Here is a 230686-nt window from a genome sequence, read left to right as displayed (position 1 = left end):
GCGTGTTAACACTTTATGTCAGTAATGATAAAGGTGAACAAGTTCCATTTAGCGCTTTTGCCACCACACAGTGGAGCAAAGGCCCTGTGCAGTTGTCACGTTATAACGGCTATCCAGCCTTTAAGATCGGCGGTGATGCAGCACCTGGCGTCAGCTCTGGTGATGCTATGGCGGCAATGGAGCAAATAATCAGTACGTTGCCTGAAGGAATAGGTTATGAGTGGACGGCACTGTCTTATCAGGAAAAATTTGCCAGCGGCCAAGCACCTAAATTATTAGCACTCTCTATTTTAGTTGTGTTTTTATTATTGGTTGCCTTGTACGAAAGTTGGTCTATCCCGTTATCGGTTATGTTGATTGTCCCAATCGGTGCATTAGGTGCAGTGCTTGCCGTACTTGTCGCCAATATGGCTAATGATGTGTACTTTAAGGTTGGTTTAATCACGATTATCGGGCTTTCAGCTAAAAACGCCATCTTAATCGTGGAGTTTGCCAAAGATCTATTGGCGCAAGGTTACTCGTTACGCGAAGCCGCTATTGAAGCTGCAAAATTACGTTTCAGACCAATAGTCATGACTTCTGCGGCATTTATCTTAGGCGTAGTACCACTGGCGTTAGCATCTGGTGCGGGGGCAGCAAGTCAGCAGGCGCTTGGCACAGGGGTTATTGGCGGTATGCTTAGTGCTACAGTTCTGGGTGTTATTTTTGCTCCAATTTTCTTTGTTGCCGTGCTTGGTCTATTTAACGCAAAAAAAGCTGAGCAAACTACTCAAACTCATAATAAGGAGACGCAATAATGATGTTTTATAAAGTACCATCATTTATAGCGTTATCTATTGCACTTGCCGGGTGCTCGCTGGCCCCCGAGTATCATAAACCGGCAGCGCCGATAGCAAATGCATGGCAAAGTGGTGATACCGTTGTTGTTGAGCAAACAGAAAGTCAAAGCTGGGAAGCCTTCGTTACCGACGCAGCATTACGGCAATTAGTGCAAACGGCATTGACGAATAACCGCTCATTTCGACAAACGTTATTGGATATAGAAAGCGCCAGAGCACAATATCGCATTGTGCAATCTGACCGCGTTCCCCAGTTGCAGGCCGCTGGTAGCGGTAATCGTCAGCAAATACCGGCCAGCTTATCTCCTACTGGTGTTGCCGGCGTTAGCAGTAATTACCAAGTGGGGTTAACTTTACCGGAGTATGAACTAGATTTATTTGCCCGAGTAAAAAACCTTTCAGATGCTGCGCTGGAGCAATATTTGGCAACAGAGGCGGGGAGTAGAGCTACTCAAGTTGCGCTAATCGCCGAAGTGATTCAAGCATTTTTAACCTATGAAAGCACGCAACAGCAAGCGATACTGGCGAATAGTACAGTTGAAACACGCGTAAAATCATTAGAGTTAGTGACGCAACGACGTACTTTAGGTGATGCATCGGCATTAGATTACCAAGAAGCTTATAGTGTCTTGCAACAAGCTAATATTGCTTTGGAGCAAGCTAATAGAGCACATCAACAGGCGCAAAATGCCTTAGTGTTATTACTGGGCACTCCTGATGCTGCTACGTTGTTGCAAAGCACAGTATTGGCGCAACCGAGTGAAAAACGCATAGTGCAATATATAGAGGCGGGTACGCCATCACTATTAATTGCTAATAGGCCCGATATTTTAGCCAGTGAACACCGCTTAAAAGCTCGACATGCTGATATTGGTGCCGCACGCGCTGCGTTTTTCCCAAGAATTTCCTTAACAGGAAATTTTGGCACGGCAAGTAATGAGATGTCCGGTTTATTTGAAAGTGGCTCAAAAGCCTGGGCTTTTATGCCACAAATCTCATTACCCATTTTTACTGGCGGCCGTAATCGGGCTAACTTAACGCTAGCAGAGGTAAGAAAAGATATTGCGATAGCAGAATACGAGTACCAAATCCAAAGTGCTTTTCGCGAAGTCGCTGATGCATTAGCCGCAAGTAGCTCGTTGCAACGGGAAGAACACGCTCAAGCTGAATTAGCTAGTTCTGCCAATAAAACGCTGCAGTTAGCCGAAGCGCGTTATCGTGCCGGTGTTGATAGTCATCTGCGTTATCTGGATGCCCAACGACAGCATTTTAGTGCACAGCAAAATCTGATTACCGTGAGTACGCAGCAGCAACTCGCACTCGTCGATTTATTCCGCGCACTTGGTGGTAACTGGTATGCCAAAACGCCTTAATCGGTAAGGTGACTCTTAACGGTCAAGTAATTTAAAACAGCTCGCTATAACAGTGAGCTGTTTTTTATGGCTATAAAATAGACTACCGATAATGCTTACATAATGTGACGCTGGGTGTGTCTAGAGTACTGTTAAAATCTAATTTGGTGTAACAACGTCGAGCATTCGATATCGATACCTTCAGCGCCATCCGCTTAAGAAATAATTCAGGTGCTGATGGTATAGAGCCTCTTGGTTTTGGTAGACAGCAGTGCAGCTCTATTTTCTACGCATTATTTCACTTTTGTAGCCTTATAAGTATTTACACCTTTAATCAAAGAAAACCCTGTCAGTTGGTTTTCAGTATCGGTTTCAAATCGGACCGTAGCATCCGGAGCTGTCAGGAAGAAGCTGGAGTTTGCTTCCCGGTGCAGCTCAAGGCGTTTGCCGCTGATTAAATTGCTTTGGAAATATAGGCGATCTGCTTCTGCAAGAATAAACGCAGGTTTATCTAATAGCAGGTATTCACCAGCTAATGTTTGGTTGAGCTTAGCATCTGGCGCTATGACTGCTTTTTCTGTGACCTTAAAGTCGGGCCAGTTGTATTCGGCGGCAATACTGGTAAATATTTCTTCAATTAATGCCATGCCATTATCGCTGTTGGTCAGCACTACTGCACCCTGACCGGTTTTTGTATAGCCGAATAATAAAGTGCGAAATCCTTTGTTGCCACCACTGTGACTAAAACTGGTTCTGTCTAGCTGCTGTTCAACAAAAAAGCCAAGGCCAGTTTCACCTAAGCCGCGCGTTAACATGGTTTTAGTCATTTGGCTGGAAAGTATGCTGTCTGAAGTACCAGCTTCCGACTTCTGCACTTCAATAATTATTTTTGCTAAATCTGCGGCTGTGCTCCACATGCCTGCAGCTGCCAGTTCAGGGTTTTGGTGCCACAAGCCTGGAATGGCTGCACCGCTGCTATCATGCCCAGCGGCAGCATTTTTGCGCTCTTGCTGTGGCAACTGTGCGGCGAAGCGGCTGTGCTGCATATCTAAAGGGGTAAATACGATATCTTGTAATAGCTGTGGAAAATCCTTTTGGCTTGCTTCCATCATCATCAATTGGATGATGGTGTAACCACCGCCGGAATAGCTCCATTGAGTGCCTGGTATTGCTTCGACACGAACTGGTGCAGTATTCGCTGGTGCTTCACCGTTCAATACTGCAAGTAAGCTTGGTACTGCTTGTTGATCATTTTGTGTAAGTGCATAACCATGAAAACCATGCACATTGACGCCAGCACTATGGTTCAGCAACTGCCGCAGGCTCACTTTATGCTCTTTGGTGAAGTCATTCTCAGGCAGTTTCCAGCTTTTCAGTTGGCTATTTATATCGCCATTCAGCTGAAGTTTTCCTTGCTCAACCAGATGTAATGCAGCCATGGCGCTGACGGCTTTGCTGATAGAGGCGGTTTGAAACAAGGTGGTTAATGTGGTGTTTGCATTGCTGCCTGCAACATTTACCCCATAAGCTTGGGCCCACTCAAGTCGACCATTGTTTACAACCGCAATGCTTACAGCAGGAACCTGGTGATAGTGCATCCGATGTGCCAACTGCATTTTCTGAGCTGATGCGCCTTTGACAATAACTGACGTTGACAGCCCTTGTTCTACGCGGCTGATTTTCTCATCCAGTGCGGCCGGGTCTGAACGGGCTGCACCTACACAGGCACTACCTACGGCAACTAATATCAGGGTTTTACGCAGTAACTGAGGTACGGGCATCAGAGAGTCTTCCGTGAGTTAGTGGCCAGAATGTGGTTCTAACAAATTAATTTATCTAAGATTATTGAAAATCGGCTGCAGTTGCAATGATGGAGATGTAAGCAGATGTCTTTAAAACTCTGCCAGATGCTTGTCGATCTTTGCCTTTTCCATCCGACTAAGCACTGTGAATCAATCACTGCTATCTTTACTGCTGCATCAGCTGGCTGTGCAGGGTATTGCCAATTTTAGGAGCAACGCGATGAAATTTAACCCGGTAGTGCATTTTGAAATTTACGTAGAAAACATGGAACGCGCCAAAGCATTTTATCAGGCGCTGTTTGATATCAAGCTGGAACCTATGCCATCGCCCACGCCGGAGCTTGAGATGGAAATGTGGTTCTTCCCGATGGATAAAGAAAACGGCATGAATTACTACGGTGCTGGTGGCAGCCTGGTGAAAATGGCCGGTTTTACCCCTGGCGGCGGTGGTACTCTGGTGTATTTTGGCTGCGAAGATTGTGCCGTGCAGGCTGAGCGTGCCAAAGCCAATGGCGGCAGTATACAGCAGCCGAAAATGTCTATTGGCGTACATGGTTTTTGCGCTGTGGTGCGCGACTGTGAAGGCAATTTAATTGGCCTGCACTCGATGACATAAGTTAGTAGCGGCAGAGCAGAATTAAACTGGTTGCTGTGCGCGCGCTGGTTAGCAGATTTCACGCAGCTTTTACTCGCCCGTTAGTATTTTAAAATGCCTGTTTTTTTTCAACAAAACAGGCATTTTATGCATATAAAGTATGAGGTGCTATATTTTTGCGTTGGTCTGGCGGCCTCCGCATCTTCGATGCGGAATTTTCCTGCTGGCTATTGCGTGTCGGGATATAGTGCAATGGCTCTGCGAAGCTTGACCAGATGGATGTCACCTCGTGTCGAAGGGCTCCAATATTCAGTATGTGTAAAGCCATCTTTTATTTTCGTCCAATCTAATTCGATTTCTTCAATTGGTGATTTTGTCAGATCTTCAGGAGGCGCCATTTTTCCGTTGTTGTTATCAAAACTCTTATAACTAAAGTTGCGACTGACCAAGCCGGAAATTAAATCGCCCTTAACGAAATTTTTGTGAGGGGTGTATATATTTGTCCATTTAACGGCTGCGAATACAGCCCCATGATGTAAATAGCAATCAGAACCAGCGCCGTAATACCAGCTCCCACTCTCAGTTAGAGGCGGAGAAGTAGGGTATTCTCTGTCTAGTTTTCTTTTAACAAACTGTGTTTCGTTGTCAAATAACAAAATATCAGCGTAGGTAAGCGGGCTACCTAAAGTTACAAAATCAGATATCAGCCAGTTATTAGCCAGATCATTTTGGGTAAGCTCATTAAATAGATGGCGTTGCAGATCCCAATATCCCTTCTGATCAAAGGTGGCTAAGCCACAATCTGAAGTCATTAATTGTAATTTGTCTGCCAGTTCTTTAGCTTTTTCGGAAAGCGGAGTTGATTTAGAACTACTGCCTTGAGTTACTTCAAATTTGTTATGCCTAGCCCAAAGGTGATTAAGAATGTCATAGGCAATAATGGAGCCTAGGCTATGGCCAACTAACACAATGCGGTTGTATTCCCCTGTTTGATGAATGCGTTCCAATAGCTCAATACCGCCTTCTCGAATTGCCTGCCTTATTGCGATATTTGCCGGCTCAGCGCGAACGTAACGGGCCACATCGCCAAAGTAATCGGTAAAAAATTTTCTGAGTTTATTGCAATAGAATAGGACGGCTCCCTCTATTGCGCTGATTAAAACGCCGAGGATTAAGGCTGCAATAGCGTTGCTTTTATAGTACTCAGTTAAGCAGTGAACGGCGAACAACCAGCCAACTATACTCGAGCTCCCGAGAAGGAAAACTCCCCACAGCATATACCACAGGGGCTTAAGTGATTTTGGATGATTTTTGTATCTGTCGGGAGAGCATTTTAGCAATGCCAGAAACCAGCCAACAAAATGCTCCCATTTAGTGCCTACGGTATGATGTGCCCAATAATATTCGTAGAAGTCTGTTCTGCAGACGCGATCGTCTGAGCCTTTAATCTTGGGCCTGTCTGTTGTAATACGGCGTTGTTCGAAAGATTCGCATACTGCGCTGGGCTTATTCCAAAAATGAGGATCTTCCAGTTGCTTGTCCTGTTTCCATACATGAGCTACAAATTGCCGGATGGTTTCCATTGGGCGTTGCTCGCCCATACCATGGATCACCACTACGGCTTGTTTTAGCTTTGGTTTAGAAGATGTATCAGATTTGTGTTGTTCATTTGAAGTATCCGTATGATTTGTCATTGCCAGTTCCATATAGCACAACATTCACCTTGCAACGGATTAATGCAAGTAACTCGAATTTTTTGGTTGATAGTTAATCAATAATATTGTGGATTAGTACTCTGTCAAGTTGGCTTAAAGCCGGCCCGATAAGGTTGGCCAGCATTTGAGCTATTAGTTGGGTTGCCTTACAGCGTCTAATATCCCACCATTTTTCTGCTAAGCGTTCGATACGCGCATAACTATGAGTTTTGTTCATAGATTGATGAAATAATATCATTTTTATTCATGTAGCCCTGGGTGTATAAATTACACATGGCTTTAAGTCTAGACGTCTAGATGTTTTTATCGGCGGTTAGCAAAGGGGATAGCAGAGCATGAATAACGATTTTACTTTTACCATTAAGCGTATCCGGTTTGATGAACATTATCAGCCGGCAGACAGCACGCGCATTACCACCAACTTCGCCAATCTGGCACGGGGTGAGTGCCGCCAGCAGAATTTGCGTAATGCTTTAACGATGATTAACAACCGTTTTAATGCACTGGCGCAATGGGATAACCCCAAAGGCGATCGTTACTCTGTCGAGCTGGACATCGTATCCGTTGATGTGGATATTGACGGCAATGGCTCAAGCTTCCCGTCGATTGAAGTATTAAAAACCAATATTGTTGATCATAAAACCAACGAGCGTATTGAAGGCATTGTTGGCAATAACTTTTCCTCTTATGTGCGGGATTACGATTTTAGCGTATTGCTGCTGGAGCACAATAAGCATCAGGCCCGGTTCAGCATACCGGATAATTTTGGCGAGCTGCATGGCAAGCTGTTCAAATATTTTGTTAACTCAAATGCTTACAAGCAGCATTTTAACAAGCCACCGGTTATCTGCCTTAGTGTGTCGGATAACAAGGTTTATCAGCGTACGGAAAACCAGCACCCGGTACTGGGAGTGGAATACCTGGCAAACGAGTCGTCATTAACCGAGCAGTACTTTAAAAAAATGGGCTTGCAGGTGCGCTATTTTATGCCGCCAAACAGTGTGGCGCCTTTGGCTTTTCATTTTGTTGGTGACTTACTTAACGATTACACCAACCTTGAGCTGATTAGCACCATCAGCACCATGGAAACCTTCCAAAAAATCTACCGGCCGGAAATTTATAACGCCAATGCCGTAGCTGGCAGGTGTTATCAGCCAAATTTGCGCAATCAGGATCATTCCATCACGCAAATTGTGTACGACCGCGAAGAGCGCAGCAAGTTAGCTATAGCGCAGGGCAGGTTTGCTGAAGAGCACTTTATTAAACCGCACCGCGCGGTGCTGGAACAATGGTCGGCTAACTACGCTTAATAATCGGGAACATGACTTAAGATGAAAACACTATTACCTACCTCAACGGCCGGCAGTTTACCTAAACCATCCTGGCTGGCAGAGCCTGAAACACTTTGGTCACCGTGGAAATTGCAGGGAGAAGAACTGATTAGCGGCAAGCAGGATGCACTGCGGCTGTCATTGCAACAACAACAACTGGCCGGCATTGATATTGTTAGTGATGGCGAGCAAAGCCGGCAGCACTTTGTCACCACCTTTATAGAGCACTTAAGCGGCGTGGATTTTAATAAGCGTAAAACGGTGAGAATTCGTAACCGCTATGATGCCAGTGTACCAACGGTAGTGGGCCCGGTGTCGCGGCCAAAGCCGGTGTTTGTTGCAGATGCTAAGTTTTTACGGGCGCAAACCACGCAGCCGATAAAATGGGCTTTGCCGGGCCCGATGACAATGATCGACACCCTGCACGATGACCACTACAAAAGCCGCGAACAACTGGCGTGGGAGTTTGCCAAAATACTAAACCAGGAAGCAAAAGAGTTAGAGGCTGCCGGTGTTGATATTATTCAGTTTGACGAACCAGCCTTTAACGTGTTTTTTGATGAAGTTAATGAGTGGGGCATTAAATGTTTAGAGCGCGCCATCGAAGGGCTTAAATGCGAAACGGCAGTACATATTTGCTATGGCTATGGCATTAAAGCCAATACCGACTGGAAAAAAACCTTAGGCTCTGAGTGGCGGCAATACGAAGCAGTATTCCCCAAGCTGCAACAATCCAATATTGATATTATTTCACTGGAGTGTCACAACTCGCATGTGCCTATTGAGTTGCTGGAGCTTATCCGCGGTAAAAAAGTGATGGTCGGCGCCATTGATGTGGCAACTGACACCATAGAGACACCGGAGCAAGTAGCGGCAACGCTTAGAAAAGCGCTGCAATATGTCGATGCCGACAAGCTTTACCCTTGCACTAACTGTGGTATGGCGCCGTTATCCCGTGACGTTGCCACTGGCAAGCTCAATGCCTTAGCGGCAGGGGCAGAGATTGTGCGCAATGAACTGCTGGCCAGGTAAGATGCAACAAACTTGAGAAAAGTTGGCCAACATGCACGGGCCGGTTACACGCAAGGCGGCAAATTTCACGCAGCTTTCACACGGCAATCGGTAAATTTAATGCCTGTTTTGTTGTAACAAGAAAGGCATGTTATGCACACCAAGTATTGCGCGCTGTATCTTTGCCTGGGCCTTGCGGCGCAGCCTGTGGCGGCTGAGCCGCAGCGGGTAGAGCAAGTTTTAGCGGATACTGCACAAATTGACGGGCAATGCTGTATCGAACAGCTTATCAGCCGGGCTATTACTGACTTTGAACAACGCGCCCGTGCCGACTGGTCTTATCGTGTTTCGCGCTATGAAAACGAAGAAGGAGAAATTAGCAGCAGTATTGAATTGTTCGACCCGACAAGGGCGCTGAGCCAGCAATGGACGTTGCTTAGCGTTAATGGTCAACCACCAAATAATAAGCAACTGCGCAAGTTTGCTGAAAAAAAACTGGCTGAAACTAAGCAAAAACAGACAGAAAATAGCGGACAGCAGAGCTTCTCCGTGAAGTTGCGCGACCTTATTCAAATTGACACATTGCAACTGCTATCAAGCGAGCCGCAGCGTTTTCAGGCCGGCTTTGCTGTGTATCTCAGCCAGTTGGGTGCAGAGGCGTCGCAGCATCTGAAAGGAAGCCTTATCTTTGACAAACAGCAGCACTATATTGAAAGTATTGAAATTACTAATACCGCCAGCTTTTCGCCGTTATTCAGCGCCGATATTAAGGAGTTTAAGCTAACGCTTAGCTTTATTAAAATTGATACGGCGATACTGCCAGCACGGCAGGAGCTGACTATGAAAGGCCGCTTCGCGTTTTTTACCACTATTGATGAAGTATCGACCGCTACTTATTCTGATTACCGTTATGTAGGCCCGTAATATCTGCAGCTCTGGCCTGAACATTACTATGGTATATCACTGGGCGGGAAGCTGATCGATACAGTGGTGCCCGTATTGCTGTTTACCGCCATCTGCCAGCCCTGGTGTTCGCACAGCCGTTTTACAATGGATAAGCCAAAACCAAAGCCGGTGCTTTGCGTGCCTTTAACCCCGGCGTCAGTGATGTGGCCGCAGATCGCCGGTTCTATGCCCGGGCCGGTATCGCGGATCTGCAGCTGGTTATTAATAAAGGCGAGGCTTACTGTGCCGGATTCAGTATATTTAAACGCATTGCTTAAAATGTTATCCAGCAACACTTTAAGCATATCCGGGTTGGCGTTGATACTCACATCGCAGTTATCGTTGATATCAATTTCTATCTGCTTACCGCTTAGCAGTATGCGGTTATCCAAAATGGCTTTTTCCAGCAGCGGCATCAGCCGGGTTGCGCTGTGTTTGCCGGGGGCATGTTGTTCTCTGGCCAGCATTAACAGCGTGTGGGCGGCTTTTTCTATCTGATCGGCGGCGTCGTAAATGCGCTGCAACACGGCGTTGTCAGCGGTGCTGCTGACGGCCTGGCTATGACACAGTTCAACGGCGTTTTTTATTACTGCCAGCGGCGTGCGCAGCTCGTGGCTGACATCGCGGGTAAAGCATTTTTCACGCTCTAAAGCCTGAGCAATCCGGCAAAACGTATGTTCCAGCGTGCGCGCCAAAATACCCACTTCATTATTAGGAAACTGACGGGAGAATTTATCCGGCAGCTGCTGTGGCGCCGCGCCATCAACCAGCTGTGCCAGTTGCTTTAGCGGCCGGGTGGTGTTTCTGCTAACCAACCAGGCTATCAGGCAAGCAATGCTGCTGATTAACAGGCCGCTGATGGCTAAAAATTGCAGCACGCCACCGCGAATGGGCCGTACCAGTAACTCAGTGCTTACCTCTGCCAGCAGCGACACACCTGGGTGCGCAGGAAAACGATACAAGTGATAATGCCGATCCTGCTGGCCGTAAAACTCTTTACGCTCCGGCTCGGCCAAGGCAGAGGCTCGCATATCATCCGGGTAGGTGGTGCTGGAAAAATGCAACTGCATAGTATGGTTTCTTGGCGCTGGCCAGTGACCGCTTTCCTGGTACTGGCTACTTAAGTAGGCGGCTTCGCGCAGCATATCTTTTTCGATAAAGCTGTCTTCCAGTGTGTACATCAGTACAAAGGAAATGAAGCTGTAAAGCGCTGAGATCAGCAGCGTAAAAATACAGAACTGCCATACGATACGCCGGCTTAAACTATGGAATTTTTGTCCGGGCTTATTTAGATCAGTTACATCAGGCATCACTTTTCTGCTACCTCCAGGGTAAAGCCGACAGCAAACACGGTTTTTATCATCGGGTAGGTAAAAGGCTTATCCAGCACCGCCCGCAATTGATAAATATGTGACCGTAGTGCGTCAGACTCTGTTGGTTCATCGCCCCACAGCTTGCAACTTAACTCAGAGCGGCTAACCACTTGTGGATAGGCGTCTGCCAGTACCGTCAGAATTTTATAGCCCATAGTGGTGAGCTCCAGCAGTTTGCCATCGCGGCTTGCTGTTTTGCGTGTTTTGTCCAGCAGCAAAGGACCAAGCTGTACCGAGGTCTTGCCTTGTAAGCGGTGCCGACGGCAAAGAGCCAGGCAGCGCACTTCCAGCTCTTGTAACGAAAAGGGCTTGGTCAGGTAGTCGTCAGTGCCGACATGAAAGCCAGCGACTTTATCATCGATACTGTCTCTGGCAGTGAGCATTAACAGCGGAATATGCCGCTGCGCTTTTTCCCGCAGCTGACGGCACACTTCAAGGCCATCCATGGCTGGCAGATTTAAATCGAGAATAATCAGGTCGTAATAGTGTTGCAGCGCTAACGCCAACCCTTGTGTGCCCTTGACAGCAAAATCAAACACATGGCCTTTTTGCTCCATATACTCGGCAATATTTTGGGCAATATTCAGCTGATCTTCAATCAGCAGTACATGCAGGGCTGAAGACGGCGTTAGCGCAGTTTCCATTAGGCTTCCAATTGTATTACTACATTACAGCGACATGCTGTTTAGCATGACTTTAGCAGGTTCAAACTCAGGTTTGTTGGCTAATATCTGCTTAAGTGTTGCCGTAGCCGCAGCCTTATCGCCAAGCTTTTGCTGCGCCTTAGCAATTTGCAGATCCAACGCCGGATTATTGATCGCGCTTTGGCTCAGCAGCATTAGCGTCAGCGCATGCTGCCATGCCGTTTCGGTGTTAGCGGCAGTGAAATAGTAGTAGCCATACATGCCTGCCAGTTCAATATGAAGCTGCTCCGGGTTCGATGCTAACGCTTGTGCCGCGTCCGGCTTGCCATCCAGCAAGGCTGCCACTAACGCCAGGGTGTGATCGTCTTTATGCGGTGGCATAACAAGTGGCGTAATGCCAAGCGATTTAACCAGTGCTGTGGCCACGGCAACGGTAGAGGTAGGGTTTTGGCCGGTGATAAGCCGGTTATCCACTACCACATGATTGAGCATAATAGGGCTGGCTTGAAAGATACCACCACGCTCCGTCAGTTTATCCTGCAATAAAAATTCAAATTTTGGCAGCCACTTTTTACCAAACAATTGCTCTTCCTCATTGGTAAAGCTGTTAACCGCTTTATTGGCAACCAGATAGCTGCCATCGGCTAACTTAACGTTTACCAGCGCAGCTGGGCCATGGCAAACCGCAGCGACCGAACCGTGCTGCTGATAAATAGCGGCAATCAGTTGTTGTAACGCGGCGTCTTTTGGTAAGTCAAACATGGCGCCTTTGCCGCCAACGATAAAAATGCCGTTATAGTTAGCGGCATCCAATTGCGCTGTGGCCAGGGTGTTAGCCAGTTTTGCCATTATGGCGGGGTCATCCAGCACTTGCTGATTGTACGGCTTGGCTGGATCGTACTCATCGGCCTCCACCGGGCCACCTTGCGGGCTGGCAATGTCAACGTCAATACCATGTGCTTTAAATACCAGATAGGCTTTGGCAAATTCATCAAATTCATAACCGGGCGCTTGTTGCCCCTGTTGTTGGCCGTGGCCGCTTAACACCAACAAAATACGCTTGTCGTCCGGCTGTGCCGCTACGCCGGCGGCCATCAGTAGTAACGCCAACAGTGGGATGAATGGCAATAAGTAACGTTTAAGTAATTGCATAATACTGTCTCCGTTTAAGCATTAAATTTTAGTTGTTTTAGGTTTCAGTGAGCAGCATGTCAGCCCGGTTGTGAAAGCCATGTGAAAGCAATTTAAAAACTGCCTTTTAATCGGCAGCTGATGGCTTATTCCGCCATAAGTTGTCGTACTGAACCGGCCAGACTATGTTTAGCGGCGACAACACCCAGTGCGGTGACCAGCAGTAAAATGATGGCTAAGGTTGTCAGTAACCAGATAAAATCAGGGTGATACGGTAGTGAAAACTGCGATTGATAAATGAGTAACCCCGCCAACCAGGTACCCATGATGGCACCGGTTGCCGCAATAGCGGCGGTAGCCAGCCACTCAATGGCGGTAAGCTTTAAGCAGGTAGCGCGGGAAAAACCAAAACTGAGAATGATGCTGTTCTTTTGTTTTTCTCTGGCTTCCTGCGCATGCACAGAGGACACAATAACGATAGCTGCCAGCATAATGATCAAGGCGGAAAAGCCACTGATCACCTGAGTAACCATCGCCAGTGTAGTATCAAAGCGTTGGGTCATCTCCTGCAGTGATACCATGCGCAGCGACGGGTGTACTTGCCACAGTTCACCCAGCAGAGCAAACTGAGCGTTTGCTAACTCCAGGCTGGCCATAGCGTAGTGCGGTGCTGCGATATGCTTAAGCGCTGTGGCTGGCATTTGCAGCCAAAAGGTAATAGAGCCGGCCCCGGGCTTATAGGCGTGGCTGGCAACAATAACCAGATCGATGCTGTGTCCTGCAATAAACAAGCTTAAGCGATCACCCAACTTCAAACCCAGATCGGTCATTACTTCTTGTTCCACCGCAACCTGCTGCCAGTTGCTATCACCGTGCTGCCACCACTGGCCGGCGATAATACGGTTATTGTCGGGCACGTCATCGTTCCAGTGCAGCCGCACCGGCTGGTTGAATGTGGCCAGGCTATCGCTGGGTTTTTGGCTGAAGTCAGCCAAATGCCGGCCATTTACCCTGGTCAGTTTGGCGTAGATAAATGGCTTATGCTGGCGTATAGCCACGTTGTGCTGTGTCGCCCAGCTCGCAATATCGGCCATCTGGGCGCTGCTGGCCTGTGACACCAGCAGGTTGCCATCGTGCTGGCGCTGATACGCTTGCATACTGCCACCAAGGTCTTTAAGCAGCATCAGGCTAAACAGCAATAAAAAGGCAGACAAACCTATGCCTAAAATCTGCGTGGTTTTACTCAGTAAGCGTTGTCTCATCATATACAGCGCGAACGGCAGTAAACCGGAGATATTGCTGGTTAACTTTTCGCCTATCGACAACAGCAACCAACTGCTGGCTAACATAAACACAATAGTTATCGCCATTGCCGTTAATAGCATGGCCGTTAATAAACCGTTATCTGAGTAGGCCACCGCAACAGCCAACAGTACCAGCACGGCACAGGCTAAAGACAGGCCATGGCTGAGCTTGCGCTGCGTATTATGAATCAGTTGAGCCACACTAGCGCGGTATAACCCGGCCCACACCGACAGTTGAAACACGCAAAACATAGCGGCGGTGGCCAGCACAGTTTGTGCTGCCAGGCGGAAGTTCCACTGCCAGCTAAGCCCGGCGAAGGTGGGGGTTAGCCACTGGATAAGCGCCCAATGGCACAGGGCAGATATCAGCAGCACTGCGGGCAGCAAAAACAACAACCCCAATAGCCACTTGATAACAGAGACTTGCACAGTGGTGCTTTTTGACGTGCCCAGGCTCAGGCAAACCGCGCTGAAAAACTGTTCTTTGCGCATTTGCAGCTGGGTCAGTTGTTGGATGGCAATCGCCGCCATAAAAAACAGAATAACAGATGCCAGACCAATAAAGTTTTCTGTACGTTGCCAAAACAACGCCAACGGGTGCGCACCTTGTTTGTGCTGCAGTTGCGCGGCGGGTAAATGGGCTTGTTGCCAGGCAATAATCTGCTTTATTTGCGCCTGGTTGGCTGCAATCAGGTAACGGTGCTGCACACTGTCGGCGGCAAAGTTGAAGCGTTCAAAATCCAGGCTATGCATTAAGGCACGCATATTGACGTTGTGCCCTTCCATTAAGCGGTCTGGCTCGTGCTGCAAAACCCGCGTCACGGTTAGCTTTTGGTTGGCAATGGCTAAGGGATCACCGATGCGCAGTGATAAGCTTGTTAACAGCCGCGAATCCAGCCAGATCTCGCCTGCTGCCGGGCCGGCAGAAGACAAGGTTTCGCTGCCGGTCAGGCTGGTCGATGAGCGCAGTTCACCGTGCAACGGGTAGTCTGCGGCCACGGCTTTTAGCGTTGCCTGCTGCCAGGTACCGTTGTGGGTCAGGGTGGTCGTCAGGCTTCTGGTCAGCACTATTTGCTGTGACATAGCCGCCAGTTCTGTGTGTTGGCTTTCAGTTAAGGCTTGCAACTGGCTGAGCACCAAATCGGCGCCGAGCAAGTTATTTAAGTTCTGGCTCAGATAAGCCTGAATGCCAGCGCTGGTTTGGCTTAATGCGACAATAAACACCATCAAAATGGTTTGCACCCATCTTAGCAAGTGCTGATGGCGGTGCTGTCGTTGCTGGCGATAAAAATGCCAGGCCAGAGTAAGGTTTTGGCTAAACACACTGCACCTCCGGCCGGCCTTTTTCAACCAGAGCTGCGTTACCATGACTAAAGCTAAACACATGCTGAGCACGGGCCGCCAGTTGCTCGCTATGGGTTACCATTACCAGTCCGGCGCCTTTTTGCTGACAGCAGGAAAACAGCAACTCAGCTATTTCTGCAGCACTTTGTGTATCCAGATTGCCGGTGGGTTCATCAGCAAAGATAAAGCGCGGTTCAAACACCAGGGCTCTGGCAATTGCTGCCCGTTGTTGCTCGCCGCCGCTTAGCTGTTTGGGTTTATGATGCAGCCGGTGGCCAAGCCCGACTTTTTCCAGCCATGCTGTAGCCTGTTGTTCCGCCTGTTTTTGGCCGCGCAGTTTAAGCGGCAGCGCCACATTATGCAGCGCCGTTAATTCCGGCAATAAGTGAAACTGCTGAAAAATAAAACCAATTTCTGCACGCAAATGATTAAGCGGCAGTATGCGCCCGTCTTGCATATAACTGGTTTGGCCTTCTGTAGGTTGTTCCAGGCCGGACATCAGCATCAACAGACTGGACTTGCCTGAGCCGGAAGGGCCGGTAATGGCATAAGACTGCCCCTGTACAATAGACAGGTTTAGCTGACTGAACAGCTGAACCTGCTTTTTATGGAGAGTGAAGGATTGACTGACATTGTTTAATTCAATACGACTTATCGCGGATGCCGGCATAACGGTTACTCTTGCTGGATAAACTTATCGCAGCATGGCCGTAGTGCTGTGAAACAGATGTGAAAATAGCACTTTAAGAAGCCTTCTCAGGTTTCAGCTAAAGCGGCTGTTAAGCAGGCGGTTTTGGTCTGCCTGGGATGCTCAGATTACAAAAACAGTTTTGGTTCTTTATCGGTTGCTGCCGTTAGCTGGTACTGCTGAACTGCGCTTACGGCCTGCTTTTCCCGCTCGCTGTTTTCACGGTTACGGTTGGCTTGTTCAATTAAGCCTTCCAGCGCTTTGCCGAGTTTATCCAGTTTGGCATCCAGTGCCGCTATTTTGCCGTCGCGCTCCGGGCTTTGCGGTTGCTGCTGCAGCGCTTCTTTTTCGGCCTGGGCTTCTTCTATTTTCTGCTGTATTTCATCGAACTTTTGTTTATCCAGCCCGATACGGTTGGCCAGCATCTGGTCCATTAGTTGACTTAAAAATGCCTCCTGCTGTTTGCTGGTTTCATCCTGCTGCGGTGTTTGCTGTGCGGCCGGTGTTGCCGCAGGCGTAGCTATACCGGCAATTTCTTGCCGCTGGGTGCTGCTATCGGCGGCTTCTGCTTCGGGTTTTAGCAACTGATACTGTAGTTGGTAGTTATTAATACTGAGGCCTGACACGGTCATTTGCTGTACTCCGCTTAAGATAGAAGTTTGCCTGTACCGAAATAAAGCAGAAACTGTGCCAGTTGCTAAGGTTATAAGCTCGCCAGTAGCAGGTTAAGTGGTTTTAGCCGTTATTTGACGGAGGATACTGCTATACCAGCGCAACTGGCATAGCGTTGGTTAACTGTAATCTGTTAACATTTGCTCAAAGCATAAGCAGTAGAGGTTGAGATGTTGCAGTGGTTACATCAGTGGTTTGAGCATCCGGCCGATCCTTTGCTGCTTGCCGGTAGTTATGATCCCAGCCTGGTGCTGCTATCTTTTTTAATCGCAGTATTTTCCTCTGCTATTGCCATGCATATTACCGCTCAGGCTATCAGCGTTAAGAAAAAAAGCGTACGCCTGCTGATGCTGGGTAGCGGCAGTATTGCATTGGGCGGCGGTGTCTGGTCAATGCACTTTATCGGTATGCTGGCGTTTGCCTTGTGTACCGGTGTCAGTTATCAGCCAGGTTTAACCTTTTTATCTATGTTACCCAGTATTGCGGCCTCCTGGGTGGCGCTTGATCTGATCAGTAAACAACAGCTACGCAGACTGCAACTGTTGGGCGGCGGCGTATTGGTGGGTGCCGGTATTGGTACCATGCATTATATGGGCATGGCCGCTATGCAAATGTCGGTGGCCTTGCGTTACGACTTGCCGATGTTTTTGCTGTCTATTCTGGTGGCGGTAGTGCTGGCCATTATTGCGCTGTGGGTTCGTTTTGGCCTGCGCCGCTTTAATCTGGCGCCGCACTGGCTTACGTTGCTAAGCAGTGTGGTAATGGGGGCGGCAATAAGCGGTATGCATTATACCGGTATGGCGGCAGCCCGTTTTGTACCGCCGCCGGGTTTTACCGCAATGAGCAACAACGACGATATTTCCTGGCTGATGGCGTTGACGGTTGCTTTTATTACGCTGATGATCACTGGCCTGGTGGTAGCAGTAAACTTGCTGCTTAAATACCGCGAGCTAAACCAACAGGTTAAGGCCAAAGAAATTCTGGCCAGAGATAATGAAGAAAAGTATCGCTCGTTAATCAGCAATATTCCCGGAGCCGCTTACCGGTGTTTATATAATGATAACTGGGACATGCTGTTTATCAGCAATGCTGTTGAATTATTGTCCGGTTATCCGGCCAGCGATTTTATGCTGCCCTCGCCACAGCGCAGCTGGTCTGATTTAGTGCACCCGGCAGATAAAGCTACCACTATGCAACTGGATTTATATCAGGGCAGTTTTACACTGGAATACCGTATCCGCCATCAGGATGGCAGCTGGCGCTGGATTTTAGAGCATGGCGAAGCGATAAAATCAGACCGCGGCGACATTATCTGGTTAGACGGCTTTTTAATGGATATCAGCGCGCGTAAACAGATGGAACAAGAGCTGGTACAGGCCAAAGATATTGCTGAGCAGGCTGCTGAAGCCCGCGCCGCCTTTTTAGCCAATATGAGCCATGAGATCCGCACCCCCATGAATGCCATTATTGGTTTTAGCGATTTAATGCTGTCGGCTGATTTGCCGCCACAGCAACATAAACACCTGCAAACCATTCACAGCGCTGCACGCTCTTTATTGCATTTGCTAAACGATATTCTTGACAGTGCCAAGCTGGAAAAAGGCAAGCTGGAACTGGAATACGCCGACTTTTCGTTACCGGCATTATTGGATACCGTGGTGTCTACCCTGTGGCTGCAGGCCCGCAAAAAACAGCTGCAGCTTACGCTGGAGCTTGACCCTGCAGCAGGCGAGTTTTACTACGGTGCGCCAGACCGGCTGCGCCAGGTGCTGACAAACCTGCTGGGTAATGCGATTAAATTTACTGAGCAGGGCAGTGTCAGGGTAAAAGTGCAGCTAACTGCACCGTCAGAGCTGACATTCAGCATTACTGATACCGGCATTGGTATTTCAGCGCAGCGTTTGCCCTACATTTTTGATGCTTTTACCCAGGCTGATGCTTCAATGAGCCGCCGCTTTGGTGGCACCGGGCTTGGCACCACTATCAGTAAACAGTTAGTTGAACTGATGGGCGGCCGGATCAGTGTGCAAAGCACCGAAGGTGAAGGTAGCTGTTTTAGCTTTACTGTGCCGCTAAAGCCCGGTGTGGCACAGGTGCAACACAATACTGAGCAGGCACTGGCGTTACCGGCGTTATCTGTGCTGGTAACCGACGACATAGCGCAAAATCTGGAACTGCTGCAACTGATGCTGGAGCGCGCCGGGCATACTGTGGTGGCGGTGGCAGATGGTGAGCAAGCGGTAGCGGCGGTGCAGCAGCAACATTTTGATGTAGTGCTGATGGATATTCAGATGCCGGTAATGGATGGCCTGGAGGCATGCCGGTTGATCCGCCAGTGGGAAGACGCACAGCAGCGTAAGCCATTGCCTGTTATCGCCTTAACCGCCAGTGTGCTGGACGAAGATAAAGTTGCCGCCAAAGAAGCCGGTATGCAGGGTTTTGCCAGCAAACCGGTTGATTTTACTGCGCTAAGCAATGAAATAGCGCGGGTGCTGCAGCTTAATACCGGCACCCCGGCTGTTAGCGCCGCAGCAAAACCTGCGCCACTGCAACTGCTAAATATGGCAAAAGCTATGCAATTGTGGGGCTCGGTAACACATTATCAGCCGCAGCTTGAGCAATTTTTGCAACAGCAACAGCCTATGCTGCTAAAAGCTGCCGGGTATTTGCAGGCGCAGCACTTTGCTGAGTTACAAAAAGTGGCGCACGCCATTAAAGGTGTAAGTGGCAACCTGGCACTGGAGCAGCTGAGTAAACTCTGTGCTGAGTTAGAGCAGGCGGCCCGGCAGCAGCAACATGAACGGGCAGACAAAACCTTGCAACAAATTATGCACAGCTGGCCGCAATATCAGGCGGCCTGCCAGCAATTGCAACAGCAAGCCGCTAAGGGCGCAGCTAAGCCGCTACAGCAGTTTGACGATAATGCCCTTGCCGCGCTGCTCGCTACCCTGCAACAGGCACTGCAGCGCCATGAGCTGGAAGATGGGGTACTAAAACAGCTGGAAAGATACAGCGGAGCGCACGAGGCACAGATCTTATCGTTGCTGGATGCCGTAAATGATTTTGACTTTACCCATGCTTTAGCTGTGCTTGAGCAGTTGCAACAGCATATCAACACAGGACAACATTAATGGCCGATAAGCAAACCTTGCTGCTGGTAGATGACGAGCCAACCAACCTGCGGGTGCTGCGCACTATACTGCAGGACGACTACCGGCTGCTGTTTGCCAAAAATGGTGAAGAGGCGCTGCAACTGGTGCAACAACAGCAACCGGACCTGATTCTGCTGGATGTAATGATGCCAGGCATGACCGGTTACGATGTATGCGCCCGCTTAAAAGCCAATGTAGAAACCCAGCGGCTGCCGGTTATTTTTGTTACTGCATTAAAAGATGAGGTAGACGAAACTAAAGGCTTTGCGGTGGGGGCGGTAGATTACATTACCAAACCGGTATCACCTGCTGTGGTAAGGGCCAGGGTAAAAACTCATTTGTCGTTGGTACGTGCTGACGAGCTGAAGCAAACCCGGCTGCAGGTTATTCAGCGGCTGGGCCGGGCAGCAGAATATAAAGACAACGAAACCGGGTTACACGTAATGCGTATGAGCCACTACGCCCAGGTACTGGCACTGGCTTATGGTTTATCTGCGCAGCAAGCAGAAGATTTGCTGCATGCTGCGCCAATGCATGATATTGGCAAAATAGGCATTGCCGACAGCATTTTGCTAAAGCCCGGCAAGCTTACCGCAGAAGAGTATCAGCAAATGCAGCAGCACCCGCTGATTGGCGCAGAAATTATCGGTGAATGTGACTCTGAGCTGCTGCGTATGGCCAAAGTGGTAGCGCTGTATCATCACGAAAAATGGGATGGCAGCGGTTATCCGCATGGCCTGGCGGCAGAGGCTATTCCGCTTGAAGCCCGTATTGTGGCCGTGTCGGATGTATTTGATGCCCTGACCAGCGCGCGGCCGTATAAACAAGCCTGGAGTATTGAAGATACTCTGCAGTATATGCGGGCGCAAAAGGGCCGGCATTTTGAACCCCGGCTGGTCGATCTGCTGGAGCAACACCTGCCTGATCTTCTCGCTATCCGCCAACGCTGGGCCGAGTAAAATCACCCGCTGGTGGCCCGACATCGTTTATTGTCGTAAATCATTAATTTTATTGTAAGAAAACCATCATATAGCTGCTGTAGTGTAGCGGCGTTCCTGATGGCAGGATGCAGTGCCACGGTTTTTACCTGAGTTGCTGTGGCTCAGGAGCACTTATCAGCCAATCCGATAATAACCGTGCGCGTCAGGCCAGGTTGCTGCTATAGCAGGCCTGGCCTGCGGTAGCTATTAGCAGTGGGTACACAGATGCAGTATTCTTTTAAACACAACGACATCAGCAAATTACAACAAAAACCATTAAGCCGTGCAGTACAGCAGATTTTAATCAGCACTGCGTTGCTGGCAGCTGCGCCAGTGCTGGCGCAAACTACCGACAACATCGCAGAGCAAGCTGTTGAGGTCATTTCAGTTACCGGCAGTTACAGCCGCAGCCTGGAAAAAGCCGTCGATCTGAAAAAAACCAATATCGGTTTTTCTGATTCTATCGTTGCTACCGACGTAGCCGATTTCCCCGAGCAAAACCTGGCCGAAGCACTGCAGCGGATGCCGGGTGTGACCATTGAGCGCAATAAGGGCCTGGGCAGTAAAATTAACGTGCGCAGCCTGCCAAGTGAATTTACCCATGTGTCTATTAATAACCTGGCGACAGCATCAGGCAGTGGTGGCCGTGATGTGGAATTTGATATTTTTGCCTCAGAAATTATTCAAAGTGTTACCGTGCAAAAATCGCCCACGGCAGCAGATGAAGAAGGCGGTATTGCCGGGTCGGTAATGATCTCTACTGCGCGGCCATTTGATTACAGCGAGCGCAAGCTGATTGTATCGGCCGAAGGTGCGCATAACTCTATTTCAGAAGAAATTGATCCTAAGTTCTCTTTTTTAGCCAGCGATACCTTTGGTGACTGGGGCGCTTTGGTTTCGTTTTCTAAAGCTACCCGCACCAACAGAACCGACGCCAACTCAGGTATTAACTTCCGGCCAATGGGCCGTTTTCTGGAAGCAACCGGAGTACGCTCTGATCAGGCTGCTGCCGTGCTGGAACGTGATGCCGGTATCGTGGTGAGCGATCGCAGAGATAAAAACGAAACCAGCCGGATTATTTTTCAGGACAAAGTAGGCGACCGGCTATACCTGAATGATCAGGATAAATGGGGTGCTACCGCATCGTTGCAGTACAAACCAGGCAATGATTTCAGCCTGACCTTTGATGCGATGAAAGGCGGCTACGATGTAACAGAAGATGAATACGATGCGGCAGCTTACTCTGCTTCCAGCCGCAGTACGCTGGAAACCATTCACGATTACGACGACACCACGCTGGCACAATACGGCATAGTGGTACTGACCGATGTGTCGTACACCGCTACGCAACACGAGTTTTTAAGCAAACAGCGTATTAATGAAACCGATTACTCGCAGTACAGCCTGACGCTGGACTGGCAAACCAACGGCTGGGATATCAACGGCCTGATAGGGTACTCAGGGGCGAAAAAACAGCAGGATTACGCCAACCTGAAACACGTGGCCTATGCGCCGTCACGTACACGCTGGACAGCAACCGGCGGCGAAACCATAGTTAGTGCTAACCCGGCCAGTATTGATATGTATAACTCGCCGCAAAGCTACCTGTTTGAAGCATACGAAACCGAGCTGGAAAGTGTGACCGACGATAAATACGCCGCCCAGCTCGATTTTAAAAAGTCGCTTGAGCTGTCGTTTATGCCGGCACTTAGCAGCGTCCAGTTTGGTGTGCGTTACACGGATAAATCAAAAGAGCGTCAGTTTGGCAGTGCTAAAATTCAGGGTCCGGCGGCCGGTGATGCATCCTGGGTTAATAGCCGTACTCTGGCCGACAGCGAACTGCAATGGGTAACAGATATAGTGCCTGGCGGTGCTTACAAAGCTAAAGATCTGAACTGGATGCAGGTGGCTAACGATTACGCCCGCAGTACCTTTCGCTATGCCGGTTTTAGCACACCGTTTAACGAGGGCGATTACTACCGCGTAGATGAAGAAGTGCTAAGCCTGTATGCCATGGCAAACCTGGACTTTGATCTGGCCGGTCTGCCGGTAACACTGAATGCCGGTGTACGGGCGGTAGATACCTCTGTATTGTCTTTTGGTTACCACCAAGTGCAAAACGAAGATGGCTCTAATGGCTACACCGATACGCCAATTTCGAAAAAAGGCAGTTATAACGACTTACTACCCAGCCTGAATATGACAGTGGAGCTGGCAGATGGCGTATTACTGCGTGCTGCAGCCTCAGAAACCCTGATGCGCCCGGCGCTGGGCGATATAGCGTATAAACGCTCGGTTAGCTGGAGTGAATTCCGCTTTAAAGACGGCAACCCGGATCTTAAACCCACTACGGCCAAACAATGGGAAGCCGGTGTGGAATGGTATCTGGAAAGTGGTGGTATTCTGGCGGCGTCTTACTTCTGGAAAGAAATTGACGGTGTGGTGCGTGAAGCCCTGACCGGTGTGGTAGAAAACGTTGAAAAACGCAACGCCAACGGCACCTTAGATGGTTATTATGATTTTGATGTTTTCCAGCCGGTAAATGCTGAAGGCTCGTACAAAGTAACCGGGTTGGAGCTGATTGCCCAGCTGCCGCTGAATATGCTGCATTCTGCACTGGAAGGCTTTGGTATTAACAGCAACTATACCATGCTGGATAACTCGTTAACCGGCGCTTCGGATTTGGATATTCCCACCCCGCCGGAAGGCCTGGCCGACAAAACCTACAACTTTACGTTGTATTATGAGAATGACCGCTTCGATACCCGCATTTCTTATAACTACAAAGACAAATACGTAGAGTATATCCACCTGAATATGTACCCGGTATACCGCGATGCGTATGGCCAGGTAGACATTGCTATTGGCTATAACCTTACCGACAACATCAAGCTGAGCTTAAAAGGGATTAATATTACCGACAAAGAAGCTACCGGCTATACGTTAAGCCCGTTGTTCCCGGTGATGAATGAGTTTTCCGGCCGCCGCATCAGTTTAGGCATCCGCGCGGATTTCTAAGGGTAATCAGCACCGCCAGCACGGTAATTTTGTTTGTTACCGTGTTGGCGGTACACTGTTTTAATCTATGTAGCAGTGGGCAAAAGTATGCAGTTTAAGCGTTTTCCCGGTTTTGTTTTGGTGGCAGCAGGTATAATGTCCGGCATCAGTGCCTGCTCTGAGCAACCCGCCTCCACACCAGCTTTAACATCAGTATCAACAGCAATACCAACTGAGACAGGCACCGGGCAACAGTTACAAATTGCCTTTATGCCGGATATTCATTTTCACGATATTTACGCTAATTTCAGCGATGGCGCCTTTGCCGGTTTACCCAACAGCCAAAGTGGCAAACATGCCACTATCCGCAGTATGGCGGCGCAGCTTAAATCTACCCGGTTATTTAACGAAAACTACTTTGCTTTACTGGCCGCACTGGACGACGCCGCAGCGCGTGACATTAAGCTGATAGCGCTGCCCGGCGATTTTAGCGATGACGGCCAGCCGCTGCATATCCGTGGCCTGGCCGCTATTTTGCAGCATTACAGCGACACTTACGGCATGCAGTTTTTTGCCGCTCCCGGTAACCATGATCCGGTACGGCCCTTTAGCCGCCCGGCCGGTAAAAGCGATTATTTAGGCATTAATGGCTACGAGCAGCCCATCTACAGCCCCGGCAGTGACGCGTGTTCCGCTAAATTACCGGCGATACAAAGCCACACCAAACTCAGTACCATTTGCAGCGAAGAGGTAAAAGAGCTGGGCTATCAAGAGATTATGGCGCAGTTGGCGCCGTTTGGTTTTTACCCGCAGCCGGGTTATTTGTATTGGGAAACGCCATATAGCAATTACAACGAAGGTAATTATCGCTTCAGCCAGGCCAGTGAGCAGGCTACTTATACGCAGCGCCAATATGAAATATGCCTGCAAGGTACCGGTGGGCATTATAAGCAGCCAGATTACAGCCAGTGCAGTATGGTGCCCGACAGCAGTTACCTGGTAGAGCCGGTAGAGGGGCTATGGTTACTGGCAATAGATGCCAATGTCTATGTGCCGCAGGCCGGTGACAATGGCAATGGTTATACCGGGGCCGGTAATGCCGGTTATAACCGCATGTTTAGCCATAAAACCCAGGTAACAGACTGGATAACCCGGGTAGTACAGCGCGCTGAGCAAGCCGGTAAAACGTTAATTGCTTTTAGCCATTACCCGATGACTGAGTTTTATAATGGCCAGTCTGCTGCTATTGCCGAACAGTTTGGCGCCGATAGTTTTCAGTTGGCCCGCAGCCCGGCGGACAGTGTCAGTAATATGCTGGCCGCTACCGGTTTAAAGCTGCATATCGGCGGTCATATGCATATTAACGACACCGGCATTAGCAAAAGCCCGGATGGCAAAGTGCTGGTAAATGTGCAGGCACCATCGCTGGCGGCTTATGTACCGGCCTATAAGCTGGTAACACTAAAACCGCAGCAAAATGTTGAAGTGCAAACCGTGGTACTGAACGATATCCCGCGTTATAACGAGCTGTTTGAACATTATCAGCAGGAGCATAACACCCTGACGCAGCAGGGCAGGCCACTGTGGAATAAGGCCATTTTGACGGCAAAAAGCTACCGCGAATTTACCAACTGGCATCTTAGCGAATTAACCCGGCAACGCTTTTTACCGCAAGACTGGCCCGCCCCGCTGCGCGACAACCTGCTGGCATTAAATGGCCGGCAAATGCTGGTGTTATCTCAACTGCAAAGCCCATTGCAGTTAACGCAGCTGCTGGCAGAGTTAGCAACATTGCAGCAAAGCCCAAACTGGCAGCAAGCAGCCACGACGGCTGAAGCTTTGGTAACACAGGCTGGCCTGGCAGCAGAGGATTTTGGCAGCTGGAATGGCTTTGATTTAGCCGTAGATTTTTACCGGCTGCGTAATGCCGGTAGCCTGGCTTTGCAGGATATCAGCCCACAGCGGCTGGCGCAGTATCAATTGCTTACACGCCTGCTGGCGGCTAAAGCTGAAACAGAACAAGGTAACGACAGCTTTGCCCGGCAGTTTGGTGGTTTATTTCAACTGCTGCAGGCCTTTCGCCACGGTGACAGCGATATGCACTTTAGGCTGGATTTAAGCAACGGCAGTATTCATGATCTAAGCCAGTAACCGATTAAAAGCGAGAGCGCTGTCTGAACATGCCGGAACAATATCTGATTGTTCCGGTTTTTTGTTTTTATACTGATCATAAGTAACGCTGGCGCCGTATTGGTGGCTCATTGCATGCTAATATCAAGTTGCCTCTGTTTTGACCAACATTGGATGGTTTATATTAGAATGTGCTGCTGAACTTTGGGGGCCACATGTTTAATACTAAGTTAAAAGCGCAATTGTTGTCTGCACAAGCTGAGTCATCACATTATGCTGCGGTCATTGCGGCAATGCGTAACAGTGTGGCGTTAATCTGTTTTACCCGCGACGGTGTTATCGAAGATGCCAATGATCTGTTTCTTAAAACGGTAGGCTATACGCTGGAACAGATAAAAGGGCAGCATCATGCGATGTTTTGTGAAAGCGCTTATGCTAATGGTAGCGAATATAAAGCCTTCTGGCAGTCGCTTGGACGGGGCGAAGCAAAGCACGGTACTTTTTTGCGTAAAACCAACGGTGGTAAGCAAATATGGCTTGAGGCTACCTATTTTCCGGTGCAGGACAGCAGTGGCAAAGTATGCTCTGTAATGAAAATAGCTTACGACATTACCCGCCAAAAGCAGGAGGCGGAAGCGCAAAAAGCCATTTACAGCGCTATAGACAAAGCAATGGCGGTAATTGAATTTACCCCTGATGGCACTATTGTTAATGCGAACCAGAATTTTCTGCAGTCGATGGGATACCGGCTGGAGCAAATTAAGCATAAACACCACCGTATGCTTTGTGACGACAGCTTTTATCGCGAAAACCCCGATTTCTGGCAACAGCTGGCATTGGGCAAACTGAGTTCCGGTAAGTTTAAACGGGTTGATGCGCATGGTAATGAAGTGTGGTTGGAGGCAACCTACAACCCGGTTCTGGATGCGCAGGGCAAAGTACACAAGGTGATTAAGTTTGCTACCTTGATTACCAACCGGGTTATGCAAGCCATGCGCACCCGCGAAGCTGCCCGTGTAGCCCATGAAACCGCGACAGAAACCTTTAACGTGGCAGAGCAGGGCAAGCTGCATATTATGTCGTCCACCGCGCTGGCGACAGAAATTTCTGCCACTGTGCTGCAAACCGATACTGTGATCCAAAGTTTAAATGAGCAGGCCAAAGAAATTGCCAATATGGTGAGTATTATCCGCAGTGTGGCAGAGCAAACTAACCTTTTGGCATTAAACGCCGCTATTGAAGCCGCCAGGGCAGGCGAAGCAGGCCGCGGTTTCGCCGTGGTAGCCGATGAGGTAAGGCAACTGGCATCCAGAACCAGCCAGGCCACCAGCGATATCTCCAGTGTTGTCAGCAGAAACCTTGAAGTAACACAAAATGTGCTGCAGGCCATTAATTCTATTGACGGTTTAAGTAAGCAAAACGGCGATAAAATTAACCAATTATCGGCAATAATTGACGATATCGAACGTGGCGCCCAGCGCGTAGTAGAATCGGTATCGGCTATTCAGTAAGCAGTTAAACCGGCAACGTTTTACCCGCTGCTGCCGATTGCTCAGCCAGTTCAAGCAGCCACATTACGTCACAAGCTTGCTGTGGCGGTACCGGGTTTGGCCCCTTGCCGTTTATGGCAGCAACAATGGCTGCGTAATAATGCTGATAACAACCCGTTGCGGTGCTGTAGGGGGTAAGGTGCTCTGCCTGATACAGCAAACCGGGTTGGGGTTCTATGCCCCAGCCCGCATCAGCAGGTGTTAAGCCTTGTTTTAGCTGATCTTCCTGTATATCCAGGCCAAACTTTTGCCAGCTGCCATGCTGAGCCTGCAAGGTAAAGCGCGCCGATGGTGCGGCGGCCAGCATAGAGGCGCCAAGGGTCACACTAAAATGGCCGTAATCCAGCAGTACCGAGAACCAGTCTGTGGCTGTGGCCTCTGGCCGTAGCGTTTTTAAGCTGGCAGTAATGCTGTGTGGCAGGCCAAATAACACCAGGCTTTGGTCCAGCAGATGTGGGCCTAAATCAAACCATAAACCGGCGCCAGGCCCGGCCTGTTCACGCCAGCGCTGGCGTACCTGCGGCCGGAAGCGGTCAAAGCGTGATTCTAAATGCGCTACCTGGCCCAGTTGGCCGCTGTTTAGCAGATGCTGCAAGCTGAGAAAATCGGCATCATAGCGGCGGTTATGAAATACCGACAGCAGCCGTTTTTGCTCTGCCGCCAGTGCCGTTAATGCTTTGGCTGCTTTAAAGCTAAGCGCAAAGGGTTTATCTACCACGACATGCTTACCGGCGCGCAGCGCCAGTTCGGCCAGTGGGGCGTGGCTGTCGTTCGGGCTGGCAATAACCACCAGATCAATTTCTGCCAGTTGCACGGCGGCAGGGTAATTGGCTAATACTGTAATATCATTCCCCAGCTCTTGCTTAACCAATGCAGCCTGCGATGACGCGACATGCGTTAGTTTAAGGCCCGGCGTTGCCTGTAGCAGCGGGGCATGAAAGGTTTTACCGGCATAACCATAACCTACCAGCAGGGTGCGCAGTTCTGAAGCCATTGGCATTTGCTCTCACACTTAAATACTAAGCTGGTTACTTTGCGAAAATAGCCGCCGCAGCGCAACTTAAAATTGGCGCAACTTAAATCAAAAGTGCAGCTGAAAATCAGGGCAACAGGAATGACTGGTCTGGCTTTACCAGAATATATGTTTTATGTATACTTCGTATGTTAAGCCTTAGTCGAGGAGTATCACCTTGGGTATTGTTAAAATTGCCGATGAACTGCATGAAGAAATTCGTAAAGCCAGCGGAGCTATGTCGCGTTCTATTAATGCACAGGCCGAATTTTGGTTGAAAATGGGCATGCTGGCTGAACTGCACCCAACGCACAATTATCAGCAATTAGTGCAGATGCTGCTGCAGCAGGCAGAGTTTAAACTGGCCGGAGGCAGCGATGAGCGCCGTTCAGCTTAAAACTGCCGCCGAACTGGCGCTGCAACGTGAGGCTGGCCACTTACTGACTCAGGTATTTGCCATGCTGGACAACAGTATCGTAGCGGGTATGTCTACTTTGCAGATCAATGATTTGGCTGAGCGCTATATAGTTGATGAACTACAAGCGCGCCCGGCCAGCAAAGGCCAGTATGGTTTTGCTTATGTGCTTAATACCTCGGTTAACGATGTGGTGTGCCATGGCGTGCCATCAGCTACGCAGGTGCTGAAAGACGGTGATATTGTTAATGTGGATATTACGCTGGAAAAACATGGCTTTATTGCCGACTCCAGCAAAATGTACGGCATTGGCGAGCTGAGTTTTCCGGCGCGCCAGTTAATAGATGATTGTTACAGCGCGCTATGGCTTGGTATTAAGGCAGTAAAACCCGGCGCCCGTTTAGGCGATATCGGCTTTGCTATTGAGCAGTTTGCCCGCAGTAAAGGCTACAGCGTAGTGCGCGAATATTGCGGCCATGGCATTGGCCGTGAAATGCACGAAGCACCGCAGGTGCTGCATTATGGCGCCGCCGGAACCGGTATGCTGTTAAAGCCCGGTATGGTATTTACCATAGAGCCCATGCTGAACCAGGGCAGTGCTAAAGTAAAAACTAAAAAAGATGGCTGGACAGTGGTAACCCGCGATAAAAAATTATCGGCGCAGTGGGAGCATACTATTGCCGTAACCGACAGTGGGGTAGAGGTATTAACGCTGCGGCCGGAAGAACAAGCACAGTTGTGTTAATAAACATAAACAAAACAGCAAATTTGAGCATTTCATCAAACGGGTACTAATGCTAGCCTGTAAGCACTTTTCCTGATCTGGCGGACTTTTTATGCGTTTTTCAGCTTTTGCCCTGTGTTTACTTATTGCCCCGGCGCTGGCAGCTAACACGCCCTGGCCGGTACAGCCGGTATTAACACTTCAGCCGCAGATGCAACAGGTTGTGGCTGCAGATGCAATGCTGGAACAACTGGCCGAAGGTTTTCGCTGGGCAGAAGGGCCGGTAGCTGAGCCGGAAACCGGCGATATTCTGTTTTCTGATGTACCCGAAAATACCGTTTACCGCTGGAATAAAACACAGGGCTTAACGGTGTATTTGCAGCCATCCGGCTACACTGGCCTGTACCCTGACAACAACTTACAGGAAGGCGCCAACGGTCTAATTTTTAATGCTGATAACAAGTTAGTGCTGGCGCAGCATGGTGACCGGCGCCTGGCAGTATTGCAGGACGCCTCCGGTAAATTACCGCGATATCAAACCCTGGTGAGCCATTATCAGGGCAAATTGCTAAACAGCCCGAATGATCTGGTGCAGCATAGCAGCGGAGCTTATTACTTTACTGATCCGCCATATGGCTTAAAAGGCGGTGATGATTCAGCGCAAAAGCAGCAAAGCGTAAATGGCGTATACCGGCTGGCAGCAGATGGCAAGATCACGCTGTTAGCTGATAATTTAACGCGGCCCAATGGCCTGGCGTTTTCACCGGATGAGCAATGGCTGTATGTTGCCAATTCTGATCCGGCAGCGGCGCAGTGGTGGCGTTATGCCGTTAACGCCGATGGCAGTTTGGCTAAAGGCGAGCTGTTTTTTGATGCTACAGCCGCAACCAAAACCGCCAGCGGCCTGCCCGATGGTTTAAAAGTGCTGCCATCAGGCGTATTGCTGGCCACCGGGCCGGGTGGTGTTTGGGTGTTGTCGCCACAGGGCGAGCACCTTGGCACAATACAAACCGGCGTAGCCGCGGCCAATGTGGCGTTAAGTCATGACAACAGCTGGCTGTATATTACCGCCAGCAGTTATTTACTGCGGATTAAACTGGCAAACTGATCAGTTACTGTCTTGTACCACCAGCAGGCTGTATCTGGCATTCAGGCCAAATTGCCAGATTTTGGTTTCACCTGCCTGCAAAGGCAGCAGTGCCGAGCGGATTTTATTGCGCTTTAAGCGGATAAGTTTGTAGTTCTTAATGCTGAACAATAACTTACGGCTGTATTCTTCAAACCAGGAGCCGTTAAAGTGATGAATGGCGTAGCCGGGTTTGCCCGCCTCAGGTGTACAAAAATAGTGGCTGGGGTAAATAAAGGCATTGTCTGTCAGTTTGGTGATCTGGCGGGCAGTGTAGGGTTTAGTTAAGCCAAACTTTGCGGCAAAGATATCGCTGATCAGCCCGGTATTAGGGGTTAAATCGAACTGGCCATCGGCTTTAATAAATTGTTTGCTGGAGTAAGGTTGCAGTAGTTGCCGGATCACCGGATTGTTGGCGGTGGCTCCCATTAACGCCGTTACCGGTGCCAGACGCTTTTTAAACTGTTCGAAGCCGGTAACAAAATCATGCTGGCGGAATGCTTCAAGATCTGCGGTAATTTCCAGATCAGTATCAAAATAAAAGCCGCCGTACTGCTGTAAAGCGTAAAGCCGCAGATAATCAGAAACAAAAGCCCATTTGCCTGCTGCAAAAGCCTGTTGCATATAGGTATTGTCCAGCGCATGCACGCTGTCGTTATTCCACTCTACAATCTGATAGTTCGGCAGGTGCGTTTGCCAACTGGCGATACATTTGAGTACCAGTTCGGGCTTGGGCGCATTTCCTACCCAGACATAATGAATTATTTTAGGGATCATCAGTTACACCGCTGCACATTGTATTTACTGGCGGTAATATAAAGCGGCGATGGGTAGCAGATTGTGTGACTTTGTAATCAAGCTGTTATCTTAGTTACAAACTAAGGCTGTGCTCAGTTTGACAAATCTGCCTGCCGCAATAGCACCAGAGGATGGTGCTATTTTGTTGGTTTGAGCTTAAGTTATGCTGAATAGCAATTGGGCGGTTATAGAGGGCCGGCTTTTTGCTGCGGTGCAATAAAAGGCCTTACTTTTTGCCATACTTCTGCAGGGGGTAAAAAGGTTTTACTGCCCACCACACAAAACAGGCCGGGGCAGTTGTTGCTGAAACTGCGCGCAACATCCCACTGCTCAAAAGGGTGAGATTCATGCACCAGTAAGCGCTGTGGCAGTTCAGCAGTACCGGCGGTTACATGGTATTTATCCAGCATTCCCAACTTATGGGCGCACAGGTAGTACAATGAATACTCTGTCCACTTCAGCATTAAAAACCGGTGTAACAGCCAGTTTTTCGGGTGTTTAGGTAAATGTAACTGGCAGAGCCAGTCTACCCAGCTTTGCTTTGCTGTTTTTGGCGAAAGTTGTTGCATCAGGCCTTTAACAATATCAGTGGCTAAAATAGCCGGTGTTACCGTCATGCCCAGTTGTGGATCGCCGACATTGGCATTCATTTTTAAAATACGGGCAGAGGCTTTCCACCATTTGGGGTGCTGGGCGCGCTGTTCGTATTGCAACAAAGCTTTGCCATCGACAATTAGTTTTTCTGCACTGATAGGTTTAAGGCAGATAGCATCGGCATCAAAAGTTAAATAAAATTTTGCCTGCATTTTTGTGGCTATCGCCAGTTTAACGATTTGTTGTTTACGCCAACCGCGCATTTTGGGGTACTTTGCCAGTTCCGGTACCAGAGTGTCTTCCGATATCACCTGAATACCCAGCGACTGCCAGCGGGCAAAAGCCGAACTGACTTGCTCTACTTCAGCTGCGGGCACCACTACATAAAACTCGCTGAACAGCCCCGGCTCGGCAAAACGCTGCAGTGAGCTAAATAAAATATGCGCCCGGTTTAAATCGTCTACACCGTAGCTGCCGGTTACTTTAAGCGGCAGCACCGCACCTATAGTCATAGCAGTTTTCATCAATCACCAATATAGCCGTAGTTAAGCATATAGCCTGTCAATTCATTACGTAGCGTTAACATAGAGTATTTCAACAAGCAGAAGGCTTGTTTTTATGCTTTCAGTTCAGTTGAAACAGCACTTTTTATGTTAGCTGGTAAAGACAGAATATTAACCTAATGCAACATATGTTTGCAGCCCTTTCTGGCGCTTTACCTGCTTATTTCAGTAATAAATGTTCAAACAGACTGAAAAAAGTCAGTAATATTATTAGTAACAAAACAACGAGGCTGGTGTTAAGGATGAGCTTCAGCGTTTTATATAGTCGGCGGTGAGTACTGCGCAAATGCAGCGTTTTTTGCCGCAGTGGCGCAATCATGGCAAATAAAGCGCTAAAGATACCGCGTTTATCCTCTGCAGAGTTAGGCACCACGGTGCCGCGGATGATAAACCGATACAGCAGATTAAATATACGCCCGACGAGGCGCATTGGCCGCTCGACATCACACATCAGGATCAATCTGGCCGCATCTGTGTCGTTGTGCGCATAATGTGGGTAAGTTTCGTCAAAGATAAAATCCCGGCCATCAAGCCAGATACAATGTTCTCCATCGACATTGATATAACATTTGGCTGAATTAGGGGTGCTCAGGCCCAGATGATACCGCAGTGAGCTTGCCATGGGGTCGGAGTGCAGGCTAAGTTCAGAACCGGCTGGCAGGATGGAAAACATGGCGCCCCGCACTTGCGGTACTTGGCTAAGCAATGCCACAGTGTTCGGGCACAAACGCTGTGCTGAACGGTGGTGAGTGCCGTACCAGGTCAGGTAAAACTTACTCCAGCCACGTTTGTAAAACGTGCGAAAACCAACATCGTAATAACCGGCCGAGCCGGGTGTTTTAATGTCATCAAAAGCTCCGGTTGCCTGCAGCGCCTGGGCTTCATCGCGGATCAGTTGCCAGTTATCTCTAAGCACGGCAATGTTTTGCAGGTAGTCGGCGTTTAACACCGGTTTGCGGGCCCAGGCCCGGGTAGCCATATACAACAGGCAATTAAGTGGCGCAAACACCGGCCAGCTTTTGCGCAGATACTGCTTAAATGAAGCATAGCGCGCCTGCCCCCGCCAACGATAAACATAAGCTACACATGCAATGGAATACAGCACAATGCTGCTGACGATAAAAACACTGACACTCATAATATTGGCTCCTGATCTGGCCATAAAACCGGCTGCGTTTTTTGCGCAGCCGTAAACTTCAGTTAAACGGGAGGGTGTTAGTGGTTCAGCGGTGAAAAACGGCGCAAACGCGGTTTTAGCCATTGCACGACGTCATCTACACAGCTGTACACCACCGGTATTACCAGCAAGCTGAGAAAAGTTGAGGTGATAAGGCCACCAATCACGACAATCGCCATTGGTGCGCGAAAGCTCGGATCGCCACCCATACCTAAGGCGATCGGCATCATGCCGGCGCCCATGGCTATGGTTGTCATCACTATTGGCCGGGCCCGTTTGCGGCAGGCGTCGATAACGGCGTCCCAGCGGTTTAGCAGATGCTCGCGTCTGGCAATAATGATGTAGTCAATCAGCAAAATAGAGTTTTTGGTGGCGATGCCCATTAACATAATTAAGCCAATCATTGCCGGCAGCGACAGCGCGGCATTGGTTAAAAACAGCGCCAGGAAGGCACCCGGCACCGATAACACCAGTGCAGCAAGAATAGTGACCGGCTGAACAACATCTTTTAGCAGCAGTACCAGTACCATATAAATACAGAACACACCGGTTAACATAGCCACCGCGAAACCGCTGGCGAGTTCGCCCATCATTTCTGCATCGCCCAATGTAGTTTGGGATACGCCCGGTGGCAGAGCTTGCAGGCTTGGCAGCGCCAATACGGCCTGCTCAACCACACCCAGTGGCAGGTTGTTTAGTTCTACCTCGAAGTTAATATTACGCATCCGGTCAAAGCGGGCGATTTCAGCCGGGCCGCTGCCTATTTCCAGGCTGGCGACGTTCTCAAGTGCTACCGGGCCGCGGGCGCCGGGTACCGGTAAGCGTTTAAATGTGTCGAAATCTTCGCGGGCGATATCATTCAGGCGTACCACCACCGGCACCTGACGTTCACTCAGGTTAAGCTTAGGTAAATCCTGCTCATAGTCGCCGGCTGTGGCAACCCGCAGTGTATCGGCAATGGCCGATGAAGTTACACCAAGGTCGGCTGCGCGGGCAAAATCGGGAGTAACAATCAGCTCCGGCCGGACCAGGCTGGCGCTGGAAGTCACAGCGCCAATGCCCGGAACAGTCCTTAGCTCGCGTTCTACCTGCAGCGCATGTTGTTGCAGTATGCGGCTGTCTTCGCCAGCCAGTACCAGCATATAATTTTCGCTTCCGCCCATACCCACTTTAATTCTGGCGCCGGGCAGGGTGTTTAACATTTCGCGTAATTGCTGTTCAATTTGTTGCTTGTGAAAACCGGCACGCTCACTGCGGTGGGTCAGGCTAAGTGTCAGCACTGCAGAGCGCACGCTGGCTGCTGTGCTTCCGGCGTTATCTGATGCACCGGAACTGCCACTGCCAATAGCGGTGTAAATTTGTTTTACATAGTCATTTTGCTGCAGTATCTGACGCGCCTGTTCTGCCAGGGCAATGGTATCCTGCAGTTTAGTGCCGGGCTGCAGAGTAAGCGTAACCTGGGTTTGCTGATTGTCATCTGCTGGCATAAAAGCACCGGGCAGTGCCATCGCCAGCATAATGCCACCAGCAAAAAATACCGCCGCTGCGCTCAGGGTTAACCCTTTGTGCTGCAAGCACCAGGTTACCAGATTAAGGTAGTACCGAACCCAGCCCGGCTCCGGTTTAATCTGCTGCTTATTATGCATCTGAGGCGAGCGCAGCAGGTAGGCTGCCATCATCGGCGTAAGCAGCCGGGCAACCAGCAGGGAAAATAACACTGCTATAGCAGCTGTCCAGCCAAACTGCACAAAGAACTTGCCGATTACGCCGCTCATAAAGGCGGTGGGTAAAAATACTGCTACCAGGGTAAAGGTGGTGGCAACCACTGCCAGGCCAATTTCATCGGCAGCTTCTATAGCGGCTTGAAACGGCGTTTTACCCATTAGCAAATGGCGCTCGATGTTTTCTATTTCAACGATAGCATCGTCAACCAGCACGCCGATTACCAGCGAGAGTGATAATAAGGTGACGGTATTGAGTGAAAAGCCCATCATATGGATCAGCCAAAAGGTGGGAATGATGGACAACGGCAGTGCCAGTGCAGAAATAAAGGTTGCCCGCCAGTCGCGTAAAAACAGAAATACCACCAGTACCGCCAGCAAGGCGCCTTCATACAGTAGCTGCATGGAACCGGCATAGTTCTCGGCTACCGGGTCAATCAGGTTAAATACTTCTGTTACGCTGATATCTGGCCGCTGTGTTTGTAGCTGTTGCAGCGCGGCACGTACCCCTGCTGCAACTTCAAGTTCGCCGTAACCGATGGCGCGGGTTATTTCAAAACCCACTACCGGCTCGCCGTTCAAAAAAGCAGCTGAGCGTTGCTCTGCTAAGGTGTCAGACACGGAGGCTATCTGGCCCAGGCGCAACCGGCGGCCATCAGTTAACGTAATTTCCATTGCAGCGAATTCTTCAGCCGATTGCACGGTAGCAATGGTTCTTACCGATTGTTCCATGCCGCCAAAATGGGCGCGGCCACCGGCGGCTTCCTGCTGCACCAGCTGTAACTGGCGGGAAATATCGGCAGCCGTAGTATTAAATGCCAGCAGTTTGGCAAAATCCAAATCAACGCGTATTTCCCGGTTAACGCCACCCACTCTGGCGATAGCACCCACACCTCTGACTGCCAGCAGGGTTTTGCTGATATCGTTATCAACAAACCAGGATAAGGCTTCGTTATCCATTTGTGCTGAGCTAAGGCTGTAAGTCAGAATAGGTGAGCCGGATAATTCTTCCTTCTTTATTACCGGATCGCGCAAATCTGACGGCAGATCGGCCCGGATGCGCGATACCGCATCACGCACATCATCAACGGCCTCTTGTATAGAACGTTCCAGGCGGAACTCCACCGAAATACTGGCTTCACCATCGGTCAGGTTACTGTAAATATGTTTAACGCCCTGCACGGTAGCGAGCGAGCTTTCAATTTTACGCACCACATCGGTTTCAAGCTGGGACGGTGAAGCCCCTGGCAGCTCCACTGTTACCGTAACTGTGGGTAAATCCAGATCAGGTAAATCCTGTACTTTCATAGCGCGAAAACTGAAAATCCCGGCAAAGGTCAGCAGAATAAACAGCAAAATAGCCGGCGTAGGGTTACGTATGGCCCAGGTAGAGATATTCAAATTCATTTTATACTCCGGCTACATCGCTTCGTCTGATGCAGCGTTTACAGCCGCTGTGGTTGCGCTGGGTTTTGCGGGTTGCCGTGTAGCGGGCTGGAGGGAGACAACCTGCACCAGGTCACCATCGCCAAGAAAGGCACCGCCCGTAGCAACAACCTGATCAGCCGGGGTTATGCCGCTGGTAATTTCCACCAAATCAGCGGTGCGCCGCCCGGTGCTGACTTTGGTTTGCCTGACTCTGCCATCCGGGCCCACTCGCAGCACATAGCTAAAACCATCCCGCAGTTGCACGGCACTTTGCGGCAGTGTTAGCACCTTCGTCGCCCCCAGTTCAAACTGGCCGCGGGCAAAGCTGCCGGCCCGGGTGGCGTTATCGACAGGTAAGTCAACATAGACCAAAGCGTTACGGGTTTGGGTATCTACTACCGGCGCCACCATGCGCACTGTGCCTGTAATGGTTTTACCGCCGACCGGCGTAACCTGTACTATTTGCCCCGGCTGCAGCTTTGCCAGATCTTGCGCTGACACCTCAGCCCGCCACTCCAGCCGGTTGCCGCGGATCAGCCGAAACAGCTCCTGGCCTACCGGCAACACTGCACCGACAGTGGCCGTTCTGGCTGAAATAATGCCGTTGTCCGGTGCCAGCACCTGAGTTTGTTGCAGGCGTAGCTGTTGGGTGTCCAAATTTGCTTGTGCCGATTTAAGCCGGGCCCGTGCGGTTTTTTCTGTAGTGCGGTATTGCTGAATTTGCTGTGCTGACAGCGCCCCGCTGGCTTGCAAATCAGCAGTACGTTTGACGTCGCTGGCCGCTTCGGCCAGCACCGCTTCGGCTTCTGCCACCGCAGCCTGGCTTTGCGCCAGTTCTGCCTTAACCGTATCAGCGGCGAAGGTCGCCAGTACCTGGCCGCGCTGCACGATATCACCTACGTTCACGTTCACCTGTTCCAGCCTTAACCCCTCAGTTTCATTACCGATAATGGCTTCCTGCCAGGCGCTGATATTGCCATTGGCAGATATTGTCTGCGGCAGCACCATAACTTGCGGTGTAGTTAGGTTAACTGTCAGTGTGGGTTTAGCGGTTGCAATGCTGGGGTTGTTTGCTGGTGTATCGGCGCTATCAGCAGCGATGACAATGGCTGCAGTAATTGCCACCACAAACACCGTGGCTATTAAAACAACCTGATGTGATCTTTTCATTTTCTGCTTCCTTATTCTACCGGGCATCGCAGCTACTATCCGGCAAGTTGCCTTTCAGCAAACTTACTGGCGCAAAAACAACAAAAAAATGTTTTGGTAAGTTTTAGGTAAGTCAGGCGGTGGATGATGGGGGCTGTTTTTACATACAACGCCACCTATACATACCTGAAAGGAAGTTATCTATGCGCTTAGTGATCTCAACTGTGCCTTATTTGAAAACGGCAATGACCCGCACTGTTGCGGCTTCGTTTATGCTGCTTGGAGCCGGTTTACCTTTGGCTGTTACGGCACAGCAAGTAGATGATGACTCATCTGAGTCATCTTGGGGGCTGGGGTTGGCAGTCGTCACCAGCCAGAAGGCTTATACTGATATTGACCGTGATAATAAGGTATTACCGATACTGAGCTACGAAAACCGTTATATCCGGCTGGCCGGGCCGGAGTTGGCAGTTAAGTTGCCCGGTTATCAGTTTAGTGAGTCGAATAAAATTAGTTTCAGTATTATCGGCAAATACGATTTTACCGACTACGAACAAAGCGATGCGCCAATTCTTAATGGTATGGAAGATCGTGATGGTGGTTTCTGGGCAGGCTTTAAAGCAGAATGGCAAAACAGCCTGGCTGATATCAGTGCCGAATATGTTACTGAGGTGTCTGGCGACAGCGAAGGCAATGCATTTAATTTTGCTGTAGAGAGAACCTGGCATTTTAAACAACAGTTTATGTTCACCCCGCGGCTGGTAGTGAGCTTGCTGGATAAAAACTATGTTGATTACTACTACGGCGTACGAGCCAATGAAGTAACGGCTGACCGGGCTTATTATCAGGGTGAGTCGGCAGTAAATTTTGAGGTTGGTGCCCGTGGAGGCTATATGTTTAAGCAAAAGCATTTTGTGTTTCTGGATGTTAGCGTTACCAGCCTGGCGTCAGAAATAAAAGACAGCCCTCTGGTAGACAGCTCAACAGAAAACTGGGTGATGCTCGGTTATATTTACCGTTTCTGATGAACCGTATCCTGTTACTTGAAGATCACGAGCGTTTAGCCCGGCTGATATGCGAAGGGCTGGCACAGGCTGGTATTGTCGCCGATGTATTTAGCCGTATTGATCATGCCTGGCTTGCTTTACGGCAGGTGCCTTATCAGGCGCTGGTGATAGACCGTGGCGTACCGGATGGTGATGGCCTGTCATTATTGCGGCGTTTACGTGAGGCTGGCAATACTATTCCCTGCCTGGTGCTAACTGCCCGCACCGCTTTGAATGATCGGGTAGAAGGGCTGGATGCCGGAGCTGATGATTATCTGGCTAAACCCTTTGCCATGGAAGAAATGCTGGCGCGGGTGCGGGCATTGCTGCGCCGGCCGGCTGAAGTGCGTTCATTGGCGCCGCAATGCGGCGATTTAACCTTGCGCCCGGCCGACAGCCTGATGTGTTGTGGTGATAAAAACGAAATACTGGCGCAGGCCGAAATGCAAATTATGCTGTTGCTGGTGCGCAGATGTAATGAATCGGTGCGCCACAGTGCGCTTGAAGCCGCTGGCTGGGGCTTTAGTGAGGCAGTTACGCCCAACGCACTGGATGTGGCGTTACATCGGCTACGGCGCAAATTGCAGGCCATTGGTTCGCAGCAGCGGATAGTAAATATAAGAGGTATAGGCTATGCGCTTCGTAACGATGCGTCACTTCAATAGTTTACGCCTGCAGGTACTGCTATCGTATCTCGGCGGGATGATTCTGAGCGTAACATTGCTGTTGTTGGCTGCGGTTTGGGTGTTGCAAGACAATACGCTTGCCAGAATGGACCTGGCCGACGCCGCGGCAGGGATTGCAGATGATATCCGGTACGATGAAAAAGGTACGCCGATTGGCTTTGCTGCGAAAGTAGAGGATGTAACATGGTTGTTTGACAGTATTTCGCGTGAAACGGCGTACCGGATACTGGACGAAGCCGGTAATGTGGTGTTGCAATCAGGTACTGGCGAGTCTGTCTGGCCGCAGAGCAAAGAACTGCTCAGCTTGGCGCGCGGCCGGTTCGATTTTGAGCATAATGGCCTTACTATGCATGGGGCAACTGAGCCAATTGTACACAATGGTAAAATCTGGTATTTGCAGCTTACCGCCAGTACAAGGTTTATGGAGCTGATGCATCGGCATATTGCAATGCCGCTGGTGGGCGCCGGCGTTACGTTATTTAGCGTGGTATCGCTGTTTGCTTTCGGTTTGTTTGCTTACATCACTCTGCGCTATACCCTCCGGCCGCTAAAAGAGATATCTCAGTCTGCGTCCACTATCTCTCCTTATTCTCTGGATGTTCGTCTGCCGGTTAAAGGCGTGCCTACCGAGCTCACCCCCCTGGTAAACAGCTTTAATCAGGCACTTGAGCGGTTGGAGCATGGTTATCGTGTACAGCAGGAGTTTCTGGCCACCGCCGCGCATGAACTAAAAACCCCGCTGGCATTAATCCGCGCCCAGCTTGAACTGATGACAGAGACAGAACAGCGTAACTGGTTGTTGCATGATGTCAGCTATATGTCGCGGCAGGTGCAGCAATTGTTATTGCTGGCAGAAGCCAGTGAACGGCAGAACTACAAGTTTATCCGGGTTAATATGCCGCAACAGGTAACAGAGACGGTAGCCTATTTGCAACGTATGGCAGATGCCGCACAGGTGACGCTTAATCTGGAACTGCATGCTTCCGATGTTATTTTGGAGGCTGATAAGGGGGCGCTGTTTACGTTGCTAAAAAACCTGCTGGAAAATGCCATACAACATGCACCTGCAGGCAGCGCTGTGTCGGTAGATGTGTTTTCAGACAATATTACCGTGCGCGACCACGGCCCGGGCATTGAAGATGCGCAATTACCTAAGTTGTTTGACCGCTTCTGGCGCGGCGCGCACAAGCGCGATACCGGCGCCGGGCTTGGCCTGACCATTTGCCGCGAAATTGCTCTGGCGCATGGCTGGGTGTTATCAGCCCACAAAATACAGCCGGGCTTAATGTTCCGGTTGCAGTTGCAGGCAAGCCTCGGTGTGAATATTGGAAACGGTAATGCCCTAACGTAGCGTAACAAACTCTTCAGCACTGGTGGGGTGCAGTGCCACAGTAGCGTCAAAATCGGCCTTGGTGGCACCCATTTTTATTGCTACAGCAAAGCCTTGCAACACTTCGTCCATACCTTCGCCAATGCCATGCAGGCCAACCACTTTTTCGTCTTTACCTGTGCATACCAGTTTAAAGCGGCTAAGGGCGCGATGCTCGGTGATGGCGTTATACATGGCAGCAAAGCCAGAGCGGTAAACTTTTACATTGGCTGCGCCATACTTTTCAATAGCTTCGGCTTCGGTAAGCCCGATAATACCAATTGGCGGGTGGCTAAATACTACGGTTGGGATTAGTGAGTAATCCATATGCGCATCGGGCATATTTTTATTAAATAAGCGCTCAGCTAATAAACGGCCGGCTTTAACGGCTACCGGGGTTAGCTGTGCTTCGCCGGTAACATCACCTACGGCATAAATGCCTTTTACGTTGGTATTCTGATATTTATCGGTACTGATAAAACCATCTTTATCGGTTTTTACCCCGGCTGCTGCCAGATTGAGCTTGTCACTGGCGGGTTCGCGGCCAATGGCCCAGATTACGCAATCTACGCCGGTAAACTCAACGCCATTATCGCAATGCACGGTTAAGTTGCCGTTGCTGATTTTCTCTATTTTTATCACGTTGGTTTGCTTATGCAGTTTGAGTTTGTCCTGCGCCATACGCTCAAGCAGCATATCGGTAATGTCAGAGTCGAAACTGCGCAGTGGTTTATCGCCGCGTATTAGCAAGTGTGTATCTGTGCCAAGTGCATGCAATACACCGGCAACTTCTACTGCGATATAACCGGCACCTATTACCAGTGCTTTTTTCGGCTGCTCTGTTAAGGCAAAAAAGCCGTCTGAATCTATGCCGTGCTCTGCGCCCGGAATATCAGGCAATACCGGGCGGCCGCCAGTGGCGATAGTAATATGATCGGCAGTAATAAGCTCGCCGTTAACTTCAACGGTACGCTTGTCAATAAAACGGGCAAAACCTTCAATATAGGTTACGCCATTATTATCAAAGCCTTTGTGATAACTGCCATGAATGCGCTGGATATAAGCTTCGCGGTTTTTTACCAGCGTGGCCCAGTTAAAGCTATTTTGGGTGATGTCAAAACCATAGGCCGGGCTGTATTTGAGCGCTTCGGCAACATGGGCGCCGTACCACATTACTTTTTTCGGCACGCAACCAACATTTACACAGGTGCCGCCGACAGCTTTTGCTTCAATTACAGCAGCAGTTGCGCCACGAATAGCCGCACGGTTGGCGCTGGCAATACCGCCGCTGCCGCCTCCAATAGATATATAGTTAAAATGACGAGACATCAGGCAATTCCGCAAAGTAGACATTACTGCGGTTATAGGGGTTAGTGTGGTGTTTTACAAGCCCTGCTGCCAATCTGTGCTGTACTGGCGACAGGGCGTAGCCGTACTTACAGCTTTTTTAAATCAATACTGTTGGCCAGCGCTAACATGGTGCTTTGGTTGGTGTTATTGCCGCGCACGGTAACCATGGCACCGCCCTGGGTAACAAACTGAATTTCCAGGTTACTGCCATCTGCTCGTTGCACCGCCTGCAGGCCCTGAATTTTAGTTAGTTTGCCGCCTGACATGGCAATCATCGATGGGTTGCTCAGCATCATGGCAAAAGCCTGTAACATTGGCGAATCCATCATCAGTTCAATATCAATGCTGTCACTGTCATTGTAGTAGTTGCGTGAGGCGCTGATACCGCCGCCAAACATTGCTGCTGCGGCTACTTCAGCATTGGCATCCTGCGCCTGCCAGCCACTGGGAGCCGGTGGGAAAGCCAGTTTTACCTGCTCGCCTTTTTCCTGGCGGATTAAGGTGCTGGCATAATCCAGCTGAGATATCGCCTGCGACAACTCTCCGGCTTTGTAGTGTTTGGTAGCAGCAGCTATGGCTTCGTCTATTTCATTGGCGCTTGCAGTCAGGTTCAGGCAGCTAAATAACAGGCAGCTGATTGCAGTTTTTTGCAGTATTTTCATTTGGGTTTCATTCCTTTGATTAACAAATTTTGCACAGTATAGCCAACAGCGATAGTTACTGCCAATAAGGTTGTTTTAGCATTGACAATAGTGGTGTTTGCCCCAACATTAAGGCTAATCTTTGTTACTTTAGTTTAAGGTTTGCCATGTCTGCTACCCAGAATATCTTGTTGTCGTTCCCGGATTTACCGCCGTTTTCCCAGATTACGCCAGAGCAGGTTAAACCTGCGGTTGAGCAGGCTATTGCACAGGCACGGGCTGCAGTTGAAGCTGCAGTGGCACTGCCAGACGTTAGCTGGCACACATTGATAGAACAGCTGGATCAGGACAGCGAGCGCTTAGGGAAATTGTGGTCGCCGGTGTCGCACATGAACTCAGTAGTGAATACCCCCGAACTGCGGGAAGCCTATGAAAGCTGCCTGCCGTTGTTGTCTGAATACAGCACCTGGCTGGGCCAGCATGAGGGCCTGTACCAGAAGTACCAGCAACTGGCACAAAGCCAGCAGTATGCTGAGCTAACGGCGGCGCAGCAAAAAGTGATTCAAAATGCGCTGCGGGATTTTAAGCTGTCGGGCATTGGCTTATCAGCAGAGAAGAAACAACGCTACGGCGAAATTCAAAGCCGTTTATCCGATTTAAGTTCGCAGTTTTCTAACAACACACTGGATGCAACCCAGGCTTGGTTTAAACATATTACCGACGCAGCCGCTTTGGTTGGTTTACCGGATGATGCCAAACTGGCTGCCGCTGAAGAAGCACAAAGCCGAGAGCTGGAAGGCTGGGTGTTTACGCTGGAATTTCCCAGCTACATTGCCGTAATGACCTATGCTGACAAACGTGAGTTGCGTGAAGAGCTATACAGCGCTTACTGCACCCGTGCGTCGGATCAGGGCCCGACAGCCGGCCAGTTTGATAACAGCGGCATTATTGAAGAAACCCTGGCACTCAAGCATGAGCTGGCGCAATTGCTGGACTTTAACAACGCTGCAGAAGAATCACTGGCAACAAAAATGGCGCAAAGCCCGGCGCAGGTGCTGGATTTCCTGCAGGATTTAGCCCGCCGCGCCAAACCACAAGCCGAGCAGGATTTAGCAGAGTTAAGAGCCTTTGCCCAAAGCGGATACGCTGTAACAGAGCTGGCGGCCTGGGATATTACTTACTATGCCGAAAAGCTGAAACAGGCCAAATACGCTATTTCTGATGAACAGCTGCGGCCGTATTTCCCTGAACACAAAGTGGTAGCCGGTTTATTTACCGTACTGAACAAGCTGTTTGGTGTAGAAGTAAAGCAGCGCACCGGTGTGGATGTATGGCACAGCGATGTTAAATTTTACGACATTATTGATGCCACAGGCACCTTGCGCGGCAGCTTTTATCTGGATTTATACGCCCGGGCGAAAAAGCGCGGCGGTGCCTGGATGGACGATTGCCAGGGCCGGCGTATTTTGCCTGATGGCAGCGTGCAAACGCCGGTGGCTTATTTAACCTGTAACTTTAATAAGCCGGTGGGTGGCAAGCCAGCACTGTTTACGCATGATGAAGTGGTTACGTTATTCCACGAATTTGGCCACGGCATTCACCATATGCTTACCAAGGTAGATGCTGCAGCGGTAGCTGGTATTAACGGTGTGGCCTGGGATGCAGTAGAGCTGCCAAGCCAGTTTCTGGAAAACTGGTGCTGGCAAAGTGAAGCCCTGGCCATTATTTCCGGCCATTATGAAAGCGGAGAGCCATTACCGCAGGACTTACTGGATAAAATGCTGGCAGCGAAAAACTTTCAGTCGGCAATGTTTCTGGTGCGTCAGCTTGAATTTGCCTTGTTCGATTTTCGTTTACACGCTGAGTATGATCCGGCGCAGGGCGGCCGTGTGCAGCAACTACTGGATGAAGTACGCAATGAAGTATCGGTTATTATACCGCCGCGTTTTAACCGGTTTCAGCATGGTTTCAGCCATATTTTTGCCGGTGGTTATGGCGCCGGTTATTACAGTTATTTGTGGGCTGAAGTGTTATCAGCCGACGCCTTTGGCCGTTTTGAGGAAGAAGGCATTTTTAATGCTGACACCGGCCGCGATTTTTTACGCTGGATTTTAGAGCGCGGCGGCAGTGCCGAGCCTATGGAGTTATTTAAAGGTTTCCGTGGCCGTGAGCCATCTAATGAAGCTTTGTTGCGCCATATGGGCATTGCTGGTTAATACCGGCATGGTTAATTTAAACTTAACAATTTATTGCGAATTTACATCAGCTCTGCCAAGCTGAAGCCGAACGCGGAGGAATAAATATGCGCACTAAGGTATTGATAGTAATCATGGCGGCTTTAACGCTGGCGGCGTGCCAGCAGGGCCAGGCAGGTAGTGATACCACTGCAGAGCGGTTGCCCCCTAAACCATTGATAGAACCGATAGACCCAAGCAAAGATCCGGTAAGTGCGGTAAAAGCGAGGAAGCAACAAATGGCAGATGAAGTAAACCTCAGCGCCATGCGGGCTGAAATTATGGCGCGGGTTGGCGATGCAAAAGCAGATAATGTTGAACAGTGCCGGGTAGTAGGCTTCGGCAGCAAACCTTGTGGCGGTCCGGCCAGCTACATAGCTGTGTCTACCAAAGGCGGCAATGAAACGGAGATTATGGCTCTGATAGCCAGATACAACTCTGCTGCCAAAGCAGAGAACGAGCGCATTGGCCTGATGTCTGACTGCGCTGTCGTGCCCAAACCAGCTGTAGTGCTGCAAAATGGCGTGTGTACGCTAAAAGAAGGCGGCGAAACTGCAGCCTATTAACCTGCAGTAACGTTTACAATATAAGCATAAAGGCAACCATTCCCGTGTTGCCTTATTTTTTCACTGAAGATGAGTACAATTTTGACTACCGCTGAACCCTTTGATCGTATTTATCAACGTGCCTGTGAGCGCAAAGGCGGCGCGGCAGCGCTTGCAGCTTTGCTGGGCCACAGTGCCGGCAACGATGATATTGCTGCCATACCAGACAACTTGCTGCTGGGCGAGCTAACCAAAAAAGTGTTTCAGTCTGGTTTTGTCTGGCGTGTTGTGCGGCAAAAATGGCCGGGCTTTTGTGAAGTGTTTTTCGATTTTAATATCGAAAAAATGCTGTTGATGAGCGATGAGATGCTTGAAGCCAAAGCCCGTGATGAACGTATTATCCGCAATGCCGGTAAAGTGTTTACCATCCGCCACAATGCCATGATGATTGATGATATTGCCCGCAAACATGGCAGCTTCGGCCGTTTTATTGCCGACTGGCCAACATCCGATATTATCGGTTTATGGGCTTACCTTAAGCAGCATGGCGCCCGCCTTGGCGGCAATACCGGGCCTTATGCGTTGCGGGCTATTGGTAAAGATACCTTTATTTTAAGCACTGATGTTGAAGCTTACCTGCGGGCAACCAACATATTTGATGGCGGTATAAACAGCAAACGCAGTTTAAATCAGATCCAGCAGCAGTTTAATCTTTGGCATAAGCAATCAGGCCGTAGCCTGGCGCACATCAGCCAGATTATTGCGTTAAGTGTTGGCGAGAATATTGTTGGAATGCAGCAATAATGATGTAACTATTGGTTACATTTTAACTGTTTCTGTTGCGGTTAATTTGTGTGTTGTTGAGTTAAAGCCGTGTTAGCGTAGTAATTTTTACACGGAGAATTAATATGCTAACAATAACAGGGCTTAACAAAACTTATAGCAATGGCGTGAAAGCGCTAAACAATATTAATTTAACCGTAGCAAAAGGCATGTTTGGATTACTTGGCCCTAATGGTGCCGGTAAATCATCGCTAATGCGCACTATTGCTACATTACAGCAGCCTGATGCTGGCAGCATAGTGTTTAATGGTATAGATGTACTAAATGACCCGCAGGCGCTGCGCAAAACACTGGGCTATTTACCACAAGACTTTAATGTGTATCCGCGGGTTAGTGCGGCAGATTTACTTGATCATCTGGCAGTGCTAAAGGGCTTTGCCAATAAAAAGCAGCGTAAAGAGCTAGTAGATGGCCTGTTGGCACATACCAATCTTTATCAGCACAAAGACAAGGCCGTCAGTGGTTTTTCTGGTGGTATGCGTCAGCGCTTTGGTATTGCTCAGGCGTTGCTGGGCGATCCTGATCTGCTTATTGTAGACGAACCCACCGCCGGGCTTGATCCGGAAGAACGTAACCGCTTCCACAATTTGCTGGTCAGCCTGGGCGAGCAAAAGGTGATTATTTTATCTACCCATATTGTTGATGATGTCGCCGAACTTTGTCCGGCCATGGCAGTATTGGCGGGTGGCCAGATTGTGCAGCAGGGTAATCCGGCTGATTTGATTGCGGCTTTGCAGGGTAAGATCTGGCATAAAACAGTATCGGCGGCAGAAGCGGCAGAGCTGGAACAACAATTACCGGTTATTGCCAAGCGCTTACTGGCTGGCCGCACCGTGTTGCATGTGTATGCGGAGCAAGCCCCTGAAGGCTTCAGCCGGGCAGTGCCTGGCCTGGAAGATGTGTATTTTTCTACTTTGTCTGCCCACAGACAGAATGCAGCATAAGGGGGCCTTATGTTGATATCTATGCTGCGGTTTGAGCTGCGCTATTTTTTGCGTCAGCCATCATTTTATGTTGTTAGTTTATTACTGTTTCTGGCCAGCTTTCTCTCGGTCACCTCAAACAATGTGGTTATCGGCAGCGGAGGGGAGGTTTTTAAAAACAGCCCTTATGCCATTGCGCAAACGTTGTTGATACTGAGCCTGTTTGCCATGTTTTTGGTGGTAAATTTCGTAGGTAGCAGTGCAGTTCGCAATGCTCAGTTCCAAATGGAAGAGCTAATATATACCAAGCCAATACAGGCGTTTAACTATCAGTTTGGCCGTTTTTTTGGCAGCTATCTGATAGTGTTATTGGTGTACTTCACCGTGCCGCTGGGGATGTTGATTGGTAGTTTTATGCCTTGGGTGGATGCCAGCCGGTTTGGCCCCAACAATCTGTTTGCCTATTTGTATAATTTTATCGTGCTATCTGCTCCCGGGCTTTTTGTTATTTCCGCGTTGTTTTATGCAGCAGCTGTGCGTTTTCGCTCGCTCATGCCTTTGTACCTGATTGCGTTGGTGTTGTTAGTACTGTATTTGGTGTCTGGCACTTTTGCCAGCTTGCCAGAGTATCGTGCTGTTGCCGCGTTAATGGACCCTTTTGGTCTTCGCACCTTTGCTGACGTAACCCGCTATTGGACCATTCAGGAAAAGAATAGCCAACTGGTTGAACTGACGGGCGTGCTTTTGCAAAACCGTCTGCTATGGCTGGCGATTGCTGCAGTGTTGCTGGCGATGGCAGGCTTATTCCGCTTGCCCGGGCTTGCTTCGCGCGATAGTAAAAAGTCAAAGATTGTACCGGCCAAAATGCAGCCAGTAGCAATTGGCCGTTTACAACAAAAGGCATCGCAATTCGGTGGCTTAAGTGCACTATGGTGCCGGATAAAATTTGAAATGCGGCAGGTGTTGTGGACCGCGCCGTTTTTTATTCTGATAGTGATTTCGTTAACACAACTTATCGGTCCGATGTTTGCAGACTTGGGTTGGTACGGTACTTCAGATTGGCCCCTTACCCAAGCAATGGTGATGTACATCGTTGAAGCGATGAGCTTGCTGATTATTATTGTAACGGTGTATTACAGTGCCGAAGTGGTGTGGCGTGAGCGTAACTCTGGCATGGGCGATATTATTGACACCATGCCGGTAGCAAATGTGACATTCTGGATTGCAAAATTGCTGGCCGTGGCTGCGGTATTACTGTTGCTGATGTTGCTAGGTATGGTTTGTACTATCGGCTATCAGCTATTAAAAGGTATTGCCGATGTTGAGCTAAGCCAGTATCTGATCCGTTTGGGCTATCAGTATTGGTTACCTACGCTGTTAAGTGTGGTACTAGCGTTTTTTTTCCAGGTAATCAGCCCGAATAAATTTATCGGTATGGGGCTATTTGTTGGCTATTACTTGTTGTCGCTGGTGATGGCCAATTGGGGGCTGGGGCACAGCCTGATTAATTACGCTAACTCGCCTAATGTTGGCTTCTCTGACTTAAACCAGTATGGACCTAATTTGCTTACGCACAGCTGGTATATGCTGTATTGGGGCGCGATAAGCCTTATGTTGTTTACCCTCGGCTATGGTTTATATCATCGTGGCCCAATGCAAAGCCTGAGGCAGCGTTGGCGCAAACTGGGTTATCAGCTTGGCCGGGCGGGTAAAACCCTGATAGCCGCGTCAGCAGTGCTGGCTGTTGCCAGTGGCGGTTTTTTATATCAGCAAACTACCATTCTTAATAGTTATCAAACTGAAGATCAGCGGCGTGATTTACAGGCGATATATGAAAAACAGTTTAAACAATACGCTGAACTGGCTTTTCCGGTGACTACCAAGGTGGATGCGATCGTGGATTTGTATCCTGAACAACAAAAAATTGCCGCTAAGGTGGTACTGACTTGGCAGAATAAATCTGAACAGCCAATAGAGAAGGTATTAGTTAACTGGCCGGAGAATACCCAGGTGATGGATATTCGTATTTCTGGTACCAGCCTGAGTGAGCGCGATAGCGATATGCGCACCAGTTGGCTAACCTTTACGCCTGTGCTGCAACCAGGCCAAACGGTGTCGGGCGAGATTGAGCTGGTCAGGCAGTCTATAGGGCTGCGCGAAACTAATTTTGACAGCGCTGTGGTAGCAAACGGTACTTTTATTAACAACAAAGAGCTGTTACCTACTTTTGGTTATCAGCAAGACTATGAGTTAAAAGATCAGCATGAACGGCTAAAGCGCGATTTGCCACCACGGGAGCGGGCCAATAAACTGGAAGACCGCCGGTTCTACCAGCAAAACTTTTTCGGCGCCGACGGCGACTTTATTCAGTTTGCTGCCACTGTATCGACATCGGGCGATCAAATAGCTATTACGCCTGGTTACCTGCAGAGGCAGTGGCAGCAAGATGGTCGCAACTATTTCAGGTACGAGATGGACCAGCCAATGGTGAATTTTTACTCGATTTCGTCAGGCCGCTATGCCGTGAAAAAGCAACAGCATAATGGCGTAGCGATAGAAGTCTACTATCACCTGTCGCACGGTTGGAATGTTGACCGTATGATCGAATCAGTACGCGACTCACTGGATTACTTTACTGCAGCTTTTGGCCCTTATCAGCATAAGCAAATGCGCATCATTGAGTTTCCGGGCTATCGCAGTTTTGCGCAAAGCTTTGCCAATACGGTGCCATATTCGGAGCGGATTGGCTTTATCACTGACTTACGTGACCCGGATAATATCGACCCTGTGTATTATGTTACTGCACATGAAGTGGCACACCAATGGTGGGGGCATCAGGTAGGTGCAGCTGATGTGCAGGGCAGTGCGGTGATTTCAGAGAGCTTGTCGCAGTATGCGGCGCTGATGGTTATGCAGCATAAATATGGCGCTGATAAGATCCGTAAGTTTATCAAACACGAACTGGATGATTATCTACAAGGCCGCTCGGCAGAGCGCTTTGCCGAAATGCCGTTACTGCGTGCAGAAAGCCAAAGTTATATTCACTACCAAAAAGGCTCAGTGGTGATGATGGCAATTAAAGACCAGATTGGCGAAGCAAGGCTTAATGCTAACCTTAAATCATTTAATGAGCGCTATCGCTTTCGCAACGATCCATTTCCAACTACGCTGGATTTACTTGATTACCTTACGTTAGACACCAGTGCAGAAGAGGCCGCGTTTATCCGCGATCAGTTTGAAAATATCACTCTTTATGACATGCGTTTGCAGCAAGCCAAAGCGGTGAAGCTGGAAGATGGTCGTTACCAGATCACACTACAAATTTATGCTGACAAGCTGCGCGCCGACGGGCGCGGCAACCAAAGCAGTGAGCCGATGCAGCAACAGGTGAGTATAGGTTTATTTAGTGCAGACCCTGATAAGCTGACAGCAGAAGGTGGCCAGTTGTACTTACAGCCGCACTTGTTGCAAACAGGAGACAATCAACTGCAGATAGTGTTGGACCAATTGCCAGCATATGCGGGTGTTGACCCCTACATAAACCTGATCGACCGCGACAGCGCCGACAATATTCGCCGTATTCAGCCCGACTAAACGCTAATACTGGCAATTGATGCAGGAGCCCAGTTACACTGTGCTCCTGTTTTTTTTTTGCGATTTGCCATGTTACCTTTTTTAACACAGCTAGCTGCAGATAAAGCCTATACCGGGCAGCTCTGTCAGCAGTTTGGTTTAACCTTAGCCACTAAAGCCAGTGGCTGGCATCTGGCCTGGCAGGATAATGCGCTGGTGTTACGCCACAGTGAGCTACCCAAACAAGGTGATATCCTGGTCGACTTTGCCAGTGGTGCTGCCAGTTACCGGCGCTTGCATGGCGGTGGCAAAGGTGAGGCGATTGCCAAAGCTTGCGGGCTGAATAAAAAGCGCGATCTCACCGTATTAGATGCTACTGCTGGCCTGGGCCGTGATGCCTTTGTACTGGCCAGCCTGGGCGCTAAGGTCACTCTGGTTGAGCGTAACCCTGCCGTGGCAGCTTTACTGTTTGATGGTTTGCGCCGGGCTGCGGCTACAGCTGACCTTAACTGGTTGGGCGAGCGTATGCAGCTACTGCATAGCAGCGCGCTGGAGGCGCTGCAACAGCATGGTGCTGTTGATGTGGTGTATCTGGACCCGATGTTTCCACCGCGGGATAAAACCGCGCTGGTTAAAAAAGAAATGCGCGCTTTTCATGATGTAGTGGGTAGCGATACCGATGCTGATGCCTTACTGGCACCAGCACTTAAGCTGGCGCAAAAACGTGTGGTGGTAAAACGGCCCGGTTATGCTGATTTTTTAGCGCAAAAGGCGCCTGCAATGTCTGTCACCGGTAAAAATAACCGTTTTGATGTGTATATTAATGCAGCAATTTAGTGATACTTTTGACAACAGATAAATTAAACAGGGGAATTAACATGATTAAAACCGGCGACAAGTTACCTGAGGTGAGTTTTTCGCAACTGACCAAAGAAGGTGTAATGAACCCAACCACCAGCCAGATTTTTGCCAATAAAAAAGTGGTACTGTTTGCTGTGCCGGGTGCTTTTACACCTACCTGCTCTGCAGCACACTTACCGGGTTATATTACGCTGGCCGACCAGATCAAAGCCAAAGGCGTTGATACCATTGTTTGCACCGCAGTAAACGACGCTTTTGTAATGAGTGCCTGGGCCAAAAGCCAGAACGCTGAAGAAATTGTGTTTTTAGCCGACGGTGGTGCAGCCTTTCATAAAGCCATTGGCCTGACCATGGAAACCGGTGACTTTGGCGGTGTACGCTCACAGCGCTATGCCATGATCGTTGAAAACGGCGTAGTTACGCTGCTAAATGTAGAAGCCCCAAAAACCTTTGAAGTCAGTAAAGCCGAAGTCATTTTAGCAGCATTGTAACAAATATCTGTTCAGATAACCGTTACACTGCTGTCAGGGCAGCCTTCACCGAAGGCCAGATTTCATCTGCGCTGGCCTTATCTTCTTCTGTCAGGCTTTGGCCTGATAACACCAGTATTTTACGCTTCACTCCGGCAGCTTTTGCCGCCTGCATATCGGCTTTTTTGTCACCCAGCATCAGGCTTTGGCCTGGGTCAATTTGATATTTTTCTATGGCTTGCAACAGCATGCCAGGTGCGGGTTTACGGCAATTGCAGTTGGTTTGATAAGGCGGCTTGGCATTAACCGGATGATGCGGGCAAAAAAATACATCGGTCAGCGTAACACAATGCAACGCAAACTGAGCTTTCATCCAGTCAGTTAACGCATAAAACTGCTGCTCGGTGTAATAGCCGCGGCCTATGCCCGATTGGTTAGTTACTACGATCAGTAAATAACCCTGCTGCTGTAAATGGCGGCAGGCATCAAACACGCCATCGATAAACTCGAATTGCTCGGGGCTGCTGACATAACCGTGATCAATATTAATTACACCGTCTCTGTCCAGAAAGGCCGCTTTACGTTTTTGATCAAGTGGCTGGTTCATAACTGCTGGCTCATAATTTATGTTCGGTCACTACTTTATCAAACATAGCGGTTACGGCCTCTACTGTTATTTTTTGCATAATGTCGTGGCCTTTTACGCGGGTGCCCCACTTTAGTTCTGCTGCCTTTTTGCCTTGTTGCTCTAATAAAGACTGGTGATAGACCTCAACCACATACTGGCGGAACAAATAAGGCCCGGTACGCTCCGGGTTACTGTGGCCATACAAACCTATCACCGGAGTGCCCACGGCTACGGCCATATGAGCAGGCCCTGTATCTGGCGCTAAGACTAAACTTGCGTGTTTTAACAACGCCAGCAGCTGCTTTAAATTGGTTTTGCCGGTGAGATCTATAATAGGGTGTTGTGCCGAAGCCAGAATAGCCTGGCTTAAATTGCGTTCCAGCTCTGTCGGGCCGCCGCATAACATCACCGCAAAACCTTTGGTATGGGCATAATCTGCCAAAGCCGCATAACGCTCCGGTAACCAGTTGCGCTCGGCTTTAGAAGCGGCTGGGCTGATAATCAACGCCCGTGAGTTGCCAGTTGCCGCTAACTGCTGTTTAGCCCATAGCTCGTCGGCTTCAGGTATAGGCAGTTGCCAGGTTGGCGTTGTGCCAAGCTGTTGCTCTGTCACCCCAATAGCTTTGGCAAACTGGCGAAAACCATCCAGCACATGGCTGCGTGGTGTTGGCTCTATGCGGTGGCGCATAAAAAGCGCATGCAGCTCTTTGGCTGTATGCCAGTCGAAACCAATTTTTTTGCGCGCCTTGATACAGAGTGAAGCGACATTAGCGCGAAAGGCCACCTGCATATGCAGCAGCACGTCAAAATAGTCGTGTTTTAAGTCCTGCTTTAACTGGCTGTAGGCGGCTTTGCCGAGCTTTTTATCAAACACCACAAAACGTACACCGGGTAATCCTTCCAGCAAACGGGCTTCGATTTTGCCGATAATCCAGGTGATTTGCGCTTGTGGGTGCTGACGCTGAATCGCCTGCACTACAGAGACGGCATTACAAACATCGCCAATAGCGGATAAACGCAGAATACAGATAGAGGTTAAGGGCTTAGACAAATCAGTTATTTCCCTGCAAGTCCTGAATTTTCCGTATCACTTTGCTGGTAGAGCGGCCATCAACAAAAGTCAGTACCTGTACTTCACCACCATGGGCTATTACGACATCTGCCCCTACTATGGTTTCAATGCTGTAGTCGCCGCCTTTTACTAAGATGTCAGGCAATATGGTGCTGATTAACTTCAGTGGTGTATCGTTTTCAGCCGCATCATCACCAAAAGGCACTACCCAGTCGACACTGGCGAGGCTTGCCAGCACTGTGGCGCGATCTTCTAAGGTGTTAATAGGGCGCTGTTCGCCTTTTAAGCGGCGTACTGACGCGTCTGAATTAAGCCCCACCACTAAACGGTCACCCAAAGCTTTGGCCTGAGCTAAATAGCGTACATGGCCTGCGTGTAAAATATCAAAGCAGCCATTGGTAAACACAATACGTTCGCCATTTTGCCGGGCAAACTTAATATGCTGCAGTACTTTGTCAAAAGGTGTCTGGTAAAAATCACCCTGTCGGAATAAATCTTTATTCAGCTTTGCGGCCAGCTCTTCTGGTGAAACTGTGGCTGCGCCTACTTTGCCTACCACTATGCCAGCGGCCAAATTTGCCAGCTGAGTGGCATCATGTAAGGACATGCCAGCGCTTAACATCACCGCCAAAGTGGCTATAACGGTATCGCCAGCGCCTGTTACATCGCTTACTTCCAATACCTGGGCCGGGAAGTGATAATGCTCAGTAGCAGTAATCAGGCTCATGCCATTTTCGCTGCGGGTTAATAAAATCGAAGCTAAACCGGCTTTTTGCATCAGCTCACGGGCTGAACTTAGCATCTCTTCTACAGATCCGGTTTTTCCGCCAGCGGTTTTAAATTCACCTAAATTTGGCGTAATCACATCAGCACCGGCGTACACCGACAAATCTGCTTGTTTTGGGTCGACCAATACCATTTTGCCAGCGGCTTTGGCCAGTTTGATCATTTGCGAGATCTGCTGCAGCGAGCCTTTGTTGTAATCACTGAACAGGATCACATCGTAGTTCTGGAACACAGTGGCAAAACGTTCTGCCAGCAGTTGCGCATCAGCAAGGCTGAACATTTCTTCCTGATCCAGCCTTACTATTTGCTGTTGGCGCGATACCACCCGCATTTTGGCTATGGTAGGTTTATGCTGCTGACTAAACAGCTCAGAGTGAATTTGCTCACCGGCCAGCAACTGTTGCAACGATTCGCCCGCGCTGTCGTTACCAATAATACCTAATAAGCCTACTTTACCGTCCAGATGGGCGATATTACGTGCCACGTTGGCCGCGCCACCGGCTTTGTCTTCTATTTTGCTGATTTTTACCACGGGTACCGGTGCTTCAGGTGATATACGCTGCGAGTCGCCATTAAAATAGCGGTCCAGCATCACATCACCCACCACCAGTACAGAAGCAGAAGACAAATTTTGCAGCAGGCTTAAGTTAATCATTAGTTAGTACCTACTATGGCCATATGCTCGATCGATAAATCAAGGGCTTCACACAGCCAGTGGCCAATAAACATATGTACTTCCTGAATACGGGCTGTTTCGTCGTTTTTAACGATAATCGGCAGCTTGGCAATATCTTTAACCAAGCCACCATCACGGCCGGTAAGAGCGACAGTGAAAGCACCTAAGTCATTGGCGGCCTTTAAAGCTAAATTGATATTCGGGCTTTTGCCTGAAGTCGTCAGGCCAATCACCACGTCTTGTGGCCGGACTAAACCTAACACCTGACGCTCAAACACGCTGTCAAAATGATAGTCGTTGGCGTGTGCTGTCAGAATAGACGTGTCGGTAGTTAAGGCGATAGAAGCCAGCGGGCCACGTTCTGCTTTGTAACGCACCATAAACTCAGCGGCTAAATGCTGGCTGTCGGCTGCGCTGCCGCCATTACCCATCCATACTACTTTACCGCCTTGTTTTAAGCAGTCTTGCACGGCGGCCAGTAATTGCATTGCCTGGCTATGATAAGCCTCCACCGTAGCAAAGGCATCACGATGGCGTTTTAAACTCTGTAAAAAACTCTGTTCTAAATCTGACATATAAGGCTCGGCTTAGCTGTGTGAATAAAGGCATTTTAACGGATCTTGTTTATTGCAAAAGAACTTTTTCGCAATGCTCTTTGTCTTCAAAGCCTGCGCGGGAAAAAAAGCTCTGTCTTTAGAAGTGGTTCAGGTAAAATCGTTGCATATTCGCGACACAATACGGAAGAAATACATGGGACAGTATGCTGGATACCCAATCTGGTTAATTAATCTGGACTCTAACCCCGAGCGTTATGAGTCTGCCAAAAAGCAGCTGCACAAGCTGGGTTTAGATGCAGAACGCTTCAGCGCTATTTATGGTAAAAACCTTAGCCCGGGCGATGTGGCGGCTTGTTACGATCCTGCCCTTAACCAGAAAAAATTCCGCCGGCCTTTGTCTCCAGGTGAAATAGGCTGTTATTTAAGTCACCGCACCTTATGGCAGCGGATGGTAGATGAAAATATCGCTATGGCTTTTATTCTGGAAGACGATATAGATTTAGAGCCTGAATTTCTGACCGTGCTGGAAAAAATAACCCAGTTAAACCATTGGGATATGATCAAGTTAGCCGATGACAGAGCTGGCGCCGGTGAGCAGAAAAAAGATCTGGGAGATGGTTATACCTTAGTGAATTTTGCCAAAGTACCGAACTGTACTACGGGGTATGCGTTAACGCTGGAGGGCGCGAAAAAGCTTTTGAGCCGGCCTAAGTTTTTCCGCCCCGTGGATGTTGATTTGCAGTTTTATCCTGAGCTTAACCTGACGGTGTATTCAATCTTGCCTTATCGTTTATGGTCAGCCAGCCGTTTTGAAAGCGAAATTGATAAAATGAGTGGCGGTACCCGTAAAGGTGGCACATCGTTTTGGCGTAACCTGAAATACCGTTTCCAGTTAAAATCTATCCGTAACAAGCATTTGTCAGGCGATGTGTCGCAGGTGCAGTTTAACCCAGCCAAACAGGAAGAGGTGTAAGCATGCGCAGCCGTAAAATTTCCTGCTTTGTGATCTCCTGTAATGAAGAAGACCGCATTGAAGCCTGCTTACAGTCGCTTTCTGGCTGGGTGGATCAACTAATAGTGGTCGATTCCGGCAGTAAAGACAGAACGGTAGAAATAGCAGAAAAGTACGCCGACAAAGTGTACCAAACCGACTGGCCGGGTTTTGGCCCGCAGCGTAACCGGGCTTTAGCCTGGTGTGAGCATGACTGGGTACTGAGCATAGACGCCGACGAAGTGCTGACGCCAGAACTGAAAGTGGAAATTGATCAGGTATTGGCTGAGCCAGATCTGGACGCCAACTTTATTAAAATGCCCTGGCATACCTACTTCTTTGGCAAGTTACTGAAACACGGCCGTTATTCCACACCACAAGGCAAGTTGTTTTTAAAAACCGGCGCCAGTTTTAAAGACCGTCAGGTGCATGAAACCCTGTTATTACCTTATGAAAAAGTGCGGGTATTAAAATCGGCCATTATTCACCATAGCTGGCGCAGTTATCAGCATTGTCAGGAAAAGCATATTAAATACGCCTGTTTAGGTGCTGAAGATAAATTTTCCCGTGGTAAAAAAGCCAGTTTAGGGTTTGCTATTGTGCGGTTTTTCACCGACTTTATTCAGCAATACGTGCTGCGTTTGGGTTTCCTCGACGGCTGGCGTGGTTTATTAATGGCGATAGTGCTGGGCCAATATGCTTTTCATAAGTATGCGGCGTTAGCCACCATGGTGGCTGATGCAAAAGCCAAAGCAAAAAGCTAAATGCACGCCAGATTTTTGCTGCTAAGGCTGATGTACAGCGCCATGATTGTGGCGCTGACGCCTTTGCTTCTGCTGTATTTATTGCTGCGCTCGCGCAAAGACCCGGCCTATCGGCAGCGTTTTGCTGAACGTTTTGCCTTTAAACTGCCTGCCGCTTCAGCCCAAAACGGCATCGTGCTGCATACAGTGTCAGTAGGGGAGTTCAACGCAGCCAAGCCTTTGATTAAAAAACTGTTGCTGCGCTACCCACAGCTGCCGCTTACTATCACCTGCACCACACCTACCGCCTCAGCTGCCATTGCAAAGTTGCAGGCTGAACAGCGCGAATTGGGCAAAAAGGTAGAACATTGCTACCTGCCTTTTGATTATCCGGTTTTAATGCGTCGCTGGTTAAAGTGGATGCAACCGCAATTGTTGCTGATTTTAGAAACTGAGCTGTGGCCTAATCTGTTAGCTAATTGCAAAGCACTGGCTATTCCAACCTTAGTGGTCAATGCCCGTTTATCGGCACGCTCAGCCAAAGGTTACCGGCGTTTTAGCGCCTTAACCCGGCCGATGTTGCAGCATATCAGCCAAATTCTGACGCAGGATAAAAACAGTGCCCGGCGTTTTCAGGCCCTTGGGGCTCAGCAGGTTAGTGTTGCTGGAAATATAAAGTTTGAACTGGACGTGCCGGAAAGTAGCACACACTTGGCACAGAGTTTAAAGCCTGTACTACAAGGCCGTATGGTCTGGGTGGCGGGTAGTACGCATGCTGGTGAAGATGAGTTGCTTATTCAGGCTTATCAGCAGTTAAAAGTGCAGTCTCCAGAGTTATTGCTGGTGCTGGTGCCACGACATCCTGAGCGGTTTGATATTGTCGCGCAGCTGTTACAGCAACAGCACGTGAGGTTTATTCGCCGTAGTAAAGGCCAGTTGCCAGATGCCAGTACTGAAGTTTGGCTTGGCGATTCAATGGGCGAGTTATTAAGCTGGTATCAACTGGCCGATTTTGTGTTTATCGGCGGTAGCCTGATTGAACGCGGCGGTCATAATCCGCTGGAAGCCATGGCTTTTGGCAAAGCTGTGTTATCTGGCCCTTATGTATTTAACTTCCAACTGGTGTTTGCGCTGTTGCGCCAACAGCAAGCTTATTTTCAGGTTGCTACGGTAGCTGAGCTGGCCAGTACGGTAACTAAACTGGTGCAGCAGCCAGAGTTGGCTGCTGAGGCCGGTACAAAAGGCTTAAAACTGTATCAGCAGCAACAAGGTGCCGTGGCGCGTATCATGGCACAGGCGCAGGCATTAGTGCCGCTGGCTGATGTCAGCATAATTAACAATGGCAAGGCCATAGCATGGTTTGACCCGGCGTTTTATCCGCAATTTGAACTACAGTATTTTCAGCCAGAATTTTGGCAACAACAGGGTTTAGTCACAGGCCAATCAAAAGGCCGTAATACAGTGTGGTTTATCCGCCAGCCAAACGGCAAAGAGGCGGTACTGCGGCATTATTACCGTGGTGGTTTGGTAGGTAAGCTAAACAAGGATAAATTCTGGCCAGAGCCTGTAGCCCAAAGCCGGGCTATGGCAGAATTTAGTTTACTCTGGCAAATGCGGCAGTGGGGATTGCCTGTGCCAAGGCCTTGTGCCGCGTTGTACCAAAAACATAGCTTTGGTTATAGCGCTGATATTCTGATTGAACGGATCTCTGGTACCACAGATCTGGCCCATCTGCTGCAACAACGTGCTTTAACCGGCACAGAGTGGCAACAGCTTGGGGCTTTAATCGCCCGTTTTCATCAGCACAACGTGTATCACTCAGATCTAAACTGTCACAATATTCTGCTGGATAATCAGGGCCAGTTTTGGCTAATCGACTTTGATAAATGCGCCATCCGAAGCTGTGCTGATTTTCCGCAGCAAAGCTGGAAGCTACAGAACTTACAGCGTTTGTTACGCTCGCTAAACAAAGAAAAACAGCAACTGCCGGTATTCCATTGGCAGCAGGACCAATTCGCCGCGCTGGAGCTGGGTTATCAGCAAGCGGCAAGCCATACCATACAGAGTAAAAATTAATGCAGCAGTGGGATGTAATAATAATAGGTGCCGGTGCGGCTGGTTTAATGTGCGCGATAGAAGCGGGTAAACGCGGCCGCAAGGTACTGGTGCTAGATAACGGCAAAAGAGTTGGCCGTAAAATTCTGATGTCGGGCGGCGGCCGTTGTAATTTTACTAATATGTATGCCGGGCCGGAGAACTTTCTGTCGCAAAACAAACACTTCTGTAAATCGGCGTTAAGCCGATATACGCAGTGGGATTTTATCGCCCTGGTGCAAAAGTATGGTATTAGCTACCACGAGAAAACCCTCGGCCAGCTGTTTTGTGATGACAGCGCCAAAGATATTGTTGATATGCTGTTAAGCGAAGCCAAGGCCGCCAATGTGCAAATTGCGCTGCAGCAAACTATTACCGGCGTCAGCTTTGCTGATGGTCAATACACCGTTACCACAGCAGAGCTAAGCCGCCAGTGCCACAGTTTAGTGGTGGCCAGCGGTGGTTTAAGCCTGCCGAATTTAGGTGCTACCGCCTTTGGTTTTCAGCTGGCCGAACAGTTTGGGTTAAAAGTGCTGCCACTGCGCGCAGCCTTAGTGCCCCTAACCTGGCAACCCAGCGATAAAGCGGTATTTGAAGAAATCAGCGGTGTGTCCTTACCGGTAACGGCTGAAGCCAACGGTACTTTATTCCCGGAAGATATGCTGTTTACCCATCGCGGTTTAAGCGGGCCGGCCATACTGCAAATTTCCAGCTACTGGCAACCGGGTGATGACGTAATAGTTAATATGGCGCCGCAAACCGATGTGGCCGATTTTCTGGCTACACAACAACAAGCCCACCCCGAGCAGGAAGTAAAAACCGCACTGGCTAAATTGCTACCAAAACGGCTGGTAGAAAAACTATTGGAGCTGAAAATATTTACTAATCAGCCGCTTAAGGCCTTAAACCCGAAAAGCATTAAACAGCTTGCCGACAACCTGCACGGGTATGTGTTTAAACCCAACGGTACCGAAGGCTACCGCACGGCAGAAGTGACCATCGGCGGCGTCGATACCGACTATTTATCGTCAAAGACCATGGAAGCGAAAAACCAGCCGGGCTTGTATTTTATCGGCGAAGTGGTGGACGTGACTGGTTGGTTAGGAGGCTACAACTTTCAATGGGCCTGGGCGTCTGGTTGGGTAGCAGGGCAGTATTGTTAAGGCAAATATCAATATGAAAAAACTCTCTGTAGTACAACTTAAACAACAGGCTGCGGTGCTGGAGGCGGTAACAAAGCTGGAGCAGCAGGCGCTGCTGGACTTGCCTGGCGCGGTGCAGTGCTGGTTTAGCCTGGAGTATGAGGCCTTTCCGGTGTCGTTGCTGGTGCGCTTGCAGTTTACTGAGCAAGCTATGCTGGATACAGCGCAGCCGCAGTTGCTGGTATGGCAAAAGCGGTTGAGCGGCTTGTTACTGAAAAAGGGCATAGTGCTAAAAGATATGCGCAAGCACCTGGTGTTTACGCTTAACAGCCCGGACGATTAAGCGTTAAAAAGGATACATAACACAATGAAATATTACCTTGGCGCTTATGCCGCTTCTCCCAACTATAGTGGCTGGGATCCTATGCTGGAAACAGCGTATTACAACGAATTAAAAGCACTGCCGAATATCAAAGGCCTGGAGCACCCGTTTTTAGGTGCTTTGCACCAATATGATGACAGCTGGTTTTTAGCCAATATCGACCCACAGTGGCATTACGTATTTACCTGTATCCCAGGCATTATGAATGCACTGGGGCAAAACCCAATGTTTGGTATTGCTTCTGATGATGAAGCCGGGCGCCTGGCTGCACTTAACTTTATGCAGCAGGCCTGCACAGCAATTGGTAAATTAAATGCCCACCTGGGCCGTCAGGCTGTTACGGCCATTCAAATCCAGACAGCACCGGCCAGGCATAAAGCGTCATCCTCTAAAGCGGCGCTGATGGCATCGCTGCGCACTATGCTTAGCTGGAACTGGCATGGCGCCCGTATTGTGATTGAACATTGCGATGCTTATGTTGAGCACCAGGCTCCGTCAAAAGGCTTTTTAGCACTAAGTGATGAGCTGGACGTTATTACGCAGTTAAATACAGAGTTGGGCAAAGAGCAGCAATTGGGTATGGTAATTAACTGGGGGCGCTCGGTATTTGAAACCCGCCGGGTTGCAGGTGCTGTTGAGCATATTCTGGCCGCACAGGCGGCAGGTGTGCTAAGCGGGCTGATGTTTTCCGGGGTATCTGATCAGGATAGCGAATACGGCGCCTGGCGTGATAGCCATCAACCACCGCAGAGCAGCGGACAGGTAGTAAAGGGTGAACCCGGTAGCTGGATGACAGAGCAGGCTATGCACAACTGTTTGGCTGTGTGCAACGATGCCGCTGGCTTGCCGGTACTGGGCGCAAAAATTGGCATCCGGCCACACAGTGCCAATATTAGCCAGCGCATGGCATATATTCGCGATACGCTGGCAATATTAGACCGTTATTTTTTACCGTCTTAAGGGTTAAAAGCGTGACTGTTACAGCCGCAAGGAGGCGGCAGCAGGTTTGATACGGCCAAAGTGTTTTAGCGCCAAAAAGCCAACAAGCAGTAATGCAAAAGCAGGTAGCAGGGTGTTGATATAGCTAAGGTAAGTCAGGCTAAGCTCGTGCCGCAGGCTAAACAGCTGCCACAAACTGTATAAACCAAAACCCAGCATTGGCACCGTAACTAAACACAGGTGGTAACGGCGTAGCTGGGTTTGCAGATACAGCAGAGCGATTACAACCGGAACAGCCAGCAACAGATGCAGCACTAAATCCATAATGGAAAGCCATAATAGTGCTGAGCTGCGTAAGGTATCGGAGTCCATAATCCACAGTTGTACCGGGTTTATCGTAGCGATAAAACCAAAACACAAGATCACAAAATACACATGCGCCACGCCAAGCAGCAGGGAAATAAGCGAGCGGATACTAAAAATAATAAGCTTGGCCACCATCACAGGCACTCCGGCAAATACGACAGGCGGCAAACTAGCATGCAGGCCTTAAATTCACAATATAAAAGCACTTTGACGTTTGAGCTTGAACCGGTTGCCCACACTAACACGCCGTAAACCCATCCCTGGGGGCTCGATTCGGCCATCCTAGCCTGCAACGGTTAGTTTAGAGCAAGCCGGTTCTGCTAAGGTTATTTGTAGAGGTTAGTCAGTTAATTTGACGGCGTGCGGTACTTTTCAAACCAGGCCAGCATATATTCTACTTTTTCAATCATCCTGCTGGGGCGGTTAGAAATACCGTGCGGTGAACCCGGTACCCGTACCAGAGTGGTATCAACCCGGCGTAGTTTCAGCGCCTGATAAAACTGCTCTGATTCTGAAATAGGTGTACGCCGGTCTGCTTCACCGGTGATCAAAATCGTCGGGGTTTTTACATTACCAACCAGGCTTAATGGCGAGCGCTGCCAGTAGTGCTCGACATTTTCCCACGGCACACCGGGGAACTGATGGAAGGTTTGATAGGTATAAGTATCGCCGGTTAGCACTTTACTTAACCAGTTAATAATCGGTTTTACCACTGCAGCTGCTTTGTAGCGGTCAGTCAGGCCTATGGCATAAGCGGTAGCAATACCACCGGCCGAGCCGCCACCGATAAACAGGTTATTTTCATCAATAAAGCCCAGTGCCAGCATCGCATTTACGCCGCTGTCGTGGTCGGCGTAGTCTTCCGGTGAGCTGTATTTATTGTGCAGCAACATGGCAAAACGCTCGCCGTACGATGAACTGCCGCGGTGGTTGTCATAAAACACCACATAACCTTCTTTGGCATAGCGCTGCATTTCCGCACTCCACTGAGCGCCATAGGCTAAGTGCGGGCCGCCATGAATTTCAAGCAACAGCGGGTATTTTTTCGCCGGGTCAAAGTCTGGCGGTGTCATATACCAGCCTTGTATTTCTTCATCGTCAAAAGACGACTTATAAGTAATTTCATGTACCTGGGCCAGCTTTTTATGGCCAAGCAAATCTTCATTCAGGGCAGTAAGTACTGTAGCTTTACCTTTCTGTAGCACCGCAACCTCACTCGGACGCTGGCTGGTACCATGTGTGTATGCGATGGTGCCGTTATTGGCTACCGAGTATGAGCCGCTTAAATAAGGCTGCGGCTGTGACACCCCGCCTAAGCTGGCAGTAAGCTCGGTAATTTTACCGCCGCTGGTCAGGGTAGCCAGCTTGCGCTGGCCGCGATCGTCGTACTGCACCACAAAGCTGGAGTTATTCAGCCAGTTTGGCTGGTCGATACTGCGATCAAAGTCTGCAGCTATGTCGCTGATGTTGTTTGAACTCAGGTTTAATACTTTCAGCTTGCTGTTACTGTAAGGCACCAGGGCATTGTTTTGCCATAAAAACGCCAGTTGTTTACCGTCGGGCGAAAACACCGGCGATGATTCAGTGCCTGGCATAGTAGTAAGGGCTGTTAACTGTTCTGTGGCTAAATCCAGTTTATATAAATTGCTGTCGCGTGGCTGATATTCCCAGTCGGGGTCGAGGTTGGCAGAAAATACCAGCGCTTTGCTATCTGGTGTAAAGCTTAAATCGCTACCGTAATTAAAGTCACCCTGCGTTAACTGGCGCTCAGTGCCGCCACTGGCCGGCAGAACAAATATTTGCCGGAACTGCGGCTTTAAAAAGCCCTGGCCGTCAGCCTGATAGCGCACGCGGTCCAGCACTACGGCGGGCTCAGACCATTTGGCACCATTAGGTTTTTTTACCCGCTTTACACTTTGTTTTACAGCGGCCTCACGGGCATCTACATTCATGGTAAACGCCAGTTGTTTGCCATCCGGTGACCAAACCAGGTTAGATGGGCTTTGCCGTAATTTAGACAACTGGGCGGTTTTGTTTTCTGCCAGCCAGTGCAAATGAATTTGCCGGGAGCCGCTCATATCAGAAATAAAAGCCAAATGTTTACCGTCGGCAGACCAACGCGGCTGGCTGTAATTAAACTGGTCGGCAAACAGCGGCACTTGCTGGCTGGTTTTTACATCCACCAACCACAGGCTGTTGCGGGTACTGTCGGTCATAATGTCATTACTGGCGCGCACATAGACAATTTTGCTGCCATCAGGCGATATTTGCACATCAGCGGCATATTCCAGTGCGAAAATATCTTCTGCCTCAAAGTAACGGCTGCTGGCTGTTGTAGTGGCGTTGGCTGCGCCCGATATGGCAACAGGCTCTTCAGCCAGTAAGGCAGGGCTGCTCAGTAATAAGCTGGTGGTAATCACCAGCGCTGAGCGGGTAAATGTACGCATAATGCTCCCGGATAGTGTAGTTTAAGTTTATTTTTGCTTAAACCTAACCCGATCCAGACAGAAGTACAAACCCTACAGCGGCAAAGCGCAGGTTTTAAGCGGCATAGCTAATATGCTGTGGTAATACGGCAAAGAAAAAGGCTGGCGCTAAGGCCAGCCGTTTTAGCATCAGGCAGATAAGCTGTCGAAGATATGCAAAAAGGTGGGAGCTTGCTGAATATGCAACTGCATACGTAAACGCCGGGCAATATCCTGCGCGCTTATTACACCGCGGATCTGGTGTGATTCACGGTCCACTACCACACAGTGTTGCTCACCACTTGATTGCAGCGTGTTAACTACATCAGCAATGCTGCAGTGCTGCAGTTGCTGGTACGCCAGTGCTTTAATGCGCTCACGCGGGCGCATTAAGTCAGCTACGGTAATGTCATCGCGGCTGTCGCCAAAGGCAATACGGCGCATAATCGATTGATCTGACAGTTGGTCAAGGTGCAATAAACCCACTAATTCCGCGTCGTGGTCTACTACCAGCTTAAGTTTGGTTTGCTCCTGCTGCATCATGTCCAGCGCATCACGTGCTGTGGTAGATGCAATCACAGTATTAGGCTGGCTGTGTTTAAAGTCGGTCACTACGGTCAGTGCCGGTGAGTTTAATGTCATACCATCAAAATCGGTAGGTTGTACTAAATGGTCAATGGCTTCAACAGAATATAATGCTAATGTTTTCATGGTGTTCCTCACATACCGGTACGCAGAGGCCATACCGGCTAAAAAATAATTTAATGGTGAACAGCAGGGCTGTTCTGGCTGAAATTAATGTGAGGATAAAACCGGCGGGGCGCGGGCCTGCAGAGAAACTAAGAACGGTGCTTTGCTAAATACAATGCGCACAGCATAAACTGTGCTGAAAAAAGCTAAGGTGGTAATACCGGCAGAAACCGGCAGCACAGGTTGTGGTTCGTCAGTGCTGTCTTGTTCTGTTGTTACTGTGTGGTGTGAAGCAGATGGCGTAAGTGCATGAAACTGGGTATCTGCCAGCGGCGATAAGCGCTGATCATGCACAGCAAAGGCTTGCGGCGTGCACAATAAACTCAGATACAACAGTAAGGCAAAACTACTTAGCCAGCGCATACAACCTCATTCACTTAATACACCGTTTTAAGGTAACACGATGTCATTTGATAATGAGCGCTTGTTATAGCTTGCGCAAGGGGGCGCTGCAAAAATAGCTGAAAATTGCGATTAACGACTATTTTTGCACGACACAGTGGCGTTTACAGGCCGGAGAGCAGGCTTTTCAGTAACAGTGCAACCAATGTCAGGCTGCCTAAACCCACCAGATACAGCAGAATAAACCAGACTATTTTAGGCAATGGCCGTCCGTTAGGCAGCGATAGTTTTACCATTAGTAGCCCTCCTCATAGTCTTCTACCTTACCGCGAAAGATATGATAACCCCATAAAGTATACGCCAGAATAAGCGGTAAAAAGATCAGTACGCCCGGTAACATAAAGCTTAAGCTGCTATCGGGGGCCGCTGCAGTATAAAAGCTGATTTGGTGCGGCAGTAAGTAAGGAAACAGCCCTGCAACCAAACCGGCAAAAGCCAGTAAAAACAAACTGGCAGCCAGCCAAAACGGGCGGCTTTCATGGCGGATACTGATATCTGCCTCTGCAGCAAACTGGCGCTGCACCCTGCCTAAATCACGGAATAACAACCTGGCAGCCAGTACGGCCATCAGGGGCAGTAACATTAGGATCAGGCTGTGGGCGCCGCCGAACCAACGATCGCGGATCTCCGGTTGCCGGTATAGCGTAAATAAACTGACCAACAACATCGCCAGCATTACAAATAATAACAGGCGCTGGCCGTAGCGGGCGGCTTTTTGCTGAATGTCTCCGCGGCTTTTCATGGTCAGATAAGTGCACCCCAGCAAAGCATAGCCAGCCATTACCGCTAAACCGGTAAACAGGCTAAACGGCGTTAACCACTGCAGGCTGGACGAGGCTATGCTGTCGGCATCGACTCCCTGCACCAATACACCCAGCATCAGGCCCTGACAAAACGCCGCCAGGCTGGAGCCTATGGCAAAAGCCCGGTTCCACCATATTTTAGAGGTATGGGATTTAAAGCGGTATTCAAACGCCACGCCGCGAAAGATCAGCCCTATCAGCATTAGCATAATTGGCAGGTACAGTAGTGAGGCGATGCTGGCATATGCCAGCGGAAAAGCGCCAAACAGGATCACACCGCCAAATACCAGCCAGGTTTCGTTGCCATCCCAGACATGCGAAATAGAACGCATTAAATGATCGTGCTCGGCGTCGGTGTTAAACCATGGATACAAAATACCGATGCCTAAATCAAAGCCATCCAGCAGCACATACATTAAAATGGCAAAACCCAGCAACAGGAAATAAAACAAAGGCAGACCTATTTGCAGTTCCATTAGTGTTGCTCCTGTTCCGGTTTTATATGTTTGGCCAGTGCTACGGCATAGCCCGATGCTTTAACACCAATCAGTTGTTGTGACAGTTTTTCCATCGGTGGCGGCCCTTTACGGATAAGCTTGCGCATAAAGTACAGGTAAACACCAAACAGCAGGCTGTATGTCAGCACAAACAGGGTGAGAGAAAACAGCACCCGCTCAGCTGGCAGAGGCGATACCACATCTATCGTACGTATCAGGCCATGTACCAGCCACGGCTGGCGGCCAACCTCTACCACATACCAGCCCGCCAGCACAGCAATAATGCCGCTGGGGGCCAGATAACTGCAGGCAGTTAAAAACCAGCGGCTTTGGTATAAGGTGCCACGCCAGCGTAAGAATGCACCGGTAAACGCGGTTAAAATCATCAGTACGCCAATACCCACCATCACGCGGAACGAGAAAAACACCACAGCTACATTAGGCCGCTCGTCAGCTGGTACAGCCTTTAAGCCCATTAGTTCACCATCAGGGTCGTGGGTTAAAATCAGGCTGGCCAGTTTTGGAATACCTATCTCAAAATGGTTTTTTTCTGCCACTCTGTCTGGAATGGCGAATAACAGCAGCGGCGCACCGGCTTCACGCTCGGCCCAAATACCCTCCATTGCGGCCAGTTTTACCGGCTGATGCTCTTTTACATTAAGGCCGTGCAAATCACCGACATAAGCCTGTAGCGGCGTTAAAATCAGTGCCAGCCACAGTGTCATAGACAAGCCTTTGCGGGCCATGTTTTTGTGCTCGCTGTGCCGCAGTTGCCATGCGCTGGTAGCTAACACAACAAAAGTGCCGGTAATAAAAGCCGCCAGTAACATATGAGTAAAGCGGTATGGCATTGACGGGTTAAAAATGACCTGCCACCAGCTGTCTACCTGGAATACGCCATCAACAATAATATGGCCGGCCGGTGTATGCATCCAGGAGTTGGCGGCAATAATCCAAAATGCCGAAATCCAGGTGCCTACTGCCACCACCACCGTAGCCATAAAATGCAGCTTAGGCCCAACGCGTTGCCAGCCAAACAACATAATGCCAAGAAAGCCTGCCTCAAGGAAAAACGCGGTCAGTACCTCGTATGCCATTAACGGTCCCAGCACTGCGCCGGTAATGCGGGAAAATTCAGAAAAGTTGGTGCCAAATTCGTACGACAACACTATGCCTGACACCACCCCCATACCAAAAGTAATGGCGAAAGGCTTGATCCAGAATTTAGCCAGTTGCAAATAGAGCGGGTTGCCGGTTTTCAGCCATAGGCCTTCCCAAATCGCAATCAACGTTGCCAGGCCGATGGTAATAGACGGAAAAATAATGTGGAAACTAACGGTAAACGCAAACTGCAAACGGGATAATAGCGCAGCATCCAGTTCCATATCAGCGTCTCCGCTGCTGCAAATAATGGTAGAGGGCAGGCGCCAGCGCTACGGCCACCATCAGGCTTAGTGCCAGAACTTCAGTGATTAATAAACTACTATTCATAATGTACTCTCTTAATGCGACATCTGCTTGGTTTATATAACTGGGTTTGTGCAACGAGATTTGCAAGATGCTTACCACTTTTTGAGCGAACTTATTACTTTATGATTTATATCAATTTTTATATTCTTCTTGTTTGGATTGTCAACAAGGTTTACGATTTACACTTCAGGTTAATGTAAACGAGGTTTACAGTGCCACTGTACTTAATATTTGAAATAAGCATGCTGTTAACCAGTGGTTGTGCGGTATTACTGGCTGGCTGGTTACTCTGGCAAGGGCAGCGCCAAACAGGTATGCCGGCATTGGCAGGTTTTGCCGCTATGATGGCATTGTGGTGCGCGGGTCATATTGCCATTTTGCATCAGTGGCCGCAGTTGGGTATTGCATTGGTACTGGCAAACCCGCTAATGCCAATGTGCTTTTTACATTTTGCTTTGCAATTTGTCGCAGCAGGCCGGCCTTTAGCGGCATGGCAGAAGGTTTTGCAGCGACATATTATGCTGCTATATGGCTTTACGTTACTGCTTATTGTACTGAGTTGGCAGTTTAATGGTGGCAAAATTATTGCTACTACCGGTTTTAATACCTTTTTTGCTTTTCAGGGGCTGGGCTGGTTAAACCTGGTGTACACCGTGTTGCTGGGTGTTGCCGCCCATGGTGTGCTGCTGCATGGCTGGCGGCATCATTCCGGTAACCGCAAGCGTTCTATTGGCGCTATGTTTATCGCCGGGGGCTGGGGCTTACTGCTGGCTAGCAGTTTTATATTCCCGTCACTTGGCCTGACCTGGTATCCGTACCCGATGCTGTTATTACCCAGCTACCTGTTATTACTGGTATATGGTGTGGTGCGGTATCAGGTACTGGCGATTAATGCTTTTGCCAACAAGGCATTGCTGTGGTTTTGTATGTTGCTGGTGGTGCTGGCGTTGATGGCACTGGTCAGTGCCATGCTGGGGCAGTTTGGTATGCAGGCGCTGTCGGCAGTTCCGGCATGGCAGCTTTGGCTGTATTCTGCTTTGCTGCTGTTATTATCGGCTGCCTGTTATCAGCCGGTGGCGGCACTTGCCAGGCGGTTGATATATCCCGGCGTGACATTAAATGAAGCCTTGCTGGAGCGCTGGCGCTCGCAGTTGCAGCAAAGCGAAAGCTGGACAGAACTGGCGGCGCTTGGCAGCACATTGTTAGCACAACAGTTACGTATGCGCGTTGCTGTGCATTTACCGCACACTCAGGCCGTGGCAGCCCAACTGCAAATTCACTGCCAGCGGGGGGCCGGAGGCTGGCATTATGAGCTTAACGGCTGGGATGATGTTACACCGGGTTACAGGCTGCAGGGCGAGGTGTTTGCAGCTTTATTGTTAAGCAGTTGCCGTATTCTGGAACAATCATTAAAACTGGCCGAGGCGGAGCGAAAACGGCTGGATCAACAGCATCTGGTAGAGCTTGGCGCATTATCGGCCGCGATGGCGCATGAGCTGAGAAACCCGCTGAATATTATTGCTATGGCCGCAGCAAGTACGGCAGACGACACCCGCCGGCATATTCAGCAGCAATTAAAACGTGCCGACCGGCTAATTGCCGATTTACTGAGTTATTCCGGCCAGCTGCAGTTGCAATTAACCACAGTACCACTTAATGCACTGTTGCAAAGCCTGGTTCAGCAACACGACTGGCAAGGAGTAAGTTGTCAGTTAGAGATAGATGAACAACTGCTGATCACCGCCGATGTTTACCGTTTGCAGCAGGTAATAGTAAACCTGCTGGATAATGCACTGGCATTTTGCCGTAACCAGAATGGTGCCATTATTAAGCTGCAGGCACAGCAACAGGGCCCGCAGTTGCTGTTGTATGTGCACAATAATGGCCCGGCTATTGCCCCTGAGCAGCATAGCAGCCTGTTTCAGCCGTTTGTCAGCAAACGGGCTGGCGGCAGTGGCCTGGGGCTGGCGATAGTGCGGCGTATTATGCAGGCGCACGGTGGTGAAATTAACCACCGCACTGATCTTGGCTGGCCAGTCAGCTTTGAATTACGTTTTAATTTAAATAAAGAAGATACTGTAAATGAATAAAGGCCGCATATTACTGGTTGACGACGAACCGGCATTTCGCCAGTTGGCGCAAAGCTGGTTGCAAAACAGTGGTTATCAGGTAGTCACGACGGCCGATTTAACCGAGGCGCGCCAGCAACTACAGCAATTTGACGCTGACTTAATTTTGCTTGATTTATCATTACCGCCCCAATTTAACCCGCAGCATACTCTACAGGCCCTGCCGGAATTTATTGCCAGGCCGGTCATTATTTTAACTGGCCATGCCGAACGGCAACTGGCGCTGGATGCTATTGCGCTTGGTGCCTGGGATTTTATAGCCAAACCGGTTGACCCTGATTTACTGGCAGTAGTAATAAAGCGCGCGCTGGGTAAGCATCAACTTGAACAAGAGCTTAGCCAGTTGAAACAACAACGCCAGGCCAGTAACGCAGTGCAGCGTTTAATTGGTGTATCACCGGCGATGGAGGCTATGCGCACGCTGATCCAGCGTATTGCCCCTACTGATGTACGGGTGTTGGTAACCGGGCCATCCGGTACCGGTAAAGAAGTGGTATCGCGGGCATTGCATGAACTCAGCCGGCGCTCAGAGCAAGCTTTTGTGTCTGTGCATTGTGGCGCCATTCCGGCCGACCTGCTCGAAAGTGAACTGTTTGGCTATGTTAAAGGTGCTTTTACCGGGGCCGATAAAGATCGGCCGGGGTTGCTGAAACTGGCTGACGGTGGCACCTTGTTTCTCGATGAAATTGGCGAAATGCCCTTACCGATGCAGGTAAAGCTGTTGCGGGTACTGCAGGAAGGCACCTTTTTCCCGGTTGGCGGGCGTGAGCAGCAAAAAATTGACTTACGGCTTATTTCTGCCACCAACGCTAATTTGCCACAATTGGTACAAAAAGGCCTGTTTCGGGAAGATCTGTATTACCGCATTAAAGGTATTACGCTGGAAACTGTTGCTCTTAGCAGCCGTAGTCAGGATATACCGCTACTGCTGCAGTTTTTTCTTGAGCAGTTATCGCAGCAGCAGGGCCAGCGATTAAAACTGGACAGCACTGCACTAAGCTGGTTTTTACAGCGCGACTGGCCGGGTAATATCCGCGAGCTGAAAAACACGCTGGAAAGCGTTGCCGCAGTGGCGCAGGGCGGAGTGATCAGCATGGCTGATATCAGCTTGCTGCACCCGGAAGCCGGTACACCGGACGCTACACAAGTGGTAACACAGACAGGTGTACAATTGTTAGATCAGGCCGTGCAGCAATTGGAAATACGCATGATTAAACAAGCGCTTGAGCAATGTAACGGTAATAAAAGCCAGGCCGCACGCCAACTGGGTTTATCCCGGCAGGGGTTACTAAAGAAAATTGACCGCTACCAACTGGCAGATTAAGGTAGGCGGCAAAACTGGGAGAATAAAAATGAAAGCAGTAGGTTATCAGCAGTCACTACCGGCAACCGATCCACAAGCGTTGGTTGATATTGAACTGGCCGATCCGGTGGCCAGTGGTCAGGATATTCTGGTACGGGTGCATGCAATATCGGTTAACCCGGTCGATACTAAAATCAGAAAGCGGGTTCAGCCCGAAGCCGGGCAACACAAAGTACTGGGCTGGGACGCCGCCGGTGAAGTAGTAGCAGTAGGCGAAGATGTCAGCTTGTTTAAAGTGGGTGATAAAGTATTTTATGCCGGTTCATTAACCCGCCCTGGCAGCAACAGTGAACTGCAACTGGTTGATGAACGCCTGGCTGCAGTGATGCCGGATAGTTTAAGTTACGCTGAAGCTGCAGCCTTGCCGTTAACTGCCATTACCGCCTGGGAGTTGTTGTTTGACCGGCTGGAAATTCAGCAGCCAAGTTTAAAGCACCCGCGCCCGGTGTTGCTGGTAACCGGTGCAGCCGGTGGCGTAGGCTCAGTGTTGGTGCAGCTGGCCCGCCAATTAACCACGGCAACCATTATTGCTACAGCATCCAGGCCGGAAACCAAGCAATGGGTTACTGAGCTGGGGGCGCACTATGTGTTGGATCACAGCCAGCCGTTGTTACCGCAGTTAAAAGCTCTTGATTTAAGCTGTGTCAGCCATGTTGCCAGTTTAACCCATACCGACCAGCATTACGCTGAGCTGGTGCAACTGCTGGCGCCACAGGGCAAGCTGGCCCTGATAGATGATCCGGTGGATGGCCTGGATATTATGCCGCTTAAGCAAAAAAGTATTTCGCTGCACTGGGAGTTTATGTTTACCCGCGCCATGTTTGGTACGCCGGATATGAATGCGCAGCATCAGTTGCTAACTGATTTGGCCAGGCTTATTCAGCAAGGCCAGATAAAAACCACGCTAAAGCAAACGATGGGTACTATTAATGCCGGTAATTTGCGTCAGGCTCATTTGCTGCTGGAAAGCGGTACTGCTATTGGTAAAGTGGTACTGGAAGGCTGGAACTAACGGGTTTCGACTATACAACAGCCCCATCAGGACAGCAGCCAAATCTGGCTGCTGTTAAATCCGGCGCTATGCAATCTGCTGATCGTCGTTCATGCCACTATACCAGGCTTTAAATAACACTCTTTCAAGTGCCTGCTGCAAGGCATCATTAATGGGTAAATGTTGTTTACCCAGCTCATAGTCCAGCTCGTTTACCTGCTCTTTGGCCATAATCATCATCGGCGGTGGATCAGACTCCATTGCGATCAGTGTGTCCTGATAGGGTTGTGCCCGGTCAGTTTTAATAACCTTACACACCGACAAAGAGGTTTTACCCTGTTTGTCGCGATAGCCTGAAGCGCCAAACAAGCGGCAAATGCTGGGGCGCTGCTGGTATACACTGCACTGGCCCTGTTTGCCGTCAAATGACAGCTTTTGATAAAAAAAACAGCCCTGAGGCTCTGTTAACTCTTCGAGTTGTGTCAGTGTTTGTTCTGCTTTACCTTGATCAAACAAGTGTAATGCCAGCGGCATCATTTCCAGCACCGTCGCTTCTATCGTCGGTTGCAAACAGCATTCACCACAGCCAGAACGGCAATTTAAGCCGCGCTGTTGCTGATATGCTGAAAATGTTTCCGCTATTTCGCCATACACAGCCTCAACACGACGCGATAATTCACGCAGCCGTTGCATAAAGACTCCGAACGAAATAACTATTAATTTGGGTTTGCCTGTTAAGGAGCAACGAAATGTTGCAGCGCCATTGTACTGAGTTGTTCAATCTGTCAGCAATAGGCGCTGAGAAATATAATTAGGGTTAACCGGATAACGCCAGTAAGGGCATTGGCCTGGCTATGGCATAGCCTTGCACATAATCAATGCCCAATAGTTGAAGGGCGTCGCATACGGCCTGAGTTTCAACATATTCTGCAACCGTTCGCATACCTACGGCTTTAGCTACCTCGTGAATAGATTTTACTATAGCTTTATCGTATTGGTCGTCCAGCAAGTCACGCACGAAGTGACCGTCAATCTTAATAAAATCGGCCGGAAAGTGCTTCAGGTAGCTGTAAGATGAAAAGCCGCTGCCAAAATCATCCAGGGCAAATAAGCAGCCCTGGCCCCGAAAAAACTGAATAAAGCTTAGTGTGTTTTGTAAATTAACAATGGCCACACTTTCAGTGATTTCAAAGCAGATATGCTGATAAGGAATTTGATAGTCAGTAAATAGTTGCTGCACCTGCTCTTTAAAGCCACTGTCAACCAGCGAGCTGCCAGACACATTAATACAGCAAAGCTCCAGTTGTTGCAGATGCTGAGGGTTTTGCTGTAACCAGCGGAAGTAATGGCGGATAACCCAGAGGTCGATTTGCGGCATCAAACCAAAACGTTCGGCAGAGCTCAGGAAGCTACCCGGCCCGATAAGGTTGTCGTCTTCTCCTTGCAGACGTAACAGCACTTCGTAATGCATGCCACTGCCAGGTTGTTTTAATGCCTGAATGGGCTGTTGGTATAGCACAAAGCGGTCTTGTGCTATCGCATCACGCAGTTGTGCAACCCATTGCATTTCTGCCTGATGGCGCTGGGTTTCCAGATCGTTGCTGTCAAATAGTTGAATGCGGTTGCGACCTTTGTCTTTGGCGATACTGCAGGCGGCATCGGCCTGTTTAATCACATCATCGGCAACAATATTGCTGCCGCTGATTTCAGCTATGCCAATACTGGCACTGATGGGGTAAATGCTGTCTTGCCAGATAAAACGGAACTCTTTTACGGCATCCAGCACACGGTAGGCCAGGGCAAAAGCTTCATTAGCATTTTTACCGGTTAACAAAACACCAAATTCGTCGCTGTCTAGCCTGGCCAGCGGGCCGTTGCGGCCAAGGGCACGTTTAAACACTTCGCTCAGTTGTTTCAGTAACGCATCACCTGCACTATGGCTGCAATTGTTGTTGATAAGTTTAAACTGATCAATATCAATATACAGCATGCAGCCAGCGGTAGCGCCGCCTTGCTGGCACAATGCCTGTAGCTGCTGTTCAAAGTAAAAACGGTTGTAAAGTGCGGTAAGGCTGTCGTGGTTAGCCAGATAGGCTAACTGCTCGTGGGCCAGTTTTTGTTCGGTAATATCAATAACAGAGCCATGTACGAAAGCATCGCGATTATGCACTGAGCGCGCCAGCCGTGCCGACATCAAGGCCCAGAACGGGCTGTTATCGGCACGTAAGCCCTGAATTTCAAAGCTTTTGTTGTTGCCAAGCTCCAATTGCTGCACCAGCATTTGCCGCTCGGCCGGGTCGGCATAAAAACGTGCCATACCGCTGTCGCTCACGGCACGTTTCAGTTCATCCAGCGTGTTGTATCCGAGAATATTCAGCAGGGCATTGTTGGCGTTTAACAGTTTGCCATCCAAAGTGGTGGTAAACATACCCTCAACAGCGTTATGAAAAATATCATGGTATTGCTGTAACTGGCTCATGCTTAAGCTGCTTGCGTCACTGTGGCGCGGTATTTTTTGCAAACCAAAGCTGGTTAATGCCAGGCTGAATAACATTAATAATTGCAGCAGGTATAGCCAGTCAAAGCCGGTGTTTAGATAACCCGCCTGGCTTAGCGTCAGTAACAGCGCAGTGCACAATGTAAACACACAAGCCCAGACAAAAGAACGGGCTTGTGGCTGGCCAGCCAGCGTGAAGCGCACCGCCAATATAATATTACTGCCAAGTACCCAGCCCAAAGCCAGAAACAATAACAACAGCCGGTACTGGCCTGAGGCATATAACGGGCTGAATAACAGCAACATAGCGGCAAAGCTGCTGGCGTGGCTCAGCCAGCGCCACAAGGGTGTATATAAATGCTGTAGTGCGTGGTGAATAAATAAGTTCAGGCACAAGAGCGCTGTACCGACACTGATATATAAAATAGCCTGATTAACTTCCGGATGGCCAGGCCACAGCATGGCAAAAGCCATGCCGTTAAGTACGGCAATAACCAGCGCAAAGCTGACAAAAAAAGCACTGTAGTACAGATAGTTTTTCGCTTTTAAGCGGAAAAATTGTACCAGGTTGTAAAATGCCAGCAGCAATAATATGCCTTGTAGCAGGCCATCCAGAATGGCACTTTTTTGGGTGTAAGCAATAAAGCTGTTATAACGCCACAGCAATAAGTCACTGGGTACTAGAGCGGCGTCCTGTACGCGGATAAAAATATCGGCTTGTTCGTGCGCGGCGAGGTTCAGGCTGACAGCATAACTGCGATAGGGCAAGGCACGTTCTGTGTAGGGGTAATCGTTGCCTGAGCGGCTCAGCAGGCGGACATCTTGTGTTTGTCTGTTACGCTGGTAAATTTCAATTTTATCTGCCAACGGAAAGTCATATTCCAGTACTACCTGGCGGGGCAGATGGCTGTTGTTCTGCAGGCGGGCAAACATCCATACTACCTGATGCTCTGTAAATAAAATCTGCTGCGAGGGCGCAAGTAAGCTAAATGCATGCTGTTTTTCCGGATCTGCCAGGATATCGTCCAAACCCAGTTGCAACGGCGTAACCTGAAAATAAACCTGCTGCAGGCGCTGCTGTTCTGGCAGCGGGCTGTGTAGCATGTTAACTTCAGCATGAAATGCATGGGCAGGCAGGGTACACAGCCAGATCAATAGCAATAAGCAGTAAGTGCCTGTTCTCACTGACAGCTTTCTCCGCAGCAGGTTGAAATGTTAATGAAATGAGCGGTGAACAGTAACATATGCTGTGCTATGGTGTCAGCAAAAAACATTGTTTACCGTGGTTTTGATGCGGATCAGCTAAAGGTTAGTTTATCCGGTTTGAGCCAGCCGAAACTTAGGTTATAACTAGATAAGAAAACAACAACATGGGAAATTTTATGAAACTAAACATACTGATGTGTGGGCTTTTGTTGCTGGCAGGATCAGCCAGTGCAGCTGACATCGCTGCCGGTAAGGCCAAAGCTGCAGTGTGCGCAGCTTGTCACGGCGCGAATGGTATTTCGATTATTCCTGATTACCCTAATCTGGCCGGGCAAAAAGTAAAATATCTGGAAAGCTCTATTAAGGCTTACCGTGATGGCGAGCGGAAAAACCCGATTATGTCACCGATGGCTTCAGGTTTAACCGATGCTGATGTGGCGAATATTGCCGCTTATTTTGCCAGCTTACCGGCCGGCGGCTGATTATCTGCTGCCAGATAATCACTGATCTCATCAATAAAGTCAGTTCCATAACGGGCCAGCTTTGTCTGGCCAACGCCTGATATTGCCAGCAGGCTGCGGTTGTCTGTTGGCAATTGCTGGCACATTTCAATTAAGCTGGCATCACTGAATACCACAAAAGGTGGTACATCATCGCGCTGGGCAATATTTTTACGCAGTGCTTTAAGCCTGGCAAATAAAGCCCGGTCGTATTGTTGTTTGCTCAGGCGCTCGGGTTCGCGTTTTACGCTTTGCAGCCTGGGTACAGCCAGTGACAATTCAGTGTCACCACGCAGTACCGGACGGGCGGCTGGTTGCAGTTTTAATACCGAATGAGCGGTAATATCCTGTTGCAATAAACCAAAATGAATGAGCTGACGCAAAATACTCAGCCAGTAATCATGGCTTAATTCTTTACCAATGCCCCAGGTTGACAGTTTGTCGTGGCCCAGCTCCAGCACTTTTTGGCTTTGGCCGCCGCGCAGTACGTCTATAACATGGTGCATACCAAAACTCTGGCCAACCCGGTAAACACAAGACAGTGCTTTTTGCGCCAACTCAGTGCCGTTAAATTGCTGTGGTGGCTGCAAACAAATATCGCAGTTGCCACAGCGGGTTTGCCGGGCTTCGCCGAAGTAGTTCAGCAATACCAGGCGGCGGCAGGTTTGCGCTTCGGCAAAGGCGGCCATAGCTAAAAAGCGCTGCCAGGTTACTTCAGCGCGCTGGGCGTTTTCTTCGGCATCCAACCAGCGCTTCATCCGGCCTATATCGGCCGGGTCAAATAACAGCATGGCTTCGGCGGCTACACCGTCACGCCCGGCGCGGCCGGTTTCCTGATAATAAGCTTCAATGGTGCGTGGCAGCTCAAAGTGCACCACATAACGGATATTCGATTTATTTACCCCCATGCCAAAGGCGACAGTGGCAATAATCAACTGATAATCGTCGCGCTTAAAGGCATCCTGCACTTTATTGCGCTCGTCGCTGCTAAGGCCGGCATGGTAAGCGGCAGCGTTAAAGCCACGCTGTTTTAGTTGTTCGGTCAGTTCATCTACTTTGCGCCTTGAGCCGCAATATACTATGCCGCTGGCGCCATCCTGCTGTTGCAGGTAACCGACCAGTTGTTCCACCGGGCGGAATTTCTCCTGTACGGTGTAACGGATATTCGGCCGGTCAAAGCTACCCAGATGCACCAGGGGTTGCTGCAGGTTCAGCTGTTGCAAAATATCCTGGCGTGTGGCGCCGTCTGCTGTAGCGGTTAAGGCCATTACCGGTACCGCCGGGAACCGCTGTTTTAGCAGGGCTAGTGCCATATAGTCTGGCCGGAAATCGTGGCCCCACTGTGAAATACAGTGCGCTTCATCAATGGCAAACAGGCTGACGCCCAAATCTTGCAGGCGGTCGAGAAATTGCGGTTGTAACAGGCGCTCGGGCGCTACATATAGCAGCTTGAGTTCACCCCGGCGTAGCCGGGCAAATATTTGTAGTATTTCTTCACGGCTTTGGCTGCTGTTAATAAACTCAGCGGCAATACCGTTAGTCTGCAGAGCATCAACCTGATCTTTCATCAGTGACATCAGCGGGGATACCACTAAGGTGATTTGTGGCAGCAATAATGCCGGTAATTGATAGCACAGCGATTTACCGCCGCCGGTTGGCATCAGCACAAAGCTGTCCTGCCCCTGTAAGGCTGCCTGGATCACATCCAGTTGGCCGTCACGGAATTCGCTGTAACCAAAGGCTTGTTTTAACAGGGGTAGCAGAACGTCTATCACTTAATACCATCGGGCAACTGAAATAAGCCGCCATTCTAATGGCAAATGCGATGCTCAGAAACAGTAAATTGAACTTATCTGCGCCAGAGCATTAGCCAACTGGCTCATTTTTGTCGTTAAGTGAGCTGCTGGACGGGCTTATTTCGGCGTATAATGGCGCCTCATCTACCGGAGCCTGCCTGCATGTCGTTAAGTCGCGAACAAAAACTTGGGGGCATCTTCGCCGCCAGTGCTTATAGTTTATGGGGTGTAGCCCCGCTGTACTTCAAACAAATTGATTTTATTCCGGCAACAGAGATTCTGCTGCACCGTATTGTCTGGTCTTTTGTGCTGCTATCGTTAATCGTGCTGGCGCTACGTCAGGGCGACAAAGTGCTGGCTATTTTACGCCAGCCTAAAATACTTGGCTGGTTGCTGGTGTCGGCTTTATTACTTGGCGGCAACTGGGGGTTGTTTATCTGGGCGGTGAACAATCATCATATGCTGGATGCCAGCCTGGGGTATTACATTAACCCGCTGCTTAACGTGCTGTTGGGTATGCTGTTTTTAGGCGAGCGGCTGCGTAAAATGCAGTGGACGGCAGTGGCGCTAGCCACCAGCGGTGTGCTGATCCAACTGATCACTTTTGGTTCACTACCATGGATAGCGCTGACACTGGCCGGCTCCTTTGCTATTTACGGTTTGATGCGTAAAAAACTGGCGGTAGACGCGATTACCGGTTTGTTCTATGAATCTTTGTTATTACTACCGTTGGCATTATGGTACTGGTGGCAGTTTGCTGACAGCAGCGCGGCAAATTTGTTAGCCAACAGCTGGCAGCTAAATGGTTATTTGATGGCGGCCGGCCTGGTAACCACGGTACCGCTGTTATGTTTTATCGCTGCAGCCCGGCGTTTACAGTTATCCACCATGGGGTTTTTCCAGTACATAGGGCCAAGCTTTATGTTTGTATTTGGTGTCTGGCTGTATCATGAGCCTTTTGCGGCAGACCGTTTTGTTACTTTTGGCTTAATTTGGTTGGCGTTATTGTTATATACCGCTGATGCGTGGCAATTTAACCGCCAGCGCCGGCTGCGGGCAAAACTAAAATAACGTAAGCTGTATACCCAATGAATTTCAAGCTGCACGTAGGCGGCAAGTGAATGAATCCCCATGAGTATAGTAATACTATGTGATTGGGGTGAGTGAGCGCAGCCAACAACCGTGCATCTTGAAAGACGAAGGGTATAAACAGCTGAAATAAGGGGTCTTTGATGGCTGGTAGCATTGATGTCATTGCCGTTGTCTGGTTTTTTTGTCTGTGGGTCGGCTATACGTTATTTGCCAAACGCCGCGCGAAAGTGGTGTCTTGTCTGTCGTTTGAGCTACGGCGAAAGCGCAATGACTGGATGCAAAAGATGTTGCTGCGTGATAACAAAATGGCCGATGTCGGGCTTATTTCCACGCTGGAGCGTAATGTCACCTTTTTTGCTTCCAGTACCCTGTTGATACTGGCAGGTTTGCTTACGGCGATGGCGTCAGCAGAAAAACTCAGCCTGATGTTGTCTAATCTGGTGCCCTGGGCCAGCTACAGCGAAAGCTCGGTACAACTGAAGCTATTGCTGCTGGCATTTATTTTTGTGTTTGCTTTTTTTCAGTTCACCTGGTCATTACGCCAGTATGGTTTTTGTGGTGTGTTAATTGGTGCTGCGCCTGATGGCCGTGATATGACTGCTGACGACCAAAAACTCTATGCCAACCGTGCTGCCAAAGTTATCGATCAGGCTGGCCATTCGTTTAACTACGGTTTGCGTTCGATCTATTTTTCATTATCGGCGCTAACCTGGTTTATCGACCCGATACTGTTTATGGTGGCATCCGTTGTCGTGATGATGGTAATGAAGCACCGTGAGTTTCATTCTAAGGTGCTTAAAGCTTTGCAGGAATGCTAAAAAATGCCCGGCTTGCAGTGCAAGCTCGGGCATTTTGACATACTGGCGGGTTTAACGGCTTAGTTCTGGCGGATTTCAAAAGCGCGCACTACGCGCGATACGCCATCAACATGGCGGGCTATATCTACTGCTTTGGCAGCTTCTTGCTCGGTAACCAAACCCATTAAAAACACTTCGGCGTTTTCTGTTATCACTTTGATATTCAAGCCGCTTACCTGTTCATCTGCCAGCAATTGGGTTTTTACTTTGGTGGAGATCCAGCTATCGCGGGTGCGGGTAGTCATGGCGGTGTTGTTACCCAGGCGGATCTGGTTTTGTACATCACGCACGCCATCAATTTTGCCAACCAGCGCCTGTGCCTGCTGGCGAATGGCTTCACTGCGGGTTTGGCCGGTAAGCAGTAATACACCGTTATAACTGGTTACGTTAATATTACTGCCTTCAGCTGTGCTGGCGTCATCAGATAAAGCGCGTGTCGCTTTTAACACAACATTTTTGTCGTCAATTTGCGCACCCAGGGTGCGTCTGTCATTGGCTGATGTTACCGCTGTGGCGCCACCGGCAACTACTGCTGCGGCACAGCCCTGTAATAACGCCAGTAAGGTACAGGCACAGACTAACTTTAGCGTATTCATAAATCTCCTTGTTGTGGGAACAACGTCATATCTATCAGTTCGCACAGACTGTGCAGTAAAAAGGTATAGCATTCAAAAATGCGTGCGGGCCGGTGTACCGGTACTTTTAGCTCAACATCTTGTTGGTTTAGTAAACCCGACAGCTCGCCACTGGTATCTACTGTCAGGGCTATAACTTTCATGTCGTTGGTTAATGCTGCTTCGACGGCTTTTATCAAACTTGGTTCGGCACCGGTAAGCGAAATAACCAGCAAGACATCGTTACTTTGCCCCAGTGCTTTAATTTGCCGGGCCAGATAATCCTGCTGATGGCAGTGCTGCAAGCTGTGATTATGTGGTAGTAATGCCAGTGCTGGCAGCGTGGGGCGCTCAGTTTCAAACTGGTCCAGCAGTAGCTGGGCAAAGTGGTTTGCCAACGCACTGGTGGCGCCTTCGCCACAACAAATAACTTTGCCGCCGCTAATCAGGTTATTAACAATAACACAGGCGGCATTTTCCAGCGGGCCAGCCAGGCTTTCGCCGGTGGCTATCATGGTTTGAATATTTTCGCTGAACAACTGGCGAATATGCTCTTGCATCAGGGTATCCTGCTTGTTGTACTACTGCGTAATCGCATTTTTTATCCATTGATACTGATATGGCGGCTGGCCTTCAATAGCCAGCACATCAAGCCTGCATGCGGTATCGCTTAATTTGTGTTGTTGTAAATACCAGCGGCTGGTGCGCAGCAGTTTCTGCTGTTTGGCTACAGTAACTGCCGCAATGGCACCGCCAAAAGCACTACTGGCGCGGTATTTTACTTCAACAAATACCAGCGTGCTGCTGTCGCGCATGACTAAATCTATTTCACCGGCTTTGCACTGGTAATTTTGTTGTACCAGCTGTAATCCCTGGTGTTGCAGATATGCCAGAGCAAGTTGTTCGTACATCTGGCCCAGTTTATTCATAAGCTAATCAGGGTTCCTGCACCGGCGCTAACCGGCTGTTGCGGTAACTTGCCCAGCTTAACTGGCGTACTATACTGCCATCAGCGCTAAGCCGTAATTGTCCGGTAAGGCCGGGAAACACCGCCGATGGTAATTGTTGTTGCTGGCGCAGGCTACCCACCAGTTTATAGGCGTCATATCCCATAGCAAACAAACGTTGTAGCGTTTCATCCTGCTCTTTAAACAGTTGCTGGTATTGTTGGCGCAGCTCAACAGAGCTTTGTTCGCCCAGCATCCAGGGCATTTCGGTAAAGGTCAGGCCGTTTAAATCACGTAAATCTGTGCTGCTAAGGCTGGTGCTGTGGCTGCGTGAGCTGGCGTAAATAGGCAGCCGCGGTGCTGTCGGGCTGACAGACACATCAACAAAGGGCTTAAACAGCTGGGTTTGCACCGGATCGGCAATCAGGTAAATGGCGTCGATATCTAACCGGCTGTGTGGCTCGGTTTCCAGTTTTTGCGGCACCAGGCTGTTAATTTGCTTTAGGCGTTCGCGGCTGCGATCTGTTTCCAGTAAACGGGCTATAAGGGCTTCCAGATCTTCCTTACTATTAAACTGGTAGTTTTCTGCCGGTTGGTGGCCCAGTTGCTGCCACTGGCGGCTAAAGTGCTGCTGCATCCGCACTGCGATGTTGTTAGCAGCGCTGATCACCACCGGGCGGCGGTAGCTTTTTTGCTGAAACAGTTCAGCTACCTGAGTCGCCTCATCTTCCATACTAAGCGCAAAGTAAAATTTATCTTTGGCGTTAGTTTTAGTTGAGTCTTGCGTATTTAAAAACAGCGTTGGCCAGGGCCAGTCGGCCTCGTTACTAATGGCGTCAACCTGGTCTTTTAACAAAGGCCCGATAACAAACTCGGCCTGCAGGGCACTGATTTGCTCACGCAGGGCACTGGCTGATTGCTGGCTGTCGATAAACACTAACTCAGCCTCATTGGCTCTGGCTGCTGCCAGAATGCCGTACTGAATAGCCTGAGCATGCTGGCGGAACTGGCCTTGCAGCGGCAATAACACGGCAATTTTAGCCGGTTGAAATGGTTGTAAGCTAAACAGCTGCTGCACAGCTTCAGGGAGCTGCTGTAACCGCGGCATGCTGCTGTAGCGCCGCTGCCAGTCAGCAAAAGCTTGCTGCAGTGCCTGCGGGTTACCAATATGGCGCCGGCTTAGCTGTGCCAGATTAATCCAGGCCAGTGTATTTTGCCGGGCGTTTACCCGCAGGCTTTCTAACTGGCTGTCGCTTAGGGCGCTGAGGTTACGCCAGAGTAAATCATTATACTGTGGGTAGTTGTTGCTGATATCACTGTATTGCTCCAGTTGCAGCAAGCTGCGGCTGGCAGCCAGGTAGCGGCGTTGCTCACTGTGGTAGCCTGCGCTGAGCCAGAGAAACTCTGCCTGATCAGCACGGGCTACGTCTTTTATGTCTGCTTTTTCCAGCAGGTTGCTCAGGTTTGCATGCTGCCCGGTAGCAATATAAGCCTGTAACAGTGGCAGCAGGTTTTGCTGACGGATCTGCACAAACGGGCTTTGTTTCAGGTTTTCACAAATGGCCAGTGCCAGCAGGTAATCCTGTTCAATCAGTGCCTGACGCGCTGCTTTAAGTAAATGATAATGTTGTGGCTCGGCCTGATAATTTGCTGCCAACTGATAGAGCTGGCGGGCCGCAACACCGGTTTTTACCTCGTCTTTGGCAGCCGCTTCACTGCGCAGAGGGGTGTCTGTCTGGCGTTGTTGCGGGCCTTGCGCGCAACTGCTTAACACGCCTGCGGCGCAGAGAAATAACAAAGGCTTTAATTTGCTGGAAGTCACAATGCACAGTACCATAGCGAAACAATGGTCTTATCTTACTGAGACTGCCGGTTAAGCTCAATTAAATAGCGTACATTAATCATAAAATGGCAAAAGATAACGGTTTTTTATATGTAGTGGCGACCCCGATAGGCAATCTGGACGACATCAGCCAGCGCGCTATTGACACCTTAAAGCAGGCAGCCTGGATAGCTGCTGAAGACACTCGCCACACCGGGCGCTTATTATCGCACCTTGGCATAAGTGCCAAAACCATAGCACTGCATGATCACAACGAAAAACAGCGCGCTGCCAGTATTATCCAAAAATGTCTGGCCGGTGAGCATGTGGCGTTGGTGTCTGACGCCGGTACGCCGCTGATAAGCGACCCCGGCTACAGTTTAGTGCGCCAGTGCCGCGAAGCGGGTGTACGGGTGATCCCCATTCCCGGCCCCTGTGCATTAATTACCGCTTTATGTGCCGCAGGCTTGCCGACCGACAAATTTCATTTTATCGGCTTTTTACTACCCAAAAGCCAGCAGCGGCAAAACCAGCTGGCAGAGATTCCGGCCGGTGTCGGTACTATTATTTGCTACGACACCGCGCGGCGGATAAAAGATACGCTGCAGGATGTGGTACAGGTGTTTGGCCCTGAGCGCGAACTGGTGCTGGCCAAGGAACTGACCAAAACCTTTGAGCATCTGGAATATGGCACCGCTGCCCAAATTGCCACCTGGCTTGAGGCCGATCCACAACGTTGCCAGGGCGAAATGGTATTAATGATAGCGCCAACACCCAAAGCTGAAAGTGAAGTAAGCGAAGCCGAGCTTGGCACCCTCAAACTATTGCTAACCGAGTTACCACTAAAAAAGGCTGCGGCATTAACGGCACAAATTCATGGTGGCAAGAAAAACGCTTTATATAAAGTGGCACTGCAATTGTCTGGTGAAACCGAATAAAACCGGTATAATCGCCGCCGTGAGTTGGCCAAGACAATCGCTGCCTGCGCAAGCAGGGGGAGGAAAGTCCGGGCTCCACAGGGCAGGGTGCCAGGTAACGCCTGGGGGGCGTGAGCCTACGACCAGTGCAACAGAGAGCAAACCGCCGATGGCCCACGCAAGTGGGATCAGGTAAGGGTGAAAGGGTGCGGTAAGAGCGCACCGCGCGGCTGGTAACAGTTCGTGGCACGGTAAACTCCACCCGGAGCAAGATCAAATAGGCCCCCTTTGGCGCGGCCCGCGTTGGGGGCGGGTAGATTGCTTGAGGCTTAAGGTGACTTAAGTCCTAGAGGAATGATTGTCACTCTGGCAACAGAGCACAGAACCCGGCTTAACGGCCGGCTCACATCAAACACCATAAAACCGCAGCTGTAACAGGCTGCGGTTTTTGTTTTTATAGGGTACCGGCAGAAAAAAGCCCGCATAAAGCGGGCTGAAAAATCACCAGGAACAGGTGGTTTAAAAATCGAAACCGACAGATAACTGCAGGCGACGAGGGTTGTAGAAACTACGGGCTTCACCAAAAGTGTTATTGGTTACCACAGGGTCAAAGTTATAGCCTGTCTGACGATCAAATACGTTAAACAGGTCAGCCCTGAAGCGCAGCACATATTTATCTGCCAGCGTAAAGTTTTGTGTATAGCTTAAATCCAGTTGCCAGTGGCTTGGGCCGCGGCGGCTACCTGCTGGCTCTGCATAACGGCTGCTGCTAGCAGTGTAGCCGTATACATTACCGTCCCATGCTTCCCATGCTGCGCCAGACTGATAAAGAAAGTAAGCGCCTACGTTGGCTTCCCAGTCAGTAGTGTAATAACCAAATACTTTAAATAAGTGCGGTTTATCTGCTGCCAGGGTGCCGTAGCGGTTATCCCACGAATAACGGCCAGGGCCGTCGCCATATAGCGAAGAACCTAAAAAGGTATTCGCATCATTACTGGTAGTGGTATTGTCCTGATCGAAGTTACCGTAGAAGTGGCTCCAGACATAAGAGGCATTAAAGTAAGTGCGGTCACCGAAGTATTCAGCCTCTAAGCTGACTTCCCAGTATTTAGTCTGGCCGTCATCGACTTCAGCTATAACATAAGTCGTAGGTGAAGCGGTGCCGATACCATCCATCCGCTCAGCCAGATCGGGAATATATAGTCCTTTTTCGGCAATATGCGCCGGTACGCCGGGCATTTGGCTACTTGCCGGATAAGCGGCAATACGACCATTATTTGGCATGTCTTCCCAGAAATGTGAGCCATAGCGGTAACGGGTATGGCCGCGTAACTGTAAGCGGTCAGTAATGGCTTTGGTGGTACCCAGAGTAATTTCATCAATACGGTGTGGTTTCATATTATCGGCAAATAACTTGCCGGATGAACCACTGGCCGTACCGGATGCGAGGAAGTTACCATCAGCATCAAAGTAACTTCTCAGTGACGCCTGGGTATTACGATCCCATGATGCCGCACGCGCTAAAGAGCTGGCTTCCGGGTTATAGCTGGCATAGTTGGCGAAAACCGTATCATCACCATCGTAACGCCAGGTAACGCCTAGCCGGGGCTGAATCATATCTTTCCAGTCAAAAGAGTACATTTTGTACTTTTCGCCGCGTGCCAGTTCAAAGCCCGAGCCATTAGCAGAATTCGGGCTTAAACCCTGGCCATACAAGGTATCTTTACTGATCAGCACACCAATATTGTAGATAAAGTCGCCATGTTCAATGGTGTCGTTAATCTCCAGGTTCAGTGATTTAATAGACGAGTATATCGGCGATACTGTTTGGCCTTGCTCATTTAAGAAGCTCATTTGCTCGGTGCTGGCAACATAATACACATCAGCACTGTTGATACCGGTAACGGTACTATCTAAAGCTAAATCAGCTCTGCCGCCGTTAAAGGTAATACCGCCCCAGCCATTTGACAGTCGGCTTAGTTCTTCTTCACTTTCGTTGTATTTCAGACCGATATGAATACTATGCACCACATTTTGACCAATAACTTCATGGTCAAGGGCAAGCTCTATACTGTCACGGAAAAAGTTCTGGTTATTAAACTGCGAATAGGCACCTATGCCCCCGCCGCCTTTTCTGACACCATCTTCAACGTAACCATAGCGATCAATTAATACTTGTGCACGAGGGTTAAAAATAGCTGCCTGAGCGTTATCTGCAGCCAGTAGTGAGGGGACACTGATGTAGCCCATTTGCTCCAGATTGTTAATATCCAATGAGCCACCTACTTCAGGTACCACGCTCAATAGAACATCGGGCCGGCTGGCAGTTTTTAGTTCAAACTTACTGGCCTGAAAGCTAAGAGTTGTGTAGTCTCCTAGTATGTAGGTGCCGTCAAGAGTAAATATCTTTTGAGTCGCAGTGCCGCCAACCGACACCGAATCCGCTTCAAACTGGCCTATACTGTCGCCGACTTCTTCTTTGTCAGAATCGCGGTAGCTTACGTTTAACAGCAGGTCATCCGTAGCTGCCCAGGTTAACTTACCAAAGTATTCATCACGCTCGCTTTTATAAGGTTTAACATCACCGTAAGCGGTAACCCTGCTGCTACCTTCTTCTTCCGGCCGGTAATATGAGCCATAGAAAAACAGTTGGTCTTCAATTAATGGCCCGCTAAGGCTGGTGGTCAGCCAGGTTTTATCTCTGTCTTCAATAACACCATCTTGCGGTGTGGCCGAGAAGTTTTTATTCTGAATTTTATAGTCGATATTACCTTTGAACTCATTGGTACCTGATTTAGATTTACTGTTAATCGCAAAACCACCCGAGCGATTAAAACCGATGGCTTTGGCACCACCACGTTCAATTGATACCATTTCGATATCGTGGGTAGAAGGCTCAGACGCCAGGTTACCAAATAGCGGCATAGATACATCTACGCCGTCAAAACCATACTTGTTATGTGCACCTGAACCACCTGCTGCCGGGCCAAGGGTCTGCGCTTCAGAATACTGCACACCAGGTACGATTTTCAGCATATCGCGGTAATCCTGGCCAATGGGTAGTGAGCTAACGACTTCTGCACCCAGTGAAGTACCCAACGCAGCATTGGTCGATTGTGCCATCAGCGGCGAGCCTACAATCTGAATGGTTTCTATACCTGCAGTACGCGGCTCCAGATCGACGTTAACATTAGCGGTCTGGTCCAACAGTACGTCTACTTCCATGGTTCTGACAGAACCGTCGGCTGCGGTAATGGTTAGCGTGTAACGGCCGGGGATCAGCAGTGGCAGGTTAAAGCTGCCATCTTCACGGGTTTGTACAGTACGCGGGCGGGGCAGTACCGGGCTGGATGCCACAACGGTAACGCCTTCAACTGAAGTGCCTGTTTGCTCAGTCGTTACTTTACCTCTGATACCGCCTGCTTGCTGAGCTAAGGCCGGAGCACAAGCTAACATGCCAGCAAGTACAAACGCCGATACGGTTTTCGGTGAGCTAAAAGCGCGCTGCGTTGCGCAGGCTAAGCGGCTTTTAGCCAGGGTATGCTGTGTTGACTTCATCACTTTCTCTCCTGGATTTACAGTTGTGTCTTATTTTTTATCGCTATCCGTTTGTCGGGTTCTGATCGCCCGTTTCTGATGTTTGTTGGCAGATGTTTATTTTCTGCTCAAAATTAACATAGCAATATTTTATTTCTTTTGAAAATAATTTATGCTGATTTTTCAAAATAATTGGAATATTTCATTCTTTGGCAGTATGGTTATGCCAATTGGTAAGTGAAAAAAGCTTGAAAAACAACATATTTTCAGGAGTCTGAATGAGAAAGCTGTTATTACTGCTGTGTTGCTGGTGCAGTGCTACTGTTGCAGCCTTTGCTGAGGAACAGTTTAGTACCGATGTGCCCTTGCTGCGGCAGGAACAGTTGAACAGCACATTTTGGCAGACGAAACTCACCGCTGCCAACAAACTGCTGTTAAATGCCGAGCAGATAGCGGTGCGTAACCAGCAAACGTTTAACCAGCAGACTGAAATGCGGCTATTGCAAAACCTGCCTGCGCATTACAAAAAAGCTGAGCTGACGGCCATTCTGCAGGCTGTTAGCAGTGTACCTGAAACGCCGCGCTTTTATGCAGATGGTAGCGAGGTAACGCCAAAGCAGTGGCAAGGCTACACGGCATTACTGGCGCAAAAACAGATCAAACCGAAAACGGCAATACAGTTTGGCCTAGTTGTGAAACGCACCGCGTTGCGTGCCTTTCCTACCGATGACCGGGTTTTTAATGCGCAATTAAATACCGACCTGGATCGCTTTGCTGAAACCGCACTATTTGTCGCTGATGCCGTAGCAGTGCTACACCATAGCCAGGATAAGCAGTGGCTGCTGGTGCACAGTTTTAATTATACCGGCTGGGTAAGGGCAGCTGATATTGCTATTGGCAGCAAAGAGCAGGTGTTTGCCTATACCGTTAAGGAGCCTTTTCTGGTTACCACCGGCGCTAAGGTTCGTACCGCTTATAACCCTGAAGTAGAGGCTATTTCCGAATTGCAGCTGGATATGGGTATTCGTTTGCCGCAACTTAGCGCAGCAGATACCGGTTTTAAAGTGCATGGTCAAAATCCGGCAGCCAGTTATATAGTGCAGCTACCGCTGCGCCGTGCAGATGGTAGCCTGGCTTTTACAGCGGCGCTTATACCGCGCTCAGAAGATATACATCGGGGATATCTGCCGTTTACGGCCAGTAATATTGTGGCGCAGGCGTTTAAGTTTTTAGGTGAGCGCTACGGCTGGGGCCATGATTACAATGGCCGCGACTGCACCGGCTTTATTTCAGAAATTTTTCGCAGTTTCGGCTTTTTAATGCCGCGTAACTCCGGTCAGCAGGGCAACGGAACTTACGGCAGTAATATCCGCTTTGACAGCCAAAGCAGTAAAGATGACAAGCTAACGGCCATACAGCAGGCGCAGGTTGGCGATTTACTGTATTTCCCCGGCCATGTCTCACTGTATCTGGGCATGGTGAATGAACAGCCGTTTATGATCCACGATGTAAATACCCTGGTGTACCCAACTACTGATAGCGGGCTTTATGTCGGCACCTTAAACGGTGTAGTGGTTACGCCATTACTGCCATTAAATGCGAATCCGGAGCAATCTTATCTGGATGCGCTCTATGCTATTAAATCACTGCGTTAACAGAGGCAACTATGAAAATAACTGATATCAGGCTGGGTATGTTACGTGTGCCTCTGAAAACCCCGTTTAAAACTGCACTGCGCACCGTAAACGCCATCGAAGATGTGGTGGTAATGGTAGAAACCGATACCGGTCACGTTGGTTATGGCTCAGCACCTGCCACAGCAGTGATCACCGGTGATATTCATGGTTCTATTATCGAAGCCATCCGCACAGTGATTAAACCGAAGATTGTTGGGCAGGAAGTGGCTGACTTAAACCATATTATCCGCCTTATACAAAGCTGCATAATGAAAAACTACAGCGCTAAGGCGGCGGTAGAAATGGCGGTTTATGACCTGTTCGCGCAACTGTACAAAGCGCCGCTATATAAAATCCTTGGTGGTGGTGTGCCTAAAATAACTACGGATATTACCATCAGTGTAGATTACATCGACAAAATGGTGGCCGATTCATTAAGCGCAATTGACCGTGGCTTTGAAACCTTAAAGGTGAAAGTAGGCAAAGATATTGGTGTTGACATTGAGCGGGTTAAAGCGATTTATGCTGCAGTTGAAGGCAAAGCGTTAATCCGGCTGGATGCCAACCAGGGCTGGACAGCAAAAGAAGCGGTATATGCACTGCATAAACTTGAAGACGCCGGTGTCCGGCTGGAGCTGGTCGAGCAACCGGTTAAAGCTTATGATTTGGAAGGCTTAAAGTACATTACTGAGCGTGTGCATACGCCGGTAATGGCTGATGAAAGCAGCTTTGGCCCGCGTGAGGTCATTGACCTTATTAAAATGCGTGCTGCCGACATTATTAATATTAAGCTGATGAAAACCGGCGGCATTGCCAATGCCATTAAAATTGCCGATATCTGCTCATTTTACGATATGCAATGCATGATAGGCTGTATGCTGGAGGGCAGTGTCAGCGTTGCGGCGGCTGTGCATGTGGCGGTGGCAAAATCAGATGTGATTACCAAAATCGACCTGGATGGGCCGTCACTGTGCCTGTTTGATCCGGTAAAAAGCAGTGTTAAGTTTAATGATGCCGATATTACCATTGAAGATGCACCCGGACTTGGCATTACAGCTATAGAAGGGCTGGAAATGCTGCCTTAAGCCGGTTACAGCTTTTCCAGCAAATCTGCCAGCTTACTGTTTTCTTCCAACTGATAATCATTATTCAGCTGCTGGCACAGTAGTAAATACACAATATGGCACAGGTGCTGCTGTGCCAGTTGCACCAATATCGGGTTAAGCCGCACATTTTCATCGCCATGTAACACAAACAGTGCCAGATCCGCCGCCAGGCTAAGCGCATTAGTTTTATAGCTGGTAAGGCTGACAATACGGATGTGCCGCTGACGGGCAAATTTAGCCAGTTTCAACAAGTCGTTATTCTGGCCAGAATCTGACACCAGCAGCAATACACTGTTAGCGCTAAGCATACTGGTTAGCTGTAATATAACGGCAGGATCGCTGTCAGTCAGTGCCAGCTTACCCAGTTGCAATAAACGGTATTGCATATCATGGGCAACAATGCCGGACTGGCCAAAACCCGCTATCAGAATTTTATCCGCCTGCGACAGCACATCGGCCACATCAAGCAGCGTTTTCTCAGTGTTAATTTCCAGCAAGGCACGAAAATGATGTTGCAGGCTAAACTGCAGCTGCTCTACCAGTGTCAGCAATGTATTGGGCTGAGGCTGATGTTCATTGGTGTCACGTTGCAGGGTCGATGCGGTAATAACCGCTTCACTTACTGCCAGTTTTAAATCCGGGTAGCCTTTATAGCCCAGCTTCTGGCAAAACTTTACCACACTCGACTGGCTGATCCCCACGGCGTCGGCCAGTTGTTGCGAAGAGTAATCGCGCAGCAAGTGTGCGTTGTCTAAAATAAAATCTGCCAGCTTACGCTCAATCACTGACATTTGCTCCAGCATGCCGCGAATTTTCAGTAAACACACCATAATACGATCTTCCTTTTTGCCGGCTGCTACAGTGAGCGGGAATTTGTTATTAATACTTAGCTTCAGTATTGAATAATTTATTCTGGCTTGGCAAGTCACTGTTGCAAAAAGCACTAATACAATACCCGCCGGGCTATGTTTATGCAGGCTTGATCTTACTGCCTGATCAGCACCCCACTTTTTTCCACCAAAATCATCACCTTTGCTACAGCGCTTGTTTTTACTGTGGTTGCAATCGATCAATACATGCTGTTTTTACCTTGACAAGGGGGAAAGGGGCACCCTAAACTGTATCGTTGTGGGGATTTGTGGGTAATAGTGGATCAAATTGGGTTACCCGTAAGCCAAAGCTGTTAAATAACATACTCAGGAAGCTTAATGTTTCGTGGCTCATTTACGTTGACACTGGACGAGAAAGGCCGGTTAGCGCTACCCGCGCGCTACCGTGAATTTCTGCTGTCTGATTGTCAGGGCCATCTGATCTGTACGATTGACCTGCACGACCCCTGCTTATTGTTATACCCGCTGGCAGAGTGGGAAGAAATAGAAGAAAAACTGAAACGCCTGTCCAGCTTAAACCCGCAAGAGCGCCGCTTACAGCGCGTACTGCTGGGTAATGCCACTGATTGCGATATGGACAAAAGCGGCCGTATTTTATTGCCTGCTCCGCTTAGGCAACACGCTGGCCTGACTAAGGGCATCCGCCTGGTTGGCCAGTTAAATAAATTTGAAATCTGGGATGAAACAGCCTGGCATGAGCGGCTTGCTGCAGATATTGCATTAGAGCAAGCGCAGGCCGGCGATGTTGAATTGTCAGAACGATTACAGGACTTTGCACTGTAAAATGACTACTGTGGCGCATATTTCCGTTCTGCTGCAAGAAGCTCTGGACGGATTAGCAATAAAACCAGACGGCTGCTACCTTGACGGTACGTTCGGCCGTGGTGGCCATAGCCGGGCTATTTTATCTTTATTAGGCCCGCAAGGCCGTTTATTTGCTATAGATCGCGACCCCACCGCGATAGCTGCTGCCGAGCCACTTAAGGCAGATCCCCGCTTTCATATCACCCACAGCCCCTTTGCCGCCCTGGCAACTATTGCTGAGCAGTTGCACATCAACGGTGCACTTGATGGCATTTTACTCGATCTTGGCGTGTCCTCCCCACAATTGGACGATGCCGATCGGGGTTTTAGTTTTATGCGCGACGGCCCGCTGGATATGCGGATGGACCCAAGCTCAGGCATCAGTGCTGCAAAATGGCTGGCTGAGGCTGACGTAGAGGACATCAGTTTTGTATTGCGGGAATACGGTGAGGAGAAGTTTGCCTGGCGTATAGCACAGGCCATCGTGGCTGCACGTACAGAAACGCAAATAACCCGTACGGCACAGTTGGCAAAGCTGATAAGTGACAGCGTACCCAAAAGCAATAAAGAGAAAAAACATCCGGCTACGCGCAGTTTTCAGGCGATCCGTATTTATATTAACAGTGAGCTGGAACAGGTGCACCAGGCCTTACAAGCTGCCATGCAGGTGTTAAAACCCGGCGGCCGCCTGGTGGTTATCAGTTTTCATTCACTGGAAGACCGGCTGGTTAAACAGTTTATGCGCCGCCATGCCAAAGGTGAACCTGTACCCCGCGGTATACCGCTGACAGCCGCGCAAATGCAACAGCGCACCGAGCTTACGCTGATTGGTAAAGCCATTATGCCATCTGAGCAAGAGCTTGAAGTCAACCCCAGGGCGCGTAGCGCAGTGCTACGCATAGCTGAGAAGCAGCGCCATGAGTAATATCAGCCTGCATCGCTTAATTGGCCAGGACTGGCGGACACAAAAGTGGCTGGCGCTGTTGCTGCTGGCTTGCATTGCCTCGGCATTGACGGTAGTGCATTTTGCCCATTTAAACCGCCAGCTCACCATAGCGCAGGACGGTTTATACCAGCAACGCGATCAGTTGGACATAGAGTGGCGCAACCTGTTGCTGGAGCAACGGGCATTGTCTGAACACAGCCGGGTAGAAGATATCGCCCGTAATAAATTGCAAATGTTACGTCCCGCCGGTGAGCGGGATGTCGCGGTGACACAGCCATGAGCCGGGCTAAGAAAGCACCTCAGGCTAAAGCCAGAACATCACCTTCGGTGTTGGGCTGGCGTTTTGCTTTTGTGCTGCTGAGTTTAACGGCAGTATTTACCGCTCTGGTAGTCCGTGCTGCCTGGTTGCAGGTAATAGAGCCGGATATGCTGGTAAGCCAGGGCGATGCCCGTAGCCTGCGGGTAGAGTCAGACAGCGTGCTGCGTGGCATGATAGTTGATCGTAACGGTGAAGAACTGGCCGTTAGCGTTGGGGTTGAGGCTATCTGGGCTGATCCGAAAGTGGTTATTGAGCGCAATGCCGCAGCTGATGAAAGGCGCTGGCATGCTCTGGCAGACATACTGCAACTGACACCGGCACAGTTACTAAACCGGATTGGCGACAACCCGCAGCGCCGCTTTGTTTACTTGCAACGTCAGGTTAATCCGGCAGTGGTTGACTATGTAAAAAAACTCAAAGTGCCGGGCATTTATTTCCGCCAGGAATCACGCCGCTATTACCCTGCAGGTGAAGTTACCGCGCAACTGCTGGGCTTTACCAATGTTGACGACGTTGGCGTAGAAGGCATTGAAAAACGTTTTGATGAGCTGTTAACCGGTACTGCCGGGCGCAAAGTTTTCCGTAAAGACGCCAAAGGCCGGGAAATTGAAGTGATTGAACGGGCCCAGGCGCAGGCGCCTGGCAATGTACAGCTAAGTATTGATCAGCGTATTCAGTCGGTAACGTACCGCGAGCTGAAAAAAGCCGTACTGGCACATGGTGCTACTTCAGGCTCAGCTATAGTGGTAGATGTATTAACCGGTGAAGTGCTGGCGATGGTAAACAGCCCATCGTTTAACCCTAACAACCGGCGTAATACGCCGTCTTACCTGTTTCGCAACCGCGCCATTGCCGACACCTTTGAACCCGGTTCAACCATGAAGCCACTGGCGGTATTAAGCGCACTGGAGTTTGGTTCAGCCAAATTAAATGCGGTTGTTAATACCTCGCCGGGCTATATGCGTATTGGTGGTAGCTGGGTACGTGATGCCAACAACTATAACAACCTCAGCCTGACCGGCATTATTCAGAAATCAAGCAATATTGGTGTGAGCAAACTGGTGTTGGATATGCCGGTAGAGCACGTTATTGGCTTGTACGCGAATATGGGATTGGGCATAGATACCGGCCTTGGCCTGAATGGCGAAAGTGGTGGCATGTTAAGCCACCGCCGGCGCTGGTCCGACTTTGAGCGTGCCACCTTATCTTTTGGTTATGGCTTGTCAGTTACCGCAGCTCAGCTGGCAAAGGTGTATGCCACTATGGCCAATGGCGGCATCAGCCGGCCACTGACTATTTTAAAATCAGATCAGCCGCATTCTGGCGAGCAGGTGTTGGCCCCTGAACATGCTGCGGCAATGTTAGAAATGATGGAAGCCAATATTATGCCGGGCGGCACGGCCACCCGTGCGCAGGTTAAGGGGTACCGTGTTGGTGGTAAAACGGGTACTGCACGTAAAGCCATAGCCGGCGGCTACGGTGATGACTATGTTGCTTCATTCGCTGGTGTTGGCCCGGTGTCTAATCCCAGGCTGGCCTGTGTCGTGGTAATTAACGAACCAGCAGGTGATTTTTATCACGGCGGCGAAATTGCTGCCCCGGTGTTTGCCAATATTATGGGGGCAACCATGCAACTACTTAACCTGGTTCCGGATAGCAACAGCCAGCCGAAACGCTCTGCCGTAACGGGAGGCCGCAATGCCGGTTAATGCCCGCAGCTGGTTAGCTGCTTATGATATCAGCGCTCCCGATGTTCAGGTGCAGCAATTACAGTTGGATAGCCGCAAAGTGGGCGCCGGTGATGTGTTTCTGGCTATACCGGGCGTGCAGCAGCATGGCAGCCAGTTTATCAGCAAAGCGCTGGCGCAGGGGGCTGCCCTTGTATTAACTGACAGCGGTAGCTACACCGACGAGCGTATTCTGGTGTTACCGCAGTTAACTCAAATACTGCCGCAGTTAGTAAGCGCATTTTATCAGCAACCGGCTGCACAACTGCAACTGGTAGGTATTACCGGTACTAACGGTAAATCCAGCATAGCGTTTTTTATTAATCAGCTGGCAGAACTGCTGGCTACTAATGCTGCGGTTATCGGTACTCTGGGGTATGGCTATTATCAACAACTGACAACCTTACCTAACACCACGCCACACTTTGTTGATTTACAACGTATTCTTGCTGAATTTTTTAGCTCAGACGTTAAGCTGGCGGCGATGGAAGTGTCATCCCATGCGTTAGTACAACAGCGGGTTGCCGGTTTACATTTTAATGTGGCGGTATTTACCAACCTGACACGCGACCACCTTGATTACCACGGCACTATGGCTGAATACGGTGCTGCTAAAGCCCTGTTATTTAAACCGGAACTTAGCCAGGCCGCAGTTATTAACGTTTCTGATGAGTTTGGCCGTGCTTTGGCAGCACAGTGTGTCAATCCGCTGTTTGTCTATGGCAAAGCAGAAGACTGTAACGGCTTTGAGCGTTATCTGGCGTATTCAGATGTGGTGCCAATGGTAAATGGCTATCAGGTTCGCCTTAGCAGCCATTTGGGCGAGTTCAGCCTGCAACTGCCGCTGTTGGGCGAGTTTAATATTCAAAACGTGCTGGCCGCTATTGGTGCCCTGTATATGCTGGGCCAGCCACTGAATAGCCTTATTGACGCTGCCGGGCAGTTAAAAGCCGTACCTGGGCGGATGGAACAGTTTGTTTTTCCACAGCAGTTTACTGCGGTTATTGATTACGCCCATACGCCCGACGCACTGCAGCAGGCCTTACAGTCACTGCGTATGCACTGTGCCAGCCGCCTGTGGTGTGTATTTGGCTGCGGCGGTGACAGAGATCGTGGTAAACGGCCGCTAATGGGGCAACTGGCAGAATTGTTCGCCGACCATATTATTATTACCGCCGATAATCCGCGTAGCGAAGATGTTGTGGCAATTTGCGAAGAAATTGCAGCAGGCATGAGCCCGGACGCCAGTTACCAGATAGAGCCATCCCGTAAAGCCGCTATCAAGCTGGCACTGGCCAGTGCGCAGCCCGGCGATATTGTTCTGGTTGCTGGTAAAGGACATGAAACAGTACAGATTATTGGCGCAGAAGTTCGCCAGTACGACGAGCGTGCATATTTGCAGCAACTGGTTGCGGAGATGTCATTATGATTAGCTTACGCTGTTCCGACATAACTGAAATCTTAAATGGCAGCCTGCTCGGTGACGATGTCACAGTAACGTCAGTCAGTACCGACAGCCGCAGTATCAGTGCAGGTGAGTTGTTTATTGCCTTAAAGGGGCCGAATTTCGACGGCACAGCTTTTGTTGCTGAAGTTAAAGCCAAAGGCGCCATTGCAGTGGTAACAGAGCATCAGGTGTCTGAAGCTATCAGCCAGATTGTAGTGCAGGACACCCGCCTGGCGCTGGGGCAGCTGGCTGCTGCGGTAAAAGCCAGGCTGGCACCAAAAACTATTGCGGTTACCGGTAGTGCCGGTAAAACCACCGTTAAAGAAATGATGGCAGCCATTTTAAGCCGCCGTGGCCAGGTGTTATCAACCCAGGGCAATTTTAATAACGATATCGGCGTACCGCTTACCATGCTGCGCCTGACAGAAAAACACAACTACGCGGTGCTGGAGTTAGGGGCAAATCATCAGGGCGAAATTGCCTACACCACCTCACTGGCTAAGCCGGATGTGGCCATTATTACCAATGTTGCGGCATCGCATTTAGAAGGCTTTGGTGATGTTTATGGTGTGGCGCGCGCCAAAGGCGAGATTTTCAATGGTTTGTCAGCACAGGGGCTTGCCATATTGCCTGCTGACAGCGAATACCGCGATTATTGGTTAAAACGGCTTGAAGGCAAAACGGTAATCCAGTTTTCAGCTACCGGGCCAGCCGATTATTATGCCGAAGGTATCGTACTGGACACACAGGGCTGCGCCGGTTTTGAGCTTATCTGCCCGGCAGGCCGCCAGTTTATTCAACTGACTATCCCCGGGCGGCACAATGTAGCCAATGCACTGGCTGCAGCTGCCGCTTGTATCGCTGTTGGCGCCACGCTGACTGATGTGCAGTTGGGGTTGGCACAAATGCAGGCGGTAAAAGGCCGTACCAATGTCAAAATGGTTAACCCGCAACTGCGTATTATCGATGATACCTACAACGCCAATGTCGAGTCGGTAAAGGCGGCAATTGATCTGCTGGCATCGTATTCCGGTTACCGGGTGCTGGTGTTCGGCGACATGGGCGAACTGGGTGCAGATGCCCGTTTATACCATGAAGAGATTGGTTTATACGCAAAAAAATCAGGTATTAATCTGTTGTTCACCCTTGGCGTGTTATCACAGAGCGCCAGTGACTTGTTCAATGGACAAGGCGCTCATTTCAGTTCGCGCCAGGCGTTGTTACAGCGCCTGTTGCCGATAGTGTCAGAACAACAGGAAGTCACCCTGCTAGTGAAAGGTTCGCGTAGCGCGAAAATGGAATTAGTCGTGCAAGACTTGCTAGAAAGATGTCAGCAGGAGAACAGCCCATGCTAGTTTGGTTGGCCGAGTATTTAACCCAATACTACAGCTTTTTTAATGTATTCAGTTACTTAACATTTCGTGCCATACTGGGTATTTTAACGTCATTACTCTTAAGCCTGTATTTAGGGCCTAAGCTTATTGCGCGTTTGCAACTGATGCAAATTGGCCAGGTGGTACGTAACGACGGCCCGCAAAGCCATTTCTCGAAAAAAGGCACTCCAACCATGGGAGGGCTGCTGATCTTAGGCTCAGTGCTGTTAAGCACCTTGCTATGGGCCGATCTGGATAATAAATATGTCTGGGTAGTGCTGTTTGTGCTGGTTAGCTTCGGCCTGATTGGCTTTGTAGATGATTACCGTAAAGTGATCCGCAAAGATCCCAAAGGCCTGATAGCCCGCTGGAAATACTTCTGGCAGTCGCTGTTTGCTATTGCTACCGCCGCCTTCTTATATTTTACCGCCGAGCGCCCGGCTGAAACTGCACTGTTGGTGCCGTTTCTTAAAGACGTTATGCCGCAGCTGGGCATATTGTTTATTGCGCTGAGTTATTTTGTCATTGTCGGCACCAGCAATGCCGTCAACCTGACTGACGGCCTCGATGGCCTGGCCATCGTGCCTACTATTATGGTGGCGTCAGCGTTTGCCATTATTGCTTACGCCAGCGGCAACGTGAATTTTTCCGGTTATCTGAATATCCCTTATCTGCCTTACGCCGGTGAACTGGTGGTAGTGTGCGCGGCTTTAGTGGGCGCAGGCCTGGGCTTTTTGTGGTTTAACACCTATCCGGCACTGGTATTTATGGGCGATGTTGGCTCACTGGCGCTGGGTGCGGTACTGGGCGTTATCGCCATTCTGGTGCGGCAGGAAATCGTGCTGTTTATTATGGGCGGTGTCTTTGTGATGGAAACGCTGTCGGTAATCTTGCAGGTAGGTTCTTACAAATTACGCGGCCAGCGTATTTTCCGTATGGCGCCTATTCACCACCACTATGAATTAAAAGGCTGGCCTGAGCCACGCGTGATAGTGCGGTTCTGGATTTTATCCATCATCTTTGTGCTGGTGGGCCTTGCCACCCTGAAACTGAGATAACGATGGTATTAACGGAGACACAGAGTTTAATGATGCAGTATTTAGCAAAAAAACGCATAGCAGTTGTAGGGCTGGGCCTGTCGGGTCTGGCCACTGTGCGTTTTCTGTTAAGCCTGGGCGTTAAACCTGTGCTGATGGACAGCCGCAGCAAACCTGCCGGTATCGAACAGATTGCTGCTGAAAAGGTAGATGGTATTTATTTAGGCGAGCTGGATGCCAACAGGCTGGCCAAGATGGACATTATTATCCTAAGCCCCGGGTTATCGCCAACACATCCGGCTATCCGCTTTGCGGTAGCACAGGGCGTTGAGCTACTGGGCGATGTTGAGTTATTTGCCCGCTTTAATAATAAGCCGGTGGTGGCTATTACCGGCTCTAACGGTAAATCTACCGTAACAATGCTGGTAGAAGCCATGCTCAAATGCAGTGGTATAAAAGCACTGGCAGCGGGCAATATCGGCTTACCAGTGCTTGATGCTATAGCTCAGCAAGACGTTGATGTATTTGTGCTGGAACTGTCCAGCTTTCAGCTGGATACCACAACAGGCCTGCATAGTGTCGCCAGCTGTATTTTAAATGTCAGTGCTGATCACTTAGATCGTTACCGGGATATGGCAGCTTATGCCGCGTCTAAACAGCGGGTATATCAGCACACCCAACTGGCGGTATTTAATTTAGCCGATAGCGCCACCACACCGGAAAATTGTGCGCACACGCTGGGTATTAAGCTGGCCGATTCTGCCTACGGCATTACTGTTGTTGACGGTCATCGCTGGTTAAACGTGGCTGGTGAACCGCTGCTGCCTGTTAGTGAAATGACACTGTTTGGCGCTCACAACGAATTTAATGCCCTGGTAGCAAGCGCTTTAGCGCTGGCTGCCGGTGCCAGCCGTGCCGGGTTAATCAGTGCGTTAAAGCAATTTGTATCTTTGCCGCACCGCTGCATTTTAGTAGCCGACAAAAACGCCGTGCGCTGGATTAACGACTCCAAAGCCACCAATATTGGCGCTACGCTGGCGGCCATTGCCGGTTTGCGCCCGGCAGTAACAGGTAAGCTGATTTTAATTGCTGGTGGAGACGGCAAAGGCGCTGATATGGCCGAGCTTAAACCGGTGTTAGACAGCGATGTACAGCAACTGATTACACTGGGGCAGGACGGCCCGGCCATAGCGGCGCTTAAAACCGGCAGTATTCAGGTGAAAACTATACAGGACGCAGTAAAAACGGCGGCAAAGCTTGCTGTGCCAGGCGATATGGTATTGTTGTCACCGGCTTGTGCCAGCCTGGATATGTTTAAAAGTTATGCAGATCGTGGCGAGCAGTTTGCTGCCGCTGTTAAGGCGGAGGTGCTATGAAACAGCTGGCACTGGATACGCTGAGAAATCAGCTGCAAAACCCGCTGCACATTATTAGCAGTTGGTGGAATGCCGATGATGGCGCCGCTTATGACAAACTGTTTCTTACCTTACTGCTGCTTATTCTGGCGGTGGGAGTGGTAATGGTTACCAGCGCATCGGTGCCGGTGGCTGCCCGGTTACATGGCAACGAACTGCATTTTACTATCCGCCATCTGGTGTATCTGGGGCTGGGCTTTTCTGCCGCTCTGGTGGTAATAAATATTCCGGTGCAGTGGTGGCACAACAGCAATATGTTACTGCTGTTTACCGGGCTGGCGCTGTTGGTAGCCGTATTACTGTTTGGCCGCAACGTTAACGGTAGTACCCGCTGGTTAGCCATTGGCCCTATTGGTTTGCAGTCGGCCGAGCCTGCCAAGCTGTTCTTCTTTGTTTATTTATCCAGTTATCTGGTACGGCGCCATGAAGAAGTGCGCGAAAATTTAAAAGGCTTCTTAAAACCTTTGCTGGTGTTATTTGCCTTTGCGGTATTACTACTGATGCAGCCGGATTTAGGCACCGTAATTGTCATGTTTGCCACAGCGGTAGCTCTGCTGTTTTTGGCCGGAGCCAAATTGTGGCAGTTCTTCGGTCTTATTTTTACCGGCCTGATGGCGATTGGCGTACTAATTATATACAGCGAGTACCGCTGGAAACGGGTAACCGCATTTTTAGACCCCTGGGCAGATCCTTTTGGCAGTGGGTATCAGTTAACGCAGTCGTTAATGGCGTTTGGCCGGGGCGGCTGGTTTGGTCAGGGCCTGGGTAACAGCATTCAGAAGCTGGAATACCTGCCTGAAGCGCATACCGATTTTATTCTGGCCGTTATTGCCGAAGAAACCGGCTTTATTGGTGTAACCCTGCTGCTGGCGCTGATTTTTATGCTGGTGTATCGCGCACTGTGGATAGGCCAGCGTGCGTTGGCAAAAAATATGAGCTTCCACGGCTTTTTAGCTTATGCGCTGGCAATCTGGATTGGTTTTCAGTCAGCGGTAAATATTGGTGTGGCCACCGGCGCTTTACCTACTAAAGGTTTAACGCTGCCGTTTGTCAGCTCTGGCGGTAGCAGTTTAATTATTATGCTGGCCACTGCAGCATTGTTATTACGGATAGATTTTGAAGTGCGGCTAAAAGGCAAGCATGCCATCAGCGGAGGCCGTAATGACTAAACCGCGTATTCTGATTATGGCCGGCGGCACCGGCGGGCATATTTTTCCGGCGCAGGCGGTGGCTACGGCGCTGTCTGCTGCCGGTTGGCAAATTCACTGGTTGGGCACGGCTAACCGGATGGAAGCCACTTTAGTGCCGCAATTTGGCTGGCCATTTCACACTATTGATGTCGCCGGGCTGCGTGGTAAAGGTGTGTTGTCTCTGATCAGCGCGCCCTGGATGCTGGTTAAATCACTATTGCAGGCGCGCCAGGTGCTTAACACGGTGCAACCGGATCTGGTACTGGGGTTTGGCGGTTATGCCAGCGGCCCCGGTGGCGTGGCAGCCTGGTTAAAACGGTTGCCGTTGTTTATTCACGAGCAAAATGCCGTAGCTGGCAGCACCAACCGGCTGCTGGCAAAACTGGCCCGTAAGGTGCTGGTGGCCTTTCCTGCGGCTTTTGCCGGTAACAGCAAACAGCAGTTGGTGGGTAATCCGGTACGGGCAGAGCTTATTAATGTTGCCGCAGCGCATGATTACAGCGGCAGTTTAAAAGTATTGGTAGTAGGCGGCAGTTTAGGGGCGCAGGCGTTAAACGATAAGTTACCGGCCATTTTTGCCAAAGCTTCACAAACCGGCGCGCTTGAAGTACGCCACCAAACCGGCAAGGCCATGCAACTGCAAACAGAGCAACAGTATCAGCAACTGGGCAATGCCAATTTAACTGCACAAGCCAGTGCCTTTATTGACGATATGGCACAGGCCTATGCCTGGGCCGATGTGGTTATATGCCGTGCCGGCGCCTCTACGGTTAGCGAGCTGGCCTGTGCAGGTGTTGCAGCGGTGTTTGTACCGCTGCCAGGTGCGATAGACGATCACCAGAGTGCCAACGCCCGCTGGTTAACAGAACAGGGTGCAGCCTTGTTGCTGGCGCAGCACGAGTTAACAGAACAACGTTTGCTGCCGCTGCTGCAGCAATGGTTAAACAGTAAAGCACCGTTACAGCAAATGGCCGTCAAAGCGCGTGCCTGTGCGTTGGATCATGCAACAGCACAGGTAGTGGCGCTATGTCAGCAGGTAGTAGGTCAGCAAGTAGCAGGACAGAATTTATGATAAGTACACCGCAACAGAAAAAACTCGCCATGCGCCGCGTTGAGCGTATTCACTTTGTCGGCATTGGTGGTGCCGGCATGGGCGGTATTGCCGAAGTGCTGCTTAACGAAGGTTATAACGTATCGGGCTCTGACATAGCGCCTAATGCCGTTACCGAGCGCTTAATTACACTGGGTGCCAGCGTATTGTTTGGCCATGATGCTGACCATGTTAACGGCGCCAGTGTGGTCGTTGTTTCCAGTGCTATTAATAGTGCCAACCCCGAGGTTGCTGCAGCGCGTGCGTTACGCATTCCTGTAGTGCGCCGCGCTGAAATGCTGGGCGAGCTGATGCGCTTTCGTCATGGTATTGCCGTTGCCGGTACGCACGGTAAAACCACTACCACCAGTTTGCTGGCATCGGTTTTCGCTGAAGCCGGTACCGACCCTACATTTGTTATTGGTGGTCTGCTTAATTCAGCCGGTTCTAACGCGCGGCTGGGCAGCGGCCGTTATTTAATTGCTGAAGCCGACGAGAGCGACGCCTCTTTTCTGCATTTACAGCCGCTGGCTACTGTGATCACCAATATCGAAGCTGATCACATGGACACCTATCAGGGCGACTTTGAAAAGCTAAAAGCTACTTATCTGGAGTTTTGCCACAATCTGCCATTTTACGGCGTGGTCGTGGTATGTATTGACGATCCGGTGCTGCGCGCGCTGATCCCGCAAATCGGCCGCACCGTGCTGACATACGGTTTTAGCGACGATGCTGACTTTGTCATCAGCGATTTTAGCCAGAGCGGCACCCAAAGCCGGTTTGTAATCACCGGCAACACCGGCGGCGACAGCAACGGCAACCAGCGTGAAGTGATCCTGAATTTGCCCGGTAAACATAATGCATTAAATGCCACTGCCGCTTTTGCGCTGGCGCTGGATGAAGGCATCAGCGAGCAGGCCATATTGGTTGCGCTGAGCAAGTTTGAAGGCATAGGCCGGCGTTTTCAGCAGTATGGTGAGTTTGATACCGGTAACGGCAAAGTGTTGCTGCTGGACGATTACGGCCATCACCCAACTGAAGTAGCAGCCACTATTGCGGCTGCACGGGCGGCCTGGCCGCAGCGTCGCCTGGTTATGGCTTATCAGCCACACCGTTTTACCCGTACCCGTGATTTATACGAAGACTTCGCCAAAGTATTGTCCACGGTAGATAAGTTGTTGCTGCTGGAGGTGTATTCAGCCGGAGAAGCACCTATTGCCGGTGCCGACAGCCGCAGTTTATGCCGCTCTATCCGTGCCCGCGGCACGCTGGACCCAATTTATGTTGCCGAACCTGCCGAGCTGGCAGCCAGCCTGGCTGGCGTGCTACAGGATGGTGATGTAGTGCTGACGCAAGGCGCCGGTAATATAGGCACTTTAGTTAAAAAGCTGGCTGCTATGCAGCTGGATATTGAACAACTTAAAGCCAGCGCAGGAGTACAGGCATGAGTAGCAATGTAAATGCTTTTGGCAAAGTTGCCGTAATGTTTGGCGGTAACTCTGCCGAGCGCGAAGTGTCGCTGCGCTCTGGCACGGCAGTGCTAAAAGCCTTGCAGGATGCCGGGGTAAATGCGTTTGTTTTTGACCCGCAAACACAGTCACTGGCTGAGTTAGCTGCCAGCGCAGCACAGCGGGTGTTTATCGTATTACATGGCCGTGGTGGCGAAGACGGCAGCATGCAGGGCGCGCTGCAGCAGTTGGGCTTACCCTACACCGGCAGTGGTGTACTGGGCTCGGCGCTGGCGATGGATAAAATCCGCTGTAAATGGTTATTTCAGGCGCAGCAATTGCCAACAGCGCCTTTTGCGGTAGTGCATAACAACGACACCGATTTTGCCGGTTTGCTGGCCAGCCTTGGTGGCAAGGTAATGGTAAAGCCAGCCAATGAAGGTTCCAGCATTGGCATGAGTGCCGCCAGCACAGCAGCAGAGCTTGAACAGGCCATTCGCGCCGCGCTGAAATACGACAGCGAAATTTTAGTTGAGCGCTGGATAAACGGCCGCGAGTTTACTGTCGCTCTGTTAAATGGCCAGGTACTACCGGTAGTGGAGATGCGCACACCACGTGCCTTTTACGACTACGAAGCCAAATATCAGGCCAACAGTACTGAATACTTATGCCCGGCGCCATTAAGCGCAGAGCAAACCGCGGCCATGCAAGACACGGCACTTAAAGCCTTTAATGCAGTGGGTGCATCAGGTTGGGGCCGGGTAGACATTATGCTGGACCAAAGCGGCCAGCATTATTTGTTGGAAGTAAACACCGTGCCGGGTATGACAGAAAAATCACTGGTACCTATGGCGGCTAAAGCTGCGGGCCTGAGTTTTCAGCAATTAGTTCTGGCAATACTTAACCAAACCGAAGGAACAAAATAATCATGAACTGGCGCCTGCCTCAACTGCAATTTAAACAACGCCCGGCATTTTATGCCGGAGTGCTGTTTTTTATTGCTGCGGTAGCAGCGCTGGCGTGGGCTGGCACAAAAATAAGCGACTGGATGCAAAGCCAGCAAAGTGCCCCGGTGCGTCAGGTACGGTTGTACGGTGATTTTCATCATATTGATGCCACTGCACTGCACCAGACTTTGCAACAGCAATACGTTGGTAACTTTTTTAGCGTGAACGTGGATCAGGTGCAGCAGTTCCTGTTACAGCAACCCTGGGTATATCAGGTGGCCGTGCGCAAACAATGGCCTGATGCTCTGGTTGTGGTGGTAACAGAACAACGGCCGGTAGCAATCTGGAATCAGCAGCAATTACTTAATACACAGGGCGAGGTGTTTCAGGCGCCCGTAGAACAGCTGAAAACAGCATTGCCAATGCTAACCGGCCCCGAAGGCAGCCAGCAGGATGCACTTGCCATGTTCCGCCATATGCAGGGCTTGCTGGCTCTGCATAAATTTAATGCCGTGGCGCTGGGTTTAACCGAGCGCTTTTCCTGGCAGGTAAGCCTGAGCAATGGCGTTGCACTAAAGCTGGGGCGTGAAGATACCTTAAAACGGCTACAACGCTTTATTGAGTTGTATCCGGTGATCAGTAAACACAAAACCGAAGCCGTAGCTGAAGTCGATTTGCGCTACGACACCGGTATAGCGGTGCGTTACAGCACTGAAGAAAAGAGAAAAGCATGACAAAGTCGTTGGATAGAGATCTGATTGTTGGCCTGGATATTGGCACTGCCCAGATAAAAGCGGTGGTGGGCGAAATTACCGCTGATGATCGCCTGAGCATTGTCGGCGTTGGTACCCATGTTTCCCGCGGTATGGATAAAGGCGGCGTGAACGATTTAAACCTGGTAGTACAGGCGGTACAGCGCGCAATTGATGAAGCCGAGCTGATGGCAGATTGCCGTGTATCGTCAGTGTATTTAGGTATTACCGGCAAACATATTCGCTGCCAGAACGAAAGCGGCATGGTGCCGATTAATGATACAGAAGTAACCGCAGAAGACGTTGCCAATGTGATCCACGCTGCTAAATCAGTGCCCATTTCGGCCGAGCGGCGCATGTTACATGTGCTGCCGCAGGAATTCTCGGTAGATATGCAGGAGGGTATTAAAAGCCCGGTAGGCATGTCTGGTGTACGGATGGAAGCCCGGGCGCACATTATTACCTGCGCCAACGACATGGCAAAAAATATTGAAAAGTGCGTTGAGCGCTGCGGCCTGCAGGTTGATCAGCTTATTTTCACCTCGCTGGCTTCCAGCTTTGCGGTGTTAACCGACGATGAAAAAGAGTTGGGTGTCTGTGTAGTGGATATGGGCGGCGGTACTATTGATATCTCAATTTATACCAATGGTGCACTGCGCCACACCGCAGTGATCCCGGTAGCCGGTAATCAGGTTACCAGCGACATTGCCAAAATTTTCCGCACGCCGTTAAGCCATGCTGAAGATATTAAAGTGCAGTATGCCTGCGCGCTGCGCAGCATGGTAGGTAAAGAAGAAAGCATCGAAGTGCCAAGCGTTGGTGGCAGGCCGGCAAGGTCTATGTCGCGCCATACGCTGGCCGAAGTGGTAGAGCCACGCTATCAGGAATTATTTGAGCTGGTGCTGGAAGAAATTCGCAGCTCTGGCCTGGAAGAGCAAATTGCTGCCGGTGTTGTACTGACCGGAGGTACCGCCAAGATGGAAGGTGCGGTGGAATTTGCCGAAGACATTTTTCAGATGCCGGTACGGGTAGGGCAACCTATGCATGTTACAGGTTTAAAAGAGTACGTACAGGACCCGGCTTATGCCAGCGTGGTAGGGCTGTTGTTGTACGGTAAAGATGCACGCACCCAGCAGAAAAAATCTGTTGATGTGCGCGATTCAGTAAGTAGCTTCGTCAAACGGATCAGCAGCTGGTTCAAAGGCGAATTTTAAGTTAGTAAGCGTAGAAACGGAGAGAGAGCTATGTTTGAGTTAATGGAAAATCACAGCGAAGAAGCTGTTATTAAAGTAATAGGTGTTGGTGGCGGCGGCGGTAACGCAGTTGAGTATATGGTTGCCAGCAATATCGAAGGTGTAGAGTTTGTGGCGGCCAATACCGACGCCCAGGCTCTGCGTAATTCATCAGCCAACATTACGCTGCAGTTAGGCGCTCATGTTACTAAAGGTTTAGGTGCTGGTGCCAACCCGGAAATCGGCCGCCGTTCAGCCGAAGAAGACCGTGAAACCATCAAGAAAACCCTGCAGGGCGCTGATATGATTTTTATCGCAGCCGGTATGGGCGGTGGTACAGGTACGGGTGCGGCACCAATCGTGGCCGAAGTGGCGCGTGAACTGGGTATCTTAACCGTAGCAGTGGTAACCAAACCCTTCCCGTTCGAAGGTAAAAAGCGTACCGCTTATGCAGATGAAGGTATTCTGGAACTGAGCAAACACGTTGATTCTTTGATCACCATTCCAAACGACAAGCTGTTAAAAGTACTGGGTAAAGGCACCAGCTTGCTGGATGCGTTTAAAGCCGCCAACAATGTGCTGCTGGGCGCTGTACAGGGTATTGCTGAATTAATTACCCGACCTGGTCTTATCAACGTTGACTTTGCCGACGTACGTACTGTGATGTCAGAAATGGGCACCGCGATGATGGGCAGCGGCCGCGCTTCCGGCCCGGACCGGGCAGAAGAAGCCGCCGAACAGGCTATCTCCAGCCCATTGCTGGAAGATATTGATTTATCTGGTGCCAAGGGTATTCTGGTTAATATCACTGCCGGCCTGGATATCAGCATCGAAGAGTTTGAAATTGTCGGTAATGCTGTAAAAGCCTTTGCGTCTGAAAATGCTACTGTAGTAGTAGGTGCGGTAATCGACCCTAACATGCAGGATGAGTTGCGTGTAACTGTGGTGGCTACCGGTATAGGTGCAGATCGCCGCCCGGATATCAGCCTGGTGCAAAACCACCGTGCTGAGCCAATGCCTGTGTACGTGCAACACGGTAACACCATGCAAAAACCTGCACCGCAGGCTATGCGTGAAGAGCAGCCTGCTGCTGCCGTGAAAGCACAGCCAGAAAGCAAGGCGAATATCGACATTTTTGATATACCGGCGTTTTTACGCAAACAAGCCGACTAAGGCTGTACTCAGTACAGTTTTAGTTGCAGGCAGGGCCGACAGCAGGGTTAAGCTGCTGTTCAGTGGTATTTGGCATACTTATTACATTATGCTATGCTTCGCCACCATTTTGTGATTGCTTATTATTTGAGCAGGAAGAAATTATGATTAAACAACGTACCATCGACAAAACAGTCAGCTCCATTGGAGTGGGATTGCACAAAGGCGAAAAGGTTACGCTTACTCTCCGACCTGCGCCGGACAACACGGGTATCGTGTTCCGTCGTGTTGATCTCGATCCTGTGGTCGATTTCAAAGTAGCACCTGAATTAGTAGGTGATACGGTGATGTGTACCTGTTTAATTAATGAAAATGGCGTGCGCTTATCTACCACTGAACACCTGATGGCGGCCATTGCCGGGCTGGGGATCGACAACCTGATGGTTGAAGTAGACTCAGCTGAAATTCCTATTATGGATGGCAGTGCCAATCCGTTCGTTTATCTGTTGCTTGAGGCCGGTGTGGCAGAGCAGCGTCAGGCGAAAAAGTTTATCCGTATTAAAAAATCTGTACGGGTTGAAGACGGCGACAAATGGGCCGAATTTAAACCGCACCATGGCTTTAAAATTGATTTTGCCATTGAATTTAACCACCCGGTGATTGCAGAAACCACCCAGCATATGCAAATGGATTTCTCCGCCGCAGGTTTTATTAAAGATATCAGCCGTGCCCGCACTTTTGGCTTTTTGCATGAAGTAGAGTACCTGCGTGCAAATAACCTGGCGTTGGGTGGCAGTTTCGACAACGCCGTAGTACTGGACGAATACCGGGTATTAAACCAGGACGGTCTGCGCTACGAAGACGAATTTATTAAACATAAAATTCTCGATGCCATCGGCGATTTATATATGGCCGGTTACAGCATACTGGGCGAGTTTAAAGCCTTTAAAACCGGCCATGCGCTGAATAACCAGCTACTGTGTGCAGTACTGGCTAATCAGGAAAACTGGGAATTTGTTACCTTTGAAGACAAAGCCCAGATGCCGATATCTTATCTGGCACCCCAACTGGCCTGAATCAGCACTTAAGCTATACACAAAACCCGGTTTAACCGGGTTTTGTTATTCAAGGGGTCAGAACACTTGAAGCTGCGTTTTCTGCCAGTTTCAGTAAAGCGTCTTTTAATGGCCCTTCGCTGTTTTGTGCTACCATGCGCAGCGCCGAGGCTGCGTTGTCAGATAACTGATGGTTGTTTTTCTGCGCTACCGGCAGTTGCAGCCTGCTGATCTGGCCGTTAGGTGAGGCTTCAATCTCAATTCCAGCTAAATCAGGCAAGATTTTTCGGCGAAAATTGTCTAGAATGGCGTCGCGCTGCATTTTTAAACTGGTCAGCCAGGGCGCCGAGGCACATAAAATAACCGCCCGACCGTCACGAATACAGCTGACCTGACAGAAACTAAGTTGCTCCAGCTGTAATACTTCAGCCAGCACCTTGTTCAGTTGTTGCACCAGGCTTACCTGTTGCTGCTGTGATGCCAGAGTGCTGTGCGCCAGCACTTTGCTGATATCCAGAGGCTTTTGTGTATAGCGGGCCATTGCCTTTATGCACCTGCAACAAGTAAAACATCTGTGCAGTGTAACAGCTTCTTCAGATACAGAGAATGTTGTACCTTGAAAGCGTTGGCATGGGGCACCATATCTGGCGTAAGATGCTGAAGCTTTCATACTTTTTACTGGCCGGGCAAAGCGCCGCCGGGGCTGCACTGCAGTTTTAACTTAACATGGTATTTGGATAATGTTTGGAAAACTTTTTACCAAATTATTTGGTAGCCGCAACGACCGCTTCTTAAAAAAACTAGAAAAACAAGTACAGCAGATCAATGCGTTAGAGGCAGAACTTGAAGCCTTGTCCGACGACCAGCTGAAACAAAAAACCGCAGAGTTTAAACAGCAACTGGCCAACGGCAGTACGCTGGACGACATTCTACCGCATGCCTTTGCAACTGTGCGTGAAGCCAGCAAACGGGTATTTGGCATGCGCCACTTTGACGTGCAAATGCTCGGCGGTATTGTGCTGCATCAGGGGAAAATTTCTGAAATGCGCACCGGTGAAGGTAAAACCCTAACCGCAACCTTGCCGGCTTATCTGAACGCGTTAAGCGGTAACGGTGTGCATGTTATTACCGTAAACGACTATCTGGCCCGGCGCGATGCGCAAACCAACGCACCGTTATTTGCTTTCCTTGGTTTAACCGTTGGCGTTAACGTACCTGGTATGGCACAGCCGGAAAAGCATAAAGCTTATGCTGCTGATATTACCTATGGCACTAACAACGAGTTTGGCTTTGATTACCTGCGCGACAATATGGCGTTTTCACCGCAAGACCGCGTGCAGCGTGACCAGGCCTTTGCCATTATCGATGAAGTCGACTCAATCTTAATTGACGAAGCCCGTACTCCGCTGATTATTTCCGGCCCGGCCGAAGACAGCTCAGAGCTGTACAAACAAATTAACCTGCTGGTACCGCAATTAGTTAAGCAGGAAAAAGAAGACGAAGAGGGCGCGCATGGCGATGGCCACTTCACTGTAGATGAAAAAGCGCGTCAGGTTTATTTAACTGAGCAAGGCCAGATTAAAGTAGAAGACATGCTGCGTGAGCAAGGCATGATAGGCGAGCACGACACCCTGTTCTCTGCTGCCAATATCACTTTGCTGCACCATGTATATGCTGCCTTGCGTGCGCATCAGTTATTTAAGCGCGATGTTGATTACGTAGTAAAAGACGGTGACATCGTTATTGTTGATGAGCATACCGGCCGTACAATGGAAGGCCGCCGCTGGTCTGAAGGTTTACACCAGGCAGTAGAAGCCAAAGAAGGCGTAAAAATTCAGAACGAAAACCAGACACTGGCCTCTATTACCTTCCAGAATTATTTCCGTTTATACGACAAACTGTCGGGTATGACCGGCACCGCAGATACTGAAGCCTTTGAATTCCAGCAAATTTATGGCCTGGAAACCATAGTACTGCCAACTAACCGGCCGATGATCCGTAAAGATATGGCCGATCTGGTGTATTTAAATGCTGAAGATAAATACCAGGCCATTATTGAAGACATTACCCAAACCCGCGACAGTGGCCGCCCGGTACTGGTAGGTACGGCGTCAATTGAAAGCTCAGAGTATTTATCCGGCCTGCTTAATAAAGCCAAAATTAAGCACCAGGTGCTAAACGCCAAATTCCACGCCAATGAAGCCCAGATTATTGCTCAGGCCGGGCAGCCGGGCACCGTAACCATTGCTACCAATATGGCCGGTCGTGGTACCGACATTGTGTTGGGTGGCAGTTTACAGGCTGAACTGGCAGCACTTGGCGAAAATGCCAGTGCTGAACAGATTGCCAAAGTAAAAGCCGACTGGCAGGTGCAGCATGATGCTGTGATCAACGCCGGTGGTTTACATATTATTGGTACTGAGCGGCACGAATCGCGCCGTATTGACAACCAGTTACGCGGCCGGTCAGGCCGTCAGGGCGATCCGGGTTCAAGCCGTTTTTATCTGTCGCTGGACGATGCCTTAATGCGTATTTTCGCCTCAGACCGTATGGCAGGCATGATGCGCCGCCTGGGTATGGAAAAAGGCGAAGCGATTGAGCACCCTTGGGTTAGCCGCGCCATTGAAAACGCACAGCGCAAAGTAGAAGCGCGTAACTTTGATATTCGTAAGCAACTGCTTGAGTTTGACGATGTTGCCAACGATCAGCGTAAAGTGGTGTACGAGCAACGCAACGAACTGTTAGACGCTACCGATATCAGCGAAACCATCAGTGCCATCCGTACTGACGTTATTGACGGTGTGATCAGCCAGTATATTCCGCCACAGTCGCTGGACGAAATGTGGGATGTACCGGGTTTAGAGCAACGCCTGAAAGCTGATTTTAACCTTGAGCTGCCTGTGGTGCAGTGGCTGGCAGATGACAAGAAACTGTTTGAAGAAAAACTGCGTGAGCGGATTCAGCAGGAAGTTGAACAGGCCTATAGCCATAAAGAACAAATGGTTGGCCCGCAGGTACTGCGCCAGTTTGAAAAAGCCATTATGCTGCAAAGCCTGGATACACACTGGAAAGAGCATCTGGCAGCAATGGACCATCTGCGTCAGGGCATAAACCTGCGCGGTTATGCGCAGAAAAACCCGAAGCAGGAATACAAGCGCGAAGCCTTTGAACTGTTTTCAACCATGCTGGAAAACCTGAAAATTGACGTTGTAGGCGTATTAAGCCGCGTACAGGTGCGGGCAGCAGAAGATGTAGAAGCGGTAGAAGAACAACGCCGTAAAGCCGATGCAGTGCCACACGATTACCAGCACGCAGAAGCAGAGCATGTTGGCGGCGAGATCCCGGAAGATGCTCCGCGCACCCCGGTATTTCGTGACCAGGATAAAGTAGGCCGTAATGACCCGTGCCCGTGTGGCTCAGGTAAAAAGTACAAACAGTGCCACGGTAAACTGGTATAACGGTTACACAGTAATATAAACACAGAGTCAGCTTAGGCTGGCTCTTTTGTTTGGGTGTCAGGCAGGTGGGTAATAATGCAAACAACAGTGCAAAATAAAGTCGTGCATGTGGCAGTTGGGGTAATAGTGCGCCAGCAGCAAATTTTACTGGCGCTGCGCAGCGGCAAACAGCATCAGGGCGGTAAATGGGAGTTTCCCGGCGGTAAGGTAGAAGCTGGTGAAACTGTGGCACAGGCGCTTAACCGTGAGCTGCAGGAAGAAGTGGCAATAAGTGTTACCCAGAGCAGCCCGTTAATGCAGCTAGAATATGCCTACCCGGAGAAAACCGTATTACTGGATATCTGGCTGGTAACCGGTTTTAGTGGTGAACCACACGGCCGTGAAGGCCAGCCACTGCGCTGGGCTACAGTGGCAGAGCTAACAGAGATTCCGTTTCCGGATGCCAACCAGCCAATCGTCGCGCGTATTCAGCAGTTATTTGCGACACTGGCAGTCAACGATTAGTTAAAATGAACGACTTCTTATTGCCGTTATTCCTTATTCTGCCTTTGCTGTTAGCTGGCTATCAGTGGTACAAGGAAGAGTACCTATTTACCGGCAAGAACTTGTCCTATTGGCAGTATTTTTTATTGAGCTGCTTTTTTTGCTATTCAGTTTATTGTTTGTTCAGTGGTGTAGATTCAATAATACTGCAATTAGTTGATCAGGGTTATAAAGCAGGGCGGGCTTTATCGTTCTCCGGAATGTGGAGCTTCGTAATGCCGGGGCTAATTGCCCCGCTCATTATCTTTCCCAGAGAAACCTTGTTATATCTGTTCAGGCAGCCTACCACTCGTGATATAGAAACTGCTGCGCTCGCCACATTGGGCTGGATATTATTACTTTTTACACTGGGGAGGTATCTGTTAGTAATTTGACGTTGGCCAGATCATTTCTTGTAGTTTGACGCCATCAAAAGGTATATGTAAAGCCTTAACCGACTCAAGGCGCTCTCTGGTATCTAGCGGTAACTTCATGTAATCAAGCTTGATTTCTAACTCGATTAGATGAAAGTTATCTGCTTTTTGTTGTTTTACAAAACGTGAAACTTCTTCGCTCTTCACTGATTCATTTAACTTTTCAAGTAAAATAAGCGTTTCGGTATAGTTTAGCTTTTGCTTCGAAACACACTTCAGAAAAGCCTGCTGCTCTAAGTACGGAATGATAGCCTCTGAATAAGGGATCTGCGTCAGCAGCCTAAGTTCATTGGAGGTTATAGATATATTGTTTGTTCTTTCGTTCATGCAACGCTCTGCAGCTGCTTCATATTCAGCGAGGGCAGTGCGAGTATATGCAACTGCATCGTCGGCATCTACTGCGTTTACACCCCATGACAGGCAGGCAAAAGCAAACAGTAATTTATTCATACCGACACCCTTGATAAATCGCCTTCCAAAATTGTCTTTCTTTTGCTGATAAAGCTGATTTTTGTGTTTGCTTTAATGCAATCAGCTCGATCTGACGACGTTTTATAACACCAAGTCCTTGCACTGATTCAAAGAAAATGTCCCAATTAGTGGAATAAATTGCATAACCAGATTGAGCTGAGTCCGAAGATGCCAGTTTAAAAGCCAGAGTTCCTTCAAGTTGCTGAGCTCCTGAGCCAGAAGCGCCTGTGCGAGTAGCCCCACCAAAGATTGACCATAACTGACCTATCAGAAGAAACTTAGTACCAAGCTTTTCGAGCGCACCAAGACGCTCAATCTCTTGAACGGCTTCAAGGCTGCTTGGGCTAAGCTGAAGATTTACAATAGTTGGACATTTCATATTCAACGTATCCTTGTTTTAAAGTTCAAAGAGTAGCGTAGAATATGGCTATTGTAAATTAAAGGTTTTTTTTGTGTTGCATCTAATGCTTAAAAAATTCATTATCCTGCGCGATAAATTCTTGCTCCAGCTCGGCCAGGTATTCTTCTGACAAAGCGGCGTCTATTGGCGCTTTGTCGGGTATGCGGTGGTTTTCTGCAGCCCAGTCGCCTAAATCAATTAATTTACAGCGCTCAGAACAAAAAGGGCGAAACGGTGAAGCAGCCGACCAGACTACATCTTTATCGCAGGTGGGGCACTTTACATTCATAGCTATCCTCCAAATTCAGGTGCGACAATTGTAGCATTTTCAAGGGGTCAGAACACTTGAACTTCAAGTGTTCTGACCCCTTGAAGATTTTTAATTTTATATTATCCTTTATTTTACAATGGTGGCAGATATGGATTGTTAATGGCAAGAAGCAAAAGGATTTGTCTGGCTGGAGTGCCTCAGCATGTTATTCAGCGCGGTAACAATAAACAAGCATGCTTTTTCTGTGACAAAGACCGGCAATTATATTTGAACAAATTGGCTGAATATTCTGAAACGTACAAAGTTCATATTCATTCTTATGTACTGATGACGAACCATGTACATCTTTTACTCACACCACAACAGGATGGCGCAACCAGTGTGTTTATGCAGGCAGTTGGTCGCTCTTATGTGCGCTACATCAACTCTGCATACGCTCGCACCGGAACCCTGTGGGAGGGGCGCTTCAAGTCTTCGCTGATAGAATGTGATCGCTACTTTCTTGCCGTCAGCCGTTATATTGAGCTAAATCCCGTCAGAGCGGGCTTGGTGCAGCAGGCGCAAGACTATGTTTGGTCGAGTTACTGTGTCAATGCGTTAGGCCATTCATCTGCCATGCTAACGCCTCACCAGGTTTACATTGCTTTAGCAGCACAGCCGGAACAGCGCTGTGCTGCGTATCAAGCGCTGTTTGAGCAAGCAATAACCGGTCCGGAGTTAACCGCAATTAGAAATGCAGTGAATAAGTCTTGGCTGCTTGGCTCAGCAGCGTTTACTGCACAGATCAGCCGCGCGGCAGGAGAGGTGCTGCGCCGGTTGGAGCATGGAGGTAACCGGCGATCCTCGGGATAAAGCTTCAAGTGTTCTGACCCCTTGAAATTTAGGGTTAGCAGCAGGCCAGTTCGAAGCTGATGCTTTGATCGCTGTTGCTGCGCCCGGCTTCGTCACACAGTTGCATAAAGCGGATTGCATAACGGTACTTATTGCCACTTACGGTAGGGTAAACTCCAGCCTCTATTGGGTAGCGAATGCGCAGCAATTCGTGCTGATCAGTATTGCTTTGATAAAAACCGTTATCGGCAACTACGGCAGTAAAGTGGCCCTTTTCCCGGCTAAAACCTAACACAAAGCTGATGGCCTCTAACAGCAAGCCGAATTCATGGCACCAGGCAGCGGCTGTTTGCTGGCGTTGTTCCAGCGGTAAGTTAAACCAATAATGCAGTTGGGGTACGTCAAAAAAACAGGTGCCGCCTGGGATAGAAAAACGCTGGCGTAGTGGCGACAGAAACTTATCTTCTTTTAAGTTACCGACAAATTTACCACTGCGCAGCAGCTCGCTCTGCAAGCGAACCGCTTTTTGTAGCACCGGCTTTAGTTTATCGCCGGATACTGACGGGTGGTTAGCCCAGACGACCAGTGCGCTTTCGCAGCGTTCGCAGTCTTTAATGAGATCGGGCCGGATATCGTTGCGATCGAGCACTTCTATCAGATCAAATAACGCATTAAAGAATGCCGGCTGCTGCCACTCAGGTTCAAGCTCATTGAGGCTGTGCAACTGTGCCAGCAAATGTTCCAGACGCAGATAAGTACGCAGTTTTTCATTAAGCGGATGTTCGTAGATAAGTTCTGTCATGAGTTTGCTGTATCACACCTGTTGTGACAGCAGACTGAAAGCCCCGTTTACAGCCTGGCGGCCAGTTGCAAATAATGCTGATGCAAGGCAGCTACGCGGGGCGTTAAATCAGCAATACTGCTGTCGTTTTTAAGAATATCATCAGCCAGGTTTAACCGCTGTGGCCGCGAAATTTGCGCCGCCATAATGGCTTTTATCTGCTGTTCGTTGGCGTTGTCACGCGCCATAGCCCGTTGTAGCTGCAGGGTTTCGGGCAAATCTATTACCAGCACCCGCTGTACATAGCGGTTAAGCTTATTCTCTAACAGCAAAGGCGCCACTAATAACGCATAAGGCGATGTTAGCGCAGCCAGTTGCGCAAGTAACTCCTGCCGTATAGCCGGGTGTAGCAGTTGCTCTAGCCAGAGTTTATCTGCGCTGTTACTAAATATACGCTGGCGCAAACCGGCACGGTTAAGCTCGCCGTTGCTGTGTAAAATATCTGCGCCAAAATGTGCACTTATTGCTGCCAGGCCCGGTGTGCCGGGCATAACTATTTCACGGGCTACAATGTCGGCGTCAACATATTGCACACCCAGGCTGGCAAACAGCTCTGTTACTGTGCTTTTACCACAACCAATGCCGCCGGTAAGGCCAACAACAAAAGCTGACATTACAGGCCCAAATAGCGTAAATAGATGCCAGTTATCTGCTCGCCCCATAGCAGGGCTATCCAGCCGGCAGCGGCAATATAAGGGCCAAAGGGTATCGGTGTGGCTTTATTTTTACCCTGCACACTTAGCAATATGACCCCTGCTACAGCACCCACACAGGACGACAGCAGAATAATAAGCGGCAACTGTTGCCAACCCAGCAAGGCACCAAATACTGCCAGTAACTTAAAGTCGCCGTAGCCCATGCCTTCTTTGCCGGTAAGCAATTTAAACAGCCAGTATACGCTCCATAAACTGAGGTAACCGGCAGCGGCGCCAACAATAGCCTGCCCCGGATTAACAAAGGCTGAACTACTCAGGCTGAACAACAACGCCAGCCACAGCAGCGGCAGGGTTAGCTGATCAGGCAGCAGCATTTTGTCTAAATCAATAAAGGTAAGGGCAATAAGTACCCAGGTGGTAAAAATAATCACAGCGGCTGCCAAACCAAAACCCAGCTTCCAGGCTACCAGTGCCGACAGTACCGCCGTTAAGGCTTCTACCACCGGGTAGCGTATGCTTATTGGTGTGCTGCAGCTGCGGCATTTGCCTTTTAGCAGCAGCCAGCTAAACAGCGGAATATTATCACGCGGCAATACCGGTGCATTACAAGCCGGGCAGCTTGAGCGCGGTACCGCCAGATTAAACTTCGCCGGTGTGGTGCTTGAGGCAGTATCAGGTGAAAAATAGGCTTTATATTCCTGCTGCCATTCGTTTTCCATCATCTTGGGCAGGCGGTAAATAACCACGTTTAAAAAGCTGCCGATAATCAGGCTTAATATTGCTGTGGCAGCAATAAATAATGCCGGGTACAGGCTGAATAGTTCTGCTAATTGCTGCATCAGATGATTGAACCCATTTGGAAGATTGGTAAATACATGGCAATAATCAGGCCGCCAATGACCACGCCCAGTACGGCCATAATCATCGGCTCCAGCAGTGCGGTTAAGCCATCTACGGCGTCGTCTACTTCCTGCTCGTAAATATTCGCTACCTTTGCCAACATACTGTCTAACGAGCCGGATTCTTCACCAATAGCCACCATTTGCACAACCATTTCGGGGAACTGTTTGGTTTGCTTCATCGCTATATGCATCTGATTACCGGAGGATACTTCTTCACGGATAAATAAAATGGCATTTTTGTACACCTCGTTGCCGGAAGCCCCGGCAGCTGACTCCAGCGCTTCAATTAACGGCACACCGGCAGCAAAAGTGGTAGACAATGTGCGGGCATAACGTGCTACTGCAGCTTTATTTAATATATTGCCGATTACCGGCAGTTTAATAATACGGCCGTCGGCCCAGGTACGAAACATCAGGTTACCGCTATAGGCTTTTTTTACCATAAAAAAAGTGGCTATCAAGCCTGCCAGTACCACCCACCAATAAGCCTGCATCATCTCTGATATACCCAGTACAAACAAGGTAAAGGCGGGTAATTGTGCACCAAAACCGGCAAAAATTTCGGCAAATTGCGGTACTACAAAAATAAGCAGAATAGAGGTAACGATACCAGCGATAACTAAAACGGCTATTGGGTAAAACATAGCCTTTTTAATTTTAGATTTAAGTGCTTCGGCCTTTTCTTTATACATGGCTAAGCGGTCAAAAATAGCATCTAACGCGCCCGAAGCTTCGCCCGATTTCACCAGATCGCAGTATAAATCGTCAAAGTATTTCGGGTGCTCGCGCAGGGTTTCTGATAAGGGCAAACCGGCCTGCACTTTAACCGAAATTTTTTGCATTAAGGTGCGCAGGCTTTTATTGTCGGCACCATTGGCAATTAAGTCTATCGATTGTACTAATGGCACACCGGCGCCAAGCATAGTGGCAATTTGCCGGGTAAAAATAGCAATATCCAGTGGTGTAATACGTTTGCCATCGCCAAATAACGATTTAGGCTTTTTCTTAACACCCGACGGGGTAATGCCCTGTTGGCGCAGCAGCGCTTTTACTTCGGCAATACTGGTGCCTTTTATTTCACCGTCAACTTTTTTACCGCGCCGGTTAACGCCTTTATAGGTAAATGCTTCCAGCTCTTTTATTTTAAATTGTTGTACCTGAGCCATGTTGGTTTCCTGTTGCAGCGCCTTAGCGCTAAAAGTCAAAATCTGCTATCACTTACCATTTATCACTCACAACTAAACACTAAGCATTAACCACTCAGCGCTGGCGCTAGCCTTTCGTCACCCGGTTTATTTCAGCCAGGCTGGTTAAACCGGCGGCGGCTTTAATAAGGCCCGACTGGCGCAGGTTGTTAACTCCTTCTAACTGGGCCTGGTTGGCAATATCCAGCGAGTTACCGCCCTGCATAATAATATCTGCCATTTTGGGGCTTACCGGCATAACTTCATAAATACCCACCCGGCCTTTGTAGCCGTTGGTGCAGTGGTCGCAACCTACCGGCTTAAATATTTTAACGGTTGGCAGTTGCTGTGGTGTAAAACCTTGTTTCAGCAGTTCCTGCTCGGGCAGTATTTCTTGTTGTTTGCACTTGCTGCAAAGGCGCCGGGCCAGACGCTGGGCAATAATTAACGACACTGAACTGGCCACGTTGTAAGACGGCACACCCATATTCAGTAAGCGGGTAAGGGTTTCCGGTGCTGAGTTAGTATGCAGGGTAGACAATACCAGGTGGCCGGTTTGTGCGGCTTTAATGGCAATTTCGGCGGTTTCTAAATCGCGTACTTCGCCTACCATAACTACGTCGGGGTCTTGCCGTAAAAAAGCTTTTAACGCTGAAGCAAAGGTTAAGCCTGCACGTGGGTTAACCTGCACCTGGTTCACGCCGGGCAGGTTAATTTCTACCGGGTCTTCAGCGGTAGAAATATTCGTTTCGCTGGTATTTAAAATAGCCAAACCGGTATACAGCGATACCGTTTTACCGGAGCCTGTCGGGCCGGTTACCAATATCATGCCCTGAGGCTGGGCCAGGGCATCTAAATACAGCTTTTTCTGGTGTTCTTCATAACCCAGTATATCTATGCCCAGCATGGCGCTGTCAGAATCCAGAATACGCATTACCACTTTTTCGCCCCACAAAGTGGGCAGGGTGCTAACGCGAAAATCGACCGACTTTTTTGCCGACAGTTTTAATTTAATGCGGCCGTCCTGTGGTATACGCTTTTCGGCAATATCCAGCCGCGACATAACCTTTAGCCGGGCAGATAACCGGGTAGCCAGTGCCACCGGTGGGTTGGCAACTTCATGCAAAATGCCGTCAATACGAAAGCGGATACGGTAAACTTTTTCGTAGGGTTCAAAATGCAAGTCAGATGCACCTTTGCGTATGGCATCCAGCAGCATTTTATTAATAAAGGCAATTATCGGCTGGTCTTCTTTATCGGGCATGGCACCGGGGCTGTCATCGTCGTCGGTTTCAACGATGCCCATCGAGCCTAAATCCCAGTCACTTTCGGTAAAGTCGCCGCCCAGGCTGCTATCAAATACCTTATCAATTAACTTATGCAGTTTGTCGTATTCAACTACCACTGCCTCGGCATTTAAGCCGGTATTAAATTCAAAATCTTCAATGGTTTGAATATTGGTAGGGTCAACCACAGCCAAAAAAATATTACGGCCACGTTTACCCAGGGGCAGCATATCAGTTTTACGAATGAGTTTTTCGTTGCGCAGATCTTCAGGAATACTGGCAACATCGTAGTGTTCCAGATCCAGGCTAATGGCCTGGCTAATGCTGGCCGCTGCCTGTGCTAATGCTGCGGCGGTAATCAGCTTTTCATTAATCAGTAATTCAGGCAGGTTTTTATACTGGCCGCTTTTGTCGACAACCGCTTTAGTGGCTCGTTCAGCGTTCAGTAGGCCAAGCTGTACCAGGCGCCTGAAAAGTGTTGAGGTAGTGGTAACGGCCATTAAACGAAAACATCCTGATTTTGCTAATAAGATTTTGCTGAATTACTTGATTATGCCACTAAATGCCGGTTATTCAAGTTAAACAGCGGCTAAGGAACGGCTGCAATAAAAGGTGGTTTAATAGCCATAACATCTGGATCTGTCCCCGGCGGTTTAAGTAATCTTTGTGTCTTACTCTTGGCGTTCAAGACAAAAGAAAAAGCCTCCTTTGCGGAGGCTTTCAACTTTCTAGCTGCTAACTACGGAGTTGGAGTTGCTGCAGGTGGTAATCCTGCGCCTTTTTCACATTGCTCGTTGGTAGCTCTTGGTGTTACGCCTGTTATACCATAGGTCAGGCCGCCATCAGCTGTTACAGTTGCTACTAATACACAGCCTTCATTAGTCCAAGTTAACTCTACTTCTGTAGCTTCAACAGGAAGTGCTGGGTCAGAGGCGATTTTAGTTTCTGCAGCGATTTCATTACCTAAGACATCACAATCAATGCCTGTTTGTACGCAAGCTTGTGCTTTGCTAACGTAAGCAGATACGCCTTTCATGGCCTGGCCACCATAAGAGGTAGCTACGTAGCCACGATAAGCTGGCAATGCTACTGCAGCCAGAATACCGATAATAGCTACTACAATCATTAATTCAATTAAGGTAAAACCTTGCTGTGTACGTTTCATATTAGTCATTTTAACTTCTCCTGATTTTTATTTAGCCTGTAAGGCTAGGTGTTATTTTGAGCAATTTATTCAGAGCCGCAAGCTAAATGTAACCAAATTTATCTAAAAGCTGTAACTTATTAAATTTAAATAAATTTAAGTTGTTTCTAATAAAGGTTGTTGCCATATTTATTAGTAGTAAAGTACTATTTTTGCTGCTCTGATAAAGTGATTACGCAGCTATGTCAGCTTTTGCTTATCGCAATTTACTGTGTAACCACCGACAGTATAGTGCATTTATTAAACAGTAAAGGTTACAGCGTTTGGTGAAAATAAAGTGGGGGTGCTCTTGATTGGCCAAAGTTAATGACTACTGTTATGCAGGTTTTTATAAGAGGCTATATTTCAATTTCTGTGTGGTATATGGCAGCAATTAATAGCTGTTCGCCCGCTACCTTTGCTATGAAGTGTTTGCAGCAAGCTGCCGCAGTTTTACTTCATCTTACCCTGACCATAGCGCCATACGGGCTAAAAATTGCTCTCCCCACGGCGATAGCAGCCAGATAACCAACAAGGTATTACCCAGAATAACAAAGCCAAATTCACGCCTGAACGATTGTTTGCTGCGTTTATGTGCCAGTTGTTGCTGGGCAATATAAGCACCGGGCCAGCCGCCAATCAGGCTAAACAGCTGCAGGCTTTCTTCGGTAAGGCGGTTGCCGTGGCGGGCTATGGCGGCTTCTTTATCGGTTTTGTATAGCCAGTAGGTAAATAAGCTGGCCTCAAGGTATAGCAGCGGCAAAATATAAAACAGGCGGCCAAACAGCAAGGCAATAATAACGGCTGTAAGAAAACTGATGCGAAACAGCAGTGCTATCTGGTTGGCGTATTGAATACTAAGGCTGTCAGAATGCACGGCGGCCTTAGGTTGCGCTGCTGATGTGGCTGTTTTGCTTGTAACAAATTGCCAGGGTGCGGCAATGTCGCGGCCTTGTTTATCCTGCTTTACGCTAAATTGCAGTGTGTCACCCATTTGCGGGCGGCCTGCGGTGCCGGCATGATCACGGATATGAAAAAACAGTTTTTGCCGGGTCTGGTTGCATACAATAAAGCCAAAGCCTTTATCGTCGCGCCAGAACACCACTTTACCGGTTAACTGCATCGGGTGTTCCTGTTAGCCTGTACCGTTTTATATGGCCAGCAACGGCAATTGAAGTTTACCCCGTAAGCGCTGCACCATAGGTTAATTGTGTGATGGCAGCTTTGCCGGGCCAGTAGGTTTTTGATAAAGGCAAATGCCAACCCTGTCGATATGGTTACGTAGTAAGGGGTTTTTAATGTCGCTGTATAAATGAATATCCACAGTATTGGCTATATTGCTGTCATCCAGTGTCAGGGCTATGGCCGCAAGTGTATGGCGGCTGATATTTTCACCGAATATCGCCAGATCAATATCACTGCGTGGGGTAAAGTTGCCTTTGGCTCTGGAGCCATAAAGTTTTACCTGGTCGATCTGCGGAAATTGCAGCCAGATCTGTTGCAGCTGTGCTAATACGCTAGCGGATAAACCTGGCTTAGCTGTCATTTGCTTGCTCTGTCAGTAACTGAAAATGCCATTCATCCAGCATAGGCAGGTAGTCGCTTTGTATGCTGGCAATAACAGCCTCGAACTTGCTGAAATCGTAGGTGTGGCTCATCAGGTTGCGGTCGCCAATCATACGTAACCAGGTGTCGGCATCCTGAATATATTTAGCAGCAAATGCCTGGCGTACTACAGCTTTGGGGGAGATCTGGTTTAGCTCCAAACCGTCATATTCCATTTTATCCTTTAACACTTTCCAGGCCAGTTCAAAGGTGTATTCAAAGCGTTGAATAATACCTTCTTTTTCCAGTTGGCTCAGGCTGTTTAGGTCGTTTTCCATTGCTTCGCGCAACAGAAAAAATGCCCGTTGGAAGTTTTTAAACCGTTGCTGCCAGCGAATATCTTGCTCTGTCATGTTAACACCTTATTGAATACTCAGCCGCATGGATAAGTCTATCGCCTGCACATGCTTGGTTAAGGCACCACTGGAAATATAGTCAACGCCGGTGGCTGCAAGTTCAGTTAAACGTTCGCTGGTAATATTGCCTGACACTTCCAGTTTCGCTTTACCAGCGTTCAGGGCTACCGCTTGCACTATATCGGCTGTACTGAAGTTATCCAGCATAATAATGTCGGCTTTGGCATCCAGTGCCTGTTGCAGCTCGTGCAGGTTTTCGGTTTCTACTTCTACCGGTTTGCCGGGGAAATTTTGCCGGGCGCTGGCCACTGCAGCCGCGATAGAGCCTGCAGCGGCTATATGGTTTTCTTTAATTAAAAAGGCATCAAACAAGCCAATACGGTGGTTTTTACCGCCACCGGCCGTTACTGCATATTTTTGCGCAAAGCGCAGGCCGGGCAGGGTTTTACGGGTATCCAGCAGGCGGGTATTGCTGCCTTGCAAAAACTGCACATAGTGCGCTGTGGTAGTAGCAGTACCACTTAACAGTTGTAGAAAGTTAAGCGCGGTACGCTCGCCGGTTAATAATATGCGCGCCGGGCCACTTAAGGTACACAGGGTGGTGTTGGCTGCTACCTTGTCGCCATCTGTAACCTGCCATTGCAGTTTTACGTTGTTACCTAACTGGCGGAATACTTCGTCGGCAAAGGCGGTGCCGCATATTACGCAGTTTTCCCGGGTAATAATGGTGGCGGTGGCCTGCTGGTTTTGCGGTATCAGCGAGGCGGTAATATCGCCTTCGTTAAGGGGTAAAAAGCCTAAATCTTCTGCCAGAGCAGCAGATACCGAGCGGATAATTTCCTGTTGCAGCAGTGTGGAGTAATCAGTTGGCATAGTCGTTGTGTATACAAAAGTTAGTGGTGCTCGTTTATCTGTGTTGGATCAGGGTGAGCTGATTGCCCTGTTGATGGAATTCTAACTGTTTAAGCGCACTCATGCCCAGCAATATCTCGGTACCGCTAAGGTTGGGCACAATGCTGGCCGGAATATTAGTCAGCACTATGTCGCCCAGCTGTAGCTGGTCAATACGGCTGCGATAGGCGGTGGTTAAACCATTGGCAGTGCTTACCTGTATGGCGGCACCAAACGGCATGCCCAGTTTTTCTGCCGTGCTGGCTGCTATGGCAACAGTGGTGGCGCCGGTGTCCAGCATAAAGTCGGTAGGGGTGTTATTAATAAGTGCAGTGCCTACGTAGTGGCCGCTTTTATTACGGATAAGCACAGTGCGTATTTCACCGGTACGGCCCTGTACACTGCTTAGTTGCTGGTTGGGGTTAAGCTGCTTGCTGATGGTGTCCTGAAAAAATACAAACAGCAATACCATTAAAATAAGCCAGGCGATAATAGCAAAGGTCTTACCATATTTGTTTGTGGGTTCAGGCGCTTGCATTAAAAGGCTCCAGCATTGACAATAGCCCCATAGCTTACTGGCACAGACCTGCAAAGGCAAAACTTCTGATGAGCGCTAAACCGCCAGCCATGTTAACCCGCCCAAGCCCGCATTATGATGTGCGCCCCGATGCTGAAAGCATCAGTTTATTGGTTATTCATAATATCAGCCTGCCAGCCGGGCAGTTTGCTGCTGTACCTGAGCAAAGCTATGTTGATGCCTTATTTATGGGTAATTTAGATTGCAGCGCGCATAGTAGTTTTACCGGTTTGCAGGGGCTTAGGGTGTCGGCGCACTGCGTGATCTGGCGTGATGGCCGTATTTTTAATTACGTACCTTTTGCGCAGCGTGCCTGGCATGCCGGTGTTAGCCAGTTTGACGGCCGCGAGCGCTGTAACGATTTTTCTATTGGTATTGAGTTAGAAGGCACAGATAATTTGCCGTATACTGAGCAACAATATCAGAGCCTTATCAGGTTGACCGGTTTTTTAATGCAGCAGTATCCGGCTATTACGCCAGACCGTATTGTTGGCCACTGTGATATTGCGCCGGGGCGTAAAACTGACCCCGGCATTGCATTTGACTGGATGCGCTACCGTAGCGCAATAGTGCAATAAAGAGTACAGGAAAAGAGTGTGCTAAAAAGCGCGATAAAGGAGTTGTTTGTATGACGTTAATCAGTATGTTGCTGGCATTAATTATTGAGCGCCTGGCTGTGCGCAGCAATAAATGGCAAGCCAGCGGCTATTGCCGTGCTTATGTGCGCTTTACGGCTGGCTCAGCATTAAACAGGTTGTCTGCGCATGGCCTGGGGCAATATTTGTGGCTGGCACTGCCAGGTGGCGTGGTTATGCTGGCGTTGTGCCTGCTTGACAGCCATTTAATTAGTTTGGTGGTTAACACTCTGGTATTGCTGGTGGCTATTGGTTGCTGGCATTACCGCCAGTTATACAAGCAGTATTTAAATGCGATGGACAGAGGCGACGAAGAAGCGGCGTTTATTACCATGCAGCAAATACGCACAGATATGGGCAGTACGCGCGAGCAAAGCAGTTATGGCCAGTTACTGATTTGGCTGAATTTTCGTTATTACGCCGCTGTGGTGTTCTGGTTTTTATTGCTGGGTGCTTTTGGTGTAATTACTTATGCTCTGGTGCGGCATTTGCAGGAAGCCGTAGCAGAAGAAGACGCTGCCAACTATGCTGCCTGCCTGGGCGACGACAACAAAGCGGTGCATTATGTAGCGCATTGGGCTAACTGGTTTCCGGCGCGGTTATTTGGTTTAGGTTTTGCGCTGGTGGGGCATTTTTCCCGCGCATCTACCGCCTTGCTGGGGTACTTTCTTGATTTTACCGCCAGCAACGAGCAGGTTGTAGTAGAGGTTGCAACAGCCGCAGAGCCATTACCGGCAGAAAGCTTTAACACGCTGGACGACACCAGTTATATGGTACAGCTTGCTAAGCGCAATATGCTGTTCTTTTTAGCCTTTACCGCTATTTTAACTTTAACCGGCTGGTTAGGGTAACTCCGAATCTCCCCCCTGAGCCCCCTCTTTGCCAAAGAGGGGGTAACAGCAAGCAGACGACAACTCCGATAGCGCAGCCACAAAACCATTTCGCGCAGCGAAGGCGGATGAGCAATTTGTCAGGAACAAATTGCGTCGGCGCAGCCGATCCGCCAGCTTGAAGGCAGGACAGCCGAAAGCCCGTTGTGGCGAGCATAGCGGAGGTTCTTGTCGGAGCCTGCGCTAATATGAGAATCACATTTCGCCTGGTCAGACCAATTCTTCCTGTCTCTTTCCTAGTCGTTGGGTGCTGAGTTATTACTCTAACTATTTTCTGCTTTTGCCTTTGCCGGTAATCTCTGCTTTATTTACTTGCTAAGCAGAAACTGTTACCTTATCGCCACTAAAAATAAATTGGTAATACCAATTTACAAAAAGGTTTGCAGCCCACGGGAAACCACAGCACGGCATGACAGATTTTAAAATTAAACCGGCTAAACTCTCTGATCGCATTGTCGAGCAACTGGAAAACATGTTGCTGGAGGGCAGTTTTGCACCGGGACAAAAGCTGCCGCCCGAGCGTGATTTAGCCCAAATGTTTGCCGTATCGCGCCCGTCATTGCGCGAGGCCATTCAGAAGCTGGAAGCCAAAGGCCTGCTTAGCCGCCGACAGGGTGGTGGCACCTATGTGTGCGACAATATGACCGCTGGCCTTACTGATCCTTTATTTGAATTAATAGCACGCCATCCTGAATCGCAGTTTGATTTACTGGAGTTTCGCCACGCGCTGGAAGGTATATGTGCTTATTACGCCGCATTGCGTGGCACAACGGCCGATTTTGACCAGATTAAGCGCCACTATGATGCTATTTGTGATGCGCAGCAGTTAACTGATCTGGAGGCCGAAGCCAAAGCGGTAGGCAGTTTTTATTTAGCAGTGGCCGAGGCGTCACATAATGTGGTTTTACTGCATTTAGTGCGCGGCTTAACGCCACTGGTGGAGCAGAATATCCGGGTTAACCTGGAAACCCTGCAGCAGAAGGAAGGCATAGTCGGCCAGCTGAATTCGCACCGGCAACGGCTGATGCAAGCGGTCATAAATGGTGAGCCGGAGAAGGCGCGCCAGGCCAGTAATGGCCATCTGGCCTTTATCGAAGAAGCTTTACTGGATGTAGGTAAAGAGCGCTCACGTATTGAACGCTCGTTACGGCGCACCCAACAAGGCTGATCATTATTTTTAACGCAGCTGTGCATTTAAAACACAGGCGTGCATAACCAAAGGAAACCTCGATATGTCTGAAGTCAGTAAAGTTGACATCGACGCTCTGGAAACCAAAGAGTGGCTTGAAGCGCTGGAATCGGTTGTTCGCACTGAAGGGGTAGAGCGCGCGCAGTTCCTGCTGGAGCAGGTACTGGAGCAAGCCCGGTTAGAAGGCGTTGCTATGCCTACCGGTGTTACTACCAACTACATTAACACCATTCCACCGCAACAAGAGCCGGCCTATCCTGGCGATGTTAATCTGGAACGACGTATCCGCTCGGTGATCCGCTGGAATGCCATTATGATTGTACTGCGCGGCTCAAAAAAAGAGCTGGATTTAGGCGGCCACATGGCGTCTTACCAGTCTTCTGCGGCGTTTTATGAAACCTGTTTTAACCATTTCTTCCGCGCACCCAATGAAAAAGACGGCGGCGATTTAGTGTATTATCAGGGCCATATTTCACCGGGTATTTATGCCCGCGCTTTTGTTGAAGGCCGCTTAACAGCAGAGCAACTGGACAGCTTCCGCCAGGAAGTAGATGGCAAAGGCTTATCCAGCTACCCGCACCCGAAATTAATGCCGGAGTTTTGGCAGTTCCCTACCGTGTCTATGGGTTTAGGCCCTATTGCTTCTATTTATCAGGCGCGGTTTTTAAAGTATTTACACGGCCGTGGTTTAAAAGATACCAGCGCCCAGCGCGTTTATGCCTTTTTAGGCGATGGCGAGATGGACGAGCCGGAATCACGCGGTGCTATCAGCTTTGCTGCCCGTGAAAAACTGGGCAACCTGTGTTACTTAATTAACTGCAACCTGCAGCGCTTAGACGGCCCGGTAATGGGTAACGGTAAGATTATCCAGGAACTGGAAGGCTTATTCCGTGGCGCAGGCTGGAACGTAATTAAAGTAGTATGGGGCCGTGGCTGGGACAAACTGCTGGCCAAAGACACCACCGGTAAGCTGTTACAGCTGATGAACGAAACCATCGACGGTGATTACCAGACATACAAAGCTAACGACGGCGCCTATGTGCGCAAGCACTTCTTCGGCCGTTACCCGGAAACCGCTGCACTGGTTGCCGATATGACCGACGAAGAAATTTTCGATTTAAAACGCGGCGGCCATGAACCATCCAAGCTGTTTGCTGCCTTTAAAGCGGCGCAGGAATGTACCGACAAACCTACTGTTATCTTAGCCAAAACCGTAAAAGGTTACGGTATGGGCGAAGCGGCAGAAGGCAAGAACATTGCCCACCAGGTGAAGAAAATGGACATGACGCATGTGCTGCAACTGCGCAAGCGTTTAGGCCTGGAAGACTATATTACCGAAGAGCAGGTAGCCGATTTACCGTACATTAAGCTGCCGGAAGGCTCGCCAGAGCTGGAATATATGCACGCACGGCGCAAAGCGCTGCACGGTTATACGCCGGTGCGGCTGCCTAACTTTACCAAGCCATTAACGCTGCCGGAATTAAGCGCCTTTGACGGTTTGTTAGAAGAGCAAAAACGCGAAATTTCTACCACTATGGCCTATGTGCGGGCGTTGAATATTCTGCTGAAAGACGAGCATATCGGTAAGCAAATTGTGCCGATTATTGCCGACGAAGCCCGTACTTTTGGTATGGAAGGTTTATTCCGCCAAATTGGTATTTATAACCCTGGTGGCCAGAACTACACGCCGGAAGACCGCTCAGTAGTAAGCTACTACAAAGAAGATACCGGCGGCCAGGTATTGCAGGAAGGTATTAACGAGCTGGGCGCGATGTCGTCCTGGGTAGCGGCGGCAACATCGTACAGTACCAACGACTTACCGATGATCCCGTTTTACATTTACTACTCTATGTTTGGTTTCCAGCGCGTGGGCGATATGGCCTGGCTGGCCGGAGATCAACAAGCGCGTGGTTTCCTGTTAGGTGCTACAGCAGGCCGTACTACGCTTAACGGCGAAGGTTTACAGCACGAAGATGGCCACAGCCATATTCTGGCCGGCACAGTACCAAACTGTATTTCGTATGACCCAACCTATGCCTTCGAGCTGGCGGTTATTCTGCAGGACGGTATCCGCCGCATGTACGGTAAAGATCAGGAAAACATTTATTACTATATCACCGTAATGAATGAAAACTACCATCACCCGGCTATGCCAAAAGGCGCTGAAGATGGTATCCGCCGTGGTATTTACAAGCTGGAAAGCTTAAACGGCGATCGCGGCAAGGTACAGCTGATGGGCTCAGGCACTATCTTAAATGAAGTGCGTAAAGCGGCAGAAATTTTAAGCAAGGATTACGGCGTAGCGTCTGACGTGTACTCAGTAACCTCGTTTAACGAACTGGCGCGTGACGGCCAGGACGCCGAGCGCTTTAATATGCTAAACCCGGATGCCAAGGCTAAAACGCCGTACATTGCTACCGTGATGAACAAAGCGCCAGCCATTGCTGCTACCGACTACATGAAAAACTACGCCGATCAAGTACGTGCCTTTATTCCGGCCGTGTCTTACAAGGTGCTGGGCACCGACGGTTTTGGCCGTTCTGACAGCCGTGAAAACCTGCGCCGCCACTTTGAAGTGAACGCTGGTTATATCGTAGTGGCCGCACTGAGCGAGCTGGTGAAGCAGGGCGAGTTGAAGAAAACCGTAGTGACAGATGCGATTAAGAAATTCGGCATCGACAGCGGCAAAACCAACCCGCTGTACGCATAAGAGGATTACACATGACTATTGAAATTCATGTACCGGATATTGGTGCTGATGAAGTTGAAGTAACCGAAATTCTGGTAAAGGTTGGCGACAAAGTGGCTGCCGACCAATCGCTGCTAAGCGTTGAAGGCGACAAAGCTTCTATGGAAGTACCGGCCAATGACGCCGGTGTAGTAAAAGAAATTAAAGTAAAAGTAGGCGACAAGGTAAAAACCGGCAGCCTGATTATGACCTTTGAAGGTGAAGGCGCTGCCAAAGTAGACGCCGCACCGGCAAAGGAAGAAGCCAAAGCTGACAGCAAAGCCGAGACGAAAACCGAAGCCAAAACTGAAAGCAAAACCGCCAGCGTACAAGATGTAAAAGTACCGGATATTGGCGGTGACGCCGTTGAAGTTACTGAAATTATGGTAAAAGTTGGCGACACGGTAAGCGAAGATCAGTCTTTGCTTAGCGTTGAAGGCGACAAAGCCAGTATGGAAGTACCAGCGCCTTTTGCCGGTAAGGTTAAAGAAATTAAAATCAGTGTGGGCGATAAGGTGTCTACCGGAAGCCTGATAATGGTGTTTGAAACCACAGGTTCAGCCGATACGGCACCCGCTGCAACTGAAGCGCCAAAAGCTGAAACTAAAGCGGAAACGAAAACCGAAGCTGCGCCAGCTAAAGCTAAAGCCGCACCGGCACCTGCGTCAAACGACGGCTTTGTTGAAAACAGTGCTTATGCCCATGCTTCGCCAGTTATCCGCCGTTTAGCGCGTGAGTTTGGCATTAACCTGGCCAAAGTTAACGGCACCGGCCGTAAAGGCCGCGTGGTTAAAGAAGACGTGCAAAACTATGTGAAGCAACTGGTTAAGCAGGTTGAAAGCGGTGCAGCTGCAGGCTCTGGTGCGGGTAACAGCATGGGCTTTGACTTAATCGCCTGGCCAAAAGTTGATTTTGCTAAGTTCGGCGAAGTTGAAAGCAAGCCATTATCGCGCATTCAGAAGTTATCCGGCAACAATTTACACCGTAATTGGGTGCGTATTCCGCATGTTACCCAGTTCGACGAAGCCGATATCACCGGCCTGGAAGACTTCCGTAAAGAGCAAAATACACTGGCCGAGAAGAAAAAGCTTGGCGTTAAGTACACCCCGCTGGTGTTTATTATGAAAGCGGTGGCGAAGGCGCTGGAAGAATTCCCAACCTTTAACAGCTCATTGTCAGAAGATGGCGCAAGCTTAATTCTGAAAAAGTACGTGCACTTAGGTATAGCAGTAGACACGCCAAACGGCCTGGTTGTACCGGTAGTAAAAGACGTAAACAAAAAAGGCATTATCGAGCTGTCACGCGAGTTGCAGGACATTTCGGTAAAAGCGCGCGAAGGTAAGTTAACTGCTGCCGATATGCAGGGCGGCTGCTTTACCATATCCAGCTTAGGTGGCATTGGCGGTACGGCGTTTACGCCTATTGTAAATGCGCCGGAAGTAGCCATATTAGGTGTGTCGAAATCAGACATTAAACCGAAATGGAACGGTAAAGAGTTTGAACCCAAGCTGATGCTGCCGCTAAGTGTATCTTACGATCACCGCGTTATCGACGGCGCACTGGCAGCACGCTTTACCGCGACGCTGGCCAGCTATCTGGCCGATATTCGCCAGATCATTATGTAACAGCTAAGAGCGAATTTTGTGTCCCGTGCTGAAAAGTTACGGGACATCGCTCAGGCAGGATGTTAAAATTCTGCCACTTTTTTCGCCTGATAGCCGTACCCTACAAAGTGACGCTGTCAGAACACCGACTCAATGAAAAGGTAATACGATGAGCAACGATATCAAAACTCAGGTAGTAGTTGTGGGCGCAGGCCCTGGCGGTTATTCTGCAGCCTTCCGTGCGGCAGACTTAGGCTTAGAAGTTACACTGGTTGAAGCGCGCAGCACTTTAGGTGGCGTGTGTTTAAACGTAGGTTGTATTCCGTCTAAGGCCTTATTACACGTTGCTAAGGTTATTGACGATGCCCGCGATATGGCATCACACGGCGTTACTTTTGGTGAGCCGAAAATTGATTTAGACAAAATCCGTAGCTGGAAAGACAAAGTAGTAGGCCAGCTGACTAACGGCCTGGCCGGTATGTCGAAAATGCGTAAAGTTAAGGTAGTTACCGGTTACGGTAAATTTACCGGCGCGAACACCTTACAGGTTGGCGACACCAAAATTACCTTTGAACACGCCATTATTGCGGCAGGTTCAGAGCCGGTATCACTGCCGTTTATTCCAAAAGATGACGACCGTATTATCGATTCTACCGGCGCACTGGAATTAAAAGACATTCCTGGCGAAATGCTGGTATTAGGCGGCGGTATTATCGGCTTGGAAATGGGCACCGTATACCGCGCACTGGGTTCTAAAGTATCAGTAGTAGAATTTGCTGATCAGTTAGTACCAGCAGCTGACGCTGACATCGTAAAAGCCTACACCAAGTACAACAAAGACAACTACAACATTATGTTGTCTACTAAAGTTGTTGGCGTAGAAGCGAAAAAAGACGGCCTGTATGTTACTTTCGAAGGCAAAAACGCACCGGAGAAAGCGGTACGTTACGACAAAATTCTGGTTGCAGTTGGCCGTAAGCCAAATGGCGCGTTGTTAGATGCTGCTAAAGCCGGTGTTAACGTAGACGAGCGCGGCTTTATCAATGTAGATAAGCAACTGCGTACCAACGTTGGCCATATCTATGCTATCGGTGATGTTATCGGCCAGCCAATGTTAGCGCACAAAGCAGTACACGAAGGCCACGTAGCGGCTGAAGTAATTGCCGGCCAGAAGCACTACTTCGACCCACGCTGCATTCCGTCAGTAGCTTATACCGACCCGGAAATGGCCTGGACAGGCATTACCGAGAAAGAAGCTAAAGAGCAGGGCTTAAAAATTGAAACCGCTACCTTCCCATGGGCAGCGTCAGGCCGTGCTATCGCTTCAGCCCGTACTGAAGGTTTCACCAAGCTGATTTTCGACAAAGAAACGCACCGTATTCTGGGTGGCGCTATTGTTGGTATCAACGCCGGTGAAATGCTGGGTGAAATCTGCTTAGCAGTAGAAATGGGTGCCGACGCAGAAGATATCGCGTTAACCATCCACGCTCACCCAACACTGAACGAGTCTATCGGCTTAGCCGCCGAGATATACGAAGGCTCAATCACCGATTTACCAAACCCGAAAGCGAAGAAGAAGTAATTTTTCTGAGTTGAGTGTTTAAGATAAAGAGGCCGCGAATGCGGCCTTTGTTATTCTGCTTATTATGCTAAAGCTATTTATTCAATAATTGCTTTATTGGTCTTTCATATAAGAAATTAATGTGTTGCTGCACGTCTCTGTCTTGGGTAACTTTTCGTAAGTAACGCATAACTTTAGCCGTAAATTTATTTTTCATATCTAAGTTTCTAGTTTCATGAGCTATGCCAAGCGCTATTGACATTGGGAGCGCTTCTTTATATTTCTCAATAAGGTGTTCAAATAAATTTTCGATACTCGGAGAGACTAGTGACGTTTGTAGAAAGAACAGAGCGTACATTTTATGAATGTCTTCTAAGTCATTATTTTCGTCAATAAGAACCATTGCCTCTTCAATGGCATCTGTAAAAAATTCGTAGCCATATGAATCCGCCATGACGTATCTAAGTAGCGATAATAACTTCATTTCTGAAAAACTCGAGAAAATAGAAGTCTTACCGGTTTTAACAATATCTGAAAAATAAACTCCAGCCTCAGAAAATGTTTGTGCGAGTGCGCTAGTTATGACTTTATATTCAGTGCTATATCCAGCCAAAAGAATATTGCCCATATTTATCATTTTTAGAACTTTGCTTTTTTCTTCAGATGGTGCAGAAAGGGCGAAATCTCTTAAAACCCCAGGGCAGTCTTTTTGTAAACCTGTCCAAAAAAAGCTAACCGCTAACCAGTTTGCTTCAAAGCATTTATCCGATATTTCAAAGCTATCGCTGCTTAAAAGATATTTTGCATAAAAGAACTCTATGAAGGTTCTATGCCTAAATCCGAATGTGGAATTGGTATCATCGGAGTAAAATATTTCAGAACGTTCACACACGTGGTCGAAAAGACTATTGTGATCCACTCCCATTTTTCGTTTACTTAAGTATTCTTTAAAGAAGTTTCTTGCTTCATCTTTAGATATAACTAATAAATCGTTCTCAAAAAAATATTTTGCAATGTTTTTTGTAATTGCTTCTGTAGCGTCAAAATCTTTTTCTTTAGCTAGTTCTTTCTCTATATCCCATCTTCCAAGTGCGATTTCTGTATACTTTGAATATAATTCGGTTAGGTTTGATGGGATTTCTTGGTTGTTTTCATTTAGTAATTTGGCTAGTAGGATAGCTGCAATTGGTGTTTTAGGCAGGGACTTGAAAAGGCTTGATTTTTTTAAGTCTTCAATTATTCTGTTCTTCGTGTTGAGTTGCTGGCATGCCATATTTATGATGCCGATTATTTGCTTCATCGATAAAGGCGCGATTTGGTAGTTTCTCACCGAAGTTGGTAACTTTGTTCTAAATAATGTCTTATCGTTTGAGCGGCATGTAAGAATTAGTTTTACGCTTTTCATTGGAGAAGCTTCGGCTACAATTTTATTTATAATGCCGATTCTTTCGTCGAGTTCATGGTTAGACTCATCAATTCCATCAATCATTACGATGTACTTTATATCATCACTTTTGTCAGAATGAATTTCGTCAGCGATTAGCTTCTCCAATGAAAAACCGTATTTTTTCTCGAGATCTTTGAATTGGATGTATATAGGGAGTTGGCGTTTTTCTTGAAATCTAGTGGAGTCTAACAACTTAATGGCTGTTGAGCGCAGTAAACTTGACTTACCAGAGCCAATCGCTCCTTCAATTAAGGATACTCCTCCCTTTTCTATCAAAGTATCAATTTGAACGTTCTGTGCTTTTATTATCCTTGTGTCGTTCTGGGTATATTTTCTATTACTTTGGAAAATCAGTTCATGATTAATATTTACGTTATCTAGGCCGTTAAGCCACAACTTTGTACTTGCTTGTAGTTGTTCAAGCGAGTTTCTTGTTCTTTGCATGTATTGATTGATAGGGATAGATATGCCTTCAAAATACTCAGGCAAATAAGCCACCATCATCTTTGTTATATCTTCAGGCCCTATAAATTTTATTTTGTGATTATTAAATTTTTGGGAGAAATAGTCTTGTGCATTTTGAGTTACCCCAGCTGACGAAACGACCCAAACTTCATTGACAAGAATTTCCTTTTTACCATTAATGCTCCTTTTCATTGTTATGCATTGGTCAATTTGCATTTGAACATCTGTTGAATTGCTACTTATTTTTCCAACTTTAACAACAACACCAACATATTCTTCCTGAAGCCAGACTGGGTCTTGCTTGGTTAGCACAAAATCTGCTCCAGCTTCTCTATTACCTTGCTTGTATTCACATTTAATTATTGTTGGTAATTTGGGGAAAAGAGCTGATAGAAGTGGATGCAATTCCTTTACTTCGTTGGTAATTCGTTTTACCTGCTCAAGTGTGCGTTTTTCTAGCAAAATTAACTCCTTTTTGAGCTTCCGATTTATCTGAATATGTTGGTAAGAATTTGTATTTTAAACACTATAAGAAGTTACTAACGTCTTTATCTGATTGTCATTAGATTCTCTGAACAATTAGGTTTGGTCAAGTGTCTGCATGCTTTTTGCGCAGCGTGCAGTTTAAGGTACTGTTTGTATTGTTAATTTGCAAACTCTGTTATTCGCAACATCAATACCTCGAGGCAGTATAATATGCGCTGGGGTTAGAGGCAGACGATGCTAGAAATCAATGGGGTCAAAATCGAATCGATAGGGTCAGTGTCATTGATATTCCTAAAGCCGCTGAAAACAGTACACTAAGGTATAAGCAACTTGCCGCTTAGTCCCTCTCTTGCTAGCATCTACATTCCATAAATCAGGGACGTGTTATGCGCTGGATGCGTTTTACTTTACCGTTGTTACTGCTTATCTCCCCGCTGGCCTTTGGCCAAAAGCAATATACCGAGGGTGCGTGTTTATTGCTGCAGCACCAGATGGTGCAATTCTCCAATCAGCCGAATAGCCATAACTACCAAAGCGCTAAGCGTGCATTTGATAACCACTGTCAAAACCCGATACCGGCACCGGTAAAAGATGTGGTGCTGACTAATGTTCCAGCCAAACCCGTTACGATTGGCAGCGTTAAAAATACGGTATCCACCAAGCCGGTTAATGCAGCAGTTTGGTTGTCAGTAAAATATGCGCAAGTTATCTGCACATAAAATTTGCGCTATACTGCAGCTTATTAACTAACAGCGGAGCTTGAGTATGAACAATGCTACAAAAGCAGCTTGTAATACTTCGGTGGATGCAGCTTTATTGGCCGAGGCTAAGTCACTCAATATCAGCCCATCTGTGGTGTTAGAGCAGGCTTTACGTAAAGCGGTTAGCCAGGCTAAAGCTGAGTTGTGGCAGGCAGAAAATGCCGATGCGATAGCCGCCTATAACCAGCAAGTTGCTGAGCACGGTACTTTTGCTGAGCGGCTCGGCCAGATATAGTGCTTCCAAATACCGCCAGCACATCAAAGCAGGCCTTGATCTGCTGATTGATGGCTTTTGAGACAGCTATGTTTTACTCATACTGCTGGCATTCAAATACCAGCTGGCTCGTGGGATAGGGTTCAGCTTTATCGCCATAATGCAGCAGTTCTAATCCACCCTCATGATCAGGCCTGGAAAGTTAAAGTTTGGTTCTTAAATAGGGGTAAGTCCGTTTGCACCCTAAGAGGTTACTCACTAACTATTTAAGCGTCGTTACTACGTTTATCACGTTTAAGCCGGCGTTTTTCTTTAATGTCGTGTTGCGGCTTCTTTTTGGTATTTTGCTTACTCATAAAAATATTCCTGAACAATAACCAGCTAGTGTTGTAGTCGCAGCGGGCTACAATCTTGGCTGGTAGATCAATATTGTGCAAAACCGTGCTGCGAGCCTAAATGCTTCAAATGGAATTCTCCTTCATATACAGGTTAGAGTTACGTATTACCTGGCGTGTTAGTCGCCGAGGATATCTGTAATTAGAAAATGAATATTGATACCTGGAATGTTCAGCTTAACCTGCTCACCAATACCTTTACCCAGCATGGCCAGGCCGAGCGGCGAGAGCTCTGCTAGTTCACCTTTGCTTAGATCAGGGTTAGCGCTGGCGACTAATTTTAACCAGCAGCGTAGTTCATCATGCATTGATACCAGTTGTACTGTGCAGCCAGCGGATACGTACAAAAATGGCATATTGCCTCCAATCTGTGCTTAAAGAAGGTATAGCAGTGAAATATTTAGAGTTTTAAGGTGTTACAACCGGGTGCAACAAAGTGCGCCCGGTTTAAAGCTGGAAGGCGAGAGGGAAGTTCTGTATGAGGTTTATTACGCTAAACAAAGTTAATGTCTCATGTAAAAAGTACCGGGTACCAATGGCGACAACCATAGCCATTTGGCAAAATTAAAGCAACCGCTGTTTACACTGTTCTTGCTTCACTAAGCGCAGCACCCGAGCTTATTCAGTATCAGCGTTATTCACTAAAGCAAAAATGCTATATCAACAGAATTCAGCCCTAATGCAAAGCGGCAAAATGCCCCGGCTACTTTGCTGCTGTGGCATACTGCCAGCATAGAAAATAGTGCAGGAGGCAGCCTTGCCGATAACGAACATCACCGATCTTAGTGCCTTGTTGCAGCAAATGTTAGCGCAGAGCCGGCCATTATACAGCAGTGGCAAAGTAGCCGATTATATTCCGGCGCTGGCGCAGGTAGCGCCGCAACAGGCTGCAGTGGCCGTGGCCACGCTGGATGGCCGGCTGCACAGTGCCGGTGCGGCACAACAAAGCTTTTCGTTGCAAAGCATTTCGAAAATCTTTGGCCTGGTAATGGCGATGAACCGGCTGGGCGATGAGCTGTGGCAACGGGTAAATATGGAGCCGTCCGGTCAGCCGTTTAATTCTATCGTGCAGTTAGAATGGGAGCAGGGTATTCCCCGCAACCCGATGATTAATGCCGGTGCGATTGTGGTGGCAGATGTGTTGGTTAGCCATTACTCGGCCAGCAAAAGTGCATTTTTAACCTTTTTACGCCGTTTAGCCGGGGAAGAAGCCATTTATGCCGACCAGCAGGTGTATTTGTCTGAACTGGAACACGGCAACCGCAACGCAGCTATGGCGTATCTGATGAAAAGTTTCGGTAATATTGAAGCAGATGTGCCGCAAGTGCTGGAACACTATTTTTACCAATGCGCCACTGCAATCAGCTGCGAGCAACTGGCGCGCTCGTTATTGTTTTTAGCTAACCGCGGTGTACAGCCGCAAAGCAACGAGCAAATTTGCAGCCGACGCGATGCACACCGCGTAAACGCTATTTTATCTACCAGCGGCATGTATGATCAGTCTGGTGAGTTTGCCTTTAAAGTCGGCTTACCAGCTAAAAGCGGTGTAGGCGGCGCCATTGTGGCGATAGTGCCGCAATTTGGTGTGATAACCGCCTGGAGCCCACCACTTAACAGCTATGGTAACTCGGTGGTGGCGATGCAGTTAATTCAACAGCTGGCCGACGAGCTGGGGCTGTCGTTGTTTTAATGTAGCCGGGCCATATCTTCGATGCTCGATGCACTGCCGACCGGTAGCCACTATCGGTAATTAATCTTGACGTAAGCAGCTGGTTACTGCATAACATAGCGCAAATGTTGGCGCTTACATGCGGGGCTTTTGGGTTAATACAAATAACCTCAGCTTACTTAAACCGCACTTGCTGCAAGTGCGGGTTAGCTATCATCACTTCAAGCAGCGCAATATCATCCAGCACTACCAGCTGTTCGCTATTGTTGTGCTTAATGACCAGACACTCCTGCCGCTGGTGGTTATAGCGGGTGGTTTCGGCTGTGCCGCTAAGCACTACGCCCGAGCTTAGTGTCAACTGTAGCGGGTAATGGTACAGGCAGACAATTTCAATATAATCATGCAAGTCGCACTTAAGCATAACGCCTCCCGGGCTGTTAGTATTTGGGTTCATTACCGGTTAAGCCCACACTACATATACTGCGTAATTTTTTATTATGGAAGAGCTATGTTTTACAGCCGCAGTATTTGCTTTGGTATAACCCTGCTACTTACAACAACATCTTTACAGGCCAGTAATGGCTGGCATGGCCCTGAGCCGTTCCGGCTGGAGCGGTTAGATAGCCGTCAGTTTGATTACAATATAGAAAGTTTTCTGCAGCGCCTGAGTTTTACTGAACAACCAATACAAACTGCCAGCCCTTTGTGGCAGCAAAATGGCTGGTATGGCACAGGGGGCAGCAGCAGAGGCAAAGAGTTCTATGTGCATTCGCTGATGCAGCAAAAACTGAGTTTTGATGCGCCGGTGTTTGCCGGTTTCAGGCATAAACGCTCTGAAGATCTCGACGGCCGTTATGACAGAACCTTGTTTGGCGTAGGTTATCAGGCTGAACAGCAATGGGAGCTGGGCGTATGGGGCGATATCAGTGGCGCCAAAGAAGAAATGGACCTGCAGTTTGAAGCCCACCGTGCTTATGCTGACGGCAGTTATGCCACTGCTGCCGTAGTGCTGGCTGATGTATTTTATAACAGTAAAACTTACAGCGATAACCGTTATGAGCAGAACCCGGTAACGCTTTATCTTGCTGGGGCTAAAATGTTAGGCCGGCAGCAGTTGGCTGGTTTTGTTAATCTTAATTTGACGACACGCTATGCAGATGAGCAGGCCCGGCAATTATTTACCGATAAACAATACTCTGCCGGTGTGAACTGGCAGCGTGAGTTGTTACACGGTGCCCGTGTGCTGGTGCAGGCTCAGGGGTTATATGGCCGGCGCAGCGCCGCTGCTTTGTTATCTGAACCCCAGGCGGCAGACTGGTTGCTGGTAAGGCGGTTTCAGCAACTTAATGCCGAATGGCAGCAAGCGCCAGCTGCAGATTCGTTTAATTTTGGCTTACAGGCAAACCGTTTAACTGAACAGGACAGCCGGGCCAGCTTGCAGGGAGCCGCGGCTGAATACCGGCGCGAAGCTTTTGCCTATGTCAGTACTGAGCGGCCAATCAGTGAGAACTGGCTATGGCGCCCTACGGTATATACCGGCTATGCCAACGTGACGAGTGAATTACGCCAGCACAGTGATGAGCCGCTTAAAGATAATGGTTGGCTGGCAAAAGTAAGCCCAAATGTTATATGGCAGCTAAGTGAGGCAACCGGCGCTTATCTGACAATTAACCCTACTGTTAAACTGCATAATTTACAGTTTGGCGGGGGTAATGTGCAGGTGTTTGTGCCCTTTTAAGTTTGGGGATGGCACCGGCTAATGGCTAACGCGGCAGGATACGTAGCTCCAGTTCCTGATAGTACAGCCGGGTTAAACCTTCAAAGCCCGAGTCAGTGCCGATAAATACCCAGATGGTGCCATCGGCGTTGCTGGTAAACTGCAGTGGTGTATTGCCGCTACCGCTAACCGTTTTGCTGGCAAACTGCTGACCATCGCAGTTTATGCCTGAGGCAGCAATATTGCCGATAACACGGGCCTGGCTGCCATCCTGGCTTTGGTTGCCTTTATCGGTATTTAAATAGTAACCGGCTTGTTTTGGCTCTGTGGTGGCGTAACCAAACTTTAAGTACACCGCCTCGCCCGGTGCGCCGCCTATACCAACACAGTCTGCGCCGGCATTGGTTAAAAAGCGTACCGAAGCAGACAGTTGATAGCGGGTGGATGGCTGTAACCCGGTGATTTGTTTTTTAATGTACATAAACAAATCGTCACTGCGGTTCATGCCTGCCAGGTAAAAGCCTTTACCGGAGAAGCCTGTTGGCAGGTTTCGTATACCGCTTTCAAGCTGATAAATATCGGCGTTGTCGCTGGGGTAATCAGAAAAGCCAGCTTGCCATTGTTGGTTACCATGGCGAAAGTCGTAGTAATGTTCCGGCAGGGTACCGTACTCAATGTCGCAACCGATCAGTAGCAATACGCTGCCGGCCAGCAGGGGGAGGGCGCTAATTTTCATCATGCTATTCCTCAGCAGTGGTTTAGCCAAGATGTTAGCCTGCGTATAGCGTATTAATTGTAACTGATTGCAACCAAATTGAAGCTAAGTGTGAAGTTTTATAACTTTCATATAATACAGCAGGTTAGCTGTGCTAAAGCTTAACGTTATAGCAGATTATTGGCTCCGGCTACGATCTGTTTTTACCATAAGTAGAAAACTGGCTTATAAGGATTTTTAACGCGATGCTGGATTCTAAAGAACTGTCAGCTCAAACCTGGTTGGCTCGTCTGGAGCGGTCTGCCTATGCCCTACCGCTGTTATTTCTGCTGTCGATGGCAGAAACACTGATTATACCTATACCCATAGAGGCTATTTTAATTCCGTGGATGCTAAGCCAGAAACGGCGGCGCTGGAGCATTGCCTCTGTAGCTCTGGCCGGTAATATCACCGCTGCTGCGTTGGGATACTGGCTTGGCGCACTGGCGATGGAGCAATGGGGCGATACCCTGATTGGCCTGTTTGGTGGTGCGCAAGCTTATGACAGCTTTGTTGCAGAAATACACGACAATGGCTTTATATCAGTATTGGCGGTAGGCGTAACGCCTACACCATTACAAATAGCTATGCTGGCTGCCGGTGCAACTGGTTATTCATTCCTGCTGTTTTTACTGGCAGTTACGCTGTCGCGGTCGGTACGGTATTTTGGCCTGGTAATACTGGTTAATATAGCCGGTGAGGCAGCATTGAAGTTGTGGAAGCGTTATTCGAAGCAAATTGGCGCAGTGTTACTGGTACTTGCCGGTGTTTGGCTGTGGTTTTTATTTAACTAACCTCTAGGGGCGCCGGGCTTAAATAGCATGCTCACCGCGTTGTTCAAACAAGGTGAGGTACAGGCGTAAATCCAGCTCTAGCTGATGATAATCTGGCTGCATATGTTGGCAAAGTTTATAAAAGGCTTTGTTGTGGTCTTTTTCGCGTAAGTGCGCCAGTTCGTGCACTACTACCATTTGCAGCAGCGGCAATGGCAGCTGCTTGAGTAATGCCGCTACCCTGATCTCATTCTTGCTTTTTAGCTTGCCGCCCTGTACCCGGCTAACTTGGGTGTGGGTACCCAAAGCGTTATTTATAATATGAATTTTGGCATCAAATACCACTTTGCTTAGCGGTTCGCTGCTGCGCAGCCATTGCCGTTTCAGTTCCTGGGTAAATTCATACAGCGCTTTGTCGGTTTGTACGCTGTGGCCCGGGTTAGGGTAGCGGCGCTGTAAGGTATTACCCAGTTGGTCTTCTGCCAGTAACTGACGTACTTGCTGTTGCAGTGTAACGGGATACTGGCGCAGGTAAATAAGATCTTGCATGGTTAAAGCTCAATGACAGCGTGTTGGGTTTAATAGTTGCGCCACTAAGCAGGTATTAAAAGGTGCCTGCCAGTTAAAATAGCATTTTATGGCATGATCACCAATGTCAGGCTAAAGAAACAGGCTGACTCAGCCGCTTTACATTGTGCTGTAGCACATAAACCCCACAGCAGACACGCTGTACAGCCTTGTTTTTATTAGAAATGACAGTATGATAAAAAACCTGTAAAAGGTACGTTTTAACTATATTTGTTGCGAATGCAGGTTTAATGAATATTCTACAAAGAAATAACGTAAAAACGCTTGGCAATCCAACGGCTCCGGTACTGTTGTATGCTCATGGCTTTGGCTGCGATCAAACCATGTGGAGCAGTATTACGCCAGCGTTTGAGCAAAGTCATTTTCAGGTGTTGTTTGACTATGTTGGCAGCGGTAAGTCAGATATCAGCGCATACAGTTTTACACGTTATGCCGAGTTGCAGGGCTATGCACAGGATATTATTGATGTATGTGATGCGTTGGAATTAACTGAAAACGTTGTTCTTGTTGCTCATTCTGTGAGTTGCAGTATTGGCATTCTGGCGGCGATCGCCCGGCCTGAATTATTTTCCAACATGATTTTGCTTGGTCCATCTCCCTGTTTTCTTAATGATCCGCCACACTATTTCGGGGGCTTTGAATACTCTGATCTGCATGACTTGCTTGAGCTGATGGATCAGAACTATTTAGGGTGGGTTAGCTATCTTGCACCCGTAGTAGCAGGCACGGGCAATGACGAATCGATCAGTGGCCGTTTGTCAGACAGTTTTTGCTCTACTGATCCGGTTGTAATGAAACAGTTTGCCAGAGCAACGTTTTTTGCGGATAACCGTGCTGACTTTGCCAAAGTATCGCTACCGTGTTTAGTGCTACAGCATCAGCATGATGTGCTGGCTTCTGTTAAAGTTGGAGAGTTTGTGCACCGGCAGCTGAAAAACAGTAAGCTGGAAATACTGAATGTAGCAGGCCATGTCGCACATATGAGCCATCCCTACCTAGTTATTCAGGCCATGTTTCATTATCTGGCGATACAAGGTGGGGGTGGGTATCACTGACGATATTAACCTGCTGCCCTGCCCGTTGCTGATCACGGATCTGTTGGGGAGGATGTTGCAGGTAAATAGCGCGTTTAAAGAAGAGTTTGGCGACTGTGAGCTAGGTACTAATATAGACAGCATTTTACCTAAGGCGTCGCAAATTTTTTTACAAACGCACATTTGGCCGCTACTACACCGCCAGGGCAGTGTAAAAGAAATTTACCTTAAAGTGCGTGCCCGTACCGAGCCGCAACTGCCGGTGTTGCTAAATTGCAGCCGGGGTGAGTTCCTGCAGCAGCAGTGTTACCGCTGGGTTATGTTTCCGGCGCGTGAACGCTCGCGTTTTGAACGTGAGCTGTTAAAAACTCAAAATGAAACCATGCTATATGCCCGGAGGCTGCAAAAAGCGAATGCCAGGCTGCAAGCCGTGCTGAATTCTGTTACAGAGTTTGCCATTATGGTGCTAAGCCCGGATGGTACTGTGTGTTTTAATAATGCAGGGGCCGAAAACCTGCTGCGTTATCAGGCCGGTGGCCTTGCCGGGCGGAATATTATGACGTTGTTTAAGCAAACCGACACTGCCAGCACAGCGCTGCACCGCTTGCAGGCAGTGTTTACAGCAAAAGGTAAAACGGGGTTTGGTAATGAGGCTGAATCCCTGCAGTTAGATGCCAGCATGACGGACCCAGACGGCAATGAGATCCGGGTGGCGGTGAGCGTAAGCCCTGTTAGCCGGAAAACCTCCACGGTGGATGAATTGTTGCTGGTTGCAACCGATCGGCGCCAGCGTAAACAGCTGCAGTGCAGCTAAGTTGTTTAGCGCTACAACATCAGCGATAAAGCAGTTTGTACTTGTTCGTCACTCAGCTCTTGTTGTTGCATGGCTTTATTCAGGCTCCGTTGAGCGCTGCCAAGAGCGCTGTTCAGCATGCTCAGCTCAGTTTGCAACAGTTTCAGTTTTTCCTGCTGTTGTTCTGATTGCAGCCCATCTTGTTTAGCTTTATCTATTTCGGCCTGCTTCTCGGCAATTTGCTGTTTAAGATCGCGGATCGTTTTTAGTATCTGCTTGATAATATCCGGCAGGTTGCTGTCATCGATATCTTTATTTTTCTCAGCTTGTTTTGCTTTAGTTTTGCCCAGCTCAGACAAGCTGACATAAGCATCCGACATAGCGCTGTTATTGGGAGTTGTGCCGGTGGCAGTGGCTGTAGTTTGTTTTGGCAGGTTGGGTTTTAAACTGGCAGGCTGCGGCTGCAGAGTATTAATTTGCATAAAAACGGGCTGCTTAACCTGAGGGTGCCTTTGTATCGGCTGCTACCGGGGAAACTTTAACAGAACTTAGCTACAAGGTCCGGCTGCAGTTTGAATTGCAGCCGGGTTATCATCAGATCAGCGAGTATGGCTGGCCGTCTTTACAGGTAAACTGCTTATTACCTTTGTGGGCACAGCTAACCTGGCGGCCGGTTACCATGCTAAACCAAACACAATCCGGCTCAGAGGTTTGCAGCTGAATATCATCAATGCTGGCTTTATCCTGACAGCCGTTAATACCGCTGCGGTTTAAAATAAGCTCGACGTGGCGGCCGTTATTGTTCAGCACGATGGAGCAGGGCGCTTCGCGGTGGCCGCTTAACGCAACAAATTGCGCCGGGGTTTGCAAACCGCTGGTGCTGCCGTCGGCAAAAAATGCCAGCAACTGCTGGTAGTACACTACGTAACTGCATACATCTTTATGCGAGCCTTGCTGCAGTGGGAAGGTTTTATCTAAAAAGCCTTTTGAGTAATCCATTACCTGTTTGACATGGCGCTGGTTCAGCTCGTTAATCACGCTTAGTTCAGTCGCCATCCAGGCGGTATGGCATGGTGATGGAGTGCTGTGGTGTTGGGCCAGTGTTGTCATGATGTCATCCTCGTCTCTTGTAATCAGGTACAGTGTTTAGCTTTAGTAACCGATGTTCAGAGGCTGATGGCACAGCCGCAGACCCTGTGCTGTCAGCCTCTGAACATCTGCTTTACTGATCCTCCGCGTTAAACGTCAGACCAGTTGCTATCGGTTAAAAACTAGTCTAGGCTAAAAATCAGCATAATTTCACAATAAAAATTTTACAGTGTGAATTTTACAAAATGAAAGCAAACAAAAGCCTGCTCAGAAAGTCGCATTTTCTCGGTACCAAGATCCGCAACCTGAGAAAACGCAATAACTTAACGATGGAAGATTTGTCCACCCGTTGCATCCGGGTAAACGCGGAACAGGCTCCCTCGGTGTCTTATCTGTCAATGATTGAACGCGGTAAGCGGGTGCCCGGCATTGAAATGCTTGAGGTGATCGCCGAGGTATTTCAAAAAGACATCGACTGGTTTCTTGATGGTGAAGACGACGGCCAGGATTTAACGCCGCAAAAAGGCAGCCGGGGCGGCATCAGCGGTATGGCGCTGGAGCCGGGTTTTTTGTTCTCCAACGATATTTTGCAAATTGCCATTCCGGAGATGTTGTCGCAAACCGGTACCAGCGGCAAACAGTTCGCCCAGCTGCTGATCCGTGCGCATCAGGAGCACCATCAAAACCATTTTCCTGAGCTGGAGCGCGCGGCAGAAGAGGTTGGCCAAAAGCAGATGCCATTAAGTGTGGAAGCGTTACTGGCGATTGTAAAACAGCTTGGGCTGAAAATAAGCTGGTTTACTGAAGCTCCGAGAGAGTTGCTGGATGAGCTGGGGGTGTTGTCGAAAAATGTCTCCACATCATTTTTTACCCCACCTAACATTTTGCATTTAAATAGCTTGCTGCAGCAGTTTCCTACGCGGTTAAAGTATGAGCTGGCAGTGCATATCGGCCATGCCGTGCTGCACAATAAAGACGGCGTAAAAAGCAGTATGACAGTGGGCGGTGCGCATGACGATGAGCTGTCCAGTTCTAGCGCCGTGCAGCCGCAGGATATTTTGCACGCCTGGCGTGATTTTGAGTCGAGCTTTTTCGCCGGAGCTTTGCTTTGCCCTAAGTTACCGTTTCGCCAGTTGCTGGACCGCCACGGTTATGAGATCAGCACGCATCAGCAAGCCGGGGTGTCGGCGTCGGTGGCAATGCGCCGCATGACAGCAGTATCACCTTATACACACTGGCATTATTTTGATGCCTACACGCCGGGGAAGCTGAAAGCGGTGTATCGCGGCAACGGTATACCGCTGCCGTGGGGCAATATGCGCCAGGTAGAAGACCCTTGCCAGCACTGGGCAGTGTTTCGGATGTTTGATGTTGAAGGCGTAGCCAGCAGCGCGCAGTTGTCATTGCTGGATGTAAACGGCGCGCCACGCATTTACTGCTGCGAATCTACTAAAGTAAGCGATTTGGCTGGCAATACCCATGTGCTGTGTGCCGGTATTGATTTAAACCCGGCTTTGCTGGCACAAGGCGTTGATGCCGATACAATGGCGGCAGAGTTAAAGCAGCTGTGCGTTGGCAGCAGCGGCGGGGCTAAAGTGCCGAAAGGCATTCAAACCGCGCTGACCAGTGTGGCGAATATTCTGAATATTAACTGGGTGGCCCGCAGCTTACAAAAGCCGGTGCAGCTTATTTGCGCCCGCGGTAACAGCTGCCCGCGTAGTCCGGGTTGTTATCAGTGCAAAGGTTAAATGACGTCGAACCGGCTTACCCACACCAACACGCCGTAAATACGTCCCTGTAGGCTCGATTCGACCATCCTGGTCTGCAACGGTTGGCTTAGGGTAAGCCGGTTCTCGCTTAGTGTAGGTTTAGCGGTTATTTTCTCCCAATAACTGCAAATTTTCATCCAACAGGCCTACCAGCAATGCCTTGCCGTTGGCATCTACCCGCAACTGACCATAAGGTGCCTGTTCATACAGCTGGGCTGTGCCTTCAGCAAAAAAGAACGCATTAGGGCCAATACTGATAATACCGTTGCGCTGGCGCAGTAAGATCGCCACTAATTGGGGCTGTTGCGGCAGATGGTTGCTCAGGCTGTGCAAACCGGCCCGTTGTTCGGCATCGACACTTAGCCAGGCGTATTTGTACTGCGCGGCATCTTCGGGCAATTCGCGGTCAATGGCGTAGGCCAGCGCCATATAATCGCCCTGCATAATTGAGCGTGGGTCCAGTGGCGCCAATGCAATATTAACCACCTGGCCGGTTTTTAACGTTTGTTCAAACTGCCAGATAGCAAAACCGGCTGCAGCAAGAATAAGTAACACCGCCGCTGCAATGGCCCGGCGTTGTAATGTAATGCTCATACAAGCCTCCGCTGATAGCGCTGCAACAATAACCAGGCCGCCAGCAGTGTTATACCGCTAAGTGCTAAAATGCCGGATTTATGTAATAAATTAAGCTGTAAACTGTAGTAAAACTGGCTAATGGCAAACAGCATACAAAGCAGACATAACGCATACCAGTTTCTGCTGCAGCCATAAAAACACACCAGCATTAAGGCAGTGCTAACCAGTAACCCGGAAGCCGGATACAGCAAAATACATAACACCAGCGTTGTTGTAAGCAGTGCCAGTCGACTGGGTACCGTAGCCAGCCGGCTTAGCCAGAATACGGTTGAAATTAATAATACACTGCCAAGTGCACTATACAGGGCGCGGGCTATATCCAGCCTGTTGTCCAGCCAGTAACCGGTGTCCAGCCATAATAAACATTGGCCAAATAACGTTAGCGCCAAAGCTGCCAGAGTTATCACTTCCAGCAGGCTTTTAATGGTAGCGGCCTGAGTAAAGCCTGCCCATTTTACCCGGCTGCACCATAATAGTGCGGCGACAATAGCCAGCAGGTTACTGACAACCGCCAGCAGCGGGGCGGAGTTTATCAGTGATAATAAACACAACAACGCTATGCTAAGGCTGGCACGCTGATGCAGCTGGTTTAGCGGGCTTAACAGCAGCACGATACTGATAACCGCGCAGGCATAGCGCGCGGTTTCATCGTTTGAACCTGACACATCGTAAATCACGTATACCAGCAATCCCTGGCCTGCCAGCGCAATGGCTACCGCCATTTGCTGTAAAAATTCCTGCTTGCGGCTGGTCAGCCAGATTGCCGTGGCCAGCAAAGCAACAGCGGCCACAGTGCGCACCGGATTATTATCGGCCAGTGCCAGTAACGGGCCTAAAAAAGAGCTGATGATCAGAACAGACGCTATCCAGGCAGCTATACCAAGCAAAATTTGCAGCCACCAGGGGCTGGCAGCTGTCTGTAGTTGCTGCGCTTTAGCGGCATCAATAATACCGGCCTGCTGTAGTTGTGTAGTAAGTTCCATCGGGTTGCTCATGCGGTTGTCCCTGCTGTTGTGTGCTGTAGCTTTTTCAACCAGACAACAGCAGCAACGCTGCTGCCAATTACAAACAGCGCTAACAGATTCATGGCAAAAAACTCATCGGCATTTTCCAGCAGGCTTGCCAGCATTGCGGTTGCCACGGTAATTACACTAAAGGCCAGCAAGGCTAATATCAGCACATCACGGCGCTGGCGCCAGTACCATAGCCCCAGTGCGGCGGTAAGTGGCAGATACACCAGTAAATTAGTCTGGTAACTGTTGTCCCAGCAGCCAATAGCAGCACCGTAAGTTAACGGTGCTATGACGATTAATGCTGCAAGGCGAACCAGCGTTTTATTGGCCTGAACCCCCAGCCGGGGCAGGGCAAACTCGGTAAATGCCAGCATCAGCAGGTTTACCAGTGCCAGGCTGAGGATCATTGGCGGGCTTGCCAGCAGCCAGAAAAGCGCAGACTGAGTACTCAGATAGCGGCCAAGCGCGAGTTCCAGCACCACAAACCAGAGTAAATAACAGGCCCGGCTTTTAGATAACAGCACCAGCGGCATAATAAGCACAGCCCAACTGGCAAATAGCTGCCAGATATCGGCACCGGTTTGATATGTTTGGCCTATCAGTGCCAGTAAAGCACCTGTCAGGATGGTTGCACTGAGTAGTGCGGCGCGCTGTGCCAGGCTGGCGGAAGTGCTGTATATGGCAACAACGCCTGATAACGCCAGCACACCGGCAGCCAGAGCAAATTTAGTGAAATAATGCATAAACGGCCAGTTATGCGCGATAAAGAAAATGAGCGCCGCACCCAGCAGTACCACAGTGCCAAATAACAAAATAAGGTTAGCTTGTGCCAGCCACAAGCCTGTAGCAGGCTGTAGCGGAAACTGGCCGCTGGCCTGCTGCAGCTGCTCAGCACTAAGCTGGCGCTGCTCGCGCCATTGCAGCAGTTGGTTGGCGTGTTGCAACTTGTCCATGCTGTTGTTCTCTCAGGTGGTTTACTGGTTAACATCATAGCGTTTTTATAACTTGTTACAACTTCGTAGCTGTGGTGGTTTGGCATCAGTTATACAACGGAGTAGTATTAAGCGGCGTAATAATAAGTAACCTTATCAGGATAACAACAATGAAAAAACTTACCTTGGCTGCCGCCTCTGTGGCGCTGGCACTTGGCCTTACGGCGTGTAACAAACAGGATACCACTCAAACCCAAAGCCAAACCCAGGGCGCAGCGGCAGTTGCGGCTAAAGCACCGCTGGTATCGGGTATTGATCAGCAATATTTTGATCCGGCGGTAAAGTTCAGTGAAGACTTCTTCCTGGCTGTTAATGGTAAATGGCTGGCTGAAACAGCTATTCCGGCCGACAAAGCCTCTTATGGCTCGTTTCATATTTTAAACGATAACTCACAGCAGGCAGTAAAGGCCATTATTGATGAAGTGTCGGCCCGGGCAGATCTAAAAGCCGGTTCAGACGAGCATAAGCTGGGCAGTTTTTACAACAGCTTTATGGATGAAGCCACCATTGAAAAGCTGGGCTTAAGCCCGCTACAACCGCAACTAGATGCTATTAAAGCAGTAACAGATAAAAAGCAGCTAGCCGCGCTTTTTGCCAGTTTGCAACGCGATGGCATAGCTATTCCGTTTGGCTGGTACGTTAATAACGATGCCAAAAACTCCAGTGAGTATGCGGTATATCTGGGCCAGGGCGGCCTGGGTTTGCCAGACCGTGATTACTATTTTAAAGATGATGAAGCCTCAGTAAATATTATTAACCAGTACAAAGCGTACTTAACCGATATGTTTACTCTGGCCGGTAACACTGATGCTGCAGCGGCGGCTGAGCGTGTGTATGCGCTGGAAAAAGCACTGGCAGAGCACCACTGGACCCGTCTGGAAAGCCGTAATGCCGATAAAACCTATAACAAAATGTCTGCCACTGAGCTTAACCGCAGCATGGGCAGCTTTGACTGGACCGCATTTGCCGAAGGCGTGAAGTTAGCCGGTGTATCAGACATTATTGTACGTCAGCCGAGCTACTTTGAAGGTTTTGCGAAGGTAGTACAAAGTGCAGATCTGCAAACCTGGCAGGATTACCTGACGATGCGTGCGATCAACAGTTACGCAGATAAATTAAGCAGCAACTTTGCAGACCGCCGTTTTGCATTCTATAGCACTACGTTGAGTGGTGTTGAAGAGCAGCAGCCACGCTGGAAACGCGCTGTAGATGCTTCGGATGAAGTGCTGGGCGAGCTGACAGGCAAGCTATATGTAGAGCGCCACTTTAAACCGGAAGCCAAAGCGCGGATGGAGCAACTGGTTGCTAACCTGATTAAAGCTTACGAAATATCCATTAAAGAACTGGAATGGATGACCGAAGAAACCAAAGTGGCTGCGCTGGAAAAACTCAGCACTTTTACACCTAAAATTGGTTATCCGGATAAATGGAAAGATTACTCAGCGCTGGAAATTAAAGCAGATGATTTAGTGGGTAACTTTATGCGCGCCAGCCACTGGGCGTATGATGACATGCTTAACAAGCTGGGTAAGCCAATCGATAAAGGCGAATGGTTTATGACACCGCAAACAGTCAATGCTTACTACAACCCGGTAAATAACGAAATTGTGTTCCCGGCTGCTATTTTGCAACCGCCTTTCTTTAATATGGAAGCGGATGACGCAGTGAACTATGGTGGTATTGGTGGCGTTATCGGTCATGAAATTGGCCATGGTTTTGACGACCAGGGCGCGAAATATGATGGCAACGGCAATTTACGTAACTGGTGGACAGAGCAGGACAAAGGCCAGTTTCAGGCACGTGGTGCCAAGTTAATTGGCCAGTACAACCGTTTTGAGCCTTTACCGGGCGTTAATGTAAACGGCGCAGTGGCACTGGGGGAAAATATCGGTGATTTAGGCGGCATGACGGTAGCGTTAAAAGCTTACCATTTATCACTGGAAGGTAAAGAGGCCCCGGTAATGGATGGTTTTACCGGCGACCAGCGTTTCTTCATCAGTTGGGCGCAGGTTTGGCGCACTAAGTTTCGTGAAGAAGCCTTACGCCGTCAGTTAAGCACCGGGCCGCACTCACCGGCGCATTACCGGGTAATTGGTGTGCTGCCGAATATTCCGGAATTTTATACTGCCTTTGATATTAAAGAAGGCGATAAGATGTATTTACCGCCGGAGCAGCGCGTTAAGATCTGGTAAGCCGTTATCCATTGGATAATATTTTTCTGCTACACTGCACAGGCTGAGTAGGTAACTGCTCGGCTTTTTTGTGTATTTGTAAGAAGTAACTGAGTTTAGATTGCCGGTTGCAATTCCCGCTCCGGCTAGGGATTCCAACCTCTATTATATAAGTAATGAGGTCTGACCACTATAATAAAGAATATATAACATCCGGTTTTATATTCACAGAATTTATACCCACTATAAGTTGGGTGGTTAACGGCCTGATGTCAATCTGGCCCGAATTTTCATATAATTACGCCCATTCATTTCAGTGAAATGACGCCGCAGTAGCAAGACTGCCGGCAACGACCAAGAGGATCATACTGTGCTACAACAATATCGCGAACATGTGGCCGAGCGCGCAGCGCAAGGTATCCCGCCAAAACCGCTCAATGCAGAGCAGGTAGCCGCCTTAGTTGAACTGTTAAAGAACCCGCCAAAAGGTGAAGAAGACACCTTAGTTGATTTACTGGTAAACCGCGTACCGCCGGGTGTAGACGAAGCCGCTTATGTAAAAGCCGGCTTTTTAGCTGCTGTTGCTAAAGGTGACGCCAGCTGCAGCCTGATCAGCGCCGAGCGTGCGACTGAACTGTTAGGCACTATGATGGGTGGTTACAATATTGAGCCACTGATCAGCCTGTTAGACGACGCTAAACTGGCACCTATCGCTGCCAAAGCACTGTCTCACACCTTATTAATTTTCGATGCGTTCCACGATGTGACTGAAAAAGCAGATGCTGGTAATGCACACGCTAAACAAGTACTGCAAAGCTGGGCGGATGCCGAATGGTTTGAAGCCAAACCCGCACTGGCAGAAAAAATTACTGTTACCGTATTTAAAGTATCAGGCGAAACCAACACTGACGATTTATCGCCAGCTCCGGATGCCTGGTCACGCCCGGACATTCCTCTGCACGCCTTAGCAATGTTGAAAAACAGCCGCGAAGGCATTAACCCGGATCAGCCAGGTACAGTAGGCCCGATTAAGCAACTGGACGAGCTGAACAAAAAAGGCTTCCCGCTGGCTTATGTAGGTGACGTAGTAGGTACCGGTTCATCACGTAAATCAGCTACTAACTCAGTACTGTGGTTTATGGGTGATGACATCCCGTTCGTGCCAAACAAGCGCGGTGGTGGTTTCGTATTAGGTGGCAAAATCGCGCCAATCTTCTTTAACACTATGGAAGACTCAGGCGCGTTACCGATTGAAGTTGATGTGTCTAAGCTGGAAATGGGCGATGTGATCGACATTCTGCCATTTGAAGGCAAAGTAGTTCGCCATGGCAGCAGCGAAGTGCTGGCTGAATTTAGCCTGGCTACCGACGTATTAATTGACGAAGTACGTGCCGGTGGCCGTATTCCATTAATTATCGGCCGTGGTTTAACTGACCGTGCACGTGAATTTTTAGGCCTTGGCCACTCTGACAAATTCCGCCGTCCGCAAGCCAAAGCCGATTCTGGCAAAGGCTTTACGCTGGCACAGAAAATGGTGGGTAAAGCTTGCGGTGTAAAAGGTGTGCGCCCTGGTACATACTGCGAACCACGCATGACTACAGTAGGCTCGCAGGATACTACCGGCCCGATGACGCGTGACGAGTTAAAAGACTTAGCCTGTTTAGGTTTCTCTGCCGATTTAACCATGCAGTCATTCTGTCACACTGCAGCTTATCCTAAACCGGTTGACGTTGACACGCACCACACACTGCCAGACTTTATTATGAACCGTGGCGGTGTATCGTTGCGTCCGGGCGATGGTATTATCCACAGCTGGTTAAACCGTATGTTGCTGCCTGATACCGTAGGTACCGGTGGTGACTCACACACCCGTTTCCCGATTGGTATTTCGTTCCCGGCCGGTTCTGGCCTGGTCGCCTTTGCTGCCGCTACCGGTGTAATGCCACTGGATATGCCAGAATCAGTATTAGTACGCTTTAAAGGCGAAATGCAACCTGGCATTACGCTGCGTGACTTAGTACATGCTATTCCTTATGTTGCCATTCAAAAAGGCTTATTAACCGTTGATAAGAAAGGCAAGAAGAACATTTTCTCCGGCCGTATTCTGGAAATTGAAGGCTTACCTAACTTAACAGTTGAGCAAGCGTTTGAACTGTCAGATGCTTCAGCAGAGCGTTCGGCGGCTGGTTGTACTATCAAGCTGTCAGATGCGTCTATTGCCGAGTATCTGGAATCAAACATTGTTATGCTTAAGTGGATGATTTCTGAAGGTTACGGTGATGTGCGCACTATTGAACGTCGTATTCAGGCAATGCAGGCGTGGCTGAAAGATCCTCAGCTGATGTCGGCCGATGCCGATGCAGAATACAGCGAAATTATTGAAATTGACCTGGCAGATATTAAAGAGCCGGTACTGTGTGCACCAAACGATCCGGATGATGCGCGCTTACTGTCTGATGTGGCTGGCGACAAGATCGACGAAGTGTTTATCGGTTCTTGTATGACCAACATCGGCCACTTCCGTGCAGCTGGTAAGTTACTGGATAAATACAAAGGCCAGCTGCCAACCCGTTTATGGATAGCGCCGCCAACCAAGATGGACCAGGCTCAACTGACCGAAGAAGGTTACTACAGCATTTTTGGTAAAGTGGGTGCCCGCACCGAAATGCCGGGTTGTTCACTATGTATGGGTAACCAGGCACGCGTAGCGGAAAACTCAACGGTAGTATCTACGTCTACGCGTAACTTCCCGAACCGTTTAGGTCAGGGCGCAGACGTATATTTAGCTTCAGCCGAGCTGGCAGCGGTAGCCTCTATTATCGGCCGCTTACCAACGGTAGCTGAGTATATGGACTACGCGAAGCAAATTGACGCTACTGCGGCCGATACTTACCGTTACCTGAATTTCCACCGTATGCCGCAATACACCAAAAAAGCGGATAACGTGATTATTCAGCAAGCGGTGTAATAACCCCTGCAATGCCCAAGGCCTGCTACTGCAGGCCTTTTTTCTGCTCGCTAATATAGCCATAGCAGCTACAATTTTATGACCATCAAAGCTATAAACGTTCGGCTGTAGCAACTTTGCGCAACCTTAGCGGGCCTGGATCTCTGACAGGGCGACACAGAGTGTCTGAGCCCTGCCGCAGGCAGTAGGGCGAGTTGCTGTGGCGAGCCTGACAGAGTATGCAGGCGCGCTCGCGCAAAGTTCCATCTACTACTTAAACATGGACCAGAAGTATGGAATACGACTTTATTTACGACCGCAATACACTGCAATTCAGCATCCGGCTTGCCGCCGAGCATGAAGTGCTGGGCCGCTTTTTACTGGACGAATTTGGCCAGCAGGCAGAGGCATATTTACCCCTGCTACAACAGTTGAGCGCGCTAAAACCACACCAGAGTATGCAGTATCAGGGCAAAGAGTTTTTGCTGGAGGTGGAAAACGGTGAAGTAACACTAAGCCACAATACCTTGTTTTACACCGGTACAGAGCCGTTACCGCAGCGCCAGCAAGATAAACTGGCCGATGATGATTTACAGCTGGATGAACAGGGCATGAGTACACAATGCGGGCTGGAAGATTTACTAAAACTGCTGCACGAATGGCAGCAGTTTCTGGCTGGCTGAACCTACGCTGAAACTGCACAGCGACAGGGAAAAAGCGCACTGTTATGGTGCGTTTTTTTTCGTCTGTGATAGCGGTTTTAATTTAAGTTTATGATAATTAATAAATTAATAAAATTGGCACAAGGTTTCCTTGTATAAGGTGCAATCGCCTTATAAAAGTAAAAAGGAAAACACCATGAAGCTTGTATGTGCCATCATCAAGCCGTTCAAACTGGACGATGTACGCGAAGCCATTGCTGACATTGGGGTAGAAGGTTTAACGGTAACAGAAGTAAAAGGTTTCGGCCGCCAGAAAGGGCACACCGAATTATATCGTGGTGCTGAGTATCAGGTCGACTTCCTGCCTAAGGTCAAACTGGAAATTGCTACGCTGGATGATCAGGTTGATCGCCTGATTGAAGCGATCCAGAAAGCCGCTTACACCGGCCGTATCGGCGACGGTAAAATTTTTGTTTATGACCTGGAGCAGGCAGTGCGTATCCGGACCGGTGAGTCTGACGCTGAAGCCATATAAGGAGCTGTTATCATGCAAGAGCAAATTTATCATTTACAGTATGCAATGGACACCTTTTACTTCCTGATCTGCGGGGTATTGGTGATGTGGATGGCGGCGGGCTTTTCTATGCTGGAAGCTGGCCTGGTACGGGCAAAAAACACCACTGAAATTCTGACGAAGAATGTGGCGTTGTATTCGATTGCCTGCATTATGTACCTGGTGTGCGGTTACGCCTTTATGTACGGCGGCGATTTTTTCTTAAGTGGTATTGGTGCGGTTGATGTTGACGCCACGCTAACCAGCTTTGCTGAGCGTGAAGATGGTTTCACTGGCGCAGCGGTGTACTCTACTGCTTCTGATTTCTTCTTCCAGGTGGTGTTTGTTGCTACTGCTATGTCTATTGTGTCTGGCGCAGTGGCCGAACGGATGAAACTGTGGGCCTTTCTGGCGTTTGCCGTAGTTATGACCGGTTTTATCTACCCGATGGAAGGTTCATGGACCTGGGGTGGCAATGCGGTATTTGGCTTATACACCTTAGGCGATTTAGGTTTCTCTGACTTTGCCGGTTCAGGCATAGTACATATGGCTGGTGCTTCTGCTGCTCTTGCCGGGGTGATATTGCTGGGAGCGCGTAAAGGCAAGTACAGCAAAGACGGTAAAGTGAATGCCATTCCGGGTGCCAATATGCCGCTGGCGACACTGGGTACTCTGGTGCTGTGGATGGGTTGGTTTGGCTTTAACGGTGGCTCGGTACTAAAGCTGGGCGATATCAGTAATGCCAATGCAGTAGCAGTAGTATTTCTTAACACTAATGCGGCGGCCGCTGCTGGGGCGATATCAGCACTGGCGCTGTCGGTAGTGTTATTCCGTAAAGCAGATTTAACCATGGCATTAAACGGTGCTCTGGCCGGCTTAGTGGCGATTACGGCTGAACCTTCTACACCAACAGCACTGCAGGCAACCTTATTTGGTGCTATCGGTGGTGTATTGGTGGTAGCGTCTATTATCGGTCTGGATAAGCTGAAAATTGATGATCCGGTAGGTGCTATCTCTGTACACGGTACTGTAGGTATTTACGGTTTATTACTGGTGCCGTTAACTAACAGCGACAGCACTTTCCTTGGCCAACTGGTTGGCGGTGCTACCATCTTTGTCTGGGTATTTGGTTGCAGCCTGATTGTTTGGTATGTACTTAAACTGGTTGTAGGCATCCGCGTAAGCGAAGAAGCCGAGTATGAAGGCGTTGATGCCTCAGAGTGTGGAATTGAAGCCTACCCTGAGTTTGTAGCGTCGGTAAAGTAAGCAGCCTGGGAAGAGTTGGTGGAACTTCCTGGGAGCTAGTGAGCGATGCGTTACCAACCGGTAGCGCAACCGCGAACTGAACGTCACCACCAAACTACGTCTATCCTTGTCCTTTGTCTTTTTATCTGACACCCCGTGCTTTTTAGCGCGGGGTTTTTTATTGGCAGAGAAATCGCAGCTAATAAAAAAGCACCGCAGGCGGTGCTTTAAACGAACATTTAAAAATTAACGCGGCTTTTTGCGCCGGCCGGCGAAAGCTAATAAAGCAAAGGCAAATAATGACAGGCTGGCAGGGGCTGAAACCTGTGTAGTATTTGAGGTTTTAGTGGTTAAACCACTAAATTTCAGGTTGTCATTACCGGCAGTTAAGCCACCGCCAAAATACTGGTTGTAAGCACCAATCAGCCAGTAACTGGCGCTGGTACCTGCTGTGGTTTTAGCCTGGTTTGCGCCGCTGTCCAAAGCATAATACTGATTCAACGGTGATGAACCGACATTTGAAAAACTGGATGATGACAAGGCATACCCCGAAACCTGGCTCCAGCGTGTCATGGCGGTGCCGCCTTCAAACGGGTTGCTGTCAAATGCTGCGATAGAAATATCAGAGTCGGTCATGTAATTGGAAATACTGATGCCGGACAGCTCAACATCCTGATCAAATGACAACAAAATAAATTCATAACGCCCGACATTGTCTGTCCAGTGTGCTTCACCTCTGGAGTTAAATACCAGCGTACCCCACTGACTTAACCACAGTTCACTTTGAAAAATATTTTCATCGTTGTAGGCAGCCCAGGCAGTCATTGTCACCGACATAGTACTGTCGTTGTCATTAAGCTTGATGTTGTTGGGCACTATATTGCGGTTCAGGCTACTGACTCCGCCGCTACCGACAAAATCCCAGGTTTGGGTAGCTGCGAAACTGGTGCTGCTAAGTACAAGCAAGCTGGCAACAAGTAACTTTTCCATAGTGATGGCCTTACTCCGATGAACTGATGCCGCCCGGACGCTGTTTTGTCCATTCAGCCGGGCATCCTTATTAATGGCTGCGATGATGCAAAAAAAATACCATAAGATATAATTGTCTATAAATCATATTGTTGCATCTTGGTTGGTGTTTTGTTTGCTACAGCGCTGTAAATCTTTCTGACAAAAATGTCTGCGTACCAGTGCTTATTTTAATGACTTTTATTGCTAATTACAGCAACTGGTTTTTATTAGTACTACAGCTGCAGCTGTTTAGCATGCGGTACATTAAGCTGCTGGTGGCTGACGATAACCAGCAGGCCGTTGCGTTGGTGCGCCAGCAAGGCGTTAAGCATATGCGCTGTGGTTGCAGGGTCCAGGCCGGCAAAAGGCTCGTCCAGCAGTAATACCGGCCGTTGTGTTAACAGCAAACGTGCCAGAGCAAGGCGCCTGGCCTGGCCGCCAGATACTGCGGCACCGTATTCACCGATAACCGTATCTAACTGCTGCGGCTGGCTTTGGGCCCAGTTGCTTAGCGCAACATCACCCAGCACCTGCCATAGCATGGCATCGGTTGCATCTGGCGCGGCTAAGCGGAGGTTTTGCGCCAGGGTTAAATCAAATAAATCTGTTTGCTGCGGCAGGTAGGCCAGAGTATTGCTGAGCTGCCATTCATCATAGAGCAAGCTGTTTAGGGTAATGTCGCCGCAAAAAACCAGCTGATTAGCCAGTGCCTGCAATAAAGTGGTTTTACCGCTGCCGGAGGCTCCACTTATAAGCAGCACTTCACCGCTTTGCAGGGTAAAGCTAACCTGCGACGGGCCAACTAACGCACCGCTCTGGCGCGCCGATAAACGGTTTACATTCAGGCTAAACGGGGCGGCCGGTTCTGGTTTATTAAGCGGTGTTGGCGCACTGACATCCGTTAACCGGTTTAACCGGTCGCGGGCGGCGCTGCTAAGGCCCAGTGCAATAAAACTCTGGCATAGCGGCAACAATACTTCATACAGCGCCCACAGTGCCAACATGGCAGCCAGCAGCAGCGGCACGCTGAGTAAGTTAGCGGCCACCAGCGCATTACCCTGCCACAACAGTGCCAACAGGCTTAATGCCAGCAGGCTTTGCTGTAACAAAGCCGTGCGGCTGATTAACTGTTGCTGGCGCAATTGTAAATTCAGACAGGCCTGATCCTGCACACTAAACTGGCTGATGTTATCCGGCCAGCGCTGCCACAGTAGTAACGATGTCAGCATAGATAGCGGCTCCAGCAATAGCCTGCGCCGTTGTGTGCTGGCGTCGGTATCCTGCAGTGCCAGCGCTTTGGCGTGGCGCACGCTAAGTAGTGGTAACGCCAGTGCCAGTAGCAGGCAGGGCGCGGCAGCAAACAGTAGCGGTGGTGCCAGCAAATACCAGAACAGCAGCACCAGTAAGGTTAAACTGCAGGCCCAAAGCCAGGGCGCGACAACTTTTAGTGGAAACTGATCGAGTAAATCAATATCACCAACCAGATGTTGCAGCGTATCTGCCGAATGATGGTTATTGTGCTGCTGTTGTGCCAGAGCGCTAAAGCTGTGTACGCGTAAATCTTTTAACAAGCTAAGGGCGGCATAGTGCGAGGTTAAACGCTCGGCATAGCGCCCGGCTGTACGGCCAATGGCGCACAGGCGGATAATCGCCGCCGGGCGGAAATAATCAAAACCATAAGCGCCAACACTTGCCAGCCCAGCCAGCGCGGCGGCACTGATAAACCAGCCGGATAATGCTAATAAGGTTGCTGCAGCCAGTAAAGTAGCCAGCCCAAGCAAGAGTGCCAGCAACCAGGCCTTGCTGCGGCTTTGCAGCAGGCTGCGTAAACGAATACTGCGTTCTGGCGCTGGCAGATTCTCAGGCTTGAACATACTGCGCTCCTTCAACAGGGTTAACTGCCGGGTTAATTGCGGGGTTGGACAGCCGCATTATGTTGTCCAGCCAGCCCAGGCCATGTAGCTGGTGGCTAACAATAATCAGCGTTTTACCCTGGCTCAGCGTGCCTATCAGTTGGTGTAAACGATAAGCCGTAGCGCCGTCTAAATGCGCGGTGGGCTCGTCCAGCAGCCAGACTTTAGCGTCCCGCAATAACAACTGCGCCAGCGCCAGCCGTTGTAGCTGGCCGCCTGACAAACCCCTGCCACGCTCGCCCAGCACAGTATTAAGGCCAAGCGGTAATTGTTGTATTAACGGCCACAGCTCTACCTGTTGCAGTGCAGTTATCAGTTGTTGATCTGTGGCATCAGGTGCGGCCAGGCGCAGGTTAGCGGCAATGCTGGCCGCAGCAATACTGCTGTACTGCGCCATATAGCCCAGTTGCTGCTGCCAGTGGTTGCGCTCAAGCCGGGTTAGCGGATGCCGGTTGATCAGAATATCACCCTGATACGGCACAAAGCCCAGCAATGCGTGCAACAGGCTGGATTTACCACAGCCACTTGGCCCCTGTAGCGCGATGCGCCCGCCACTGTTTATGCTTAAGCTAACCGGTGCCAGTCGCTGGCGCTGCCCGGCAGTTAAAATATGCAGTTGCTGCAGCTCGATATCCGGTGCACTGTTTAGGGTTAGCTGTTGTGTGCCGGGGTGTTGCCAGGCCTGGCGCTGTAAAATGGGGCTTAGCCCGTCAATTGCGGCTTCGGCCTGTGCTTTGGCGTGGTAATCGCTGCCAAGCTGGCGCAGCGGTGCGTAAAACTCCGGCGCCAGCAGCAAAATAAACAAGGCCCCCTGGTACGGCACCGGTATAACTTCTTTGGCCCAGGGTAAAATACCCAGCAGCCCAAGGCCCAAATACAATGCCAGCAAGGCAATAGCCAGTGCCGAGAAAAACTCCAGCACCGCGGAGGATAAAAAAGCTAATTTCAGTACATTCATACTGCTGTCGCGGTAGCGCCCGGCCGCATTGGCTACCGATTGCCCAGCGCGTTCAGTAGCCTGCAACTGCTGCAAGGTAGCCATGCCACGCACTAAATCAAGAAAACGGCCGCTCATGCGGCTAAGCTGTTGCAGCTGGCGCTGGCTGGCTGTGGCCGCAGCATTGCCCAGTAAGATCATAAATAGCGGTACCAGCGGCGCGGTAATTAATAAAATAACTGCTGCCAGCGGGCTGTAAACAAAGGTGGCAGCAACCAGCAGTAACGGTGTGATCAGTACCAGATAACGTTGGACATAATAGCGGCTTATAAAACCATCCAGCGCATCAACCTGCTCCAGCAGCTTGCTGCTTAAGCTGCCATCGTTACCGTACTGGTTTTTAGCCGGGCCGGCGTCAGCCAGTTTTGCCAGCAACTGCACACGTAAGCTGCTGCGGATATGCTGGCTGGCTTGTAAACTAAGTTGTTCACGCCAGTATTGCAGTGCAGGCCGCCCCAGCAGGCAAAGCACCAGCCAGGGCAGGCTGTTAAGCAGTTGGTCGCTGTTAACCGGCAGGCCTTGCTGGCTGGTAATAAGCCAACCGGCAAACAGGCTGGCCAGTAAATAACATTGCAAAATAAACAGCAGGCTGGCGCTTACGGCTAACAGCAGGGCGCTGTTAAGCCGTATACGCTGGCTTTGCAGCAGTATTGCCAGCTGCTGTGCCGGTTGGCCTGAGCTAGTCAGCTTGGATGTCCTCGCCTTCGTAGCCTTTAAACTCCAGCCACATGGCATTGATAATGCCAAATGAGCAGGCCATTAATACGCCTAAAATCCAGGCAAAATACCACATAATTTGCTCCTTCTATCAACTGAAGATCAGTACAGTGAGTGGCTGTTATCACGGATATGCTGCTCGTTTAAGCGCCCGCGCATGACAAAGTAACTCCAGGCGGTATACGCCAGGATCAGTGGTACAAAGATGCAGGCCACCACAAACATGATCATCAGCGTACTTTCACTGGCGGTGGCGTCCCACATGGTCAGGCTGTGTGCCGGTGTGCTGCTGGACGGCATAACAAAGGGGAACATACTAACGCCTGCTGTCAGCACAACCATGGCAATGGCCAGTGACGAGCTGATAAACGCAGTAATATGGCGCTGTGTTTTACTGGCCATCGCGCAAGCCACAAAGCCTGCTACGCCAAGCACCGGTGCCAGCCACAGCAACGGCCATCTGGCATAGTTGCTAAACCAGGCTCCGGCGCTTATCAATACGGTTTTATCGGTAGTACGGTTGGCACCGTTGGTGTCAATAAGGCTGGTAACGCTATAACCATCTACTGCCAGAAACAGCCAGACACCGGCCAGTACAAAGATAGCCGAGCAAACCAGTGCCAGTACTGCTGACAGGTTTTCACTACGTGCTTTTAGCTCGGCTTCGGTTTTCAGCTGCAGGTAAGTGGCGCCGTGGTTTAGTATCATCAACAGGCTTAATATGCCGGCCAGTAAGGCAAAGGGGTTAAGTAATGCCCAGAAACTACCGGTATAATGCAGGCGCAAAATATCATCAAAGTAAAAGGGTACGCCTTGTAACAGGTTGCCGAAGGCCACACCGAAAATCAGCGCCGGTATGGCAGAGCCTGCGGTAAGTGCCCAGTCCCAGCGGCTGCGCCATGTTTCGCTGTCAATTTTAGCGCGGTATTCAAAACCGATAGGGCGTAAAAACAGCGCAAACAGCGTTAACATTAAAGCGATGTAAAAGCCACTGAATGAGGCGGCATATACTGTGGGCCAGGCGGCGAATAAGGCACCGCCAGCCGTAATTAACCATACCTGGTTACCGTCCCAGTGCGGCGCTATGGCATTGATCATAACACGGCGCTCGTCGTTGTTTTTGCCCAGCACTTTTAACAAAGCCGCCACGCCCATATCAAAACCGTCGGTTACTACAAAGCCAATCAGTAACACGCCAATCAACAACCACCAGATAAACCTTAGTGCTTCGTAATCCATGTTATGCCTCCTTCACGTTAGCGGGGCTTTCTAAATCATATTTGCCGGTATGCAGGGCTGAGGGCCCGAGCCTGGCGTATTTAGTCATCAGCCACATTTCGATAATAACGAAGATGGTATACAGCACCACTATGGCGCCAAGGCTGAACCAGATATCGCTGACACTAAGCTGCGATACCGCTAAATGCGTGGGCAGTATTTCACCTATGGCCCAGGGCTGGCGGCCGTATTCTGCGACAAACCAGCCGGCTTCGCAGGCAATCCACGGCAGTGGCAGGCTGAACAGGGCAAATTTAAGCAGCCAGCGCGGTTTATCGACTGTGCGTTTGGCGCTGTGCCAGAAAGCCGCAGCAAACAGCACCAGCATAGACACGCCGCACGCTACCATAATGCGAAAGCTCCAAAACAACGGCCAGACTTTAGGTATGGAATCTTCCACCGCCTGAGCAATATGCTCGGCTGTGGCATTGGCAACGTCATCGGTGTAGGCAGTTAACAGCATGCCGTAGCCTAAATCAGCGCTGACTTCATTAAAGCGGTTAATCGTAGCGGGCGATTTATCGCCGGCGCGATATTGCGTCATCAGCACATAAGCTTCCTGGCCGCGAATAATGCGCTCAAGGTGTTTTTCTTTCAGTTCACTTAAGCCTGCTACTTCTTCTGTTACCGAGCGGGTAGCAATAAGACCAAGCACAGCCGGAATTTTCAGGGCGTAGTCGGTGGTTTGTGTTTGCTCGTTCGGTAAGCCAAATACTGTAAACGCAGCTGGTGCCGGGTGGGTATGCCATTCGGCCTCGACAGCGGCCAGTTTGACTTTTTGCACATCGCCAAGCTCATAGCCTGATTCATCACCCAGCACTATTACCGATAGCGCACTGGCCAGGCCAAAGGCTGAAGCAATAGCAAAGCTGCGCCGGGCAAAGGGTAAATCGCGGCCTTTAAGCAGATACCAGCTGGAAATGGCCAGCACAAATACTGCGCCGGTAACATAACCGGCCGACACCGTATGTACAAACTTAACCTGAGCCACCGGGTTAAAAATAACCTCGCTAAAGCTGGTAAGTTCCATGCGCATAGTGTCGATGTTAAATACCGAGCCTACCGGGTGCTGCATCCAGCCATTGGCAACCAGGATCCAAAGCGCTGATAAATTGCTGGCTAACGCCATTAGCCAGGTTACTGCTAAATGTTTTTCTTTGCTTAATCTGTCCCAACCAAAGAAAAATAAGCCGATTAGGGTAGATTCAAGAAAAAATGCCATCAGCGCTTCTATGGCCAGCGGCGCACCGAAAATGTCGCCGACATAGTGCGAATAGTAAGACCAGTTAGTACCAAACTGGAATTCCATGGCAATACCGGTGGTAACGCCAAGCGCAAAGTTAATGCCAAATAACTTACCCCAGAATTTAGTCATATCACGGTAAATGGTTTTACCGGTCATCACATAAACCGATTCCATAATAGCCAGTAAAAAAGCCATACCAAGAGTAAGAGGAACAAACAGGAAGTGGATCATTGCCGTAAAGGCGAACTGAAGTCGGGACAGGTCTACAATATCCATCTGCATACTCCGCGTGCGCAGGTTAATGTTAGGCAGTACCTATAAAGTAGTACAGCCATAGCACTATACAAGGGCAGGCAGCCAGCGCTTATGCGCTGGATCAAGCTTTTGTGACTCTACATTAGAATGTTTTAATGTTTCAGCGTTTGCGGGCTAAGAAAGTGTCTACTGCTTTGTTGGATGCCGCCAGTTTTTTGCGGCCTTGCGGACAGGTTTGTGTTAGCAAAATAAACAGGGTGTCGATCACCAGTTCCTGTGCATTACGCGCCAGAATAGACGACAAGCGCGCTGAGCTTTCGTCGGCCACGGTATATAAATTCAGCCCGGCCAGCCGGGCAATATTATTAGCACCATAAGCGGTAACACTGATAATTTGCACGCCGTTGCTGGCCGCCTGCTCGGTAATTTTTACGCTGTCGGCGGTTTCACCTGATTCACTCAGTACTACCAGCACATCTTCGGCAGTGTAGTTGGCAATATTAGCCAGTTGCACATGGGTATCGGTTTCAGCCAGCGCCGCCATACCGAGTTTCTGCAGCTTGTATGAGAAATCTTTTGCCACTAAAGCCGAGCCGCCCTTGCCACATAGCAGCACCCGTTTGGCATTACGCAGCATTAAAGCGGCCTGCTCATAGCTGGTTTGTGAGTTAATAGCATGGGTTTTATTCAGCACATTAATTTTGCTGGCCAGTAGTTTCTGACTCATGGTGCTGAAGGTATCGTCCAGTGAAATTTCGCCGTGCAGCTTGTCGGCGCTGGCTGGCAATACCTGATGATGCAGGCTGTCGGTAATGGCAAATTTAAAATCCGGGTAACCTTTGTAACCCAGCTTTTGGGTAAAGCGCACTACACTGGCCTGGCTGATGCCGACAGCTTTGGCCAGCATTTGTGATGGCATGTCACGGATATGATCCGGGTTAGCCAGAATATATTCTGCCAGTTGCTGTTCTGCACGTGGAAATTTTTCGCGCAGGGCATGAATTTTATCGAGTACAGACATCCGGTATTCCTGTTTTCAGCCTGATTGGCTCAGTAGAGTAAAACGGTTTTAACCAGCAGCTTATTATGATAGGAGGAAATTGAAAAGCCCGGCCTGCAATACAGGCCGGGAAACACCGTGTCCGGGATTAGAACGCGGGTTTGTAACGCAGTGAAATACCTATAGTGCGGCCCAGAACTGAGTAGTCACTTACAGTATTAAAATGGTTGGCGCCAGAGAACGGCAATGGCGGATCTTTATCCAGCAGGTTATCAATACCGGCAGTCAGGCTTAGCTCGTCAGTAGCCTGCCATGATGCAGATAAGTCGATATAGTTTTGTGCGCCAATGCTGATACTGCGATTGGCAGCACTTTCTACTTCGCCAATACGACGCCAGCCCAGCTGTACGCCCAGAGTGTCCAGGTTCCAGTCCAGTGTCATACGGTGTTTGTAGTCTGCCTGCAGTACGCTGGCAAAGTCGCCGGAGCAAGCACTGCCAAAGGTGCCTTTACAATCAATGGCTGGCAAAGTGGCGTTATCCTGCCGGGTTTGTTTGGTAATAATGGTGCCCTGATAAGCCAGCTTCATACTGCCACCCATTACTGCCGGGGCGTCGAAACGGTAATTAACGGCCAGGTCAACGCCGTCCTGCTTAACAGCTGCCAGGTTAAAGTCGTTTACAATAGCGGTGCTGATTAAACCGGTTTGTGGGTCGCGTAGTACGGCGTCACACAAGGGGTTACCGGCAACCGGGTTGTCGATATAACAGTTTTTCAGCGCAGCCGCAGGCTGGATCTGGCTTACCGCATCGGTAATTTCAATGGTGTAGTAATCCAGTGTTACATCAAACCCTTTCAGGTAAGACGGGGTATACACCAGGCCCAGTGTAGATGACACGGCCTGCTCTGGCTTAATGTTAGGGTTACCACCATAGGTATAACTGGCAGTAGAGGCATCAAACGGTGTTCCCGCCGGTGCGGCACCATAGCGGGCGCACTGCTCGGCATTACCGGTACCCAGTAAACATGGATCACCGTCAAAACGGCCGGCAAAGCGCGGTACAAACTGCTCGCTGGTTTGATCAAATAATGCCAGTGACAGTGCCGTGATTGGGCTGGCAAATTCACCTAAGTTAGGCGCCCTAAACGCCGTCTGGCGGCTGGCACGAATACGTACATCACTGTTTATTGCCCAGTTAATGCCCAGTTTCCAGGTGTTTTCAGCGTCGGTGTTTGAGTACTCAGAAATACGGTAAGCGCCTTCAAAGTCAAGCTGATCGGCAAAAGCGGTGTCAAACAGTAATGGTACCAGCACTTCGGCATACACTTCTTTACTGTCGAAGCTGGCGTCCATGTCAAATACAGCCGCTGATGAGAAGCTGGTGCCGTTACGAAACGCATCGCCCGGCGTTTGTTTGCCGGTTTCTTTGCGGTATTCATAGCCCAGCGCATAGCTGACTGTACCGGCCGGTAATTCAAATAACGGTGCTGAATCGCCTGAAATGGTAGCAGCCATTACGCTTTGTGTGCGCTCACGGTTGGCAAACAACAGCGGCACGCTAAACGAGCTTAAATCCAGTTGCGGATCAAAAATATCTACTGTGTTGGCCAATGCACCAAAACGGCTTACACCGCTATTGTTGTTGCGGTAGGCATTGTTGTAAATGCTGGAAGTTTCATCAGTAACACCATACTGGGCGTAAACGTCGTAGCTTAAGCTATCGGTTATTATGCCTTTTAAACCCAACTGGAACTGGCTGGATTCGCGCACCGCTTCAGTGTACTGGACACCCAGGCCCAGGTTACGCTCTACATTTACCAGCGCATTACCATTGGCGTCGAAGCTGATTAAATCACGCACTGCCGCAGGAATATAAGGGTTATCAGCTGTTAAGGTAACCTGTTCGTTAACTGAAATGGGGGTTTGGCCAGCAGAACCGGCACCGGTTACTTTTACTTTGGCATACATGCCACGGCCATACAGCTCAACGTAGTCGTTAAATTCGGTGTTAAAGAATAAACCGGCAGATAAACGGTCCATTGGCTGGGTAAGGTAGCGCTGATCAGTAATATTTACTGTGTTACGGCCTGTGGTAACGCCGCCGTTATCGTCAATACCAAAGCTGTTGCCGCTGGCAACGTCGGTATAAAAACCGCCGCTGTTAATAATACTGCCGCTGTTTTGCAGCGCCCAGCTACGTTCGCCGGCCAGCAGGGCTTTGCGTTCAGAATAGCCGACATAGCCGGTAATATGACCACGGCCATTGGCAATATCGCCACCAAACACGGCTTCAGTGTTCATTTTCTCACCGCCACCATCGGCGGTTTCATAACTGGCCGACAGCTCAACGCCATCAAACTTGTCGTCCATAATAAAGTTTACTACGCCTGCTACTGCATCGGCACCGTATACGGCAGCTGCACCACCGGTTAATACGTCTACCCGCTTAATTAAACCGGCCGGAATAATGTTAACATCTACCGAGTTACGAAAGCTGAAAGGCACGGCACGGGTACCGTTAATCAGCACCAGAGTACGGTTTTGGCCCAGGCTGCGTAAGTCGATGGTTGATGAGCCTAAAGAGTCACCTACTGTGGCGCCGGTAGCATTGGCTCCTGCTGCTGCCTGCGGCAGTTTAGCGGTAATGTCTTCAACGTTAACGGCGCGGTCCAGCTGAATTTGCACTTCATCTACCGAAGCTACCGGGCTTGATGCAACCAGTTCAGTACGGGCGATACGCGAACCGGTGATAGTGATCACTTCAGTTTTTGCGGCGGTTTCATCCGTTTGTTGAGCCAGAGTTATTTGGCTAAATAGTGCCAGGTTTACTGCCAAAGCCAGTTTTGAAGCCTGGCGCAGTCTGTAACCGGCGGTTTTGCTGCTAAGGTAAGACGCCATCTGTGTATACTCCCAGTTGCTATAGCTAGAATATCGGGTTTAAATTTATGAATTTTTTATACATTGGTGACTAGCTTTCGGTGAATATATACCTCAAAGCGAAATTTTATGCAATTTTATTTAGTATGAATCTTGGTGTTGCTGGATAAATTATTCATGCTACAGTTTGCAACAGTAGTTTTGTTTCAGCCTCAACAGGAAAACAGATGCACGCACATATTCAGAATTTATTTAATATTGCCGCCAAACCCAGCCGTAAAGTTATCGGCCTGATGAGCGGCACCTCACTTGACGGCCTGGATGTAGCCCTGTGTGAACTAAGCGGCGATGGTCTCAATACCCGCATTAACTTACTGCAGTTCACCACGGTAGATTACGATGCTGACTATAAGCAGCGGGTAAAGGCGGTGTTTTCCAAACGTGAAGTAGACTTGCAGGCCGTAACGCTGTTAAACCCATGGATTGGGCTGGAGCACGGCCGCATGATTAACCAATGCCTGACGCAGTGGCAACTGACAGCCGCTGATGTTGACGTAATAGCCAGCCATGGCCAAACCATTTTTCACTGCCCCAAACGCCAGCATAATCTGGCTGATTACGGCAACGCCACGCTGCAAATTGGCGATGGCGATCATCTGGCAATGGCCACCGGTATTATTACTTTGAGTGATTTTAGGCAAAAACATATTGCTGCAGGCGGCGAAGGCGCGCCGTTAGCGGTGTATGGCGACTACTTACTGTTTAGCAGCAACAGCGAAAACCGCATTATGCTGAATATTGGTGGTATCGCTAACTTTACCTGGCTGCCACAAACGCTGGACGCCGAAGCAGTATTTAGCAGTGATATTGGCCCCGGCAATACGATGATGGATGCGTTTATTCAACAACATTATCCGGGTAAGTATTTTGATGAGAACTCGCTGTTAGCCAAGGCTGGTAAAGTTAGTGAGCCTTTACTGGGGGCCTTAAAGCAAGATCCATTCTTTGCGCTGGGCTTTCCTAAAACCACCGGGCCGGAAGTATTTAACCTGGCCTATCTTGCTAAGGCACAGCTGGCAAGTGGCACAGAGCAGTTAAGCCATGCCGATATTATGGCCACGCTAAATTGCTTTAGCGCCGATATGATTATCAGTGCTATTAAGCAAACCACTGAAAAGCTGGAGCAATTTGTTATTTACGCCAGTGGTGGTGGTATTCACAACCCGTTGTTAATGACGCAAATTCAGGCGGCATTGCCGGGCGTAAGCATTAAAACCACTCATGACTTAGGCATCAACCCTGACGCGAAAGAGGCAGTATTATTTGCCGTACTGGCGAATGAATGTTTAGTTGGCGGCAAGCAGAAATTCAGCAACGCCCGTGAGGGTATACCGGGCGTTACTATGGGTAAGGTGAGTTTTGCTGATTAGGGCCCTGTGCGGGCCCACGCTATGCCGGTTAAGTTAATACTGACGGTTACGGCGGTTATCGCGTACCAGCCACCAGATCAGGTAGCCAACAATAATAACCGGCAATAGCGTAACCACTAATGAGATACCTACGCCAAGAATAGCGCCGAAAACGCCGATCACAATGGCAAAAATGGTTGCAGCTGTTGCCAGTAACGTAGGCAGGCAGTAAATACCTACAACAACTAATAAGATAATAACCAGTGTTCTGTTCATAGTGTTGATCCTTTTGATGTTAAACATGCGGTGTTTTATCATTAAGCAATCAAGTGTTATGCCAGTATTTTTATATTTTAAAATCAGTTGGTTAGGCATGTTCTGCGGAGATGCTGCAAACTTGCAGCCAATGTTTTAGTGGTTTTCGCTAATAGTTAGTAAGAATGCAAAAAGTGATGTTGCAGCAGGGCTTTTGGATAAATCAGATTAGGGCAAGCAGCAACCTTGCCCTTTTATTTTAGTATTCCCACCAGCAGTCTTGCCACCAGTCTAAAAACTCGGCGAAGTCGATATAGCCGTTATTATTGGTGTCGATAAGCTTAAAGCCTTCTTCAACATGACTGACTTTGGTCTTAGGGGCTAGCGCTGTAAGCAGTTCGATAAACTCGGTTAATTCAATGCGGCCATTGCCGTCACGGTCAAAAAAATCAAAGTTGCTTTTTATTTCTGCAATTTGTGCTTCAGACAAATTTTCTGTATTCACGGGTATAACCTTGTTTGTTAATAAAAATAGCGCTTCAGTGTACTGCGCAGCGAAATGCCTGTCTATGTCGTAAGGCTTGACTGTTTACACAGAAACGCAGCGGCAAGATAGCTGAAAGTGGCTAAGTAGCCAGAGAGTTACAACCCGGTGCCTGTTAAGCACCGGGCCTCTATATTACAGCGACTTCAAGAAGGTCAGCAGGGCTTCGCGATCTTCAGTGGGTAAATTAACAAAGCGGTTTTTAATCACTTCAGCTTCGCCGCCGTGCCATAAAATGGCCTCGGTTAACGTGCGGGCGCGGCTGTCATGTAAATAACCTACCGGCGTGCCTGCCGCTACGTATTCGGTGTAGCCAATACCCCATAAAGCCGGTGTACGCCACAGGTTACCACTGGCTAAGCCTTCGGCGAAATTATCTGCCAGCTCTTCGCCCATATCATGCAGCAGCATGTTGGTATAAGGCCGGATAGTTTGGTTGCGTACTTCGTCAAATGGCGAGCGGGCGCTGGTTTGCACTTCGCTGATATGGCAGGCATTGCAGCGAATGGCTGTGAATACCTGCTCACCCTGGGCTATTTTGGCAGGCTCAACATCCAAATACGCCATCGGCGATACGCCTTTAGGGAAACCACTAACCAGGCTGCGCTGTGCCGGTACGGCCAACAGGTGCAGATATTCTGTCATTAATTGCAGTGCTTCATCTGGTAAGCCGGGCTCTGTGCCACTGGCGGCGTCACAGTGTTTTGCCCCGGCCAGACAGTCGCGGTTCGGGTAAATAGATGACGTTACAGACATATCCAGCAGGGCAGCGTTAGCGACCTGGTGACGCAGGCTAACTTTACCGGCTTTCCAGCCATAGCGGCCTAAACGCACATCGCCGGTTTCCGGATCGTAAGCATAGTTGGCAGTGCCAAGAACACCATCAGCATCGGGTGTGGTGCGTACCCGCGCTAGAATGGTGTCGTCGTCAATGGCTTCAAGCAGGCCCATACCTATTAATGGCTGCGCCGAGCGCACGGAATAGGCTTCCGGTACCGGGCCCTCAAAGGCTATTTCCGGTTTACGCAGTTCTACTACAGTACCATCGGCCAGTTGTACATTCTTTGTGGTAAAACCGGCAACTACAGCAGCGTTACCCCAGTTTTGCACCGCGCCCGTTGTGGTTGAGCGCGCATTCATTTGCATTGCCTGGCCGTATATAGGGTGTGGCAGGTAATTACCGTTAGCGTCGGTGCCGGTGGCGCCGGTGCGTATTGCCATAGTATCAAGCCGTTGGTTTACTACTGTTGGGGCAACGCTGCGGCCATTGCTAACGTGGCAGTTAAAACAGGATGACTGGTTAAAGCGCGGCCCTTGCAGGAAACGGCCTGCATCATTGCGGTCATTGCCATCTTCGTTATGCTCGCCGGTCCATAAATTAGTGTGTAACCAACGGCGGCCTTCCATAAAGCGTTGTATATTTTGCATGCCAATATTGTTATGTGGCTGCTGAAATATAAAAGTGGCATTGTCGGCATAATCGTATGATACCGAGCCGAGGCCGCCTTGCAGAGTGCTGTCAGGCAGTGGTTGGTTCATTAACCGCGGTTGTACGCCATACCAGGGGCGTAAGCCCTGGCCCATGACATAGGTGAGCTCATTGGTGTAGTAACGAAAGCCGCCGTTATCGCCAATGGCATCCATCACTTCGCGGGTAGAGAAAAACGACCCGGTAAACTCAATAATATCGCCTTTTTTCAGCGACCGTGCGGATACGTTATTACCGTTTGGCACCATTACGCCATCGGCATTGGCTGAGAGGGCTCTGTGGCCGGGGTAGGTGTCAAATACTACGCTACAGCCATCATTTGCACCAATTACGCCACCGTAACCGCTGTTGGGGTTTAGCAACAGGCCATTGGCTGGTTTAGGCACTACCGGGCAGGGCGCGCCGTCGCTCAGGTAGGTAGAGTTATCCAGCAAACGGCCAGGGCTCATCCAGCCAAAACCGGTAACGTTGGGTTCGTCAAAACGGCGCACAAAAGAGTGGCCACCGCCTTTTTGCGCTTGCAAATAATACTGATTAACAATAATCCGTGGCGCGGTAACGCCAGCGACATTGCTGTTATCAATAAATTCGACGCCCCAGGTGCGGTTTTTAAAGTAGTTAGCAATAAAGTTTAAATGTGCACCGGGGCCTTTATCTGCTGGGTTACCCTGGGCATCGACAGTTTCGTTCAGGCCAAAACCAATTTCGTTCCACTCTTCGCCGCGTTCACGGGCATGGCGTGAGCGCCCAACCATACCAAAGCGCGTTACCAGGGTGCCGTCGGCTAAGGTAAAGCGCACACTTTCAACCGGTTGCGCCGGGGCAGGCAATGGCTGGCGACCGCTGCCGCTCAACGGGTAAGGTACATAGGACGTATCCAGCAGTGGCATGGAGTTGTCGTTGCCCGGGGTTCTGAATTCGACTTCAAATAATGAATAACCATACTGAGTGTGGCGCTTAATGCCCTGCAGGCGAACATAGCGGGCATCAATATTCAGATTAAAAAACTCCTCAGTGCGGCCCTGAGCGCCGGTGATATAGCGCAGTTGGTACCAGTTTTGGCCATCGTCAGAAATATAAATGGCATATTCTTCAGCGTAGGCATTTTCCCAGTGCAGCTTCATATAGCCTATGGCGGTTTTGGCACCAAAATCAAACTGTAACCAGGCGTTATCGGCATCGGCTATACCATTGCTCCAGGCGCTTTCCCAGCGGCTGTTTAAATCACCATCAATGGCTTTATCTGCAGTGTTATTGCCATTTTCGTCGCCGGACGAGCTGGCAGATACGGCAAGTACCGGCACTGCAGCAGCGCTTTTGTTATAAGCTGCTGATAACCTGAGCTCCGCCGGTGGTGGTGATAACGATGGGGCACCTGGTTTGGGTAGCGGTTTAACGTCTGCACTGGGCGCAGCTTCAAGTTCTGGCTCGGGTAGGCCGTCTGCAGGCGGTTGCGTTTCTGTTGGCGGTGGTGTGGCAACCGGAGGCGTTACTACCGGTGGAGTAGCTACCGGCGGTGTACTATCTGCACTGTCACCGCCACCACAGCCTGACACCGCTAATGCCAGCGAAGACACAAGCAACCAGGCAGGCACAGTAAGCCTGTTGCTGGCTGGTTTAACGCAAGACCCTAGGTCCATACCAAATACTCCACAATAAATACAAAAATCAGGGTGTTTCTAAGTTTAGCGACTACAAAGCTGTTAATCATGAGTTAGTAGCATAGTATTTTGTGTAATTAATTGTTTATTACCAGGCTGGTGTGACCTGATGACATTAATTTAAATACCGGGCTTAAACTGTACTGCTTTGCTTTCATTTTAATTTGCTCTGTACTGCTTATTTTGTAAGGCACTGTGTATATTTTCTGCCACGCGCCCGCGTTACTGTGGTGACTTAACGCAAGCAGACAGGAACAAGCAGCATGGAGTTATTCTGGACCTTAGTATTTTTTGCTTTTGCCACCAGCATTACACCCGGGCCGAATAATATTATGATTATGTCGTCCGGCGTTAATTATGGCGTGCAAAAAAGCCTGGCCCATCTGGCCGGTATTCAGCTGGGTTTTTTACTGATGTTGCTGGCAGTGGGGTTGGGAGCTGGGCTGATCTTGCAGCAACAACCGTTATTGCACCAGCTAATAAAATTAGTGGGTTCGGTATATTTGCTGTATCTGGCGTGGAAAATTGCCAGTGCTGAGCCAAAGCAAATAGAAACGGGTAATAGTAAACCGCTGAGTTTTACCCAGGCGTTGCTGTTTCAGTGGGTAAATGCCAAAGCCTGGGTCATGATTACCGGTGCTATTGCAGCTTTTACCAGCTTGCAGGGGGTGTACTGGCAGCAATTAGTGCTGATTGCACTGGTATTTTTGCTGGTGGGGTTGCCCTGTACCATTAGCTGGCTGATGTTCGGCGCCGGTTTAAAGCGCTTACTAACTGCACCAGAGCAGCGGCGCTGGTTTAACCGGGCCATGGGCGTTCTGCTGGCATTATCGGTACTGCCACCGTTGTGGCAGGCATTGCAGTGGTAAGTAAAAGGAAGGCGTGTGGGTTTTCGTTATCAACAGCTGGCTGCCGAGCTGCAACAACAAATAGAGCAGGGCCAATATGGCTGCGGTGACCGCCTGCCGGGTGTGCGTGAGCTGGCCAAACGCCGGGCCGTAAGTGTGTCTACCGTGGTGGCAAGTTACCGGCGGCTGGAGGCCGACGGCTATTTACAGGCCAGTAGTCGCAGCGGTTATTTTGTTAAACCACGTTATCAGCCTCCGGCACTTAGTAGCACACTACAGCAAGTGGCCGGGCCCGTTACTGTTTGTAGCCAGCAGATAGCTTTGTCGTTGTCTAAGGCCGCAGCCGATCCGGCTTACATGCGCTTAGGTGCTGCTGTACCGGCGGCGGTTTATCTGCCACAACACGCGCTACAAAAAGTGCTGCAACAGGTAATTAAAACTGAACCGGCGCGCTTAATGCGCTATGAAGCCAGCCGCGGCGCAGCCGAACTACGCCATGAAATTGCCCGGCGTATGGCGTTACAGGGTGCTGTGGTATCGCAGGACGATGTCATTATTACCAATGGCTGCCAGGAAGCGCTGATGCTGAGTTTAAAGGCCGTAACTCAGCCTGGCGATGTGGTCGTGATAGAGTCACCGGCGTTTTATGGCCTGCTACAGGCGCTGGAAGCTGCTGGTTTAAAAGCGCTGGCACTGCCCACCGACGTGCAAACCGGCATGGCACCTGACGTACTGGAGCAGGCCCTTGAGCAGTGGCCGGTAAAGGCCTGTGTGCTGATTGCCAACTACAGTAACCCATTGGGCAGCCTGATCCCGGACAGCAATAAAAAGCGCATAGTACAATTGCTGGCAAAGCGTGGCATAGCACTGATAGAAGATGATACCTATGGCGATTTAGGCTTTACCGGACCTCGGCCCGGCAGCTTTCTGGCGCTGGCGCCAAAGCAGGATATTTTTTACTGCAGCACTTTTTCTAAAACCCTGTCGCCGGATTTACGCCTGGGCTGGGTAATAGCGCCCAAACATACCGCGAAGCTCGAATACCTGAAATTTATCAGTAATATAAGTACGGCAGCTTTGCCACAATTGGCGGTGGCAAAGCTGTTGCAAAGCGGCCAGTATGAGCGGCATTTGCGTCAGGTACGGCCGCAGTATGAAGCGGCGGTGCAGCGTATCAGCAGCAGTATTGGCCGCTTGTTTCCACCTGGCACCCGCGTTAGCCAGCCACAGGGCGGTTTTGTACTCTGGGTAGAGCTGCCACAAGGCACAGATGCTTATCTGTTAACACAGCAGGCGCTGGCAGAAAAAATCAGCATAGCGCCAGGCACCATATTTTCGCCCACCGCACCGGCCGGTAAAGCACGCTACGGTAATTTTATCCGCTTAAACTGTGCAGTAGCACAGGATGCACGGCTGGAGCGGGCATTACAAACACTTGGGCAGTTGTGCCAACAGCAGCTAAACCAGCAAAGATTTAACGGTACCGGTTAATGCCCGCCGCCCAGTGATTTAATCGCCTGGATCATGGCTACCATCACCTTTTGTGCATCGCCGTATATCATTTGCGTGTTATCGGCATAAAACAGCGCGTTTTCTACGCCGGAATAACCTTTACCCTGGCCACGTTTTACCACGTATACCTGTTTGGCCATATCAACATTTAATACCGGCATGCCGTAAATCGGCGAGCTTTTATTGCTGCGGGCGGCCGGGTTTACTGTGTCATTGGCGCCAATGACTATGGCTACATCGGCTTCTTTAAACTCGCCGTTAATATCTTCCATATCAAAGATAATGTCGTATGGTACGCCGGCTTCAGCCAGCAACACATTCATATGGCCCGGCATGCGGCCTGCTACCGGGTGAATGGCAAATTTTACTTCTACCCCGGCGTCCTGCAGCAGTTTTACCAGCTCGTACAGTTTATGTTGTGCCTGCGCCACGGCTAAGCCATAGCCAGGTGCAATAATTACTTTACCGGCGTAGCGCATATTAATACCTGCGTCGCTGGCATCAACCGGTTTCTGGCTACCGGTAATATCGCCCTGGGCTTCTTCGCTAACGGCACCAAAATTAGAAAACAGTACATTGGCCACTGAGCGGTTCATCGCTTTGGCCATCAGTAGGGTAAGTAAGGAGCCTGCCGAGCCGACCACCATACCGGCTATCATCAGTGCCGGGTTATTCAGTACATAGCCTTCAAAGCCAACAGCTAAGCCGGTAAAGGCGTTGTACAACGAAATAACCACCGGCATATCGGCGCCGCCAATCGGCATGGTCATCATTACGCCGTAAATCAGTGCTAACGCAAAAAAGATAGCAAATACCGGCCAGCTAACCATGCCGCCATGCCAGATAATGTAAGCGCCAATGGCCAGCAACACGAATAACAGACTGCCGTTTACCAGTTGCAAGGCACCAAAACGCAGGGTTTTATTGATACGGCCATCCAGTTTAGCCCAGGCGATAAGCGAGCCGGATAACGCAACAGCGCCAATTAGCCCGCCCAGCACAGCCAGGCTTAGTGACACAGTGCCGTGAGTTTTGTAGCCAATCAGCTCTATGGCGGCAATCGCCGCTGCTGCACCGCCGCCCATACCGTTATACAGTGCTACCATTTGCGGCATGTCAGTCATTGCTACTTTTTTACCGCTACGCCAGGCCCAGCCCAGGCCCAGAGCCAGGGCAATCAGTGCCAGTGTCAGGTTAGTGCTAAGATGCGGCTTGGCCGCCTCGTTAACATCCAGCGTATACAAAAAGCTGGCCAGCACGGCCAGTACCATACCGGCACCGGCAACCACAATACCTGAGCGGGCAGTAAGGGGAGACGACATACGCTTTAAACCGTAAATAAACAAAAAAGCGGCAATAAAATAGCTGCTGTCGATGAGTAAAGCTGCGTTCATGCCTTACTCCTTGTTGGTTTTGCCGGACGGTTTAAACATTTGCAGCATGCGCTCGGTTACCACATAACCACCGGCAGCATTGCCTGCACCTAACAGTACGCCAAGAAAACCGATGATCTGCTCGGGTAATGAGCTGGCATTTAGCAATGCCCACAGCGCGCCAACCACCACAATGCCGTGAATAAAGTTAGAGCCGGACATCAGTGGTGTGTGCAAAATAGCCGGTACGCGGCCGATAATTTCAAAACCGGTAAATGCAGCCAGCATAAAAATATATAGCGCGACAAAGCCGGTTAATATAGTGGTGGTGTAGTCCATAATGCTCCCCAAAAATAATGCTGTGTTATTGTTGTTCCAGCGCAGTTTTTACTGCTGCCGGTTTGATCTCACCCTGATGTGTCAGTATGGTTTTTGCCTGAACTTCGTCATCCCAATCCAGTTTAATTTCGCCATCTGCAATAAACAGCTGCAGTAAATTCAGCAGATTCTTGGCGTATAGCTCTGAGGCATGTTCTGCCAGCATAGAAGGTACATTTAACGGTGCCATTATCGTTGCCAGGCCTTGTTCTAAGGTTTCACCCGGTATGCTGTATTCGCAGTTGCCACCACCTTCAGCGGCTAAATCAATGATCACGGCGCCTGGTTTCATGCCGTCAACCTGGGTTTTGCTAATCAGCTTCGGTGAGGGCCGACCGGGTATAGCTGCCGTAGTAATAACAATATCGGCCTGCTGAATATGCCGGGTTACTACGCTGGCAATTTTGTCTTTCTCTTGTTGCGTTAACTCGCGGGCATAGCCACCCTCACCGCGGGCATCAACGCCGGTATCAACAAATTTGGCGCCTAAAGATTCCGCCTGCTCCTTGGTTTCTGGCCGCACGTCATAGCCTTCCGTTATTGCCCCTAAACGCCGGGCAGTGGCTAAGGCTTGCAAACCGGCTACACCGAGGCCCATTACCAAACAGCGTGCCGGGCGGATTGAGCCCACGGCGGTAGTCATCATCGGTAAAATGCGCGCCAGCTTAGTGGCCCCGAGTAGTGCGCCATAGTAACCGGCTAATGCCGCCTGCGACGATAGCGCATCCATGGCCTGAGCACGGCTGATACGTGGTACCTGCTCCATAGCAAAGCAGGTTATGTGCTTATCGCGCAGTAAACGGGTAAGGTCGGGTTCTTTGTGTGGATAAACAAAGCTAAGCAAAATACAGCCGGGTGGCATCAGGTTAATTTGCTCAGTGGTAGGGGGCTGTACTGACAGCACTATATTGGCTGTTGCCAGCAGCTCTTGCTCTGTATTAACAAAATGCACTGCAGTATAGGCGCTGTCGGGTAATTTGCTGCTAAGGCCTGCGCCGCTGAGCAGGCTGATCCTGCAGCCCAGTTTACTCAACTTATCTGCCACGGCGGGCACCATGGCAACACGTTTTTCGTGTGGCCGGCTTTCCTTCAGCACGGCAACCTGTATTGGCATAAAGCACACTCCTTAAACTAACTGTCTGAGGAGTATAGCCTTTATAAAAAACTTTGCGTCAAAACACTCTAAGCTTGCTGGCTGTGCAACAATGCCTGATTTAATGTCGCCAGAATGTCGCTGCTTTTACGCAACAGCCGTAGTTGTTGAAATAAGTCAGCCGCTTGCGGGTATTGCAACTTTAAATAGCTGAACCACTGTTTAATACGGTTAGCATAATACTGGCCTTTGTCACCGCTGATCTCAAATTCAGAGTAGCGCATCAGCAGCTCCAGTACCTGCGGCCAGGGCATAGCAGCTACGCCGGTACGGATACTTTGTGCCAGGTTTGGCATGGCCAGTGCGCCACGGCCGAGCATAATGTCGCTGCAATCGGCCTGTTGCTGGCACAACGCAGCATCGGCGGCATTCCAAATCTCACCGTTTGCCACCAGCGGAATAGCTGTTTGTTGTTTAATTTTTGCTATCCATGGCCAGTAAGCCGGTGGCCGGTAACCGTCACTTTTGGTACGGGCATGCACGGTAAGCATGCTGGCGCCAGCACTGGCAATAGCAGCTGCATTGGCCAGCGTTAGGCTGGTGTCGTCATAGCCGAGGCGAATTTTGGCACTGACAGGAAACTGCGTAGGCACAGCATCACGCACCGCTTTAACTATACGGTACAGTTGCTCGGTTTCTTTTAGCAGCACAGCACCACCACGGCTTTTGTTTACTGCTTTAGCCGGGCAACCAAAGTTTAAATCAACCCCTGGCGAGCCCAGTTCTACTGCTCGCACGGCATTTTCGGCCAGCCAGTTTGGGTCTTGCCCCAGCAACTGTACCCTTACCGGCGTACCGGCAAAGGTTCTGCCGCCGTTTTGCAGCTCAGGGCAAAAGCGGGTAAAAACCCGGGCTGGTAATTTTTGATCGACTATGCGGATAAACTCGGTAATACATAAGTCGTAGCCGCCAATGCGCGTTAGCATATCGCGCATAAGATGATCGACTACGCCTTCCATCGGCGCCAGTATAATTTGCATCAGCTTTGGGTCGGTCAGACAGAGTAAATGGTGTTGATCTGTTGGCGGTGCAGCAATTCTGCCAGTTCAGGCAACTGCAACGGTTCCATATCCAACACTTCGAGAATAGCGCTTTTATGCAGCTCCCATTCCGGGTCCAGCGTAATATTAAACAGCTGGCGGCTTTCGCCACTGAAGTGCTCTGCCAGTTTTAACAGTGCAAACAGCTGCTTTTCCAGTTCGCTGTCGCTTTCCAGCATCAGTGCCGGGCTGTGATGATAAGCAATAACATTACACAGCTCTGGCGTTAAACCCCATGACTGGGCTACCAGATAACCCACTACCTCATGGCAGGTATGAAAATACTGTTCTTCAATTTCACTGTAACCGCGGCCCTGCTGCAGGCCTTGCTGCATTAATTGTTCGTAGTTACTTACCTGCTGTTGAATAAGGGCAATACCGGCGTTATGAAACAAACCCAGACTGTAGCAGTCGTCCTGAATGTCCTGGCTGAAGTTAAAATGCTTGGCTAGTGTCATGGCAATATTGCCGGTTTGCAAAGCGCTGGACCACAATTTTAAGCTGAATTTATCATCCCGTCCTTCCGACAGGGTAAAGCGCACTAGTACGCTGCGCACCAGTTTTAATACCCGGCTCACGCCAAGAAATTTGCAGGCATGCTCTACAGAGGTAATTTTGTGCCGCAGGCCGAAAAAAGCGGAGTTCACTACTTTTAACGTAAAGCCGGCAATACCGATATCCAGGTTTATCAGCGCCGCGATACGTTTAATGTTAGGCTCAGGCAAATCCAGCTGTTGCTGAATATGCTGCAGGATCTCCGGTTGCGGTGGTATGGTAAAGCCATCTAACGCTTGTTCAATTGCTGACATATCAATGGCATGCGCCATAACACCTTCTCCGGTAACAAACTGCCAACCCAGCGGCTAATAGTAAAAGCCGTTAGGGGGAAATGCAAAATAGTTTTAGGGTATTTATTGCCGTTACTATGTCTGCTACGAGTCGAGATAGGGGCGGCCAGACATCAACTGCTGTGCCAGTTGCTGTTCGTTTTGTTGTTCATTCAGCTGCAGATCATTAAATTGCACATCGAACTGGATCAGTTCTTCATCACCCAAATGTTGGGCGATTAAGCGATCGGGTACCTGGCCAACCTGGCGGTAGGCATTAATGGCAACCTGAGCGGCTTGTTCCATTAATAATAAAAAATGGCCTAGTGGGAATTGCTGGAAGATGTCGGCATCCAGGTGGGCCCAGCCGAGTAAATCGCCACTGATAGCGCCATCGGCATGATCGGTAAACATCATAGATACGGCCGGGCATGACGGGTTTTCACCTACCTGATATTGTTCGGCATCTTCGCTGTTAAACAGCAATACATAGCCAAAACTCGGGCTGCCCTCAGCATCCATCTCGTCAAATGACGTATCGTACATCAAAAATAATCGATTATCGGTCATGACGTTTTCCTGCTGAAAAATGGCCGCTAATTTTACCTGAAATTAAGCAGATGCTAAAGGGCGAACGGTAATGATAATGGCAATACCGGCTGATATTGCCATTATCAGCGGTAAATTACGTTTCGCTCTGGTAGGGTATTTCCAGTAACAGCGCCAATGCCAGCAATAATGCCTGCTCTTCAGTTAAAAGCAGTTTATCGGCCTTTACACCAGCTTCAATAGCTTGCCACAGCTGTTGTTTTTGCTGAGGCGCCAGTGCGAGCAACTGCGGTAACTGCATGCTCAGGTTGGGAAAGTTGAAGTCGGGCTTTATGTTGTCTGCGGTAAAAGGCAGTGTGGCAATAGCAGCCTGCCAGGCTTGTTGTTGCTTGGCTGCGTCACCGGCAACCTGGCTTACCAGGGAGAGCAGTGAGCTTACTGCAGGTGCCAGTTGGGCCAGGGTTTTACCTGAGTATTTACGGTTTATCTGGTCCGGGTCAAATTGCACAGCCACGCTGTGTTCTACAAATTCCCGGGCCAGCCAGCTACTGATATCCACAGCACCAGCGGCGTGCATCAGTGCCTGCAATAATTGCTCAAACTGGCGGAATTTGCTTTCGGATAAGGTTTTCAGCGCCGGGATCAACCGCTGCAATAGCTGTACCTGTTGCAGCGCATCAAGGCTTGCCACACTGTCACACAACTGATCGGTTTGTTGCAAAAAACTGGCAGACCCCAGCTCTTTAATCAGCCTTAATTGGTTTTGGCGGATATCGTGATCTTGCTGCAGCAGTAAACAACATACCAGTGCCGTGGCGGGTTCTGTTTGGCGGCTGCTGTGTAGCAATAGTAAAGGTAAAGCCTGTTGCAAGCGCTCAGCATTAGTGGGCTTGGCATCCGTGGTGCTGGCGCTGGCATCAACTGCAGTTTGTGCAGGGCGTGCAGTGGGGTATTTGCCGTTCCAGTGTGGTTCCAGCCGTTTTATCCGCGTGGACAGTGGTGGGTGAGTAGCAAAAATAGAGGCCCAGCGGCTTATTGCTTCACCAAAAAACAGATGGCTGTTTTCATCGGCATTCTGGTTTTTTATTTTACTTGAGCTGCTATGGCTGCCAATAGCTTTTAACGCACCGGCTATACCGCGCGGGTTGCGGGTAAACTGTACAGCAGAGGCATCTGCCAGAAATTCGCGCTGGCGGCTCACTGCAGCTTTAATCAGATTGCCAAAAAAAGAGCCTACATAACCTATTACCACTAAACCCAGTGCTAACAGCACTATACCGCCGCCATTATTTTTACTGTTGCCGGATGAGCGGCTACTGGCGCGTATGGCGCCGGCTCTGCTGCTACCGCGCAGCATGTAGTAACCAATATGCCCGAGAAACAGAATACCGTTTAAGATGGCAATAAGACGGATATTCATCCGCATATCGCCGTTTAAAATATGGCTGAATTCGTGTGCTATAACGCCCTGCAATTCTTCGCGGTTTAAGTGTTCGAGGCAGCCCTGGGTAACACCAATCACTGCATCTGCCGGGCTGTAACCTGCGGCAAAGGCATTAATACCTTGTTCGGGCAGTAAATATACCGGTGGCACCGGTGTATTGGCAGCCAGAGCCATTTCTTCAACTACATTAAGTAAGCGCCTTTGCAGCGGGTCCTGGCTGTCGGGTAGTAACCGTATACCACCAAGTGACTCGGCTACAGCTCTACCGCCAGCCTTTAGCTGCTGCCATTTAAACAATACGGCTATGGTTACGGCAGCCAGTACGATAAAACTAACCCAGCCAACCAAATCCCATGGCAGGGTTCGCCACTGCAGGGATGATGATAAAAAAGCAGGGTCAACAAAACCTAAACTAATCAGGGTAATAACGTTGGTTAGCGTTAGCAATAGCAGTACCGCCAGCGTAAACAACACCACTAAAATACGGGTATTACGCCGGGCTAAATCCTGCTGGGCAAAAAAGTTACTGCTCATATTTTGCCGCGTTGTTTAAAAACTGACTTTAGGCGCGGCCTGAATGGCAGCACTGTCAGCAAACTCCAGCAACTTGGCATCAGCCGCATGGCCAAAGGCAGAGGCTAGCAACACCGGAGGAAAGCTTTGTTTGTAGCTATTGTAATCGGTAACGGCATCGTTAAAGGCCTGACGGGCGAAAGCTACACGGTTTTCGGTACTGGTAAGCTCTTCAGATACTTGCATCATATTCTGGTTCGCTTTTAAATCCGGGTAAGCTTCCATTACCACATTTAAGCGGCTCATGGCACTTTGTAATGCGCCTTCAGCTCCGGCTAACGCGTTAATGGCTCCTGCATCGCCGGGATTGTTTGCTGCCACTTTTAACCCTGCCAGGGCTGCATTTCGGGCGTTTATAACAGCTTCAAGCGTATCACGCTCGTGTGCCATATAGGCCTTGGCTGTTTCAACCAGATTGGGGATCAGGTCGTAGCGGCGTTTTAGCTGTACTTCAATTTGGGCAAAGGCGTTCTGAAAACGGTTTTTCAGTTTTACCAGCTGATTAAAAATGCTGATAACCCAGAATACTATGGCAACTAAAATAGCCAGAATAATCAGGCTGGTCATGATATCTCCAAGGTTATGGTAAAGTAGGTTGCTATTGTTAACAATAATTTAATTAGTGTCCAGCACTTCTTGTTCAGGTTGCATTAAACTGCGATAACCGGCTTGGCTTTGGAGCTGGCTGGTAATTCCTGATGGCTGCGGTATCATAGCCGACCAGACTTTAAGGGGTAAGCATGAGCGATTTTCAACATATTTCTGTGGCAAAAACGGCTGAGTTAATGGCTGCAGGTAAGGTAGTTATTGCCGATATCCGTGATGAGCAAAGTTTTGCAGGTGGCCATATTGATGGTGCTTTTCATCTGACCAATGGCAGCTTAACTGGCTTTATGCAGCAGTATGACTTTGAGCAGCCGGTAGTGGTGGTATGTTACCACGGTAACTCTAGCCAGGGGGCTGCACAATATTTAGCTCAGCAGGGCTTTGAGCAGGTGTACAGCATGGATGGTGGCTTTGAAAGCTGGCGCCAACAGTTACCTTTTGTGAGTGGCGACAGTGCATAAATTTGCCGAGTTAAATTCTGCTCAGGCGGCACAACTGTTTGCTGCTTATTGTGTAGCACAGGGGCTTGAGGTTACTGCGGTGGTGCAGCAGTCAACGCTGGCAGAACTGTATGGTGCAACAGAGCAACTGGCCCGGATAGAGCAGGAGTTTGCCCTTTTTTTGCAGCAACCGGCGCATCCGCGGTATCAGGCTGCAGCCTGGCAACTAAGCCAGCCAGACACGCAAAAGTTGCAGCATGATGGCCTGCCTGTATTTAACTGGCGTGAGCTGTGGCGTCAGGCGCCTTTAACATCCGCATTGTTGCTGTTATGTCTGCTGGTATACGTGTGGCAACAGCTGGACTGGCGAGCCAGCAGCGCTGCTTTGCAGCTTACTGAACCCACACAGCTGTGGCGCTGGTTTACACCGATGTTATTGCATTTTTCGTTAACCCATCTGGTATTTAATCTGGCCTGGTGGTTATATCTGGGCCGCCAGTTTGAACAACGGCTGGGGCTGGTGATGTTACTGAACGTTACCCTGTCGGTGGCGCTTGTTTCAAATGCTGCACAGTACTTTATGGTTAATCCTAATTTTGGCGGTTTATCTGGTGTCGTGTACGGCTTGTTCGGTTATTTCTGGATAGCCGGCCGGTTAAACCCGGCGCAGGGTTTGTATATCAGTCCGGGGCTGGTAGGTTTTATGCTGTTGTGGTTATTGCTGGGGTTTTTCGATGTACTTTGGGTAAGCATGGCAAACTGGGCGCATTTGGGCGGCTTACTTGCCGGTATGGGCTGGGCCTGGGTGCTGCGTAAACACAAAGGCCGTGCGCATGTGCAATAAAGTGCTTACTGATACCGGTGCTACTGATATAGATACTTGGTAAATAAAATATCTCTGATCATGGCGTTGCCGGTTTCTTTTTTCATCGCCTGTTGCAGTTTATCTAAAATTGCCAGGCGAATTTCTTCACGGCCGGTAAGTGACTTTATTTTATCTTCCGGCTGTTTGGTGAAGGTGCCGATAATAAGATCCAGTATCAGTGGCTCGTGATGCTCTATGGCGCTCAGATAAGATTTATCTTCAATCATCAGCTCTACAGTAACACGGATATAACCCAGGCTGCGGCGGTTGCCGGATATGTAGTTAGTAACAATATCAGGGTCAAAACCGTAATAGACAATTTCTTTCGGTTGCTGTGCAACAGCCGGGTGTGTTGCAAATAGCAGCGGCACTGACAGCACCAGAGAAAGTAGCAGGCTTTTGATCATAAGTATCACTTTTGGTTGAAGAATAAATGGCGGCAACGACACTAACAGTAGCGTTAAGCGTGGCATTTTACCAGCTAACTTAGTTTACAGTAAGCCGTTTTTCTGTGCTGATTGCGGCTGAAAAGTCAGGCCGAAGTTGCTATGATGCCGCCAGACTTTTAGTTGCAGAATAGATATTTGTGAGCACTCCCCTTATTTCTCTTGCCCGGCACTGGCAGGACGCCAATACCCTGGTGTTACCGGCTGCGTTAGCGCCGTGGATTTTAGAACCCGCCTCGCTGACTGCGCGTTTAAAGCGGCATTGTCAGCATTTTCGTCTGCAGGTATTACAGGAATACAGCGCTGTCTTACCCGAATTTTTACAGCCTTTGCTACCTGACACTACCGCAGTGCAGGTGCGCGAAGTAATTTTGTGGTGCAACGAGATGCCCTGTGTGTATGCGCAAAGCTGGTTACCCGGGCAAACTATCAGCACATTGCGCCCACTGGCCGATTTAGGCGAACGGCCGTTAGGCGACTACATTTTTCAGCATCAGAGCCTGCAGCGCGGCACTATTGAGGCTGCACAACTTGACGTGATGCTGCCGCAACTGAATATTGCTGCCTACTGTTATGTACGCCGCTCGGTATTTCAGCTGGAAGGCCAGCCACTGCTGGTGGCTGAAGCATTTTTGCCTGATATCAATAAACTGGAAGCGACCTTGTAATGAAACTGGCGCTAAATTGGGCTCACCGTAATTATTACCTGCAACTGATGCGGGTAAATAAGCCGATAGGTACATATTTGCTGTTATGGCCCACCTGGTGGGCACTGTGGCTGGCAGCCAACGGGCCGCCGCCGCTGTATTTACTGCTGGTATTTAGCTTAGGTGTGCTGTTAATGCGCGCCGCCGGTTGCGTCATTAACGACTATGCTGATCGTAAATGGGACGGCGCGGTAGAACGCACTAAACAGCGGCCTTTGGCCAGCGGTGCAATAAGCAGTAATGAAGCGCTGCAGTTATTCGCGCTGCTGGTGTTGCTGTCTGCCGGTTTATTGCTGTTTTTAAACTGGCAAACGGTATTGTTATCGGTAGTGGCTTTACTGCTGGCGGCAGTGTATCCGTTTATGAAACGTTACACCCATTTACCGCAGGTGGTGCTTGGCGCGGCGTTTAGTTGGGGTATGCCAATGGCGTTTATGGCGATTCAGTTGCAATTACCGCCGCTGCTGTGGCTGTTGTATCTGGCTAATCTGCTATGGACAGTAGCTTATGACACCTACTATGCACTGGTAGACCGGCCGGATGATCTGAAAGTAGGTATTAAATCTACCGCCATTTTATTTGGCAAATATGCCTTGCCTATTATTGCGCTGCTGCAGTTGTGTACCTTACTGTTGCTGGTTGCTGTAGGGTATCTGGCGCAATTGCATTTAGTGTTCTACCTCAGCCTTATTGCTGCAGCTGGTTGTTTTATCTATCAGTATATTATTGCCAGACGCAGCAGTCAGGGCTGTTTTAGTGCGTTTTTGCACAATCACTATGTAGGCATACTGGTGTTCGCCGGTATTGCTTTAAGTTACCAGTTACAAGGATAAACCGATGATCAAACGATTTTTAGCTGTGCTGGCTTTGGCAATGCCGCTATTGGCTTGTGCTGTACCGGCAGATGAGCGGGAAGTATTTAGTTTGGTGCCGTTGCAACTGGGTGAGCAATTAATTCAGGTGCAACTGGCAGATACACCGCAAAAACGCGCGCAGGGGCTGATGTTTCAGCAAAGTGCAGACCCCGGCATGTTATTGCTGTACCGCGAGCCGCGAGAGATTGCACTGTGGATGCTAAATACCTCTATGCCGCTGGATGTGGCTTATATTGATGCCAACTGGACGATAGCAGAGCTGATTACGCTTGAACCCTATGATGAAACACCTGTGCCATCAAAGCAGCCGGTAATAGCCGCGCTGGAGATGCCGCGCGGCTGGTTTGCCAAGCATGGCGTAGCGGTTGGGCAGAAAGTAAGCCTGAACCCTGAAACTAAACCCTGACAATATTGCTTTAATCCAGAAACAGGGAGTACTGCCCCGATAGCGCAGTCTCAGACCTTTTCGCGCCAGCGAAGGCGGGTAACAAATTCGTCGGGAACGAATTTGGTCAGCGTAACTGGCCCGCCTGGTTGAGGGCAGGATTGCCAGAAACCCTGCTGAGGCGAGCAGATCGGGGCAGTACTCCCGGCATATATGCGCTTAAACCTGTATCAGTGAAAGCGCGAGGATGCCACGACCCTATTTGGCTCGCCACAGCAACTCGCCCTTTTGCCTGCGGCAGGGCTCAGACACTCTGTGGCGTCCAAATCGGGCATGCCATCCTCAGAAAAAGATCTGCTTAGCCTTTAAGTTTTGCTGTCCTTATCATTTTTCCGGTAATGCGCGGCGCAGCAGCAAAAAATACAATACCGGCATCAGCAACATCGACACCAGCGGTGCGGCCAGCATACCGCCCAGCATAGGTGCGGCAATGCGCTGCATAACCTCATTACCGGCACCACTGCCCAGCATTACCGGCAGTAAACTGACAATAATAGTCAGCACCGTCATCGCTTTTGGCCTTACCCGCTGCACAGCACCCTGCATAATGGCTTGCCAGAGCTGCTGCTGATTTTGTGGTTTTACCTCCTCCACGGCGCGCTTTAAATACAGCAACATAACTACCGCAAATTCGGCCGCCACGCCTCCTAAAGCAATTAAACCCACGGCAACCGTTACCGACAGCTGATAATCCAGCAAATACAACAGCCATAAGCTACCGCTAAGGGCAAAGGGTAAAGTAACCAGCACCAGCAGCACATCGCTAAAACGTCGGAAGGTTAAGTACAGCAGCAACACAATAAGCAGTAACGTAAAGGGCAGCAGTTGCTGCAAACGCTGTGTTACCCGTTCCAGGTATTCATACTGGCCGCCGATACTTACACTAACCTGGGGAGCAAAGCGCTGTTCTGCCAGCAACTGCTGCAACTGCGCAATATAAGTACCCAGCCGGGTTTCGGCCGGTAAGTCGATATAAACCCAACTGGTTAAACGGGCGTTTTCCGCGCGGATCATTACCGGGCCTTTTACTACCTCTACCTTTGCTACCTGCTCCAGCAACAGGTAGGCACCGTCTGCGGTTTGCAAAGGTAAGCGGCGGATATCGTCCGGGTGGCTGCGGCTGTCGCGCGGGAAGCGCAGGCTGATATCATAGCGCTCGCGGCCCTGAATACTTTGTGCCACCGGCGCGCCGCCAATAGCAAAAGCCACATATTGCTGCAGTTCGCTAAGTGTCAGGCCGTAGCGGCCTAGTTGCTGTAAGTCAGGTGTGATTTGTAAGTACAAACCATCTTCGGTGCGCTCGGCAAATACCGAGCGGCTGCCCGGCAGTTGCTTGATCTGACTTTCCAGCTGTTGCGCTGTTTGTGAAATAGTGGCCAGGTCCGGGCCGCTGACACGTACACCCAGTGCAGTACGAATGCCGGTAGATAACATATCAATGCGGGTTTTTATTGGTGGCAGCCAGGCATTGGTCAGGCCAGGTACCTGCACAGTGGCGTCCAGCTCGGCAATAATATCATTTAGCGTAACCCCGTCCCGCCACTGGCTTTGTGGTTTTAACTTAATACTGGTTTCCAGCATTGTCAGCGGTGCAGGATCGGTGGCTGTATCCGCTCGGCCACTTTTACCCAGGACTGTGTCGACCTCTGGCACGGTTTTTATTAAACGATCCGTTTGCTGCAGCAGCTTTGCCGCCGTGGCCGGGCTGATACCGGGCAGGGTGGTGGGCATGTACAGCAAATCGCCTTCAGCAAAAGCCGGCATAAACTCGGTAGATAACCGCTGCCAGGGTTGCAAGCTGGAACCTAATGCGAGCAGGCACAGCAGCACCAAGGTTTTCGGAAAACGCAGGCTTAATGTTAGCAGCGGTGTATAAAGCGTAATAAGCAGCCGGCTAAGCGGGTTGCTGTGCTCTGATGGCAGCTTACCGCGTAAAAAGTACAGCATCAGCACCGGGATCAGCGTTACTGCCAACAATGCTGCAGAGGCCATAGCAAAGGTTTTGGTGTAAGCCAGCGGGGCAAATAAGCGGCCTTCCTGCGCTTCCAGCATAAATACCGGTAAAAAACTAACAGTGATAACCAGCAAAGAGAAAAACAGCGCCGGGCCGACATCCAGGCAGGCGTCGATAATGGTCTGCCTAAACTCAGCAGTGCTTAGCGCTTTGCCATTAGCGCGGGCCTGCTCCAGTTTTTTATGGCCGTGCTCTACCATCACAATGGCTGCATCTACCAATGCACCAATGGCAATAGCAATACCGCCCAGGCTCATCACATTGGCATTAATGCCCAGCTTTTGCATCAGCAAAATACTGGCTAACAGTGCCAGTGGCAGGCTGATTACGGCCACTAACGCAGAGCGGGCATGTAATAAAAACACCAGACATACCAGTGCGACTACTGCCATTTCTTCCAGCAGTTTCCGGCTTAAATTGCTAACGGTATTTTCAATCAGCTCGGAGCGGTCATATACCGTTACCAGTTCTGCGCCTTCTGGCAGGCCGTTTTTCAGCTCTGCCAGTTTGCGTTTTACGGCATTAATGGTGCTAAGGGCATTTTCGCCCTGACGCATCACAATAATACCGCCAATCACTTCACCTTCGCCGTTTAGCTCGGCAATGCCACGCCGGGCAGCCGGTACTAACTGCACAGTGCCAATATCAGCTAATGTTAGCGGGTAATCGGCGCTGTTGCGCACGCCAAGCGGCACGGCGGCTAAGTTGTCCAGCGACTGAATATATGCACCCGCCTGCACCAGCAACTCGGTTTCAGCTACTTCAATAATGCCGCCGCCCTGCTGCTGGTTATGGCTGTTAATAGCATTAATCACCTGTGCCAGAGTAACGTTATAGGCGCGCATCAATCGGGGTTCTATTTGCAACTGATAGGTTTTTGCCATGCCGCCGATGCTGGCGACTTCTGCTACACCGCTAACGCTTTGCAACTCAGGTTTAAGGAAAAACTGTTGCAGGCTGCTAAGTTGCTCCAGCGACTGCTGGCCGGTTCTATCCACTAAGGCGTACTGAAATATCCAGCCCACGCCGCTGGCATCGGGCCCTAAGGTAGCTTTGGCGCCAGCAGGCAGTGTGACGGTTTGCAAATACTCCAACACCCTGGTTCGCGCCCAGTAGGGGTCAGTGCCATCTTCAAAAATAACATACAGATAGCTATCATCCGGCATGGAAAAACTGCGTACAGCTTTGGCTTTGGGCACAGCCAGCAACGCACTGGACAGAGGATAGCTGATTTGCTGTTCTATGGTTTCTGGCGTCTGGCCCGGGTAGCTGGTTTTTATAATAACCTGCACGTCAGATAAGTCCGGCAGGGCATCTAATTTAAGTTGCTGGCTGGCCTGATAGCCAAACAGTGCCAGTGCAAAGGTGCTTAGCAAAATTAGTAGCGGGTTTTGCACCGACCAGCGAATAATAGCTTTAATCATTTTCGCTGCTCCTAATGCTGATGACTGCCAGCTGTGCTTTGCGGCAACTGGCTTAAACTGGCTTGGGCATCAAGTAAAAACTGGCCGGATACGACTACCTGCTCACCCTGATGCAAACCGGTTAATATCTGCACATAACCCTGAGCAGTGCTGCCGGTAGTAATATGCCGTACGCTAAAGTTATCGCCATCTTTCACAATTACCCGGCTGCCGTTACCTGATAACAGCACCGCATCGCGCGGCACGGCTAATACATCGCGCAATGGCCCACCGTATAACCGCACCGGCAGTAACATATTGGGTTGTAGTAGTTGCTGTGTGTTGTCTACCGTCATGCGTACTTTACTGCTGCGGCTTTGCGCATCCAGTGCCGGGTAAATAAAATCGACGCGGGTTTCAATACCTGTTACCTGATGTTGGGGAATATCTACCTCGGCACTCATACCTTCACGTAGCCAGCTTTGCTGCGCCTGCGGCACATCGGCCAGTAACCAGACTTTGGCTAAACTGGTGATTTCCATCAGAGTATCGCCGGGGCTGATATACATACCATCGCGCACGTTCAGCATAGTAACCACGCCATCCTGATGGGCATACACGGTTATTTGGTATTGGCTTTGTCTGCTTTGTTGTAGCTGCCTAATATCGTTATCGGTAAGGCCGAGCAGCCTTAAGCGAGTTTCGGCACGTTTTAGCAGGCTGCTGCTGCGCTCGCCATTTTGTTTACTGACAGATAACGCCTGCAGGTAATCGTCCTGTGCTACCAGTAAATCCGGGGCATAATAGCTAAACAGCTTTTCACCGGCTTTAACACGCTGGCCAAGGCTACGCACATATAACTGTTCTATCCAGCCCTCAGCCCGGATATGGCTGTGGTGAATAGCATCCTCCGGGTATTGCACCTGGGCAAAGGTTTCAATAAAGCGCCATAAAGTGCGGGGTACAGCAGCTTCGGTGCGTATTGCCAGCGCTTGTTGCATAGCGCCGTTAACTTCTACGGCTGCTGTAGTTTGTTGGCGCTGCAGCACTAAATCCATGCCGCAAATCGGGCAGTTACCGCTTTCGCCCTTCTGAATATGTGGGTGCATCGGGCAGACATACAGCGGTGTTGTTTGTGGTAATACGCTCTGTTCTGCGGCAGGCGAAGCGGTCTGATGGGGGGGATGGCTATGATCTTGTGCCAATAGGGCAAAGGCCGGTTGCAATAACAGCAAGGTTATAACATAAAAAGTACGCATAATATTTTCCTGAAACAATACAAAGCCGCGTGCAAAAGCACAGCATTAACACGGTTTAATCGGTTCAGGCGTTTATAGGTGGCGGGGGATCTTCAGTAAATAACCACTTTGGCAGGCTGTCAGCGAGCTTTGCAACCGTGTTGTCAGGGCGGATATAGCGAAATAATTCAGTGGCTAACAGTGCACTGGCAGTAGCGCAGTGCTTGGCACAGCAATCGCCTTTGCATTTATGCTGAGCTTGCTCGCAGCAACCATGATCGGTGTCGTCAGGTGCAGCTTTTTGCACACTGTGGCAGGGCATTTCGGCTTCGGCTACCGGTGTTGTATGCTGGTGCTGAGCCATTGCATCGGCCAGCGTATAGGCATGCGCCTGTTGCACCGATCCGCTAAAACCGGATAGTGCCAGAGTAAGCAATAACAAATAGCTAAGTACAGTGCGCATGGCGCTTATCATAGGCGGTTTAACTTGCCGGGTCCAGCACGCCGTTAATGCTGGCATTTTTGCGAAACCAACCGGCAATACTGTAACGGGTATCGATGGCCGGTAGTACTTCATGTGGGAAGCGCTCGCTTTCAAACAAAATCAGGCCGCCTGCGGCGGGCAGAAATTTATCAATCAACTTATCGTGCTCATCGTACAGGGCTAACTCGCCACCCGCGCTAACACTGTTCAGGTAACTTACCGTAGTAAGCACCCGGTTCGAGCGGCCGCTAAAAGCATCAACATGTTTTTGGTAATAATCGCCGTTTTGGTAGCGGGCAAAATGGCATTCAAAATCAAATAAACCTAAAAAACAGCGCCGGTTAAACAGCTGCTGTAACAGTGCCATCTGTGCCAGATATTGCTGCTGCGCTGTGGTGCTGCCATCAAACCACTGGGTGGCATCGCGGCGAATTTGCTGATTTAGCTGATGATCGCCCTGACGGCCAACACCTGCGGGTGCAAACTGTGCTTCATGTTGTGCTTCATGCGCCAGAGCGGTATTTAATTCAGTGCTTAAAAAATCCGGCAGCCAAACCCAGCCGTGCTGATAAAAAGCCTCAATAATAGCGTCACTGGACAAAGCCGGGGCGGACATAGCGATACTCAGAAAATAAACTGCGTTTATTGTCGCTGAAAAAAGCACGCCCATAAAGTGGATTTTGTTACTCTTGGCATCAGGTTAGTTTATGCCAAAGGAAACCCATGTCAGACAGTATCTATTTCTATGAACCCGCCAAAGGCCATGGCTTGCCGCACGACCCTTTTAATGCGCTGGTAGCACCAAGGCCGATAGGCTGGATCTCCACTCAAGACATCCAGGGCAAGCTTAACTTAGCACCCTACAGCTTTTTTAATGCCTTTAACTACACGCCGCCAATTATTGGTTTTGCCAGCACCAGTTACAAAGATACGCTACGCAATATTGAGCAAACCGGTGAGTTTTGCTGGAACCTGGTAACTAAACCGTTAGCAGAGGCGATGAACCAGACCAGTGCCGCCGTTGCACCTGAGGTAGATGAATTTGTGCTGGCCGGTTTAACAGCCAAAGCGTCCAGTATTATCAAGGTGCCGCATGTTGCACAAAGCCCGGTTACCTTTGAATGTAAGCTAAGCCAGATAGTGCAGCTAAGTGCAGCCGATGGCAGCAAAATTACTACCTGGATGGTGTTTGGTGAAGTGGTTGGCGTGCATATTGCGCAGCATTTGCTGGTGGATGGACTATACGACACAGCATCGGCTGAGCCGGTATTGCGCGGTGGCGGCCCGGGCGATTATTTTGTCGCAGATGCCGCAACGCGGTTTCAGCTATTGCGGCCAAAGATTTAATAAAGTAGACGAATGTTTAAGCTGCTCACCTACGTGAGAATCGACTTGCCCTAAGCCAACCGTTGAAGGCATGGATGCCTGAGTCGAGCCCCCATGGATGGGTTCACGGCGCGTTGGCGTGGGCAAGCCGGTTCGTTAGCTGACCGGTTGTAGATTGTTGCGTAAAGCTAAAACTGGTAGCTACTGGTTTTAGCTAGCAAATCTTTGGCTTTAATTTTGCCGGTCATACACTGATTAATATCAGCTTTTTTTACCACCCAGTAATATCGGCCTTCGCTACCACGGTTGTTTACCTGTAAGGTAACGTATTCGTTATCCGGCATATCGCGCAGGCTGGCGCCGTAATCGCACAATACCTGGCTGAATTTTTCGCCCACCGTTTTTACCATAGCTGCAGTTTGCTGTTCTTGTTCAGCCAGCTGTTTAGCGCGTTGTTGCTCCAGCTGTTTACGGCTTAATTCTGCTTCTTTGGACACTTCGGCCAGCTTTTCCTGCAACAGCTTGGTTTTTTGCTGCAGCGTTTGCAGTTCCTGCTGCTGCTCTTTATCCAGCTTGGTCAGATTTTTATTAAATTCTATATCACGCTTGTCGCGTTCAACATCGCGCAGTTCACGCTCTATGGTGCGCTGCTTTTCCGCTATGCGATAGGTTTGCCGGTGCTGATCCTGCATCTGCTCTGCCATCTCTTGCGCGGCCTCGGTGATTCTTTCAATATCGATGCTGTCAAATTCAAACTCAGTTCCCGGCAATGGTGCCGTTGGTGCAACCGGTGCGGCTGGTATGCTGACATTTCTGAACTGAAAAACATGCCGCCCGCCACTGCTGGCTTGAAACAGCAAACCCTGGCCACTTAAGTAACTGTATTGTAGCGACGATAAACGGCTGCTTTCGTTATCCTTAAAAGCGGTTTGCAAAATAGTTTGCAGAATATCGGCATTTTTTTTCAGCGCCGGGCTGACTTCTGCGGCTTGCAATGGCATTAACGCTAAAGCTGCGCCAAAGGTTACGGAATAAAACGGGGTACGGCGTAATGCATTCATGGTTTTACCACTCCGGTATTGGTTGGGCTATAGTAACTGTTGGCAGGGCGGTAACCGGCCTGCATTGGCTGATAGTTTTCCTGCCAGTATTGCCAGTCAGCCTGGCGTTGCTGATTAAGGTATTCCACCAGTTGCAACATATCGCTGCGTTGGTCGCGCTTCAGTTCGTCCTGTAAGTAATCTTTTAGCAGTACCAACTGCGAACTGGTGCTTTGCTGTTGTGTGTCGAGTTGTTGCACCAGCCATTGCTGTTGCTCTTTTTGGTATGCCAGCAGTGCATGGTTTACCGCGTTGTTAATTTCACTTTGGCTGTTGTGCCAGCTAAGCGTAAGGCTGCCATCCTGCAGCTGAAATTTAGCTGGTGACAGGCTAATTAACATGGCCGCACAAGACAGCGCCAGGCTAAGCTGTGGCCACCAACTACGCTGTGGCCTGGGTCTTTGCCACTGTTGGGCAAATACTGCGCTGCTGTCAAAATCCGGTACGGCTTCAAAATGTGGCGCTTTAGCATGGCTTTGCAGTGCCTGAGCATTTTGCATACGGCTATACCAAACAGCATCATGTTGTAATGCGCTGGCACATTGCTGATCGGTAATTTTACCGTCGAGCCAGTCTTCAAAAATTTGCTGATTGTTCGACATGGTCGTCCTCCAACTGCAGGCGCAATTTATCCAGCGCGGCATAAAAACGGGATTTTACAGTGTTACTGGAAATCGCCATTTGGCTGGCAATTTCGTCAAAAGTAAATTGCTGATAAAATTTCAGCTCCAGCACCAGCCGTTGTTCAGCCGGCAAGCTGCGCAACTGCTGCTGCACTTGTTTTTGCTGCTGGTTGCTGGCCAGTTGTTCTGGCAGGCCAGGGGTATCGGCTGGCATTTCAGCCAGTTCATCGTCGTTGTCGCTGTATTTACGGCGGCGCAGCATGTCCATGGCGCGGTAGTTGGCAATACCAAACAGCCAGCTTTTAAAGCTGCTATCGCCACGGTACTGGCCCAGGTTACGGCACAATACTATCAATACATCCTGAAGCAGGTCGTTGGCGTCTTCACGCGAGCCAAGCAAGCGTAAGCCAAAGTAAAACAGCGCACTCTGATGCCGGTTCACCAACTGCTGCCAGGCACGTTGATCACCATTTAACGCTCTGGCAATTAAGCTCTCGTCACTGCGTTTAAACACGATATTGTTATTCTCTGCTGGTTTTGTTTATTAAGTCGGGCCGACTGCAAATTTAGTTGGCCGTTAGCAAAATTTTTTTATTTTTCTGAGCCGCGGGCTGCTGCACTGCGTAAATTGGCAAATTAGTGGAGGAAATTATGCGCAAATTACCATTAGCTGCTGTTGCCGGGGCCCTGATATTAGTTGGTTGTAGCCAATCGGTATCCGAGTATAGCAATGAGGTACCCGTATTAAAGCTGGATCAGTTTTTTCAGGGTGAAAGCCTGGCCTGGGGTGTACTACACAATTGGCAAGGTAAGCAGAGTGTGCGTTTTACTGCAGAGTTGTGCGGTAGTTGGCAGGGTAATAGCGGCAATTTGTATGAGCTGTTTTATTTTAGCGATGGCCGTACAGAGCAGCGCCACTGGCAGTTGCAGCAAAACGCTGATGGCAGTGTTAGCGGTACTGCCGGTGATGTTATCGGCAGTGCTGCCGGGCAGCTGGCTGGCAATGCTTTGTACTGGGAATATACGCTGCGTGTTCCGTATGATGGCGACACGCTGGATGTGAAGGTAAAAGACTGGCTCTATCTGGTAGACGGGCAGAATCTGATCAACCGCAGCACACTGCATAAGTTTGGTGTAACGGTAGGCGAGCTGACGTTAGCCATTCAGCAACAAAATAAAAACGCCGACTGTGCGGCGTTACAACAAAAAATTAAGCAGCTTATACCTGACGCCGCTTAATCTGTTTATTCTGGCATCAAGCCGCAGTTAAGGCTGCGGCTTGGCTGCTTTGGTAGGGTACTGCTGGAAAATCAAACCTACTACTTCTGAAATTGCCTGTTTAGGCTGTTCCAGATCGGATTTTTTCAACGTGCCTTCGGAAATACCTTCCCAAATCAGCTGCTTTTTCTCAGCATCAATAACGTCAATATTTACAGTACCGTACTTGTAACGAATGGTATCTACGTCATTGGTGTATAGTGGGAAACCGGCATAATAGCCACGACGGTAATTGTAGTAGCCGTAGTTAAAGGTTGCTGATGGCATAGAGCGCACATCAGTGCGGGTTTCAACATTAGAATTAAAGTTTACCAGCAAATCAGCGTTGGTTTCGCTGTACTGATAACCCAAAGCGGTCATTTGGGCGCTGATAGCATCTTTAAAATGCTGGGTTACCAAAGTGGCGTAGCCAGCTTTGTCGGTTGCGGGCTCTGGCATAAAAGCAAAGGTTTTGTAGTCAGAGAAGTTGGTGTTGGCCGCAGCGTCAGAGCGCACTTTAGGTCCGGTAGCACAACCGGTAATAACCAACGCTGCCAGTGCGGCACAGGTGATAACCATCTGTTTAATATTTTTGCGTAGCATACACTTCTTCCTATGCTTAATCTGGGTACGCATCGCGTATTGCGAGGAAGGCATCCAGATTGTTTAACAATATATCCGCCAATACCGGGTCAAAGTGTTGACCACGTTCATGGCGGATAAGTTCGATAATTTCGGGCAATGGCCAGGCTTTTTTGTAGCACCGGTCGCTGCCTAACGCGTCAAAAACATCTGCCAGAGCAGTTATGCGCCCGGCAATATGAATGTTGTGGCCACTTAGTCCTTGCGGGTAGCCTTTACCATTCCACTTTTCATGATGCTGATAAGCAATAATGGCACCCATCTGCAGGATCTCGTTAGTGGAATGTTGTAAAATCTGGTAACCCAGCTCAGCGTGCTGCTGCATCATAGCCCATTCACTGGCATCATGTTTAGCCGGTTTATTTAAAATATGATCCGGTACCGCAATTTTGCCCAAATCATGCAGTGGTGAGGCAAGCTTTATTATTTCGGCCTCGTACTCTGACAAACCACATTTTATTGCCAGCAGATAACTGTAATTAGCTACCCGTTTTACATGGCTGCCGGTTTCTTTCGAGCGTTTTTCTACCGCTTCGCCCAAAATATATGACAGTTCGCGCTGGCTTTCCCGCATTAGCTCGCGTAACTGGATATTTTCATATGCTATGGCGATGCTGTGCGAGAAATAGCTGAGCAAATGATGATCACTCGGCTCTAACTTACTGCCTTTGCTAACAAAGAGGAAGTTTTCGTTACCCTTGTGTGTGGAAAAATAGCTGATAAAGCAATCTTCAGCATAGTACGGCTCTTTACTTTGCTGCACCTGCCGGATTTTACCGGCAACGTCGTCTGGTAACTTATTACCGCTTACAGGGTTACTGCTGGCAATAATGTCCAGCTTTGAGCTTTGCTGCCCGGCGTTATGAATTGCGGCGCAGCAGTATATTTGCTCACGCTCAAGCCCCAGTAAATAAGCAACCTGGCCCAGAATTAATGAGGCAAACTGTTTTAAACTGCTGCATTGTAAAAAACTGGTGGTGCAGCCAATTATTTTTTCCAGCCCGGTTTTGTGGTGTTCGATAATGCATAGGTCGCGGTATGAACGCAGCCCTGCGTATAACATCGTTTTCAGTTTTATCGCGGTGACTTCAGTTTTGTTTTTGTAATCGTTAATGTCGTAATCGCGGATAACATGCTCTTCTGGCGCTTCTCCCGGCTGGCCGGTGCGTAAGATCAGCCGCATACTGCGGTTTTGCAACTGTTGACGGATGGTTTTAACTAGTTCCAGGCCGGCGTGCTGTGTTTCCATTACAACGTCAATAATAGCCAGTGCAATATCCGGCTGTTGTGAGATCATATTCAACGCTTCGCGTGCGCTGTAGGCATGCAATAGCCGCAGCGGCCGCTGCTCAAATTCAAAGTTGTTCAGCACCAAAGTAGTGATCTGATGGATGCTGGCATCGTCATCGACTACCAATACCTGCCAGGGCGCTCTGGTATTGATATCCGGTTCTTGCTCCGGATTTGCGCTTTCATCCTGAAACAGAAACTCGTTATTACTCATATTGTCATCCGGTGCTGGTTGTCATCATCGGTGTCTGTTAGCGGTTTTGCAGTGACTCCAGTTCTATATTTATGGCATCACAGGATATTTGGATCTCATATAAAGAATAGAGCAGACTAATTAATAAGCTAATCAGGCTAACAACAAACAAAAGCTGGCCTGCGGTTTGCCATAGCATAAACAGGCAGAACATGGCTGCGGTACACAGCACAAAGCTAAGTACACCAAAAGCTTGCATTACTTTTATTAACACTATTCGGCGGCGTAAGTTGTCAATCTGACGTCTGGCCATCTGGCGTACATTATCGCCTTCGCGCTGGTTTAGCTCCCGGATCAATTGAGCCAACACCAAAAAGCGGTTGGTGTAAGCCAAAAACAGCAAAGAGATGGCGGGAAACAGCAGGGCGGGGGTAGTTAAATCCATCATGTGCAGGCTCCTGTTATAAAAAATTAAACCGGGAAAATGTTAAAACTATCAATAGCGTTAGCTATCAATGATAAGTCATATTACACTAAAGTCCGGCATAGCATGTTATAGCCTTTTTATACTGGGATTCCGGCTATGGTGTGCTTAACTGTTGACGTCGTGGCGCTTGCATAATCAGGCAATGGCTACCGAAGTGAAACGAGAGCTGATAATGAATGCAGTGAAGAAAAACAATAATAAAAACGAGCAACAGATTATTGCCGAATTAACCCAGACCGCACAGCAGCAACTGGAGGCCAGTCTGGTCGATTTTTCCAGCCAGCTTCTTAATACTCAGCAGCAACAACTGGAGCAATTTGCCAGTGATATATTGGCCGATAGCCAGAAACAGTGGCAACAAAGGTTGTTTGAACAAGAGCAAGCCTACCAAAAGTTATTTAAAGACTGGCAACAGACTAAACAGCAACTTGATATGGCCGCACCGGCAGCCGATAGCGATCAGCAGGAGCTGGCTAAGTTACGCCAGCAATATAATGAGGTTACCGGTGAGCTGGAGAAAACCAGCATTCAGTTGGTGGCAATACAGCAAAACTATGCTGCACAGATTGAACAGTACGAGCAATTGCAACAGCAGATTGTACAATTGCAGCATGCCGATAACGGTAATAGCGAAGCTGAGAAACAGCTACAGCAGGCTGGGTTTCAGTTAAGCCAGCTACAGCAGCAACTGGCATCAGCTGAAGCTGATGCGGAGCAAGCCAAAGCCGCTGCTCACGAATTAAAATTGGTAGTGTTGCAAGCTAAAACTGAGCTGAAAGCAGCCCACGAGCAACAACAAAAGCACCAGCAGCAACTTGACGCATTGCAGGCTAAGTATGAGCTACAGCTGGCTGAACTGCAGCAAACTCTGAATACACAGGCCGCAGCTTTAGTGGCGGAACAGCAGCATGTAGCCGCGGTGGCGGCTGCGCAACAGGACAAACTGCAAGCCATTGCCAGGCTGCAGCAAGAAGTGCAGGATCGTAAAAGAACCCATGACTTACAGCAGCAGAAAATTCAGCAACTGCAACAACAGCTCTCTGTGCAGGCTGAGCAACAGCACCAATGGCAACACCAACTGACTGAAACAGAGCAACAACAGACAGACTTACAGCAACAACTGGCCAGAGCCACTGATGAAAGCAATGGTTTAGGTTCTGAACTTAGCCGTATACAAGCCGATTACGTTAACCTGACAGAACAGTATCAGCTCAGCCAGAGCAGGCAGCAAAAAATAGAAACTCAGCTTGAACATGCACAAAACCGCCAGTATGCGGCCGAACAAAAGCAGCAGCAGGAAGCTGACAGCAGCCGCGAGTTAATCCGCACACTTCGTAGCGAGTTACAGCAACAGCAGGAAGCACATCAACTCCAGGTGCAGGCGATGGAAGAGCGTATGATGGAATTTAAGCTGAAATTTGAATATGCCCAAAAACAACTTAACGTGACGGGCTGACAATGGAGCTGTTGCACCCCAATGATGTGCAGCAATGGCAGCGGTTATATCAGGCCGCTAACAGTTTTGAGGCGGGCCTGGTACAGGGGTTATTGCAGCAGGCTGCAGTGTTGGTAAGAGTTAGCGGTGAATACCTTGCCGGAGCAGCGGGTGAGCTGCCATTAAATGACGTAGGTATTCAGCTTTGGGTGCCACAGCAGCAATTTTCGTCTGCACAGCGTATAATTAATCAGTATTTACAACAATTAAAGCATGAACCAGCACAGTGGCAATGTAGCTGTGGTGAACTTAACTACCAGAGTTTTGATATTTGCTGGTCATGTCTTCAGGACAAAGATGAAACAAAAAGCTAATAATTTTCAGGCGATGCGTGAGCTGGGTTTTTATCAGCAAGCCGCTATTGCAACTACCTTGCTTGAACGCATGTTACCGAATTACCAGCTGTTTGCTGAGGTAACCCAAACCGGTGATGCTGAACTACCGCGTCATATTCTGACGTTGGTATGGGAGTGGTTAACGGTAAAAAAAGCCAAAATTAATTTTGAAAAACTATCTGAAGAACTGGATGCAGTAACACCGGAATTAAGTGACTTTGATATTTTTGGTGTATATCCGGCAGTAGATTGTGCCACGGCTCTGGATATGATGTTAAGCGGTATTGCCCAGCAAGATGCCGGCGAATTTATTAATGTGGCTAAAATTTCGCAGGCTACCGTAGCGCGGTTAATAGAACATGACAGTATTGACGATGATATTACTACCGAAGCCGAGCTGAAAAAAATCGTTCGCGAACACCCGTTGATGCAATACGAAATGGACTGCCTGGCGGAGCTAATTGAACTTGTGACGCCAGTTAAGCAATTTGGCCGCGAAGAGCGGCAAATGTTGCAAAACTGGGTAAAAGAGCAAGGACTGACTAACCTGGGCATGGATTTGCATAGTACAGATTAAGCTTCCGGCGCGGTTTTAACCGCGTTGATATAGCCGGTAAGCCAGCTGGCCGGCTATTTTCTCTTTTAGCAAGCGCCAGTTTGCCGGTATCTGTGCGGTTATAAGCTCTTTTTCAGTTTCCAGATATATCAGGGCATCGTCGGCTAACCATTGCTGCTGTTCCAGCGCCTCGCAACAGGGCAACGCTAAACCTTTGCGAAAAGGCGGATCGATAAACACCACATTGTATTGCTGTATTGCTTTGGCGGACAGCAGGCTTAAACAATCCTGACTTACCACCTGAGCGTTGTCGCAACTTAGTTTTTGCAGGTTTTGTTTAAGGTGCCGTGCCAGGCTGGCATCACGCTCTACCAGGGTGGCATGGGCGGCATAACGGGACAAGGCTTCTATCGCCAAACTGCCGCTACCGGCAAAGCAATCCAGCACTGCTGCTCCGCTAATGTCGTGCATCAGCCAGTTAAACAGTGTTTCTTTTACTCTGTCGGTGGTTGGCCGCAGGCCTTCAGCATCCAGCACAGCCAGTTTGCGGCCGCGCCATTTACCGCTTATAACCCGTACTTCTCCCGGTGCACCCGCTGTGGCGGCAACACGTTTTGCGCCGCTAGCCGGGCGTTTTATTGTGCTTTTTGCTTGTTTCATCTAATCCGTTTTGCCTTTAACACAAAGGTGTTAGTATAACGGCCAAGTTTACCTTAGTTTTTATCTGCATACACTTGGGCTTATGAGCAAAAAAAATAAACTGTTTTCCTGGCTTGGCTTTGGCAAAGACGATAGCCAGGCTGAAACTGCTGCGCCAGACACTACTGTATCTGATGTTGAACCGGCAGAAACTGCACCTGTTGAGGTTGTAGCTGAAACGACAGCTGAGCCGGTAGCGGCTGTCGAACCTGTTATTGAATCCACTAAAAAAACCGGTTTTTTCTCGCGGTTAAAACAGGGCTTAGCCAAAACCAGCCTGAACTTAGGCTCAGGCCTGGCGGGTTTATTCAGCGGCCGCAAAATAGATGACGAGCTGTATGAAGAGCTGGAAACCCAGTTGCTGCTGGCCGATGTAGGTGTTGATACCACGCAGAAACTGATCCGGCAGCTTGAGCAACATGCAGATCGTAAATCTCTGAAAGACTCTTCGCTGTTGTTTGAAAAATTACAGCAGGATATGGCAGCGCTGCTAAAAGATGTTGAGCAACCTTTGCTACCGGTAAATGCAGGCGGGCCTTTTGTTATTTTAATGGTAGGTGTTAACGGTGTCGGTAAAACCACCACTATCGGTAAAATGGCACAACAGTTTAAACAACAGGGTAAGTCGGTCATGCTGGCGGCAGGCGATACCTTCCGTGCTGCAGCAGTAGAACAACTGCAGGTATGGGGCGAACGCAACCAGATCCCGGTTATTGCCCAGCACACCGGTGCCGACAGTGCTTCAGTTATTTTTGATGCGTATCAGGCGGCCAAAGCACGTAAGGTGGATGTGTTAATTGCTGACACAGCCGGTCGTTTGCAAAATAAAGCTCACCTGATGGAAGAGCTGAAAAAGATTGTCCGGGTACTGCAAAAAATTGATCCGACCGCACCGCATGAAGTGATGCTGACGCTGGATGCCGGCACAGGCCAAAATGCGCTCAGTCAGGCCAAAGTATTTAATGAGGCAGTGCAGCTAACCGGCATCAGCTTAACCAAGCTGGATGGCACCGCTAAGGGCGGCGTAATTTTTGCCATTGCTGATCAATTTAAAGTGCCACTGCGTTTCATTGGCGTTGGCGAAGGTATAGACGATTTACGCGTATTTAACAGCCAGGATTTTATTCGCGCGCTATTTAACCGGGACACTTAACTATGCTGGAGTTTGATCAGGTCAGTAAAAGCTATCCGGGTGGTTTTGTTGCACTGGATCGTGTCAGTTTTAAACTGGAAAAAGGTGAGATGGCATTTCTTACCGGCCACTCCGGCGCCGGTAAAAGTACGCTGTTAAAGCTGATCAGCCTGATTGAGCGCCCCAGCGTTGGCCGGGTATTAATTAATGACGTGGATTTAAGCCGTATTCGCCGGCCGCATATTCCTTATGTGCGCCGCGATGTCGGCATTATTTTTCAAAACCACCGCCTGCTGATGAATCACACTGTATTTGACAATGTTGCACTGCCACTGGTGATAGAAGGTTTTAGCGGCAAAGATATGGTAAAGCGTGTGCATGCTGCACTGGATAAAGTGGGTTTGTTGGATAAAGTACGCTGCCTGCCACAAACGTTATCCGGTGGTGAGCAACAGCGGGTGGGTATTGCCCGGGCTGTGGTGAATAAACCACCTTTACTGCTGGCCGATGAGCCTACCGGTAACCTGGACCCTGATTTGTCCAAAGACATTATGCGGGTGTTTGAAGCTTTTAATCAGGTAGGGGTGTCGGTACTGGTTGCCACCCACGACCTTGGCCTGGTGGCGCGGATGAAGTACCGCACTCTGACATTAAAACAAGGCAAAATGATTAACGATGGCTTGCTGCAGTATCAGGAAGACCCACTATGAGTATTCTGTTCTCCGGCCGAGCCAGCAGCGGCGCTTCGGCGCATAAAATTAGTTTGGGCCGTCGCTTTATCATGTTTTGGGTTAATCATGTCCGTCAGGCACTGTTTAGCCTGGGCGAGTTATGGCGTACGCCTTCGGCTTCTATTCTTACTATCGGGGTGCTGGGCGTAAGTCTGACATTACCTGCTACCTTACATCTGCTGGTAAAAAATGTGCAGCAGGTGAGTGACAGCTTTACCCAGGCGGCTGAGATTAGCCTGTTTATTAAAGATGGTACTGACGACAGGCAAATTAACAGTTTGCTGAGAATTTTGCAGGCCGACAATGACATTGCCCGCGTCACCCATATCAGCAAGCAGCAGGCACTGGATGAATTTGCCGATGTTTCAGGTTTTGGTGCCGCACTAACTTACCTGACAGATAACCCATTACCGGATGTGTTGCTGGTATTGCCAAAAAACACCAGCGCCGGCAGTGCCCGCCAGTTGCTGGAGCGCTTGTCAAAAGAGCGTATTGTCGAGTTTGGTAAGCTGGATATCGACTGGCTTACCCGGCTTGATGCCATTGTAGGCCTGCTACGTCAGGCAGTGCTGGTCATCGCAGTTTTATTGCTGGGCGCGGTATTGCTGATCATTGGCAATACCATCCGGCTATCTATTATGAGTAAAAAAGACGAAATTGAAATCATGAAGCTGGTTGGGGCTACCGATGCCTTTATTCAGCGGCCGTTCTTATATAGTGGTGTATGGTTTGGTGTATTCGGTGGTTTGCTGGCGTTTTTGATTGTCGAAGCCATGCTGTGGTGGCTGCAAGGCGCTATTGGCAGCGTTACCTCTTTATACGATAGCGATTTCCGTCTGATGGCGTTTAGCATAACAGAGTTTTTCAGTTTAATGTTGCTGGCAGTATTACTGGGCCTGACCGGCTCTTACCTTTCAGTACGCCGCCATATCAGCGCGATTGAACCTACCGGCCCTTAATAACGTTTAATTATTACATCACAATTTTTAGAATAAGCAGATCTAAAAACTGCAGCAACTTAAATTAGCACTCTCTGTCAAAGAGTGCTAATATCGGTTCACTTAGTTAGGACAGGACATAAAAATGAGCGATACAGCAGAAATGATGTCACTACCGGTAGCAGCCAGCAGCAGCCTGGAAGCTTACACTCATGCTGTCAGTTCCATTGCCATGCTCAGCGCAGAAGAAGAGCGCAACCTGGCTGAACGTTTACACCAGAATGGTGATTTGGAAGCCGCGCGCCAGTTAATCATGTCACACCTGCGGTTTGTGGTGCATATTGCGCGCAGTTACTCTGGTTATGGTTTACCGGTAAGCGATTTAATTCAGGAAGGCAATATCGGCCTGATGAAAGCGGTAAAACGTTTTGACCCGAATGTTGGTGTGCGTTTGGTTTCTTTTGCTGTGCACTGGATTAAAGCTGAAATTCATGAGTATGTGCTGAAAAACTGGCGCATCGTCAAAATTGCGACCACTAAAGCCCAGCGCAAACTGTTCTTTAACCTGCGTAAAGCCAAAAAACACTTAGGCTGGTTTAACCAGGAAGAAGTGAAGAACGTAGCGGAGTCGCTGGGTGTGGCCGAGCATGAAGTGCGTGAGATGGAATCACGCATGAGCAACTACGATATGCCATTTGACGCGCCGGATGATGATGACGAAGCAGCTTATACTGCACCGGCGTATTATCTGCAGGATAAAGCCTCTGATCTGGCACTACGGGTAGAAGAAGATCAGTGGGATAACGCAGCAGTAGACCGTTTACAGGCTGCAATGCGTACTCTTGACGACCGTAGCCAGGATATTATCCGTGCCCGCTGGCTTGACCACAACAAGCTGACATTACAGGAACTGGCCGACAGATACAGTGTGTCTGCTGAGCGTGTACGTCAGTTAGAAAAGAATGCAATGAAAAAGCTGCAGGCTGCTATGAGCTAAGCCTGAGTATAAAAAGAACCGCCAACCGGCGGTTTTTTTATGCCTGTTACTTTACTGCGCCGCTGAAATAGCCGGTGCAGTGAAACCGGCAGCAACGATATTGTGACCTGCTGGCAATAGCGCCGAAATACTAACCAGTTCTATGCCTTGTTGGTGCAATAGCGGCAAGTTTTTACGTAAAAAGCGGTATGTTTCCGGATAAGGGTGGCCAATAGCAATGGCGCTGTGGCGCTTGCGGGCAATGGCAAGTAACTGCTCAAACTGTATTGTGATAGCGGCTTCTGTTTGTATGTTATCCAGAAACACATGCCGGCTTAAATGTGTCACACCGTAATGGCTGGCATATTTGGTTGCTGTGCTGTTTGGCGTGGTAAGGCTGTCGACAAAAAACAGCTGGCGGCGGCTTAAGTACTCCATCATCCAGGCCATTGGTTGTTCCTGCGCGGTGTAAAGGCTGCCCATATGATTATTAACACCAATGGCGTAAGGAATATCAGCTAAAGCTAACTCTAAGGTGTGCTGAACTTGCTGTTTTGACATGTCACTGGTCAGGGCTCCCGGGCCAAGTGCTTTGCCGTTGCTGGCCTCCATTGGCATATGCAACATTACCTCTTTTTGTTGCGCAAAAGCCTGCCGTGCCGCCTGGGCACCGTAAGGTGTGTGTGGCAACACGGCGTAAGTTAACGGAAAAGGTAAATCAACAAGTTTTAAATCAGATTTTTGATAACCAATATCGTCAATGATAATAGCTATTCTGGCATTGGGCTCTACGGCATAAAGCGGTACGCTAAGCAGGCTAAATAGCAGGTAAGTTAACAAACGCACGTTACTGTTATTCCTATTTTCATCTGCTAATTTCTGCCAAGCCATTGCAACGGGTTTACTGCTTCACCTTTATTACGGATCTCAAAATACAACCCGGCAACAGACTGGCCGCCGCTGCTGCCGGCCAGAGCAATGGTTTCACCGGCGCTGATACGGGTGCCTGGCTTTTTCAGCAGGTTTTGGTTATGGCCATACAGGCTCATAAAACCTGCGCCGTGGTCCAACACTATGACCCAGCCATAACCTTTAAGCCAGTCGGCATAAATGACCTGACCATCAGCTACCGCTTTAACGGCCTGACCTTCTGTACTTTGGATCAGAATGCCACGGGATGAGATACCGCCCTGACGGCTTTCGCCAAAGCGTTGTAGCAGGCTGCCTTGCACGGGCCAGTTTAGCTTGCCTTTGTCTTTGTTCAGCCCGGCCAGTTCCCGTGCCTGTTGTGCCAGCCGGCGCAGCTCTTCCAGTTTGCTTTGCAAGCTGGCTTCGTTCTGACGCAGATAATCCAGCTGCCGCCCCTGTTGTTTTAACATGGCCTGCAGCCTGCCAACAGCTTGTTGTTGTTCTGTTTTGGCGCCAAGCAGTTGTTGCTGTTGCTGTTGCAGTACAGTCAGGGTTTGCGCCAGTTGCTGCTGTTTGTCGTTTAGCTCAGACAAAACCTGCTGCAGTTGGCTTATGGTGTTATTAAGTTCAGCCAGTTGTTGTATGCGGGCACGGTTAAAGTACTGGTAGTAACTAAGTACCCGCTCCAGCTTGCCTGCATCCTGCTGGTTTAGCAACATGCGGCTATAGTCGTGCTGCCCCAGGCTGTAAGCGCTTTTTAGCTGTGATGCCAGCAATTTTTGCTGTTGCTGCAGGCCTTGCTCCAGCTCTGTTTTTTGCTTAAGTAATTGTTGCTCGCGCGTAATAAGTTGCTGGCGTTGCTGTTCGGTTTCGCGCACGCTGGCTGAGGCTTCTGCCAGTGCTTTATCAGACTGTTGCAGTGTTTTTTCTGCTTGCTCCAGCTGTTTCTGTTGCTGTTTAACTTCTTTTTCTGTTTGCTGTATTTGCTGTTTAACTTCTGCCAGCTCTTGCTCCTGCTGCTGGGCAACGCTGGTTACAGGCAGGCAAAAGCACAGCAGCCAACAAGACTGCTGTAAATAGCGTTTTACACAGTGTAGAGGCATCTATTTCGGCTGCATCAGTACTTTACCTGTCATCTCTGCAGGTACTGGCATCGACATTAAATGCAACATGGTAGGCGCAATATCACTCAGGATCCCGCCTTCAACCACGCTTGCCTGGCGGCCAACATAGATTAACGGCACCGGGCCGCTGGTGTGGGCGGTATGAGCCTGGCCAGATTCAGTGTCCAGCATCTGCTCGGCATTGCCATGGTCTGCTGTGATCAGGCATTCGCCATCCACTTCCTGCAGCGCGGCAACAACACGGCCAATGCAGGAATCAACGGCCTCAACAGCTTTTATAGCGGCAGACATAATACCGGTGTGGCCCACCATATCTCCGTTCGGGTAGTTACAGATAATAACGTCAAATTCGCCGCTATGTATCGCAGCTACCAGCTTGTCGGTTAGCTCTGTTGAGCTCATTTCCGGTTGCAGGTCGTATGTCGCTACTTTGGGTGAGTCAACCAGAATACGTTGTTCGCCGTCAAACAGCTCTTCCCGGCCTCCGCTGAAGAAAAAGGTCACATGGGCATATTTTTCAGTTTCTGAAATACGTAACTGGGTTTTGTGGTGTTTGGCCAGCCATTCGCCCAATACATTGTTCAGGCCTTCTGGCGGGTAGGCGCAAGGGGCTTTAATGTCGGCAGCATATTCTGTCAGCATAACAAAGCTGCTCAGGGCCGGGCGGTATTCGCGTTTAAAGCCATCAAAATCATCATTGATAAAGGCGCGGCTGAACTGGCGAGCACGATCAGCCCGGAAATTCATAAAAATCAGCGCATCACCATCCTGCATTTTTACCGCTGTGCCATCTTTAGTGAGTATTGCGGTGGCTTTGACAAATTCGTCATTTTCATCGCGTTGATAAGCTTGTTGTAACGCAGTAACGGCATCTGTTGCCTGAAAATCTGCTTTGCCCTGAGTAATCAGATCATAAGCCTTTTGCACCCGATCCCAGCGTTTATCGCGGTCCATGGCAAAGTAACGGCCAATAACGGAGGCTATCTGGCCATTGCCGCTGCTGGCAAAATGTGCCTGAATTTTTTCCAGCGAGGCCTGAGCACTGCGTGGCGGGGTATCGCGGCCGTCAAGAAAGGCATGTAAATAAACCGGGCCGGCACCTTGTTGCTCTGCCAGTTTAATCATGGCCAGTATATGATCTTCATGGCTGTGTACGCCACCAAGAGATAGCAGCCCCATAATATGTACTGCTTTTTTTTGCCCGGCGGCAGCTTTTACTGCGGTTGTCAGTACCGGGTTGGTAAAGAAATCTCCATCGCTGATGGCTTTGGTTATGCGGGTAAAATCCTGGTATACCACGCGGCCGGAGCCCAGATTAACATGGCCGACTTCTGAATTACCCATCTGGCCGTCAGGCAAGCCGACATCCAGCCCTGAACCTGAAATCAGAGTATGTGGGTAATCGCGCCATAACTGGTCCATTACCGGAGTGTTGGCCTGGGCAATCGCATTGTTGCTGGTCTCTTCCCGGTAGCCCCAGCCATCGAGAATTAATAATACCAAAGGTTTTTTGCGACTGGTCATGTGTGCTCCGTTGTTTAGCTAAGACATGCGGACAAAGTGAATGGCTATCTTACCGAATTTTGTGTAATTCTCCAGCCCTGTATCGGCAGTGTGCTGGCTCAGGGCGGGCAAACTGAGTATACTCTGCGCTGGTTTATTTTCCGATAAGCAGAATGAGTATGCAGCAGTATATAGAGTTTATTACTAATCATCCGATCTTAAGTGCGGTTTGGGTGGTGTTATTTATTATGTTAGTCAGCAGCCTGATCAAGTCGCGTTTTTCTGCCATAAAACAGATATCCCCTACAGATCTGACATTGCAGGTAAACCGCAACAATGCGGTGGTGCTGGATATCCGCGCTGAAGCCGATTTTGCCAAAGGCCATATCACCGGCGCCAGACACTTACCGCTGGCTGATATTGAAAAACAACAACTGGCCGGGCTTGAAAAGCAAAAAGACGTGCCCATTATTGTGGTATGTCAGGCTGGAATGACGGCATCAAAAGCGGCTTCCAGTTTAGTTAAACAAGGCTTCACTACTGTATCCGTATTACAGGGCGGTATGGGCAGCTGGACAGGTGCCAGTTTGCCGGTCGTTAAATCGAAGAGGTAATTGATGTCGCAAGTGACTATTTACACTAAGGCCTATTGTCCTTATTGTGTTCGCGCAAAGTCAGTACTGGACAACAAAGGCGTGGCCTATGAGGAAATTCGTATTGACGAGCAACCTGAGCTGCGCCCACAGATGATCGAGCGTGCAGCCGGGCGTACAACAGTGCCACAGATCTTTATCGGCGGGCAGCATATTGGCGGATGCGATGACATGCTGGCGCTTGATGCGGCAGGTAAGCTCGATCCTTTATTGCAATCATAAATACAACAACAGGAATTATCATGGCCGAACAACAAGTAAACGGCGTTGCCACTGAGCAGGGTTTACAATTTGCTATCCAGCGTATTTTCGTAAAAGACATTTCGTTTGAAGCACCTAACGCACCTGCTATTTTCCGTAAGGAATGGAAACCGGAAGTGCAACTGGATTTAGATACCCGCAGCGAAAAGCTGGAAGACAACGTGTATCAGGTTGTACTGTCACTGACAGTCACCACTAAAGTAGAAGGCGAAGTTGCATTTTTATGTGAAGTTCAGCAAGCAGGTATTTTCTCTATCGGTCAACTGGAAGACTCGCAAATGGCGCATATGTTAGCGTCTTTCTGCCCGAACACATTATTCCCTTATGCCCGTGAAGCCGTATCTAACCTGGTAAACCGTGGTACTTTCCCACAGCTGAACCTGGCGCCGGTGAATTTTGACGCGCTGTTTGCGCAATACCTGCAAAAACGTCAGGCAGAAATGCAGGGCGTGAAGGCAGACGCTTAAACAATGCAGCCTTCAGCAATTGCTGTGATTGGAGCAGGGTCTTATGGCACTGCTCTGGCTATTTGTCTGGCGCGTAATGGCAATACCATCAGTTTGTGGGGCCGTAACGAGCAGGAAATGGCCCGGATGGCAGAGCAGCGGGTTAACCAGAAGTATTTGCCGGATGTCCGTTTGCCGGCAACTTTGCAGGTAAGCTCAAACTTAGCTGAGGTTGTTGCCAGTAGCCGCGATATTTTGCTCGTGGTACCAAGCCATGCTTTTGCTGACACACTGCAACTGATTAAACCGCATTTGCAGGCTGAGGGCCGTGTTGCCTGGGCCACCAAAGGCCTGGAACCAGATACCGGCAGACTCCTGCAGGATGTGGCGCGCGATATTCTGGGCGAGCGGGTATCACTGGCAGTGTTTTCCGGGCCTACTTTTGCCAAAGAAATGGCTATGGGTTTGCCGACAGCGATTTCATTGTCTTCTACCGACCCGGAGTTTATCCGCGAGTTATCAGATTTACTGCACTGTGCAAAAAGCTTCAGAGTGTACACCAACACCGACTTTATCGGTGTTCAGCTGGGTGGTGCAGTTAAGAATGTCATTGCCATTGGTGCTGGTATGGCCGATGGTATCGGTTTTGGTGCTAATGCCCGTACGGCATTAATTACCCGTGGCCTTACCGAGATGTGCCGCTTAGGCTGTGCGCTTGGCGCAAAAAAAGACACCTTTATGGGTATGGCAGGTTTGGGCGATTTGGTGCTTACCTGTACTGATAACCAGTCACGCAACCGACGTTTTGGTTTACTGCTGGGGCAGGGAAAGGGTGTTGAAGAGGCGATACAGACTATTGGCCAGGTAGTTGAAGGTTATCGTAACGCCAAAGAAGTGTTTAATCTGGCTCAGCGTGTTGGTGTAGAAATGCCGATTACCGAGCAGATCTATCAGGTGCTGTATCAGGCTAAAGATGCAAAACTGGCGGCACTGGATTTACTGGGCCGGGAAAAGCGCGACGAAGTCACCTAGAGCCGTTACGCAGGTTCACTGCGTTGTACTAGCCGACTTCTTTACGTAGTAACCGGTTTTCCCTCGCCAGCAAAGCGGGTACTTCGCTTGCTGGCAGGGCTTTACTAAATAAGTGGCCCTGTAAAATATCACATCCCATTACATGCAGCAGATAGGCCTGCATTTCATTTTCAATACCTGTTGCTATCACATCTATTTGCAAATAAGACGCCAGCCGGATCAAGCTTGCGGTTATATTGCGCTGTTGTTCATTGTGTTCCATATCGCGGATAAAGCCCTGTGCTATTTTCAGGCTGTGCAGCGGGTATTCGCGTAGTACAGATAATGACGATATACCCTGGCCAAAATTATCCAGCGTTAAATGAAAACCCAGCGCTATAAGTTGTTGTAACGTGGTGTTTATTGCGCTGTCAGGTTGCAGGAAAATATCTTCATGCAGTTCCAGCTCAAATAAGTCGGCTGGTAACTGTGCATCTTCCAGCTGTTGCTGCAGCGCGCTGACAAAATCTTGCTGGCGAAAGCTTAACGTAGAAATATTTACCGAGATGCGGCCACGGCTTATGCCGGTTTGTTGCCAGTGCTTCAGTTGCTGGCAGCATTTACGGAATACCAGTTTATCCAGGGCAACAATCTGGCCGGTGTCGTCCGCTATATTGATAAAATACTGCGGTGCCAGTATACCGCGTTTGGGATTATGCCAGCGTAGCAAGGCTTCGTAACCGACAACACGGTTACTGCCAATACTGAGCCTGGGCTGATAGTAAACATCAAACTCGTCGTTATCCTGGGCTTTTAACAATTCGGCTTCCAGAGCCAGATATTCCGGTGCTTTGAGCTGATAACGACTGTTGGCAAATTGCATATTGCTGCGGCCTAGTCTGGCTGCGCTGCAGATAGCTGTTGAAGCACTGCTTAGCAGTACTGCCGGGCTGGCTCCATCCAAAGGATAAATACTAATGCCGATATAGGTTTGCAAGGCCGATTGTTTAAATTCCTGCGCCGCCTGATCGGCCAGTAGCAGTATTTTATGTGCCAGCCGGTTCAGGTTAACTTCAATTTGGGCAGAGCACAGATGCGCGGGGATCAGCATAGCCAGTGTATCGGTATTATATCTGGCAACTATAGCGCCTTTGCTACTGTACTGTTTTAACTGTGCGCTGAGGCTGCGCAGCACATCCGGTACTTTGTCCTGGGGAGCGCTGGCCATATAACTTACGATCTGATTATACTTGATCAGACAAATAGCGAATTGTGACTGGCTGGCGGTGGAACTGTTGATTGCAGTCTGAATAAACTGGTTAAGCAGTAATGGCGTAAAAAGGCCGGTGTCGGCATCATAAATATAATCGGCATCCTGCTCAGTTTGTTTTCGTTTGCAGTGGCTGATATCCCGCCCGCTCAGCAGGTAGCTGCCGCTATCCAGGTGACGGGTAATGGTTAACGCTACCGGCGTGCGCTTTTCATTGTTTGCCAGTTGTAGCCAGGCTTCACCTTGCCAGTGTAGTTGTGGGGTAATTTCGGCAAGCAGCAACACATCGCTTTCTTCGTCTTTAAAAACGGCCGGTGGAGATGGTGTAGCGGGTATAACTGATGAGAATGCCGGATTCAGATAAGTAGGCTGTAAACTACTGTCCAGAATAGCAATAAATTCAGCTGATTGATCAAGCAGATTCTTCAGTGCCTGTTGTTCGGAATCGGCCGCTTTTTTGCTTTGCAGCAGTTTACGGTTGTACAGGCTAAGTACAATAACCAGCAGCAGTAATACGGCCAGAGCAAGCAGCATAGTGTGAGTATCTCCACTCAAAGCTGCTGCTGGCAGCTGTACCGCAGCAGACAAAAGCAGCCAACCAGACAGCATAGTATCGACATCCTTGTTATCGATAAAAACAGCATTAAATATAGCTGTAGTCTTTTGCTATATGCAAATGCTATTACTGGTTGTTATGTTCTGGCTCCGGCGTAGCCCAATTGGCGCCATGATTCATAAACAAAAACTGCTACGGCATTGGATAAATTCATTGACCGGCTGTTGGCTGTCATCGGAATACGCAGCCAGTTTTCTATTGGCATTTGCTGCAATACTTCCAATGGCAGGCCGCGGCTTTCCGGGCCAAATACCAGAGTATCTCCGGCGGCAAAAGCCGCATCACTATGGGTGGTGTGGCCCTTGGTGGTGCAGGCATATAAGCGCCCCGGCTTTTGCTGTGATATAAAGTCGCTGAAACTGGCGTAGCGTTTTACATTGGCAAACTCGTGGTAATCCAATCCTGCACGTTTTACCCTTTTGTCGTCCCATTGAAAGCCCAACGGCTCGATAAGATGTAACTGGTAACCAGTATTGGCACACAGGCGGATAATATTGCCGGTATTCGGCGGAATTTCGGGTTCAAACAGCACTATATGCAGCATGGGGCTCTCCGGCTTAACAAGGCGGTATTGTAGCAAAAAGTGGATTAGTCTGGCAGCTGTGCCAGAAACTGATTAATAGCGGCAAATGCCTGTTGTCTGATGCTGTCTGTTTCCATAAAAATTTCATGTCGTGCCTGCTTTAGTGCCACTCGAGCGTGATACAGGTTTTCAGGCAGTTGCTGATACCAGAGCTGTTGGGCATAATTGCTGACAACCTTGTCTTCACTGGCTTGTAGCATTAACACCGGTGTATGCCATTTAGTGGCGTCTTGCTGCAGGCGTCGCATGGCTTTTATTGCTGCATCAACCCAGGCTGTGGTCACGCCGCCAAGCCGGGCATCAGGATATGTACGGTATAACTGATGCAACCACTGATAACGTTCGGCACAGCTGGTCAGCGGGTTGTTGGCAAACGCTTTTTCCTGATAATTACGCTGGCCGGGGAAATACCATGGCTGGGCTTTAAGCCCCCGGTTAACAGCACCAAATGCCAGTGCCAGCGGTTCTGCTAAGCGGGCCGGTACCAGGCCGGTATAAATACCGAGCATTGGCGAGGCCAGTATGGCTGCTTTAAACGGATGCGGTTGTTGTTGTAAATAACCGGCAAGGATGGCACAGCCCATTGAGTGGGCAAGGGCAATATGGCTGCTATGGCCGCTTGGCAGCACTATATGCTGAATGAACTGGGCTAAATCTTGCTGATATAGTGCAAAATCAGCTACATAGCCTTTGTGTGGGTTGCCAAGTTCACGCTGCGACAGGCCCTGGCCCCGGTGATCGAGTAAAAAAACACTGTAGCCTGCACTAACCAGTTCAAAACACAGTTCGGCATATTTTACTGCCATTTCCATCCTGCCGGCGCTGATCACCACGGCGTGGCGTGCGTTGGGGCTCTGATGATAGTGGTAACTTAATTTCAGGCCATCGCTGCTGGTTAGTACGTCTGAGGTCATACTTTGCCAGAATGGCCGTAATTGCTGGGTCCAGTTCTCTGCCAGATTGGCAGCATGGCCGCTGGCCTGCCACAAAGGGAAATCACTTGCTGTCAAAATAGGCTCTTTTAATCAGTATTGTGGCGCTAGTTTAGCGGTAACTGCACAGTGATACAAAGTCCTTGTCCGGTGGCGTTGGCTGCGTGCACTTTACCACCATGCTGGCGGATGATTTGCGCCACTATTGCCAGGCCAAGCCCGGTGCCGCCGGTACTACTGGTGCGGCTATCTGACACCCGGTAGAAAGGTTCAAATATCGCCTCAAGCTGATCGGAGGCGATGCCTGGCCCCTGATCGCAAATTTGTAACACCAGTTGTTGCTGCAACTGCGTTACTGCGCAGGTGATATCACTATTCGGCGGGCCGTATTTAATAGCATTACGCAGAATATTTTCAATGGCCCGTGCCAGCAGCCTGCTGTCTGCCGTTATTTCCAGCTGTTGTGGTGCCTGCAATAGTATTTGTTGTTGTTTTGCATCAGCCTCTACCCGGTTAACCTCAATAATATCTGACAGCAGCTCGGTTAAGTCGAAGCGTTGTTGTTGCAATTGATACTGGCCGGCATCCAGTTTGCTAAACGTCAGCAGTTCATCCAGCATTATATCCAGCCGGTCCAGCTCTTGTTTTAACCTTGGTACCTGCTCCAGGTTTTGCTGGCGCTCGGTTAAGCCTAGTGCCAGCTGGGCTCTGGCAAGTGGCGAGCGTAGCTCGTGAGATATATCACGCAGTAAACGCTGCTGATTGGTTAGCAGGGCACTAATACGCTCGGCCATGGTATTAAAGCTGTGCCCTAGTTGCCCCAGTTCATCCTGGCGTTTAATAAGGCTGGTTACCCGGCTGTTAAGCTGGCCATCGGCAAATTGCAGATTACGCTGCAACAGTTCACGCAAAGGGCGGGAAATCGATACCGCCAGCACAAAGCTGGCAACGGCAGAAATCAGTAAGGTAAACAACATTAATACATGTTGTGGTATTTCGCTTAAGCGCCACCATGGCTGCGGCGGGCGCTGCCTTTTTTGGTACAGCGCCAGGGTTTCATCGCCAAGCTGCAAAATAAAAGGGCCGGCCAGTGAGGTGTTATGGTGTTTTAGCCAGCGTGGGCGTGATAACTGCGACAACTCGGTCAGCCAGTGTTGGTCAAAATCACGCGGTAGCAGCTGTGGTGTCAGTACGACTTGTGTTTGTGCATCCACTACCAGCCAGCGGTCCGGGCTGTCTTGTTGCAGCCGGGCAACTAAATGCGCACTGTTTTCGCTGTCTGCCAGCGGGGCCAGATGTTGTTGCAATTGCTGAATAACATTATGCGGCAGCCGGCGGATTTCGGTTGGCTCAACTAAAGCCCGTGACAGTGCCAGCGTGGCAAACACGGCGCTTAACAGTACCAGCCAGAACCAGAGAAAAATCCGCCCGGCCAGATAATGAAACGGGTTAAGGTGCGTTAGCCAGTTCATGCTTCACCTTGCAAAAACAGATAGCCGCTACCGCGTAAGGTTTGAATTTTCTCGTTGCTGCTATATACCGCGATCTTTTTGCGGATATTACTGATATGCATATCCAGGCTGCGATCATACATTTGTAGCCGTTTGCCTAATACTTCGCGGCTAAGTTCATCTTTACTGACCACTTCGCCGGCGCGGCGCATCAACAATTCCAACAACTGAAACTCAGTGGCGGTTAATGCTACCACTTCGCCGTTACAGCTTAGTTGCCGGCTGGCGGGGTTCAACAGCAGCCCGTTCAGATTAAGCACACTGTCACTATTACTCTGCGGCACCTGAGTCAGCTCAACCCGGCGTAATATTGCTTTAATACGTGCCACCAGCTCGCGTGGGTTAAAGGGTTTGGCCAGATAATCGTCAGCGCCCAGCTCAAGGCCAACAATGCGGTCTACGTCATCGCCACGTGCCGTTAGCATTAATACCGGGCAGTACTGGCTGGTGCGCAAAGCTTTAAGCACCGACAGGCCATCCATGCCGGGCAGCATAATATCCAGCAGGATTAACTGATAGCCACCACTTTGTGCCATAGCCAGACCTTGCTGGCCGTCATGGGCTGCCGTAAACTGAAAGCCGTCCAGCGCCAGATATTCAGCTACCAACTCACACAGTTCGGTGTCATCGTCGATCATTAAAATTGCAGGCATAACCACTCCTTATTTGCTATGAGTTTACCTAATGTCAGCGCCTTGCAATACAGCTTTACAGAATCTTTACCCGGCATTTGCGTTGCTTTGCATTAGCTGTTTTATGCTTAGGCTGTCTTAATAGAGGAGTGTATCCGATGAAAATATCAAAACTGATTTTTGCTTTAAGTTTACTGACTGCCAGCAGCGTGGCTGGTGTTGCCTTGGCGCATGAGCATAAAGCGGCAGGTTATGAACATGGCCGCCATATGCAGCATGCTCCGATGAAGCGTATGCTGGCAGGCCTTGATCTTACAGATAGCCAGCGCGAACAGATTAAACAGCTAATGCAGCAACACCGTAGTGAGCAAAAAACGGCCCGGCCAGATAAGGCTGAACGCAAGCAAATGCGCGATCTGTTGGCCGCAGATACCTTTGACGAAACTGCTGCACGCCTGTTATTAGAAAAGCAGCAACAGCAAGCAGTAAACAAACGGCTGGCTGCAATGAAATTACAGCATCAGGTGTTACAGGTATTGACTGATGAGCAACGCCAGCAGTTAAATGAAAAACGGCAGCAGTGGCAGCAAAAAAAGCAACAGCGTAGTAATGCCTGAAATATCTTAGGGCCTGACATTGTAGGCGCTCTTTACAGTTAACAGCAGGCCGGTGCGTTTTAACGCCCGGCCTTGTTTTTTATTCTATATCCAGCTCTTTAAGTTTACGGGTCAGGGTATTGCGGCCCCAGCCCAACCGTTTTGCGGCTTCCTGTTTATGGCCGTGGGTAAACTGCAGTGCCTGTTGTAACACTGTACGCTCAAACTCCGGCCCGGCTTCAGCCAATATATTTTCTTCACCGGCATTTAATTTGTGGCTGATCCAGCCAGCCAGTAAATCCTGCCAGCTACCTCCCTGGCCATTTTGCACTGCCGGTGCTGCTTTTTGCGGCGATGTCAGCTCAGGCGGTAAATCGGCTACTACAATATGCTTGCCGCTGGCCATTACCGTTAGCCAGCGGCAGGTGTTTTCTAACTGGCGCACGTTACCGGGCCAGTCGAGCTGGCTTAAAAACTGTTCAGCCTCTTTGGTCAGGGTTTTGGCTTCAACATTCAGCTCTTTTGCAGCCTGCAATAAAAAATGCTGCGCCAGTTTGGCGATATCCTGCTTGCGCTCTTTTAACTGCGGTAAATGCACCCGGATAACGTTTAGCCGGTGGAATAAGTCTTCGCGGAACTTGCCTTCACCTACAAGATGCTCCAGGTTCTGGTGGGTGGCGGCAATAATGCGTACATCTACACCAATAGCCTGATGGCCACCAACGCGGTAGAACTGGCCATCTGCCAGCACCCGCAGCAAACGGGTTTGCACATCCAGCGGCATATCGCCGATTTCATCAAGAAATAAGGTGCCGCCATCGGCTTGCTCGAAACGGCCTTTACGCAGGTTATTTGCACCGGTAAAGGCGCCTTTTTCATGGCCAAACAGTTCTGACTCAATCAGATCTTTTGGTATTGCTGCCATATTCAGCGCAATAAATGGCAATTCGCAGCGCGGGCTGTGCTTGTGCAGTGCGCGGGCAACCAGCTCTTTACCGGTGCCAGACTGGCCATTAATTAATACGCTGATACTGGAGCGTGCCAGCCGGCCAATAGCGCGGAATACTTCCTGCATTGCCGGGGCTTCGCCAATAATTTCCGGTGACAGGGCAGGCGCTGAGGCTTTATGTTTAGGCTGGCGGGCACTGGCATGTTCCAGTGCACGGCTGATTAGCGCTACGGCATCATTAACATCAAAGGGTTTTGGCAGATATTCGAATGCGCCGCGTTTAAAAGCGTTAACTGCGCTGTCCAAATCGGAATGTGCAGTCATAATAATTACCGGCAGCTCCGGGGCCAGTTCCTGCAACTTGCCAAGTAACGCCATGCCGTCAGTGCCAGGCATGCGGATATCTGATACTACGACAGCAGGCTGATCATACTCCAGCCGCTGCAGCATCAAGTCGGCTGAGGCATAGCTTTCACATAAAATATCCGCCCGGGCCAGGGCTTTTTCCAGAACCCAGCGGATAGAATTGTCGTCATCAATAATCCACACAGTATGACTCATTAGTTCAATCCTCAGTGTCTGCAATTGGCAGGTATAACGTAAATTCGGTATGGCCGGGCCAGCTGTCACAATCAATCCAGCCGCCGTGCTGGTGGATCAGGGTTTGGGCAATAGACAAGCCAAGCCCTGTACCACCGGCTTTGCCACTGACCATCGGGTAAAATAAGGTGTCTTTAATATCTGCAGGAATACCGGGGCCATTGTCGATAACTCGGATCAGCGCCACCAGTTTGTAGCGTTTGCCATGTAAAGTGTGTTGGTGCAGTACCCGGCTTTGCAGGCAAATGCCTGGTTGTTCGGTTTGCTCCAGAGCTTGCTGGGCATTACGCACTATGTTTAGCAACGCCTGTTCAATTAACTCCGGATCAAACGGAAAATCGGGAATGCTGGGATCGTAGTCACGGCTAAACTGCACTAATGCCGGGTTGTCCATTAATGCCAACTGGCGCACCTGCTCAATGATCTGATGCAGGTTGGCACTTACACGCTGCGCTGGCCGGTAAGGCCCCAATAGTCTGTCCACCAGGTTACGCAGCCTGTCGGCCTGCGCAATAATAAGCTGGGTGTATTCTTTTAACTCATCGTTTAATGACTCTTCCAGCAACTGCGCAGCACCGCGCAAACCACCCAGCGGATTTTTAATTTCGTGTGCCAGGCCACGGATTAACTCCCGTGCTGCTAAATGTTGGTGCTGCTGCAGGCTTTCCAGGCTAATTTTGCGTTGTTGATCAACCTGGCGGATTTCCAGCAATAAATGCTCGGCCGGGTTTTCACAGATAGTGACTGAAATATCCAGCAGCAAATGACGGCCATCGGCCAATACCGCCTGTACATCACTAACACCAAAACCCTGCTTACTGTTTAATGCTCCAATGAAATGGTTGGCGTTAATGTCGCAATGCTGAAATAAATCCGGAAAAAATTGCGCGCTAAGACGCTTTTCGCCCAAACCCAATACTGCACAACATGCGGTATTGAAGTAGCGGATCGTCAAACCGGCGTCCAATAGCATTATTGCTGTTGTCAGTTGTTCGCTGATATGAGCATGTAATTGTTCGGCTGCTATTACTGTATTTGTCACTGCTTCACCTTATGCACCAATTTGGTGCGCCAGTTTAGCAGTGTAATTCAGTTCAGGCTGAATTGCATGGCATGCGCACTAATTTGGTGAGATTACCGATGTTCTATGTAAATAGAAGGTCGTTACAGGACTTGCTGCAATAAGCTTGCCGTTTTGATCAAAAAGCTCCATCTGCAATTTGTGCTCGCCGCGGTGAACATCGCGCAGAATAAATACCGCATTACTTTGCGGTTCGCCCTGTGGTTTACTGTTTAACAACAAGCGCACCCGCAAACCGCGTTCAAACATCGGGCTTATTTTACCGGATACATAAACAGAGCCGGTATTGTCACGCACTGTACCTTGTTCTTCAGGTTGTACAATCTCAACGTTAAAAGGCTCTACGGCAGGTGCCTTGCGGGCGGGTAGGGTAGGATCTGTAGCGGCCATGATATTGGCCCGGGTCGACAGCGTCAGTTCTTCTGCGCCAGGTTGCGGGCTGTCAGAAAATACCAGCACGCCGTTGGCATCGCGTGTTACAAATACTTTTTTGTTTTCCTGCGCTGGCAAAGATGTTGTGCAAAGCAACATTAATATAATAAACAATACTTTATTCATATGCTTTGCAGGTTCCGTGTTATTTTATTGTTGTCACTCCACCAAGTTACTCTAGCTTGCTTCGCTTTAATTTTCTACAAAAAAAAAGCTCACCGAAGTGAGCTTTTAATCAAATTGTTATTTAAACACTGTAATACAGTTCAAATTCTAACGGGTGTACAGCAACCGCTACTTTACGGGCTTCAGCACGTTTAATATCGATATAGGCATCGATCATTGCATCAGACATTACGCCGCCTTTAGTGAAAATAGCACGGTGTTTGTCCAGCTCGTTCAGCGCTTCTTCCAGAGACGTTGCAACCTGTGGAATATTAGCAGCTTCTTCTGCCGGTAAATCGTACAGGTCTTTGTCCATCGCATCGCCAGGGTGGATCTTATTCTGGATACCGTCTAAACCAGCCATTAACTGGGCAACAAAAGCCAGGTATGGGTTAGCTGCCGGATCCGGGAAACGGCATTCAATACGGCGGGCTTTGGCACTTGGTACCAGTGGGATACGGATAGAGGCTGAGCGGTTACGTGCAGAGTAAGCCAGCATAACCGGGGCTTCAAAGTGTGGTACTAAACGCTTGTACGAGTTAGTAGACGGGTTGGTAAAAGCATTAATGGCTTTAGCATGTTTAATAATACCGCCAATGTAATACAACGCCAGTTCTGACAGGCCTGCATACTTATCACCGGCAAACAGGTTTACGCCGTCTTTTGCCAGCGATTGGTGGCAGTGCATACCTGAACCGTTATCACCTACTAAAGGTTTTGGCATAAAGGTAACGGTTTTACCATACAGGTGAGCTACGTTATGAATAACATACTTAAGTTGCTGTACTTCATCAGCTTTTTTGGTCAGGCTGTTGAACTTGGTTGCAATTTCGTTCTGGCCGGCAGTTGCAACTTCGTGGTGGTGTGCTTCAACGGTTTGACCCATTTCTTCCAGTACCATACACATAGCGCTACGGATATCGTGGCCCGAATCTACCGGTGGTAGTGGGAAGTAACCGCCTTTTACGCTTGGGCGGTGGCCTTTGTTACCATCTTCATAACTGGTGCCTGAGTTCCATGCTGCTTCAGTAGAGTTAATTTTAAAGAAAGAACCAGACATCGTGGTTTCAAAACGGATATCGTCAAACATAAAGAATTCCGGCTCTGGCCCAAACAGCACAGTATCGGCAATACCGGTAGATTTCAGGTACTCTTCAGCGCGTTTAGCAATTGAGCGTGGGTCACGGTCGTAACCCTGCATGGTGCTTGGTTCGATAACGTCACAGGTAATATTAAGTGTGGTTTCTTCAAAAAACGGGTCAAGTACTGCAGTAGATGCATCCGGCATCAGGATCATGTCTGAGTCGTTAATACCTTTCCAGCCAGAAATAGAAGAGCCGTCAAACATCTTGCCGTCTTCAAAGAAGTCTTCGCTGATCTGATTAACAGGAACTGTAACGTGCTGTTCTTTACCTTTGGTGTCGGTAAAACGTAAATCTACAAACTTCACTTCATTTTCTTTAATTAAACTCAGTACAGATGATGCAGACATGCATTCCTCCAATTAATCTGTTTTGAACTGATTTAGCGGTGTTGCTCCAATAAATGCCAGATACATGCCAAACATTTAAGTGTTTGATTTATATTTGTATTGATGGCCAATGCAGCGCCTTCGCTATCAGCGTTGCACTACTATGGTGCTTGGTTGCATTTTTATGGTGCGCTTATGGCAGGCTTAAGTCTAGATGCTGCGGACGGCTGTGAGAAAAAAAATTGCTTAAACTGCGGTTGCCGTTTTTATTTCCATGCAAAAACAGAGTAGAATGTGCGCCCTTTCGTTTCAGTTAGTTTTGCCTGGTGGTCATTACGGTCATCTAGTGCCACAGAGGATATATTTACATGAGCGTTACCGCGACATACTTAGACAAGCTGCGCAACGTTGCCATTATTGCGCACGTTGACCATGGTAAAACCACTTTGGTTGACAAACTGCTACAGCAGTCTGGCACCTTCGACGCCCGCGCCAAGTTACAGGAGCGCGTGATGGACTCGAATGCGCAGGAATCTGAGCGCGGTATAACTATCCTGGCAAAAAATACTTCGGTGCGCTGGAACGGTTATCACATTAATATTCTTGATACACCGGGCCACGCCGACTTCGGTGGTGAAGTTGAGCGCGTATTGTCAATGGCCGACTCAGTATTGCTGTTGGTTGATGCCGTTGATGGCCCTATGCCGCAAACGCGCTTTGTAACACAAAAAGCCTTTTCCCACGGTTTAAAGCCAATTGTTGTAGTAAACAAAATCGACCGTCCGGGTGCACGGCCGGATTGGGTTATTGATCAGGTGTTTGATCTGTTCGATAACTTAGGCGCCACTGATGAGCAGCTGGATTTCCCGATTGTTTACGCTTCTGCGTTAAACGGCTGGGCAACGTTAGATCATAACGAACCTAAAACCGATATTACTGATTTGTTTGAAGCTATTGTTAAACATGTAGCTCCGCCAGCAGTTGAGCTGGACGGTGAAACCCAGCTACAGGTGTCACAGCTGGATTACTCAAGTTACCTGGGTATTATCGGCATTGGCCGTATTAAACGCGGTACCTTAAAGCCAAACCAGCAGGTGACGATTGTTGGTGCTGATGGCTCCAAGCGCAACGGTAAAGTAGGCCAGGTGTTTGGTTACTTAGGTTTAGAGCGGGTAGAAACTGCTGAAGCCAACGCCGGTGATATCGTAGCCTTTACCGGCCTGGGTGAACTGAAAATTTCTGACACTATCTGCGCCACCACTAAAGTAGAAGCATTGCCCGCCCTGCAGGTAGATGAACCTACCGTTACCATGACGTTCCAGGTAAACACGTCGCCATTTGCTGGTAAAGAAGGTAAGTTTGTTACTTCACGCCAGATTTTAGAGCGTTTAACTAACGAGCTGAAACACAACGTTGCGCTGCGGGTTGAAGAAACAGAAGATGGCGATAAATTCAAAGTATCCGGCCGTGGTGAGTTGCACCTGGGCGTATTAATTGAAAATATGCGCCGCGAAGGTTTCGAATTAGCGGTATCGCGCCCGGAAGTTATCATGAAAATGGTTGATGGCGTGAAGATGGAACCGATGGAAAACGTGACCATTGACTGCGAAGAGCAGAACCAGGGTTCTATTATGGAGCGTATGGGTGAGCGTAAAGCTGAGATGACCAATATGCAACCCGATGGTAAAGGCCGTATCCGTATGGATTTCTTAATGCCAAGCCGTGGTTTGATTGGTTTCCGTACCGAGTTTATGACTATTACTTCAGGTACTGGCCTGATGTACCATAGCTTTGATCATTACGGTGAGCACAAAGGCGGTACTATCGGTCAGCGCACCAACGGTGTAATGATCTCTAACGCTATGGGTAAAGCTGCCGGTTATGCTATTTTCTCATTGCAGGAGCGTGGCCGTATGTTTATCAGCCATGCTGAAGAAGTATACGAAGGTCAGGTAATCGGCATTCACAGCCGCAGTAACGACTTAACAGTTAACTGCTTAAAAGGTAAGCAATTAACTAACGTACGGGCGTCTGGCACCGATGAAGCAATTAATCTCGTGCCGCCAATCCGCTACACGCTGGAACAGGCTCTGGAATTTATTGATGACGACGAACTTGTAGAAGTTACACCTAAATCTATCCGTATCCGTAAGCGCCACCTGACAGAAAACGATCGTAAACGCGCCAGCCGCGGTTAAATACCGGGCAATCTGTATATAAGGCCAGCACCATGCTGGCCTTTTTTCTGGGTTATTTTTAGTACTCAGAGGGTTAGCTTGTTGCCAAGCTGGTTGAACCACTGCTTTTCTTGTATCCTCTGGTAGTATTTATGTGATTTGGAGGCGTTATGCTGCCTGAGTGGCAATCCTATCTGAAAACGGCTGTGCGCTTTGTTAAGCTTTATATCCAGCGTTGTCAGCAGGATCAAATTGGTATGATTGGCGGTTATCTGGCTTATATCTCGCTGCTGTCTGTCGTGCCTCTGATAGCCGTTATGTTTTCTATGCTAAGTGCTTTTCCGATGTTTGCAGAGTTTCGTCAGGGTATTGAAGCGTTTGTTTACGCCAATGTTATTCCTTCGCGTGGCGAAGAAATTCAAACCTACATTAACCAGTTTATCGGTAATACCGGTGGCATGACGGCAATAGGTATTGCGGTACTGGTGTTTGTGGCGTTGCTGCTTATTCATAACATTGATAAAAGCCTGAACAAAATCTGGCGGGTAACCAGAAGGCCAAGGCCGGTTATTTCTTTCTCAATTTACTGGATGATTCTGACATTGGGCCCCATTTTGTTTGGCTCATCTATCGCAGTAACTTCTTACCTGATCAGGTTAACCCGCCTTGCTGAGGATTATACCCCTGGGCTGTCTACGCTGTTGTTGGGTACCGTGCCGTATCTGATGTCTTTACTGGCATTTTTTCTGCTGTATCTGGTGGTGCCGAATATTAAAGTACGCAGCCGGCATGCCTTTTTTGGCGCACTGTTGGCGATGCTGTTGTTTGAATTATCTAAACGTGGTTTTGCGGTTTATGTTACGCATTTCCCGGCCTACGACACCCTGTATGGTGCACTGGCGTTAGTACCGATTGTTTTTGTATGGGTATACCTGTGCTGGTTAGTTGTATTGTTGGGGGCTGAAATGACAGCCTTGCTGCAGCAAATTGCCGCAGATACCGAACAGACCGATGCTGATGATCCGGATCAGATTGACCCGTCTGACGACATAAATGAGGCCAAGTTGTAAAATGAAAGCATTAATCCAGCGGGTGGATCAGGCGTCTGTTACGGTTAACGGTGCCGTTATCGGCCAGATTGAGCATGGTTTATTAGTGTTGCTGGGTGTTGAAGCTGAAGATACACCGGCAGATATTACCAGGCTGGCGCACAAGGTTTGCCACTACCGGGTGTTTTCGGACAGTAATGGCAAAATGAATCTGAATGTGCAACAGGCTGGCGGCAGTTTGCTGGTGGTGTCACAGTTTACGCTGGCAGCTGACACCCAGTCGGGTTTAAGGCCCAGCTTTACACCTGCAGCAATACCTGACAAAGCCAACCAGTATTACGAAACTTTTGTGGCATATTGCCGTTCACTGGGCCTGACCACTGCGACCGGGCAATTTGCTGCCGATATGCAGGTTAGTCTGGTAAACAATGGCCCGGTAACGTTTTTACTGCAAAGCTAATTTTTCGGAGTTGTACCTTATGCGGCATTGGCAATTACGCTCGCCCGCCACCCCAGACGAATGGCACCGTTATTATCAGCTACGTTGGCAAATATTACGTGCCCCCTGGCAGCAACCACCCGGTTCAGAACGCGACGAGCTCGAAACACAGGCTTATCATCTGATGTTAGTAACACCGGATGGTGATATTGCAGCTATCGGGCGTTTGCATCAGCTTGAGCAAGGCGGGGCCCAGGTGCGTTATATGGCAGTTGCTACGGAGTATCAGGGTAAAGGTGCCGGTGGCAGGGTTTTGGCCGCGCTGGAGTTACAGGCGGTAAAATGGGGCTGTGGTTATATCAGATTAAATGCGCGTGATACTGCTTTGGCATTTTATCAACGCAATGGTTACCGCCAACTTGGGGCTGCTCCTCAGCTGTACGGTATTGCGCACTTTGTTATGCAAAAGCCAATCCGGCTTGCTGGCACCTCAGAGCAACATCAGCTGTGGTGTCGTCAGTTAAATGATACCTGG

At 49.3% G+C, this 230686-nt stretch carries 206 protein-coding genes, 1 other RNA gene and 1 pseudogene (2 of these 208 running past the window's edge); 105 read left to right on the top strand and 103 right to left on the bottom strand.

What is annotated here, in order from left to right; all coding sequences use genetic code 11:
- Both M2404_RS02625 and M2404_RS02620 read left to right on the top strand, forming a co-directional pair.
- A protein-coding gene (locus tag M2404_RS02625) for an efflux RND transporter permease subunit (RefSeq protein WP_259238134.1) crosses the window boundary here: on the top strand, nt 1-797 show its 3' portion. Its footprint begins 2344 nt before the window's first position; only the last 797 of its 3141 coding nucleotides appear in the window; its start codon lies beyond the left edge, outside the window; the stop codon is at nt 795-797.
- Nucleotides 797-2212, top strand: a complete 1416-nt coding sequence (locus M2404_RS02620) for an efflux transporter outer membrane subunit (protein WP_259238132.1) — start codon at nt 797-799, stop codon at nt 2210-2212. The genes M2404_RS02625 and M2404_RS02620 overlap by 1 nt, the downstream gene beginning before the upstream one ends.
- A 272-nt stretch (nt 2213-2484) precedes the next feature.
- Here the strand turns inward: M2404_RS02620 and M2404_RS02615 are convergent, their stop codons facing one another.
- Complete coding sequence (locus tag M2404_RS02615; protein WP_259238131.1) at nt 2485-3972, bottom strand: serine hydrolase domain-containing protein; 1488 nt, start codon at nt 3970-3972, stop codon at nt 2485-2487.
- A 241-nt stretch (nt 3973-4213) separates the two neighbouring features.
- On the opposite strand from M2404_RS02615, the gene M2404_RS02610 reads away from it, so the two are divergent.
- A complete protein-coding gene (locus M2404_RS02610) occupies nt 4214-4609 on the top strand; it encodes a VOC family protein (protein WP_259238130.1) in 396 nt (131 codons plus the stop codon).
- Between the two features lie 206 nt (nt 4610-4815).
- Here M2404_RS02610 and M2404_RS02605 read toward each other — a convergent pair whose 3' ends face one another.
- Nucleotides 4816-6282: a hypothetical protein gene (locus M2404_RS02605; protein WP_259238129.1), complete on the bottom strand. Its 1467-nt coding sequence runs from the start codon at nt 6280-6282 to the stop codon at nt 4816-4818.
- A gap of 356 nt (nt 6283-6638) precedes the next feature.
- Between M2404_RS02605 and M2404_RS02600 the strand changes: the two genes are divergently transcribed.
- The 3 genes from M2404_RS02600 to M2404_RS02590 all read left to right on the top strand — a co-directional run bounded on the left by M2404_RS02600 (nt 6639) and on the right by M2404_RS02590 (nt 9569).
- Nucleotides 6639-7613 carry a DUF1852 domain-containing protein gene (locus M2404_RS02600; RefSeq protein WP_259238128.1) on the top strand — a complete coding sequence of 325 codons (975 nt, stop codon included), beginning with the start codon at nt 6639-6641 and terminating at the stop codon, nt 7611-7613.
- A gap of 21 nt (nt 7614-7634) precedes the next feature.
- Nucleotides 7635-8666 (top strand): methionine synthase, encoded by a 1032-nt coding sequence (locus M2404_RS02595; protein ID WP_259238125.1) that lies wholly within the window; start codon nt 7635-7637, stop codon nt 8664-8666.
- Between the two features lie 132 nt (nt 8667-8798).
- A complete protein-coding gene (locus M2404_RS02590; protein ID WP_259238123.1) occupies nt 8799-9569 on the top strand; it encodes a hypothetical protein in 771 nt (256 codons plus the stop codon).
- 26 nt (nt 9570-9595) lie between these two features.
- Here the strand turns inward: M2404_RS02590 and M2404_RS02585 are convergent, their stop codons facing one another.
- The 6 genes from M2404_RS02585 to M2404_RS02560 all read right to left on the bottom strand — a co-directional run bounded on the left by M2404_RS02585 (nt 9596) and on the right by M2404_RS02560 (nt 16706).
- Nucleotides 9596-10900, bottom strand: coding sequence for a sensor histidine kinase (locus M2404_RS02585; RefSeq protein ID WP_259238122.1), 1305 nt, complete (start codon nt 10898-10900; stop codon nt 9596-9598).
- Nucleotides 10900-11607, bottom strand: a complete 708-nt coding sequence (locus M2404_RS02580; RefSeq protein WP_259238121.1) for a response regulator transcription factor — start codon at nt 11605-11607, stop codon at nt 10900-10902. Before M2404_RS02580 ends, M2404_RS02585 begins: the two co-directional genes overlap by 1 nt.
- 24 nt (nt 11608-11631) lie before the next feature.
- Nucleotides 11632-12759 carry a type 1 glutamine amidotransferase domain-containing protein gene (locus M2404_RS02575; RefSeq protein ID WP_259238119.1) on the bottom strand — a complete coding sequence of 376 codons (1128 nt, stop codon included), beginning with the start codon at nt 12757-12759 and terminating at the stop codon, nt 11632-11634.
- A gap of 125 nt (nt 12760-12884) precedes the next feature.
- The gene (locus M2404_RS02570; protein WP_259238117.1) at nt 12885-15365 is read right to left on the bottom strand and encodes an ABC transporter permease; all 2481 of its coding nucleotides are present in this window, start codon (nt 15363-15365) and stop codon (nt 12885-12887) included.
- Nucleotides 15358-16056, bottom strand: coding sequence for an ABC transporter ATP-binding protein (locus M2404_RS02565; protein ID WP_259238116.1), 699 nt, complete (start codon nt 16054-16056; stop codon nt 15358-15360). Before M2404_RS02565 ends, M2404_RS02570 begins: the two co-directional genes overlap by 8 nt.
- Before the next feature lie 146 nt (nt 16057-16202).
- Nucleotides 16203-16706, bottom strand: coding sequence for a hypothetical protein (locus M2404_RS02560; protein WP_259238114.1), 504 nt, complete (start codon nt 16704-16706; stop codon nt 16203-16205).
- A 210-nt stretch (nt 16707-16916) separates the two neighbouring features.
- Here M2404_RS02560 and M2404_RS02555 point away from each other — a divergent pair, with 210 nt between their 5' ends.
- The 6 genes and pseudogenes from M2404_RS02555 (at nt 16917) to M2404_RS20370 (ending at nt 27516) form a co-directional block, all read left to right on the top strand.
- The gene (locus M2404_RS02555; RefSeq protein ID WP_259238113.1) at nt 16917-19877 is read left to right on the top strand and encodes an MHYT domain-containing protein; all 2961 of its coding nucleotides are present in this window, start codon (nt 16917-16919) and stop codon (nt 19875-19877) included.
- Nucleotides 19877-20857 (top strand): response regulator, encoded by a 981-nt coding sequence (locus tag M2404_RS02550; RefSeq protein ID WP_259238111.1) that lies wholly within the window; start codon nt 19877-19879, stop codon nt 20855-20857. Before M2404_RS02555 ends, M2404_RS02550 begins: the two co-directional genes overlap by 1 nt.
- A gap of 246 nt (nt 20858-21103) precedes the next feature.
- On the top strand, nt 21104-23896 hold the full coding sequence (locus tag M2404_RS02545; RefSeq protein WP_259238109.1) for a TonB-dependent receptor: 2793 nt from the start codon (nt 21104-21106) through the stop codon (nt 23894-23896).
- Between the two features lie 135 nt (nt 23897-24031).
- Nucleotides 24032-26026, top strand: a complete 1995-nt coding sequence (locus M2404_RS02540; RefSeq protein ID WP_259238108.1) for a metallophosphoesterase family protein — start codon at nt 24032-24034, stop codon at nt 26024-26026.
- Nucleotides 26027-26220: 194 nt separating this feature from the next.
- Nucleotides 26221-26982 (top strand): annotated as a pseudogene (locus M2404_RS20375) (PAS domain-containing protein); the annotation flags it as partial.
- Nucleotides 26983-26988: 6 nt separating this feature from the next.
- Nucleotides 26989-27516 carry a methyl-accepting chemotaxis protein gene (locus M2404_RS20370; RefSeq protein WP_473091806.1) on the top strand — a complete coding sequence of 176 codons (528 nt, stop codon included), beginning with the start codon at nt 26989-26991 and terminating at the stop codon, nt 27514-27516.
- 4 nt (nt 27517-27520) lie between these two features.
- Here M2404_RS20370 and M2404_RS02525 read toward each other — a convergent pair whose 3' ends face one another.
- Nucleotides 27521-28549, bottom strand: a complete 1029-nt coding sequence (locus tag M2404_RS02525) for an oxidoreductase (RefSeq protein WP_259238105.1) — start codon at nt 28547-28549, stop codon at nt 27521-27523.
- Nucleotides 28550-28745: 196 nt separating this feature from the next.
- Between M2404_RS02525 and M2404_RS02520 the strand changes: the two genes are divergently transcribed.
- The 3 genes from M2404_RS02520 to M2404_RS02510 all read left to right on the top strand — a co-directional run bounded on the left by M2404_RS02520 (nt 28746) and on the right by M2404_RS02510 (nt 30814).
- Entirely contained in the window at nt 28746-28964 is a 219-nt protein-coding gene (locus M2404_RS02520; RefSeq protein ID WP_068233510.1) for a ParD-like family protein, read from the top strand.
- Nucleotides 28945-29727: a type I methionyl aminopeptidase gene (map, locus tag M2404_RS02515; RefSeq protein WP_259238101.1), complete on the top strand. Its 783-nt coding sequence runs from the start codon at nt 28945-28947 to the stop codon at nt 29725-29727. The genes M2404_RS02520 and map overlap by 20 nt, the downstream gene beginning before the upstream one ends.
- Before the next feature lie 91 nt (nt 29728-29818).
- On the top strand, nt 29819-30814 hold the full coding sequence (locus M2404_RS02510) for an SMP-30/gluconolactonase/LRE family protein (protein WP_259238100.1): 996 nt from the start codon (nt 29819-29821) through the stop codon (nt 30812-30814).
- Here the strand turns inward: M2404_RS02510 and M2404_RS02505 are convergent, their stop codons facing one another.
- The 5 genes from M2404_RS02505 to M2404_RS02485 form a co-directional block, all read right to left on the bottom strand.
- A complete protein-coding gene (locus tag M2404_RS02505; protein WP_259238096.1) occupies nt 30815-31609 on the bottom strand; it encodes a glycosyltransferase family 32 protein in 795 nt (264 codons plus the stop codon). It lies immediately after the preceding gene.
- A 206-nt stretch (nt 31610-31815) separates the two neighbouring features.
- Nucleotides 31816-32748: a DUF6492 family protein gene (locus M2404_RS02500; RefSeq protein ID WP_259238094.1), complete on the bottom strand. Its 933-nt coding sequence runs from the start codon at nt 32746-32748 to the stop codon at nt 31816-31818.
- A 199-nt stretch (nt 32749-32947) separates the two neighbouring features.
- Entirely contained in the window at nt 32948-33925 is a 978-nt protein-coding gene (locus M2404_RS02495) for an aspartyl/asparaginyl beta-hydroxylase domain-containing protein (protein WP_259238092.1), read from the bottom strand.
- A 77-nt stretch (nt 33926-34002) separates the two neighbouring features.
- Nucleotides 34003-37092 carry an efflux RND transporter permease subunit gene (locus M2404_RS02490; RefSeq protein WP_259238090.1) on the bottom strand — a complete coding sequence of 1030 codons (3090 nt, stop codon included), beginning with the start codon at nt 37090-37092 and terminating at the stop codon, nt 34003-34005.
- A gap of 12 nt (nt 37093-37104) precedes the next feature.
- Nucleotides 37105-38283 carry an efflux RND transporter periplasmic adaptor subunit gene (locus M2404_RS02485; protein WP_259238088.1) on the bottom strand — a complete coding sequence of 393 codons (1179 nt, stop codon included), beginning with the start codon at nt 38281-38283 and terminating at the stop codon, nt 37105-37107.
- Nucleotides 38284-38465: 182 nt separating this feature from the next.
- Between M2404_RS02485 and M2404_RS02480 the strand changes: the two genes are divergently transcribed.
- Genes M2404_RS02480 through M2404_RS02470 form a run of 3 tightly spaced genes read left to right on the top strand, consistent with a single transcriptional unit; the run spans nt 38466 to nt 41345 of the window.
- Nucleotides 38466-39287, top strand: coding sequence for a MipA/OmpV family protein (locus tag M2404_RS02480; protein WP_259238087.1), 822 nt, complete (start codon nt 38466-38468; stop codon nt 39285-39287).
- A complete protein-coding gene (locus M2404_RS02475; RefSeq protein WP_259238086.1) occupies nt 39287-39973 on the top strand; it encodes a response regulator transcription factor in 687 nt (228 codons plus the stop codon). Before M2404_RS02480 ends, M2404_RS02475 begins: the two co-directional genes overlap by 1 nt.
- Nucleotides 39942-41345: a sensor histidine kinase gene (locus tag M2404_RS02470; protein ID WP_259238085.1), complete on the top strand. Its 1404-nt coding sequence runs from the start codon at nt 39942-39944 to the stop codon at nt 41343-41345. The genes M2404_RS02475 and M2404_RS02470 overlap by 32 nt, the downstream gene beginning before the upstream one ends.
- Here the strand turns inward: M2404_RS02470 and gorA are convergent.
- Both gorA and M2404_RS02460 read right to left on the bottom strand, forming a co-directional pair.
- The gene (gene gorA, locus M2404_RS02465) at nt 41337-42692 is read right to left on the bottom strand and encodes a glutathione-disulfide reductase (protein WP_259238083.1); all 1356 of its coding nucleotides are present in this window, start codon (nt 42690-42692) and stop codon (nt 41337-41339) included. The genes M2404_RS02470 and gorA overlap by 9 nt on opposite strands.
- Before the next feature lie 107 nt (nt 42693-42799).
- Nucleotides 42800-43375: a hypothetical protein gene (locus M2404_RS02460; protein ID WP_259238081.1), complete on the bottom strand. Its 576-nt coding sequence runs from the start codon at nt 43373-43375 to the stop codon at nt 42800-42802.
- A 146-nt stretch (nt 43376-43521) separates the two neighbouring features.
- On the opposite strand from M2404_RS02460, the gene prlC reads away from it, so the two are divergent.
- The 7 genes from prlC to M2404_RS02425 all read left to right on the top strand — a co-directional run bounded on the left by prlC (nt 43522) and on the right by M2404_RS02425 (nt 52824).
- Nucleotides 43522-45570 (top strand): oligopeptidase A, encoded by a 2049-nt coding sequence (gene prlC / locus M2404_RS02455; protein WP_259238080.1) that lies wholly within the window; start codon nt 43522-43524, stop codon nt 45568-45570.
- Between the two features lie 86 nt (nt 45571-45656).
- Nucleotides 45657-46154 carry a hypothetical protein gene (locus M2404_RS02450; RefSeq protein WP_259238079.1) on the top strand — a complete coding sequence of 166 codons (498 nt, stop codon included), beginning with the start codon at nt 45657-45659 and terminating at the stop codon, nt 46152-46154.
- 81 nt (nt 46155-46235) lie between these two features.
- On the top strand, nt 46236-46937 hold the full coding sequence (locus tag M2404_RS02445; RefSeq protein ID WP_259238077.1) for a DNA-3-methyladenine glycosylase I: 702 nt from the start codon (nt 46236-46238) through the stop codon (nt 46935-46937).
- A 104-nt stretch (nt 46938-47041) separates the two neighbouring features.
- Entirely contained in the window at nt 47042-47920 is an 879-nt protein-coding gene (locus tag M2404_RS02440) for an ABC transporter ATP-binding protein (protein WP_259238076.1), read from the top strand.
- 9 nt (nt 47921-47929) lie between these two features.
- The gene (locus M2404_RS02435; protein ID WP_259238075.1) at nt 47930-51493 is read left to right on the top strand and encodes an ABC transporter permease/M1 family aminopeptidase; all 3564 of its coding nucleotides are present in this window, start codon (nt 47930-47932) and stop codon (nt 51491-51493) included.
- 69 nt (nt 51494-51562) lie between these two features.
- Entirely contained in the window at nt 51563-52309 is a 747-nt protein-coding gene (locus M2404_RS02430) for a class I SAM-dependent methyltransferase (RefSeq protein ID WP_259238074.1), read from the top strand.
- A 41-nt stretch (nt 52310-52350) separates the two neighbouring features.
- Nucleotides 52351-52824 carry a peroxiredoxin gene (locus M2404_RS02425; protein WP_259238073.1) on the top strand — a complete coding sequence of 158 codons (474 nt, stop codon included), beginning with the start codon at nt 52351-52353 and terminating at the stop codon, nt 52822-52824.
- Between the two features lie 22 nt (nt 52825-52846).
- Here M2404_RS02425 and gmhB read toward each other — a convergent pair whose 3' ends face one another.
- The 4 genes from gmhB to M2404_RS02405 are packed head-to-tail and all read right to left on the bottom strand — an operon-like array spanning nt 52847 to nt 56540.
- The gene (gmhB, locus tag M2404_RS02420; RefSeq protein ID WP_259238072.1) at nt 52847-53410 is read right to left on the bottom strand and encodes a D-glycero-beta-D-manno-heptose 1,7-bisphosphate 7-phosphatase; all 564 of its coding nucleotides are present in this window, start codon (nt 53408-53410) and stop codon (nt 52847-52849) included.
- A gap of 10 nt (nt 53411-53420) precedes the next feature.
- On the bottom strand, nt 53421-54482 hold the full coding sequence (locus tag M2404_RS02415; protein ID WP_259238070.1) for a glycosyltransferase family 9 protein: 1062 nt from the start codon (nt 54480-54482) through the stop codon (nt 53421-53423).
- A gap of 1 nt (nt 54483) precedes the next feature.
- Nucleotides 54484-55944 carry a bifunctional D-glycero-beta-D-manno-heptose-7-phosphate kinase/D-glycero-beta-D-manno-heptose 1-phosphate adenylyltransferase HldE gene (gene hldE, locus M2404_RS02410; RefSeq protein ID WP_259238068.1) on the bottom strand — a complete coding sequence of 487 codons (1461 nt, stop codon included), beginning with the start codon at nt 55942-55944 and terminating at the stop codon, nt 54484-54486.
- Entirely contained in the window at nt 55944-56540 is a 597-nt protein-coding gene (locus M2404_RS02405; RefSeq protein ID WP_259238066.1) for a D-sedoheptulose-7-phosphate isomerase, read from the bottom strand. Before M2404_RS02405 ends, hldE begins: the two co-directional genes overlap by 1 nt.
- Nucleotides 56541-56715: 175 nt before the next feature.
- Here M2404_RS02405 and M2404_RS02400 point away from each other — a divergent pair, with 175 nt between their 5' ends.
- Genes M2404_RS02400 through M2404_RS02375 form a run of 6 tightly spaced genes read left to right on the top strand, consistent with a single transcriptional unit; the run spans nt 56716 to nt 62834 of the window.
- Nucleotides 56716-57495, top strand: a complete 780-nt coding sequence (locus M2404_RS02400; RefSeq protein ID WP_259238065.1) for a glycosyltransferase family 25 protein — start codon at nt 56716-56718, stop codon at nt 57493-57495.
- A gap of 2 nt (nt 57496-57497) precedes the next feature.
- Complete coding sequence (locus M2404_RS02395; protein ID WP_259238064.1) at nt 57498-58277, top strand: glycosyltransferase family 2 protein; 780 nt, start codon at nt 57498-57500, stop codon at nt 58275-58277.
- Entirely contained in the window at nt 58278-60332 is a 2055-nt protein-coding gene (waaA, locus tag M2404_RS02390) for a lipid IV(A) 3-deoxy-D-manno-octulosonic acid transferase (RefSeq protein WP_259238063.1), read from the top strand.
- On the top strand, nt 60332-61513 hold the full coding sequence (locus M2404_RS02385) for a BaiN/RdsA family NAD(P)/FAD-dependent oxidoreductase (RefSeq protein WP_259238061.1): 1182 nt from the start codon (nt 60332-60334) through the stop codon (nt 61511-61513). Before waaA ends, M2404_RS02385 begins: the two co-directional genes overlap by 1 nt.
- A gap of 13 nt (nt 61514-61526) precedes the next feature.
- On the top strand, nt 61527-61835 hold the full coding sequence (locus tag M2404_RS02380; RefSeq protein WP_259238059.1) for a hypothetical protein: 309 nt from the start codon (nt 61527-61529) through the stop codon (nt 61833-61835).
- Between the two features lie 24 nt (nt 61836-61859).
- A complete protein-coding gene (locus M2404_RS02375; RefSeq protein ID WP_259238058.1) occupies nt 61860-62834 on the top strand; it encodes a DUF4862 family protein in 975 nt (324 codons plus the stop codon).
- A gap of 18 nt (nt 62835-62852) precedes the next feature.
- Here M2404_RS02375 and M2404_RS02370 read toward each other — a convergent pair whose 3' ends face one another.
- From M2404_RS02370 to M2404_RS02340, 7 genes are all read right to left on the bottom strand, one after another.
- Nucleotides 62853-63317 carry a hypothetical protein gene (locus M2404_RS02370; protein WP_259238056.1) on the bottom strand — a complete coding sequence of 155 codons (465 nt, stop codon included), beginning with the start codon at nt 63315-63317 and terminating at the stop codon, nt 62853-62855.
- Between the two features lie 209 nt (nt 63318-63526).
- Nucleotides 63527-65626 (bottom strand): S9 family peptidase, encoded by a 2100-nt coding sequence (locus M2404_RS02365; RefSeq protein WP_259238055.1) that lies wholly within the window; start codon nt 65624-65626, stop codon nt 63527-63529.
- A gap of 168 nt (nt 65627-65794) precedes the next feature.
- Nucleotides 65795-66355 (bottom strand): CBS domain-containing protein, encoded by a 561-nt coding sequence (locus tag M2404_RS02360; RefSeq protein ID WP_215396839.1) that lies wholly within the window; start codon nt 66353-66355, stop codon nt 65795-65797.
- Nucleotides 66356-66439: 84 nt separating this feature from the next.
- Nucleotides 66440-66757: a hypothetical protein gene (locus M2404_RS02355; RefSeq protein WP_259238052.1), complete on the bottom strand. Its 318-nt coding sequence runs from the start codon at nt 66755-66757 to the stop codon at nt 66440-66442.
- Nucleotides 66758-66900: 143 nt separating this feature from the next.
- Nucleotides 66901-67032 carry a hypothetical protein gene (locus M2404_RS02350; RefSeq protein WP_259238050.1) on the bottom strand — a complete coding sequence of 44 codons (132 nt, stop codon included), beginning with the start codon at nt 67030-67032 and terminating at the stop codon, nt 66901-66903.
- The gene (gene cydB, locus M2404_RS02345) at nt 67032-68075 is read right to left on the bottom strand and encodes a cytochrome d ubiquinol oxidase subunit II (RefSeq protein ID WP_259238049.1); all 1044 of its coding nucleotides are present in this window, start codon (nt 68073-68075) and stop codon (nt 67032-67034) included. Before cydB (M2404_RS02345) ends, M2404_RS02350 begins: the two co-directional genes overlap by 1 nt.
- Nucleotides 68075-69481 carry a cytochrome ubiquinol oxidase subunit I gene (locus M2404_RS02340; RefSeq protein WP_259238047.1) on the bottom strand — a complete coding sequence of 469 codons (1407 nt, stop codon included), beginning with the start codon at nt 69479-69481 and terminating at the stop codon, nt 68075-68077. Before M2404_RS02340 ends, cydB (M2404_RS02345) begins: the two co-directional genes overlap by 1 nt.
- A 327-nt stretch (nt 69482-69808) precedes the next feature.
- On the opposite strand from M2404_RS02340, the gene M2404_RS02335 reads away from it, so the two are divergent.
- From M2404_RS02335 to M2404_RS02325, 3 genes are read left to right on the top strand one after another with little or no spacing between them, the layout of a single operon-like run.
- Nucleotides 69809-71656, top strand: a complete 1848-nt coding sequence (locus M2404_RS02335; RefSeq protein WP_259238046.1) for a sensor histidine kinase — start codon at nt 69809-69811, stop codon at nt 71654-71656.
- Nucleotides 71649-73019: a sigma-54-dependent transcriptional regulator gene (locus M2404_RS02330; protein ID WP_259238045.1), complete on the top strand. Its 1371-nt coding sequence runs from the start codon at nt 71649-71651 to the stop codon at nt 73017-73019. Before M2404_RS02335 ends, M2404_RS02330 begins: the two co-directional genes overlap by 8 nt.
- 28 nt (nt 73020-73047) lie before the next feature.
- A complete protein-coding gene (locus M2404_RS02325) occupies nt 73048-74070 on the top strand; it encodes a zinc-binding alcohol dehydrogenase family protein (RefSeq protein WP_259238044.1) in 1023 nt (340 codons plus the stop codon).
- 66 nt (nt 74071-74136) lie between these two features.
- On the opposite strand, the gene M2404_RS02320 is transcribed toward M2404_RS02325, so the two are convergent.
- A complete protein-coding gene (locus tag M2404_RS02320) occupies nt 74137-74742 on the bottom strand; it encodes a YkgJ family cysteine cluster protein (RefSeq protein WP_259238043.1) in 606 nt (201 codons plus the stop codon).
- Nucleotides 74743-74866: 124 nt separating this feature from the next.
- Complete coding sequence (locus tag M2404_RS02315) at nt 74867-77731, bottom strand: EAL domain-containing protein (protein WP_259238041.1); 2865 nt, start codon at nt 77729-77731, stop codon at nt 74867-74869.
- 197 nt (nt 77732-77928) lie between these two features.
- Between M2404_RS02315 and M2404_RS02310 the strand changes: the two genes are divergently transcribed.
- The gene (locus M2404_RS02310; protein WP_259238040.1) at nt 77929-78234 is read left to right on the top strand and encodes a c-type cytochrome; all 306 of its coding nucleotides are present in this window, start codon (nt 77929-77931) and stop codon (nt 78232-78234) included.
- On the opposite strand, the gene recQ is transcribed toward M2404_RS02310, so the two are convergent.
- Entirely contained in the window at nt 78204-80027 is a 1824-nt protein-coding gene (gene recQ / locus M2404_RS02305) for a DNA helicase RecQ (RefSeq protein ID WP_259238038.1), read from the bottom strand. The two genes, M2404_RS02310 and recQ, sit on opposite strands and share 31 nt — an antisense overlap.
- A 183-nt stretch (nt 80028-80210) precedes the next feature.
- Between recQ and rarD the strand changes: the two genes are divergently transcribed.
- Both rarD and M2404_RS02295 read left to right on the top strand, forming a co-directional pair.
- The gene (rarD, locus tag M2404_RS02300; RefSeq protein WP_259238037.1) at nt 80211-81119 is read left to right on the top strand and encodes an EamA family transporter RarD; all 909 of its coding nucleotides are present in this window, start codon (nt 80211-80213) and stop codon (nt 81117-81119) included.
- A gap of 161 nt (nt 81120-81280) precedes the next feature.
- Complete coding sequence (locus M2404_RS02295) at nt 81281-81958, top strand: DUF599 domain-containing protein (RefSeq protein ID WP_259238034.1); 678 nt, start codon at nt 81281-81283, stop codon at nt 81956-81958.
- Between the two features lie 59 nt (nt 81959-82017).
- On the opposite strand, the gene dolP is transcribed toward M2404_RS02295, so the two are convergent.
- From dolP to M2404_RS02275, 4 genes are read right to left on the bottom strand one after another with little or no spacing between them, the layout of a single operon-like run.
- Nucleotides 82018-82593, bottom strand: a complete 576-nt coding sequence (gene dolP / locus M2404_RS02290; RefSeq protein WP_259238032.1) for a division/outer membrane stress-associated lipid-binding lipoprotein — start codon at nt 82591-82593, stop codon at nt 82018-82020.
- Nucleotides 82590-83171, bottom strand: coding sequence for an SIS domain-containing protein (locus M2404_RS02285; RefSeq protein WP_092795828.1), 582 nt, complete (start codon nt 83169-83171; stop codon nt 82590-82592). Before M2404_RS02285 ends, dolP begins: the two co-directional genes overlap by 4 nt.
- A gap of 21 nt (nt 83172-83192) precedes the next feature.
- Nucleotides 83193-83540 carry a YraN family protein gene (locus tag M2404_RS02280; protein WP_259238030.1) on the bottom strand — a complete coding sequence of 116 codons (348 nt, stop codon included), beginning with the start codon at nt 83538-83540 and terminating at the stop codon, nt 83193-83195.
- Nucleotides 83541-83547: 7 nt separating this feature from the next.
- Nucleotides 83548-85356, bottom strand: a complete 1809-nt coding sequence (locus M2404_RS02275; RefSeq protein WP_259238028.1) for a penicillin-binding protein activator — start codon at nt 85354-85356, stop codon at nt 83548-83550.
- 110 nt (nt 85357-85466) lie between these two features.
- Between M2404_RS02275 and rsmI the strand changes: the two genes are divergently transcribed.
- Nucleotides 85467-86318 (top strand): 16S rRNA (cytidine(1402)-2'-O)-methyltransferase, encoded by an 852-nt coding sequence (gene rsmI, locus M2404_RS02270; RefSeq protein WP_259238026.1) that lies wholly within the window; start codon nt 85467-85469, stop codon nt 86316-86318.
- A 20-nt stretch (nt 86319-86338) separates the two neighbouring features.
- Nucleotides 86339-86707: RNase P RNA component class A (rnpB, locus tag M2404_RS02265), an RNA gene on the top strand.
- A gap of 109 nt (nt 86708-86816) precedes the next feature.
- Here the strand turns inward: rnpB and M2404_RS02260 are convergent.
- Entirely contained in the window at nt 86817-89855 is a 3039-nt protein-coding gene (locus M2404_RS02260; RefSeq protein ID WP_259238221.1) for a TonB-dependent receptor, read from the bottom strand.
- A 257-nt stretch (nt 89856-90112) separates the two neighbouring features.
- Here M2404_RS02260 and M2404_RS02255 point away from each other — a divergent pair, with 257 nt between their 5' ends.
- A complete protein-coding gene (locus M2404_RS02255; protein ID WP_259238025.1) occupies nt 90113-91489 on the top strand; it encodes an NlpC/P60 family protein in 1377 nt (458 codons plus the stop codon).
- A gap of 11 nt (nt 91490-91500) precedes the next feature.
- On the top strand, nt 91501-92595 hold the full coding sequence (locus tag M2404_RS02250; RefSeq protein WP_259238024.1) for a dipeptide epimerase: 1095 nt from the start codon (nt 91501-91503) through the stop codon (nt 92593-92595).
- A 5-nt stretch (nt 92596-92600) separates the two neighbouring features.
- On the opposite strand, the gene M2404_RS02245 is transcribed toward M2404_RS02250, so the two are convergent.
- The gene (locus tag M2404_RS02245) at nt 92601-93446 is read right to left on the bottom strand and encodes a MurR/RpiR family transcriptional regulator (RefSeq protein WP_259238023.1); all 846 of its coding nucleotides are present in this window, start codon (nt 93444-93446) and stop codon (nt 92601-92603) included.
- Between the two features lie 378 nt (nt 93447-93824).
- Between M2404_RS02245 and mraZ the strand changes: the two genes are divergently transcribed.
- From mraZ to lpxC, 16 genes are all read left to right on the top strand, one after another.
- The gene (mraZ, locus tag M2404_RS02240; RefSeq protein WP_068233371.1) at nt 93825-94289 is read left to right on the top strand and encodes a division/cell wall cluster transcriptional repressor MraZ; all 465 of its coding nucleotides are present in this window, start codon (nt 93825-93827) and stop codon (nt 94287-94289) included.
- A gap of 1 nt (nt 94290) precedes the next feature.
- A complete protein-coding gene (rsmH, locus tag M2404_RS02235; RefSeq protein ID WP_259238021.1) occupies nt 94291-95235 on the top strand; it encodes a 16S rRNA (cytosine(1402)-N(4))-methyltransferase RsmH in 945 nt (314 codons plus the stop codon).
- Nucleotides 95228-95536: a cell division protein FtsL gene (gene ftsL, locus M2404_RS02230; RefSeq protein ID WP_259238019.1), complete on the top strand. Its 309-nt coding sequence runs from the start codon at nt 95228-95230 to the stop codon at nt 95534-95536. Before rsmH ends, ftsL begins: the two co-directional genes overlap by 8 nt.
- Entirely contained in the window at nt 95533-97284 is a 1752-nt protein-coding gene (locus M2404_RS02225) for a penicillin-binding transpeptidase domain-containing protein (protein ID WP_259238018.1), read from the top strand. The genes ftsL and M2404_RS02225 overlap by 4 nt, the downstream gene beginning before the upstream one ends.
- The gene (locus tag M2404_RS02220; protein ID WP_259238017.1) at nt 97274-98731 is read left to right on the top strand and encodes a UDP-N-acetylmuramoyl-L-alanyl-D-glutamate--2,6-diaminopimelate ligase; all 1458 of its coding nucleotides are present in this window, start codon (nt 97274-97276) and stop codon (nt 98729-98731) included. The genes M2404_RS02225 and M2404_RS02220 overlap by 11 nt, the downstream gene beginning before the upstream one ends.
- Entirely contained in the window at nt 98728-100104 is a 1377-nt protein-coding gene (locus M2404_RS02215; protein ID WP_259238016.1) for a UDP-N-acetylmuramoyl-tripeptide--D-alanyl-D-alanine ligase, read from the top strand. Before M2404_RS02220 ends, M2404_RS02215 begins: the two co-directional genes overlap by 4 nt.
- The gene (gene mraY, locus M2404_RS02210) at nt 100098-101180 is read left to right on the top strand and encodes a phospho-N-acetylmuramoyl-pentapeptide-transferase (RefSeq protein ID WP_259238015.1); all 1083 of its coding nucleotides are present in this window, start codon (nt 100098-100100) and stop codon (nt 101178-101180) included. The genes M2404_RS02215 and mraY overlap by 7 nt, the downstream gene beginning before the upstream one ends.
- A gap of 29 nt (nt 101181-101209) precedes the next feature.
- Complete coding sequence (gene murD, locus M2404_RS02205) at nt 101210-102535, top strand: UDP-N-acetylmuramoyl-L-alanine--D-glutamate ligase (protein WP_259238014.1); 1326 nt, start codon at nt 101210-101212, stop codon at nt 102533-102535.
- Nucleotides 102532-103743, top strand: a complete 1212-nt coding sequence (gene ftsW / locus M2404_RS02200) for a putative lipid II flippase FtsW (RefSeq protein WP_259238012.1) — start codon at nt 102532-102534, stop codon at nt 103741-103743. Before murD ends, ftsW begins: the two co-directional genes overlap by 4 nt.
- Nucleotides 103736-104836 carry an undecaprenyldiphospho-muramoylpentapeptide beta-N-acetylglucosaminyltransferase gene (gene murG, locus M2404_RS02195; protein ID WP_259238011.1) on the top strand — a complete coding sequence of 367 codons (1101 nt, stop codon included), beginning with the start codon at nt 103736-103738 and terminating at the stop codon, nt 104834-104836. The genes ftsW and murG overlap by 8 nt, the downstream gene beginning before the upstream one ends.
- Nucleotides 104833-106302 carry a UDP-N-acetylmuramate--L-alanine ligase gene (murC, locus tag M2404_RS02190; protein WP_259238009.1) on the top strand — a complete coding sequence of 490 codons (1470 nt, stop codon included), beginning with the start codon at nt 104833-104835 and terminating at the stop codon, nt 106300-106302. Before murG ends, murC begins: the two co-directional genes overlap by 4 nt.
- Nucleotides 106299-107228, top strand: a complete 930-nt coding sequence (locus M2404_RS02185; protein WP_259238007.1) for a D-alanine--D-alanine ligase — start codon at nt 106299-106301, stop codon at nt 107226-107228. Before murC ends, M2404_RS02185 begins: the two co-directional genes overlap by 4 nt.
- Before the next feature lie 2 nt (nt 107229-107230).
- Complete coding sequence (locus M2404_RS02180) at nt 107231-107983, top strand: cell division protein FtsQ/DivIB (RefSeq protein WP_215396806.1); 753 nt, start codon at nt 107231-107233, stop codon at nt 107981-107983.
- Nucleotides 107980-109215, top strand: coding sequence for a cell division protein FtsA (ftsA, locus tag M2404_RS02175; RefSeq protein ID WP_215396805.1), 1236 nt, complete (start codon nt 107980-107982; stop codon nt 109213-109215). Before M2404_RS02180 ends, ftsA begins: the two co-directional genes overlap by 4 nt.
- Nucleotides 109216-109245: 30 nt before the next feature.
- The gene (gene ftsZ / locus M2404_RS02170; RefSeq protein ID WP_259238002.1) at nt 109246-110406 is read left to right on the top strand and encodes a cell division protein FtsZ; all 1161 of its coding nucleotides are present in this window, start codon (nt 109246-109248) and stop codon (nt 110404-110406) included.
- Between the two features lie 143 nt (nt 110407-110549).
- A complete protein-coding gene (lpxC, locus tag M2404_RS02165; RefSeq protein ID WP_259238000.1) occupies nt 110550-111461 on the top strand; it encodes a UDP-3-O-acyl-N-acetylglucosamine deacetylase in 912 nt (303 codons plus the stop codon).
- A gap of 49 nt (nt 111462-111510) precedes the next feature.
- On the opposite strand, the gene M2404_RS02160 is transcribed toward lpxC, so the two are convergent.
- Nucleotides 111511-111981, bottom strand: coding sequence for a DciA family protein (locus M2404_RS02160; protein WP_259237999.1), 471 nt, complete (start codon nt 111979-111981; stop codon nt 111511-111513).
- A gap of 199 nt (nt 111982-112180) precedes the next feature.
- Here M2404_RS02160 and secA point away from each other — a divergent pair, with 199 nt between their 5' ends.
- On the top strand, nt 112181-114898 hold the full coding sequence (secA, locus tag M2404_RS02155) for a preprotein translocase subunit SecA (RefSeq protein ID WP_259237997.1): 2718 nt from the start codon (nt 112181-112183) through the stop codon (nt 114896-114898).
- 75 nt (nt 114899-114973) lie between these two features.
- Complete coding sequence (mutT, locus tag M2404_RS02150) at nt 114974-115402, top strand: 8-oxo-dGTP diphosphatase MutT (RefSeq protein ID WP_259237996.1); 429 nt, start codon at nt 114974-114976, stop codon at nt 115400-115402.
- A 401-nt stretch (nt 115403-115803) separates the two neighbouring features.
- On the opposite strand, the gene M2404_RS02145 is transcribed toward mutT, so the two are convergent.
- The 3 genes from M2404_RS02145 to yacG form a co-directional block, all read right to left on the bottom strand.
- Entirely contained in the window at nt 115804-116304 is a 501-nt protein-coding gene (locus M2404_RS02145; protein WP_259237995.1) for a hypothetical protein, read from the bottom strand.
- Complete coding sequence (locus M2404_RS02140; RefSeq protein ID WP_259237993.1) at nt 116297-116704, bottom strand: hypothetical protein; 408 nt, start codon at nt 116702-116704, stop codon at nt 116297-116299. The genes M2404_RS02145 and M2404_RS02140 overlap by 8 nt, the downstream gene beginning before the upstream one ends.
- Nucleotides 116705-116786: 82 nt before the next feature.
- The gene (gene yacG, locus M2404_RS02135; protein WP_068233327.1) at nt 116787-117014 is read right to left on the bottom strand and encodes a DNA gyrase inhibitor YacG; all 228 of its coding nucleotides are present in this window, start codon (nt 117012-117014) and stop codon (nt 116787-116789) included.
- A 141-nt stretch (nt 117015-117155) separates the two neighbouring features.
- On the opposite strand from yacG, the gene M2404_RS02130 reads away from it, so the two are divergent.
- Nucleotides 117156-117848, top strand: a complete 693-nt coding sequence (locus M2404_RS02130) for a transposase (protein WP_259237991.1) — start codon at nt 117156-117158, stop codon at nt 117846-117848.
- A gap of 34 nt (nt 117849-117882) precedes the next feature.
- On the opposite strand, the gene zapD is transcribed toward M2404_RS02130, so the two are convergent.
- From zapD to M2404_RS02075, 11 genes are all read right to left on the bottom strand, one after another.
- The gene (gene zapD / locus M2404_RS02125; RefSeq protein ID WP_259237990.1) at nt 117883-118629 is read right to left on the bottom strand and encodes a cell division protein ZapD; all 747 of its coding nucleotides are present in this window, start codon (nt 118627-118629) and stop codon (nt 117883-117885) included.
- A gap of 47 nt (nt 118630-118676) precedes the next feature.
- Nucleotides 118677-119282: a dephospho-CoA kinase gene (gene coaE, locus M2404_RS02120; RefSeq protein ID WP_259237989.1), complete on the bottom strand. Its 606-nt coding sequence runs from the start codon at nt 119280-119282 to the stop codon at nt 118677-118679.
- Nucleotides 119282-120163, bottom strand: a complete 882-nt coding sequence (locus M2404_RS02115; RefSeq protein ID WP_259237988.1) for a prepilin peptidase — start codon at nt 120161-120163, stop codon at nt 119282-119284. Before M2404_RS02115 ends, coaE begins: the two co-directional genes overlap by 1 nt.
- Nucleotides 120163-121392, bottom strand: a complete 1230-nt coding sequence (locus tag M2404_RS02110) for a type II secretion system F family protein (protein WP_259237986.1) — start codon at nt 121390-121392, stop codon at nt 120163-120165. The genes M2404_RS02115 and M2404_RS02110 overlap by 1 nt, the downstream gene beginning before the upstream one ends.
- A gap of 106 nt (nt 121393-121498) precedes the next feature.
- The gene (gene pilB, locus M2404_RS02105; RefSeq protein WP_259237983.1) at nt 121499-123196 is read right to left on the bottom strand and encodes a type IV-A pilus assembly ATPase PilB; all 1698 of its coding nucleotides are present in this window, start codon (nt 123194-123196) and stop codon (nt 121499-121501) included.
- A gap of 239 nt (nt 123197-123435) precedes the next feature.
- Entirely contained in the window at nt 123436-123861 is a 426-nt protein-coding gene (locus M2404_RS20255) for a pilin (protein WP_310503060.1), read from the bottom strand.
- 481 nt (nt 123862-124342) lie between these two features.
- Nucleotides 124343-125002, bottom strand: coding sequence for a DUF1294 domain-containing protein (locus M2404_RS02095; protein WP_259237982.1), 660 nt, complete (start codon nt 125000-125002; stop codon nt 124343-124345).
- 81 nt (nt 125003-125083) lie between these two features.
- Nucleotides 125084-125425 carry a nucleotidyltransferase domain-containing protein gene (locus M2404_RS02090; RefSeq protein WP_259237980.1) on the bottom strand — a complete coding sequence of 114 codons (342 nt, stop codon included), beginning with the start codon at nt 125423-125425 and terminating at the stop codon, nt 125084-125086.
- Nucleotides 125415-125837: a nucleotidyltransferase substrate binding protein gene (locus tag M2404_RS02085; protein ID WP_259237979.1), complete on the bottom strand. Its 423-nt coding sequence runs from the start codon at nt 125835-125837 to the stop codon at nt 125415-125417. Before M2404_RS02085 ends, M2404_RS02090 begins: the two co-directional genes overlap by 11 nt.
- Before the next feature lie 9 nt (nt 125838-125846).
- Complete coding sequence (gene nadC, locus M2404_RS02080) at nt 125847-126713, bottom strand: carboxylating nicotinate-nucleotide diphosphorylase (protein WP_259237976.1); 867 nt, start codon at nt 126711-126713, stop codon at nt 125847-125849.
- A gap of 34 nt (nt 126714-126747) precedes the next feature.
- Nucleotides 126748-127269, bottom strand: coding sequence for a retropepsin-like aspartic protease family protein (locus M2404_RS02075; protein WP_259237975.1), 522 nt, complete (start codon nt 127267-127269; stop codon nt 126748-126750).
- Between the two features lie 68 nt (nt 127270-127337).
- Here M2404_RS02075 and ampD point away from each other — a divergent pair, with 68 nt between their 5' ends.
- The 6 genes from ampD (at nt 127338) to lpdA (ending at nt 135936) form a co-directional block, all read left to right on the top strand.
- Nucleotides 127338-127886 carry a 1,6-anhydro-N-acetylmuramyl-L-alanine amidase AmpD gene (gene ampD, locus M2404_RS02070; RefSeq protein WP_259237973.1) on the top strand — a complete coding sequence of 183 codons (549 nt, stop codon included), beginning with the start codon at nt 127338-127340 and terminating at the stop codon, nt 127884-127886.
- A 50-nt stretch (nt 127887-127936) separates the two neighbouring features.
- Nucleotides 127937-128794, top strand: coding sequence for a regulatory signaling modulator protein AmpE (gene ampE / locus M2404_RS02065; protein WP_259237972.1), 858 nt, complete (start codon nt 127937-127939; stop codon nt 128792-128794).
- Between the two features lie 448 nt (nt 128795-129242).
- Nucleotides 129243-130001, top strand: coding sequence for a pyruvate dehydrogenase complex transcriptional repressor PdhR (gene pdhR, locus M2404_RS02060; protein WP_259237971.1), 759 nt, complete (start codon nt 129243-129245; stop codon nt 129999-130001).
- 64 nt (nt 130002-130065) lie between these two features.
- A complete protein-coding gene (gene aceE, locus M2404_RS02055; protein ID WP_259237969.1) occupies nt 130066-132732 on the top strand; it encodes a pyruvate dehydrogenase (acetyl-transferring), homodimeric type in 2667 nt (888 codons plus the stop codon).
- 11 nt (nt 132733-132743) lie between these two features.
- Nucleotides 132744-134375: a pyruvate dehydrogenase complex dihydrolipoyllysine-residue acetyltransferase gene (aceF, locus tag M2404_RS02050; protein WP_259237968.1), complete on the top strand. Its 1632-nt coding sequence runs from the start codon at nt 132744-132746 to the stop codon at nt 134373-134375.
- A 148-nt stretch (nt 134376-134523) separates the two neighbouring features.
- On the top strand, nt 134524-135936 hold the full coding sequence (gene lpdA / locus M2404_RS02045; protein ID WP_259237966.1) for a dihydrolipoyl dehydrogenase: 1413 nt from the start codon (nt 134524-134526) through the stop codon (nt 135934-135936).
- Nucleotides 135937-136009: 73 nt separating this feature from the next.
- On the opposite strand, the gene M2404_RS02040 is transcribed toward lpdA, so the two are convergent.
- Nucleotides 136010-138289, bottom strand: coding sequence for an NACHT domain-containing protein (locus tag M2404_RS02040; RefSeq protein WP_259237965.1), 2280 nt, complete (start codon nt 138287-138289; stop codon nt 136010-136012).
- 410 nt (nt 138290-138699) lie between these two features.
- On the opposite strand from M2404_RS02040, the gene M2404_RS02035 reads away from it, so the two are divergent.
- Complete coding sequence (locus M2404_RS02035; RefSeq protein ID WP_259237964.1) at nt 138700-139032, top strand: hypothetical protein; 333 nt, start codon at nt 138700-138702, stop codon at nt 139030-139032.
- Nucleotides 139033-139078: 46 nt separating this feature from the next.
- Nucleotides 139079-139309 carry a type II toxin-antitoxin system CcdA family antitoxin gene (locus M2404_RS02030; protein WP_259237963.1) on the top strand — a complete coding sequence of 77 codons (231 nt, stop codon included), beginning with the start codon at nt 139079-139081 and terminating at the stop codon, nt 139307-139309.
- A 493-nt stretch (nt 139310-139802) separates the two neighbouring features.
- Here M2404_RS02030 and M2404_RS02025 read toward each other — a convergent pair whose 3' ends face one another.
- Entirely contained in the window at nt 139803-140039 is a 237-nt protein-coding gene (locus M2404_RS02025; RefSeq protein ID WP_259237962.1) for a GreA/GreB family elongation factor, read from the bottom strand.
- A gap of 401 nt (nt 140040-140440) precedes the next feature.
- Between M2404_RS02025 and glsB the strand changes: the two genes are divergently transcribed.
- Nucleotides 140441-141373: a glutaminase B gene (gene glsB, locus M2404_RS02020; protein WP_259237961.1), complete on the top strand. Its 933-nt coding sequence runs from the start codon at nt 140441-140443 to the stop codon at nt 141371-141373.
- A 154-nt stretch (nt 141374-141527) separates the two neighbouring features.
- On the opposite strand, the gene M2404_RS02015 is transcribed toward glsB, so the two are convergent.
- Nucleotides 141528-141773, bottom strand: a complete 246-nt coding sequence (locus M2404_RS02015; RefSeq protein ID WP_259237960.1) for a Rho-binding antiterminator — start codon at nt 141771-141773, stop codon at nt 141528-141530.
- An 87-nt stretch (nt 141774-141860) separates the two neighbouring features.
- On the opposite strand from M2404_RS02015, the gene M2404_RS02010 reads away from it, so the two are divergent.
- A complete protein-coding gene (locus M2404_RS02010; RefSeq protein WP_259237959.1) occupies nt 141861-143090 on the top strand; it encodes a hypothetical protein in 1230 nt (409 codons plus the stop codon).
- Between the two features lie 25 nt (nt 143091-143115).
- Here M2404_RS02010 and M2404_RS02005 read toward each other — a convergent pair whose 3' ends face one another.
- Nucleotides 143116-143808 (bottom strand): hypothetical protein, encoded by a 693-nt coding sequence (locus tag M2404_RS02005; protein WP_259237957.1) that lies wholly within the window; start codon nt 143806-143808, stop codon nt 143116-143118.
- Nucleotides 143809-144029: 221 nt separating this feature from the next.
- Here M2404_RS02005 and M2404_RS02000 point away from each other — a divergent pair, with 221 nt between their 5' ends.
- Complete coding sequence (locus tag M2404_RS02000; protein WP_259237955.1) at nt 144030-144617, top strand: YqaA family protein; 588 nt, start codon at nt 144030-144032, stop codon at nt 144615-144617.
- Nucleotides 144618-144635: 18 nt separating this feature from the next.
- Here M2404_RS02000 and M2404_RS01995 read toward each other — a convergent pair whose 3' ends face one another.
- Entirely contained in the window at nt 144636-145145 is a 510-nt protein-coding gene (locus M2404_RS01995) for a M48 metallopeptidase family protein (RefSeq protein ID WP_259237954.1), read from the bottom strand.
- A gap of 269 nt (nt 145146-145414) precedes the next feature.
- Between M2404_RS01995 and M2404_RS01990 the strand changes: the two genes are divergently transcribed.
- Nucleotides 145415-146239: an alpha/beta fold hydrolase gene (locus M2404_RS01990; RefSeq protein ID WP_259237953.1), complete on the top strand. Its 825-nt coding sequence runs from the start codon at nt 145415-145417 to the stop codon at nt 146237-146239.
- Nucleotides 146220-147032 carry a PAS domain-containing protein gene (locus M2404_RS01985; RefSeq protein ID WP_259237952.1) on the top strand — a complete coding sequence of 271 codons (813 nt, stop codon included), beginning with the start codon at nt 146220-146222 and terminating at the stop codon, nt 147030-147032. Before M2404_RS01990 ends, M2404_RS01985 begins: the two co-directional genes overlap by 20 nt.
- Before the next feature lie 11 nt (nt 147033-147043).
- Here the strand turns inward: M2404_RS01985 and M2404_RS01980 are convergent, their stop codons facing one another.
- Both M2404_RS01980 and M2404_RS01975 read right to left on the bottom strand, forming a co-directional pair.
- Nucleotides 147044-147493, bottom strand: coding sequence for a hypothetical protein (locus tag M2404_RS01980; protein WP_259237951.1), 450 nt, complete (start codon nt 147491-147493; stop codon nt 147044-147046).
- Between the two features lie 112 nt (nt 147494-147605).
- On the bottom strand, nt 147606-148121 hold the full coding sequence (locus tag M2404_RS01975; protein WP_259237949.1) for an aldolase/citrate lyase/malate synthase family protein: 516 nt from the start codon (nt 148119-148121) through the stop codon (nt 147606-147608).
- 224 nt (nt 148122-148345) lie between these two features.
- Between M2404_RS01975 and M2404_RS01970 the strand changes: the two genes are divergently transcribed.
- Entirely contained in the window at nt 148346-149848 is a 1503-nt protein-coding gene (locus tag M2404_RS01970) for a DUF3612 domain-containing protein (RefSeq protein ID WP_259237948.1), read from the top strand.
- A 120-nt stretch (nt 149849-149968) separates the two neighbouring features.
- On the opposite strand, the gene M2404_RS01965 is transcribed toward M2404_RS01970, so the two are convergent.
- From M2404_RS01965 to M2404_RS01955, 3 genes are read right to left on the bottom strand one after another with little or no spacing between them, the layout of a single operon-like run.
- The gene (locus M2404_RS01965) at nt 149969-150463 is read right to left on the bottom strand and encodes a GDYXXLXY domain-containing protein (protein ID WP_259237946.1); all 495 of its coding nucleotides are present in this window, start codon (nt 150461-150463) and stop codon (nt 149969-149971) included.
- Nucleotides 150460-151500, bottom strand: a complete 1041-nt coding sequence (locus M2404_RS01960) for a DUF4401 domain-containing protein (RefSeq protein WP_259237945.1) — start codon at nt 151498-151500, stop codon at nt 150460-150462. The genes M2404_RS01965 and M2404_RS01960 overlap by 4 nt, the downstream gene beginning before the upstream one ends.
- Complete coding sequence (locus tag M2404_RS01955; protein ID WP_259237944.1) at nt 151497-152471, bottom strand: DUF2157 domain-containing protein; 975 nt, start codon at nt 152469-152471, stop codon at nt 151497-151499. Before M2404_RS01955 ends, M2404_RS01960 begins: the two co-directional genes overlap by 4 nt.
- Nucleotides 152472-152620: 149 nt before the next feature.
- On the opposite strand from M2404_RS01955, the gene M2404_RS01950 reads away from it, so the two are divergent.
- The 5 genes from M2404_RS01950 to M2404_RS01930 all read left to right on the top strand — a co-directional run bounded on the left by M2404_RS01950 (nt 152621) and on the right by M2404_RS01930 (nt 160109).
- Nucleotides 152621-154702: a M13 family metallopeptidase gene (locus M2404_RS01950; RefSeq protein WP_259237942.1), complete on the top strand. Its 2082-nt coding sequence runs from the start codon at nt 152621-152623 to the stop codon at nt 154700-154702.
- 349 nt (nt 154703-155051) lie between these two features.
- Nucleotides 155052-157649, top strand: a complete 2598-nt coding sequence (gene acnB / locus M2404_RS01945) for a bifunctional aconitate hydratase 2/2-methylisocitrate dehydratase (RefSeq protein WP_259237940.1) — start codon at nt 155052-155054, stop codon at nt 157647-157649.
- A 272-nt stretch (nt 157650-157921) separates the two neighbouring features.
- Nucleotides 157922-158311 carry a YacL family protein gene (locus M2404_RS01940; protein ID WP_259237939.1) on the top strand — a complete coding sequence of 130 codons (390 nt, stop codon included), beginning with the start codon at nt 157922-157924 and terminating at the stop codon, nt 158309-158311.
- 175 nt (nt 158312-158486) lie between these two features.
- Nucleotides 158487-158825: a P-II family nitrogen regulator gene (glnK, locus tag M2404_RS01935; protein ID WP_027672351.1), complete on the top strand. Its 339-nt coding sequence runs from the start codon at nt 158487-158489 to the stop codon at nt 158823-158825.
- Nucleotides 158826-158837: 12 nt separating this feature from the next.
- A complete protein-coding gene (locus tag M2404_RS01930) occupies nt 158838-160109 on the top strand; it encodes an ammonium transporter (RefSeq protein ID WP_259237937.1) in 1272 nt (423 codons plus the stop codon).
- 225 nt (nt 160110-160334) lie between these two features.
- Here the strand turns inward: M2404_RS01930 and xdp1 are convergent, their stop codons facing one another.
- The 7 genes from xdp1 to M2404_RS01890 form a co-directional block, all read right to left on the bottom strand.
- Nucleotides 160335-161078: an exosortase-dependent surface protein XDP1 gene (gene xdp1 / locus M2404_RS01925; protein ID WP_259237935.1), complete on the bottom strand. Its 744-nt coding sequence runs from the start codon at nt 161076-161078 to the stop codon at nt 160335-160337.
- Between the two features lie 254 nt (nt 161079-161332).
- Nucleotides 161333-162973, bottom strand: coding sequence for an ATP-binding cassette domain-containing protein (locus M2404_RS01920; RefSeq protein WP_259237933.1), 1641 nt, complete (start codon nt 162971-162973; stop codon nt 161333-161335).
- On the bottom strand, nt 162960-164744 hold the full coding sequence (gene cydD / locus M2404_RS01915; protein ID WP_473091805.1) for a thiol reductant ABC exporter subunit CydD: 1785 nt from the start codon (nt 164742-164744) through the stop codon (nt 162960-162962). The genes M2404_RS01920 and cydD overlap by 14 nt, the downstream gene beginning before the upstream one ends.
- Nucleotides 164745-164828: 84 nt before the next feature.
- Entirely contained in the window at nt 164829-165965 is a 1137-nt protein-coding gene (gene cydB, locus M2404_RS01905) for a cytochrome d ubiquinol oxidase subunit II (RefSeq protein ID WP_259237930.1), read from the bottom strand.
- A 1-nt stretch (nt 165966) separates the two neighbouring features.
- Nucleotides 165967-167526 (bottom strand): cytochrome ubiquinol oxidase subunit I, encoded by a 1560-nt coding sequence (locus M2404_RS01900; RefSeq protein ID WP_259237929.1) that lies wholly within the window; start codon nt 167524-167526, stop codon nt 165967-165969.
- 139 nt (nt 167527-167665) lie between these two features.
- The gene (locus M2404_RS01895) at nt 167666-168526 is read right to left on the bottom strand and encodes a MurR/RpiR family transcriptional regulator (RefSeq protein WP_215396724.1); all 861 of its coding nucleotides are present in this window, start codon (nt 168524-168526) and stop codon (nt 167666-167668) included.
- A 127-nt stretch (nt 168527-168653) separates the two neighbouring features.
- Nucleotides 168654-171404 carry a TonB-dependent receptor domain-containing protein gene (locus M2404_RS01890; protein WP_259237927.1) on the bottom strand — a complete coding sequence of 917 codons (2751 nt, stop codon included), beginning with the start codon at nt 171402-171404 and terminating at the stop codon, nt 168654-168656.
- A 206-nt stretch (nt 171405-171610) separates the two neighbouring features.
- Here M2404_RS01890 and M2404_RS01885 point away from each other — a divergent pair, with 206 nt between their 5' ends.
- Nucleotides 171611-172813: an anhydro-N-acetylmuramic acid kinase gene (locus M2404_RS01885; protein WP_259237925.1), complete on the top strand. Its 1203-nt coding sequence runs from the start codon at nt 171611-171613 to the stop codon at nt 172811-172813.
- Nucleotides 172814-172846: 33 nt separating this feature from the next.
- Here the strand turns inward: M2404_RS01885 and M2404_RS01880 are convergent, their stop codons facing one another.
- The 3 genes from M2404_RS01880 to M2404_RS01870 form a co-directional block, all read right to left on the bottom strand.
- Entirely contained in the window at nt 172847-173068 is a 222-nt protein-coding gene (locus tag M2404_RS01880; RefSeq protein WP_259237922.1) for a hypothetical protein, read from the bottom strand.
- Nucleotides 173069-173306: 238 nt separating this feature from the next.
- Complete coding sequence (locus tag M2404_RS01875) at nt 173307-173552, bottom strand: EF-hand domain-containing protein (protein WP_259237921.1); 246 nt, start codon at nt 173550-173552, stop codon at nt 173307-173309.
- Between the two features lie 174 nt (nt 173553-173726).
- Nucleotides 173727-176720 (bottom strand): di-heme oxidoredictase family protein, encoded by a 2994-nt coding sequence (locus M2404_RS01870; RefSeq protein WP_259237920.1) that lies wholly within the window; start codon nt 176718-176720, stop codon nt 173727-173729.
- A gap of 284 nt (nt 176721-177004) precedes the next feature.
- Here M2404_RS01870 and M2404_RS01865 point away from each other — a divergent pair, with 284 nt between their 5' ends.
- Together M2404_RS01865 and M2404_RS01860 are read left to right on the top strand one after the other, a co-directional pair.
- Complete coding sequence (locus M2404_RS01865; RefSeq protein ID WP_259237919.1) at nt 177005-177610, top strand: LysE family translocator; 606 nt, start codon at nt 177005-177007, stop codon at nt 177608-177610.
- A gap of 15 nt (nt 177611-177625) precedes the next feature.
- Nucleotides 177626-179080 carry an aminotransferase-like domain-containing protein gene (locus tag M2404_RS01860; RefSeq protein WP_259237918.1) on the top strand — a complete coding sequence of 485 codons (1455 nt, stop codon included), beginning with the start codon at nt 177626-177628 and terminating at the stop codon, nt 179078-179080.
- Here M2404_RS01860 and M2404_RS01855 read toward each other — a convergent pair.
- From M2404_RS01855 to M2404_RS01820, 8 genes are all read right to left on the bottom strand, one after another.
- Entirely contained in the window at nt 179077-180495 is a 1419-nt protein-coding gene (locus M2404_RS01855) for an NAD(P)(+) transhydrogenase (Re/Si-specific) subunit beta (protein ID WP_259237917.1), read from the bottom strand. The two genes, M2404_RS01860 and M2404_RS01855, sit on opposite strands and share 4 nt — an antisense overlap.
- 3 nt (nt 180496-180498) lie before the next feature.
- Entirely contained in the window at nt 180499-180813 is a 315-nt protein-coding gene (locus M2404_RS01850) for an NAD(P) transhydrogenase subunit alpha part 2 (RefSeq protein ID WP_215396710.1), read from the bottom strand.
- A 25-nt stretch (nt 180814-180838) separates the two neighbouring features.
- Nucleotides 180839-181966, bottom strand: a complete 1128-nt coding sequence (locus M2404_RS01845) for an NAD(P) transhydrogenase subunit alpha (protein ID WP_259237915.1) — start codon at nt 181964-181966, stop codon at nt 180839-180841.
- Nucleotides 181967-182034: 68 nt separating this feature from the next.
- Nucleotides 182035-182985, bottom strand: coding sequence for a tRNA-dihydrouridine synthase (locus tag M2404_RS01840; protein ID WP_259237914.1), 951 nt, complete (start codon nt 182983-182985; stop codon nt 182035-182037).
- Between the two features lie 14 nt (nt 182986-182999).
- Nucleotides 183000-183872, bottom strand: coding sequence for an HDOD domain-containing protein (locus tag M2404_RS01835; protein ID WP_259237913.1), 873 nt, complete (start codon nt 183870-183872; stop codon nt 183000-183002).
- A 105-nt stretch (nt 183873-183977) separates the two neighbouring features.
- Entirely contained in the window at nt 183978-184442 is a 465-nt protein-coding gene (locus M2404_RS01830) for a hypothetical protein (RefSeq protein WP_215396706.1), read from the bottom strand.
- Between the two features lie 115 nt (nt 184443-184557).
- Nucleotides 184558-186399 (bottom strand): M48 family metallopeptidase, encoded by a 1842-nt coding sequence (locus M2404_RS01825; protein WP_259237912.1) that lies wholly within the window; start codon nt 186397-186399, stop codon nt 184558-184560.
- Between the two features lie 15 nt (nt 186400-186414).
- A complete protein-coding gene (locus tag M2404_RS01820) occupies nt 186415-187005 on the bottom strand; it encodes a LemA family protein (RefSeq protein ID WP_259237911.1) in 591 nt (196 codons plus the stop codon).
- Between the two features lie 173 nt (nt 187006-187178).
- Here M2404_RS01820 and glpE point away from each other — a divergent pair, with 173 nt between their 5' ends.
- Nucleotides 187179-187505 (top strand): thiosulfate sulfurtransferase GlpE, encoded by a 327-nt coding sequence (glpE, locus tag M2404_RS01815; protein ID WP_215396704.1) that lies wholly within the window; start codon nt 187179-187181, stop codon nt 187503-187505.
- Nucleotides 187498-188328, top strand: coding sequence for a rhomboid family intramembrane serine protease GlpG (glpG, locus tag M2404_RS01810; RefSeq protein ID WP_259237906.1), 831 nt, complete (start codon nt 187498-187500; stop codon nt 188326-188328). The genes glpE and glpG overlap by 8 nt, the downstream gene beginning before the upstream one ends.
- A gap of 20 nt (nt 188329-188348) precedes the next feature.
- Here the strand turns inward: glpG and M2404_RS01805 are convergent, their stop codons facing one another.
- Nucleotides 188349-188756 carry a flagellar basal body-associated protein FliL gene (locus M2404_RS01805; RefSeq protein ID WP_259237904.1) on the bottom strand — a complete coding sequence of 136 codons (408 nt, stop codon included), beginning with the start codon at nt 188754-188756 and terminating at the stop codon, nt 188349-188351.
- A 179-nt stretch (nt 188757-188935) separates the two neighbouring features.
- On the opposite strand from M2404_RS01805, the gene M2404_RS01800 reads away from it, so the two are divergent.
- The 3 genes from M2404_RS01800 to M2404_RS01790 are packed head-to-tail and all read left to right on the top strand — an operon-like array spanning nt 188936 to nt 190783.
- The gene (locus M2404_RS01800; protein ID WP_259237903.1) at nt 188936-189463 is read left to right on the top strand and encodes a chorismate--pyruvate lyase family protein; all 528 of its coding nucleotides are present in this window, start codon (nt 188936-188938) and stop codon (nt 189461-189463) included.
- On the top strand, nt 189463-190335 hold the full coding sequence (gene ubiA, locus M2404_RS01795) for a 4-hydroxybenzoate octaprenyltransferase (RefSeq protein WP_259237902.1): 873 nt from the start codon (nt 189463-189465) through the stop codon (nt 190333-190335). The genes M2404_RS01800 and ubiA overlap by 1 nt, the downstream gene beginning before the upstream one ends.
- A 4-nt stretch (nt 190336-190339) precedes the next feature.
- A complete protein-coding gene (locus tag M2404_RS01790; protein WP_259237901.1) occupies nt 190340-190783 on the top strand; it encodes a DUF192 domain-containing protein in 444 nt (147 codons plus the stop codon).
- Between the two features lie 363 nt (nt 190784-191146).
- Here M2404_RS01790 and M2404_RS01785 read toward each other — a convergent pair whose 3' ends face one another.
- The 4 genes from M2404_RS01785 to M2404_RS01770 form a co-directional block, all read right to left on the bottom strand.
- Nucleotides 191147-194260, bottom strand: coding sequence for an efflux RND transporter permease subunit (locus tag M2404_RS01785; RefSeq protein ID WP_259237899.1), 3114 nt, complete (start codon nt 194258-194260; stop codon nt 191147-191149).
- Nucleotides 194261-194271: 11 nt separating this feature from the next.
- Nucleotides 194272-195498 (bottom strand): efflux RND transporter periplasmic adaptor subunit, encoded by a 1227-nt coding sequence (locus M2404_RS01780; protein WP_259237898.1) that lies wholly within the window; start codon nt 195496-195498, stop codon nt 194272-194274.
- Between the two features lie 64 nt (nt 195499-195562).
- Nucleotides 195563-195940 carry a hypothetical protein gene (locus M2404_RS01775; protein WP_259237896.1) on the bottom strand — a complete coding sequence of 126 codons (378 nt, stop codon included), beginning with the start codon at nt 195938-195940 and terminating at the stop codon, nt 195563-195565.
- Nucleotides 195941-195959: 19 nt separating this feature from the next.
- The gene (locus tag M2404_RS01770) at nt 195960-196577 is read right to left on the bottom strand and encodes a 2OG-Fe(II) oxygenase (protein ID WP_259237895.1); all 618 of its coding nucleotides are present in this window, start codon (nt 196575-196577) and stop codon (nt 195960-195962) included.
- A 107-nt stretch (nt 196578-196684) separates the two neighbouring features.
- Between M2404_RS01770 and M2404_RS01765 the strand changes: the two genes are divergently transcribed.
- A complete protein-coding gene (locus M2404_RS01765; protein ID WP_259237894.1) occupies nt 196685-197308 on the top strand; it encodes a flavin reductase family protein in 624 nt (207 codons plus the stop codon).
- Nucleotides 197309-197475: 167 nt separating this feature from the next.
- Here the strand turns inward: M2404_RS01765 and M2404_RS01760 are convergent, their stop codons facing one another.
- From M2404_RS01760 to M2404_RS01750, 3 genes are read right to left on the bottom strand one after another with little or no spacing between them, the layout of a single operon-like run.
- Nucleotides 197476-198348 (bottom strand): hypothetical protein, encoded by an 873-nt coding sequence (locus M2404_RS01760; RefSeq protein ID WP_259237892.1) that lies wholly within the window; start codon nt 198346-198348, stop codon nt 197476-197478.
- Entirely contained in the window at nt 198345-198989 is a 645-nt protein-coding gene (locus tag M2404_RS01755) for a hypothetical protein (protein WP_259237891.1), read from the bottom strand. Before M2404_RS01755 ends, M2404_RS01760 begins: the two co-directional genes overlap by 4 nt.
- Nucleotides 198964-199524 (bottom strand): RNA polymerase sigma factor, encoded by a 561-nt coding sequence (locus tag M2404_RS01750; protein WP_259237889.1) that lies wholly within the window; start codon nt 199522-199524, stop codon nt 198964-198966. The genes M2404_RS01755 and M2404_RS01750 overlap by 26 nt, the downstream gene beginning before the upstream one ends.
- A gap of 137 nt (nt 199525-199661) precedes the next feature.
- Between M2404_RS01750 and M2404_RS01745 the strand changes: the two genes are divergently transcribed.
- Nucleotides 199662-200249: a DUF3833 domain-containing protein gene (locus M2404_RS01745; RefSeq protein WP_259237888.1), complete on the top strand. Its 588-nt coding sequence runs from the start codon at nt 199662-199664 to the stop codon at nt 200247-200249.
- Between the two features lie 27 nt (nt 200250-200276).
- Here M2404_RS01745 and M2404_RS01740 read toward each other — a convergent pair whose 3' ends face one another.
- The 3 genes from M2404_RS01740 to M2404_RS01730 are packed head-to-tail and all read right to left on the bottom strand — an operon-like array spanning nt 200277 to nt 202840.
- Complete coding sequence (locus tag M2404_RS01740; RefSeq protein WP_259237885.1) at nt 200277-200870, bottom strand: DUF4136 domain-containing protein; 594 nt, start codon at nt 200868-200870, stop codon at nt 200277-200279.
- A gap of 16 nt (nt 200871-200886) precedes the next feature.
- Complete coding sequence (locus M2404_RS01735; RefSeq protein ID WP_259237883.1) at nt 200887-202413, bottom strand: response regulator; 1527 nt, start codon at nt 202411-202413, stop codon at nt 200887-200889.
- Nucleotides 202414-202450: 37 nt separating this feature from the next.
- The gene (locus M2404_RS01730; RefSeq protein WP_231732036.1) at nt 202451-202840 is read right to left on the bottom strand and encodes a DUF2721 domain-containing protein; all 390 of its coding nucleotides are present in this window, start codon (nt 202838-202840) and stop codon (nt 202451-202453) included.
- A gap of 151 nt (nt 202841-202991) precedes the next feature.
- On the opposite strand from M2404_RS01730, the gene M2404_RS01725 reads away from it, so the two are divergent.
- Genes M2404_RS01725 through M2404_RS01715 form a run of 3 tightly spaced genes read left to right on the top strand, consistent with a single transcriptional unit; the run spans nt 202992 to nt 205286 of the window.
- Entirely contained in the window at nt 202992-204335 is a 1344-nt protein-coding gene (locus M2404_RS01725) for a coiled-coil domain-containing protein (protein ID WP_259237878.1), read from the top strand.
- Between the two features lie 2 nt (nt 204336-204337).
- Nucleotides 204338-204688 (top strand): putative signal transducing protein, encoded by a 351-nt coding sequence (locus M2404_RS01720; RefSeq protein WP_259237877.1) that lies wholly within the window; start codon nt 204338-204340, stop codon nt 204686-204688.
- Entirely contained in the window at nt 204672-205286 is a 615-nt protein-coding gene (locus M2404_RS01715; protein ID WP_259237875.1) for a YjaG family protein, read from the top strand. The genes M2404_RS01720 and M2404_RS01715 overlap by 17 nt, the downstream gene beginning before the upstream one ends.
- A 15-nt stretch (nt 205287-205301) precedes the next feature.
- Here the strand turns inward: M2404_RS01715 and rsmD are convergent, their stop codons facing one another.
- Nucleotides 205302-205925, bottom strand: a complete 624-nt coding sequence (gene rsmD, locus M2404_RS01710) for a 16S rRNA (guanine(966)-N(2))-methyltransferase RsmD (RefSeq protein WP_259237872.1) — start codon at nt 205923-205925, stop codon at nt 205302-205304.
- 82 nt (nt 205926-206007) lie between these two features.
- Between rsmD and ftsY the strand changes: the two genes are divergently transcribed.
- The 4 genes from ftsY (at nt 206008) to rpoH (ending at nt 209762) form a co-directional block, all read left to right on the top strand.
- Nucleotides 206008-207117: a signal recognition particle-docking protein FtsY gene (gene ftsY / locus M2404_RS01705; RefSeq protein ID WP_259237870.1), complete on the top strand. Its 1110-nt coding sequence runs from the start codon at nt 206008-206010 to the stop codon at nt 207115-207117.
- Between the two features lie 2 nt (nt 207118-207119).
- Complete coding sequence (gene ftsE / locus M2404_RS01700; RefSeq protein ID WP_259237868.1) at nt 207120-207806, top strand: cell division ATP-binding protein FtsE; 687 nt, start codon at nt 207120-207122, stop codon at nt 207804-207806.
- Nucleotides 207803-208786, top strand: coding sequence for a permease-like cell division protein FtsX (gene ftsX, locus M2404_RS01695; protein WP_259237867.1), 984 nt, complete (start codon nt 207803-207805; stop codon nt 208784-208786). Before ftsE ends, ftsX begins: the two co-directional genes overlap by 4 nt.
- A gap of 124 nt (nt 208787-208910) precedes the next feature.
- Nucleotides 208911-209762 carry an RNA polymerase sigma factor RpoH gene (gene rpoH, locus M2404_RS01690; RefSeq protein ID WP_068233039.1) on the top strand — a complete coding sequence of 284 codons (852 nt, stop codon included), beginning with the start codon at nt 208911-208913 and terminating at the stop codon, nt 209760-209762.
- A 51-nt stretch (nt 209763-209813) separates the two neighbouring features.
- On the opposite strand, the gene M2404_RS01685 is transcribed toward rpoH, so the two are convergent.
- The 3 genes from M2404_RS01685 to gpmM are packed head-to-tail and all read right to left on the bottom strand — an operon-like array spanning nt 209814 to nt 213298.
- A complete protein-coding gene (locus tag M2404_RS01685) occupies nt 209814-210587 on the bottom strand; it encodes a divergent polysaccharide deacetylase family protein (RefSeq protein ID WP_259237862.1) in 774 nt (257 codons plus the stop codon).
- Between the two features lie 26 nt (nt 210588-210613).
- On the bottom strand, nt 210614-211753 hold the full coding sequence (locus M2404_RS01680; protein ID WP_259237861.1) for a murein hydrolase activator EnvC family protein: 1140 nt from the start codon (nt 211751-211753) through the stop codon (nt 210614-210616).
- On the bottom strand, nt 211754-213298 hold the full coding sequence (gene gpmM / locus M2404_RS01675; protein ID WP_259237859.1) for a 2,3-bisphosphoglycerate-independent phosphoglycerate mutase: 1545 nt from the start codon (nt 213296-213298) through the stop codon (nt 211754-211756).
- A gap of 158 nt (nt 213299-213456) precedes the next feature.
- On the opposite strand from gpmM, the gene M2404_RS01670 reads away from it, so the two are divergent.
- From M2404_RS01670 to gpsA, 4 genes are read left to right on the top strand one after another with little or no spacing between them, the layout of a single operon-like run.
- Nucleotides 213457-213891 (top strand): rhodanese-like domain-containing protein, encoded by a 435-nt coding sequence (locus tag M2404_RS01670; protein ID WP_259237858.1) that lies wholly within the window; start codon nt 213457-213459, stop codon nt 213889-213891.
- A gap of 3 nt (nt 213892-213894) precedes the next feature.
- Nucleotides 213895-214152 (top strand): glutaredoxin 3, encoded by a 258-nt coding sequence (gene grxC / locus M2404_RS01665; protein ID WP_215396680.1) that lies wholly within the window; start codon nt 213895-213897, stop codon nt 214150-214152.
- A gap of 20 nt (nt 214153-214172) precedes the next feature.
- Complete coding sequence (gene secB / locus M2404_RS01660) at nt 214173-214658, top strand: protein-export chaperone SecB (RefSeq protein WP_092792367.1); 486 nt, start codon at nt 214173-214175, stop codon at nt 214656-214658.
- Nucleotides 214659-214661: 3 nt separating this feature from the next.
- Nucleotides 214662-215669 (top strand): NAD(P)H-dependent glycerol-3-phosphate dehydrogenase, encoded by a 1008-nt coding sequence (gpsA, locus tag M2404_RS01655; RefSeq protein WP_259237854.1) that lies wholly within the window; start codon nt 214662-214664, stop codon nt 215667-215669.
- A 28-nt stretch (nt 215670-215697) separates the two neighbouring features.
- Here gpsA and M2404_RS01650 read toward each other — a convergent pair whose 3' ends face one another.
- The 5 genes from M2404_RS01650 to M2404_RS01630 all read right to left on the bottom strand — a co-directional run bounded on the left by M2404_RS01650 (nt 215698) and on the right by M2404_RS01630 (nt 221213).
- Nucleotides 215698-217473, bottom strand: coding sequence for a putative bifunctional diguanylate cyclase/phosphodiesterase (locus tag M2404_RS01650; protein WP_259237853.1), 1776 nt, complete (start codon nt 217471-217473; stop codon nt 215698-215700).
- Nucleotides 217474-217610: 137 nt separating this feature from the next.
- Entirely contained in the window at nt 217611-218078 is a 468-nt protein-coding gene (trmL, locus tag M2404_RS01645; RefSeq protein WP_259237851.1) for a tRNA (uridine(34)/cytosine(34)/5-carboxymethylaminomethyluridine(34)-2'-O)-methyltransferase TrmL, read from the bottom strand.
- A 44-nt stretch (nt 218079-218122) separates the two neighbouring features.
- Entirely contained in the window at nt 218123-219127 is a 1005-nt protein-coding gene (locus M2404_RS01640; RefSeq protein WP_259237850.1) for an alpha/beta fold hydrolase, read from the bottom strand.
- Nucleotides 219128-219156: 29 nt separating this feature from the next.
- On the bottom strand, nt 219157-220521 hold the full coding sequence (locus tag M2404_RS01635; protein WP_259237849.1) for an ATP-binding protein: 1365 nt from the start codon (nt 220519-220521) through the stop codon (nt 219157-219159).
- Nucleotides 220518-221213 (bottom strand): response regulator transcription factor, encoded by a 696-nt coding sequence (locus tag M2404_RS01630; protein ID WP_259237848.1) that lies wholly within the window; start codon nt 221211-221213, stop codon nt 220518-220520. Before M2404_RS01630 ends, M2404_RS01635 begins: the two co-directional genes overlap by 4 nt.
- Nucleotides 221214-221350: 137 nt before the next feature.
- On the opposite strand from M2404_RS01630, the gene M2404_RS01625 reads away from it, so the two are divergent.
- Entirely contained in the window at nt 221351-221809 is a 459-nt protein-coding gene (locus M2404_RS01625) for a Spy/CpxP family protein refolding chaperone (protein WP_259237847.1), read from the top strand.
- 79 nt (nt 221810-221888) lie between these two features.
- Here the strand turns inward: M2404_RS01625 and glnG are convergent, their stop codons facing one another.
- The 4 genes from glnG to glnA form a co-directional block, all read right to left on the bottom strand.
- Nucleotides 221889-223298: a nitrogen regulation protein NR(I) gene (glnG, locus tag M2404_RS01620; RefSeq protein WP_259237845.1), complete on the bottom strand. Its 1410-nt coding sequence runs from the start codon at nt 223296-223298 to the stop codon at nt 221889-221891.
- Between the two features lie 4 nt (nt 223299-223302).
- A complete protein-coding gene (gene glnL, locus M2404_RS01615; RefSeq protein WP_259237843.1) occupies nt 223303-224379 on the bottom strand; it encodes a nitrogen regulation protein NR(II) in 1077 nt (358 codons plus the stop codon).
- 78 nt (nt 224380-224457) lie between these two features.
- Complete coding sequence (locus M2404_RS01610) at nt 224458-224976, bottom strand: DUF4124 domain-containing protein (protein WP_259237841.1); 519 nt, start codon at nt 224974-224976, stop codon at nt 224458-224460.
- 121 nt (nt 224977-225097) lie between these two features.
- Nucleotides 225098-226507 (bottom strand): glutamate--ammonia ligase, encoded by a 1410-nt coding sequence (glnA, locus tag M2404_RS01605; protein ID WP_259237839.1) that lies wholly within the window; start codon nt 226505-226507, stop codon nt 225098-225100.
- Nucleotides 226508-226854: 347 nt separating this feature from the next.
- Here glnA and typA point away from each other — a divergent pair, with 347 nt between their 5' ends.
- The 4 genes from typA to M2404_RS01585 all read left to right on the top strand — a co-directional run.
- Nucleotides 226855-228684, top strand: coding sequence for a translational GTPase TypA (gene typA, locus M2404_RS01600; RefSeq protein WP_259237836.1), 1830 nt, complete (start codon nt 226855-226857; stop codon nt 228682-228684).
- A 149-nt stretch (nt 228685-228833) separates the two neighbouring features.
- Nucleotides 228834-229733: a virulence factor BrkB family protein gene (locus M2404_RS01595; RefSeq protein WP_259237834.1), complete on the top strand. Its 900-nt coding sequence runs from the start codon at nt 228834-228836 to the stop codon at nt 229731-229733.
- 1 nt (nt 229734) lies between these two features.
- The gene (gene dtd / locus M2404_RS01590) at nt 229735-230172 is read left to right on the top strand and encodes a D-aminoacyl-tRNA deacylase (protein WP_259237832.1); all 438 of its coding nucleotides are present in this window, start codon (nt 229735-229737) and stop codon (nt 230170-230172) included.
- A gap of 19 nt (nt 230173-230191) precedes the next feature.
- On the top strand, nt 230192-230686 hold the 5' portion of the coding sequence (locus M2404_RS01585) for a bifunctional GNAT family N-acetyltransferase/hotdog fold thioesterase (RefSeq protein ID WP_259237831.1). The gene runs 420 nt beyond the window's last position; only the first 495 of its 915 coding nucleotides appear in the window; it begins with the start codon at nt 230192-230194; its stop codon lies beyond the right edge, outside the window.

The organism is Rheinheimera pacifica, from assembly GCF_024809855.1.
Taxonomy (GTDB): Bacteria; Pseudomonadota; Gammaproteobacteria; order Enterobacterales; family Alteromonadaceae; genus Alishewanella; species Alishewanella pacifica_A.
This window is presented reverse-complemented; position numbering and strand designations above follow the sequence as displayed.

Coding starts and splice junctions, on each gene's coding strand:
- M2404_RS02620 (WP_259238132.1), top strand. CDS start 797: ATGATGTTTTATAAAGTACCATCATTTATAGCGTTATCTATTGCACTT.
- M2404_RS02615 (WP_259238131.1), bottom strand. CDS start 3,972: ATGCCCGTACCTCAGTTACTGCGTAAAACCCTGATATTAGTTGCCGTA.
- M2404_RS02610 (WP_259238130.1), top strand. CDS start 4,214: ATGAAATTTAACCCGGTAGTGCATTTTGAAATTTACGTAGAAAACATG.
- M2404_RS02605 (WP_259238129.1), bottom strand. CDS start 6,282: ATGACAAATCATACGGATACTTCAAATGAACAACACAAATCTGATACA.
- M2404_RS02600 (WP_259238128.1), top strand. CDS start 6,639: ATGAATAACGATTTTACTTTTACCATTAAGCGTATCCGGTTTGATGAA.
- M2404_RS02595 (WP_259238125.1), top strand. CDS start 7,635: ATGAAAACACTATTACCTACCTCAACGGCCGGCAGTTTACCTAAACCA.
- M2404_RS02590 (WP_259238123.1), top strand. CDS start 8,799: ATGCACACCAAGTATTGCGCGCTGTATCTTTGCCTGGGCCTTGCGGCG.
- M2404_RS02585 (WP_259238122.1), bottom strand. CDS start 10,900: ATGCCTGATGTAACTGATCTAAATAAGCCCGGACAAAAATTCCATAGT.
- M2404_RS02580 (WP_259238121.1), bottom strand. CDS start 11,607: ATGGAAACTGCGCTAACGCCGTCTTCAGCCCTGCATGTACTGCTGATT.
- M2404_RS02575 (WP_259238119.1), bottom strand. CDS start 12,759: ATGCAATTACTTAAACGTTACTTATTGCCATTCATCCCACTGTTGGCG.
- M2404_RS02565 (WP_259238116.1), bottom strand. CDS start 16,056: ATGCCGGCATCCGCGATAAGTCGTATTGAATTAAACAATGTCAGTCAA.
- M2404_RS02560 (WP_259238114.1), bottom strand. CDS start 16,706: ATGACCGTGTCAGGCCTCAGTATTAATAACTACCAACTACAGTATCAG.
- M2404_RS02555 (WP_259238113.1), top strand. CDS start 16,917: ATGTTGCAGTGGTTACATCAGTGGTTTGAGCATCCGGCCGATCCTTTG.
- M2404_RS02550 (WP_259238111.1), top strand. CDS start 19,877: ATGGCCGATAAGCAAACCTTGCTGCTGGTAGATGACGAGCCAACCAAC.
- M2404_RS02545 (WP_259238109.1), top strand. CDS start 21,104: ATGCAGTATTCTTTTAAACACAACGACATCAGCAAATTACAACAAAAA.
- M2404_RS02540 (WP_259238108.1), top strand. CDS start 24,032: ATGTCCGGCATCAGTGCCTGCTCTGAGCAACCCGCCTCCACACCAGCT.
- M2404_RS20370 (WP_473091806.1), top strand. CDS start 26,989: ATGCAAGCCATGCGCACCCGCGAAGCTGCCCGTGTAGCCCATGAAACC.
- M2404_RS02525 (WP_259238105.1), bottom strand. CDS start 28,549: ATGGCTTCAGAACTGCGCACCCTGCTGGTAGGTTATGGTTATGCCGGT.
- map (WP_259238101.1), top strand. CDS start 28,945: ATGAGCGCCGTTCAGCTTAAAACTGCCGCCGAACTGGCGCTGCAACGT.
- M2404_RS02510 (WP_259238100.1), top strand. CDS start 29,819: ATGCGTTTTTCAGCTTTTGCCCTGTGTTTACTTATTGCCCCGGCGCTG.
- M2404_RS02505 (WP_259238096.1), bottom strand. CDS start 31,609: ATGATCCCTAAAATAATTCATTATGTCTGGGTAGGAAATGCGCCCAAG.
- M2404_RS02500 (WP_259238094.1), bottom strand. CDS start 32,748: ATGAAAACTGCTATGACTATAGGTGCGGTGCTGCCGCTTAAAGTAACC.
- M2404_RS02495 (WP_259238092.1), bottom strand. CDS start 33,925: ATGAGTGTCAGTGTTTTTATCGTCAGCAGCATTGTGCTGTATTCCATT.
- M2404_RS02490 (WP_259238090.1), bottom strand. CDS start 37,092: ATGAATTTGAATATCTCTACCTGGGCCATACGTAACCCTACGCCGGCT.
- M2404_RS02485 (WP_259238088.1), bottom strand. CDS start 38,283: ATGAAAAGATCACATCAGGTTGTTTTAATAGCCACGGTGTTTGTGGTG.
- M2404_RS02480 (WP_259238087.1), top strand. CDS start 38,466: ATGCGCTTAGTGATCTCAACTGTGCCTTATTTGAAAACGGCAATGACC.
- M2404_RS02475 (WP_259238086.1), top strand. CDS start 39,287: ATGAACCGTATCCTGTTACTTGAAGATCACGAGCGTTTAGCCCGGCTG.
- M2404_RS02470 (WP_259238085.1), top strand. CDS start 39,942: ATGCGCTTCGTAACGATGCGTCACTTCAATAGTTTACGCCTGCAGGTA.
- gorA (WP_259238083.1), bottom strand. CDS start 42,692: ATGTCTCGTCATTTTAACTATATATCTATTGGAGGCGGCAGCGGCGGT.
- M2404_RS02460 (WP_259238081.1), bottom strand. CDS start 43,375: ATGAAAATACTGCAAAAAACTGCAATCAGCTGCCTGTTATTTAGCTGC.
- prlC (WP_259238080.1), top strand. CDS start 43,522: ATGTCTGCTACCCAGAATATCTTGTTGTCGTTCCCGGATTTACCGCCG.
- M2404_RS02450 (WP_259238079.1), top strand. CDS start 45,657: ATGCGCACTAAGGTATTGATAGTAATCATGGCGGCTTTAACGCTGGCG.
- M2404_RS02440 (WP_259238076.1), top strand. CDS start 47,042: ATGCTAACAATAACAGGGCTTAACAAAACTTATAGCAATGGCGTGAAA.
- M2404_RS02435 (WP_259238075.1), top strand. CDS start 47,930: ATGTTGATATCTATGCTGCGGTTTGAGCTGCGCTATTTTTTGCGTCAG.
- M2404_RS02430 (WP_259238074.1), top strand. CDS start 51,563: ATGTTACCTTTTTTAACACAGCTAGCTGCAGATAAAGCCTATACCGGG.
- M2404_RS02425 (WP_259238073.1), top strand. CDS start 52,351: ATGATTAAAACCGGCGACAAGTTACCTGAGGTGAGTTTTTCGCAACTG.
- gmhB (WP_259238072.1), bottom strand. CDS start 53,410: ATGAACCAGCCACTTGATCAAAAACGTAAAGCGGCCTTTCTGGACAGA.
- hldE (WP_259238068.1), bottom strand. CDS start 55,944: ATGATTAACTTAAGCCTGCTGCAAAATTTGTCTTCTGCTTCTGTACTG.
- M2404_RS02405 (WP_259238066.1), bottom strand. CDS start 56,540: ATGTCAGATTTAGAACAGAGTTTTTTACAGAGTTTAAAACGCCATCGT.
- M2404_RS02400 (WP_259238065.1), top strand. CDS start 56,716: ATGGGACAGTATGCTGGATACCCAATCTGGTTAATTAATCTGGACTCT.
- M2404_RS02395 (WP_259238064.1), top strand. CDS start 57,498: ATGCGCAGCCGTAAAATTTCCTGCTTTGTGATCTCCTGTAATGAAGAA.
- waaA (WP_259238063.1), top strand. CDS start 58,278: ATGCACGCCAGATTTTTGCTGCTAAGGCTGATGTACAGCGCCATGATT.
- M2404_RS02385 (WP_259238061.1), top strand. CDS start 60,332: ATGCAGCAGTGGGATGTAATAATAATAGGTGCCGGTGCGGCTGGTTTA.
- M2404_RS02380 (WP_259238059.1), top strand. CDS start 61,527: ATGAAAAAACTCTCTGTAGTACAACTTAAACAACAGGCTGCGGTGCTG.
- M2404_RS02375 (WP_259238058.1), top strand. CDS start 61,860: ATGAAATATTACCTTGGCGCTTATGCCGCTTCTCCCAACTATAGTGGC.
- M2404_RS02365 (WP_259238055.1), bottom strand. CDS start 65,626: ATGCGTACATTTACCCGCTCAGCGCTGGTGATTACCACCAGCTTATTA.
- M2404_RS02360 (WP_215396839.1), bottom strand. CDS start 66,355: ATGAAAACATTAGCATTATATTCTGTTGAAGCCATTGACCATTTAGTA.
- M2404_RS02355 (WP_259238052.1), bottom strand. CDS start 66,757: ATGCGCTGGCTAAGTAGTTTTGCCTTACTGTTGTATCTGAGTTTATTG.
- M2404_RS02350 (WP_259238050.1), bottom strand. CDS start 67,032: ATGGTAAAACTATCGCTGCCTAACGGACGGCCATTGCCTAAAATAGTC.
- cydB (WP_259238049.1), bottom strand. CDS start 68,075: ATGGAACTGCAAATAGGTCTGCCTTTGTTTTATTTCCTGTTGCTGGGT.
- M2404_RS02340 (WP_259238047.1), bottom strand. CDS start 69,481: ATGGAACTGGATGCTGCGCTATTATCCCGTTTGCAGTTTGCGTTTACC.
- M2404_RS02335 (WP_259238046.1), top strand. CDS start 69,809: ATGCTGTTAACCAGTGGTTGTGCGGTATTACTGGCTGGCTGGTTACTC.
- M2404_RS02330 (WP_259238045.1), top strand. CDS start 71,649: ATGAATAAAGGCCGCATATTACTGGTTGACGACGAACCGGCATTTCGC.
- M2404_RS02325 (WP_259238044.1), top strand. CDS start 73,048: ATGAAAGCAGTAGGTTATCAGCAGTCACTACCGGCAACCGATCCACAA.
- M2404_RS02320 (WP_259238043.1), bottom strand. CDS start 74,742: ATGCAACGGCTGCGTGAATTATCGCGTCGTGTTGAGGCTGTGTATGGC.
- M2404_RS02310 (WP_259238040.1), top strand. CDS start 77,929: ATGAAACTAAACATACTGATGTGTGGGCTTTTGTTGCTGGCAGGATCA.
- rarD (WP_259238037.1), top strand. CDS start 80,211: ATGTCGTTAAGTCGCGAACAAAAACTTGGGGGCATCTTCGCCGCCAGT.
- M2404_RS02295 (WP_259238034.1), top strand. CDS start 81,281: ATGGCTGGTAGCATTGATGTCATTGCCGTTGTCTGGTTTTTTTGTCTG.
- dolP (WP_259238032.1), bottom strand. CDS start 82,593: ATGAATACGCTAAAGTTAGTCTGTGCCTGTACCTTACTGGCGTTATTA.
- M2404_RS02285 (WP_092795828.1), bottom strand. CDS start 83,171: ATGCAAGAGCATATTCGCCAGTTGTTCAGCGAAAATATTCAAACCATG.
- M2404_RS02280 (WP_259238030.1), bottom strand. CDS start 83,540: ATGAATAAACTGGGCCAGATGTACGAACAACTTGCTCTGGCATATCTG.
- rsmI (WP_259238026.1), top strand. CDS start 85,467: ATGGCAAAAGATAACGGTTTTTTATATGTAGTGGCGACCCCGATAGGC.
- M2404_RS02260 (WP_259238221.1), bottom strand. CDS start 89,855: ATGAAGTCAACACAGCATACCCTGGCTAAAAGCCGCTTAGCCTGCGCA.
- M2404_RS02255 (WP_259238025.1), top strand. CDS start 90,113: ATGAGAAAGCTGTTATTACTGCTGTGTTGCTGGTGCAGTGCTACTGTT.
- M2404_RS02250 (WP_259238024.1), top strand. CDS start 91,501: ATGAAAATAACTGATATCAGGCTGGGTATGTTACGTGTGCCTCTGAAA.
- M2404_RS02245 (WP_259238023.1), bottom strand. CDS start 93,446: ATGGTGTGTTTACTGAAAATTCGCGGCATGCTGGAGCAAATGTCAGTG.
- mraZ (WP_068233371.1), top strand. CDS start 93,825: ATGTTTCGTGGCTCATTTACGTTGACACTGGACGAGAAAGGCCGGTTA.
- rsmH (WP_259238021.1), top strand. CDS start 94,291: ATGACTACTGTGGCGCATATTTCCGTTCTGCTGCAAGAAGCTCTGGAC.
- ftsL (WP_259238019.1), top strand. CDS start 95,228: ATGAGTAATATCAGCCTGCATCGCTTAATTGGCCAGGACTGGCGGACA.
- M2404_RS02225 (WP_259238018.1), top strand. CDS start 95,533: ATGAGCCGGGCTAAGAAAGCACCTCAGGCTAAAGCCAGAACATCACCT.
- M2404_RS02220 (WP_259238017.1), top strand. CDS start 97,274: ATGCCGGTTAATGCCCGCAGCTGGTTAGCTGCTTATGATATCAGCGCT.
- M2404_RS02215 (WP_259238016.1), top strand. CDS start 98,728: ATGATTAGCTTACGCTGTTCCGACATAACTGAAATCTTAAATGGCAGC.
- mraY (WP_259238015.1), top strand. CDS start 100,098: ATGCTAGTTTGGTTGGCCGAGTATTTAACCCAATACTACAGCTTTTTT.
- murD (WP_259238014.1), top strand. CDS start 101,210: ATGATGCAGTATTTAGCAAAAAAACGCATAGCAGTTGTAGGGCTGGGC.
- ftsW (WP_259238012.1), top strand. CDS start 102,532: ATGAAACAGCTGGCACTGGATACGCTGAGAAATCAGCTGCAAAACCCG.
- murG (WP_259238011.1), top strand. CDS start 103,736: ATGACTAAACCGCGTATTCTGATTATGGCCGGCGGCACCGGCGGGCAT.
- murC (WP_259238009.1), top strand. CDS start 104,833: ATGATAAGTACACCGCAACAGAAAAAACTCGCCATGCGCCGCGTTGAG.
- M2404_RS02185 (WP_259238007.1), top strand. CDS start 106,299: ATGAGTAGCAATGTAAATGCTTTTGGCAAAGTTGCCGTAATGTTTGGC.
- M2404_RS02180 (WP_215396806.1), top strand. CDS start 107,231: ATGAACTGGCGCCTGCCTCAACTGCAATTTAAACAACGCCCGGCATTT.
- ftsA (WP_215396805.1), top strand. CDS start 107,980: ATGACAAAGTCGTTGGATAGAGATCTGATTGTTGGCCTGGATATTGGC.
- ftsZ (WP_259238002.1), top strand. CDS start 109,246: ATGTTTGAGTTAATGGAAAATCACAGCGAAGAAGCTGTTATTAAAGTA.
- lpxC (WP_259238000.1), top strand. CDS start 110,550: ATGATTAAACAACGTACCATCGACAAAACAGTCAGCTCCATTGGAGTG.
- M2404_RS02160 (WP_259237999.1), bottom strand. CDS start 111,981: ATGGCCCGCTATACACAAAAGCCTCTGGATATCAGCAAAGTGCTGGCG.
- secA (WP_259237997.1), top strand. CDS start 112,181: ATGTTTGGAAAACTTTTTACCAAATTATTTGGTAGCCGCAACGACCGC.
- mutT (WP_259237996.1), top strand. CDS start 114,974: ATGCAAACAACAGTGCAAAATAAAGTCGTGCATGTGGCAGTTGGGGTA.
- M2404_RS02145 (WP_259237995.1), bottom strand. CDS start 116,304: ATGAATAAATTACTGTTTGCTTTTGCCTGCCTGTCATGGGGTGTAAAC.
- M2404_RS02140 (WP_259237993.1), bottom strand. CDS start 116,704: ATGAAATGTCCAACTATTGTAAATCTTCAGCTTAGCCCAAGCAGCCTT.
- yacG (WP_068233327.1), bottom strand. CDS start 117,014: ATGAATGTAAAGTGCCCCACCTGCGATAAAGATGTAGTCTGGTCGGCT.
- M2404_RS02130 (WP_259237991.1), top strand. CDS start 117,156: ATGGCAAGAAGCAAAAGGATTTGTCTGGCTGGAGTGCCTCAGCATGTT.
- zapD (WP_259237990.1), bottom strand. CDS start 118,629: ATGACAGAACTTATCTACGAACATCCGCTTAATGAAAAACTGCGTACT.
- coaE (WP_259237989.1), bottom strand. CDS start 119,282: ATGTCAGCTTTTGTTGTTGGCCTTACCGGCGGCATTGGTTGTGGTAAA.
- M2404_RS02115 (WP_259237988.1), bottom strand. CDS start 120,163: ATGCAGCAATTAGCAGAACTATTCAGCCTGTACCCGGCATTATTTATT.
- M2404_RS02110 (WP_259237986.1), bottom strand. CDS start 121,392: ATGGCTCAGGTACAACAATTTAAAATAAAAGAGCTGGAAGCATTTACC.
- pilB (WP_259237983.1), bottom strand. CDS start 123,196: ATGGCCGTTACCACTACCTCAACACTTTTCAGGCGCCTGGTACAGCTT.
- M2404_RS20255 (WP_310503060.1), bottom strand. CDS start 123,861: ATGAAACGTACACAGCAAGGTTTTACCTTAATTGAATTAATGATTGTA.
- M2404_RS02095 (WP_259237982.1), bottom strand. CDS start 125,002: ATGCAGTTAACCGGTAAAGTGGTGTTCTGGCGCGACGATAAAGGCTTT.
- M2404_RS02090 (WP_259237980.1), bottom strand. CDS start 125,425: ATGACAGCTAAGCCAGGTTTATCCGCTAGCGTATTAGCACAGCTGCAA.
- M2404_RS02085 (WP_259237979.1), bottom strand. CDS start 125,837: ATGACAGAGCAAGATATTCGCTGGCAGCAACGGTTTAAAAACTTCCAA.
- nadC (WP_259237976.1), bottom strand. CDS start 126,713: ATGCCAACTGATTACTCCACACTGCTGCAACAGGAAATTATCCGCTCG.
- M2404_RS02075 (WP_259237975.1), bottom strand. CDS start 127,269: ATGCAAGCGCCTGAACCCACAAACAAATATGGTAAGACCTTTGCTATT.
- ampD (WP_259237973.1), top strand. CDS start 127,338: ATGAGCGCTAAACCGCCAGCCATGTTAACCCGCCCAAGCCCGCATTAT.
- ampE (WP_259237972.1), top strand. CDS start 127,937: ATGACGTTAATCAGTATGTTGCTGGCATTAATTATTGAGCGCCTGGCT.
- pdhR (WP_259237971.1), top strand. CDS start 129,243: ATGACAGATTTTAAAATTAAACCGGCTAAACTCTCTGATCGCATTGTC.
- aceE (WP_259237969.1), top strand. CDS start 130,066: ATGTCTGAAGTCAGTAAAGTTGACATCGACGCTCTGGAAACCAAAGAG.
- aceF (WP_259237968.1), top strand. CDS start 132,744: ATGACTATTGAAATTCATGTACCGGATATTGGTGCTGATGAAGTTGAA.
- lpdA (WP_259237966.1), top strand. CDS start 134,524: ATGAGCAACGATATCAAAACTCAGGTAGTAGTTGTGGGCGCAGGCCCT.
- M2404_RS02035 (WP_259237964.1), top strand. CDS start 138,700: ATGCGCTGGATGCGTTTTACTTTACCGTTGTTACTGCTTATCTCCCCG.
- M2404_RS02030 (WP_259237963.1), top strand. CDS start 139,079: ATGAACAATGCTACAAAAGCAGCTTGTAATACTTCGGTGGATGCAGCT.
- M2404_RS02025 (WP_259237962.1), bottom strand. CDS start 140,039: ATGCCATTTTTGTACGTATCCGCTGGCTGCACAGTACAACTGGTATCA.
- M2404_RS02015 (WP_259237960.1), bottom strand. CDS start 141,773: ATGCTTAAGTGCGACTTGCATGATTATATTGAAATTGTCTGCCTGTAC.
- M2404_RS02010 (WP_259237959.1), top strand. CDS start 141,861: ATGTTTTACAGCCGCAGTATTTGCTTTGGTATAACCCTGCTACTTACA.
- M2404_RS02005 (WP_259237957.1), bottom strand. CDS start 143,808: ATGATGAAAATTAGCGCCCTCCCCCTGCTGGCCGGCAGCGTATTGCTA.
- M2404_RS02000 (WP_259237955.1), top strand. CDS start 144,030: ATGCTGGATTCTAAAGAACTGTCAGCTCAAACCTGGTTGGCTCGTCTG.
- M2404_RS01995 (WP_259237954.1), bottom strand. CDS start 145,145: ATGCAAGATCTTATTTACCTGCGCCAGTATCCCGTTACACTGCAACAG.
- M2404_RS01990 (WP_259237953.1), top strand. CDS start 145,415: ATGAATATTCTACAAAGAAATAACGTAAAAACGCTTGGCAATCCAACG.
- M2404_RS01980 (WP_259237951.1), bottom strand. CDS start 147,493: ATGCAAATTAATACTCTGCAGCCGCAGCCTGCCAGTTTAAAACCCAAC.
- M2404_RS01975 (WP_259237949.1), bottom strand. CDS start 148,121: ATGACAACACTGGCCCAACACCACAGCACTCCATCACCATGCCATACC.
- M2404_RS01970 (WP_259237948.1), top strand. CDS start 148,346: ATGAAAGCAAACAAAAGCCTGCTCAGAAAGTCGCATTTTCTCGGTACC.
- M2404_RS01965 (WP_259237946.1), bottom strand. CDS start 150,463: ATGAGCATTACATTACAACGCCGGGCCATTGCAGCGGCGGTGTTACTT.
- M2404_RS01960 (WP_259237945.1), bottom strand. CDS start 151,500: ATGAGCAACCCGATGGAACTTACTACACAACTACAGCAGGCCGGTATT.
- M2404_RS01955 (WP_259237944.1), bottom strand. CDS start 152,471: ATGGACAAGTTGCAACACGCCAACCAACTGCTGCAATGGCGCGAGCAG.
- M2404_RS01950 (WP_259237942.1), top strand. CDS start 152,621: ATGAAAAAACTTACCTTGGCTGCCGCCTCTGTGGCGCTGGCACTTGGC.
- M2404_RS01940 (WP_259237939.1), top strand. CDS start 157,922: ATGGAATACGACTTTATTTACGACCGCAATACACTGCAATTCAGCATC.
- glnK (WP_027672351.1), top strand. CDS start 158,487: ATGAAGCTTGTATGTGCCATCATCAAGCCGTTCAAACTGGACGATGTA.
- M2404_RS01930 (WP_259237937.1), top strand. CDS start 158,838: ATGCAAGAGCAAATTTATCATTTACAGTATGCAATGGACACCTTTTAC.
- xdp1 (WP_259237935.1), bottom strand. CDS start 161,078: ATGGAAAAGTTACTTGTTGCCAGCTTGCTTGTACTTAGCAGCACCAGT.
- M2404_RS01920 (WP_259237933.1), bottom strand. CDS start 162,973: ATGTTCAAGCCTGAGAATCTGCCAGCGCCAGAACGCAGTATTCGTTTA.
- cydD (WP_473091805.1), bottom strand. CDS start 164,744: ATGCCATGTGGCTGGAGTTTAAAGGCTACGAAGGCGAGGACATCCAAG.
- cydB (WP_259237930.1), bottom strand. CDS start 165,965: ATGGATTACGAAGCACTAAGGTTTATCTGGTGGTTGTTGATTGGCGTG.
- M2404_RS01900 (WP_259237929.1), bottom strand. CDS start 167,526: ATGGATATTGTAGACCTGTCCCGACTTCAGTTCGCCTTTACGGCAATG.
- M2404_RS01895 (WP_215396724.1), bottom strand. CDS start 168,526: ATGTCTGTACTCGATAAAATTCATGCCCTGCGCGAAAAATTTCCACGT.
- M2404_RS01890 (WP_259237927.1), bottom strand. CDS start 171,404: ATGGCGTCTTACCTTAGCAGCAAAACCGCCGGTTACAGACTGCGCCAG.
- M2404_RS01885 (WP_259237925.1), top strand. CDS start 171,611: ATGCACGCACATATTCAGAATTTATTTAATATTGCCGCCAAACCCAGC.
- M2404_RS01880 (WP_259237922.1), bottom strand. CDS start 173,068: ATGAACAGAACACTGGTTATTATCTTATTAGTTGTTGTAGGTATTTAC.
- M2404_RS01870 (WP_259237920.1), bottom strand. CDS start 176,720: ATGGACCTAGGGTCTTGCGTTAAACCAGCCAGCAACAGGCTTACTGTG.
- M2404_RS01865 (WP_259237919.1), top strand. CDS start 177,005: ATGGAGTTATTCTGGACCTTAGTATTTTTTGCTTTTGCCACCAGCATT.
- M2404_RS01855 (WP_259237917.1), bottom strand. CDS start 180,495: ATGAACGCAGCTTTACTCATCGACAGCAGCTATTTTATTGCCGCTTTT.
- M2404_RS01850 (WP_215396710.1), bottom strand. CDS start 180,813: ATGGACTACACCACCACTATATTAACCGGCTTTGTCGCGCTATATATT.
- M2404_RS01845 (WP_259237915.1), bottom strand. CDS start 181,966: ATGCCAATACAGGTTGCCGTGCTGAAGGAAAGCCGGCCACACGAAAAA.
- M2404_RS01840 (WP_259237914.1), bottom strand. CDS start 182,985: ATGCAAATTATACTGGCGCCGATGGAAGGCGTAGTCGATCATCTTATG.
- M2404_RS01835 (WP_259237913.1), bottom strand. CDS start 183,872: ATGGCGCATGCCATTGATATGTCAGCAATTGAACAAGCGTTAGATGGC.
- M2404_RS01830 (WP_215396706.1), bottom strand. CDS start 184,442: ATGACCGATAATCGATTATTTTTGATGTACGATACGTCATTTGACGAG.
- M2404_RS01825 (WP_259237912.1), bottom strand. CDS start 186,399: ATGAGCAGTAACTTTTTTGCCCAGCAGGATTTAGCCCGGCGTAATACC.
- M2404_RS01820 (WP_259237911.1), bottom strand. CDS start 187,005: ATGACCAGCCTGATTATTCTGGCTATTTTAGTTGCCATAGTATTCTGG.
- glpE (WP_215396704.1), top strand. CDS start 187,179: ATGAGCGATTTTCAACATATTTCTGTGGCAAAAACGGCTGAGTTAATG.
- M2404_RS01805 (WP_259237904.1), bottom strand. CDS start 188,756: ATGATCAAAAGCCTGCTACTTTCTCTGGTGCTGTCAGTGCCGCTGCTA.
- ubiA (WP_259237902.1), top strand. CDS start 189,463: ATGAAACTGGCGCTAAATTGGGCTCACCGTAATTATTACCTGCAACTG.
- M2404_RS01790 (WP_259237901.1), top strand. CDS start 190,340: ATGATCAAACGATTTTTAGCTGTGCTGGCTTTGGCAATGCCGCTATTG.
- M2404_RS01785 (WP_259237899.1), bottom strand. CDS start 194,260: ATGATTAAAGCTATTATTCGCTGGTCGGTGCAAAACCCGCTACTAATT.
- M2404_RS01780 (WP_259237898.1), bottom strand. CDS start 195,498: ATGCGTACTTTTTATGTTATAACCTTGCTGTTATTGCAACCGGCCTTT.
- M2404_RS01775 (WP_259237896.1), bottom strand. CDS start 195,940: ATGCGCACTGTACTTAGCTATTTGTTATTGCTTACTCTGGCACTATCC.
- M2404_RS01770 (WP_259237895.1), bottom strand. CDS start 196,577: ATGTCCGCCCCGGCTTTGTCCAGTGACGCTATTATTGAGGCTTTTTAT.
- M2404_RS01765 (WP_259237894.1), top strand. CDS start 196,685: ATGTCAGACAGTATCTATTTCTATGAACCCGCCAAAGGCCATGGCTTG.
- M2404_RS01760 (WP_259237892.1), bottom strand. CDS start 198,348: ATGAATGCATTACGCCGTACCCCGTTTTATTCCGTAACCTTTGGCGCA.
- M2404_RS01755 (WP_259237891.1), bottom strand. CDS start 198,989: ATGTCGAACAATCAGCAAATTTTTGAAGACTGGCTCGACGGTAAAATT.
- M2404_RS01745 (WP_259237888.1), top strand. CDS start 199,662: ATGCGCAAATTACCATTAGCTGCTGTTGCCGGGGCCCTGATATTAGTT.
- M2404_RS01740 (WP_259237885.1), bottom strand. CDS start 200,870: ATGCTACGCAAAAATATTAAACAGATGGTTATCACCTGTGCCGCACTG.
- M2404_RS01735 (WP_259237883.1), bottom strand. CDS start 202,413: ATGAGTAATAACGAGTTTCTGTTTCAGGATGAAAGCGCAAATCCGGAG.
- M2404_RS01730 (WP_231732036.1), bottom strand. CDS start 202,840: ATGATGGATTTAACTACCCCCGCCCTGCTGTTTCCCGCCATCTCTTTG.
- M2404_RS01720 (WP_259237877.1), top strand. CDS start 204,338: ATGGAGCTGTTGCACCCCAATGATGTGCAGCAATGGCAGCGGTTATAT.
- M2404_RS01715 (WP_259237875.1), top strand. CDS start 204,672: ATGAAACAAAAAGCTAATAATTTTCAGGCGATGCGTGAGCTGGGTTTT.
- rsmD (WP_259237872.1), bottom strand. CDS start 205,925: ATGAAACAAGCAAAAAGCACAATAAAACGCCCGGCTAGCGGCGCAAAA.
- ftsY (WP_259237870.1), top strand. CDS start 206,008: ATGAGCAAAAAAAATAAACTGTTTTCCTGGCTTGGCTTTGGCAAAGAC.
- ftsE (WP_259237868.1), top strand. CDS start 207,120: ATGCTGGAGTTTGATCAGGTCAGTAAAAGCTATCCGGGTGGTTTTGTT.
- ftsX (WP_259237867.1), top strand. CDS start 207,803: ATGAGTATTCTGTTCTCCGGCCGAGCCAGCAGCGGCGCTTCGGCGCAT.
- rpoH (WP_068233039.1), top strand. CDS start 208,911: ATGAGCGATACAGCAGAAATGATGTCACTACCGGTAGCAGCCAGCAGC.
- M2404_RS01680 (WP_259237861.1), bottom strand. CDS start 211,753: ATGCCTCTACACTGTGTAAAACGCTATTTACAGCAGTCTTGTTGGCTG.
- gpmM (WP_259237859.1), bottom strand. CDS start 213,298: ATGACCAGTCGCAAAAAACCTTTGGTATTATTAATTCTCGATGGCTGG.
- M2404_RS01670 (WP_259237858.1), top strand. CDS start 213,457: ATGCAGCAGTATATAGAGTTTATTACTAATCATCCGATCTTAAGTGCG.
- grxC (WP_215396680.1), top strand. CDS start 213,895: ATGTCGCAAGTGACTATTTACACTAAGGCCTATTGTCCTTATTGTGTT.
- secB (WP_092792367.1), top strand. CDS start 214,173: ATGGCCGAACAACAAGTAAACGGCGTTGCCACTGAGCAGGGTTTACAA.
- gpsA (WP_259237854.1), top strand. CDS start 214,662: ATGCAGCCTTCAGCAATTGCTGTGATTGGAGCAGGGTCTTATGGCACT.
- trmL (WP_259237851.1), bottom strand. CDS start 218,078: ATGCTGCATATAGTGCTGTTTGAACCCGAAATTCCGCCGAATACCGGC.
- M2404_RS01635 (WP_259237849.1), bottom strand. CDS start 220,521: ATGAACTGGCTAACGCACCTTAACCCGTTTCATTATCTGGCCGGGCGG.
- M2404_RS01630 (WP_259237848.1), bottom strand. CDS start 221,213: ATGCCTGCAATTTTAATGATCGACGATGACACCGAACTGTGTGAGTTG.
- M2404_RS01625 (WP_259237847.1), top strand. CDS start 221,351: ATGAAAATATCAAAACTGATTTTTGCTTTAAGTTTACTGACTGCCAGC.
- glnG (WP_259237845.1), bottom strand. CDS start 223,298: ATGAGTCATACTGTGTGGATTATTGATGACGACAATTCTATCCGCTGG.
- M2404_RS01610 (WP_259237841.1), bottom strand. CDS start 224,976: ATGAATAAAGTATTGTTTATTATATTAATGTTGCTTTGCACAACATCT.
- glnA (WP_259237839.1), bottom strand. CDS start 226,507: ATGTCTGCATCATCTGTACTGAGTTTAATTAAAGAAAATGAAGTGAAG.
- typA (WP_259237836.1), top strand. CDS start 226,855: ATGAGCGTTACCGCGACATACTTAGACAAGCTGCGCAACGTTGCCATT.
- M2404_RS01595 (WP_259237834.1), top strand. CDS start 228,834: ATGCTGCCTGAGTGGCAATCCTATCTGAAAACGGCTGTGCGCTTTGTT.
- dtd (WP_259237832.1), top strand. CDS start 229,735: ATGAAAGCATTAATCCAGCGGGTGGATCAGGCGTCTGTTACGGTTAAC.